This is a genomic window from Marinobacter sp. EhC06, from assembly GCF_001650915.1.
In the GTDB taxonomy this organism is placed as follows: domain Bacteria; phylum Pseudomonadota; class Gammaproteobacteria; order Pseudomonadales; family Oleiphilaceae; genus Marinobacter.
On the sequence record NZ_LXYO01000023.1, the window covers coordinates 171,856 to 402,541 of the forward strand.

Here is a 230,686-nt window from a genome sequence, read left to right on the forward strand (position 1 = left end):
TCATGTCGGCCCAGACCCTGGACGGCATCAGCGGCCTGGTGGCCGTGAACAGCCTGATGGCCATGGTCGGCGGCATCCTCGTCTCCATGCTGCTGGGCCGCAAGGACCCGGGCTTTATCCACAACGGCCCGCTAGCGGGACTGGTGGCGGTATGTGCCGGCTCTGACCTGATGCATCCGGTAGGCGCTCTCGTGACTGGCGGCGTAGCAGGCGCCATCTTCGTTTACCTGTTTGAATGGGCGCAGGCCAAAATCGAACGGCTGGACGATGTTCTGGGTGTCTGGCCCCTGCACGGTGTTTGTGGTGTCTGGGGCGCGATTGCCTGCGGCATTTTTGGTCAGGAAGCGCTCGGTGGCCTGGGCGGTGTCAGCCTGATGTCACAGATCATTGGCTCAGTGGCCGGCGTTGTGGTGGCCTTTGTTGGCGGCCTGATAGTTTATGGAGCAATCAACGCCATCTCCGGCTTGCGCCTCACCGAGGAGGAAGAGTTCAACGGGGCGGATCTGAGCATTCACCGGATTGGTGCAAACGCGGTCGAATAACCCGGTTCAGCTCCGGCTCACTCGCCGTATCCGGTCAGTTCCATGTAGCCAACGCCCCCATGGCTGCCGGATACGGAAACCGGGCTCTCCCAGTACGGGTAGAGCCCACTATTCAGATAGTCTCCAGGAGGTGCCGACACCTCCAGATTCACTCCGTAATCCGGCACTTCCAGACGCCACTGGCGGGGAAAACCCTCAGCCTCTGGATTGGTTGGGTGAAGGCGGAGCTGGTCGGGCTGAAGCGCAACCGGCTCACCCTTGTCTGGAATCCAGGTACCTGCCCGAAAGGCACCATCGTCCTCTCTGAGCCGGAAAGCCATCAGCTTGTCACCCGAGTCCAGATGCAAGGCGAACCAGTCCCAGCCCTGCTGGCCGGATTTGAGAAACTGGCTGCTCCACTCCCGATCAAACCAGCCCTTTCCTGTGACCTCCAACGTCTGGTCGCCAAGGGTGACGGTGCCCTCTATCTGCAGGTCCACCAGGCTGAAATACATGGAACCCTCACCACCCGCAGACTTGGCGCTAAAGCCGTTATCGCCGTGGGCAACAGGCTCGCCATTGACCGAGAGGGATAAGTCGTAGGACCAACCGTCCGCCGCCACCTTCAACCGCCAGACTTCATTGCCGGAGCCAGCCTCAAGCTGCCAGTCGTCCAGCCAGACAGCCAAAGGCGCTGCCCGCGCGCCGGCATGGCCGACATCGCCCCGGGCCAATTTCTCCGCGAAGTAATGTTGGGCATCAAAGCTCACCGCAGCATGGGCCATCCAGGCCGCTTCCAGGGGCCAGTTAATTGCGTCCGGGAGCTCAGCGCCTGCCGGCCTCGGCTTGATTGCCTGGCGGAACTGTGTCCATTGCAGGCCCAATGGCTCTTCATCCGCGGTCTTCAGATTGGCAGTGAGGTACCACCACTCAATCCGATGCTGCGGGTGGGGGCCGAAATCACCAGGAAATGTCAGCCGGTCTCCCGGGCCGGGCTGCAAAAAAGGCACGCCGGATTCGTTTTCTGCGACACCGGCCAGTCCGGCAAACCCTGCCTCCTGCTGTGGTTCCGAACACCCGGCCAGAACCACGGCGAAGCAGATGAAGATCCAGCGCCTCATCGCTCACCTCCCGCCATCGCATTGGCATTCACTGGTGCGACCGTCGGTGATTTCAGCTGGCGGCTCATCAGCAGGGCAATGCTGAGGCCGATCAGCAGGCTGAGCACACCGAGCTCCAGCCAGAATCGCGGGTAGACGGCCATCGGCAGGGACCAGCCAAACGCGATGGGATTGATCCGATGCACCAGAACCCAGGTCAGCCAGACGCCAAGCGGCAGGGCCAACAGGGCAACGGCTCCGGTCAGCGACACCGACAACCGGATCAGCTGGGCAGAAGCCTGCCTTCGTGACAGCCCCCACACCACAAGCAGCCGGAAATACCAGGCCCGGGTCGAGAAAAACACCCAGCCCATCATCAGCAGCGCGATGGCCGCCAGTACCAGGGTCAGGGTGGTCATGGCCCGGGTCAGCAGAAATGTCTGATCGAAAATGGCGGAGGCGAGTTCCTCAATCGCCCGATTGTCCCGGATCGTCAACGCTTCGACCTGCCATACCCGCTGCAATCCATCGATCACGTCCTCGATGGAGAGATTGCCCGGCGATATCGACAGGCTCTGAAAGCCGGCGGCAAAGTCTGCAGGAAGAACCGAAGGATGAATCAGGATCTCGCCGGCGGGACGCCCATAATCCGGGTAGATGGCCAGCACAGGGAATTCGAACGACTGGCTTGCGAGGGTTACCTGCAGGGTCTGGCCGACCTTTACATCCTGCCGGCGCGCCAGCTGTTCATTCACCATCACGCCCTGGCCCTGCTGCAGGCTTTGCCAGGGCCGCGGCGCTGATTCAAACAACTGCCAACCGGTCACCAGCGGGCCAACCGGGCCGATAGCAAAGACGTCAACTCTGGCATCCCCCTCATCCTTGCCGCCCAGCAGAGTTGCCCGGCCCCGAATGACCCGGTGCCACAGCCCGGACGCTGCGAGCTCCGGCTGGTCAGCGAGCCAGTCGACCGCCAGGGTTGGATCCGCTGATTCAGGGACTTCGATGTAATAATCCGCTTCCAGTCTCTGAGAAAGCCATCGGTCAAAGGTGCTTTCAAAAGTGGTCACCAGTGCCTGCACCGCCAGAACCATCGCCATGGCGAACTGCAGCGCTACCAATGGCAGTGCCAGGCGACGAGCCAGCACTGAAAGCTCCCGGTGGCGCCATCGTGCCTGTAGATCCCTGTCGTGGCCGGACCGCCAGTCTGCAAGCCAGGCAATCAACCTCGGCGCGAGAATGCCGGCAGCCACGAATACCATGGCCACAGCAATGAAAAGCCAGAGCAGATCCGTAACCCAAACTGACAAGGCAAGGCCGGCCAGAAGCACCAACAACACCAAGCCGCCGGAACGTCGGTTGCCTCCCGCAAGCCCCCGGGCCAGTGGACGGAGGAAATCCGCCAGGCAAGCCACCAGGACTACGGCCATCATGATGACTAGCGGCACCAGCCAGCTCCCGCCCTGGCCTGCGTACAACGGCTGATCGAACAGCCCTTCGAGCGCCTGTCCGAAGCCACTGCCCAGGCCAGTGGCCAGCCAGCGGCCAAGCCAGATTCCGGGCACAACACAAACCAGGGCCAGCATCAGGATCTCGACAACGAGCAGGCGATTCACACGGCCTTGAGGAACGCCAAACCGATGCAACAGGGCAAAGCTGTCCCGACGCTGGGCCAACCCGAGCACATAAACACTGCGCACGAGCAAGGCGGTAATCAGGAGAACCAAAACCCCCAGGGCATCCAGATTCAGCAGGAAGCTGTCACTCAGCTCGCCGGTGTCCGGGCCAACGCTGAAAGGCACCAGCTGATAGCCGGACGGCAGATCGCCGCTGGTGTGATCTTCGGAAATCAGCAACGACAGCTCGCTGCCCTGATCGCGGTCGAGTTCAGCCGCTTCACTGATATCCACAAAGGGCCGGCCATCCAGCTCCCCACCCCAGGGTGCCTCTTGCCCCCCAGGAACCTGAAAACAGCCGGCTGCCAGAGGGTCGACGCCCACCACGCGCTCGCCCTCCGGCGAGGAAATCTCCAGCCAGGGCATGACACACAGTCCCTTTCGACGTAGCTCGACGAAGTCGTCCACAGTCACGGGGTTACCATCTCTGCGGACTACCTGCTGGCGCTCGGCTACCGCCGATTCGCTCTGATCGAGACTGGCCCGGGCCTGGCTGGTGAGATGATGAACGCCAGTCCAGAGCATGGTGGCCAGCACGATCATGACGGCCAATGCCAGCAGCTGGAGAGGGTGACGACGGTAGTGGCTGAACAGAGCGGCCAACAGGGTCATGGCGGGATCAGGTTTCCGGCAGATGGGCAAGATCCAGGTGCTTGCTGCAGCGGGTGGCCAGTTCCGGATCGTGGGTGGCGAGAATCAGACCGCAACCGTGTCGGGTCTGCAAATCGAAGAGCTGCCCGATCACCGCCTCGGCGGTATGCCGGTCGAGGCTGCCTGTGGGTTCATCGGCAAGGATCAGGGCCGGCTTCATGGCAAACACCATGGCCAGTGCCGCGCGCTGGCGCTGTCCCCCGGACACCTGATCCGGGAAACGGTCTGCAAGCTCGCCGATGCCCAGTCGCTCGAGCCAGTCCTGACACTCATCCTCGGATTGGCCGGCAAGCCGGGCCCGAAAACGGACATTGTCCAGCAATGACAGGGCGGGCATCAGATTCGCTTCCTGGAAAACCACACCGATCTGCTGCCGGCGTAGATCGCCCCAGCGCGCGTCAGCCTTTCTGCCGGCCTCCATTGACCGGGTATCGAACGTCTCGCCGAGCACATGAACTACCCCTGCATCTGGTTTTTCCAGGCCACACAGGATGTTCAACAGGGTGCTTTTACCGGAACCCGAGCGACCGGTCAGCGCCAGTGACTCACCTGCATCAAGATGCAGTGAGAGATTCACAAGCACCGGCACGGGCTCCTCACCACTTCGAAACTGCTTGTTCAGGCGTCGGGCCGAAAGCAAAGAATCCACCATAGTTTTCCTGTCTGACTATTTGAGGCAACGCCTCTGACCGGCCAATCGGAGCCTGCTTGTCAGTCAGCTGCGCCGATAGGCTCAGCATAGGTTCCGTGCCGGCGCGCACGCCACTCGCGGAACTGCTCCAGCCAGGACAACAACGCGGGTATTACCAACAAAACCAGCAACGTCGATAGCCCAAGGCCAAAGGCAATAGAGGTGGCCATGGGGATCAGGAACTGGGCCTGCAGGGACGTCTCGAACATAAGTGGCAACAGACCGCCAATGGTTGTCAGGGAGGTCAGCATCACCGCCCGAACGCGCTGTACCGCGGCCTCGTTGAGCGCATCGGTAATACCCAGGCCCTTTTTTCGCTGCTGGTTATAGAAGGCTACGAGAATAATGGCGTTATTGACCACAATCCCCGACAGACCGAACAGACCAAAAAGAGACAGAATGGTCAGCTGCAAACCCATCAGCCAGTGCCCCAGCAACGCGCCCACCAGGGCAAATGGAATGATGGCCATGACGATCAGCGGCAGGCTCCAGGAGGCAAAGACCCAGGCCAGCACCACGTACATGAGCGCCAGACCGATAACCAGGCCGGTTTGCATGTCTCCAAGTGTCTCCCGCTGGTCGGCGGCACGGCCCTCAAAGCTGTAACGCACATTGTAGCGACTGGCAATGTCCGGCAGCGCCTCTGCCTCAAGGCTGGTCAGAATCTGGTCCGTAGTGCTGACCCGGGTGTTCAGTCCGGAGGTAACCTCCACCGCCAGCCGACCCTCGGCATGGCGCAGCGCCTGGAAGCCCTGACGGTGATCCAGATTCATGACCTGGGTCAGGGGTACAAAGCGACCGTCCGGAATCCGGATTGTGATGCGCGACAGGGTCGACAGCTGCTCCCGCTGATCCTGGGGCAGCTGCACGCGAACCTCAACTTCATCACGGCCATCCTGATAGATCTGGGCAATGCGGCCATCAAAAGCCGCCCTGAGCTGACGCCCCAGATCAGAGGTGGTCAGCCCCAGAGCCTCACCGTAGGCGCTGACCTGATAAATCAGCTGTTCCCTGCCCCACGGCATATCGTCTTCAACATCAAGCACGCCCGGAAGCGTCGAAAGCGCCTGGCCCAGTTCATCCGCCGCACGCTTCAGATCTTCGGCGTTCTCGCCCGTCAGCCGCACATTCACATCCCGGCCCGGCGGTCCGGCCTGGCGTTCGGAAATGGCCAGGTTGTCCAGCCCGGCCGGCGTCTCCAGCCGGCTGCGCCACTCGGTGATGAATTCCGGGTTGCGGACCGAGCGACGATCGGAGGGCACCAGTTCGATCATCATCGAACCGAGTTCGTCGCCGCTACGGGAACTGCCCTCGGCACCCTGGGTTGCGCCCCTGGTGGTGACTGCGTGCAGAATGAAATTACCACCCAAGGCCTCTTCGGTTTCATTGAGCGTTTGCTGCATCTGAGTCAGGAAATCATCCACCGTGCCGCGATCGGTGCCGGCCACGAAGCTGGCATTGGCGTAGAACACCGAAGGCTCCGGTGTCGGGAAAAAGTTGAACCCAAGGCGGCCACCGGCCAGCAGACCAATCGTTACGATAGCCAAAGCCACCGCACTCGCCACCGTGGCGCCCCGGTGTTGCAGGCTGTAACGGGAAAACCGCCGAAACCGGCCTTCCCGGAAACGGTCGAAACGCTGTTCGAAACCTCGCCGGAAGCGCTCCACGGGGCCAGGCTTTTTCGGCTCAGGTTCTGCCTCCCCCGCTTTTTTCTTGCGCCGGAGCACAAAGGCATGCCGAAGGTGCGCCGGAAGCACGATGAAACACTCAAGAAGGGAAGCGACCAGAACGCAGATCATTACCAGCGGAATATCGCCCAGAATATTGCCGATGACACCGCCCACCACCAGAAGGGGCATAAAGGCGGCAACGGTGGTCAATGAAGAGGCCAGCACGGGCCAGACCATGCGTTTGGCCGCCCCCTCCGAGGCGTAAATCGATTCCTCGCCCATTCGCGCGTGGGCGTCAGCGTCCTCGCCCACCACAATGGCATCGTCGACGATCACCCCCAGAGCCATGATCAGGGCGAACAGCGAGATCATGTTGATCGAGCCCCCAATCAGCCAGAGCACCGCCATAGCCGCCAAAAACGCCGTCGGAATACCCACAGCCACCCACAGGGCTACCCTGCCCGGGAGAAACAGATAAAGCAGGCAAACCACAAGTACCAGGCCACCCAGGCCATTGTTCACCAGCAGCGAGATACGGTCATCCAGAAGCTGCCAAGTCTCATCATAAACCTCCAGCTTTACCGTCGGCGGCAGTACCGGCCGGGTATCTGCCAGCCAGGTCTCCAGTACTTTCGCCGCCGCCAGCGAGTTGCCATTTTCCGATCGCTGCAGTTGCAGCTCAACCGCAGGCTTGCCGTCCTTTTCGAGGGTCACCTGGCTCTCGCGGGCCTCCTGACGGATGATCGCTACATCGCCCAGGTTCAGTTGGATCCTCTCACCACTGAGCACCGGAATGTTCTCGAACTCCTGAGGGCTGCGCCGCTGTTCCACGGCGCGGAGCTCCCGGGTGGCATCCTGCTGCGCCATCATGCCTGCAGGCAGATCCCGGGAGATCGCTGCCACTCGTTCGGCAATCTGGTCCAGCGACAGGCCCAGGGTCTCCAGCCGTTCAACCGGCACATCAATACTGATCTGCTGCTCAGGCAGGCCGCGAATCGACACCCGGTCGATACCGCGCTGGAGCAGTTCATCCTCAAACCGGTAGGCCAGTTGCCGCAGCTCGCTTCGATCAACATCACCAAACACCAGCAACCGGGCTACCGGCTCGTAACGTTCTATCCGGGTTACCTGGGGCTCTTCGGCCTCGGCGGGAAAGTTGGTGAATTCGTCCACCTGCTGGCGAACATCATCCAGGGCCTGAATCGGGTTGGTGCCCTCTTCGAATTCGAGCGTTATCGAGGAAACACCCTGGGCCGAGGTGGAGGTCATTTTTTTCAGACCATCCACACTGCGCAGGCGTTGTTCAAGCGGATTCGTGATTCCCTGTTCCACGTCTTCCGCGGAGGCGCCACTCCAGACCACCCGAACACTGACGACATCCAGGGCGAAGGTGGGGAAGAACTGGATGTTCATGCGGGTCAGGGCCAGCACGCCACCGAGCAGCATGACCAGCATCACCAGATTGGCAGCGACCCGGTGATGAACGAAAAAACCGATAACGCCCTTTCTTCGCCTCATTGCGCCGCCGCTCCGGAATCCGCCACATCCACCTTGAGGCCGGTGACTGCATTGGGCAGGTGCGTGGTGATCAGTTGCGCGCCAGACACCAGGGCTTCACCGGATACCAGCAGGCGTCGCTCGCCGTTCCTGCCCCGCGCTTCGCCAATGCGTTCGATCCGGGCTCGCTCCATCCGGCCATCGGATGACAACAGGTAAACGCTATCGGCACCGTAGAGGGCGCTGAACGGAATCGACACGGTATTACTCCGCGCCGCCCGCTCAAGCGTTACCGGCATCAAACCACCCGGGCGAATGCCCTTGGGGTCTCCCTGCAATTCGAGAATGGCTTCGGTTCCGGACGGGTCACTGGTTCCGGCAAAGCGCGCCAGCCGGAACCGGTGCTGATCTCCAGCACTGGTCGCGGTCAGTGTTTCCCCGCGCGCCAGGGCATCCAGAAGCTCGGCCCGGAACATTTCCGGCACCCTGGCCCTGAGTTCCAGGCCATCCACGGGATAGAGCGACAGCAGGGGTTCATTGCGGCTGACCTGGTCACCTGCAGCAACCTGGATATCGGTAACGATGCCATCGAAGGGCGCGGCCATGCGGGCCCGTTCGGCATCACGCCGGGTGCTGACCAGATTCGCCTCCGCCTGCGCCAGCTTCGCCTCAAGGCTCTGAAGCCGCGCCGGATGCTCTTCGATTGCCCGCTGCCGGGTATTTACCGTCAGCTCTGCCCTGGCTGCAGCGTCTGTGGCCGCTTCCAGGGCCTCGCGGGAAGCCAGATTGCGATTCACCAACGACCGGGTGCGCTCAAGCTGCCGCCGGGCGTTTTCCAGAATGGCCTGTTCGCTGGCCAGGGCGGCCTGATCATTCCGGTAACGGACCTGTTCCGATCGGATCTGGGCTTCCAGATCTTTTACCTGGGCCTCGGCCTGGGCCAACGCGGGCTGGATATCGGCCTCGTCCAATGCCACCAGAAGCTCGCCCTCATTGACCCGCTGCCCTTCCGTCACCGGCCGGGCACCGATACGGCCTGCCAGGGTTGCAGTCACTGTCAGTTGCTCCGGGGCCAGAACTTCGCCATACAGGGGCAACACCGGCGTGTGAGTGCCCGGCTCAATCTCCTGAACCTGAACACGCCAACTCCGCTCGGTGGCACTGACCTCTGCAGGCTCCGGGCGTGTCATCTTGAGAATCATAAAACCGGCGATACCGACGGCGAGAATCAATACGGGAATGAGTCGTTTGGACATTACTTGCTGGCCAGCTAAGGTAAAAAAAGCCCGTCGGGCTGTTAGGTTCAGACTACTATACAATCAAGGCTCGTTTTCGGATCGGACAAGCCTGGGTCCTGCGTCAATTTTACGCGGTGCATCCTTCATTCATGGCAACGGAGAGTATCTATCTTGGCAGTAGAACATCATGTCAATCTCCTTAACGCAACGCTGATTAACGGGCTGATCGTTGCCGTCGTGGTTCTGATCCACCACGAAGTACTGATTAATTTGAGCGGACTCCTGTCGAAAATGCGGCAGAGCCATAGGTTCCGGCTGATTGCCGCCGTGTTCGGCGTTCTCGCCGCACATACCCTGCAAGTCTGGATCTTTGCCGGTGCTTTTTACCTCATGCACCATGCCGAGGGCTGGGGCGAACTTGGCGGCAATTTCAGCGGCAGCATCCTGGACTGCGTCTACTTCTCCTTCACCACATTTACCACCGTCGGCTACGGGGATATCGAACCCTTCGGCATACTGCGTTTCCTCACCGGCATAGAAGCGCTTTCCGGGCTGGTTCTGATCACCTGGAGTGCCTCCTTCCTGTTCGTGGAAATGCAGCGCTACTGGCCCACCCGCTAGACTTTAGTCGAAGATTGACGGTTACTTTGCACGAATTCTGATCTAATACCCGTTTCTTGCGGCATGTGCACTGTCTTTGTACATATCGCCCCAGAGCGCCGGACATCCAGACCAGACTCATGGAAAGCTACAGGGAATCACAGAAGCACCTTGCCCGCCCTTACCGCAAAGCGGTACTGAAGACGCTGCTGATCTTTACCGCCATCAGCGGCCTGCTGTTTTTTACCCTCAACGTCCAGAGAGAGAATTACCCCCTGGCCTTTGCCGAGCTTGGCATGGCCTGCTACTCGGTTTTCATCTTCTGGGCCATTGGCAACACGAGACACCTGGAACGCTGGATTCTCGCCTTTATCCTGCCGTTCTGCATCACCATGATGTTCGCATTCACATCACCGCGAGCAACCACCACGGTCTTCGCCTGGGTCCTGTTGATTCCCATCCTTTCCCACCTCCTGATGGGTCGGCGCCTGGGCCTGCTGGTATCTGCCGTGTTCATGGGCACGGCAGCCGTGATCTTCTTTTTCAAATATCACGATGCGCCGGAGATGATGCAGCCCCTGCCAATTGCCAATATGGGGCTGATGTCACTGACCATCCTCGCGTTCTCCCATATTTACGAGATCACCCGGGAGCAATCCGAATCCCGCCTGCTGAAAATGGCCCAAACCGATGCCCTGACCGGCCTCGCCAACCGGGCACGCCTCAGCGATGTATTCGAACAGGAGCGCAAACGCAGCCTCCGCAACGGGACTCCGCTTTCCATGCTGGTACTGGATCTCGATCACTTCAAACAGGTCAATGATCAGCATGGTCACGAAGCCGGCGACCTGGCGCTCAGGCATGTGGCCAGTACCCTGCGCGCTTCGCTCAGAGCGACCGATCTTGCCACCCGGCTGGGAGGCGAGGAGTTCGCCATTCTGCTCACCAACACCACGGCAGACCAGGCCCATCAGGTGGCGGACAAGATCCGGAATGCGATTGAATCAAACCCCGTTCCTTATCAGGAGCAATCCATCGGTCTCACCATCAGCGGCGGCATTGCCCAGTTTGGTCCGGACGGGGCAGATCTGCGCAGCCTGATCGGCCGGGCGGACCAGTATCTCTATCATGCCAAGGACTCGGGCCGTAACCGGATCATCAGTTCTGACAGCGCTCTTATCCCCTGCCAGGCGTAGCAACCCTGGTTCAAACCCACTTGCAACGCGCCAGCGTGTAGTAAAGCAGAGGCACGACCACTACGGTCAGCAAGGTGGACATGGCCAGGCCAAATACCAGTGATATCGCCAGGCCGTTAAAGATCGGATCGTTCAGAATGAAGTAAGCACCCACCATCGCCGAAATCGCCGTCAGGGCAATGGGTTTGATGCGCACCGCGCCCGCCAGAACCACCGCCTCGTCCAGTTCCACACCCTCCTCGATCAACTGCCGGATGAACACCACCAGCAGGATGGAATTGCGCACGATGATGCCGGCCAGGGCAATCATGCCGATCATGCTGGTGGCGGTGAATTCCCGCCCCAACAGGGCATGACCGGGCATGATACCGATCAGTGTCAGCGGGATGGGCGCCATGATCACCAGCGGCAGAATATAGGACCGGAACTGTGCCACCAGCAACACAAAGATCATGAATATGCCGACGCTGTAGGCGGCCCCCATATCCCGGAACGTTTCGTAGGTGATCTGCCATTCACCGTCCCATTTCAGGGTGCCTTTTTCCGGCAACGGGGGCTGATCAATGAAATACTGTTCCGGTGCCCCCTCCTGTTGGTTCAGACGCTCAACCATGGCAAACATGCCGTACAGCGGTGAATCAATCTCGCCCGCCATGTCTGCGGTAACGTAAGTCACCGGCAAAAGATCCTTGTGGTAGATCGCGCCCATCCAGTCGGCGTCACGAACCTCGGCAATACTGGCCAATGGAACCAGCGCACCATCGCGACTGCGCACGTTCAGTGACAACAAAACCGAGGGCTGGGCCTTGTCGCCTTCGCTCAGAATTACCCGGATCGGAACCGGGTACTTGGCATGATCGTCATGCAGGAAGCTGACATTGGTTCCGCCCAGGGCCGTCTGAAGGGCAGCAACCACCTGGGCCTGGGACACCCCCAGCCGTGCCGCCCGATCCCTGTCCACTACCACTTCCCATTGCCGTGTGGGCGACTCCAGCGTGGTATCGATATCCACCAGGCCATCCACCCGGGTCATGCCTTGTGCCACCTGCCGGGCCAGTTCCGCCCGTCGGTCTTCATCCACCGCATAGATCTCCGCGACAACGGGTGAAAGCACCGGCGGCCCTGGTGGCACCTCGACAATCTTCACGCTGGCTCCGTACCGGTCACCGATCTCGGTCAGCGGATCCCGGAGAGATTGGGCAATCACATGGGACGGCCGGTCCCGACTCTCCTCATCCATAAGATTGATCTGGATATCGCCGTGATAGGGGTCGCCACGCAGGTAATACTGCCGTACCAGACCGTTGAAATTGATCGGCGAGGCGGTACCGGCGTATGTCTGCCAGTTGGCCACTTCCTCCACCGTTTCCAGGTGGCTGCCCATTTCCATCAACACCCGCTGGGTCTGCTCCATGGGCGTGCGCTCGGGCATATCCACCACCACCTGCAGTTCGGACTTGTTGTCGAAGGGCAGCATCTTCAGGATCACCGCCTGGAATACCGGCAACGAGGTGGCCGCCAGGGTCAGGCACACCACGGCCAGCGCCAGCAGACGCCGCCGCCACGGATGATCACCCAGAAACGGACCAAGCACCGTCCGGAAAATTCGCAGGGACAATGGGCTGACGCCGTCGGCGGAGCTGCAAGCCTCCTCGGCTTCGGCGGCCTGCTCCCCCTTCTTGTGCTTTAGAAGCCTGAAGGCCAGCCAGGGCGCCACCACAAAGGCGACAATCTGTGACAGCACCATACCGGCCGAGGCGTTGATCGGAATCGGGCTCATGTAGGGGCCCATCAGGCCACTGACAAACGCCATCGGAATCAGCGCCGCCATGATGGTGAGACTGGCCATGATGGTGGGCGTGCCCACCTCGTCCACGGCAACGGGAATAATGTCCTTCACCGCCCGCCGGGAGTTCTGGATCCGCCGGTTGATGTTCTCGGTGATCACGATGCCATCGTCCACCAGAATGCCGATGGAGAAGATCAGCGCGAACAGGGAGACACGGTTCAGGGTGAAACCCCAGGCCCAGGAAAACACCAGGGTCAGCAGCAGAGTAATCAGAACGGCAATACCCACAATCAGCGCCTGGCGCCAGCCCATGGCCGCCAGAACCAGCAGCACGACGCACAGGGTGGCGGAGATCAGATCAGTGATCAATTTGCGGGCTTTCTGGGAGGCGGTTACGCCATAGTCCCGGGTAACCAGCACTTCCACGGATTCCGGTAAGGCCCGGTTGCGCAACTGGTCCAGACGCTCTTCAATAGCCGTGGTGATATTGATGGCGTTCTCGCCCGGCTTCTTGGCGATGGCCAGGGTAACCGCCGGGTAAACCTGACCGGGCTGGCCAGCCTTGCCGTCCCCATGGGCCGGTCCGAATCCGGTCATCACACTCTGATCCGCCACAGTGCCACCCCGGCTAATGTCTGCGACGTCTTCCAGGTACACGGCCGCGCCGTTGTGCATACCCACCACCAGACGCCGGACATCCTCCACCGTTTCCAGAAGCGTTCCGGCCTGGACCGGTATCGACAGGTTGTCCCGGGTAATCCGGGCCTCCTGGCTGCTGGTGTTGGCCGCAGCCAGGGCGTTACGAATATCCTCGATGGTCAGGTTGAAGCCAGCCAGCAACGCCGGATCGAAACGGATATCCACGCGATCCGGAATGCCGCCGGTGGTATAGACATCCCGGGTGCCCGGAACCCGCTTCAGGGCAACTTCCAGCATGTGCGCCAGGCGGGTCAGTTCCTCACCCGTGTGGCCGTTGACCGGATCGTAGAGGGTCAGGGTCATCACCGGAACATCATCGATGCCCCTGGGTTTGATCACCGGCTGGGTCGCACCCAGATTGGCCGGCAGCCAGTCCTGGTTGGAATACACCTGGTTGTAGAGCCGCACCAGGGCTTCCTGACGTGGAATGCCCACCTCAAACTGAACTGTGATCACCGCCTGGCCCTGGCGAGACACCGAGTAGACGTGTTCCACACCCTGAATCTCGCTCATCACCTGTTCGGCTGGCGTTGCTATTGCGCTTTCCACCTCACGGGTACTGGCGCCGGGAAACGCCACCATGATATCGGCCATGGTGACATCAATCTGGGGCTCTTCCTCTTTGGGCGTGACCACCACGGCCAGCACGCCAAGAATGATCGCCAGAATGGCCAGCAACGGGGTGAGGTGGTTGTTCTGAAAAACCCGGGCAATGGCCCCGGATGGGCCAACGGGCGGCAAATCACGGCTCACGGATTCGACTCCTCGACCGCGCCTTCAGCCGGATTCAAACGATCGCTGCCCACCAGCTCGGAGGGGTTCGTGACCACACGCTCGCCTTCGCTGAGGCCGGCCAGGATCTCCAGCCTGCCGTTTTGCCGCACCCCCGTGCGTACCTGCCGCAGCCGGGGCTGATCCTGCTGGTCCAGCACGAACACGGCCCTGAGCTCGCTGCGCTGAATCAGGCTGCTGGCCGGCACCCACAGAGCCTCCCGGCTGGTAACCGGCACGCTGACTTTCACCAGCATGCCGGGAAACAGGGAGCCGTTGGGTTCACTCAGGCGCATACGCAGACGAAACGTGTGGGTTTGCGGATTGGCATAGGGGTAGAAGGTCATCTCACCGGTTTCCAGCACCCGGCCATCGGCCAGGGTAACCTGGGCCTGACGCTCCGTGCGGGCCAGTTCGGCGTATTTCTGGGGAAGGTCCACCACAACACGAAGCTGTTCCAGAGATAATCCACTGAGCAACGGCTGACCGGGATTGACCGATTCGCCAACCTCGACATGGCGCTCAGTAAGGATGCCACCATAGGGAGCCAGCACGCGGGTATAGGAGAGCTGCTCCTGCGCCTCGGAAACCGCACCTTTGGCTCGTTCCACCCTTGCCCGGGCGGCGGCCAGGTTGTTGCGGGCCTGGTCGAACTCCTGCCGGGACACCAGACCCCGTTCGTGCACTGCTTCAATACGTTCAAAGCGCTGGCTTGCGTCCGCCAACGCTGCTTCAGCCTCTTCCAACCCGGCCTGGGCCTGACGCAAACGGGACCGCTGCTCACTGTCCTCCAGCTGAACAATCAGGTCACCAGCGGCAACGGAATCGTCCACATCGTAGGGCAGGCTCTGGACGGTGCCACTGGTCTGGGCAGAGACGGTACTCTGCTGCACGGCTTCAATGACGCCATCGAGGTGCACGGTCTCTTGCAACTCGCTGCGCTCGGCAGTGGCTGCCATCAACTCCGGGCCACTGCCTTGGCCCAGCGCAATGGAGGACTGCAGCATCAAGGCCACAACAATACACGCAGCGGCTATCCGTTCCATCGGGCATCTCCGTTTATAGTTATGAGGTAAGAACCCAAGGTTATCAAAAATAAGCGCCAGGAACAGTTCAGGTGCTGTTCGAATGGCAAGAAGGTTTCTTTTTCAGAGCCTCAAATCCGATAATAATGTCCATACGCTCGTTGGTTATTTCATCCTGACGCACCAGACGGAACTGGCCGCCAACCTCCTCCAGCCGATCATCAACCGCCTGCTCTGCCTGCTGCATCAATGCCAGCCTTGCCGCGTTCTCAGTCACCATCGCTTCCGCCGATGCGCGAAAAACACTGGCAAAAATATGGTTGCGCAGCAGCGCTGCGAGCAGGGGTGTTGGCTGCATCGTATAGTCAGGCAGGGAGCGGGATTGCCATCCAGACTTCGCGGGTTCAGAAAGCAACGTGGAGGCCAGCGGCAACAACTGGCTCACTTCCGATTCACGCTGGCCCTTTTCGGCCCGTCGGGTGAACACAAGGGTAACGGCAATCCTGTTATGCACATCGCCGCCTCCGATTTCGTCCAGTCGGGTCACGATATCGCTCGCCAGACGCCCGATACCATCGGCCGATGCCGGCGGAAGAAAGGTAGACTCGGGCCTGATACCCTGATCGGCCAGGGCATCACTCATGCGGGCACCCACACACAGTACCCGGGCATGACCGCCCATCTTCAATGCTTCTGACAATGCGCTTTCAGCAAGCGCCTCGTTGTAGTTTCCACACAGACCATGATCAGAACCGAACACCACTAACAGCCGCTCTGCCTGCGCCACTGCGGGTACCGAAACAGGCCCGGTTTTGGCAACGAACGCCCGAATACCGCTCAGCACTGTCTGATGATAGGACTCAATGGATCGGGCAGCGTGCTCGTAGGGCACGGCGTTAATCGCAGACATGGTTTTCATGGTGTGAACAATGCTGCGAATACTGCTAAGGGTTTCGGTCCGTCTGGACAGGGTTTCAAGCGTCTGGGCCATGACGATCGTCTCCCGGCATTCCCAGTGCAACCTGGGCCACCTTCAAAAGGCTTCTCTTTTCCTCTTCCTCCAGCGAACGATTCTCCCGGATGCTCTCGGCGACATCTTTCAGAGAGTCGCCAATACTGTTCCGCATCCTGACCATGACCTCGGCAAGGTCTTTCTCCGGCAGGCCATCAAGCAGCCCTTCCAGGGCCGCCATCAATACCAGAAGCTGCTCGACGGCTGGCATGGGGTCCCGCTCGGGCTGTCGCAACGCAGTGCGCACTGCAGCCCCGCGGCTCAAGCGGGCCTTGGTGTTATCGTCCAGGCGAGTTCCGAACCGGGCAAAATCCTCCAGCTCCTCGAACTGGGACAGGGTGACACGCAGATTGCCAGCCACGTCCCGAAAAGCCCGGTGCTGAGCCTTCCCCCCGACCCGCGATACCGATAGCCCGATATCCACCGCAGGAAACTGGTTTTTCCTCACCAGCCTGGGCGACAGGTAGATCTGTCCATCGGTAATGGAGATGAGATTTGTCGGAATGTAGGCGGACAGATTCTCCGCCTGCGTTTCGACAATGGGCAGTGCGGTAATGGAACCACCCCCGGCGTCTGCGGTGAATTGACCGGCTCGCTCCAGCAATCTGGCATGCACATAGAAGATATCCCCGGGGAAAGCTTCCCGCCCCGGCGGGCGACGCAGTAGCAGAGAGAGTTCCCGATAGGAGCGGGCATGGTGGGTAAGATCGTCGAAAATCACCAATACGTCCCGCCCCTGGTCGGCAAAGTACTCCGCCATCGTCATCGCTGCATAGGGTGCGACATAGGCCAGCCCGGGCGCGTCCTCATCCCCGGCCGCAACAACTATGGTGCTCGCGAGCTGGCCGGCTTTCCGCAGTGTTTCAATGACTCGGGCCACCGCATCTCCGCGCTGGCCGATTGCGCAGTATATGCTCAGTACGTCTGAGCGGGCCTGGTTCAGAATCGTATCGATAGCAATGGACGTTTTCCCGGTCTGTCGGTCCCCAATGATGAGCTCCCTTTGGCCCAGACCGATCGGGACCGCACCATCAATGACCTTGATACCGGTGGCCAGCGGTCGGTTCACCGGAGCCCGGCTCAGTATGCCGGGCGCGCTGGCCTCCACCGGTCGTTCAGCTGTCGACACTACAGTTCCCTTGCCGTCACGCGGGCTTCCGGTGGCATCGAGAATGCGGCCGATAAGGCTCGTGCCCACCGGTACGCTGAATACTTTATGGGTTCGCCAGACATCCTCTCCCGAGGTGACCCGATCAGAAGGCCCGAGCAAAATCACGCCCAGTCGATCCGGCTCCAGATCCAGCACCACACCCCGGACACCCGAAGCGAACACCAGCAACTCGTCAGCAAGTGCCCGCGCAAGGCCTGAGACAACAGCAATACCGTCACCAACCTCGGCAACCGTGCCCACTTCGGTCAGCGCAGGGGCAGGCGTCGGGCCGTCCAGTAAGGCACCCAAAAAGTTCCTGGCCGGAGTAAAGGACGGTTTCTCAGCCATGATTTTGCATCCATCCGGTCCCACCCGACGCCAACCGCTCGGATAACATTCCGGTCAGCTCATCGGTATAACTGTCGACCGTCCAGGCCACCTGAACGCTGCCAATACGCAGGATCAGCCCCGGAGCCTGACCGGGATCCGTCGTGAAACCCAATTCAAGGTCCGGAGCCAGGCCTGCCAACGCCGTTCGAATCTTTTCCTGTGTGCTTTCCGGGAGCGGCTTATGAGTAGTCGCAACAGCCTGTTCCGCGATGCCAGCGGCGGAGACCAGCTCCGACTTCATGGATTTCAGCTTTCCGATCACATGCAGCCCGATACGCTCCTCGAGATCTTCATCCGCCAGATCGCGCAGGGCCCGTCGCACCAGTTGGTAAAGTGTTTCGGCGCTGGCCAGGTGCAACTCACTGATAAATCGGTCCCGCTCTGAAGTCAAATGTGCCTGCCATTCCTGTTTTTCCCGTTCCAGGCTCTCACGCGTGGCGGCGAGCAGAGTGTCTTTCTCTTTTTCCGCCTGCTGACGAATACGCTCCACCTGTTCGGAGTTGTCGACCAGCAATGCCTGCTTCTGCTCCAGAAACGCAGCTTCGGCGGCTGAGGCCTTCTTCTGCGCTATCTCCGCTTCCCCCATCCGTGCGGCGATCTCGGACTCACGGGCATCGATTCCATTCAGGATGGGCTTGTACAGAAAACGTTTCAGAAGCCAGACCAGCACCAGGAAATTGCCGATCTGGGCAAGCACCGTGACCCAGTCAACAGACATGATTCAACCTGCCGCCGACTGGGCCGCCTGCATTGCCTGATCCCAGAACGGATTGGCAAACAGGACAATCATCGCCACTACAAAACAGTAGATGGCCGTAGACTCGATCATGGCCAGGCTGACGAACAGGGTTCGCGACAGGGTGGAGGCAGAATCCGGCTGCTGGGCAATGGCGGCAAGGGCAGCCGCTGCAGCCCGGCCCTCACCAAGAGCCGGACCGATTGCACCAAAAGCCACGGACAGGCCTGCGGTCAGAATGGAAACCGCGGCAATCAGGGCAAAGTCACTCATTTGTCTTTCTCCTTGCTTGGAGGCTTTCCAGCGGTGGCTGTCGCCGATGAGATATAAACCGTCGCCAGGATGGCGAAAATGTAGGCCTGGATCAGACCCGTCAGCAGTCCGAGCACGTCCATGACCACAGGAAAAAAGAATGGCGCAACACTCAGCAGGATGCCGGCGATCACGGCACCACTCATCACGTTGCCATACAGGCGTATGGCCAGGGATATGCCACGCGAGAACTCGCTGATGATATTGAACGGCAGCATCACCACAGAAGGCTGCACGTAGGTTTTTAGATAACCGCCGATGCCCTGCCGGGTAATACCGAACAGGGGCACGGCGATCAGGACTGATAGAGCCAGAGCCGCCGTGGTGGAAAGCGAGGCCGTTGGGGGCGCGAACCCCGGCACAACGAGCAGGAGGTTCGAAAACGCAATAAACAGGAACAGCGTTCCGGAAAAATAGAGCACATGGCGCGAGGCCCGCGGCGAGATTTCCTCGATCTGGCTCTGGATCGCCGTCACAATCACTTCCAGGGTGGTGCGCCAACGGTTCGGTGGCACATCCGGACGCAAATTCCGGGTAATAATGATGGAAGTGAGAGTCAGCAGGAACATGACGATCCAGGTAAAGCCCACTGTCTCATTGATATCCAGGCCCCAGACCGTGAAAAGCGTTGTTTCATCGGGCGTCAGCTCCATCAGACTTCCTCCGGGTGCGGTATTCGCGCCAGTAAAGTCGCCAGGTAGCGCACCAGAAAAAACGCCGTCCCGTAGCCTGCGAAAGCCCAGGGCAGGGTTCCGCCCCCTGTTACCAACCAACCCGCCGCCAGGAGCAGTCCGATCCGCACCACGGCACTGGGCAAAAGAACCGCTGATGGTCTGGAAGAGCCCAGAGCAAAGCGCACACTCGCTGCCAGGCCGGCGAAATAAAGAATGCTAACAGCCACGCCGGCACCAAATCCCCAAAGCACATCCGGCCAGTCAATGATTATCATGGTCCTGCTCCTCCTCTTCCTTGCCTTCCCTGCCGATCCACGCCCAGGCAATGAAGCCACCCACAGTCACCCCACCCAGAATCAGGGCAAGCACCCAGGGGAAATCCTGCGGCAGGGTGCGATCCAGCCAAAGCCCCAGAAAGGCACCACCGACGGTCGGCACCGCAATGGACCAGCCGATCATCCCGAAGGCGCCCAGACCACGCAGCGGGCTGACACCCGGATTTTCCCTGGCTTTCTTCAGGCGTCGGGCCCGACGCCCTATGTCGTCCTCCGGTGCACCACGCTGCGGATTCATGGCTTGGGCCGTTGCAGGTCGGCGAACCGGCGCACCATGCCAGCCTCCAGCCTGGACAGGGCGGACCGGGCCACGCGTTCGTCTTCATCCACCTCAATAAAGTTCTTTCTGACACTCTCCTGAAGGGTGTCCAGATCCTCACCCTTGGCACCTCGCCGGATCGCAATGTCGACTTTGTGGCCCTGCTTCACGAGAATGCCCTCATCAATGCCGAAGATCTGCTCACGGCCATCCTCCAGAGTCAGAATCAGGACCGACGGCACCAGCGAGGTGACAAAATCAATGTGGTTGGGCAGCATCCCAAAGGCGCCGTTTTCGGCAACGGCAAACAGCTTGTGGGCCTTGCCCTCATAGAGCATCCGGGTCGGCAGCCTGAGACAGACCTCCATTGCTTCAGCCAGGCTCATACCACCACCTCAGGCAGTGCGCCAATCATGTAGTACTCACTCTCGTTCTGTTCGAATTCAGTCTGTTCCAGAATGGTTTCGCAACCGTTGAGTGTCTCCTCAATGGTCACGCGCTTGCCTTCGGCACCGGTAAAAGCGGCCGTGGTGAAAAACGGCTGGGTCAGGAATCGCTCGAGCCGGCGCGCACGGGCAACGGTGAGTCGGTCGGCCGCCGAGAGTTCCTCAATGCCCAGCATCGCGATGATATCCCGCAGCTCCTCGTATTCGGCCAGGGTTCTGCGAACCGCCCGGGCGATATCGTAATGCCTCTGCCCAACCACCGATGGCGTGAGCATGACCGATGAGGACGCCAGGGGATCGATGGCCGGGTAAAGACCCTCGCTCGCGCGCTTCCGTGACAGCACCACCGAACCCGACAGGTGGGAAAAAATATGGGCGGCGGCGGGATCGGTGAAGTCATCCGCAGGCACATAAACTGCCTGAACCGAGGTAATGGCGGCACTGCGGGTTGAAGTGATTCGTTCCTCCAGCTCGGCCAGCTCAGTGGCCAGTGTCGGCTGGTAGCCCACCCGGGAAGGCATACGCCCGAGCAGTCCGGAGACTTCCGAGCCGGCCTGGACAAAGCGGAAAATGTTGTCGATCAATAACAGCACGTCCCGATGCTGTTCGTCGCGAAAGTATTCCGCCATGGTCAGCGCGGTCTTGCCGATCAGGAACCGGACCCCCGGGACCTCGTTCATCTGTCCGAACAGCATGACGGTGTTTTCCAGCACACCGGCCTCACCCATCTCGCGATAGAGCTCTTCCGCTTCCCGGGACCGCTCCCCAATGCCGCAAAACAGGCTGACGCCCTTGTGCTGTTGCACGGTGTTGTTGATCAGTTCAGTAATCAGCACCGTCTTGCCGACACCGGCGCCACCGAACAGACCGGTTTTTCCACCCCGCTCGATCGGGGACAGCAGATCAATGGCCTTGATGCCGGTTTCCAGAATCTGGCTTCGGACTACCCGATCCTCCAGCAGGGGCGGAAGCTGATGAATAGCGCGGCGTTCACTGGTAGCTGGCACAGGCTGGTTATCCACGGGCGCCCCAAACACATTCAGCATTCGGCCCAGAGTGGTATCACCCACCGGTACAGTAATTGATGATCCGGTTGCCCGTACCAGCGTGCCCAACCCCAGCCCTTTCACCGGAGCCAGTGCTATACATCGGACCACGCCTCTGTCCTCCAGGGCGGCCACCTCAAGCGCAATCTTGCCGGCATACAGGAGCTCGCGAATGCGCGGCACCGGTTCCGAAAACCGCACGCTCACCACGCCACCACGGATGGCTACAACGGTACCTGTACCGGCATCTTGTGAGGCGTCCAGAGTCTCATTCTGGCTCATGACGGAGGCCTGTCACCCGGCCGACACTCGAGTACCAGCCGAGCCGTCAAGGATGGCCACCGCATCCTGCAGCCGGCCAATGCCACTGATCCCACCGGCCTGGGCAAAATCGCAGGCAGCCTGCAGTTTCGGGCCCATGGAGCCGGCCGGCATCTCCAGGGCCCGCGCCTCGGCCACGGTCAGTTCGGAAAGCGGCGTCGACTGATCGGTACCGAAATCACGGTAGACCGCCTCAACGTCCGTTAACAGGAGCAACGCGTCCGCCCCCAGTTGCCTGGCCAGCAATGCACTGGCGGCGTCCTTGTCGATAACCGCTTCAATGCCGACCATGCTGCCGTCTTCACGACGCAACACCGGTATTCCACCTCCGCCGGCACACACCACAACCACGCCCTGGTCGAGCAACAATTTCAGTACCCGCATGTCCGGTATTTCCAGCGGTTTCGGCGAGGGCACCACCCGGCGCCATTTGTCACCGTCCGGCGCAATGCTCCAGCCCGCGCCGGCTGCGCGGCGCTCTGCCTCTTCGCGGTCATAGACAGGGCCCACAAACTTGGTCGGTTTTTCGAAAGCAGGGTCTTTGGGATCCACCACCACCTGGGTCAGAAGGGTTGCGACCGGCCGGTCATGGCCGAGGGCATTTTCCAGTTCCTGCTCGATCATATAGCCGATCATGCCCTCGGTTTCTGCGCCCAGGACATCCAGCGGGTAGGCCTCATCCGGTTTGTAGGAGGCGCCCTGCAAGGCCAGCAACCCCACCTGCGGACCGTTGCCATGGGTAACAACCAGATCGTGGCCTGCCCGGACAATGCCTGCCAGCGAGAGCGCCGCGGTTTTCACGTTTTTGCGCTGAATCTCGGCCGTCAGCGGTTCTCCCCGTTTCAGAAGGGCGTTACCGCCCAAAGCCGCCACAACCAGCATGTCAGCCTCCCAGGGTCGCCACGAGGACGGCCTTGATGGTGTGCATGCGGTTCTCGGCCTGATCGAAAACAATCGAAGCGGGGCTTTCGAAGACTTCTTCCGTCACCTCCATGGCGTCAATGCCATAGGTCTCCTGAATCTCCTTCCCCACCACGGTCTCGGTGTTGTGAAAGGCTGGCAGACAGTGCATAAATCGAGCCCGGGGATTGCCGGTTTTTGCCATCAGGGCGGCGTTGACCTGGTAAGGCATCAGCAGTTTGATGCGTTCGGCCCATTTCTCCTTTGGCTCGCCCATCGACACCCAGACATCGGTATACACGAAATCGACGCCCGCTACGGCGGCATCAACGTCGTCAGTTATGGTGATACGGGCTCCGGTTTCAGCCGCCAGCGCGCGGGCCTCGTCCTGCACGGCCTGATTCGGCCAGCAGGCCTGCGGCGCGCACAAGCGCACGTCCATACCCATCTTGGCACCGCCGATCAGCAGGCTATCGCCCATGTTGTTGGCGGCATCGCCAATAAAGACATAGGCCACCTCCCGCAGCGGCTTTTCCACATGCTCCTGCATGGTCAGGAAGTCCGCCAGTATCTGGGTGGGATGGAATTCGTTGGTGAGCCCGTTGTAGACCGGCACGCCTGCATACTGCGCCAGCTCCTCAACAACGGATTGTCCGAACCCCCGGTACTCGATGGCATCGTAGACCCGGCCAAGGACCCGCGCCGTATCCTTCACCGATTCCTTGTGGCCGATATGGGTTCCGGTCGGCCCCAGGTAGGTGACCCGCGCCCCCTGGTCGAAGGCGGCAACTTCGAACCCGACCCGGGTACGCGTGGAGTTTTTCTCGAAGATCAGGGCAATGTCCTTGCCCTCGAGTTTCGGCACTTCCGTGCCTGCGTACTTGGCGGTTTTCAGATCCGCAGACAGCTTCAGCAGAAAACCGATTTCCCTCGGCGTGAAATCCCGAAGCGTTAGGAAGTGCCGGTTCTTGAGATTGAATGCCATAACGTTTCTCCTTGGCTGTCAGACAGCATCCCGGATGGTCGGGCAACTCATGCACCGACCGCCGCCCCGACCCCGGCCCAGCTCGGCACCGGGTATTGCCAGAACCTCGATACCCGCAGCGGCCAGCGCCGCATTGGTATCGTCATTACGGTCGTAACCGACAACCACACCGGGGCTCAGGGCCAGCACATTGTTGCCGTCGTTCCACTGTTCCCGCTCACGCTCTTCCGGCGTGTCGCCACCCGTTGCCACGACTTCCAGGGCCGGGTAGCCGAGAATTTCCGCAACCACCTCGAACAGATGCCGGGAGTCCTGATTGAAGGACAGCGTTTTGCCCCCCTCGCCGGGGCGCAGGTCGTAGCAGACCACGGCATCGGCCACCTCCTTGAAGGCAGTAACCACATTGCCGCCGCAGAAGGTAAACACGGTATCCAGATGCATGGCGGAACGGGTTTTCGGTAACTGGCAGGCAATCACCCGATCCACCGTGCCGCCATCAAACAAGGCTTTTGACAGCTGGCCGATGGCCTGGGGTGAGGATCGTTCGCCCATGCCCACCAGCACCGTTCTGTTCCCCAGCGGCATGACATCCCCACCCTCCAGGGTGGCCAGGCCATGATCTTCCAGTGGGTCGCCCCAGTGCACGTTTACCTTGCCGGCAAATTTCGGGTGGAATCTGTAGATAGCCGCCATCAAAAGGGTTTCGGGCTTGCGGGCAGCCCAGTACATGGGGTTGAGGGTGACCCCGCCATAGACCCAGGCGCTGTTATCCCGGGTGAACAGGAAATTGGGCAGCGGCGGCAATACGAACCCGAAACGTCCCAGATGGTTACCGAACAGACCGACCGGATCGAAGGGCAGATCCCCCACCTCCAGGCCACCGATCAGGAATTCGGCGAGTGCCTGTTCAGGAAGCTCATCCATCCAGGCCCTCAGATCCGACACCATGCCCACGCCGATATGGTTCCAGTTGATTCGGTGATCGAGAATCCAGGCCCGGCCTTCCGGAATCGCCAGCGTTTCCGCCAGCAACTCGTTGACATCCAGCACGTCCACGCCCCGACCACGCATCAAGCTGGCAAACACGTCGTGATCTTTCTGGGCCTGCTTGACCCAGAACACATCATCGAACAACAGGGCATCGCAGTTGGACGGCGTCAACCGCCGGTGAGCCAGCCCCGGCCGGCAGATGATGACCTGGCGCAGGGTCCCGGTTTCCGAGTGCACTCCAAGTGTTTGTTCAGGCATGACAAAACTCCTTTTGTCGCAGGGTTACAGGGGGTTCACAAGAGTGTGCCGGCGCTGATAACCAAAGTGATGAACACGGTCAGAATAAGCAGCAGAGGCCAGATAAAGGCCAGCCAGCGATCGTAGGACACGCGCCCGATGGCAAGCCCACCAACCACGACCGCGAAGGTGGGGTTGATCAGGTTCACCAGGCCATTGGCAGACTGGTAGGCGGTAACCACCAGATCCCGCCCGACGTTGGCAAAATCCGCCAGCGGCGCAAGGATCGGCATGGACAGCACGGCCAGCCCGGAGGACGAGGGCACGAAGAAGCTCATGCCCACCTCAATCCAGAACATCAGGTTGATGAAGGCCAGCTCCGGCAGGCCACCCAGCGAGGTTTCGGCGCTGTGGAGGATGGTATCGGCAATCATGCCCTGCTCCATGATCACGACGATGCCGCGGGCAAGGCCGACCACCAGGGCAACCCCGAGCAGATCCCGGGCGCCATCGACAAAACTGCCGGTAAGCTTCTTTTCACCAAGACGGGCAATTATGCCGATCACTATGGCCGCACCAAAGAACAGGGAGCCCATCTGGGCCATCCACCAGCCCTGGGAGGACACACCCCAGATCATCACCACAAAGGTCAGGGCGAAGATTACCAGGGCAATCATCTGGGTGCTTGTCAGACTGGCGCTGTGGATCTCGCCGTCATCTTCCTGCAGAAACAGCTTTTTGTGCGCGGGCCATTGTTTTGCGACCACCGAGCGGGAGGGGTCCGCTTTGACCCGATGGGCATATCGCATCACGTAGCCGATACAGATCAACAGACCACCGATGAGCAGAATAAAACGCAGCACGATACCGTCGGTAAACGGGATACCAGCCGCATTCGCCGCAATCACAGTGGCGAACGGGTTGATGGTTGAGCCCAGCACACCAATCCCGGCACCGACCAGGATAATGGCGACCCCCGTCACCGCATCGTATCCGGCGGCGAGTATTACCGGTATCAGAATGGCGTAAAACGCCAGCGTCTCCTCTGCCATCCCATAGGTCGTGCCACCGAGGGCAAACAACGTCATCAAGATGGGAATCATCCAGATTTCATGGCCTTTCAGATGCCGCATCGCACTGCGGATGCCGGTATCTATGGCACCAGTGGCGTTCATGACACCGAGAAAACCGCCCAGGAACAGTATGAACATGGCGACATCGATGGCATTGGCAACGTAACTGTCGGGGTCGTAGAACCCGGCTGTGGGTGCCAGCAGGACATCAACGAACCCCTGCGGATTCGGATCGACTGTCTGGTATGTGCCGGGAACCGCCACTTCTCGTCCGACCTCCTCATTCATCGAACGCTCGTACTGCCCGGCAGGAATAATCCAGGTCAGCGCGGCTACCAGAATAATCAGGCCAAAAAGAATGGTGTACGCAGTGGGGAATCGAGAAGCGAGGTCGGTTTCGGGATTTTCTGGCAATTTTTCGTCTTCAGTCACGATGCGTCTCCTTTCCTGAATCGCATTGTGCAGACAGGTTCTTTCCGGGAACCTCAGGGGGCTGAGCACCTCCTCAGTGGTTGCGCACCACTGGCTCAGATCTGCATGGCTACAGCATAGTTCATGAAGTGGGATCAGAAGTTGAGATAGCGCAATTTTTGATCAGCCATAAAAAAACCCCGGATGGAGGAGTTGGTTCCACCCGGGGCGAGAATGGCACCCGCCGGCTATGAGAAGCGGGTAACCGCCATGCAAGGTCTTACCACCTGGCTGTCAGTGCGGCACGCAGGGTCCGGCCAGGCTCATTAACTCTTACGGCTTCGGGATTAAACGGATCAGTGTTGGCCCGGCTAACGTGGGGCGCCCAGGTATTGTCGAACAGGTTGTCCACTGCCCAGCTGACACTCAGATACTCTGCGAGCGGGTGGCTCCCGGACAGGTTCAGTACGCCGTAGCCTGGTGAAGTGCCGGGATCCTGCCCGGATTCCAGATCCACGCGGTCCTGGCGACGGGCCAGTACCCACTCCAGTTCAACGGCATGCCCCCTATGCTGCCAGCCAAGGGTCTGAACAAACTGCACCGGTGGAATCTGCGGCAGTGGCTTGTTTTCGTCGCGGTTCTCGCCCCTTACAGATGCCAGACTGCTATTGGTACTCCAGGTGCCGTTGCTCCATCCAAGCTGCGCTTCAACGCCCATCAGCCGCGCATCGATATTGCGGTAGACACTGACCTGATCGGCATTCCGGGTACGCAGGACAAAGTCATCCACCTGATCCACCCACACGGCCGGGCGCCAGTGCCAGCCGTTGCTCTGGCCGGGCATTGCCAGTTCAAGCTTGCGGTGCGTCTCAGGGTCCAGGGCAGGGTTACCCACCCAGCGCCGTGCCGGGTCCATGTTGTTCCAGCTGGCAATGTAGCGCTCAGTCACGCCCGGGCTGCGGACGCTATGGCTGGCTGTAACCACCAGTGACTGGATCGGGGAGAACCGCCAGTCGCTGCTGACAAAGCCACTGAAATTGTCGTCGGTAACATCGGTATTGGTGGTGCCATAGATCGTCTGGTAGGCATCTGCAGCCGACATGGCCATCATGCCACTGCCAAACACCTTGTCGGCTGCCGCAGCAGACATTTCCACGCGGTCGTAGCGCACGCCACCGCCGAGCTTTAACTCCGGGGTTACCCGGTAGAAGCGCTCGGCGAAAAGGCCGAAACGGTCGCGATCCACGTCAGGCCAGAGTACCGAGGTAAGCATATCGAGATTGGCTCCCCCGAAACGTTCTGCGTGCCAGTTATTGCTCTCGACATCCGCACCAACGGCCCAGTCTGTTCGCGCATCCGGACTCTGATCCAGGGTCAGGCGCAGGCCCCGGGTTTCGGTTTCGGAATCGGTCAGCATTTTCATCATCGACTCGCGGAGACTGAAGTTATCCATGATGTGATCAACATCGGCCTGCCAGGCCAGCAGGTTCCAGTTGCCGTTGGCTACCGGCGAGCCCAGCTCCAGGCGCATGATGTCGGTATCGGTTTTCGGCGCATCCATGCCGGAGCCGGCGTATTTCACATCCCGCTCTTCCTGCCTGCTCACCAGCCCCTTGATATAAAAACCGTTTTCCGCCTTCCAGGCTGCATCCAGGCGAGCCTCGGAATTCTTGTAGGCGCTGCGGACCTCGTTGCCGTCGCCGTCCTCGTAATCATCCGCCTCGTCGTAACCACCGGCGAGCCGAAGCCAGGCACTGTCGCTACCCACTGCGGCACTGCCATTGACCAGCTTGCCATTGCCGTTGTCAGCGCCGCCAACAGTCAGATGACCCGTGGTGTCTGAACCGCCAAACACCGGCGCCGCAGTGGTGGCAACCACCTGGCCACCGGAAATGGGGCCCCAGCGCAGGGTCTGGTTGCTAGTACGCACTTCCAGCAAGGGCGCCAGCGCTGAACTCAAACGACTGGTCGGCGGGTCCATGCGATTCGGGCAGGCCCCTTCAACGCGAATGCCGTCCAGAAGCACATCCACCCGCTCCTGGCTCTGGCCCCGAATGACCGGTTCCAGCCCCCGACCGCCCATTCGGGAAAGCGAAACTGAAGGATTAGCAGACAAACGTTCAACCGGCTCTGAAGCCAACGTACTCGACGCCTCTTCGATGCTTTGCCCTTCAGTAACCCGAATCACAGGCAAATCGGGAGAACTCTCCTGTGCCAAGCCCCCGGCGGGCAGTAAAACCAATCCCGCGGCACACAATCCGATGAAACGCGTTCCCATTACCGTCGCCATACAACCTTATCCTGACCAGCTCTGATAGTTGGCGCCAATCATAAAGATCAGCCGGCGCTTGCGCCTGAGACCAAATGCCGCATCCCCTCGGAGGTATTACCGCGTATCCGGACGGAAAAAAACCGCTAGAATGCCCGTTATGGAATGGCTGACCCACTCACAGACCGGATTTCAACAGACTGCTCGCTATCTGCTGGGCATGCGTTTGACTATTGTTGCGCTGCAGCTGATTTCGATCGCCGTAGCGGAAACCATGGTGACTCTGGCCCATCGCGCCGAAGCGGTTATCCTGCCCCTCGCCTATGGCGTTCTGGCAACCCTGGCCTGGCTCTGGTTTACCCGACGCCCGCCTCGCTCGACACAGGCCGTCAGCCTGGTTCTGATCGTCGATCTACTGCTGATCGGAACCTGGCTTTACCTGACGGGCGGCTATACCAATCCTTTGGTTTCCCTGTTGCTGCTGCCCATCGCCGTTGCCATTGTGCTGGTGCCACTGGGCCAGAGTATTGCCGTCACCGTTGCCGGGGTGGCGGTCTATACCTCACTGGTGATCTGGCATACCCCGGTTACCCATGAACATCACAGCGCCAACCTCGCCCAGCTGCACCTTGTCGGCATGTGGGTCACCTTCGCCACCACCGCCGCGATCCTGCTACTGGTTGTCGGCGCGCTGGCCCGACGTCTGCGCCAACAGCAGGCCCAGCTTGCGCAGATACGGGAGACACGGCTTCGGGATGAGCAGATCATCGCCCTGGGGCTTTCCGCCGCTGCCGTCGCCCATCGCCTGGGCACACCGCTGAACACCATGACGCTGCTGGTGGAGGAAATGAAATCCGCAGTACCGGAGGGTGAGCCCATGGCAGACGATCTTGCCCTGATGGAGAGTCAACTGGGTCTTTGCAGTGCCCATCTGCAACAGCTGTCTTCTGCGGCCGTACAGGCCAAGACCGCGCAACTGGAAACCCTGCCCGCCCGGGACTGGGTCGCACGCCTCCGGGAATCAGCCACCCTGCTATGGCCGGGTGCCGCCATTCAATGGCGACAGCCTGAACCGGACTGCCCCGTTGCCGTGGACGCCACCCTCGATCAGGCCGTCCTCAATGTGTTGGCAAACGCGGTGACAGCCAGCCCTTCCTGGGTCGCCGTTGCCGCAAGGGAGAGTGTCGACGGCCGAATGGAATTGGTTGTCGAGGACCATGGCGATGGTCTGGAATCTACCCCTGAAGGTACCCTCGGGGACAAGGTGGTCAGTTCGGAGAACGGGCTCGGAGTTGGCCTTTTCCTCTCCAACGCCACCATTCAGCGTCTTGGAGGCACCCTGAAAGCCCGGGGCAGCGCGGAAGGCACCACCATCATCATTGAATTGCCGATAGCGGCAGCGACCAACAGCCCATTGGGAGACCAGGCGTGAGTAAACAACAGGCGTGGCTACTGATTGATGACGATGACGCCTTTCTGCAAGTACTTCAGCGTTCACTTGGCCGCCAGGGTATTGAAGCCCAGCTTGCCCACGGACATCAGGAGGCAAAAAACGCCCTGCTGAACGGAACATTTCACCGGTGCGTGCTGGATCTGAACCTGGCCGGTGAGAGTGGCCTGCAATTGCTACCGGAGTTGCTGGACATGCATCCGGACCTTGAGATCCTGGTGCTCACCGGTTACGGCAGTATCGCCACGGCGGTCGAGGCCATGCGCCGGGGTGCGGTGAACTACCTGTGCAAGCCGGTAACAGTCAACCAGCTGCTGGCCGGGTTCGAACCCATTGACGCCCCGCCGGACCTCCGGGCGGAACCACCGTCGGTAGAGGAGATGGAGTGGGAACACATCCAGCGGGTTCTTAACGAAAACGAGGGCAACGTCTCAGCCACCGCCCGGGCCCTGAACATGCACCGCCGCACTCTTCAACGGAAACTCCAGAAACACTCCCGCTGGCGCTAATCTGCGCCCGGGGGTATATGACAAGAAAAATGACATCCATCAATTCCGTTCGACCATTTACCGATGGTTTTCTCCGGCCATTCCGGTAGCATGCCCTGCCAATTACTTCAGGTCTCACAGGGAGGAGAGTTCGTACATTTACACGCCGGAACTCAAATTACCGACTCCCATGCCCAGATCCCCCGCAACGATTACACCACCCTCAGGCATTGATCCCAATCGCCTCGCCATGATTGCGGCGGTTACGCCCAATTTTCTGGTAATGCTGGACGATGCCGGTCGCATTGAATGGGTGAATCCCAGCTTCGAAGAGCATACCGGTTACCGGCTTGAGGAAGTGCGCGGGCGCCTGCCGAAGGAAGTACTTTACGGGCCGGACACGGACCCCGAAACCATCAAACGCATTCATCAGAAGCTGCACAAGGCCGAGGTCATCGAAGAAGACATCCTTCATTACACCAAAGCCAGTGAGCCTTACTGGGTGCATACCTATTGCGTGCCAATCGGCACCGAACAGGGTGTTGCCCCAGGTTTTATCGCCATTCAGAACAACATCTCGGACCGGAAGAACAGCGAGCGGGGCCTGCGCATCGCAGCCAGCGTGTTCGATCGCAGCCACGAGGCCATTCTGATTACCGACCGGTCCAACCGGATCCTGGATGTGAATCCCGCGTTTTCACGAATTACCGGCTACAGCCGCCAGGAAGTGCTGGGCCTGAACCCGGCCATCCTCAGCTCTGGCCGTCACTCCGGGGAATACTACCGCTCCATGTGGCAGACCATCGAGAAAACCGACCACTGGCGGGGCGAAATTTGGAACCGCCGGAAAAACGGTGAAGAGTACGTGGAACTGCTTTCCATCAGCCGCGTGCACCTGGAGGAGCCCGGGCAGTATTACCATGTGGCGGCGTTCTCTGACATTACCGCGCTCAAGAACCACGCCAGAGAACTGGACCGGGCCGCCAACTACGACGACCTGACCGGTCTGCCCAACCGCCAGTTGCTGGAAGAGCGACTGCGCACCGCCCGAGATCACGCCGACCGGCAACACCGAAGCGTTTCCGTGTGCTATCTGGACCTGGATGGCTTCAAGGCCATCAATGACAAATGGGGCCATTCGGCCGGTGACCAGACCCTGAAAACCCTGGCTGAACGGCTCACCCGGGCACTGCGCAGCGGCGACACGGTGGCGCGGATCGGTGGCGACGAATTCGTCCTCCTGCTGCAGGGCGACGACAACCACGATGCGGTTTATCGACGGATTCTGGCCACCGTTGGGGATCCGGTTGTCGTGGGTGACCAAAGCGTCGCCCTCACCGCAAGTCTTGGCATTACCCGTTACCCGGAAGACGGATCAGACGCTGAAGGGCTGATTCGCCATGCCGACCAGGCCATGTATTCCGCCAAGGAAAAAGGCCGCAACCAGTACCACTTCTTTGATCCCGGCCTGGATGAGCATCGACGGAACCGGCGCAACCAGTTGATGGAAATTACCCGGGCTCTGGAAAACGAAGAGTTCGAACTGTTTTTCCAGCCCCAGATCCGAACGAACGATTGCGCACTCCTTGGCTTTGAGGCTCTGATCCGCTGGGATCACCCGGAGAAAGGCCTGGTGTCACCCGCCGAGTTCCTTCCCATCGTCGAGAACAGTCACCTGGAGGTACCACTTGGCCAGTGGGTACTGAAAGAAGCGATTCACCAGATGAACGCGTGGAAGGAAGCGGGAGAGGATCTGCCGGTCAGCATCAACATCAGCGCGCCGCACCTGATGGACCGCAGCTTTGCCGATTACCTGGAAAGCTACCTGCACAGCCATCCGGAAGTTACACCAGGGCAAATTACCCTGGAGGTTCTGGAATCAACGGCCCTGGAGGATACCCAGCGGGCGAGCAATGTTCTGGCGCGTTGTCAGGGCCTTGGCCTGCAGGTGGCGCTGGACGATTTTGGTACCGGTTTTTCATCGCTCACCTATCTGCGCACTCTGCCGGTAGACATCATAAAGATCGATCAGAGTTTTGTTCGCAACATGCTTGAGGATGCCAGCGACCACGCCATCGTGGAGAGCGTTATCTTCCTGGCACAGCGGTTTGCCCACCCGGTTCTGGCCGAAGGCGTGGAAACCATGGAGCATGCACGGGCACTACGGCAGATGGGCTGCAACTTCGTGCAGGGCTACGGAATTGCCCGCCCGATGCCCGCGGATGAAGTACTGGATTGGGCTCGGAACTGGCGGGCAAAAGCACAGCACGGAAAGGCCGGTGACTTGCTCAGTTCCGCCGTAGCCAGTGGCGAGGGCATCTGAGCCGGATCGGCTCTACCGATACCGCCTCTGATCCAGTGTTGTCAGCCGGTCTGGATGAAATACCATAAGTCCGGTTACGAAGGTGCCGTTCACAAACCCTTCCGGAATCATGAACAGGGGCAGGTAACGGATGTACTCATGCACCAGTTCATCAAACGTATAGACGCCGCTGGTCCATAGCATCATGCACATGACCGTACCGGCCGCCGCCACGGAAATGCCCGCACCGAAAAACCCGCAGAAGAAGATATAGGCGAAGAAGTTCCGGAAATCCCGTCGACGCTCCCAGAGCATGATGCCGTGGCTGACAATGGCAGGCACCATCACCGTGATCAGCCCGTTGGCGGCAAACATGATCAGAGGCTCGCGGCCGGTGATGACCGTGATCACCAGTGCCATCAGGCCCGCCAGCACTGCCAGCGCCCACCCCAGCATCAGCGTTATCACCGTGATACCAAAAACGTGGATGGCCAGGCCGGGAGAAATGCCGGCCCGCAGTTGCCAGACAAAACCAAGTACCACGGCAGCGCCGAAGAACGAGTGCTGGAGTGCGTTGTCCTTGCGAAACGCCTGCCAGTCAATCGAGCGCAGCGCCCGGAAAAGAATCACCAGAAAGAGCAGAAGAGTGATGATCCACTGACTGGTGGATAGCAGGTTTTCAGTCATGCCCATAGTGAACGTACCGCAGCAACGGGGTCGGGAATGACATCTTAGCGGCTCGCCCCACCCCCGGTGCAAGCGAGCCCAGATAGATCAGGCGACCTGTTTTTCGAGTTTGCCAAGGTCGGTCAGGCGCTGCCAGGCCTCATAAGTACTCAGGAAAACCTCGCCACCCAGGTGGGAAAGCAGTTCTGTCCCTTTCAGCTTGTCCATTACCGGACCTTTCACTTCCGCCAGATGCAACCGGACCCCTGCGTCTTTCATACGCTCGTTGATCGCCTCCAGACTCTCAAGAGCGGAGGCGTCCACCAGATTCACTGCTGGGCACACCAGCACCAGGTCTTTCAGCTCCGGCTCCCGTATCATCAGGTCCATCACTGTTTCCTCAAGGAACCGGGCATTGGCAAAGTACAGACTCTCGTCCACACGCAGAAAGGTCACCTTCGGGCACAGTTCAACATCGTGGCGAAGCACATTGCGGAAATGCTCGGTACCGGGCACACGGCCAACCACCGCACTGTGGGGGCGACTGGTTCGATACAGGAACAGCCCGATGGACAGTGCCACCCCGGCGATAATGCCGGCCTCGACACTGTGTACCAGGGTCAACACAATGGTGGCGAGCATGGCGCCAAAGTCCGTGCGGGAATAGCGCCAGGTGCGCCCGAGGGCCGGAAGGTCGATCAGGGTGGCCACAGCCACAATAATGGTCGCCGCGAGAGTCGCCTGGGGCAGATACGCGATGGCCGGTGTCAGGAACAGCGTTGCCATGGCAATACCGACCGCGGCATAGGCACCTGCCGCGGGGGTCTCGGCACCGGCGTCAAAGTTGACTACGGAACGGGAGAAACCACCGGTGACCGGCATACCGCCGGAAAAACCGGCGCCCAGGTTGGCGGTACCCAGCCCAATCAGTTCCTGGTCCGGATCAATACGCTGGCGCCGTTTTGCGGCCAGGGTCTGGCCCACCGACACCGATTCCACAAAACCGACAACACTGATCAGCAAAGCGCTGACCGCAAGTTGCTGCCACAGGCCCATGTCCAGGCTGGGCATGGTGAAATCAGGCAGCCCCCGGGGTACATCCCCCACCAGACGGACACCCTGGCCATCAAGCTGGAACTGCCAGGCCACCAGTGTGGTCACCAGAACCGCCAGAATCGGCGCGGTTTTGGTCAGGATATCCGCCATTCTCGGAGCCAGCCCCACTCCCATCAGAAGCGGCTTCAAGCGCTTGCGCGCAAGGATCAGGAACACCAGCGCCCCGGTACCGACAGCCAGTGTTGCCAGGTTGGTATCGCCAATCGACGTCAACAGGGACCGGCCAATTTCCAGCAGGTTATGACCAGAGGCCTGGATCCCGAAAATATGCTTTAGCTGACTGGCGGCGATCACAATGCCAGAGGCCGTGATAAAGCCTGAAATCACCGGATGGCTGAGAAAATTGGCCAGGAACCCGAGTCGAAGCACCCCCATCAGGGTCAGCATCAACCCGGACATAACCGCCAGCAGAACGGCACCGGCCACGTATTCGGGGGTACCGGCCTCCGCTAGCGGTGCCAGGGCCGCCGCGGTCATCAGCGAGGCCACGGCCACAGGCCCAACGGACAAGGTCCGGCTGGTGCCGAAGAGGGCGTAGATCACCAGTGGCAGGATACTGGCGTACAAACCCACCTGGGCAGGCAACCCGGCCAGCAGGGCATAGGCCAGCGACTGGGGGATGAGCATGACGGTGACAATGATCGCGGCCACCAGATCGCTGGTGGCCTGATCCCGACCATATTTCGGTGCCCAATCCAGGATCGGCAGATAGCGTTTAAGATTCATCAGGAATCTCAGAACAGGTTAACCGGCACTTTCAGGTACACCTGACCATTGTCTTCGGCCGGCGGCATGTGCCCTGCACGCATATTGACCTGAACCGACGGCAGAATCAGACGGGGCATGTCCAGGGTTGCATCCCGCTCGGTCCGCATTTTCACGAACTCTTCCTCGGAAACGCCTTCGTGGACATGAATGTTTGCTTCCCGCTGCTCCGCCACCGTGGTCATATGCTGGTACTCATCACGGCCAGGCGCCTTATAATCATGGCACAGGAAAATGCGGGTTTCTGCTGGCAGCGACAGCACCTTCTGGATGGACTGGTACAGGGTGCGGGCATCGCCACCCGGAAAATCACAGCGGGCGGTGCCAAAGTCGGGCATAAACAGCGTGTCACCCACGAAGGCGGCGTCGCCAACCACATAGGTCAGGCACGCAGGAGTATGGCCCGGGGTGTGCAGAACACGCCCCTCGAGACCACCAATGGCAAAGGTGTCGCCTTCCTTGAACAGCTTGTCGAACTGGCTGCCATCGCGCTGGAATTCTGTGCCGGCATTAAACGCCTTGCCAAATATCTCCTGAACATCGCGAATGTGCGCACCAATTCCGGTTTTGCCGCCCAGTTTGTCATGCAGGTAAGGCGCCGCAGACAGGTGATCCGCGTGTACGTGGGTTTCCAGAATCCACTCGACCTTCAGGTCGTTGCTACGGATGTACTCAATAATCTCATCAGCCGAGCGCACATCGGTGCGTCCTGCGGCGTAGTCAAAATCCAGGACCGAATCGAGAATGGCGCAGGCCTGGCTGTCCGGGTCACGCACCACATAACTGAATGTATTGGTGGGTTCATCAAAAAAATGCTGAACGATCGGGTTGCTCATGACGTCACCTCTGGATGATCCAAATATCACTTTTAATCTAAGGATATACTATTTGGTAATATGAGGTGAAATGATCTTTTTTTATATGCGCAATGTTCCTGATACATCAACAAGACAGTCCCGCCCCGCCTGCTTGGCCAGATAAAGTCGGTAGTCCGCCCCGGCGATGAGGGCATCCGGCGTTGCAGGGCGGTCAACGAACTCCTCTATCCCGGCAACGCCTGCGCTGACGGTAACCAGTATCTCATCCTCATCAAAGACAAAACTCTCCTCGTGCACGGCTTCGAGAATTCGCTGAACAAGCTGTCGCACATCGCCGTGCTCCACGGCACTGAAGACAACAATGAATTCTTCCCCTCCGAAACGGGCAACCACATCCATGGAGCGGGTCTGGCTCACCAGAATATCGGCAAACCGCTGCAGGATATAATCTCCCCCGAGGTGTCCGATGGAGTCGTTGATTTTTTTGAAGTGATCAATGTCGAAGATCGCCAGGGCGAAACGCTCTCCCCGACGGTTGCTGCGGGCCAGCATTTCATCCAGCCTTGGCATCAGGTAACGGCGATTGTGCAGGCCGGTCAGCGGGTCCCGAATTGACTGGTTCAGCAATTCTTCTTCCAGCCGGTTGCGCTCCAGGGCACCCGACAACAGGCCGGAGACGATAATCAACAGATCGGCCTGGTCCAGACGCCAGGTTCTTCGGCGAAGGGAGTCAACGCCAAAAAAACCCGTCACCCGTCCGCGTACCCGGATAGGCACGCAAAACATGGAGGACACTCCCTGTTCCTGAAGCAGCGCCCGCTCGGGTGCAGCTTCCCGGGGCAGCCGGTCGACATCTTCAATAAACACCACCCGGCTGCCACTGACCATCCCCTCGATCTGTTCCTGCCACCAGTGAAAACTCTCGATCGACACCTGCTGCTGCGTATCGATCAGGGCGGGCACACCGTCCCGGCACCACTCATGGGTATTGGTCATCACGGCGTAGTCGTCGGTAAAGCAGTACAGGTAGGCCCGGTCAACCTTGAAAAACAGTCCGATGGATCGCAGAAGTTCATCAATACACTGATCAATGGTGCCAAACCCGAGGTTGATGAATTCGGTGGACAGGCGGGCAATCAGCCGCTGAAAACCGGCCTGGAAGGAAAACTCCGCCTCGCTTTCTCGGAGACTCTGCTCCAGGTTCTTGTAATGCTGGATGTTGTGGAACTGACCGTACCAGAGGGTGCTGCCATCCGACTGCCGCTCGGGCTCCGCGTTAACCTCAAACCACTCGTAACCGCCATGCTCCAGCCTCAGCCGGGCCCGATAGCTCCAGGTCGTCAAAGTACCCGCCGAGGCACGAATACTCTCCATGACGGCATCCAAGTCGTCAGGATGGATCATTGCAAAAATCGGATCCGCGTTATCGCTCAAATCCTCGGGATCAATGCCAAAGAGCGACTGCACATGTTCGCTAATGAAGGGACAGCGGTGGGAATCGCCTTCCGAGCTCACCCAATAGATGAACAGGACTCCAGGAACCCCTGAGGCCAGTTTCTGGAAAAAACGGGCAGACAAACCGGTTTGCTGCCCGTTACCGGACCTTGACGCCTTGGACACCATGTCCTCCCAACGGACGAATCACCCCTGCTCATAACAGAGTGTAGCCTACGCTGACGGGAAGCAAACCGGTTCCGGAGACAACGAATCAGAGCGAGTCCAGGCGAATCCTGGCTTCTTCCCGCCGACCGGCATCGGCGACGTCCCGTCCGGCCCTGCCGGGTGCTTCGAGGGCTTTCTGCAGATAGCTCCGGGCCCGTTCCGGCTCGCCCTGGTCCAGCAGAAAATCGCCAAAGAAGAAATTGGCATCCATGCCATCAGGATTGATAGCCAATGCTTTCTGCAGATACTGTCGGGCCTTGTCGTCGTCCCCGAAGCCCAAAGGCCAGCCGGGCACCTGATAATAGAGGCTACCCAGCGATGTGTAGGCCGAGCCATCCAGCGCATCGGGATCAATCGCCAGGGCCGCCTCCAGTGATTTACGGGCATCCTTGACCAACCCCAATGCCCCCAGACCGCCCTTGGCGCCGGCGTAGGTGCTGAGCACAATACCCTGCCAGATCAGTGGCTCTGCCCGGTCCGGATAATAGGCGACAAACTGTTCTGCCTCGCTGGCCAGCCCTTCAAAGGCTTTCTCCTTCTCGTCCTCCGGCACCTGATACTGGACCTCCGCCCAGCGATGCTGGATATCGGCCAGTTCGGTCTCCAGAGCCGCCGCCCAGAGTGGCTGGGCCGCCAGACACAGGATCACCAATAGCACTCGTTTCATGACAACACTCCCGAATTCAGAAACCGCCGGATGACCGGCAATTGCTTCAGCATGGCCTTATCGACAATTCTGGGCAGGATGCCGTTGATCACCACAAACAGCTTTTCCGGCCAGCCCAGGAAGCGCCGGCGATCGTCATTTTCCATGGCGGCAAGAATCTGCGAAGCCACGGCTTCCGGCGCGTCCATGGCATTGCCGAGGGCCCGGTTAAGCTCGTTTACGGCCTCTGGATTCATGTCCGTGGCGGTAGCCCTGGGCGCTACATAGATCACCTGGACCTGGGTATCGGCCAGTTCCCGTCGAAGCGCTTCGGTAAAGCCGCGCAGCCCGAACTTGCTGGCGCAATAGGCGGTGTAACCGGGGAAACCGATGCTGCCAAAAGTGGACCCCACGAACACCAGGGCACCCTGGCCGGCTTTTTCAAACCTGGGTGTAAAGTGCCTGGCCACAATCATTGCTGACCGGAGATTGACGGCGATCTGGGCGTCCAGTTCGCTGACTGCTATATTCTCGAGGCTGGCAAAGCGATTCTGACCGGCGCAGTGGATCACCCCATCGATGCCTGGATAGGCGTCACTGAGACGAACCAGCTGTTGGTCGAGGTCGGGCGCCGCGAGGTCCAGGTGAACGAGCGAGACACCTTCACGGTGCTCAAGCTTTTCCGGATGCCGGGAGGCGACAATCACCCGGGCGCCAGCTCTCACCAGGGGTTCAACCAGCGCCTTGCCGATACCGCCGGTGCCACCCAGCAGAAGAAACGCCCGATCATGCAGCCTCATGGCGCTGCTCCTTGCGGTTCGACGGCCCAGGAACAGAAACGACAGGAATGCTGTGCAGCATATCGCCATAGAGCCGATAGACCATGCGCGCGGCTTCGATGATCGCCTGCTGGTCATCGGGGTCGGTGATCTCGTTCATCAGGTTACGGAAAAATTCGAAATGCTCCTGATCCAGAGCACCATGGGAGTATAGATAGCTGAAGGCCTCATCCGGCAGCCCGAGCTGTTGCTGGATCGCCTCACCGAGCGGCGTCGCCAGCTCAATCGACGTGCCTTCCAGCACCTGAACCATACCGAAGAACGCCGCCGGGTTGCCGCGGTTAATGCGGTCATAAAGGTAAGCGACCATCAGTTCGATGGAGGTATCGGGGGTGCCATGACGGATGGCCTCCTTATCTTCCCCGCAGGCCGCAAGGTCGTTGAGGATCCATTCATGGTGGCCGTACTCCTCCTCGATGTATTCCACCAGCGCCTTGCGCACGAATTCCAGGCGCTCAGGCAGGCGGCCACCGCAGGCCATCATCAACGGTACTGTGTGCTTAACGTGGTGATAAGCCTGGGTCAGAAACCAGGTGTATCCGGTCAGGTCGAAACGGCCTTCGCGGATAGCCTCAATCACGGGTGCGCCCATCACGTGGGCGCGGGCTTGCGCAGTTTCGGACTGCAGTCGATCGAAAAATGCCATGAAAGATCCTCCTGGCGGGTTTGAAACATCGGATTTGGAAACGGCTTCATTGGAAAAGAGGGAATTCGTGAAAACCGGAAACGCGCCTGCTAGCAGCGTCGGCAGGTCGGCCTGAATCTGCTGGCGTACAGGCCGTCCGTTTGCAGTTACGTAGCCTTCAGCCTGGCTCAGGGGCTGCCGGCGGATATAAATCCCGGACAGTCGGGCATAGTCCGGCAAGGTGTCATTCAGCGAGTCCAGTTGTGCGCGCAGCGCTTCGGGCGAGCGGCCGTCCTGGATAACCAGCAGGGCCGAGGGGCGGGGATCGCCATCGCCAAACACCACCGCCTGGCGCGCACCGAGCGCCTGAATCAGCTCACTCTCCAGCCACTCCGGGCTGATGTTGCGACCAAAGCTGGTAATAAGAAGATTCTTGGCACGACCGCTCACCGACAGGAAACCCTCTGTATCCCTGGCACCCAGGTCACCCGTATCCAGCCACTCATCCCCGGCAGGTTCATCGCCCAGATAGCCAAGGTGGGTGTTGCCACCCACCAGAATGTGGCCCCGTTCATCCACCCGGACCCGGACATGGGAAAGTGGTTTGCCCACCGACCCTTCGCGTTCGCTGTTGGGTACGTTCAGTGCCACCACCGAACTGCACTCGGAAAGCCCGTAACCCTCGTAAAGGGGCAGGCCGGCGGCGCGGCCCCGGGCAAGCAGGTCGGACGAAACCCGTCCGCCGCCAACCGCCAGGAACCGAAAGGAATCGCTATTCAAGTGTTGTTGTTCAGCCGCAGCTACCAGGGCCATGGCCAGTTCCGGCACCAGAATCAGGGATTGGGGCCGGTGCTCGTTGATGCCCTGCACCAGCTGCCCGATATCCAGGCCACTGCTGCCGGTCATCCCAAGATCATGCAGGGGCGCGACGACCACCGTGCTGCCCATAAGCAGTGGCAAATAAACCCCGGCGATATTCTCCAGCAGTGTGGCCAGCGGCAGGATACAAAGGTGTCGTTCAAGCTCGACATCTGCCAGCCGCTCCTTCAATGCCAGCGTGGTGGCTGTCATCTGCGCCACCGACAGGCAAACGCCTTTGGGGGTGCCGGTACTGCCAGAGGTGAAGGTGATTTTCGCGGTCTGCTCCGGCATCCAGGCTCCGGCACCAGACACCGGCAAATGCTTTAACCAGACCCCATGGCCAATGTGTTCACCGCCGTCGGTTGCCGCCGCAGACAGCAGACAATCCAGGCCTGCCCGCTCAGTCAGGTGTTCCGTCTGGGACCGCGAGAAAAACACCGGCACAGGCACACACACCACACCGGCCAGCAAACAGGCCAGATCCGCAAGAATCCAGGCCACGGAGTTGTCGCCACACAAGCCGGCCCGGCGCACACCAAGGCGGCTCAGCTGATCGGCCAGAGCCTCCGCCGCCTGCATCATCTGGGTATAAGTAAGGGCCGACTCCGGCCCCTGGAGAGCCGTACGGGAAGGATGGCTGCTCGCCCGGCGCGCCAGGAGTTCAGGCAATGTGGCCATAGGACCCTCCTGCCATCGTTTCTCCCTCAGGGGCCGCGGCCTCAACGGACTGAACCAGCCTTAGCAAACCCGCGCTGCGGAGCGCGGACATGCCATCTGCGACACGAATGGCCATCACCACCGGATGATGATCGTAGTAGCGCCCCCAGCCGGCGCCGCCATCGGGCAACCGGGAAGGGTCAGCCGTCGCCAGAACCTCGGTGGCAATACCCAGGCGATGAAAACTGTTCCGCAGCTGATCTGTGCCGGTGCAGACAACCCAGTCGTAGCCGGCCCCATCCAGCCACACCGACAGGGAGGCAAACAGAAAACGGCTGACGCCTGCTTCAACACCGGCCAGATGGGCAATCTCCGCAATCCGGTGACGTTCGACACCCGTGACCGGCATCACCGATTCCACCGGCACCAACAGGTAGTCCTCCAGAAACAGTCTTTCCAGCGCGGCGTTACGAACACCGACCGCTGCCAGAAGGCTGCCTTGCGCCGTGGTCAGGGCCAGGAGCGCCGGTATGCGCAGAGAAGGCTCGGCGCCATAGGCGTGCAGGAAGCGGCGGCGAATAAAACCCGCAACCGTCTCGGCCATTGCCGTGTCAGGACGGATCTCGTTAAACCAGCGACCGGCACAACGGATGACTGGAACCACCTCACCGGAATCCGGGGGACAACATGTGGACATCATCAGCGGGTCTGTCATAAAAGGCCTCCCTCAAGGTACGCCTCCCAGAGTAGGGCTCCAGCCTTAACCAAGGCTTAAGAACAGCCGGAAGTTTTCTTAAGCTGGCCTTAAGATTTCTGTGCCAGAATGATCACCAGACCTGTACCGGGACCTGCCATGCGGATATTGCTTGTAGAAGACGACCATCACCTGGCCAACACCATGCTGGGAATGTTGCGTGACGGACAGAACACAGTGGACTGGCTCGACGACGGCCAGCAGGCCCTGGGTGCACTCACCAGCGAGCACTTTGATCTGGCGATACTGGACCTCACTCTGCCGCGCGTTGATGGCCTGGACATTCTGAAGGCAGCCAGGAAACAGGGCGTGCAAACGCCGGTGATCATCCTGACTGCCCGTTCCGGTCTGGATGAAAAACTGACCGGCCTGGATGCCGGCGCCGATGACTACCTCACCAAACCCTTCGCCATGGCGGAGCTCAAGGCCAGGATCCGGGCAGTCACACGTCGGGGTTCCTCGGTGCCGCAGAACGGTCTGACGGTGGGCCAGCTGGTGCTCAACCCGGACTCCGGACAACTGACCACCGGCGACGAGACCAACACATTGCCCCGCAGTGAATTCCAGATTCTTCACTACCTGATGCGGCACCCCGACCAGGTAGCCACACGACGACGGCTGGAAGAGCAGCTTTACGGCTGGGACCAGGGCGCGGAAAGCAACGCCCTGGAGGTGCATATCCACCACCTGCGTCGCCGGGTTGGCAAGGAAACCATCCGGACCATCCGCGGTGTCGGCTATCTGCTCGACAGCCAGGCTGCCGCCAGGGTGACCGAATGTCCCTGACCCGCACACTTACCCTGCTGGTTACCTCCACCGTTCTGCTGATTGCGCTTGTCGCCGCGGCCTGGAGCTACATTGAAAGCAACCACGAGCTTGAAGAGCTGTTTGACGCTGAGCTGGCACAGAGCACGCGGATCGTCCAGGGACTGGTACAGCATCTGGCCGACACCCAGTCTGTGGAGCAACTGCCAAAAACCCTGAGCGAAACCCTGGAACTGCCCCGGCCCGACACGCCAGGTGTGGATTTCGAAGCGGACAACAATGAAATCCTGCCGGGCGGCACCGGGCACAAGTACGAGAAGAAGCTGGCATTCGAGGTCTGGACCCCGGAAGGCGAACCGCTGCTGGATACGCTCAAAGCGGACGACACCGAGGGCCTGACGCCCGGATACTCCTGGGCAGAGTCCAGCGGCTTTCGGTGGCGCGTGTTCACGCTTCAGGACCCGATTACGGGTTTCTGGATACGGACAGCACAGCGTGAGGATATTCGTGAAGAGCTCAGCGAGGAGCTGGCCCTGGGGAACATCCTGCCCCTGTTAATTGCCCTGCCCCTGCTGCTACTTGCCGCCAGTGCCGCCATCCAGCTCGGCTTCAGGCCGCTTCTAAAGCTTGAGCGCCCAATCCGCAACATGGCCCCGGAAAACATCCACCCCCTGGACGATCGCCAGGCACCCAAGGAAGTCGCGGGATTGGTGCAAGCGGTAAACGGCCTGCTCAGACGCCTGAACCAGGCCCTGGAGCGGGAAAGGCGATTCTCTGCCGATGCGGCCCATGAGCTGCGAACGCCGCTAACGGCCCTGCGACTGAACCTGGAAAAAGTCTACGAAAACGACCCTGAGCAATACGGCGACCTGATCCAGTCCGTTGACCGCATGGTGCACCTGGTGGAGCAGATGCTGCTGCTCAACCGGGTCGACTCTGGTGCTGATTTCACCCCGGAATACCACAACCTGTCCGCGATTGTGGAACAGAGCATCGCCGATGTGGCACCGCTGGCCCTGAAAAAGGACATCGACCCTGTGCTCCAGGACGATGCCGGCCAGGCTCTGGTGTGCTGTCACAGTGCGCTGATCAACACCCTCATGCGTTCCCTGCTGGCGAACGCCATCCAGTACAGCCCTGAACACACAATCATCGAGACACACCTGAAGCCTTCCGGCGAGGGATACCACATCACCGTATGCGACCAGGGCCCTGGCATACCCGCGGAGGAGCGCGAACGGGCGCTGAGCCGCTTTGTCCGCCTGGACCAGCGCCTTGGCGGCGGCGCCGGTCTCGGACTTGCCATCGCCCGGCGCATCGCGGAACTCCATGGTGGTCAGCTCACCCTCGGCGACCGGCCGGATGGCAACTCGGGCCTGTGCGTCAGCATCTGGCTGCCGGCCCGTGCGGCTTCCCGTCGCAGGCAGACTTAAGGTTGGTTTAAGGTTTGAAGAAGATACTCCTGCCCAAGTGAACAGGGCCGCCAGACGGCCCGGTTGATATTCCGTTTTCGAGGATGTCTCTACATGGGTCAGGAAAGAACGCTGTCGCTGGTTATCCCGGCCAAGGATGAAGAAGCCAACATCGCTACCCTGCTAACCGAGGCCTATGGGGTAATGCGTGACTATCACGGCTTCGAGGTGGTGCTGGTGGATGATGGCAGCACCGACAGCACGTTGGACACAGCCGTGAGAACCGCCCGGGCCCTCGGAGGCCGGTTATTGACCATTCGCCACGAGCGCAGCATCGGCCAGAGCGGTGCCCTGGCATCGGGTATCCGCCAGGCCAGGAGCAGGCTGATCGTTACCATGGATGGCGACGGCCAGAACGACCCGGCCGACATTCCCGCCATGCTCCAGAAAGCCAACACCATGAGGAACCCGGATTTCTGCATTGCCGGCTATCGCAAAAATCGCAAGGACACCGCCTGGAAACGCTTCCAGTCCCGCCTGGCGAATCGCGTGCGCGATGCCCTGCTCCATGACGGCGTGCCCGATACCGGCTGCGGCCTGAAGCTGTTCCCCCGGGAAACCTTTCTGAAGCTGCCCTGGTTCGACCACGGGCACCGTTTCATTCCAGCCCTGGTTCGGGGTGTGGGTGGCGATATCGCCATCGTGGAAGTGAACCACCGGCCACGCATTGCTGGCATATCCAAGTACAACGCCTGGAACCGGACCTGGGCTGGCATCCTGGATCTACTCGGTGTGCTCTGGTTGCTGCACCGTACCCGGGTTCCTGTCATCAGCAGTGCGGCGCAGGCTGATCCCCAGGCGGCAGCAGCGGAGCGCTCCTGATATGTTCAGGGGGGCCCGCTGGCTGGCCTTCGCCGCGTTGGTTCTGGTCGGCTATTTAACCATCCATAACGGCTGGCTCGACTTCATTGCCGACCAGAACGAAGTGGCGAACTATCTTCACAGCCATGGTGTCGGCGGATTAGTGGTGATTACCATTGCCGGTGCGTTGTTTACCGGCCTGGGTGCTCCACGCCAGTTGCTCGCCTTCGTGCTGGGTTTCGCCCTCGGCGGGCTCAACGGGACGCTGCTATCGACTCTGGCTGCCGCCATTGGTGCCACTGGCTGCTTCCTGACCGCCCGCTGGCTGCTGCGGACCTCGTTGAGCCGGCGGTTCAGCCACCGGATGCAGCAGTTTGATCGCCTGTTCCGGGAGCAGACGCTGTTGAAAGTTCTCATGGTCCGTTTGCTGCCGGTGGGCAGTAACCTGGTGACCAACCTGGTGGCAGGCTGCTCCGGGATCCGCTTCTCACCGTTCCTGTTCGGCAGCACCCTGGGTTACCTGCCACAGATGCTGGTGTTTGCCCTGGCCGGTGCCGGTATCGGCAATGCCAACGCCTATCAGCTTGCCGTGAGCATCGGCTTTTTCATTCTCGCCTCGCTGATTGGCGCCTTTCTCTATCACAGCCAGAGGGCCAGAACGCTGGCCGATTCCGTTTCCGACTCTCTCTGAGACCGACCCATGCCTGCATCACCTTTCGTTCGTCACCTGCCGGACACCGTGTTCAACCTGTCCCGCAATCAACTCCTGCTGGTATTGCTGGCCTTTGCCGCGGTCGTGATTTTTACCGGGATCGGACTACGTTCCCCCTGGCCTGCCGACGAACCGCGATTCGCGGAAGTGGCCCGGGAAATGGTGGCCTCCGGCCAGTGGCTGATCCCCATGCGCGGCGGCGAGTTCTACCCGGACAAGCCACCGGTGTTCATGTGGAGTATCGCCCTGTTCTACTGGCTGACCGGCAACCTGAAAATTGCATTCCTGCTGCCCAATGCACTGTGCAGCCTGCTGACACTGGGGCTGGTCTTCGATCTGGGCACCCGCCTGTGGAACCAACGAACCGGAGCCATTGCGGTCATGTTGCTGATGCTTGCACCACAGTTCGTGATCCAGGCCCAGAAAGCCCAGATCGACGCCATGGTCGCCTGCTGGATTGCGGTTGCCTGCTACGGCCTGATCCGGCACTTTTTCACCGGGCCCGCCTGGGACTGGTACTTCGTTGGCTGGGCGTTTATGGGGCTCGGGATCATCACCAAAGGGGTTGGCTTCCTGCCGGCGCTGATGCTCATTCCGATCGTGGTCATGAAGCTTCGCGATCGCGCACTGTTCCGTGGCACGCTCACCTGGCGCTGCGCATTGGGTCCGCTGGCCATGCTGGCCGTGGTTGCCGCCTGGCTGATTCCCATGGTGCTTTACGTTAACAATCTCGGCACCGAAGAAGCCCTGGCCTACCGAAACAACATCCTGTTCAAGCAGACCGGCGAGCGCTATGCCGACTCATGGGGCCATATCCAGCCCTGGTATTACTACCTCACCAGCGTAATACCCTCGCTCTGGTTTCCTCTTCCATTGTTGCTGCTGGCCCTGATCCGGCCCCTGTCCGAAACCGCCCGTTACCGCCCGATTGTTCCGGTGCTTCTGGGCTGGATCGCCCTGGTCATCGTGTTCTTCAGCCTCAGCCCCGGCAAGCGCGGTGTTTACCTGTTGCCGGCGTTGCCCATGCTGGCGCTGATTCTCGCCCCGCTGCTCAGCAGCCAGAAACCGGCGGGCTGGTTTCCACCGATTCTGACAGGCTTACAGTTCCTGCTCGGTATCGCGTTGATGGCGGTTGGCATCCTGGCCTGGAACGACCACCCCAAACTGGTTGAAAAAGTGGCCGACTACAGCGCCGATCCGGCCAAACTCCATGAGGCGGGAACGTTTGTCTTCGTCATAGGACTGGTCTGGCTGGTCAGCCTGCTTGGACTCTGGCGGTCACGGGCGCTGGGGCGCTGGTTTGCCGCAATGATGCTCACCTGGCTGCTTCTGAGCACCTGGGGCTATCAGATCCTTGAGCCCCTTCGAACCCCTCGCAACGTGCTGGCCGCCGCAGAACAGCATATCCCGCCCGGCGGCCAACTCGGCATGATCGATTTCCGGGAACAATTCATTCTGTTCTCAAGGCGGGACTTCACCCATTTCAGCTTCTTCAGCAGTCTGGAGCAGGAAAACCGCAATGCCTGGCTGTGGATGAAGGAAACCCCAGACAGCTATCTCATTGTCGCGGCTCCGAATGAGTTATCCTGTTTCACCAGAGAGGGTGCTGTTCAACTGGGTACAGCCCACCGGGAAAACTATCTTTTACTGGCCGATGAACAAATGAACCCCAGCTGTGCGTCGCCGGATAAGGTTAAATGGTTTACCACGCCCAAGCCTGGCAGTTGGCAAGACTGAGCTGGCGACGCATTAAGGCCGATCAATGGCGTTAGCAGAAGAATGAACGATGAAAGAACATGAAATTAGAGCACGTCGGGAAGAAAACCGCGTTGATTCCGTAAAAATCGTGCGATCTCCCTCTAATGCGCACGAATGGGTCATACTCTTCAAAGATATTGAAGGGAAAACCTTTTTCCTGATTTCTGACGACGATCATGTCTGCAGCTACCCAAACCTGGATGCGACCGTCGAGGCACTGGACGCCCTGGGATTTGCACGGGCGGAAGTTCTGTTCTGAAAGGCCTTACCCGGTTTTGGGCAGGGTCACCGAAACCTGCAGCCCCTGCCCTCCCGGGCCAGCACCCAGCCGGACTTCGCCGCCCATACCCCGAATCAGAGTGCGTGCAATGGCCAGGCCAAGGCCCGCGCCACCGGTTTCCCGATTGCGTGAGTGTTCCAAACGGTAAAACGGTTCGAAAACCCGCTCCCGTTCCGCTTCGGGAATACCCGGCCCCTGGTCGACGATTGTGACAACCGCCTCTGACTCTCTGGTTGCCAGCGCCACTTCCGCCTGCTCACCATAATTCACTGCGTTCTCAATGAGATTACGAAGGGCACGTTTGACGGCTTCGGGCTGGCCCTGGAGCACGCACCTAGGGCTTTCTTCACAGTGCACTGCTAGCCCCATCTCCTGAAGATCACCACAAAGGCTGTCCAGCAGGGTGGCCAGATCATAACGGCGATGCTGTTCAGTGGTGCTGCCCCGGATGAAATCCAGGGTAGCTTCCGCCAGATGCTGCATCTCCCTGAGAGAATCCAGAAGACGGTCCCTGTCCTCCCCATCTGGCAGCATTTCCACCCGCAGCCGCATGGAGGTGATGGGTGTCCTGAGGTCATGGGCCAGGGCCGCCAGCAGTCTTGCCCGGTCTTCCTGGGCCCGGCCAACCTGATCCTGCATCTGATTGAATGCGCGGGTAACCTCACGAACATCCTCGGGCCCCTTTTCAGGAATCCGGACTTTCTCTCCCCGCCCGAACGCGTGGGCTGCCCGGCTCAACTCGTTCATTGGCCGCAGGATTCGACGGACCGCCAGCAACAGGGTCAGCGTGAGCAGCACAGCGGTAATCCCAACGCTGGTCAGCGTGGCCTTTAACCACAACCAGGAGGGCGCCGGTGGCCGGGCACGGGCGTTGAACCATTGGCCGGAGGACAAGGCCAGGGAAACCCCCAGGACCGGGGGGCATTCGTGCCGGTCATCCCGATGGTCGTCCTCTTCACGGTGTTCTTCATACTCGTGGTGCTCATCATCTTCATCGTCATGCCGTTCACGGTCCCGATGTTCATCGCGATCCGGCAGGCAGTCTTCTTCGTCAGCCTCCATGGCTGTTCGAACCTGCTCCACCGGCAGCTCCAATTCCTCGGCCAGCCGGCGCGTCATGCCGGAGGCCCGATCCTCGGTCAGATAGGGCGCAGGATCGATAGAAAGCCGCAGAGTCGGGCTGGAGAGTGCCCGCAGAATTCGCTCCTGCCGTGCCGGGTCCGTGGTGTCGGCCAGGGTGTAGCCATCGGCCACCCGCTGGAGGACATTCTCCAGGCTGGCGCTGCGCAGAGCCCCCTGACGCTCGCCTGCCAGGATGACGATCGTAATGATCTGCGCCGCCAGCAGCACCAGAACCAGCAACAGCGCCAGCTGCCCAGCGGCGCGCCGGGGCCACAACCTCATTGTTCAGCCCCTTCGACCGCAGCAATCCACTGGTAGCCACCGCCCCAGATGGTCTTGATCAGCTTGGGGCTGCGGGCATCCGGGTCGATCTTTCGGCGCAGGCGGCTGACATGATTATCAATGCTGCGATCGAAGGCATCCGCCTCTCTGCCGAGGGTCAGATCCATCAGCTGATCACGGGACAACACCCGGCCGGCGTGCTCCAGGAAGGCGAGCAGCAGCTTGTACTCGGCGGTACTCAAAGACACCTCGACTCCTTCCGGATCGACGAGTTGATGGCGGTCTACGTCCAACTTCCAGCCCTCAAACGTCAGACACTGCCCGGCCATGGGGCTGCGTTGCGGTGGCAGTGCTGTGGTACGACGCAGAACCGCTTTTATGCGGGCCAACAACTCCCGGGGGTTGAAGGGTTTGGTGAGGTAATCGTCGGCGCCCATCTCCAGGCCGACGATGCGATCGGTTTCCTCGCTCATGGCGGTCAGCAGAATCACCGGCAACTCGGTGTGTTCACGAAGATACCGGCAGAGGGTGAGGCCATCGTCCCCGGGCATCATGATGTCCAGAACAACCAGGTCAACGGAGTGCTGCCGCAACTGTCGCTTCAGGGCATCGCCGCCATCCGCCAGCAGCACACGCAGGCCATGCTCCTGAAGATAGCGACCGACCAGATCGCGAATGTCTCGGTGGTCATCGACCACCAGGATTGTGGGAGAGTCGCTCACTCGTTACTCCGTTGGATTACCGTCTGCCCTGATTATAGGGGAGTCGACTTCCCGCTTGGGCGCGATCTTGTCAAAAACCGTCGCAATTCCCGGTCTTGCGACAAGTTGCGACAAAGTCGGCGTGTTACCGAGACAATTCTGCGACGTTTCCTTGGTGCAATGATTCCCGACCAACGATGACATTACGTCATGGGTTTCACCAACCAAGGAGTTCGACCATGAAGAAAACCACCACCATTGCTGCGCTCTCCGTCGCCGCACTGCTCAGCGCCACGCCCCTGCTTGTATCGGCAGATAACGACTACTGGGATGACGATCGCTACGAGGATCGTTATGAGAACCGCAGTGACGGCAAAGCCATGGGCGCCGACCTCAAACAATACAGCACCGAAGAAATGCGCATCATGGCCTATGGCCATGCCCTCAGACGCTTCGGCCCGGGTGTGAAGGTGTCTGTTGACGAGACTCCCGATGGCACCTACCGGGTACAGCTTCGGGATGCCGAACAGAACCTGATCCGGGAGCAGGAGTTCAACCATTTTGGAGATCCGGTTCGCGGCGGACGCCGGGACTGACTACCAGCAGCCAGCGCGGGGGCCTGTTCAGGTGCCCCGCCACCATTTGATCAAGGAGAATCACGATGACATTGATGGACGCTGACAACCGTTATGGTGTCGTTTCGCGGGCTGTGCACTGGATAATGGCCGTTCTGTTGCTGGTGATGCTTGCCAGCGAAGTCTGGTTTGAAGCCCTGGAACACACTCTCTCCGATGCTTCGCTTATGGCCTGGCATCAGACTCTGGGCCTGACAATCTTCGGATTGGTGATTTTTCGGGGTCTCTGGCGCTGGCTGAACCGCGCACGACTGTCACCACCGGCGCACTGGGCCACCATGGCGAAGCTCGGTCACGTTGCGCTTTACGCCCTGATGATTCTGATGCCGCTTTCAGGGCTGGCAACGTCTCTCGGCGAGGGCGATCCCGTTACCTTTTTCGGCTGGACAGTCTTTGGCTACGGCCCGGAAGTGGAGTGGCTGGAAGAGAGCGGCGAAGACGTCCACGAAATTCTCGCTAACGTGTTGTGGGTAATGATTGGCGTACACGTGGCGGCCGCCCTCGCGCATCAGTATGTGCTGGGAGACCGGATCATGAAGCGCATGGCGTGACAGCTCGAATACACGAAAACCCTGGAGCTCAAGCCACCGGCAGCGATTCGTCGCTGCCCCAGTCCGCCCAGGAACCGTCGTACAACGAGAGCTGGTTATACCCGGCCAGCTCCGCCGCCAGCAGAATGATGCAGGCGGTGATGCCAGAACCGCAGGAAAACACCAGTTGCTGCCCGTTTCCGGGCTGAAGGTTCGGAGCAAGCTGTTTGAACATTGCCGCCAGCTCACTGTCCGGTTTGAACCGATAACCGTCCAGCACCTCGGTAAACGGAAGGTTGAGCGAGTTAGGGATATGGCCACCACGCACACCCGGACGAGGCTCCGGGGCCTGGGCCAGGAACCGCGCCCGGGATCGCGCATCAATCACCGCTACTTGCTCGTCGTCCAGATGCTGTAGAACGAAGGCGGAATCCCGAACCCGTTCGCGGCCCAGACGGCCCGCCATGCTGCCGGCGGAAGCCGCACCCTGAACCGGAGCCGACACCGTTTCACGCCCCTCGTCTAACCACAGCGGCAGTCCACCATCCAGCACGAATACCTGTTCAAGGCCCATCGACCGCAGAATCCACCAGGCCCGGGGAGCGGAATAGATTCCCTGGTTGTCGTAAAGCACCACCAGGCTTTCAGGCGTTATGCCCAGCCTGCAAACTTCCTGCGTGAACTGTTCCTCGGTGGGAAACGCATGGATCTGGGACGATTCGGTATTGCAGAGCGTTCCCTCCAGATCGATCTGGTAACTCCCCGGTATCCACACCGGCTGGTCGTAAATGATCGGCTCCTTGCCAATAACCGTGGCCATACTGGCGTCGATCAGAACCAACCGTTCGTTATCGAGGTTTTCCTGCAGCCAGTCGGTGGTTACGAGTGGTGACGCCATGGTGTGCTCCTTTCCATACCAGAAATAAACGGCGGACTGCGCAGCCCGGCGAATCGCCAGATCTTCCCGACTGCCCTCAGGAGGTAGCCGCGATCACCGAGATTTCCACCAGCAACTCCGGCGACGCCATCTGAGCCTGAACGCAGGCCCTGGCCGGCGCCGTACCTTCGGGCACCCAGTTGTCCCACACCTCGTTCAGGGCCTTGAAATCGGCCATATCCGCCAGGTAGATCGTTGCCGACAGGATTCTGTCGCGGCTGGAACCAGCGGTCTCCAGCAACTCGTCCACTTTCTCCAGCATCCCGGTTACCTGGGTACGAATGTCGCCGTCCCGGTCCTTGGCAACCTGACCGCAAAGGTAAGCGGTGCCGTTGTGTTTTACGATCTTGCTCATTCGGTTGTTGGTGGCAATACGTTCAATGGTCATGGTAATGGCCTTGTTGGGGATTGGAGTGACTGTGTAACCAGAGACTGGTTAAGCTGCTTCGAAGTCCAGCCGATGAATACCCTCCAGATTGACTGTGCCGCGAGCTACCCATAGGTCATACATATCTTGCATCGCCAACCAACTCTCAGGAGTACGCCCGAGAACTTTGGACAGCCGCAGAGACATTTCAGGGCTAATGCCACTATCCCCTTTGAGCAAACGGGACAAAGTGGAGGGTGAAACGCCCAGACTGGAAGCAAGCTGACGAGAGCTGATACCGAAAGGCTCCAGGTACACCTCACGAATGAATTCACCAGGATGCGGCGGATTATGCATAGTCATTAGTGATAATCCTCATAATCAAGAATGTAGGCGTTGCCGTCCTGAAATTCGAACGTCATGCGCCAATTTCCGTTCACCCTAACGACCACCGGCCTTTGTCTTTTCCCTTCAATGGAAGAAGCCGAAAACCAGGGATATCCATGTCCTCCACTGAAGTCGCCGTATCCAGAGCCGCCAGCTGCATACGCAGCTTCTTGGCATGGTCGGGTTGTATGCCAGACGTGTGGCCGTTGGTTATGCCCTGGGCCCGATTTCAGATACAGAACTCCACGGACGAATATTCTTTAACTGATCCTCAAGGGCATCTTCCGCAATCTCAGTGTCGTAGGCTGCCTGAGCTCGCAACCAATAGCCATTGGACAAACCAAAGAAGCGACAAAGTCGCAGGTCCGTGTCTGCGGTTATCGAACGCTTTCCAGCAATAATCTGGCCTATCCTCTGAGCAGGCACCCCAATCTCTTTGGCCAAGCGGTATTGAGAAATACCCATCGGCTCAAGAAACTCTTCCTTCAGTAACTCGCCTGGCGTTACAGCTTCAATGTTGCGCATGAGTTACCTCCTAATGGTAATCAACAATTTCGACATCTTCCGCGCCAGCCTTGGTCCATCGGAAGCAAACCCGGAACTGCCTGTTGATTCGGATGCTGTGCTGACCTTGGCGATCACCAAGCAATGGCTCCAACATATTCCCGGGCGGTACTTTAAGATCATCCAACTGGCTTGCAGCCTGGAGTTGCCGAATTTTCCTCAAAGCAACTCGTTCAAAATTGACAAAGCGTCTGACTCGGCGCCCCCTTGCCAGCTTCTCGGTATCCTTACACTTGAACGATATGATCATATGGAAATGATGACGCAGAGCGTTAATAACGTCAAGCGTTAGTATGCGGCAAAGTAGGCTGAGAGAGGGGCATAACGCCAAAATTAAGCGGCGCCCGACTAGGGCGTCCGGTGGACGGCCGCTAGGCCGGGAACGAACTTGAATGATTGGTTAGGCATTTCTCAGTCTCCCGCACCGCATGGAGCTGCCGGTAGTTTGCCTGCCAGAGTTCGCTGCCAAGCAGTGGCCACCTCTTTGGAACTGAATGCTCTATGTAAGTCCCCACTGGAAATTGGCACCCATATTGTCGCCCTTAAGAACTCCCGATCACCGACAACAAAGCGGGTCATGCTGCCGCTGTTTGATTCAGTGAACCTCTCAAAACTCTTGGCGCCAACTTTTGTCAGCTTTACGTGAACTGGCCACCCGCTTTCGGTCTGTGCCCCTACTGCCGACTGCTGCACGTAGGCCGAACAAAGGTGGAAATCTAGCTCAGCTTCTGCTGTAACAACGCTGGGGATAACCAGCAACAAAATAGCGATCCATTTCAGCGTGACGATTGCCTAACAGCTAATTCAACGACAAATGACATCTATCCCAGCTTCACCTTTCCACCACTCGGCAGCATTAGATTTCCACGCTGTATCAAACAATTACCAGTCTTAAACCGTAGCCGGGCCGGGGATGGGCGTCAATTTTCGTCCGGCCGCCTGCTCGTTTATTCCCAGGCTCTTTGTGGTCCGTGATTTTGGCCTTTAGCCCGGAACAAACACCGGAAAACCATCCAGTTCGGCAGAAAGCAAACGCTGGCCAAACAGGCTTTCGAGTGCAGAGGTGACCAGCATGTCGCGGGCCGGGCCCCAGCAGGCCTGGCCATCGGGATACAGGAGGAGGATCTGGTCGCACCATCGGGCGGCCAGATTGAGGTCGTGGAGGCACATGAAGACAGCCCGGTCGCAGGCTGCCTGCTGGCGCAGCAGCTTCATAACGGCAGTCTGATGCTGTAAGTCCAGATGATTGGTCGGCTCGTCCAGGAGCCAGATTTCCGGGCTTTGGGTCATCAGGGTGGCAATGGCTACCCGCTGGCGTTCGCCGCCGGATAGGGTGTTCACCAGGCGATCTTTCAGGTGGATCGCGTCCAGGGCTTCAAGGGCCCGTTCTGCAATCGCCAGATCCTCACCACTCTCCATCTGCCAGGGTAACAGCCAGGGGTGGCGACCGATCAGGGCGGTTTCCAATACAGTTGCCGGGAATCCATCCTGCCGGTCCTGGAATACCAGGCCCATCTGTTGCGAGACGGTCTTGCGGCGGATGTCGCCCAACGGCGTACCATCGAGCAGCAGTTGTCCGCTTCGGGGCTCCCACAATCCTGCCAGGGTGTGAAGCAAGGTGGTTTTGCCCACGCCGTTGGGGCCCAGCACACCCCAGACCTGTCCCGGTTCGATCACCAGATTCAGGGGAACGCCTGAGGCACGCCCCGGAATGTCGATGATCAGCGCTTCGGTGGTCAGGCGTGTCATCATCGGCTCCTATACAACAGGTACAGGAAGGTCGGGACGCCGATCAGCGCGGTGATCACGCCAACTGGCAACTGTTCCGGCGCGATGACCACCCGTGCCAGGGTGTCTGCAAGCACCAGCAGCGTGCCGCCGGCCAGTGCGCAGGCTGGCAGAATCAGGCGCTGGTCGTTGCCCAGCACCAGCCGCAACATATGCGGCACCACCAGACCAACAAAGCCGACCGAACCGGCCATGGTGACGGCGGTTGCGGTCAGCAGGCTGGCCATCAGGTAGATCGACCATTCCAGTGGTCGCACCGAAACGCCCAGGGCCGCCGCCTGTAGGGAACCCCGGGCCAACACGTTCAGGGCCCGGCCCAGCGGAAACACCATCAGGCATACCAGCACCAGAATGATCAGCCCCGGCCACGGCGTGGCTGCGTGGGAAAGATCGCCCATCAGCCAGTACAGCATGCCCGGCAATCGGCTGGCCGGGGTCATCGAGAGGATCAGGGTAATGATGGCGCCCCAGCCGGCGGCGACCACCACACCGGTGAGCAACAACCGCGAGGGCGTCCAGCTGCCACTGCCGTGGGCCAGGCCAAACACCAGCAGAGTCGCCAGCATCGCGCCGGCAAACGCGGAGCCGGATACCAGAAAACCGCCAACGCCGGCCAGCATGGCCAGTAACGCGCCCACTGCCGCGCCACCTGAGAGCCCCAACACGTAGGGATCGGCCAGGGGGTTTCGCAACAATACCTGCATTAAAGCCCCGGCCACGGCCAGCAAACCGCCGGTGGCAAACGCACTCAGTGTCCGGGGCAGCCGTAACTCCAGAATCAGCGTTTTCTGTAACTCGGTACCACTTCCGGTTATCACACGCAGCGTGTCCTCAAAGCCGATGGCCGTGCTACCGATACCGACGGAGAGCAGGGCCGCCAGAAATCCTGCCAGCAACAGAACGAGGAGTGGTTTGTAAGGGCTAGAGATTGGCACGGGCCTGCTCCAGGGTCTGGCACAGGTGTCTGGCGCCGTCTGCCATTCGTAGCGTAGGGCGCGCCAGCAGGTCCGGCGGTTCGAGGAAGAGGTTGCCGGCGGCTACCGCTGCCAGGCCCGGAAACTCACGCCAGGCTTCCAGCCACTGCCTGTCATCCGAAGACCCGGCGGTGATAATGGCTTCGGGGTTGGCTTCCAGAACCGCCTCCCGGCTTATCCGGGGCACCAGCCGTGGCAGCTCGCCGAACAAATTCACGCCGCCGCACAGGGTTATGGCCTTGCTGATCAGCTCGTCCCGATTCACGGTCATCAGTGGCTGGTCCCATATCTGGTAGAACACCTTAACCGGTCTGGCATCGGCATACTGAGCTTTCAGCGTGGCCATTTCTGCGCGAAACGCTTCGGCCCGCTCAGCGCCGAGCTCCGGTGAACCCGTCAGCAACGCCAGATCCGACACCGCCACGGCAATGTCGTCAAACGTTCGTGGAGCAAGCCAGAAAACGAGAATGCCAAGGCCGGACAGCCGTTCCAACTGGCTGCGGGAATTCCCATCCACCCAGGCCACCACCAGCTCCGGCGCCAGCGAAACAATGGATTCCAGATCCAGGCGATTGCTGTCGCCCACCTGCGGCAAATCCGCAGCCTCTGCGGGATAGTCACTCCAGGCACTCACCGCCACCACCCTGTCACCGGCGCCTGCAGAGAACAACAGCTCGGTGGCGCCCGGTGACAGGGAGACAACGCGTTGCGCGGGTTCCGCCAGGCATACACGCTGGTTCAGCGCGTCCCTTGCACAGGGCCCCTCTGCCTGTGCCAACAAGGGCGCAAGCAGAGACAGCACACACAATGCAGCGAGCCCGGAGTGCCTCATAGAGGGTGGAAGCCTCTTGGATCGGTGAATTTACTGCTGGAAATCATAGCGCACCGAGGCCATGAAGGTTCGGCCGGCGGCCAGATAGTCGAAAGGCGCGAAGGTTGCACTGTCATAGCCAATGCTGGTGGCATAGCGACGATCCAGTACGTTATCGACCTTGAACGAGGCCGACCAACCAGGCTGAAAGTTCCAGGCAGCCCTCAAGTCCACAGTGCCATAGCCTGGCAGCAGGCTGGTGTTCGCTGCGTCGTTATAGCGGTCGCTCTCGGCGATAAAGCTGGCTCCCACAGACCACTGAGAAAACAGGCGATCAATATCCAAACGCACATTCTTTTCCGCGCGACGCGGTAAACGGGCGCCGGTATCGCGGTTCTCGGTATCCGCGTAGGTTACCGCTGCCGCCAGATTCCAGTCAGCAGTCTCGATACCGGAAGAAACCTCAACGCCACGGATTCTGGCCGTTTCGACGTTTTCCATGGTGCCCTCAAACGTCACCGGGTCAGAGACATAGGTAATCAGGTCTTTCACATCGTTCTGGTAAATCGCAATGTCCCAGAACCAGCGATCGTAACGCCCGGAGAAACCGGCTTCGACCATCTGCCCCTCTTCCGCATTGAGGTCGGGATTACCGGTGTAGAACGGCACAGTCAGGTAAAGATCATTAAAGGTTGGTGCCCGGAACGACGTTGCATAGCTGAGGCGAAAACGATGGGCGCGGTCCAGCTGGTGACCAAAGGCCACACCGCCAGTCTCCTCTTTGCCGTAGGCCTCGTTGTCATCAAGACGCAGACTGAGCATCAGATCGGTGGCATCAAAGTTCAGACGACCCTGGCCAAAAACCGCGCTGTTGGTCCGGCTGTCTTCCGTGAAATTGCTGGTGCCATCCACTTCATCAATCATGACTTCCGTGCCCAGAACCAGCTCATGAACACCGGCCGTCAGGGTGTTTTCCCAGCGCGCTGAGCGAGACAGTGTGTCGAAAGTACTGGGATTGGCTCCGAAGGTATCCTGTTCGTCGCGGGCTTCCGAGAACTGGATCCGTGTGCGCCAGTAGTCACTTGCAACCGCTTCCAGATGTAAGCCCATGGCACGGATCAGGAAATCGGTATCACCGCCTTCAAACTCGGTGTTACCTTCGGACTGGAACACGGTCAGCCCTGCGCCGCCACCCTGGTCAAAACTGTGGCTCAGCTTGGCCAGGCCGCCGGTGTTCCGAAAGCCCTTGTCTTCACCGCCATCTCTCAGATTGGTGCCATCGGTGTCCGAATAGACGCCACTGGCCAGGAACGAGGAACGGCCTTCCCGGCCAGCCAATCCAACGGTAACCTCACGGGTTTTATGGGAGCCCCCTTTTAGTTCGCCCCAACCCTGGCGCCCGGCTTCAGGTTCCAGGGTGAACGCCTGGATGACACCACCCACCGCATCGGCACCGTAGAGCGAGCTCTTCGCGCCCCGCACCAGTTCAACCCGTTCCATCAATTCCGGAGGCAAAAACTGCCAGGGCGGGATGCCCGCAGAGGCAGAGCGCAATCGGATACCATCAAGAAGCAGCACTGTACCTGAGCTCCCCGCGCCCCGCAGGAATACGCTGGTGGTCTTGCCGTAGCTGCCGTCCGACACCACATTGATCCCCGGCTGGGCGCGCAGCAAATCGCGGAATTCCGCGGGCTGTTGCCGATCAATATCCTCCTTCTCGATGACCGTAACCGAAGACAAACTCTCACCAACGGTCTTTGGCCCCAGTGTCGCGGTAACCACGATTGGATCCAGGGCATCGGATTCCGGGGCAGACTGGGCCGAGACGGCCATAGGCAGGGCGGCCAGGGAAACGCCGGCCAATACAACAGGGCATTGAATTCTGAACATGAAGCTTGCTCCGCACTCCGCGCGCACCCGCACGGGAATCTGGGTTTTGTTGCGGAACAGGGAATGGGGGCAGGCGGTAGACTGGTGTCAGGAAAGCGGAACCGGCATATCACCCACCCAGGTTGCCCACCGCAACATCGGGTGTTTTTCCAGGCCGGTCTCCGGGCTGGCAGGCGGAACCCTGGGTTCCCGGGCAATCACCTTCCCATGTCGTGGCGACACAGTGGCGCAAAGATTGCCGTTGTCCTGCTTACCGTTGCGGGGGCAGCATCGGACTTGCACTGGCGTGACCAGGCTCACCGATTTCCCGTTTCACCCGTCGCGCTTTGCGACGGGCACCTGAAAAAAGTGTGGCAAGGCTAGCAACACCCGGGTAACCGGTCAATGAAATCCATCAAAGGTCGACATGGTCGCAGGCCTCTGCCACTGCTATATTCCATGACTGACAAACACTTTTTCTTCGCCAGAACAGGGAGTTTTATGCAGGCCGAGCTGGTCGACATCCGCAATCACATGGCTCAATACCCGCCGTTTGACGAGATGACCGAGGAGCTGCTCGACAGGGTGGTTGGCGACATAGAGGTTGTCTACTTCAAGGCCGGGAGCCAGATCCTGGAACTGGGTGACCCGAGCAGCTGGCTGTTTTACGTGCGCAGTGGCGCCGTTGAAATCTATCGGCGAACCGGAGAACTCTATAACCGGATCAGTGAAGGTGAGGTCTTTGGCCAGTTTGGTCTTCTGATGAACAGGAAAGTGCGTTTCCCCGCCAAAGCCCTGGAAGACACCCTGCTATACAAGATCCCCTACGACACCTTCCAATACCTCTGGGAAAACGACGACAACTTCGCCGATTTCGTCGAGATTGAAGACCGCAGCCGCCTGCGCTCTGCGGTTTCCCGCCGGGAAAAATCCAACGAGCTGATGACGTCCAAGGTCACGCGGCTGATATCCCGGGAACCGGTTATGGCACCCTGCACTGTCCGGCTGCAGGAAGCCGCCCGGATCATGACTGAGAACGGTGTGTCCGCGCTGCTATTGATGGATGAGGAAGGTGAAAAACCTCGACTCCAGGGCATCATCACCGACCGCGACCTGCGTACCCGGGCCCTCAGCGAAGCACTGGCCTCGGAAACTCCCATCAGCGAGATCATGTCTGAAGACCTGATCACCATCCGCTCGAACATGTTCATATTTGAAGCCATGCTCACCATGTTGCACAACAACGTGCACCATCTTCCGGTGATGGACGGAGACGAGGTTCGTGGCGTGATTGCGCTGTCTGACATCGTGAAATACGAGAGCCAGAGCAGCCTGTACCTGGTCAGCAATATCTATCACCAGCAGGATGTAAAAGGCCTCAAGAAAATCAGCCTGGATGTGCGCGACAGCTTCGTGCGTATGGTGAACGAGGATGCCAACTCCCACATGATTGGCAGCGCCATGGCCGGCATCGGCCGCAGCTTTACCCAGCGCCTGCTGGAACTGGGTGAAGAGAAATTTGGGCCACCGCCGGTGCCCTACTGTTTCATGGCCCTTGGCTCCATGGCCCGGGACGAGCAGCTGGTGGTCACCGACCAGGACAACGCCATGATCCTGGACGACAGCTTTGTGCCGGAAGCCCACGACGAGTACTTCCGGGCGCTGGCCAAGTTCGTCAGCGATGGACTGGCCGAGTGTGGCTACTCCTATTGCACCGGCGACATCATGGCCACAAACCAGAAATGGCGGCAGCCTCTGAGCGTCTGGAAGGGCTATTTCACCGACTGGATCGAGAATCCAAAAGCCGAAGCCCTGCTTAACAGCAACATTTTCTTTGACCTGGATGGCATCTACGGCGAGACCGAATTCGCCGAGCAACTGAAGGCCCTGGTGGCCGAAAAAGCCAGCAACAGCCAGCGGTTCCTTGCAATGATGGCCCGCAACGCCCTGAACCGAACGCCGCCAATTGGCTTCTTCCGCACCTTCGTGCTGGAAGAAGATGGCAAGCAGCAGAAGACATTCAACCTGAAACGCCGGGGAACGGCGCCCCTGTCTGATCTGATCCGGATCCACGCCCTGGCCTGCAAATCCCGCGCACAGAATTCCTTTGAACGCCTCAAGGCCATTGGCAACACCAAGCTCCTGATGGAAGACGATCTTGGCAACCTGAGGGACGCCCTCGAGTTCATTTCCATTGTACGGATCCGGCATCAGGCCCTGGCGATAGAAGCCGGGCGGGAGCCAGACAACAATGTTCGGCCGGAAGACCTTTCACCCTTCGAGCGCAGCCATCTCAAGGATGCGTTCCAGGTGGTCAACAATGCCCAGAAATTCCTGAGATTCCGTTACAACGCCCAGGTGGCCCGTAATGTCTGATGCCTCTTCTGGCGAGCCGTCCGTTCACAGCCTGCCTTGGCCAGAGCAATACCAGGCCCTGGCCCAACAGAGCAAATCCCCGATCCTGAAAGCGTTTTATGAGAGCGGCTGTCCCTCACCCGATACGCCCATCTCAGAGGTCCGGATGCTGGCCATTGATTTCGAGACCACCGGGCTCGATGCCAGCCAGCACTCCATTGTCAGCATCGGTCTGGTACCCTTTACTCTGGACGGTATTCAGCTGTCCCAGGCAAAACACTGGGTGGTACGCCCGAAACTGCCCTTGCACCAGACGTCAGTAACCATCCACGGCATCACCCACAGCGACATCGACGAGGCACCGGATCTGGAAGAGATTCTGGGGGAGTTGTTCAGCTATCTGAACGGCCGCATCCCGGTGGTTCATTACCGGAACATTGAGCGCTCGTTCCTGGATGTGGCCCTGCGCTGGCGACTCGGCGAGGGCATACGTTTTCCGGTTCTTGATACCATGGCCATCGAAGCTCACCTGCATCCGGATCGCAACCCTTCCCGGTGGCAACGGCTGATGGGCAAGAAGCCGGTATCAATCCGGTTGGCCGACAGCCGGCTGCGTTACGGGCTGCCCCATTATGCAGCCCATAACGCTCTGATTGATGCCATTGCCACAGCGGAGTTGTTGCAGGCGCAGATAGTACACCACTTCAGCCGGGACACCCGGGTGGCGGATCTTTGGCTATGATGCGGGTGTCGGATTACGCTGCGCTAATCCGACCTACTCGTTAATCCAGCGTGCGTGGGTACTGCCGTTACTGGCTGGCCATGTCGGTTTCCGGTTTGACGTCATCAATCCACTTGCCATAGCCGGCCTGTTCCATGTCCTCCAGGGGGATAAAGTCCATCGCCGCGGAGTTCATGCAGTAGCGCAACCCGGTCGGCGCAGGGCCATCGTTGAAGACATGGCCAAGGTGGGAATCCGCGTGGCTGCTGCGGATTTCCGTACGGGTCATGAAGAACGAGTTGTCCTCACGTTCCACCACCGCGTCTGGTGTGATCGGCCGGGTAAAGCTCGGCCAGCCGGTACCGGATTTGTACTTGTCGCGGGATGAGAACAGCGGCTCGCCCGAGACAATATCCACGTAAAGCCCTGGTTTCTTGTTGTCCCAGTATTTGTTGTTGAACGCCGGCTCGGTGCCGTCTTCCTGGGTGACCTCGTACTGCATATCGGTCAGGCGCTGCTTGAGCACATCCTGAGCGGGCTTTTCAAAGTTTTCCGGATCGAAGCCACTGCCCATCTGACCGGATTCTGTGCTGGCGCTTCCATCGCCCACCAGGTCGTCACTGGCGTCCACCGTGGCATTCTCCTGGAACCGGGTGTAATCAAGCTCATAATCTTCGCCATACACCTTCTCGATAAACTGATAGCGGCCAGAGTTGAAGGTGTAGAAGTTGTAGCGCACCGGGTTCTTGTCGTAATAATCCTGGTGATATTCCTCGGCCGGGTAGAATTTCTTGAATGGCACGATTTCGATCACCACAGGTTTCTCGTAAACGCCGGAAGCCTCCAACTCTGCAACGGCCGCTTCGGCCAGGCGCTTCTGCTCAGTGTTATGGTAGAAAATAGCCGGTCGATACTGCTGGCCACGGTCCACAAACTGCCCCTGATTATCGGTCGGGTCCATCATCCGCCAGAGCGCCTGCAACAAGCCCTCGTATGTCATTTCGTTGGGGTCGTAATAGACCTGTACCGCTTCGGTATGGCCAGTCTGCCCCGAGGCAACCTGCTTGTAGGAGGGGCTTGCCTCTTTCCCACCAGAATAGCCCGAGACGACTTCCACCACGCCCGGCACCCGCTTCTCGTACCCGGCCTCGACACACCAGAAACAACCGCCAGCAAAGGTTGCCACGGCCAGACCCGGTTGGTCCGGTGCGTATTTGCTCATCTGCGACTCCGACTTTTCGGCAACCGCGTAGGTGGTGAACAGACCAGCTGCAGAGACAAGTGCCACTGCAGAAAACAAACCCAAAATCTTGCGTTTCATCAGACTTCTCCTTCACGTGATTCCATTCCTACAGCGTAGGGTCGTGGATTCACGAAAACGTTCACCAGGTGTTACGAATTCATAACGCTGTGGATTTTTCGCCGCCCGGCACGAAACTCTCGCCGGCCAGGGGCAGCCAGACGCTGAAAGCGGCGCCACCGGCATTGCGGACAGAGAGTTTCCCCTGTTGCAGCGACACCATTCTCTGGGCAATCGCGAGCCCAAGCCCGGCATGGCCTGTCCTCGAAGCGCCTGCGGCCTGGTAAAAGGGTTCGAAGACGTGTTCCAGGTCCGCCTCATCGATGCCGGGGCCAGCGTCCGCAACGGTAATCTCCGCACCGCCGTCCCGTTCGGAAACACTCAGTGTGATCTCCGTGTCCTGTGGCGAATGGCTGATGGCATTGCTGATCAGGTTATCCAATACCCGCTCGGTCATGGCGATGTCCGCCAGCACCTGGACCGGCGCCACGGAGACAATCGACAGGGCAACGCCTGCACGCTCCGCCTCCGGATGGTGTTTCTGCACCACATCATGCAAGAGCTCGGCAACCACAAACGGTTCCGTCTTCGGCTGCTTCTCACGGGCATCCAGTGCCGCAAGCTCAAACAGTTCTTCCACCAGGCGACCAAGCCGGTGGCTTTCAGACAGGGCCACATCCAGGAAGCGTGCCCGCTCCTCGGGGACAAGCGTGTCCTGTTTCAGGCGCAAGGCTTCAATGTAACCCTGGATGGATGCCAGTGGCGTTCTCAGGTCATGGGAGACCTGGGCAACCAGTTGCCGGCGCTGGGCATCCTTGTGCTTCAGGAGATCCAGCTGGGCGACAATCCGCTGTGCCATCTGATCAAACCGGGCGGCCAGGTAATCAATGTCATCACCCTTGCCGGCAACCGCCGCTGTGCTCTCCGAAGACATCCCCCGCTCAAAGGATTCCACCCGCTCGGTCAGCCGCGACAGCCGACGCGTCAGCAGCCGGAAAAAAACCAGGCCCGCCAGCAAACCGACAAACAGGCTCACGGCGAGCGCTCCGGCGCCCATCTGCAGAAGGCGGTTACTGTGCACCATGCTCTCTGCCAGATCGTATTCCTCCCCGCGCAGAACCACGTAAAGGTAACCCGTTGGATCCTCTGCCGATGGCACCGGCGTTACCGAGAAGACTTTTCGACGGTCGTGGCTGCGCGGGTCATCGCCGGGCAGCGGATAGGCTTCGGGGGTTTCAAGCAGGGTCCGAATGGGCTCCAGGGACACCCGGTTGCGCTTGATCTTGTTCGGGTCCGCCGAGTAGGAAAGGATGTTGCCGTCGGTATCCAGAAGATAGATCTCGATGCTGGGATTGATCGTCATGTACAGCTCGAAAAGCTGCTTCAAAGCGTCGCGGTTGAGTTCGCCATCGGTTACCAGGTTTCGGTCCGACACCAGATTGCGGGCAAGATCCCGGTTCAGTTGCTGGTTAACCGCGGCCGAGTATTCCCGCACCGAAGACAGACTCAGAAAAGTGAAGAGCCCGCCCACCACGAGCAGCAACAGGAACAGACCAATGGCCAGCCGAGCATAGAGGGTTCGGAATACAGACAGGGCCATGATCAATCCATGAACCGATAGCCAACACCCCAGACTGTCTGGACGTATCGGGGCTCGGCGGGGTCGGCTTCAATCTTGTTACGCAGGCGGTTGATGTGGGTGTTCACGGTGTGCTCATAACCCTCATGGTTGTAGCCCCAGACAGCATCAAGTAACTGTGCCCGGCTGAATACCCGGCCCCGATGGGACGCAAAGTGCCAGAGCAGGTCAAACTCACGGGCGGTCAGATCCACTTCCCGATCGTCCACATAAACCCGCCGGCGAACCGGATCAATTTTCAGACCGTCCACCTGAATCTCTTCAACGTCCTTGCTTGCAGACGAACCCTGAGAGAGGGCGTCGACCCGACGAAAAAGGGCTTTGATGCGGGCCGCAAGTTCCGCCACGCTGAACGGTTTTGTCAGGTAGTCATCCGCCCCCATCTCCAGGCCCAGAACCCGGTCCAGCTCCGTGCTCTTTGCGGTAAGCATCAAAACGGGCACATAGCCCGGGCAGGCACGTATCTCGCGGCACACCGCCAGACCATCCAGGCCGGGCAGCATCAGATCCAGGATCACCAGATCAATGCCACCCTCACGGAACCGCTCCAGACCGGTATCGCCCCTATCCACCAGAACGGCCTTCATGCCCAGATCCGACACCTGCATGCGCACCAGCTCACCGATGCCGGGGTTGTCTTCGATAATCAGTACCGTTCGCGTCATGGTCTCGTGGTTCATTGCCTTCGCCGCTGGCTTTCGTTGCTTTCAGAGCAGAGTGTAGGCGGAAAAGTTCACAAAACCATCACAGGGCCTCGAAACCGCGCGCATAGCCGGCTCCGGGTTTAGCCGTTAAAATGAATCCAAATTCCGGCACGAGGTTTCAGTGGCAGACAAGACCGTAACCAGGGCAACACCCGCCGACGCGTTCAAGCGGGCACGCCGCATGTGGCTGAAAGGTGAGCGCATTCACCTGGCACCGCTGGCTGATGAGCTCGGAATTGGCCGCGCCACCTTGTTTCGCTGGGTGGGCAACAAGGATCTGCTGATCGGCGAGATTCTCTGGTCCCTGTACGAACCCCTCTGGCGCCAGGCCATGGCGGAAACTCCCGGCATGGGAGTGGACTATATCGTCGGCGTGTACCGACGCACCAATTCCACCATCCTGCACTTCGAGCCGCTGCGGCGATTCATCAACCAGGACCCGGAATACGCCCTGAAGATCCTCACGTCATCGCAGTCGATCCTGCATACCCGAACGGTAGAGACCAACACCCGGATGTTGAAAGACCAGGTTGCGGCCGGGCATATCAAGCCGCCGATGAATATTTTCAGCCTGTCTTACTTCATGATCCGACTGGCAGAGTCCTGCCTGTACAGCGACATCATTGCCGGGCGGGAGCCAAGGGAGGCGGAATTGGAGGATGCCTGTACGGCTGTGCGGATTTTGCTTGGGGGGAAGGCCTAGGGCTTACAGGCTTTGGGGGCTGGCCCCGAGGCGGGGGTGTCTTTTCTTCTGGGAAAAACAACTCGCTTCGCTCAGACATTTTTTCCCGGCAGAAAAGACACCCCCACCCCGTGGCCGATCTAACTCTCAGGGCCACCGATCGGCAGCCCAGGCTATCAGCATTTACAGCTGCAAAGACCGGATTTCCAGAAACTCCTCCAGGCCCCACTTACCGAATTCGCGGCCAATACCAGAGTGACCGAAGCCGCCAAACGGCGCCATCGGGTTAAACGCACCACCGTTCACGAATACCTGGCCGGTGCGCAGCTTGCTGGCAATTTTCTTGGCCTTGGCGTCGTCGCCGGACCAGACCGCACCAGATAGCCCGTACTGGGTGCCGTTGGCGATTTTCACCGCTTCGGCTTCGTCGTTGTATGGGATCACGCACAGCACCGGCCCGAAAATTTCCTCCTGGGCGATGCGGCTGTCCGGTTTTACGTTGCCGAAGACGGTCGCCTTGACGAAGTAACCCTTGTCACAACCCTCGGGCGCCTCGGGCCCACCAGCAACCAGCTTGGCACCTTCCTGGATACCCAGTTTGATGTAATCGATCACCTTGTCGCGCTGCTGGGCTGAGGACAACGGGCCCAGGCGGGTGGTTTCTTCCAGCGGATTGCCCGGGGTCATTTTTGCCACGGCAGCGGCGGCCAGTTCGCAGGCTTCATCGTGCTTGTCGGCCGGAACCAGCATGCGGGTGAGTGCGGTGCAGGTCTGGCCGGAGTTCAGCAGGCAGTTGTTGATCGTGCCTTTGACGGCTGCCGCCAGGTCGGCATCCGGAAGGATGACGGAGGCGGATTTGCCACCCATCTCCAGGGCGAAGCGTTTGAAGTCATCGGCTGCGGCGTGGGCGATCAGGTTGCCGGTGCGGGTAGAACCGGTGAAGGACACCATGCGCACATCCGGGTGCTTGATCAGGGTGTCACCAACGGTGTGGCCATAGCCGCACACCATGTTGAACACGCCCTTGGGCAGGTCTGTGCCATCCAGGATCTCGGCAAGGATAAACGCCGTCTGGGGGGCGATCTCCGAAGGCTTGAGTACCACGGTGCAACCGGCCGCAATCGCCGGGACGATCTTCAGGATCACCTGATGCAGGGGGTAGTTCCAGGGGGTAATGCAGCCAACCACACCAACCGGGGCATATTGCACCTCGGAATTGCCGGACTGTTCGGTAAACGGGAAGTCCGGCAGCAGTTTCAGGTAGCTCTTGGTTACCGCGGCCGGCATACCGGCCTGGATCGGCGTGGCAAGTTTGATGGGCATGCCCACTTCCCGGCAGACGGTTTCGGCAATTTCCGGAGCGCGTTCTTTCAGGCCCGCGTGCAGCTGTTCCAGCACCTTGATCCGTTCTTCCAGGGTGCTTTCCGACCAGCTTTCAAACGCCGCATCGGCGGCGGCAATGGCCTGTTCCATCTCATCCGCGCCGGCGGCGGGCACCCGGGCAATCACGTCACCGGTGCCAGCTTCGTGAACGTCGATCATGTCACCGGCCCAGCTAACCCATTGACCGTTGATGTAGTTCCTGTTCAGCTCGTTCATGCTTCCCCCTTCATTCAAATACGATAACGCCTCGGGCGTTCTTGCCTGCCACCATATCATCGAACGCCTGTGCGGCTTCTTCTATGGGGTAGGTCCGGGTAACCAGTTCATCCAGCTTGAGTTTACCAGCCTTGTAAAGACCCAGGATCCTGGGGAAATCGTGCTGCGGCCTTGCCGAGCCCAGCCAGCTGCCTTTCAGGGTGCGCTCATCCGCTGGCAACGTCAGTGTGGTCAGCGTGGTCTTGTCTTTCGGATCCGCCACACCCACCACGACGGCGGTACCACCACGGCCGAGACTCTTGTAGGCCTGTTCGACCACCGGCCCGGCGCCTACGCATTCGAAGGCGTAGTCAACGCCGCCGGTCAGTTTCTTTACGGCTTTAGCTGCGTCTTCCACCTCATTGATATTCACGGTGTGGGTAGCGCCAAATTCTTTCGCCATCTCCAGCTTTTTGGGGTTGCTGTCCACCGCCACGATCATCTCGGCGCCAGCGGTGACACAGCCCTGGATGGCATTGAGACCAACGCCACCGATGCCAAACACGGCGGCGCGTGAGCCGGGTTCAAGCTTTGCCGTGTTGAACACGGCGCCCACACCAGTCATCACGGCACAGCCCACCAGGGCGGCGTTCTGCATGGGCACGGTTTCATCCACCTTGACGCAATTGTCCACGTGCATGGTGGCGAACTCGGCCATCACGCCACAGGCGCCGAAAACGTTCAGTGGCTCGCCGTCCGCACCCTTGGTTCTGACCGTGCCATCAGGCAGGTTGAACATGGCCTTGCGGGCGTTTTCGCACAGCACCGGACGGCCACGAACACACTGGCTGCATTTGCCGCACATGGAGATAAACGTGCTCACCACATGGTCGCCTTCCTTGAAGGCAGTGACGCCCTCACCGACTTCGACAACCACGCCGGCGGCTTCATGGCCCAATACAAGGGGAGGCGGATAGGGAATCTTGCCCGTGGTGGCGGACAGATCGCTGTGGCAAACGCCGCAGGCCGCGATCTTGATGGTGATTTCATCCCGCTTGGGGCCTTCCACCGTGATGGTTTCCACCTGAACGGGCTGCCCCCATTCCCGGCAGACGACTGCTTTGGCTTGTCTGTCCATGCTGATCCCCTTTTGGTGAACAAGGGGTCAGAAGAACGCTTTCTTCCGACCCCGATTTCATTCAGGCCGGCTTCACACCACTTCAAACAGGCCGGCAGCACCCTGGCCGCCGCCGATGCACATGGTGATCACCACGTATTTCGCCCCACGCCGCTTGCCTTCGATCAGGGCGTGGCCTGTCTGACGGGCGCCGGTAACACCAAAGGGGTGGCCGATGGAAATAGAGCCGCCGTTTACGTTCAGCTTCTCCATGGGAATGCCCAGGCGGTCACGGCAGTAAATCACCTGGGAGGCGAAGGCTTCGTTCAGCTCCCACAGATCAATGTCGTCCATGGTCAGACCATTGCGCTCAAGCAGGCGCGGAATCGCATACACCGGGCCGATGCCCATCTCATCCGGCTCACAACCCGCCACAGCGAAGCCACGGAAAATCCCCATGGGTTCAATGTTGTGCTTCTCAGCATAGGTGCTGTTCATCACCGTGCATACTGAGGCTCCGTCCGACAGCTGGCTGGCGTTGCCGGCCGTGATGAACTGCTCAGGACCACGTACCGGCTCCAGACCCGCCAGGCCCTCAAGGGTGGTGTTTGGGCGATTACACTCGTCACCTTTCAGGGTCACCTGCTTTTCACTGACCTCACCGGTTTCCTTGTCCTTGACCAGCATGGTGGCATCGAAAGGCACGATCTCATCGTCAAACTTGCCAGCCTGCTGGGCCGCTGCCGTGCGCTGCTGGGAAATCAGCGAGTATTCATCCTGGGCTTCACGGCTGACGTTGTAGCGCTTGGCCACAATATCCGCCGTCTCAATCATAGAAAGGTACAGCTCGGGCTTGTTCTTCATCAGCCACTCGTTGGTGGCGTGGAAGCTGTTGATCTTCTCGTTCTGCACCAGGGAAATGGACTCGACGCCCCCCGCCACCATGACCGGTACTTTCTCGGACACCACCCGCTGTGCCGCCAGGGCGATGGACTGCAAACCCGAGCTGCAGAACCGGTTGATGGAGAACCCGGCAGTAGTCACCGGCAGACCGGCCCGAATGGCCGCCAGACGGGCAATATTCCGGCCCTGGGCACCTTCCTGGTAGGCCGCACCCATGATGACATCTTCAACAATAGACGGATCAATGCCCGCGCGCTCAACAGCATGCTTGATGACGTGACCTGCCATATCCACGCTGTGTGTGTTGTTCAAAGAGCCCCGGTAGGATTTCGCAAGACCGGTACGAGCGGTGGAAACGATGACTGCATCAGACATAACAATGTCCTCAATTTTCGAAACATGTAGTTCGGATTAGGCGAGGCCGTAATCCGACATCGAGTTGATCGTTTACCTCTAGTTGTCGGATTACGGCTTCGCCTAATCCGACCTACGAGCTTAGAGATCGCCGAATTTCTTGCCTTCACTCACCAGATTTTCAAGCAAAGCCGCCGGCTCCCACTGCTCACCACCAACGGTATTCTGATACTTCTTCACGGCCGAAAGAATGGTATCCAGACCTTCCTGGTCGGCCCAGAACATCGGGCCGCCACGATAGGCCGGGAAGCCATAGCCATAGATCCAGACAATGTCGATATCCAGCGGACGATCGGCAATGCCTTCCTCGAGGATCTTCGCACCCTCGTTGATCATCACATACACGCAGCGCTCGAGGATTTCCTGATCGGTAATCTCCCGGGGCGTAATCCCCTGTTCCTTGCGGAACTGCTCGATCAGCTGTTCCACTTCCGGATCGGGAATCGGCTTGCGGCTGCCTTCCTCATACTTGTATACACCCGCCTGGGTCTTCTGGCCAAGGCGACCCTGCTCCGCAAGCTTGTCCATCCAACTGGCCGGGATATCTTCACCGGCCTTGCGCCGTTCTTCCCGGATGCGATAGCCGACATCGATCCCTGCCAGATCGGACATCGCGAACTGGCCCATGGGGAAACCAAGATCGGTCAGCACCTTGTCGACCTGCTGCGGAGAAGCGCCCTCGTCTACAAGCGACATGGCTTCGGTGCCGCGCTTGTGGAGCATCCGGTTGCCGACAAAGCCGTAGCAGTTGCCCACCATGACACCGACTTTCTTGATCTTCTTGGCAACCGCCATCACCGTGGCTTTGACCTCATCGGAGGTCTTGCTGCCACGCACGTTCTCCAGCAGCTTCATCACATTGGCCGGGCTGAAGAAGTGCATACCCACCACGTCTTCCGGACGATTGGTGGCAGACGCAATCTCGTCGATATCGAGGGTTGAGGTATTGGACGCCAGAATCGCACCCGGCTTGCAGACCTCATCAAGCTTGGCAAAGATTTCTTTCTTTATGGCCATGTTTTCGAACACCGCCTCGATCACCAGGTCAACGTCCCGGAAATCGTCGTAGGTCAGGCTCGGGGTGATCAGCGCCATCCGCTGTTCCACCTGCTCCTGGGTCAGCTTGCCTTTCTTGGCGGAGTTCTCGTAGTTGCGGCGGATAATAGCCAGGCCCTTGTCCAGGGCGTCCTGTTTTACCTCAACGATGGTGACCGGAATGCCCACATTGACAAAGTTCATGGCGATACCGCCACCCATGGTGCCGGCGCCGATAATGCCAACGCTCTTCACCTCACGAACCGGCGTATCCTTCGGCAGTCCCTTGACCTTGGAGACCTCACGCTCGCCAAAGAACGAATGAATCAGGCCAGCGCGCTGGGGTGATTCCATGCATTCCATGAACAGTTCCCGCTCGCGCTTCATGCCCTCGTCAAAAGGCAGGTTGAAGGCCGCTTCCACGGCATCGACACACTTGAACGGGGAGAACAGACCCCGGGCCCGCTTCGTCAGCTCGTCACGGAACTGGTCAAAGACATCGCTGCCCTTGTCCGCATCGATTTTGTCGGTGATATCGCGAACACGACGCACCGGCTTGCCTTCATCAACCACTTTCTGCGCATAGGCCATGCCCACTGCACGGATATCGTCGCCTTGTTCCACGGCATCGAGAATGCCAAGGGCCAGGGCATCGTTGGCGCCGACAAACTCACCGGTGGTGATCATTTCCAGCGCTTTCCGGGCGCCGGTCAGGCGCGGAAGCCGCTGTGTGCCGCCAGCGCCAGGCAGAAGGCCCAGCTTCACTTCTGGCAGGCCCACCTTGGCGCTGCTGACCGCAACCCGGTAGTGGCAGCTCAGTGCGGTTTCCAGACCACCACCCAGGGCCGTGCCATGGATCGCGGCAACCAGCGGCTTGTCGCTGTTTTCAAAGGTATTCACCAGTGACGGCAGGGTTGGCTCCTGCATGGGCTTGCCGAACTCACGGATGTCGGCACCGGCGATAAACGTGCGCCCTTCGCAAACCAGCAGTAGCGCCTTGGCCTCTGCATCCTTTTGCCCCTGCTCCAGGGCTGCGAGCAGACCGGAGCGAACAGCCTGGCCGAGGGCGTTTACCGGCGGGTAGTTCACGGTAATAACGCCGATGTTGCCTTCCCGGTTATAGCTAACGACCTCAGACATGATTTCTCCTCGCATTCTTTCTGAAATGTGGTTTTAACTAGCGAAACATGCGTACGATTTAATACAAGTTCGTTGGTGGTTTCAACCACCCATTAAACTACAGGCACAAAAAAACCGCAGGGGTTCCTCTGCGGTTTCTTGGTTTGGAGTTTGTCGGGAGGTGGCTTTTAAACTCCCAAGGATTCTATATCGCCTGCCAGCATCGCCAGCTGGTGGGCAATGGAACCCCGAAGCTTTTCAGCCGGCACCAGGTAGGACGGCGCGGCACAGGTCAGGGCCATGATGGTGCCGTCCTGCAGGTGAATGGGCACGCCGGCGGAATTGATGTTGCGGTCCCACTCGCCGATGGACAGGCAGAAGCCGTGTTCCTTGTAATCTTTCATGGCCTGATCAAGGCCTGCCTTTTTCTCTGGCCAGTCGTCTCCAAATTTGGCGGCCATAGCGTCGTCGATTACCAGGCGGGCCTTGTCGCTGATGGCACAGTAGTAGGCGCGGCCGGCAGAGGTGGTGGCCATGGGCAGCTTCAGGCCGATATCCATGCGCAGCAGGGAGGCTTCCGGTGGCAGGCGGTTTTCCACGTAGATCATGTGCAGCCGGTCCCGGCAGGTCAGGCCAACCGACATGTTGGTCTGGCGGGCGAACTCGTCCATGTAGGGCTTGGCCAGCTGGCGCACCTTGAGGTTGGACACGTAGGCATAACCGAGTGCCAGCACCCCGGAACTGAGCTGGTATTTCTCCAGCTGGGTGTTGTAGCTGAGGTAACCCAGCTTGGTGAGGGTGTAGGTCATCCGCGACACGGTCGGCTTGGGCAGACCGGTGATGCGGGCGATGTCCTGGTTCCCCAGGATGACAGGACCCTGGCTGAAGGCGCGGAGCACGTCCAGGCCGCGGGACAGGGCCTCGACAAACTTGCGGTCTTTTTCCGGCTTCACGGGCTCACCGTCAGTGGATGCCACTTTCAGCTCAGGTGAGATCTGCTTTTTTCCTGCCATAATGGGACGTCCTCCAACCGCGTCGCCCGCTCCGGTAACCGGTGTATTAATTTGATGAATAACTAAAGATGCACCATTTTAATCGCTGCAGAAATCAAGTACCAGAAAGTCTTTTCAAAATTCGTACCAAATATGAAACACTTGGCACTTATGTTTCAAATTGGGAATCGCAAGGCGGTACTGTATACCGACTTTTCCGAATTAAACCGATTTTCTGTTCTGCATTGCAAAACAAACTAGCAGCCATCAAACCCTGTGGCGACCCCCGGAGGCAAAATGAAGATTCTTTTTGTGGCAGGCGACCCGAAACCCGAGCGCTGGACAGGACCCATCAAAGAACTCTTGCCGGAAGCGGAGATTTACGTCTGGGATCCGGAGGGGCCGGCTGTTGACGCGGATTACGCCATCGTGTGGCAGCCCCCTGAGGCGCTATTCGAGCGGGAAAAGCATCTGAAAGCGGTGTTCAATCTGGGGGCGGGTATCGACGGCCTGCTCAAGGTTGCCAACCTGCCGCAAGACCTTACGATTGTGCGCCTGGAAGATGCAGGGATGTCGGTGCAGATGGCGGAGTACGTGCTGCACCAGTTGCTGGAAGCCAGCCGCGAGATGGAAACCTACCGGGAGCAGCAGCGCCAGGGCGTCTGGAAGATTCATCGCCCGATAAAGCGCAGCGAATGGCCGGTGGGTGTCATGGGGCTGGGTCATATCGGTAAACGGGTCGCCCGCACCCTGGCCGATCTGGATTATCAGGTAAGTGGCTGGGCCCGCGGAAAGCACAGCGTGGAGGGCGTTAGCACCTACGCCGGCCCGGACCAGCTGGGCGACTTTCTGCAATCCACCCGTGTTCTGGTGAACACACTGCCCCTGACCGACGAAACCCGGGACATCATCAACTATGATCTGCTGAGCCAGCTCCAACCGGGTGCCGTGCTGATCAACGTTGGCCGGGGTGAACATCTGGTTGAGGACGACCTGCTTCGGGCGCTGGACGAGGGCAAACTGCTGCGTGCCTCGCTAGACGTGTTCCGCAAGGAACCCCTGCCGGAGGGGCACCCATTCTGGCAACGGAAGGAGATCACCATCACTCCGCACATCTCGGCACGGACCCTTCGGGATGCCACCATTGAGCAGATCACCGGCAAGATCCGGGACCATGCCGCCGGACGCGCTATCTCAGGGATCGTGGATACTGACCGGGGCTATTGACCCGGTGCCAGCCAGGCCACCAGCGCTGTCAGGACCAGAAGCACTGGCAGCGCTATCAGCGCAAACAGACCATTCCATCGAAACGCCACAACCCATCGGGAGATCTGACCGAACCGGGACAACAGCATGACCGAGGGGCCAAAGGGCGACAGCATCATGGCCAGGGAAAAGCCTATCACCAGGGCCACGGCAACGGGCAGCAGTTCCATTCCCTCGGCCACCAGCTGGGGCAGCAAACCGGCCTGGACACTCAGAACCGTGATGGGAATGATGCCGATCATGGAGAACATGGGCAGCATCAGCATGCCAACAACAGCGACCAGGAAAACGCCGCCACCAGTGGCGACCAGGCCCGCAAGCGCATCCGCCGGAATGACCGCAGACAGCGCAACACCAAGAATGGCCGAGGCGGCGAAAATGGCCATTTCATTCTGCATACCCCATACCTGGCCAGCACCTTCCTTGAGAACCGGCATAAGCTCCCGTTCCTGCCACAGCATGTAAACCAGTGTCACGGTCGGCACCGATAGCATGGCTGCCACCGACACCTTGAAGCCGGTCGTCGCCACCAGGCCCGCCATCACCGTGAATACCAGCAGGATGAGGAACAGTAGACGCCCGGTGCCCGGGAGCCAGCCCTCTACGGCGATGCGTTCACTGCTGACCTTGCGGAACCGACGCTGTTCCAGCACCCAGCCAATCAGCACCATCAGAATCGCTGCAACCACTCCAAATGGCAGCAGCTGAGACCAGCTCAACTGGGGGAGTTCCCGAGTAAGAATGGCAACAGCCACGCTGGTAGGCGCCACCAGAGGCACCAGGGCAAAGCCTCTCAGTGCACTGATCAGAACACTGCGCAACCACTGGAGACGGGACTCGCCGGTAATTCCGCGCTCACGCAGGGTTTCGGAGAGGCTTCCACACAGAAGGTTCATCATGCCAAAGCTCAGAACCGTGGCAACGCCACAACTGACCAGGGCGTACTTGGGATAAAGCAGAATGGGCTTGCCGCCCAGCAGCACATCGTGAATCCGCCGCAAGACTTCGAACCGTCGCACCAGGCACTGCATCATGCCCAGGCTGCCCAAGAACGCGGAATAGAACGCCGCGTCGGATGCAGCCTTCAGCAACTGCGCGGTGTCCAGAGAACCACGCCAGGCGAGGCCTCCCAGCACCACAAGGGCGACAACCAGGAGCATCCGGGCATACCCCTGCAGGCGCCCGGCACCCACCAGAAAGGCGGCAACGAACATCAGGCCCGCCAGGGCACTCAGTTGCCGATGTTCCAGACAGATGGCCACCAGCTCTGTAACTACGGCCAGGGAGACCAGCCACTGCAGCATGCCGCTCACAACAGGGTCACCTGGTCAGGTTTGAACACTGCTTGCATTTCCACAACACCCGGATTAGTCTTTCAGGAGCAAATTACAAAACTCTGTTTCGCTTAATGAAACACCGTTAACACAAAGATAGCACAGATTGGTCCGGTGGCCCTAGAACCGGACTTTCGATATTCGCTTTCAGGAGAGTACAAAATGGCTTCCGCACCCTGGAATGATCTGCTCGGTTTCGATTCCCAACTGGACGAAACCGAGCGTCAGGTTCGAGACAGCATCCGCAGCTTCTGTGATGAGCAATTGATGCCTGGCATCACCGAGGCCAACCGCCATGAAACGTTCGATCGCAACATCTTTAACCAGATGGGTGAACTCGGCATGCTGGGCGCTACCCTGCCTGAAGAATACGGCGGCCCGGGTCTGAACCATGTCTGTTATGGCCTGATTGCCCGGGAAGTAGAGCGGGTGGACTCGGCCTACCGCTCGGCCCTCAGCGTTCAATCGTCCCTGGTGATGTACCCGATCTATTCCTACGGCAAGGAAGCGATGAAAAAGCGCATCCTGCCCAAGCTGGCCTCGGGCGAATACGTCGGCTGCTTCGGCCTGACCGAACCCAACCACGGGTCCGATCCGGGCGGCATGGAAACCCGGGCCAAGAAAGTGGACGGCGGCTACCTGCTGAGCGGTTCAAAAACCTGGATCACCAACTCTCCGATTGCCGACGTCTTCGTGGTCTGGGCCAAACTGGACGGAAAGGTGAACGGCTTTGTGATTGAGCGCGAGGGCGCCAAAGGTCTGGACACGCCAAAGATCCAGGGCAAATTCTCCCTGCGCGCATCGGAAACCGGCTCAATCTTTATGGACGAGGTGTTCGTTCCGGACGAAAACCATCTTGAGGTGGAAGGGCTGAAAGGTCCGTTCAGCTGCCTCAACAAGGCCCGCTTCGGCATCAGTTGGGGGTCTCTGGGCGCCGCTGAATTCTGCTGGCACGCGGCCCGCAACTACACCCTGGAGCGCAAGCAGTTTGGCAAGCCCCTGGCCGCCAACCAGCTGATCCAGAAAAAGCTGGTGGATATGCAGACCGAGATCACCATCGGCCTTCAGTCGGTTCTGCAACTGGGCCGCATGATGGATGCCGGCACGGCAACGCCGGATGCCATTTCGCTGCTCAAGCGCAACAACTGCGGCAAAGCCCTGGACATCGCCCGGGTTGCCCGGGACATGCACGGCGGCAACGGCATTTCCGACGAGTATCACGTGATCCGCCACGTGATGAACCTCGAAGCTGTGAATACCTATGAAGGTACGCACGATGTCCACGCCCTGATTCTGGGGCGGGGCCAGACCGGTATTCCGGCTTTCAGCTAATCTCGCCTGGTTAATCCCCCAAACGCAAAGGGCCCCTCACAATGAGGGGCCCTTTGCTTCAAGGTCTGGCGAACTTACTCAATCTCGACCAGTACCTCTCCGGGCACTACTCGATCACCCTTGGCGATAAAGACGCCGGCAACCTTCCCGGCGGTAGTCGCCTTGACTTCAGTCTCCATTTTCATGGCTTCAATAATCAGCACCGGATCGCCGGCCTGAACCTCGTCGCCTTCCTTAACCAGCACATCAACGATGTTGCCTGGCATGCTGGTGGTCACATGACCCTCCTTGGTGGCGGTTGCACGGCCACCGCTGGAACGGGCACCCTCGCCATCTTCACCCAGCGAAGCCAGATGGATTTCTTCAGGCACGCCATCGACGGTCATGTAGAAACGACGCTCGTTCTCACCGGAGGGATTCGCGCCGGTAACGTGAATATCGTAGCTCTCACCGTGAACAGTGATCTTGAACTTGCTGGAGACAGCGCCGCCGGATGAACCGGTGGGAATCGGCTCCAGGGGCTCCGGCTGCAGCGTGCCGTCACGCCGCTGCTCAAGATACGCTTTGGCCTGATCCGGGAACATGGCGTAGGTAAGCACATCCTCTTCGCTGGTGGCCAGATCGCCCACCTGTTTGCGCAGCTCGTCGAGTTCACGGGGGATCAGGTTAGCCGGACGCTCTTCAATCAGGTCCTCCTTGCCGACGGCGCGCTGCTGAAGCGATTTATCAACCGAAGCCGGCGCCTTGCCGTACCAGCCCTGGAGGTATTTCTTCACTTCGTTGGTGATGGACTCGTAACGCTTGCCTGCCAGTACGTTGATCACCGCCTGGGTACCAACGATCTGGGAGGTGGGTGTTACCAGCGGCGGGTAACCGAGATCCTTGCGAACCCGCGGAATTTCCTCGAAGACGTCCTGGATGCGATCGAGGGCACCCTGTTCCTTCAGCTGGTTGGCCAGGTTGGACATCATGCCACCCGGCACCTGGGACAACAGCACAGAGGTATCAACGCCGTTATAGGCGCTCTCGAACTGGTGATACTTCTTGCGCACTTCCCGGAAGTGGCGCGTCGCCTTGTCCAGGAGCTCCAGGTTCAGCCCGGTTTCCAGACCGGCATCGTGTAGCGCTGCCACCAGTGACTCCGTGGGCGGATGGCTGGTACCGCCGGCAAAAGCCGACAGCGCGGTATCAATATGGTCAACGCCTGCTTCCATGGCCGCCCACTGGCACATCGGCGCCATGCCCGAGGTGGCGTGGGAATGCAGGAAAACGGGCAGATTAAGTGTCTGCTTCAGTTTACCGACCAGCTCAGCGGTTACCGCCGGCGTCAGCAACCCTGCCATATCCTTGATCGCGATACTGTCCGCGCCCATGTCGGCCATGGCCTTGGCCTGCTCCAGATAGGCATCGGTGCCATGCACCGGGCTCACGGTGTAGCAGATGGTGCCCTGTGCATGCTTCCCGGCCTTCTTGACCGCCTTGATGCTGGTCTCGAGATTGCGGACATCGTTCAGGGCATCAAAAATGCGGAACACATCCATGCCATTCTCGGCAGCCTTGGCCACGAATGCCTCAACCACGTCATCACCATAATGACGATAGCCCAGCAGGTTCTGGCCACGCAGCAACATCTGCAGGCGGGTGTTCGGCAGGGCCTTTCTCAGGGTCCGCAGACGTTCCCAGGGATCTTCCTTCAGGAAACGCACACAGGCGTCAAACGTAGCACCCCCCCAGCACTCCAGGGACCAGTAGCCGGCCTGGTCCAGCCACTCGCAGGCTGGAAGCATGTCTTCTGTGCGCATCCGGGTGGCGATCAAAGACTGATGGGCGTCCCTGAGGATAACGTCGGTTATATGAATCTTGCGCTTGGTCATTGGGATCTCTCCGATGTTCTTTTACAGGCCCGCCTGCGCCGCAATGGCAGCGGCAATGGCTGTGGCGATGGATTCCGGGCGGGTTTTGCTGCTGTACTCAAGCAATTGGGGATTGCGTTCCACGAAGCCGGTATTGAAGTCAGCGGCCTGAAAATCCGGGTGCTCGAGAATCTGCTTGTAATAGGGGATGGTGGTCTGAACGCCGTAAATGCCCATATCCCCGAGAGCACGCCGGGAGCGGGCAATCAGCTCCTCCCAGTCCATGGCCCAGACAATCAGCTTGGCGCACATGGAGTCGTAGTACGGGGGAATTTCGTAACCGGTATACATATTGGCATCGGTGCGCACGCCCGGACCGCCGGCAGAATAGTAGCGGCTGATGCGGCCGAAACTTGGCAGAAAGCCGTTCTTCGGATCTTCGGCGTTGATACGGAACTGGGCAGCAAAGCCCCGGTAGGAAATAACTTCCTGCTTGAGGCCCAGCGGTTCGCCGGCAGCGATCCGTATCTGCGCCTTGATGATATCCACCCCGGTGATCTCCTCGGTGATGGTGTGTTCCACCTGAACCCGGGTGTTCATTTCCATGAAGTAAAAGCTGCCATCGTGGTCCAGCAGGAACTCGACGGTACCGGCATTTACATAACCACACTGCCTGGCCACCCGCTTGGCCAGATCGCCGATATATTCGCGCTGCCTTTCCTCCAGCTGCGGCGATGGCGCCAGCTCAATCAGCTTCTGGTTTCGGCGCTGGATAGAGCAATCCCGCTCATACAGATGGACAACGTTGCCGTGGGTATCGGCAAGAATCTGGACCTCGATGTGACGGGGCTCGATGATGCATTTCTCCAGGAACACCTCGGCACTGCCAAAGGCTTTGGTGGCCTCGGAAATCACCCGTTCATAGTTCTGTCTCAGCTCCTTTTCGTTATCGCACCGGCGTATACCACGCCCGCCACCACCAGAAGTGGCCTTCAGCATCACCGGGTAGCCTATATCAGCGGCCTGAGCGACGGCATCCTCAACATCTTCCAGGTTGCCTTCCGAGCCGGGGGTTACCGGAACGCCGGCCGCAACGGCGGTTTGGCGGGCCTGGGTCTTGTCGCCCATAGATGCAATAGCATCCGCTGATGGTCCCACAAAGGTAATGCCGCGCTGCTCACAAATGGCAGCCAGTTCGGCGTTCTCCGACAGAAAACCATAGCCCGGATGCAGCGCATCGCAGCCGGTTTCTACCGCCATGTTCACAATGTGATGGGGGTTCAGGTATCCCGACAGGGGGTCCTTGCTGATCTGATAGGCTTCATCGGCTTTCTTGACGTGCAGGGAATACTCGTCAGCCTCCGAATAAATGGCGACTGAGCGAACACCCAGTTCACTGCAGGCCCGGGCAATCCTGACCGCAATCTCTCCGCGATTGGCGATCAGCAGCTTCCGTATAGCCATGGAAAATCCTCCAGGTGATGGAAGTCGTTTGATTCAAAAGGTTAGTACGAAGGGCTGGCGCGCCCTTCGGCTTTGGCGATTTCAGGCGGAAGGTGGCGCCTGCGGCAACACCGGGAAGCTCGCGCAATGCACCGGGCCCCGGAAGCCCTGAATCTCAGAAAGGGTAGCCTTCGGAGGCAGCTTGAAATGCCGTGAGTGGTCACCGTGGGAAAGCCCTCCCTCCTGACCACCGTCGCTCGTAGCATCCGGCAATAGCAGACAAGAAGCCGAATCACACAACAGTGGGGATGACGCAGTGTCTGCGGCATAGGTAGGCAGTGAACCAAGGGCCAATGCCAAAAAAATAAAAAGACTCAGCACTTGGTTCCGGCAATCTTTTCGGGCGTCCTGCATGGGCGTCCTTTGATGTGACGAAAGTCGTAGAGAGTGTCACGTGAATACCGCATCGGTTCAATACGGTTTTTTGGGCAGGAAACATCGTCTTTTTCGATCAATAAAGTCCAATCCTCACCCGTACTAATTTCGCATAGCGGTACACGCTTTTGCATTTTTATTGACATATACCGCTCTTATCTTCGATTATGGAAATATTCTGCTATGCGGTATATGTTTTCGCTTTCCAGCAAGAGAGGTTGTTCATGAACTTGAATTACACCACTGAGGAGCTCGCCTTCCGTGATGAAGTCCGCGCGTTCCTGGATGAGAAATTGCCGGCGGATATCGCCGCCAAGGTTAAGGGGTTCCGCCGGCTGTCCAAGGAAGACCACCAGCGCTGGCAGAAAATCCTTAGTGAACAGGGCTGGTACGCCACCCACTGGCCGGAAGAATATGGCGGTGTGAACTGGACCCCGGTTCAGAAACATATCTGGGATGAAGAGTCCTCCCGCTATGGGGCGCCCCGCTCCGTACCTTTCGGCGTCAACATGGTGGCGCCGGTGATTATCAAGTTTGGCACCGAAGAGCAGAAACAGAGATACCTGCCAAGAATCCTCAGTGGCGAAGATTGGTGGTGCCAGGGTTATTCCGAGCCCGGCGCCGGTTCCGACCTGGCGTCACTCAAGACCCGCGCCGTTCGCGACGGCGACCATTACATCGTTAATGGCCAGAAAACCTGGACCACCCTGGGCCAGCACGCCAACATGATTTTCTGTCTGGTGCGCACCAATACAGAGGTCAAGGCCCAGGAGGGCATCTCCTTCCTGCTCATCGACATGGACACCCCGGGCATTACCGTACGCCCGATCATCACCCTGGATGGCGAGCACGAGGTAAACGAAGTGTTCTTCGAGGATGTAAAAGTCCCCGTTGAGAACCTGGTGGGCGAGGAAGACAAGGGCTGGACCTACGCCAAGTACCTGCTGACCTACGAACGCACCGGTCTGGCAGGCATTGGCATCTCCAAGGCCGCCCTGCAGCACCTGAAGGAGCTGGCGACCCGCCGGATCAAGAATGGTCGCCCGCTGATCGAGGATGCCTCCTTCAGCCAGCGCATCGCCCGGGTTGAAATCGATCTGATGGCGGCTGGAATCAGTAACCTGCGCATTATCGCGTCCGTGGAAGGTGGCGGCATGCCGGGGGCGGAAAGCTCCATGCTGAAAGTCCGCGGCACCGAAATTCGCCAGACCATCAACGACCTGGCTCGCCGTGCCCTTGGCCCCTATGCCATTCCGTTTGTGGAAGAGGAAATGGATCTGGATTACGACGGCGACTTCCTTTCTGACGAGAACGCTGCACCGGTGACTCCCCAGTACTTCAATAACCGCAAGTTGTCGATTTTCGGCGGATCCAACGAGATCCAGAAAAACATCGTGTCGAAAATGATTCTCGGGCTTTAAGGAGGCGACCATGGATTTCCGACTGAACGAAGAGCAGCAGATGCTGCAGGACACCGTGGCCCGCCTGGTTCGCGGTGAATACAGTTTCGAAAAACGCCTGGAATACAGCGAATCGGAGCTGGGTTTCAGTGCCGACTTCTGGAAACAGCTGGGTGAGCTGGGCCTCACCGCCGTGCCCTTCCCGGAAGAACTGGGGGGCTTTGGCGGCAGCGGCGTTGAAGTGCAAAGCGTGATGACCGAACTGGGTCGAGGCCTGTGTATTGAGCCCTACCTGCAATCCGTGGTTCTGGGCGGCGGGCTGATCAGTCAGGCCGGCAGCAGCGAGCTGCAGGAACAGTGGATTGGCGGTATCGCCAGCGGCGAGGTACGGGCGGCTGTTGGGCTTCAGGAGCCCCAGAGCTTCTACAACCTGAACGATGTAGAGACCCGGGCCGAGAAAACCGGTGACGGCTATACCCTGAACGGCCGCAAGGCGGTCGTGATTGGCGGCCATTGCGCCGATGTCCTGGTGGTGTCTGCCCGCACCTCTGGCGACAGCCGCGATGCCGATGGCATCAGCCTGTTCCTGGTCAGCCCGGACGCCGAAGGCCTGGAGCGCCGGACCTACCCGACTATCGACGGTTCCAAAGGCTGCGACCTGTTTCTGAACAACGTCAAACTGGGCCTCGACGCCCTGCTCGGCGAGGAAGGCAAGGCTGCAGAAATCATTGAATACCAGACCGGACGCGCCATCTCCGCACTGTGCGGTGAGGCGGTAGGCGCCATGGAAGTGGCCTGTGACCTGACTCTGGAATACCTGAAGCAGCGCAAGCAGTTCGGCGTGCCTATCGGCAAATTCCAGGTGCTCCAGCACCGGATGGTGGACATGATGTCTGAGCTCGAACAGGCCCGCTCCATGGCGATCCTGGCGGCGAGCGTTGCTGACGAACCCCAGAGCGACGAGCGGCGCCGGATCCTGGCAGCCGCCAAGAATGTCATCGGCCGCAGTGGCCAGTTCATTTCCGAGCAGGGCATCCAGTCCCACGGTGGCATCGGCATGACCCGGGAATACAACTTTGCCCACTACGCCAAGCGCCTGGTGATGATCAATCATCAGCTCGGCGATGATGACTTCCATCTGGAGCAATATGCAGAGTTGTTGCAGTGAAAGCGGGTCCGGCCGCTATACAAGAATCCAGAGGCCCAAAATAACAACAATCGGATGCTCGAATGGGCCCCTGAATAGAAAGCAGAATGGAATCTTCTCACCGAAATCCCTGCCTGACCCATCGTCGGGCAGGGCTTCTATTTCGCCCGCCCCATACCTGAAACCGATAGCGACGAGGAAAACAGGTTACAACCTGGGGCGATAGGAATAGGATAATAAATGACCACTCATTGAGTCCGAGCAGGCTAGAATTAATGCCTTGAAAGCTTATTTTGGAGCTATTTAATGTGCATTTAGAAACTTTGTCTGTTGGGAATTTTGTCTGTAATATCATCGTCTTGGAAACCGAGGCACACGATGAGTTTAGGTCAGGCAATCAGGCGTTTAAGAAAAGAGCGGGGAATGACGCTTGCTGATCTGGCAGAGCGTTGCGACTCTCATGTCGGCAACCTTTCCCGCATCGAACGAGACCAGGCAAGACCAAGCCTCGAGTTGCTCTATCGCCTTGCACAAGCGTTAAGCCTCTCACTCACCGACATTTTCTCAGTCGCCGAGAAGAAACAACTGGATTCTGAGCAGGTCGCTTTGAACGCAACCTTCATTTCGCTGCTGGAGCAGGATAGGCAGCTGCTGCTGGAGTTTGCGCAACTACTTCAACGCCGGGCTTCTCATCCCATGGGGTCGGTGTATGTTAACCGGGACCCTTTGCCGGCCGATAACAACGGCTCCGATGCAACTGAAAGTGATGAGAAACAACCCTCAAGCTGACTGGGATACGACCAGAACGGTCAGCTCTTGCCCTTCCACTCTTCCTCCTGCAATGCCCGCCACATCAGTTTGCCCGTGGGCGACTTCGGCAATTGATCCACGAACTCAACAATGGTCGGCACCTTATAGGTAGCCATCTGTTCCTTGCACCAGGCGACGATGTCTTCGGCCGTGGTCTGGCCCTCGGCCTCCGGTGTCAAAACAATGCAGGCCTTGACCGTCTCACCGCGCTTGGGGTCCGGCGCCGAAATAATACAGACCTCGTGTATCGCCGGATGTCGGTACATCAGCCCCTCGACTTCTGATGGCCAGACCTTGTAGCCGGAGGCGTTGATCATGCGCTTGACCCGGTCGACCATGAAGAAATAGCCGTCCTCGTCGTAATAGCCCAGATCCCCGGTCCGGAAGAATCGTTTGCCGTCGATTTCTACAAACGCCGCCTCGGTTTCTGACGGCCGATTCCAGTACCCCTGGGTAACCTGGGGCCCACAGGAAACAATCTCCCCGGTCTCCCCCGGGCCTTTCTCCTCCAGCGTATCGACATCAATGATCCGGCTGTCGACATCGAATACCGGAATGCCCAGACACTGGGACCTGGGATGGGCGTTGGGGTTGATGTGAGTGGCCGCCATGGTTTCCGAAAGGCCGTAGCCCTCGATGTAGTCCAGCCCGGTCATCCGCTTGAGCTTTTCAGCCACGGCAGAGGGCATGGTCGCACCGCCGCCGCCAATCATATTGAGGCTGCTCAGGTCGTACTTGCCGATATCCGGGTTGGACAGAAAATCCACCGCCATGGTGACGATGTTGGTCCAACCAGTGACTTTGTAGCGCTCAATCAGTCTTGAGGCGGTGGTCCGGTCCCAGCGAGTCATGATCACCGAGGCCGCGCCTGCCGCGATGGGGCCATTCATGGAACCTGTCATGCCGGTTACGTGGAAGAACGGCAGGGTGGCGAGCTGCACGCTGTCCGGCGTGGTCAGGTTCCAGAATATCCGGTGAATGGCCGTGGCCATTACCGACCGATGGGTGTGCATGCAGCCCTTCGGTGCACCGGTGGTGCCGGAACTGTAGGGAATCACCGCCAGATCATCCGGGGTGGCCGTGTGAGGTGCCGGAGTATGTCCGGCTGCCATGGCTGCCTCCCAGCTAACCACCCCCGGCATTTCCTGTGACCAGGCCGGTGCCGCCACTTCAGCAGGAAGGTCCAGATCCGTCTCGGGATCGATGTAGGTGCTGTAGGAGGCCACCACCACCTGTTCAAGATTGCTGTCGCCAATCATCGGTGCAATAAAACCCGCCAGTTCCTGGCCGGCCAGGCAAACCGAAGCACCGGTATCGGCAATGAAATGCTCCAGCTCCGCAGACCGGTTCATCGGATTGACCGGAATCACCACCGCATCGGCCCGCAGGATGGCGTAATAGGAAATCACATACTGGGGTGAGTTCTGCATATACAGCAGCACCCGATCGCCCTTCTTAACGCCCTGCGCCTGCAGGTAGCCGGCCATCGTTTCAACCTCTTCGTTGAGGCGCCGATAGGAAATGGGCGCGTCGTAGAAGATAACGGCGGTGTGGTCCGGGTAGCGCCGCGCCGAAATCTCCAGGTTGGTGTAAACGCTGGTTTTCGGGAGGGTCATGGTTTTCGGCAGTTCTTTAGGCCAGACCTTGTAATGACGATCAAACATCTTGTTATTCTCCACGGTAAATCTGATATCTCAGGACTTCGCGCCTTCGCAGGCAATCTTCCAGCCGGTGTCGGCCAGCAGGCTCGCCCGCTTGCCAACCTCAAGGGCGTTGGCATTGGCGGCATTGCCATCCAGGGCCCGCTTGTAGACCCCCTGCAAAATGGCCGCGAGCCGGAACAACGAGAACGCCAGGAACACATGCCAGTCCTCGATGCCTTCCCGGCCCGTCTTCTCGCAGTAGCGGCGGATAATGGTCTGCTCGTCCGGAAGACCCAGCGCCTCAAGGTTTTCACCCTGTAATCCGCGCATGCCCTCCATATCGGCAGGCAGGTAGAAAGGCAGGCAAAAATAGGCCAGGTCCGCCAGTGGATGACCCAGAGTGGAAAGCTCCCAGTCCAGAATGGCGATCACCTCGGGACGATCCGGCGCAAGCATCAGGTTGCCGAAGCGGTAGTCGCCGTGGGCAATGGCGGTTTCATCCTTCCCTGGCAGATGTTCCGGCAACCAGGCCATCAGTTTGTCCATGGCTGGCAGGTCATCGGTTTTTGAGGCCAGGTACTGTTTGCTCCAACGGGAGACCTGGCGGGCCACGTAGCCTTCCGGACGTCCGTAATCTCCCAGGCCGACAGCATTAACATCGACCGAATGCAGCGCTGCGAGGGTATCGATGGCCGAATGATACGCGGGCAGCCGGTCGTCACGGCTCAGGTCCCGAAGCGCCGAGTGAGTGATGATTCGCCCGTCCATAAAATCCATCACGTAGAACGCCGTACCAATCATGTCGTCTTCCTCACACAGTGCCCGGACGTTCGGCACCGGCACCCGGGTGTGTTCCTTCAGAGCTCGCATGACTTTGTATTCCCGCTCGACCATGTGAGCTGACGGCAAGGTTTTCCCCGGCGGCTTTTTGCGCAGCACGTATTGACCGCTGTCGGCAGTCAATAAAAAGGTCGGGTTGGACTGTCCACCCTGGAACTGTTTGACGTTCAGCGTTGTACCGAAACCCGGTATAGCTTCCCGAAGCCAGTTCAAGAGGCCGGCTTCATCAAATTTGTGGGCTGGCAGAACATCCACCAATTCTGGGGTCGTACTCATTTTTGTTTTAAGCCTTCAGTCATCTCTAAAATTCGCTGGCCGACGGGTGGGGGTGCCTTTGTGCAGGGAACAAAGGTGTCTGAGCGCAGCGAGTTCTTTTTCCCGGAACAAAGGCACCCCCACCTGTCGTGCCTCCCCATTGCATATGTCAAACCTCAGCAAATAGTCTCCCCGCCGTCAGCGACGATAACCTGTCCGGTGATGTAGGCACTGGCTTTGGTAGACAGAAACACGGCCAGACCAGCGATATCCACCGGATCACCGATTCTGCGCAGTGGAGTTTTGTCCTCCGCCTGCTTGGCACGAACCGGATCGTCCCAGAGTGCTTTCGCAAAGTCGGTTTTGATCAAGCCAGGGGCGATGCTATTAATCCGGATACCTTTAGGGCCCCACTCAACGGCCAGGTTTCTGGCCAGGGCGGCTTCGGCGGCCTTGGATACACCGTAGGTGCCGATCACGGTGTTGCCCCGAAGGCCGGCGATGCTGGAGAGCAGGACCACAGCGCCTTCGCCTTTCTCGGCCATCTGCGGCAGCACCATGTTGGTGAGCCAGAAGGTGCCCTTGACGTTGGTGTCCATGATCTTGTCCCAGGCGTCGTCGGTCATCTCGGCCGTGGGTCCGTAGACCGGGTTGGTGGCGGCGTTGCAAACGAGTACGTCGATGCTGCCCCAGGCTTCGTTGGTTTTATCCACCAGATTCTGCAGGTCTGCTTTCTTGCCAACGTGACAGGGAACGGCCATGGCCTCGAAGCCCTGCGCTTTTAATTCCGCAGCCACCTGCTCACAGGCCTCGGCCTTGCGGCTGGAGATCACCACCTTTGCACCACACCTGGCCATTTCTTCGGCAATAGAGCGGCCGATGCCTTTGGTGGAGCCGGTAATCACTGCAACCTTGCCAGTCATATCAAACAGTGGATTGTTCATCGTCAGGTCCTCGCGCACTGTTTCAGAGGTTCTCGATTCAGCGATACTGCCGAAGCTCCATCTTGGCAATGGAATCCATGTGCACTTCATCCGGCCCGTCTGCCAGGCGAAGTGTCCGCACCTTGGCCCAGGCCTCGGCCAGGAAAGTGTCCTGGGAAACGCCTGCACCGCCGTGCACCTGAATGGCCCGGTCAATTACCTTCAGGGCCATACTCGGCGCAATCACCTTGATCATGGCAATCTCCTGGCGGGCTACCTTGTTGCCGACGGTGTCCATCATGTGCGCGGCTTTGAGAGTCATCAGGCGGGCCTGCTCAATCTCCATACGGCTGCGGGCGATGTCCTTGCGGATGGAGTCGAACTCCGACAGCTTCCGGCCAAAGGCCTCCCGGGCGTTGGCGCGCTTGCACATGAGTTCCAGTGCCCGTTCCGCCACGCCGATGGTGCGCATGCAGTGGTGGATTCGACCTGGGCCAAGGCGGCCCTGGGCAATCTCGAAACCACGGCCCTCGCCCAGCAGCATATTGCTGGCAGGCACCCGTACATTGTCGTAATGGATTTCGGCATGGCCGTGGGGGGCGTGGTCATAGCCAAACACGTGCAGCGGGCGGATCATCTTCACGCCGGGAGCGTCCAGGGGCACCAGGATCATGGACTGCTGTTTGTGTTTCTCGGCGTCTGGATCGGTCTTGCCCATGACAATGGCGATTTTTGAATTCCGGGTCATGGCGCCGGAGGACCACCACTTGCGACCGTTAACCACATACTCATCGCCCTCGCGGCGGATCTCGCAGGCGATGTTGGTGGCGTCGGAAGAGGCCACGTCCGGCTCGGTCATGGAGAAGCAGGAGCGTATCTCACCATCCAGGAGCGGCTTCAGCCATTGTTCCTGCTGCTGCTCATTGCCATAGCGGGCAATGGTTTCCATGTTGCCGGTATCCGGTGCCGAGCAGTTGAACACCTCGGGGGCCATGGCAGAGCGGCCCATTATTTCGCAGAGATGGGCGTACTCGAAGTTGCTGAGGCCTGCGCCGAATTCGCTATCAGGCAGAAACAGGTTCCACAGGCCGGCAGCTCTGGCCTTCTGCTTCAGTTCTTCAATAATGGGCACCGGCGCCCAACGGTCCTCGGCGTCTTCGATCTGTCGATGATGAGTCTCTTCGTTCGGATAAATATGGGCAGCCATGAAATCGTTTAACTCAGACTGCAGCTGTTTCGCCCGGTCAGACAGCTCGAACATTGCCGTTTCCTCTTGTTGTTTTGTTTCGTGACCGCCATCAGACCGGCAATCACCTGTTCAGATCAGGCCATTCAGATCGGCACGCCCTCCGGCTTTTCGCTGCCGGAGCGAATACGGAACGTGGCCTCAGCAATGGCCAGAAGATTGCCCTGATCGTCATGTACTTCGCCCGTGCTGTTGAATATCCGGCTTCCCCCGGCGCGTTTGCGTCCGGTTACCCGGATCACACCTTCGGAACACTGGCCGGTAAACGTGGTGGTGAGAGACAGGGTAATGGCCTTGCGCATCCGGCCCGGATACGGGCAGTAAGTGCCCGCTTGCGCCATGGCAATGTCCAGCAGGGACGTCAGTACGCCGCCATGGATAACGCCGCCCAGATTCAGATGCCCGGGCCGAAGCTCAAGCTCGATGACCGCTTCGTTTTCTTCCCAGGAGCCCTGGCGGTAGCCAAGCAGGCTGTGGAAGCCAGGCAGATCCTGGCCATGGGTAATGTGGCGGTTTTCCTCACTCATCAGACATTGTTTCCAGGTGGGCCGGGGGCCTCGTGTTGTCTTTGTGGTCCTGTTGTTTTTGTAATTTGTCACGCCTTACGGTTTTGAGTCAATATATTTGAAAGATCGTTTCATCTAGTAAAACATGATTCATCAAGAACGCCGAAAAATGAAAAAGACAACGAGTAGCGGGCCTAAGCTTTTATTTTTCATCGCCGCTGGACGCCTTCAACGAGCAGGCTTCAGACGCTGATACCGCACTTCCAGGGGTCGGTGGAAACCAGTCTGATGAACTACCCTTACAGGTAGCCCGACTGCAAATCCGAACGACAAACATCCTATTGCAAAGCCCCAATGTTGTGATAGATTCAGAGAATAAAATTCACCCTGCAGTTACGAGTTCTGCACAGTGAAACACAAAGCAAAGCCACTACAACAATGAACGAGGCACGCTCATGAAACTCTTTGCTACTGCTCGCAAGACTCTGACGGTGTATGCGTCAGCCCTTACCCTCGGTATTACCACTGCGCTTTCCGCAGCGCCCGCCGCTGCACAGGACACTTTTACCTGGAAGGTGCAGTCCCACTGGCCCGGTTCCAGCAGCTCCTACACAGACAGCCTTGGCCGGATCAAACGGGTTCTGGAAGAGCGAACTGATGGCCGTCTGAAACTGCAGCTGTACGAGGCCGGCGCGCTGTTCAAGGCCACTGACACTTTCAATGCGGTAAGCCGTGGCATCCTGGAAATGGGCACCATTTCCCCGGCCTATGCCCAGGACAAGATCTCCCTCGCCGGCATTGCCTCTGGCCTGCCGTTTGCCTTCCGCAACGTTTGGGAGGCCGCCTACTTCCACCAGAACCTGGGGTTCGAACAGATGCTCCGGGACGAAGCGGCAGAGCACGACGTTTACTGGGCCACAGACAAGGTCTATCCCACTGAAATGGTGGTCAAGGAGCCGATTGAAAGCGTGGAGGACTTCAACAGCCTGAAGATCCGCTCCTCCGGCGCCCTGCAAACCTTCCTGACCGAAGCCGGAGCCGCTGCCTCTTATATTCCGGGCAGTGAACTCTACTCAGCCCTGGATTCCGGCATCGTGGACGGCGCCCACTGGGGTGCGGCCCAGGGTGCCTACAGCATGGGCCTGTATGAAGTGGCCAAGTACCATGTGCAGCCTGCCCTGAACATCGCCGGCACCGACGTCATCATCGTCAGCCAGAAGGCTCTGAACAAGCTGCCGGAAGACATGCAGAAGATCGTCAAGGATGCCCTCAACGAGCAGTTCTGGATCCGTACCAACGAGTACCAGTACAAGGAGCGCATCACCCTGGCCAAGGCCATTGAGGAACAGGGCGTGCAAGTGAATGTCCTCCCGGATGAAGTCCAGAACAAACTGGTCGCCACCGCCCAGGCCATGTGGGATGAGGAAGGCAAGCGCAGTGAGAATGCCAAGAAGGCACTCGATATGCTGAAAGGTTACCTGGCCGACCTCGGCTATCTCTGATCAGCCAGTGCTCTGACCGGGGCCGGGGTCTTCGACTCCGGCCTTTCTTTCCCCGAACCAAACCAGCATCCCGTGGGAGAATGCCATGAGTGTGATGATCGCCGCATTCATGAGAGGGGTTACCCGTCTCAACGATTTCATCGGCCGGTGGGTTGCCCTCCTGATTTTCGCAATGTTCGTGTTCCTGCTTCTTGAAGTCGGGTTCCGCTATCTGCTCAATTCTCCCACGGTCTGGACCAACGAACTGACCCAGATGCTTTTCGGCATCTACGCCATAATGTCCGGTGGCTACATCATGGCCCACCGCGGCCACGTCAACGTGGACCTGCTGCATTCGCATCTGAAGCCACGGAAACGCGCGGCTCTGGACATTGTTACCTCCGTGGTCTTTTTCATTTTCACGCTCGCCCTGCTGTGGTTCGGGATCGACATGGCCCAGGAATCCATGTCCAGTTGGGAGACTTCCTACTCGGCCTGGAATCCGCCTATCTGGCCGGTGAAGCTGGCCATACCCATCGGCACCGCGCTGCTGGTTCTGCAAGGGTTGGTCAAACTGCTCGAAGACATCGCCGTGGCTTTCAACCTCGATTACTACACGCCTCAAGAGTCCGAATCTGAAGGAGATCAGCTGTGAGCATTGAAGCCCTGACTCTCCTGTTCTTCGGTTCGCTGCTGTTTTTCCTGCTGCTGGGGCTGCCGCTGGCGTTTGTTCTCGGTGGCGTCTCGGTGGTGTTCCTGTATTTCACCTGGGGCTTTGATTCCTTCTACATGGTGGCCTCCCAGATCTGGGGCACCATGGAAAGCTTTACCCTGGTCGCCATCCCTCTGTTCGTGTTCATGGCCATGATTCTGGAGCGCACCGGGGTGGCACGGGATCTTTACCGGATGATGCACCTGTGGTGCGGCGGCCTCAGAGGCGGCCTTGCCCTCGGCACCCTTGGCATCTGTGCGGTGTTTGCCGCCATGGTCGGCATCAGTGGCGCTGCAGTGGTTGCCATGGGAACCATAGCCCTGCCATCCATGCTCGAGCGTGGCTACGACAAGAGCATGGCCCTGGGCGTAATCAATACCGGCGGTGGCTGGGGCATCCTGATTCCGCCCAGCATCCTGATGATCCTCTACGCCCTGATCACCGGCGTGTCTGTCGGCCAGATGTTCGCCGCGGGCATCATGCCCGGCATCCTGCTGATGGTACTGACGGCCATCTACATCCTGGTACGTTGCCATCTGCAACCGGAGCTGGCACCGGCGCTGCCAAAAGAAGAACGAGGCACCTGGCCGGAGAAATTCCGGGCTCTGCGAGCCGTGCTCCTGCCGATTGGCGTGGTGGTCATGGTGCTGGGTTCTATCATCGGCGGTATCACCACCCCGACTGAAGCCGCCGCCATGGGTGTTCTCGGCGCCCTGATTTCCGCCGCCGTGTATCGGCAGTTCAAGTGGAGCATTCTGAAGGAAGCTGCGATCCGCACCTTCAAGCTCACCGGCATGATCATGTGGATCCTGTTCGCCGCCCACGCGTTCAGCGCTGCGTACCAGAGCATGGGTGCCCAGGAGCTGATCGAGGGCCTGATGAACATGGTTCCCGGCGGCCCCTGGGGCATCATCATCGCCATGATGGTGATCGTGTTCCTGCTGGCCATGGTGCTGGATCCGGTGGGTATCATGCTGATCACCCTGCCGGTGTTCATGCCGATCGTGGAATCCCTGGGTTTCGATCCGATCTGGTTCGGCATCCTGTTCGTGATCAATATGGAAATCGGCTACATGACGCCACCCTTCGGCTTCAACCTGTTCTACCTGAAGGGCATCGTGCCGCCGTCGATCACCATGAAGGATATCTACAAGTCGATCATTCCCTTCGTGATTGTGGAGATCATCGGCATCATCCTGATCATGATCTTCCCGGAAATTGCCACATGGCTGCCGGATCTGTTTTTCTGAGCCTGGGCACAGCAAAAATTTGGCAGTGAATCCGTGAAAGCGCTACTCTCATAGGGCTCCCGGCATAAGGAATCCGGGGCCCAACACAAGGAGAGACGCTTATGCGCGCCCCATTATCTGCATCAATCCATACTGCAGTCATCACCACCCTGTTTGCCCTGCTCGCATTGTTTTCCGCGGGCACCCAGGCCCAGGGCCTGTCCGACCAGACCATCTCATCGTTTATCGACAGCCTGAAGGCTGCCGAACAGCTGGAACCTGAGTTTGAGGATCTGAGTGACGACATGGACAGCCAGAACGATGGCACCATGCCCGACTTCTCACGCATTTTCTCTGATTCGCTGAAGGAGCTGGAAGGTCACCAGGCCTATGGTCAGCTCGAGGATCTGGTTCAGGACCACGGCTTCGGTAGCCTTGAAGAGTGGGCGGCCACCGGCGACCGGATCTTCCAGGCCTGGATGGCCATCGAGATGGAGCAGCAGAATCCTGCCGCCCGTCAGGAGATGGACGCGGCCATGGCGGAAATTGAAAACAATCCCAACATGACTGCCGAGCAGAAGGCGCAGATGCGGGCCATGATGCAAAGCGCAATGGGTGCCATGGAGAGTGCCAGCAATGCGCCGCCAGCCGATGTAGAAGCTGTCCGCCCCCATGTTGAAGCCCTGAGGGAAGCAGGCAACTACTGAACTGACATCCCGGTTGCCAGGAAAACAAAAGCCCGACGGTTTAACCCGCCGGGCTTTTTTGTGAGTGAGCAGCCATCAGGCCGCTCGGGTGGGCATCACGACATCAGGTTGTAAACAAACACGATGGCAACCGCGATAGGCGTGACGAACCGGATCAGGTTGTACCAGAGGGTAAAGACTCCACCCTGCAGGGCCAGATCGGTTTTCAGCGATTCTTTGGCCACGAACCAGCCGACAAATACCGCCGTCAGCAAACCGGAAAGCGGCAGCAGCACGTTGGCCGTGAAGAAGTCCAGCAGGTCAAAGATGGTCTTGCCTTCGAAGCGCTCGAACATGGCGAGCGGCGCCACGTCGGCCCAGACGTTGAGCGACAGAATCGAGGCAATACCCAGTGCCCAGCACAGCACGCCTACCAGGATGGCACTACCCGTGCGGGCCAGGCTGGTCTTTTCCTCTACCCACTCAACCACCGGCTCCAGCAGGGAAATACCGGAGGTCCAGGCAGCGAACAGCAGCAGGATAAAGAACAGGGTGCCAAACAGGCCGCCCATGGGCATGTTGCCAAAGGCCAGCGGCAGGGTCTGGAAAATCAGTCCGGGGCCGGCACCGGCTTCCAGGCCATTGGCAAACACCACCGGGAAGATGGCCAGGCCAGCCAGAAGGGCGACCACCGTATCCATGATTGCCACGCTGACGGCCGTGCGGCCGATGGACACATCCCGCCCGAGGTAGGAACCGTAGGCCATCATGATGGCCATGCCCAGGCTGAGGGTAAAGAAGGCGTGACCAAGGGCTATCAGTACCCCGTTGAACGTCAGGGCATCAAAATTCGGCGTGAACAGGAAGCTGACGGCTTCACCAAAATGGCCCGTCGTGGTGGCGTAGCCAACAGCCACCAGCAGCAGAATGAACAGGGCCGGCATCAGGATCGTAACAGCCCTCTCCAGACCGCCTTTCAGGCCCTGGGAAACCACCAGAATCACCAGCGCCATAAAGAGGGTGTGCCAAAGCAGCAACTGACCGGGACTGGCCAGCAGCCCCCCGAACAACTCACCGATGGAGTCTGCAGTACCGCCGGTAAAGTCACCCATGGCGGCATGCCCTACGTAGGACGCTGCCCAACCACCAATCACCGAATAGAAGGAGAGGATAACAAAAGCCGCAATCATCCCGATGATGGCAGAAATCCGCCAGCCCGGGGCACTGAGATTGCGCTCTGCCACCAGGCGCATACTGGTGATGGGGTTATGGCGGCCATTCCGGCCGATAAACACTTCCGCCATCATGATGGGAATACCGATTACTGCGATACACAGCAGGTAAACCAGCACGAAGGCACCACCACCGTTCTCACCGGTAACGTAGGGAAACTTCCAGATATTACCGAGACCGACAGCCGAACCGGTTGCCGCCAGAATAAACGCCAACCGGGAGGACCAGAGACCACGGGCGGCCCCTGAACCGTTGCCCGAAACCGAGTTGGACTGAGTCATGTTGTGTTCCTGTGCTTTTGGCTGAGGAATGTCTTAAAAAGGGATAGCCACGGCGTTGCCGGGGCAATTGGGGCGGGATTCTGCCAGCACTGGCGCGTCGATGCCAGTGCTGGCGCCCTCCCGAACCGGGTTGATTCAGCGGGAGAGCAAGGAAGAAAAAGCTAACTAGCCGTTTTTGCTGATAAACCTGGCGATAAGGTCTTTCAGGCCACGGGACATGGCGCTAAGCCGGTCGCTGCTCTGCTTGGCAGAGTCCGCCTGGGCGTCACTGTGATCGGCCAGCTCAGCGATGTTGGTGATCTGGCGATTGATCTCGTCAGACACCTGGCTCTGCTCCTCAAAGGCCGCAGACATACTGATAAAGCTGTCGGAAATGGTCTCGATCGACGTAACGATATCCTTCAGGGAGTTTTCGGCTTCCCGCACCTTCTCAAGCCCCTGACCAGCCACAGCCTCGCCATCGCGGGTTGCCTGGACTGCTGAATCCACCTGCTGGCGGAAGTCGTCGATAACGTTCTGGATCCGTACGGTAGATTCCCGAGTCCGACGGGCGAGTGAGCGCACTTCATCCGCCACCACCGCGAAACCGCGGCCCTGTTCGCCCGCCCGGGCCGCTTCAATGGCTGCGTTCAGAGCCAGCAGGTTGGTCTGCTCGGCAATCTCGGAAATCAGGTTTGCTGCCTCACCAATGCTGTTGGTGGACTCACCCAGCTTGCTGATGGTTGCGCCAATCCCGTTTACACGGGTTACCAGTTCCTCGATGGCCACCAGCGCCTCGGCGCTCCGGTCGCTGCCAACACCGGCCAGGCGATTGGCCTCTTCGGCCTCCCGGGCATTGCTGGTAACCGACTCGGCCACTTCCTGGATCGAGGCGGTCATTTCATTGATGGCCGAGGCTGTCTGGTCAGTCTCCGCACGCTGCCGGGCAATGGCCGATGCACCATCACTGATGTATCGGTGAGAGGCTCTAGCCTGCTCGTAGAGCAGTTCCGCCTGGTCATCAATACGCGCCAGCGCCGTCCGAACCCGGGCCTCCTCACTCACCAACAACAGCGACAGCTGCGAGAACAGTCCTCGCTCGTCACTGTAGGTGCGGGCAACGATGGGATCGCGGAAGGCATCTGGCCGCAGGTCCAGCAGCCTGCGCAAGCGGGCAGCCAGGGAACTGAACACCAGGCCGAAACCCAGGGCGTGCCCCACAACGATCAAACCTGCCGCCAGCCAGGGCTGGTTGATCTGGAGGGCGCCAAGGCTGAGCACCAGAGATACCAGGAACGGCCAGCCGGAACGAAGCATCGACAACGCTCGGTTACTGAAGGATGAGGTCATTTTGCCGGCAGAAATCTTGCCATAAAGCCGCTCAGCCCGGGCAATCTGCTCGCGGGTTGGCTCGACCCGCACCGATTCGTACCCCACCATCTGGCCGTTCTCTCGAATCGGCGTAACGTAGGCACTTACCCAGTAATGGTCGCCGCTCTTTGCCCGGTTCTTGACCACACCCATCCAGGCCTTGCCGGCCTTCAGGTAATCCCACATATCCTTGAACACGGCCTGGGGCATGTCCGGATGCCGGATGATGTTGTGGGCCTGTCCAACCAGCTCTTCCCGGGAGAAACCGCTGATTTCCACAAACTCTTCGTTGCAGTAGGTGATCACCCCTTTCAGGTCCGTGGTAGTAATCAAACGCCCGCCTTTACGCATTTTGATTTCACGCTGGGTGACCGGGAGATTCTTACGCATAAACAGACCTTCTGACTCGGAGATGACCACGGGAATAGAAAAAGGCGCACAAGGGTAGCCCTCGACAAACATTATTGATATTCGTCAAAGGTTACCCTGCGTATGGAGAGTGTAACGGCAGAGGTCCGCGGAACCTTAGTGCGTGCAGGTACTTATGTTGAAACCGCCAGCCTGGCCCGGGGATGGAAACGCGCGTTGACCCAGAGGGAGAAAGCGATAACACCGCCCCCTACTGCCAGCCTCAGCAGATCGGCATCACGGTTCCAGATCAGCAGGTTCACGATCAGGCCCGCAGGCACCAGCGCGTTGTTCATGATGGCCAGGGTGCCGGCATCAACCACACAGGCACCGCGGTTCCACAGGAACAGGCCGAGACCGGAGGCAGCAAGCCCCAGCCATGCCAGGATGCCCCACTGCACCGGGGTGGTCGGCAGCTTGTCGGCATTGCCAAAAATCAGGAAGGATGGCAGGGCTATGATCAGGGCACCGAAGAAGAAATAACCGAAGGTGCGGTAGGCAGGCATATCGGTGGCGTAGTGTTGCATCACATGCTTGTAACCCACCTGGCCGGCGGCAAAGGTAAAATTCGCCACCTGGAGCAACAGAAAGCCGGTGATGAAGTCCTCACTGAGCCCATCGTAGCGTATGATACCCGCCCCGACGGTAGCGATAGCCGCAGCCAGAAGCGCCACCGGAGAAAAGCGGCGGAACAGGGCGTCATCCAGCAGGGTCACGTAAAGCGGGGTGAAGATCGTGAACAGCAGCACTTCCGGGACAGTCAGGTAGCTGAAAGACCGGTAAAGACACAGGTAGGTAATACCGAACTGCAACATGCCGGTTACAAGGATGCCAAGTTTCTGTCCGGAAGCCACGCCACGCCAGCGGGTGAACGGCAAAAACACCAGAGCACCGAGCAGAACACGGCTGAGCACCGCAAAATCGCTGTCCACCTGGCCGGCCAGAAATTCGCCGATCAGGCTGAATGAAAACGCCCACAGAACGGTAACAAAAACCAGAAGTCCCATCGCCACTGCCATCTATTGTGATCAAGGCGCGTACTTTAACGGTTTTGGGAGAAACTTGCAGTGCAGAAACACCGGATAAAACCCCATGGATGAAACCCACCAGCCATTACCGGAACCCCGGCAGCCGCTGGTCGCCAGAACGCTAACCGAGTGGCGAACCCTCGCCATTCTGGGCGGGCCGATCCTGATTGCCCAGGTCGCCCAAATGGCCAACGGCGTGATCGATACCATCATGGCCGGCCACGCCAGTGCCGAGGATCTGGCAGCGGTGGGTATTGGCAGCAGTCTTTGGATGCCCCTGTTCCTGTTTTTCATGGGCATGCTGGGGGCGCTGCAACCCATTATTTCCGGTTACAACGGTGCCCGGGAGGTTGGGAAAATCATGCCCGCCACCTGGCAGGGCCTGTATCTTGCCGCCTTCGGGTCCGTCATCATGATCCTGCTGCTGACCCATGTGCATCCGGTACTGGCGCTTCTGAACCTGGAGGCCAACACCGCCCGCATTACCCAGGGTTATCTGGACGCCTTTGCCTGGGGCATACCGGCCCTGCTGCTACTTACAGCGCTGCGCGGCCTGACCGATGGCCTCGGGCATACTCGCGTGATCATGGCGTTCTCTGTGCTCAGCACGCTGATCAACCTGCCCATGAACTACATCTTCATCTACGGCAAGCTGGGACTGCCAGCGATGGGCGGGGTCGGCTGTGGCTGGGCCACGTCCATTTCCAACGGCGTCGCGGCAGCGGCATTGCTGGTATACCTGAACCGCAGCCGGGTTTACCGTCAGTTCCACCTGATTTCCGATTGGGTAAAGCCGGATCTGGCAGGCATTCGCTACATCCTCGGCATCGGCGTGCCCATCGGCTTTACCATCTTCGTTGAGGCCAGCCTGTTCTCGGTGATCGCCCTGTTTCTGGCGCCCCTTGGCCCGGTGGTCGTCGCCGGCCACCAGATTGCCCTGAACGTGGTGTCTTTACTGTTCATGCTGCCGTTGAGCATCGGCATGGCGCTGACTCTGCGAGTTAGCTTCCTGATGGGTGCCCGGGCGCCTGCCACTGCTCGACTGATCTCCCGCAGCTCGCTGATTCTCGCTGCTGCTACGGCACTGGTTTTTGCCATACTGCTGTTTGTGTTCTCCCGGGAGATCGCAGCACTCTACACGAGTGATACCGAGGTTCAGGCAGTCACTGTCAGGCTCCTGATGTTCGCGGCCCTGTTCCAGATTGCCGACGTGATCCAGGTAACCTGCATCAGTGCCCTGCGGGGCTACAAGGATACCCGCATACCGATGTTCATCATGCTGTTCTCATTCTGGGGCGTAGGCATGCCACTGGGGTATGTGCTGACTTTCATGGACTGGCTGGTGCCGGCCATGGGAGCTGCCGGCTTCTGGGTAGGTCTGACGGGCGGGCTGGCATCTGCCAGCATTCTGTTGGGATGGCGACTATTCCTGTTTGCCCCGGATGGCAGTCAGGCTATATCGGCTGCCGGTTCCCGCGCCCCCTGAAGATCGGCAAATACGATCCGGTCTCGACCGGTTTCCTTGGCTTCGTATAGCGCGGTATCGGCCCGGGCCAGCCAATTATCGACACTTTCGCCATGCCGGAGTAGCGCCACACCAAATGAGGCGGTGACGGAACCACCGGGATGCTTCATGTACTTGCGCAGAACCTGTTGTAAATTATTCATCACTGCCTTGAGGCCAATGCCATCAACCCCTGGCAAAAGCAGCACAAACTCCTCACCGCCGTACCGGAACAGCTGGTCTGATTTGCGCGTGTTCTGTTTCAGCAGGGCCACCAGATCGGTCAGAACATCATCACCCACGCCGTGACCATGCTCATCGTTGATCTTCTTAAAATGATCGATATCCAGCAGCACCAGTGCGTAGGGCAGCCCCGTACGCTCGGCATCTGCTGCGGCCAGATCCAGCTCCTGATCCATTGAACGCCGGTTTTTGATGCCGGTGAGCGGATCAATCGTGGCCAGATGTTCCAGACGCTCTCGCTGATCATGGTTCCTGTGGGCAAAGACATAGGCGCAGGCGCTGACCACGAATGCTGTTGAGGCAAATGACCACATCTGAATGTCAGAGCGGAAAGCACCACCGTGAACCATCAGGGCTATGACCGAAGCCACATTCAGAAACACCGCGATACGGGGATTTGCGAGGAAGAAGGTCGTTACCAGACAGGGGTAAAGCCAGAAAAGCCCGGGTTCGCCCACCACGGCACCAACCGTTACCGCGCCGCTGCAAGCAATAACAGCAAGCACGAGGCCGCTTCGCCGGGTATCCCCACTGGCCCACGCGTATATGAGCGTGATAAGAATGCCAATAAGAATTGCCGTGTCGACAGAACCCGCAAGCGTATTACCCTGCATAAAGCGCATCGCAGCAAAAGGCGTAATGCCCAATATCGCGCTAGCACCCAACAAAGTAATGATCGACAACCTGAAATCGGTCTTAAGGCGATGGAGCATTCAGCGTTAGCTTCCGTCAAAAGTACTATTCTGAATTCCAGAATAGCTCAAGCAATTTGAATGATCGTTACAGGGCAACGATTCTTTACATATTCTCTATCAAAAAAGACAAAGTGTGAACGCCCGCTCATTTTTTATTCCGAAGAACAGGGACAGCCGTTAAATCAGGTAAAACCTCACGGTTTCCTATTCACAGACTCGTTCGCTCCAGTGGAGCCCCAACCGCATTCGGGGTTACACTGACTACATAACTAACCTGTACCCGAGACACCTGATTTGACCGAACTTGTCCGAATCGCTCCCGGCGCGCTAACCATCGGCCGGCCCCTGCCCTGGAACGTCTATGATGCAGACGGCAATGTCCTTCTGCGCCAGGGCTATGTGATTCAGACCAATTCCCAGCTGGAACAGCTGTTCGAGCGGGGCCGGTTCAAGCCCCGCAAGATCGAGCGCCCCCAGGAGGAGGTCTTCGAGGACAACCGGGAGCGCAATCCATTTTCTGACTACCCGGATTTGCTGCACTCCCTCGAAGCAACCCTGAACGCCATTACCGAATCAGACCCCTCGGCACAGAAACGCCTGTTGGGACTGGCCCGGATGATCGAATGCACCTGCACCGAATCACCGGAAGCCAGCCTGGCACTGGTCCATCTTTACTCCATCGGGCCGGTCATTCACGAGCAAATCCTGTTTTACGCCATTCTGTGTCAGTTCATCGGCCGGCAGTTCGGGCTGGAAGACAACCGGGTTGCCGTACTCACCGCTGCCGCCCTCACCGCCAATCTTGCCCTGGTGCCCATTGCCGACAAGCTCAATGCCTCCAATACGGTCCTGAACGACGAGCAACGGGGGGTGATTCGCAAACATCCCCAACGCAGCATTCAGGCCCTAAAGGCCGCAGGCATCGACAACAAGCTGCTGCTCACCATCATCGCCCAGCATCATGAGCAGGCCGACGGCAGCGGCTATCCCAAGGGCCTCAGTGGCACTGAAATACGCCCGGAAGCGGAAATCCTGGCCCTGGCGGAGCGCTACGTTGCAATGATCACCAAACGTGCCTACCGGCAGCGCATGAACGTGGCCAACGCCCGCAAACTGATTGCCAACCTTGCCGACGGCAAGTTTCGGCCTGCCATACCAAAGGCCCTGCTGCAGGTTCTGGGCGAGTTCCCGCCCGGCATTCTGGTACGCCTGGAAAATAACGAGGTGGGCGTGGTTACCCGGCGGCCGGTGCGGGCCCGGGGGCCTTTTGTAAAAGCCATTTTCGGCCCCCGTGGCAACCGTTACACCGGCACCTTCGAGCGGGACACCAGTGAGCCGGACTTCGGTATCCAGTCTCTCGAAGAGCCGGAAATCATGCCCTCCATGGACTTCAGTCTGGTCTGGGGCTTCCGCTCCTGACTGCCGTCACTCTCTGGTAAACCCAGTTCACAGACCCAGCGCCTGGGTGTGATGATCGAGATGATCATCTATAAACGAGGCGATGAAGAAATAGCTGTGATCGTAGCCCCGGTGCATGCGCAGGTTAATGTGATGGTGGAATTTCTCACAGGTATCCGCCAGAACATCCGGGTTCAACTGGCTGTCCAGAAACTCGTCTGCAGTGCCTTGGTCCACCAGTAGCGGCAACCGCTCGCGAGCGGTTGGAATGAGCAGCGTGGCATCCCATTCCTCCCAACTGCGGGGATCGTCTCCCAGATAGCCCTGGAAGGCTTTCTGGCCCCAGGGGCATTCCGTGGGGTTGGCGATGGGCGCAAATGCCGACACCGAAGCATAGCGGCCGGGGTTCTTCAGGGCGCAAATCAGGGCGCCGTGGCCGCCCATGGAATGGCCACTGACAGAGCGTTTGTCTGTTACTGGCAACTCATTCTCGACCAACTGCGGCAATTCCTTCACCACATAGTCGTACATCCGGTAATGGGGTGCCCAGGGTTGCTCGGTGGCGTTGATGTAGAAACCGGCTCCCGAGCCAAAGTCGTAGCTGTCATCCTCGCCCGGCAGGTTCACCCCACGGGGGCTGGTGTCCGGACAGACAATCGCCATACCCAGTTGCGCAGCCCGCTTCAGGGCGCCGGCTTTCTGCATGAAGTTCTGGTCGGTGCAGGTCAGCCCCGATAACCAATAGAGGACCGGCACCTTGCCCGGCCTGGAGCCCACAGCCACGGGCGGCAGATACACCGCGAACTCCATGTCGCATTCGAGGGTAGCGGAGGTATGCCGGTAGCGGCGGTGCTCGCCTTCGAAACAGACGTTCGTGGATAGGAGTTCCATAGTGTCCTCAATTTCAGGAAAAGTGTGTTTCAGTCCAAGGCACTGGCGTGCTTTGGCGGCTCCAGACCAAAACCGGTACGTGCCAGCTCGGCCAGGATAGCTGTACGCGTGACTATACCAATCAGTTTGTCGTGATCCACAACAGGGTACACCTTTGGCTTGCCCGCACCGAGGTTCTGGGCGAGATCCACCACTGACATCTCTGCCGAAATAGTGACCGGTTTCCGGAACATGACATCGTCAACGAGCGGGTCGCCCTCGCGGTGATAGCCGCTGACCAGGAGGGCATGAATGCAGTCCTGCTCGGAGATAAAACCGATGACATGGCGGTGGTCATCAACAACCGGCAGGCCGGTTACGTGGTTGTGGAGCAGCATCTTCACCACTTTGGTGAGCTGCGTGCCACAACGGATCGGCTCGATGTGGTTCCACATGACATCTGACACTTTCAGTGAACGCATGGGCAGAATCCCTCCCCTTGTTGGATGGTCGCCATTGCTATGAGCATAGGCAATCACACCCGAATCCACCACTTTTCCCGGACCATCGGTTTACACGGAAAAATATCTGACTAAACTCAACCGGTTATACCCAACCCGGGTCAAAAATCCAAACCAATCCATGGCAGACAGAGGGAGATCCCATGGAAGCTATTTCTGAATTCGTAGGGCAGATAAACGGACTGGTCTGGGGCCCACCCATGCTGGTTCTGATACTGGGCGTGGGGCTGTTCCTCAGCCTCGGCCTCAAGCTGATGCCGGTGCTGAAGCTGGGCGCCGGCTTCCGGCTGATGTGGAAAGGTCGTACTGCCGCCGGTGCCGAATCCGAGGGTGAGATCCCGCCGTTCCAGGCCTTGATGACAGCCCTTTCCGCCACGGTTGGCACAGGTAACATTGCCGGCGTTGCAACAGCGGTGTTCCTGGGTGGCCCCGGGGCCCTCTTCTGGATGTGGCTTACGGCCCTGGTGGGCATGGCCACCAAGTACTCTGAGGCAGTGCTGGCAGTGCGTTACCGGGAGGTAGACGAGCGCGGCGACCACGTCGGTGGCCCCATGTACTACATCCGTAACGGGCTGGGCCGCAAATGGGCCTGGCTTGGCGTGCTGTTTGCCGTCTTTGCAGCCATTGCCGGCTTCGGCATCGGCAACACCGTTCAGGCCAACTCGGTGGCCGATGTCATGGAGACCAATTTCGGACTGCCGCACTGGCTGACCGGCCTGGTTCTCATGGTTCTGGTGGGTATGGTCCTGATCGGAGGCATCCGAAGGATTGGCCATGTTGCCAGCGCCCTGGTGCCGCTGATGGCCGTTTCCTACCTGATCGCCGGGCTTGTGGTGCTGGCGATTAACGCCGCCGACATCCCTGCCGCCTTTTCCCTGGTGATCAAGCATGCTTTCAGTCCTATCGCCGCCGAGGGTGGATTTGCCGGTGCGGCGGTCTGGGCGGCGATCCGCTTCGGGGTAGCACGCGGCATCTTCTCCAACGAAGCCGGCCTGGGCTCTGCCCCCATTGCCCACGCCGCCGCACAAACCCGGAACCCGATCAACCAGGGCATGGTGGCCATGCTCGGCACCTTCATTGATACCATCATTATCTGCACCATCACTGGCCTTGTGATTATCACATCCGGCACCTGGACCTCCGGGGAATCCGGCGCGGCATTGACGTCCATGGCGTTCCAGGAGGCGCTTCCCGGCGTTGGCAACTATCTTGTAGCTATTGCCCTGGCAGTATTTGCATTTACCACCATCCTCGGTTGGTCATTCTATGGGGAGCGCTGTATTGAGTTCCTGTTCGGCGTAAAGGCCATAGTGCCATACCGCGTTGCATGGATTCTGGCCATCCCGGTGGGCGCCACCCTCAATCTGGGCTTCGTCTGGCTGGTGGCGGATACCCTGAATGCCATGATGGCTCTGCCAAACCTGATTGCCTTGCTGATGCTGAGCCCGGTTGTGTTCAAGCTTACCCGGGAGCACTTTGAGAAAGAGAAGGCATTGGGGGTTTGAGCCCCTTGTAATTGCCTCATCTGGCACCAAGGTTTGTCGTATACACTCAGAACACAACCCGGCAGTTTTCGGGCCGGAATAACAAACGAAATTGTCACTACCATGATCGAAGGAGAGTACACATGACTTTACGTCTCGGAGATACCGCACCCGATTTTGAGCAGGACTCCAGTGAAGGGAAGATTTCGTTTTACGACTGGCTGGGCGACAGCTGGGGTGTATTGTTTTCACACCCGGCGGATTTCACCCCGGTCTGCACCACGGAGCTGGGCCTGACCGCCAAACTGAAAGACGAGTTCGCCAAGCGCGGCGTGAAGGCCATCGCCCTGAGTGTTGATCCGGTCGATTCCCACCACGAGTGGATCAAGGACATCAACGAAACCCAGGGTTGCTCGGTGAACTTTCCGATCATCGCGGACCACGACCGCAAAGTGTCGCAGCTGTACGACATGATTCACCCGAATGCCGACAGCAGCCTTACCGTGCGCTCGCTGTTCGTGATCGACCCGAACAAGAAAGTACGGCTGATGATTACCTACCCGGCCAGCACCGGTCGGAACTTCAATGAAGTTCTGCGGGTAATCGATTCGCTGCAGTTGACCGACGAGCACAAGGTCGCCACCCCGGGCAACTGGGAACGTGGCGGTGACGTAGTCATCGTTCCGTCCCTGCAGGATGAGGATGAAATCAAGCAGCGCTTCCCGAAAGGCTATAAGGCGGTGAAATCCTACCTGCGGATGACACCGGACCCGAAAGCCAACTGGAGCGGTGACTGATCACCAGCCTCCAGGCCAAATAAAAAGGCCGGGCAGCTTAACAGCTGTCCGGCCTTTTTTGTGGAAGTGGGCTCAGATGAACGTTTTCATCTGACCCCGATACTTCAGTTATCAGAATGCCGGAACAACGGCACCTTCATACTTCTCCATGATGAAGTCTCGAACCGCGTCAGACTTCAGCGCCGCAGCCAGCTTCTGCATGGCTTCGCTGTCCTTGTTGTCCGGACGTGCCACCAGGATATTCACGTAGGGTGACTCGGAGCCTTCGATCACCAGCGCATCTTCAGACGGGTTCAATCCAGCTTCCAGCGCATAGTTGGTGTTGATCAGCGCCAAGTCCACCTGGTTCAGGATACGGGGCAGGGTGGCTGCTTCCAGTTCTTTGAAGTCCAGGTTTTTCGGGTTATCTGCAATATCACGGGGTGTCGCAGTGATCTTGCTCTCATCCTTCAGGGTAATCACACCGGCCTTCTGCAGGAGCAGCAGTGCACGGCCACCGTTGGTGGGATCGTTCGGAATGGCAACTACGGCACCTTCTTGCAGCTCGTCCAGCGAATCGATCTTGCTGGAGTAGGCGCCAAACGGCTCAACGTGAACGCCCGTCACGGTTACCAGGTTGGTACCACGGCCTTCGTTGAACTCGTCCAGGTACGGCTGGTGCTGGAAGAAGTTGGCGTCCATCCGCTTCTGATCAACCTGGATGTTTGGCTGGATGTAATCGGTGAACACCTTCACGTCCAGTTCCACGCCCTGCTCCGCCAGCTGTGGCTTCACGAATTCCAGGATCTCGGCATGGGGAACCGGGGTGGCGGCTACGGAGAGCTCTTCGGCAGCAACGGCGCCGGAGAAAGTGGCTGCGGCAGCCAGTGCTGCGAGTGTTTTCTTCAGATTCATGGATTAGTTCTCCTGTTGGACATCTTGAACGAATGAATTCGGGTTGGGAGTACGGCCTGCGGTCGGTCGGAGTCCCCTTCCGAAAAACGCCCGTAAATACCCCTGCGGGGTCCAGCCAGCAATCACAGATTGCTGTCGTTCGGCTGTCGCATAAAGCTTCGCTTTATATGCGCTCGGCCTCACCCATGTAGGGCTCGGTCGCGCCATCCCTGGCGCTCCACGTTTTCGGAAGGGGACTCCGACCGCCCACCGGCCCATATCCAGCTTTTCTACTTTCTGCTGAAGTACAGAACCAGACGGTCGCCGACCATCTGCAGCACCTGTACGAAAATAACCAGTAGCGCGACTGTAATGACCATTACGTCGGTCTGGAATCGCTGATAGCCGAAGCGGATCGCCAGGTCGCCGAGGCCACCGCCGCCAATAACGCCGGACATGGCCGCATAGGAAACCAGAGTGATCGCGGTAACGGTGATCCCGGCAATGATGCCTGGCAGCGCTTCCGGTAACAGAGCTCCGAAGATGATCTGTTTAACGCTCGCACCCATCGCCTGGGTAGCTTCGATGATGCCGCGGTCCACTTCCCGCAGGGAGGTTTCCACCAGTCGGGCGAAGAACGGTGCACCGCCAGCCACCAATGGCGGAATCGCGCCGGCCACGCCCAATGATGTACCGATCAGCATTACGGTAAACGGGATCATTACGATCAGCAGGATAATGAACGGCACGGAACGAAGTACGTTCACCACGAACGACAGCACCGCATAGGCGACCGGCTGTTCCAGAAGCTGGCGTTTGCCGAACAGGAACAGCAGGACACCGATCGGCAGGCCGATCAGGACACTGAACAGCAGGGACATACCCACCATTACCAGGGTATCCCAGCTGGCCCAGCCGATTTCGCTCCAGTCTACATTACTCCACAGGGCTTCCATCAGCGCAGCACCTCCACGTGAACGTCGGCGGCTTTCAGCGCCTGCATGGCCACCTCGAGATCACCGCCCACCAGTGACAGGGTCAGCTGGCCGTAGGGTGTGTCCTTGATGTGGTCGATTCGGCCGGAGAGGATGCTGAAATCCACGCCGGATTCCCGGGCGACGCTGCCCAAAAGGGGCTTGTAGGTGGATTCGCCCTTGAACGTCAGGCGCAGGATCCGGCCGTCGGCTTTGCTCAGGTCTTCCTGCAGTTCGTCCCGGTCAATGCTCTCGCTTTCGAATACGAAGTCCCGGGTGGTCGGGTGTTTCGGGTGCAGGAACACCTCGCTGACCGGCCCCATTTCCACCACCTCACCGGCGTCCATAACAGCAACCCGGTCGCAGACGCGGCGTACCACGTCCATTTCATGGGTGATCAGGACGATGGTCAGACCCAGTTCACGGTTGATGTCCGCCAGCAGCTTCAGAACCGACTGAGTGGTTTGCGGGTCCAGGGCGCTGGTGGCTTCGTCGCAGAGCAGGATCGTGGGCCGGCAGGCCAGGGCACGGGCAATGCCCACGCGCTGTTTCTGGCCACCAGAAAGCTGCGACGGGTATTTGTTGGCGTGGTCGGTAAGGCTGACCCGGGCCAGCAGTTCTTCGACGCGATCCCGGATTTCGGTCTTCGAGTAGATGCCTGCCAGCTTCATGGGGAAGGCAATGTTGTCCGCCACGGTCTTCGACGACAGCAGGTTGAAGTGCTGGAAGATCATTCCCACTTTGCGGCGAAAAGCGCGAAGCTCGGCGGCGTTGTAGTCGGTGATGTTCTCGTCATCGATCAGAATTCGGCCGCCGGTGGGTGGTTCCAGCAGATTGATCAGACGCACCAGCGTCGATTTGCCGGCGCCGGAATGGCCAACGATGCCGAATACCTCGCCGGTTTCAATGGTCATATCGGTGGGATGCAGCGCGGGGATCGCCCGGCCGCCTACCTGATACGACTTCTGTACCTGGTCAAATACAATCACGGTCAGCGCCTTGTGGGTGCAGCGTTAAAACCGGCGATTATAGCCCAAACGGTCGGCAAACCCGAATTCCGGAATGATTCTCAGTGTGGGTAGATATCCCTACACAAACGGTTACCTGACACCGCACAGCCCGGTGAACTAAACTTGGATAACAAAAGAACCTTACATTTCCCCGGAGCTCTTTCAGAGACGCGCTGCCCCATGGACTCACCAACGTGACCAACGAAAAACAACCAACGCCCTCAAGGATGAACTCCACCCAGGCATGGGTTACCTATCTCAGCAAAGTCGAGCTGCCGGTACTCGCCAATACGCTTCGACGCATTAATGAGCTGACCGATAGCCAGAACAGCACAGTCAACGAGCTGGCCAACGTGATTCTCAACGATGCCCAGCTCACCTCCCAGGTTCTGCGGCTGTCCAATACCGTGTTCTACAACCAGACCCGAACCCAGGTCAGCACGGTTAGCCGGGCTATCACCCTGATCGGCTTCGACGCGGTGAAGTCCATGGCGATTTCCTCACTGATCGTCGACACCCTGCTGAAACGGAACGACCGTCCCCACCTTTTGCGCTGCCTGGCCCGGGCGATCCATGCCGCTGTCCAGGCCCGGTGTCTGATGCCGAAACGCAACGAGACCGCGCTTGAAGAGGTGTTTATCGGAGCGCTGCTGATGAACATCGGCGAGCTGGCCTTCTGGTCCTGCGAAACCGATCAGGCCTCAGAACTGGAAGAGCGCCTGCGGCTTGAGGAGCCGCCGGTTGAAGCCCAGAAGGCCGTGCTGCACTCAACCTTTACCGAAATCACCCGGGGCCTTGTGGATGCCTGGTCCCTGGGGCCTTTTATCAAGGATGTTGTCTCGCCGGGGCAGGCCAACTCCATGGCCTCCAGCCTGGTGCGCAATTCCGTGGATATGGCCCGACTATCCGAGCAGGGCTGGAGCGGTCCGGACATGGACAAGGTGCTGGAACGCCTGGGCAAGGACATCGGTGAGAGCCCGGCCGTGGTTCGCGACCAGCTTAAGGTGAATGCCTCGGAAGCGACTCGCGTTGCGGTATCTCTGGGCATTCCCCAGGTCACCGCCATGATGCCGGGTGCCGAGGGCAAATTAGGCGAAACCGGAGCAAAGGCTCCGGACATGGATGCGGAACTTCAGCTGGAAATCCTGCGTGAATTAAGCCATTGCCTGGCCGAGAAACCCGACATCAACGAGGTTTGCCAGTTGGTGATAGAGGGAATCCACCGGGCAATCGGTATGCAGCGGGTGGCTCTGTTAATGAGTGACCGCACCGGCAACGAACTGGTGCCCCGAAAACTCGGCGGTCGCGGCACCGAGGAATGGCGTCAGCACTTCGTGATCCCCAAGGACGGCACCGGGCCACTGGGTTCGCTTCTGCCCCATGCCCACTGCAGCATCTACGAACCCAAACCAAACTCCGAAGGCGTGGCTTATGATCGTTGGCTCGGCAAAGTACCTGCCCTGATTGGCCCGATCAAGGCAAACGGCCGGCTGATCGGTCTGTTCTATGCCGACAATGCCGCCGGCGCCTACGTGCCCTCAAAAGAGCAGTTATCAGCGTTCGGCCACTTTATTCAGAACGCGCAGCTGTGCCTGACCTTACTCTCTACCCATTAGCATCCACTCAGAGCTCGTAGAGCCTGGTGACATGCAGAATCGGCCCGGTTGGGGATCCTGTCGGTGAACCGCCTTCGGGTTCAAGACTGATCGCCAGGGTCCGGCTGCGGGTCAAAGAGCTTTGGGCTTCATCCGACAGCGCCACCTCATGAGTGTCACCCGCCGGGAGGACCCCGAGAGAGAGTGGCTCACCATCCTCCGGAACAACCCAGAGCTCATAATCCTTGCCTGACTCGGCGGTGCCTGCGGCAACAGAGCGCAATTTCAGCAGGTTGCCACCACCGGTTTCACTCAACAGCCACAGCGGATCGCCCATATCGGCCTTGATGATTGCTCCGGCCAACAAGGGTCGCTCGACACCCGGGGACGGCTGCTGCAGCAACAGAACCGCGAAAAGAACCGCCGCAGCGGTTGCCACCAAGCCCCAGCCTGGCCAGAACCAACCGGCTTTTGCTGAGGACGCCGCTGTCGTTGTGGCCTGTTCCGGCCACAACCGCCTCTGGATGTCTGACCATACGCGGGGCGGTGGGGTTTCCTGCGGTGTGGCCGTCGATAACGCGCCCAACTGCTGCTCCCAGAACCAGACTTCCTGGCGTACCCGGCCTGACTCCATCATCCATCCTTCAAAGCGGAGACGGGCAGGGCCTTTGAGGGATCCCAGAACATATTCAGCGGCAAGAATTTCTACGCGTTCAGGTGATTTTCTCATCGTTCAAGACACCTCTTAAGCGCCATGAGTCCCCTTCGGATCCAGCTCTTCACGGTGCCTACCGGAGAGTTCAGGGTTTCCGACAGCTCATCGTGAGTGAAGCCTCGGTAATAGGCGAGCAGGATGCTATCCCGCTGCACATCGCTGAGTTCTTCCAGGCAGCCGGTCAGCTGGGCCGAACCGGAGGTGCGCAACGAATCGTCCAGAGGTCCAGCACGCCTGTCCTCAACCTGTTCAAGGTGCTCATCGCCGGCCGTCTGCCGCACTTTCCGGGCGCGCATCAGATCAAGAGTCCGGTACCGGGCAATGGTCATCATCCAGGCCAGCGGCGCACCCCGGTCGCGGTGGTATTCGCCAGCGTGATGCCAGATCTGGATGAAGCTCTCCTGCATCGCTTCTTCCGCAAGCTCTCGATGGTTCGCCAGTTTGACGCAAAGGCCGAACATTCTCGCCGCCACCTGGCTGTAGAGTTGTTGGAACGCTTGTCGATCCTTCCTCGCCACGGAACGCAGCAGTCGCATCAACTCATCCTGATTTACCTCGACAGAAGCCATAAACACCCTCGTTGTTATGGTTAATGCCCCAGGTACGGGCGTGCGGAAGCGGAAGTTGCGCTTATGCCGAAAAGAATTTTCCCAACGACTGCAACTTTTCAACGGGCCCGCTCGTTCCTTCCTCCGACGCACCCAAACACAGAGAGGAAAGCGACATGAAAACAATTCTGAAAGGGTCCAGCCTCGCTATCGCCGTGGCCGGAAGCTGCCTCGCCACCGGCCTGGTCCAGGCATCGAGCCACCGCGAAGCGCCCTTCATCACAGAAATCCCGAAAGTCGATGGCACCGACTTCTACATGTTTCGGAGCTACGAGTCCGGCAGGGCGGATTTTGTGACCCTTATTGCCAATTACCTGCCTCTGCAGGACGCCTATGGCGGTCCCAACTATTTTGATCTGGACGACGATGCCATCTATGAGATTCACGTCGACAACGACGGCGATGCCGTTGAGGATCTGACGTTCCGTTTTCAGCTGGAAGATAGCCTGAACGATATTCAGTTGCCGGTCGGGCCGGATGGCGACCAGCGGATGGTGTCTGTACCCCTCAAGAACATTGGCGACGCAAGTGACGCCGGCAACGTTCAGTTGCGACAAACCTACTCGGTGGACGTCATTTCCGGCGATCGCCGCACGGGCGCCGTGCAAGCCGCCACCAACGTGAACACGGGCACTGAAACTTTCGATAAACCGTTGGACAACATAGGTGCAAAGTCCTTTGGTGATTACGCCAGTTACGCCGGCCAGCACGTGTTTGATATCGCCATTCCCGGCTGCGGCACCAACGGTCGTGTGTTTGTCGGCCAGCGCCAGGAGGCGTTTGCGGTAAACCTGGGCGAAATTTTCGACCTGGTGAACACCAACCCCCTGGGCGCCCGGGATGGAGAAGGTCCCGGTGATCTGGCCGACAAGAACGTGACCTCCTTTGCCCTGGAAGTGCCCACCGAGTGCCTGACCAGCACCGCCATGAATTCCAACGGCCAGCCGGTCATTGGTGCCTGGACAACGGCGAGCGTTCGTCAGGCACGCATCATCAATCCTGCCCCCAGTACGGAAAGCCGTGGCGCAACCGTTGAAGGTGGTGCCTACACCCAGGTTTCCCGCCTGGGCATGCCGCTGGTTAACGAAGTGGTTATCGGCCTCAAGGACAAAGACCGTTTCAACGCCAGCGAACCCAAGGACGACGGCCAGTTCGCCACCTATGTGACTCACCCGACACTGCCAGAGCTTCTGGAAGTGCTGTTCCCCGTGACCGCGCCGAACAACTTTCCGCGCAACGATCTGGTCACGGCCTTCCTGACCGGCGTGCCCGGCGTCAATATGCCCGTTGGCGTAACCGCCTCCGAGATGCTGCGACTGACGCCCGCCATTGCGCCAACCCCTCTGGACAGCCAGAACGACCTCGGTGTTCTGGCCGGTGACAACGCCGGCTTCCCGAATGGCCGCCGGCCTTACGATGACACCGTCGACATCGCACTTCGGGTCGCCATGGGTGTACTGGCAGACCCTGCCGATGCGCCCGATGGCAGCCTCGAGTACACAGATGGCGTCCAGTTGGCAGCAGATCCTGCCAGCCTGCCTGCGGACTACGAGTCGTTCCCTTACCTGGCGACACCAATCGCCGGTTCACCCAACGAATAACCGGGAGATGGCTATGAAATTATTCACAAAGCTCACGACGATCTGCGCGTTGGCGCTATTCATGGCCGGCTGCTTCGATGGGTCGAACAGCCGGGCGGAGGCGCCGGCTCCGACCGTCGATTTCACGGAGTTTGTTAAAACCCAGTTCGCCCGGACAACCGACGACGCCCAGCCAGCGAACGTCAACGGGATCGACCTGAGTTTCAATGACCAGAACAATCCACAGGCTTTCGATGACCTGCTTCAATAAACCTCCAGGTGGCCGGTTTTCCCGTTGTCTCGGGCCGGTCTTTTCCTTGCCTGCCCTTCGGGGCAGGCCTTTTTGGTTGATCGCCACATTCGCGGCCTTTCAGGCGCAGGCCGCGCCTGATCCAATTATCACCGACTTCGGGGTTGATCAGATACTGACCGAATTACCCCGCTCTGCTGCCGAGGTCTTCCGGGAGACGGATTCACCCGAGGAGGCCGGGGACCGGCTGCAAATACTGATCACACAAGCCAGAGCCAGTGGCGACCCGAGATATCTGGGGTATGCCCAGACACTGGTCAATCGCTGGCCCGAAGAACAGTTAACCGACCGTCTGCGGGTCCTCCGAGCGACTTTGCGCCAGAGCCTGCATCAATTTGATTCCGCCCGCTCCGATCTTGAACGGGTAATTTCAACCTCTTCGGACACGCAACAACGTATCCAGGCTCGCCTGACCCTGGCCAACCTTGAGCTGGTTCAAGGTCGTTACAAAGAGGCTGAGCAGCATTGTCGGGCCTTTCAGTCTGGCTATCCGGGCCTGATAGCTCAGAGCTGCCTGGCTTCCTTGCAGGCCAGGACAGCCGACCCTGAAACAGCCTATCGGAATCTTGCGTCACAACTCGCCGATTCGATAGATCGCCAGCCTGCCGATTCCACCAGCCGACTCTGGGCCGAGGGCACTCTCGGCAACATCGCTGCCCAGGCGGGATTGCCTGAGGCCAAAGTGCATTGGCAAAGAGTAGTGAAGGCGACACCGAACGACCTTTATGTCCGGGCCCAGCTCGCCGATTGGCACCTTGAGAGAGGCCACTTCGAGCAGGTTTTGAGGCTCACCCAGGGGTTCGATGCCGTCGACACACTGGCCGTAGTTCGGGCCATCGCCATGGAGCGCATGGGCCACCCCGGCAGTAACGAACTGAACAGTCGTTTACGGCAACGGTTTGAAGAGGCCCGCTGGCGAGGCGCTTTATTACATGCCAGGGATGTTGCCCGATTCGAGCTGGATATCGAAAACCAGACGGAAGAGGCGCTGAGACTCGCAACAAAAAATTGGGAGAGCCAGAGGGAGCCGCTGGACACACGACTGTTACTGAGATCGGCCCTCGCCGCAGGCGACAAAGTCCAATACCAGCGTGTCAGGGACTGGCTCAATGAACAGGGGCAGAGCGATGCCCGCTATCCGGAGTTCAAACAATGACGGTCACACGAGGAATCTGGCTTGCTTTGCTTACAGTCACGCTGGTATCAGCCAGTGGGATGGCAGCGGCACACAAGGCAAGCGACAGCTTTCTTTACCTGGACAACGGCCCGACCGAGCTTCGAATCGATGTTGCACTACGTGACCTCGCGCTGCTGACAAGCATTGATCGCAACGGCGATCGTCAGGTATCGGGTCAGGAATTGCGACAGGCAAGACCAGAGATCACGCGAACCGTGGAATCTGCCCTGAACTTCTCGAACAGCAGTGGCAACTGCGATCTGGCCGGCAAGAAATGGGGCATCAGCGAGCACAGTGACGGATTCTATTCCGCCGCCCGTTACGCTATTCAGTGCCCCGATGGTGGGCCGCCGAGAGCGCTGGAGTACAACCTGCTGTTTGAACAGGATGCTCTGCACCGGGGCCTGGTGAGCCTTGACTATGATGGTCAGACACGTCTGGCCGCACTGGGACCGGATTCCCGAACGCTGGATCTGACAGGCACGGAGAACCCGGGCTATTTCAGTGTATTCGCAACGTTTGTCTATCAGGGTGTCATCCACCTGCTGATCGGGCTCGACCACATTCTGTTCCTGCTCGTTCTGATTATTCCGGCAACGCTGTCCTTTCCCAAAAACCAGGTACCCAGCGGGCGGTCGAGAGCCTTACGGGGCCGCCTGCTTGAACTGGCCGGCATTATCACGGCATTTACCGCGGCGCACTCCATCACGCTGGCGCTGGCCGCCCTCGATATCGTTTCACTGCCCATCGCATGGGTGGAAACGGTTATCGCACTTTCCATCGGCTTGGCAGCATTGAACGTGGCCTGGCCGATTCTCGGGCACAAAACCTGGAAGCTGGCGTTCGGATTTGGACTGGTGCACGGTTTTGGATTCGCCAGTGTTCTGGGCGATCTCACCAGTGGCGTATCCGGGTTGGCGGTGGCGCTGGCAGGTTTCAACCTCGGTGTGGAACTCGGTCAGCTGGCGCTGCTCGTGGTGGGATTCCCGGTGCTGTATTACCTGGGCAAAAAACGGGTGTATCAAAAGGGCGGCGTGCCAGTGATGCTGGCAGCAATAGGTGCTATCAGTCTGTTCTGGGTTGTCCAGCGCGCGCCCCTGTTCTGAGCGCACACCGGATGACCTTAGTGAAGAGCTCGCATCTGACGCGGATAGAGCGCTGCGCTGACTTCCGGCTCTTCCAGCAGGTCGGCCAGCTCGCGATCTACGGTGGTCTCTTCACCTTCTTCGGGCAACGGCTCGAACAGCGTGCTCAGCCAGGAGGCAACGGAGGGCGCTTCGTCGCGTTTGTAATCGGTGGACAGCGCCTTGATGCGGCGGAAGCCGATGATGCGCTGGTGCTTGGGGTCCCGAATCTGTTCAAAACCCCGCCAGTAAACATGGTCCCTGGTGTGCAGCTGCACGAACAGGGTGTCTATAGGTCCGTCTGAATCGTCTGCACCCTCCGCTTCTTCCTCAACCGCTTCTGGGGCCGCTTCGGCTTCCACTTCAGGTTTCTTGTGACGGATGGTGGTCCAGGCCGGGTACAGCACGGCCACGGCATCCGCTTCAACATGCTCGCGGGCGGCGCGGAGGATCAACCCCCAGCGGGCCTTGTCGGCATCGGTTTCAAGGGAATTGATGGGCAAGTCGTAGCTTTGCTCGCTGGACAGAACAATGGCCATCATCGGGGCGTCTAACTCCCCCATGGCCTCGGCCTGTGCTACTGATACCAGTTCATCGATTGCCATCGGTTGGTTCATAATACGCTCGCCTCCTCGATGCCATCAGGGTCGTTCAGGAAGAAGGGGTCTTCCTGACTAACAGCATAGCCTGTTCCGGCTACAAAGATAAACGTGGAGTTTCCCCAGCCGGATCACAACCCCGGATAACTCAAAACGCGTCCTCAAGTTTTTCATAATTGCCGAACCAGGGGTTTGCCTCTTCCAGTTGGCCCGCCAACTGAAGCAGGGTCGCTTCGGCGCCGTGGGGCCCGCCGAACTGCACCCCCACCGGCAAACCTTCGGCAGTCCAGTGCATCGGCACAGACATGGCAGGTGTCCCGGTAAGGTTGGCCAGCTGGGTAAACGGCGTTCGCGCCAGGCTTTCCAGGGCCATCTGGTCCACCTGTCCAGAACGATGCACCAGTTTACCGGCCTTCAATTTCAGCATCAGGCGTGCTGCAAACTTGAGATGGGCCGGCGTTTCCAGTTCACCGATGGCCGCCGGCAATTGCCCGGTCGCAGGGCTGAGGTATAGATCGTAACTCCCGAAGAACGCGCCCAGCGCCCTGGCAAAATCGTTCCACTGCTGGCGGCGGCGGACATAATCGGAGAGCGGCATGGTCTCTCCAAGCATGCCGATCAGCCGGGTATCCAGCTCGAAATCGCTGTCGGTAGCGCCGAACTGCTCTTTCGCCTTCGCCATCAGCGCCGACACTTCGCCGAAATACAGGCCCAGGTAGCAGCGGGCAAGAGCCATTCCGTCGAATTCCGGCGCAGCGTACTCAACTCTGTGACCGAGATTCTCAAGAACCCGGGCCGTTTCCTCCACAGCAGCAATGCACTCCGGCGCAACCTCTGTATTGTATGGGGATGACGTGAACACGCCGATTCTCAGGCTGCCCGGAGACCGCTGCATCAGTTCCGCGTAGGCCGCAGACGACGCAGGAATCTCGAACGGATCGCCTGGCGCCGGCCCGTTGAGCACATCCAGCATCGCCGCACTGTCTCTGACCGTTCGGCTGACCACATGATCTGTGGATGCCCCGGTCCAGGCTTCGCCCATAAACGGCCCCGAGGAAATGCGACCGCGGGATGGCTTAAGGCCAAACAGGCCGTTATAGGCTGCAGGAATGCGGATGGAGCCGCCGCCGTCGTTGGCGCCCGCCATGGGCACAATGCCAGCGGCGACCGCCGCGCCGGAGCCACCGCTGGATCCACCCGGGGTTAGCTGCGTGTTCCAGGGGTTACGGGTTGGCCCCCAGAGCTCAGATTCGGTAACCGCTTTCAGACCAAACTCCGGCGTGGCGGTTCGCCCCAGGAAAACCAGACCGCCGTCCCGGGCCCGACGGACGAATTCCGAGTCCTGGGGCGCAATATTCTTTGTCATCCCGCGACTGCCATAGGTACACGGGTGCCCAGCCTGTTCCTGGGCAAGGTCCTTCAGCAGCAGAGGGACGCCGGCAAAAACGGCCTGCTCGGGGAAACGCTGGGCTGGCGCTTCGGAGAACTGGGGATAGCAGATCGCGTTCAGCGTGCCGTTCACTCGGGTTGCCCGTTCCACGGCCGCCTCGCATACTTCCCTTGAAGTGACCTCGCCCCGACGGACAAGATCAGCGAGTGCAGTAGCATCGTAACGTAGGTATTCAGATTGCTTCATGGCAGGTTCCATTTGTTATTCTGTTTTGAGGAAGGTCACGGGTATAACGTCTATGGTCAGAATTCTCAAGAGCTTACGCCAGCTTGCCGTGATTTTCATCCTGGCGGCATCGGTGACCGTTGCCGCCCAGGAAACGCCGCCAGCCACCAGTGACGACAGCGACTGGACCCGCGTCGTCCGTTCCTCGCCCTATTGGGTCAGCCAGGGGGTGTTTGAAAACATTCTCACCATCAGACGCTGGGTATTGAAGGAATCCGGCTATTGCGCCAGTGCCGATCGCCACGTTCTGTACGACATGCGCGGCCGGTTTCTGGCCTGGATCAGTGACGGTGACGACCGCGACACCACCCAGCGACTGCTGAACGCAACCCGGAAATCATTGTATGAGAATGGCAAGGTGGAAGACTGGGTTGCCGGAGAGACCGGCCAGACAGGCTATCCGTTCGCCCTTTCCTGCGACCAGCCCCACGTAAACGTCGATGAAGCCGTTGCCCGCTATCTTGGCACCCTGCCGGCAGACCGGATCTGGGGCGCCTGGGACGACCTCAACTTTGCCGACAGTAGTGCTCCGGAAAGCCTGCATGACGCTCTGATCTACGTATACGAACACCGCAACAACCAGAACCGCCTGACCCTGCCGCAAGCCTTGCCCCGATATCTGGCCGGCCAGATCCTGATTGAAAGTGGAGCCCAGGCAAGAGCCCATTCCCGAGCAAACGCGAGGGGAATCCTGCAGCTTTCACCCGCCGCCCTGTCCGACTGCGAGATCGCTCCCGACAATTACTGGCACCGGCTGGCACAGATCGATTGCGCCCTGCGTTTGATGAACCAGAATGCCCGCAATCTGGCACCGGTTTTCCAGCAACGTTTCGGCCATTTGCCTGATGCCAAAAGGGACCGATTATTCACCCTCCTGCTGGTTCAGGCCTATCATGGCGGCGCCGGACGGGTCCAGGCGCTGCTGGACGACCCGGTGCTGGCACAGCCAGCCGAGTATTTTGCCGCCAACCATGAACGCTTTACCGCCGGCGATATTGCCTTCGGCCTGATTTTTCACAACCTGGGGCGGGACCGCCTCGGTCTTGCATCACTCTACTATGTGGCCGACGTTCAGCTGGCAACCGAGGCCCTTTGTCGCACGGCCAAACTCAAATCAACGGAATTCTGTGAATGGAAGTACTCAACCAACTGATACCCGAAAGCCTGAGCCTCCCGGTCGCCGTTTTCCTGCTTGCCAGCTCCACCATTACTTCGATGATCACCGCCAGCCTCGGCGCCGGTGGCGGCGTTCTGCTGCTGGTACTGATGGCCAGCTGGATGCCGCCTGCGGCCATCATCCCGGTTCATGGCATGATCCAGTTGGGCTCGAACGTTGGCCGGGCGGCACTGACCTGGCGGCACGTAGACTGGCGGGTGATTGCCGCGTTCCTGCCCGGTGTGATCGCAGGGGCGGCGCTGGGCGCCTGGTTACTGGTGAATCTTCCGGCCCACATCTGGCAGCTGACCATCGCCCTGTTCGTTCTCTATCTTTGCTGGGGGCCGGCACTACCAAAGGGTGCCTTCGGTGCCCCCGGGGTGTTTCTGGCCTCGGCCCTGACCAGTTTTGTCAGCCTGTTCGTGGGCGCCACCGGGCCGCTGGTTGCGGCGTTCATCAAGCAGATTCACACCGACAGGTTCAAAACCGTGGCCACCTTCGCCACCGCCATGACGCTGCAACATGCGCCCAAGGCGCTGGTGTTCGGGGCGGCGGGTTTCATGTTCTTTGAGTGGCTCCCGTTTATCCTTGCAATGATCGCCTGCGGCTTCGCCGGCACCTGGCTCGGGCTCCATGTACTCAGTTCCCTTAGCAACCGGAAGTTCACACAGATCTTCAATATCGTGCTGACCGCGCTTGCGATCCGCCTGCTATGGCAGGCCAGTCTCTCAGCCGGCTGGTGGTGACGGAACCACAACAACCCTGTTACGTCCCCGGGATTTGGCGATGTAGCTACCCTCATCCGCCCGGGCCATAACCTCCCGGGGGCCGCTGTCTTCCGGTGTCAGTTCCGTCAGGCCGATACTCGTGGTTACACCGAATGACCGGCCGTCATGCTCAAGGCGAAGAGCCTCAACATCCGCGCGGATCCGTTCCGCCAGAGCCTGGGCCCTTGCCATGCCACAGGCGGGCAAAATAATGCCAAACTCATCCCCGCCGAGCCTGGCCACGGTATCGGACTGGCGAACCGAGTCCTTGAACAGGTCCGCCAGCCGTTTGAGCAGATCGTCGCCGAGCAGGTGCCCACCTTCATCGTTTACTGGTTTGAAGTAGTCGAGATCAATGAGCATCAGCACCGAACGGACGTCCTGGCGATCGGCTTCTCCCAGACATCGGACCAGCGAGGCGTTGAACGCCCGCCGGTTGAGTAACTGAGTCAGACTGTCGTGGGTTGCCTCCCAGGACAGCCGTTCCTCCTGCCGGCGGCGGTCGCTGTCATCCCGTAACACGAACACCAGGCGCTCATCCTCGCGACCCTGACGAATGTGCAACATAGTGAGATCAATCGGGAATGGCACACCCAGCGAGTTCCGCAGAGTCACGTAAAGACTGTCCAGATCTTCTCCAGAAAGGAACTCCTGCGCTGTCAATTCCCGCTCTTCAGTTTCAATGGTGACCAGCTGGAAAAAGTTCCTGAGTAAGCACTCACCCTCTGTTCCCAGCAGCCGACAGGCGGCATCGTTGGCAAACCGGATCACACCCTCGACGTCTACCATAAGAACGCCTTCCTGTAGGACGCGAAGAATCGTCTCGGCGCGCTGCTGCTCCGTCCTGAGCGCCTCTTCTACCTCCAGCTCATGGGAAATATCCCGAACTACCGTGATGGTACCGAGGGCCTTTTCCGGCGTCTGAATTGCTGCCGTCATCACATCCCCCCAGATCACCTGATCCGGAGCAGGGGATTCCAACCTTAACCGGCCCCGGAAAACGCTCTGGTTCCTGATCGCATTTTTCCAGCCGGCAATCGCCTCCTGTCTGTCGGTGTTATGCACTCGATTGGCCAGGTAACTGTAAGTGAGTTCTTCTGCAGGCCGGCCGACGATGGCCTCGAAAGCCGGGTTGGCAAATTCGATACGGCCCAGAACGTCGGTCTGGACGATGCCGATAGGCGCGCTCTGGGTGAGGGAACGGAAAAAAGCCTCTCTTTCAGCAAGCGATACCAGAACCTCGTCCCGCTCATCGGTCACGGTATTAAAGATTTCTGCGACCTGGCGGATTTCCTTGCCTCCGGCGACGTCCACCGGATCGGAGCGCATACCAAGGTGGCGCTCGCGGATCTGGCTGCCCAGTGTTTTGAGCGGCGCCATCAGTCGCCGGAAGCGCCACAGTGCAATAGGTGCGATCAACAGGATCACCACCAGCAGAATCCATAAGAAGGCATCCACAGTGCGGGTAATCGGCGCCAGCGCTTCTCGAGCCGGCCAGGAAGCTGATACGAACCAGGGCACCTGGGTAAGCTGCTGCACCGACATGATGGTTCGTTCACCCTCGCCGCTGTTAGTCTCCAGCGTGCCTTCAAACCCCTCCATGGCATCCCGGAGCACAGGATTCGCTACCCGCACCGGCGCCATGGCCTCGTCGTCCCTTTGACTGACCACCACAAAACCACTGCGGGTTGCCACTCCGAGATAACCGGTAGTTCCTATGCGGATGTTGATAAACTGATCAAGAAAATTGTTTCCATCCAGGGCAATGGCACCGCCAAGCACACCAATGAAACGTTGGCGGTGGTCGAAGATCGGCGCAGCCACCATGATGGCCGGCTTTTCCTGATAGTTGGAAATATAGGGTTCGCTGATCACCGGCGTGAGCGTGGAGGAAATCCGGCGAAAATACTCCCGGTCGCTGACATTCAGCCCCGCCTGTCGGTAATCTTCTGGATGCTCGGCAATAACCAGGCCCTTTTCATCCATCAGGTAGACCGCATCAAACAGATGCTCCAGGGCCGTTTGCCGACGAATCAGAACCCTGGCCCTTGCGTCCAGAACATCGCTGGACATGGTCAGGTTCTGGGCCACGTGGTTGAGTGCTTCGAGACGCAGGGCGAGCTTGTCATCCAGCTCCCCGGCAATCAGGGTGGCAATGGTTTCCACCTGGTTCCGGGCCTGCTGTTCCAGTTCAGAACGGCTCAGCAAGAAACCGGCGACGGTTACCAGCAAGGCCGTCAGTATGATCGCGACAACCACCAGAGCAACGGCCCGATTCGCCAGGCTGCCCAACCATCGCTTGATCAGCATGACTTCCAGACTCCGCAGCGGATTCGACAACCAGTAATGATCTGACCTCCGTTTTAAGCTCTTATTGGTGGTTCTTATGCATGACTTAAGTCTAACAGAGGGGGTGCTGTAGTCAGATTACAGGCTTGCAAATTCAATGATAATCGTTATTATTTAGTTCCACTTTTGCACATTGAGAACTCCTCTCATGACGGACATCCTCTCGCCTCTGAATACCGGCCCGCTCGCGCAAGTTATTGATATGGGCGGCCCTGTGATGCTGGTGCTGGTGGTGCTCGCGATCATTGGCTTCGTTACCTTCGTGTATCTGATGCTTATCGGAACCCTTTATGCGCCCCGTTTGTCCGGTCAGCTTAAAAAAACCGTAATGAACTGGCAGAATAATCCGGCGTCGATACGGCCGTCAGAAGTGCGACATCAGGCAGGCCGCTGGGGGCGGATGAATCCGCTGCAGCGTCTTGTCACCGATACGATAGAGGCCATTCAGAACGATCAGGACGACCGGCAGATCCGGGAAACCGCCGCACGGGATGCCCAACATGCCCTGGAGCCGTTCGAGGCACCGTTGAAGATCATCGAAGTCATCGCAGCCCTGGCCCCTCTTCTCGGCCTGCTGGGAACCGTACTGGGCATGATGGAGGCCTTCAGCGCCATGGCTGCTACCGAAGGCCGTGCCAATGCCACCCAACTCAGTGGCGGTATTTACGAAGCCCTGACCACTACAGCCGCGGGCCTGGTAGTGGCCATACCGTTTGCTGCACTGGCTGCATGGATCGAGTTCCGGCTGCGACGCATCCACAAGACCATCAACAGCACACTGGTTTCGATTCTGCATATCGTGCCGGAGCAGACTCTGGACGCCGTTGAAGCAGATTACCGGTCGCCGGAAAGCCAGCGTGCCGCCGAAACCGCCGTCGACGAGCCCGACCGTTACTCAACCGCCCGGGGTCAGCGATTCGCCCATGCAACTGGTTGAGCCAAGGCCAAACCGTCCGATTCCAATCCGGATCACGCCCCTGATCGATGTGGTCTTCATTCTCCTGGTGTTCTTTATGCTGACCACCCGGCTATTGCCTGTGGACTACCTGGAATTGGCCAATAACACGTCGAGCCGCAGTCCGGTCACCGGAGAACCGCTACCAGAGCTGACGGTCACGGCCAACGGCGACGTAAGATGGCAGGGCCAGACGTTACCCCTGGAGCGCCTGGTCACCGAGCTGTCTGAAGCCGGTACCACCGAAGTGAACCTCTCAACAACGGGCGACACACCCCTGGGGACTTTTACCGCGGCCCTGAGCGCTTTGACTGACAGCGGCATCGACACTCACTGGAAGCGGACAAACGCAACGACACCATGAGCGATCTGGTTCCACCTCCGTTTACCTCCGGCAAAACCCTGATGGAACGCGTGGAGGATGCGCTTCTGCCGTTGATCAACCTGGTCTTCCTGCTGTTGATGTTTTTCATCGTTGCCGGCCAGCTTGCCGATGACCCACTGCCCGAATTGCCCGCCACCGAGCAGGGCGAAGACCGTCAGTCTCCTCATGCGGACATGATTGTAAGCGCCAACGGAGACTGGAAGGTTGACGGTGAGCTGCTCAACAAGGAATCCCTGGTTGCCAGGCTGCCGGAACCTGATGGCCAGCAGCCCCTGAAAATTGCCGCTGCCGAGAGCATCACCATGGCAGACCTGGAAACACTCTTCCGCTTGCTGGAGCAGGGCGGATACCAAGATATCCTGCTGTTGACGGAGCCCGCCCGATGATGCCGCAAAAGCCGCCCTTCCGGTGGGCACTTCTGCTGCTCGCAATCGTAGTGACCTTCGTCGCCCTGGCGATCGCCGCTCCCGAAGAGACGGTGGAACTCAACACCCTGGGCGAATCCGCGGTCAACACAGCGCCAGCCATCCGAATCAAGCTGGCTGGCGAACCCGCGCCGAAACCCGACGCCGCGCCAAAGCCAAAACCAGAGCCGAAGCCACAGCCTGCACCTGAACCCAAGCCCGAACCCAAGCCCGAACCCGAGCCCGAGCCTGAGCCTGAGCCCGAGCCAGAACCGGAACCTGAACCGGTGACGGAACCAACGCCCGAGCCAGAGGTTGCCGAAGAGGTCGCTGAAGCGGAAACACCGAGCGGTGATCCGGCAGAGACTGCAACAGAGAAACAGTCACAGGCGACCGTTGCACTGCAAAACGCTGGCGTTAGATCGGAAGTGGATAATTACCTGTCCAAACTCAGCCGCCATCTTGCCCGATACTATGAATATCCACGCAGGGCGAGGCGCCTTGGCCAGGAAGGCACACCCGTGATTGTGTTCGAGTTTCAACGGGACGGATCCCTGGTGGCCCACAGCCTCAGAACCAGCTCCGGACATCAGCTTCTGGACGAGTCGGCGCTGGCCATGCTCGAACAGGCAGCGCCTCTGCCATCAGTGCCGGAAGCAATTGCAGGCCAGAAATTCCGCTACGCCTTGCCCGTACGCTTCAGTCTTCGCTGAGCTGGGGCCCGGCTGCGCCAGGTTGCAGCAGCGGTTAAAGGGAACGCACCGATCAGGTGCGTGAGAGCGGAGGTCGCCTCTTCTGCCGAGCCAGGCAACCACAGCACGAAAATTCTTACCCTTCTGATTTAATTCCAGTTTCCTGGCAACCTGCGATTCTGGCACAGTCTCTGCAACTTCTCAGACAGCGGAACCAATGTCGGTTCTGTTCACAGCGACAGATTCATTCAGACGACGGCGTCTACTTGCACCTGCAGATTGCAGGCAGCGGGTATCGCCGTTTTTTTATGGCCGTTTCAAAAGTCTGGTCATCCGATAGAAGTCAGAGGAAAACACTATGTCTTACATCGTGCCTTCGGAATTCGTCACCAAAATGGTCGACGCCGGCGAATCCAAAATTTATATGTCCACCCGGGATACCCTCATCCGGGCTTTCATGGCCGGCGCCATTCTGGCGCTGGCTGCAGCGTTTGCCATCACTGTAGCGGTCGAGACCGGAGTCTTTTTGATCGGCGCTATCCTGTTCCCGATCGGGTTTTGCATGCTCTACCTGATGGGCTTTGACCTGCTGACCGGCGTGTTCATGCTTACACCCCTGGCATTGCTTGATAAGCGCCCCGGCGTAACCCCGGCAGCCATACTGCGCAACTGGGGCTGGGTATTCCTTGGCAACCTGGGCGGCGCGCTGACCGTCGCCTTCATGATGGCCTTTATCTTCACCTATGGTTTCAATACCGACCCGGGTGCCGTTGGCGCCAAGATCGCCAGTGTTGGCGAAGCGCGTACGCTTGGCTACGCGGAGTTCGGGGCTGCCGGCTGGGCCACCATTTTCATTCGCGGCATGCTGTGCAACTGGATGGTATCCATGGGCGTGGTTGGCGCCATGATTTCCACAAGCGTCAGTGGCAAGGTACTGGCCATGTGGATGCCGATCATGCTGTTCTTCTTCATGGGCTTCGAGCACTCCATCGTGAACATGTTCCTGTTCCCGTCCGCCATCATCATGGGCGGCGAGTTCTCAGTGATGGACTACCTGTGGTGGAACGAGATTCCCACCGTGCTGGGTAACCTGGTGGGCGGCCTGGCCTTTACCGGCCTTACCCTCTACACCACCCACGTGCGCACCGCACCCAAGCGCAAGATTGCAGCAGCCTACAGCGACGCTACCCTGGCCCGCACCAACTAAGCCGGGTATTCCTGCAACTCCGGCTGCCGCACCCGCCGGAGTTGCTTTTTCGTTTATCGGGGAAACTCCAGTTGTCAATGACCAGGTCCCTTGCCATTTCCGCCGGCCAGTACTCTGACGCCGGCGCAAAGCCAGTAAACCAGGACTTCCACGGGTTGTTGGTGCCGACGAGCCATCAGCTGATTACCAAGGGCATCGCCGTAGCTATCGCCGACGGCATCAGCTCCAGCAATGTCAGTCAGATTGCCAGCGAGTCCGCCGTTGCGGGTTTTCTCAGCGACTACTTTTCCACCCCGGAAAGCTGGTCGGTAAAACAATCCGCCCAACGGGTATTACGGGCAACCAATGCCTGGCTCCACGCCCAGACCCGGCAAAGCCAATATCGCTATGACCGCGACCGCGGGTATGTCTGTACCCTGAGCGTGATGGTGCTCAGGTCCGCGACCGCGCATCTGTTTCACATTGGCGATGCCCGCATCTACCGGGTTCACCACGGCCAGCTGGAACAGCTCAGCACCGATCACCGGCTCTGGCTCTCCCGGGAAGACAGCTGCCTGAGCCGCGCCATGGGCATCGGCAATCAACTGGACATTGATTATCAAAGCCTGCCGATCCAACCCGGGGACACGTTCCTGCTGACCACCGACGGCATCCATGAACACCTGGACGAGCGAACCATGGCCCGCATCATTCGGGAATCTACCGATGACCTGGACGCCGCCGCCCGCGAGCTGGCAACCGCAGCCCTCAAGCGGGGCAGCACTGACAACCTGACATCCCAGATCATCCGGGTCGACTCGGTACCTTCAGCGCGGGAAAACAGCGAGTTGTTTCACGAGCTGGCCGGGTTACCGTTTGCGCCGGAACTGCAGCCGGGGCACCGTCTGGATGGCTACCGGATTCTGAGGCAGATTCATGCCAGCAGCCGTAGCCACGTCTACCTGGCCGTGGATGAGGAAACCGAAACCCGGGTGGTGCTGAAGATGCCATCACTGGAACAGCGGCACGATCCGGTCTATCTGGAACAATTCTCCACCGAGCAGTGGATTGCCCGGCGAATCAACAGCGCTCATGTTGTCAGGCCGTTCCGACCAGACCGGCACCCCAGCGTTCTCTACCAGGCCACCGAGTTCGTGGAAGGCCGTACCCTTCGGCAATGGATGCTGGATAACCCGGCCCCGGCACTTGAAACCGTGCGTGATCTCGTCGAGCAGATCGGTAAAGGCCTGCGGGCATTCCACCGGCTTGAAATGGTGCACCAGGACCTGAAACCGGAAAATGTGCTGGTGGATGCCCATGGCACCGCCACCCTGATCGATTTCGGTGCCACCCGGGTCGCCGGCCTGGAGGACTCTGATATCGGCGAGCAGGCCGTTCCTCGGGGAGCAGCGCTTTACAGTGCTCCGGAGACCTTTCTCGGCGAGCCAGGCAGCTGGTTATCAGACCAGTTCTCCCTGGGCGTGATTACCTACCAGCTGCTCACCGGCCAGCTACCCTACGGCCCGGATGTACCTAAAATCCACAGCCGAAACCAGCTTAGAAACCTGAAATATCAGCCTGCTCGACAGTTCCGGGAGAGTCTGCCCGGGTGGGTCGACGATGCCATCGAAAAAGCGGTTCACCCCCAGGCCCACAGACGCTATCCAGCGCTCTCGGAATACCTGTACAACTTGCGACACCCTCCCGTCGATTGGCACAAGCGTCATCGGCCGCCATTAATGGAGCGCAATCCCGTGGCCTTCTGGCAGGGTGTATCCGGGTTATTGCTCCTGGCATTGCTGGCAGCCCTCGGCCTGGGCTGAAGCGGCATTGCCCGAGCAAATTCTTGCCCAGCCAGCAATCCGTCGCCTGGCGTTCGGGCGCGGGATTGCCTGGCAATCCCTGAGCATCTCCGAGAAAAACGCCAACCTACTGTTTTCAATACAATTATCTCTTCTGGCACAGGCTTTGTACTGAAACTCGGCGTCCAGGGAACACCCCGGGGACACTATTCATTCACAAGTCATGGAGCAGACTATGCCAACTCCTTGTTATATCAGTATCGAAGGCCAAACCCAGGGCAACATCACTGCCGGCGCATTCACTTCCGATTCCGTCGGCAACATCTACGTGGAAGGCCACGAAGACGAAGTGCTGGTTCAGGAATTCAGCCACGTCGTTACCGTACCGACCGACCCCCAGTCCGGTCAGCCTTCCGGACAGCGCGTGCACAAGCCGTTCAAGTTCACCTCCGCCTTGAACAAAGCCACCCCGCTGATGTACAACGCCCTGGCCTCCGGCGAGATGCTGCCCAAGGTCGAGCTGAAATGGTACCGCACCTCCGTTGAGGGCAAGCAGGAGCACTTCTTCTCCACCATCCTCGAAGATGCCACCATCATCGACATCAACTGCAACATGCCCCACTGCCAGGACGCCGGGAACGCCGACTTCACTCAGCTGGTCACCGTTTCCCTGTCCTACCGCAAGGTAACCTGGGAACACGCCGTTGCCGGTACTTCCGGTGCTGACGACTGGCGTTCGCCGATCGAGGCGTAATGACGCCAGAAGGGCCCCGCAGGGGTCCTTCTGCTTTTGCAGGGATGAAAAAAATGGATAGTCAATTGTCGGCCGAAGACATTGATAAAATCAGAGCCATCATGAAGGCGTTCTACGGCCATTCTGTTGCTTCAGGATTCACTGAAAGCAGCGTAACCGAAGAAACCGTGCGCGCTATCGCCCATATGCTCGTGGAAACCGTCGATTGTAGTAGATGGGTTGATGCTGTTCCGTCTCCACAGGACCTACTACGACCAACACGCAGGATCACAAAATGGGCTTTACGCCTGATTCGCGAGGCAGGGAAACCTTTTTTGCAGAACGAAGTGAAGGTAAGCTGGCTTTGCCGAACTGTTCGTTCTGGCCAGTTCAGATCCTCTATCGAAACGACATTGAGATGAGACTCCCACCATGGCAAGGATAGCCCTAGCTTTATCATTTTTACTTCTTCTCTCCGGCTGCACATCCCAATCGTCATTGGTCATTCAACCATACAGCGAACTAGCTATAGAAGTACCAGAAAAGATGTTCTCCTCTGTGAAGATGAGGGATGGCGAGCTTGTATTTTTGAGAAACAACCGGGTCGTAGGTTTTGTCAGATCGGAGGAGATTCCAAGTACAGTAAGCTCAAGTTCAGCGATTGACACCTCAACGACGCTTTTTGAGAGTGCCAATCAGGGTTCAAGTAAACCAATTTGGATGGAGCAAATTCCCGAAGCTCAGGTATTTGGAGTAGTTCAGGGGGACTTTAGAACCGTATTTATTGTACCGAACGGCCAAGCTCAATCGCTTATTACCTTCCAGGGGCCAGCTGAAAGCTCGACCTCATTGCGGATAAATGGCGCAAAGATTTCAGAATAATGCATAGCTGCCACTCACCCAGGTCCCGAATTCAGCAGCCTGCCAGCAGCTTTACATCGAAATACAACCGGTAAAGAAACCGCTCCATGGCGTAATACTGCAGCAGTTCATCAAAGCGGCGCTTTTCTTCCCGGGACTTATTCAGCAATCTCTGCCGAACGGACGCAGCAGTGTTTTGTGCCACCGTGATCTCCTTTCACTCTTTTAATTCCATCGCCAGGATGATTCTGTTCACAGCTTGGCTTCCAAGTAGGGTGCCATGACATTGGCGACCCTGCAGATTCTGGCATATTCCATCAGTTTGCCTGGACGGAAGTTTTTGCGGGTGCGGTATAGATCCAACGCCTCCAGAACCACATCCATGCCGATTCGATTCCGGAACTTGAAACAGTCGGCCAGGGTTTTCTCAGGGTTGTAGACGTTCAGGGTGATGGCATCCACGTCAACCTGTTCAATGCCTTCACTAAAGGCCCGCCCGGAGAACCGGTACCCGGCTACCGGCGGATAATCCAGCACCGGCAAACGGGCATCCCGCTCCACCGCCAGATGCACCTGATGGGGAATCTGTGTAGTAATGTCGTGCCAGGCCAGCGCGGAAATCAGACAAAGCACCGCATTGGGAAAACGGGTAGCGGCAGCCACCAGATCCGGGTTCTCTATTGAGGGCAGGTCCGCCAGCCGGTAAAGGCCACGGCTGACCGGCTCAATCAGCCCCTCGTCCCGAAGCTGATAGAACTGGTACCGGCTAAAGCCCCGAGCCAGCGCTTCTGTCAGGCGGAGCTGACCGCCGCGTTGACGGAACATGGTTTGGAGTTTTGCCCTGGAAGATCGGGCGGAGTCGGAGCCAGACAAGTCGTCACCACTTATTTATATATGGTGACAGTTTGTCTGAATGGCATAGGTCATTCAAGTATCGGCTTCGCTGGACCTTTCCCAAGGTCGATAATCAGTACCACCGCATAATATTGCCGAGCCAGACCATAGCAAACCGTAAATTCGAACGTTAAGCTTGTTTGGTATTACGCATCCGTGAAGTAGCCAGGTACCCAGGTTTGCAGAAAGCGCCCCTACCAACCCAGACCGCCATCAGCCTTGGCGAACTCATGTGCGCCGTCACCCGGGACTGGCTCTGGCAACCGGCAGAGCAGTGGGTCCGGGAACGCAATCCGGGCAGCGTCCTGCATTGCCGGGTTGGGTCCGGCCAGGCCACCTATCACCGTTACGATTCTCGAGACCGGCAACACTTGATCACCTACGGTGTCCGCATGATTGCCGCCAAGCACCAGCCGGAGACGGCGAGCGGCTGGCTGTCGGGCCGGGAGATCCGGAAACGGGGGTACTTTGGCGGGGAACTGAGTACTCTGAATCTGTTGGCACACACCTGCTGCCATGAGTTTGCCCATCTCCTGCAGCAAAGTGCTGGACAGCGGTATCGGGGTTCTGTGCACAACCGCCATTTCTATACCATTCTGGATGAGTTGCACGAGAACGGGGCCGCGCAAGCGACCCGTAAGGCCCTGGCAGATGAGGCCCGGGAACAGGGCCTGGCGCTACCGGATACGCCCTTCGAGCCTGTGGACACAAGGCAACAGATGGCCCACTGGCAGGTGGGCGATACCGTACGCTTTGGTGCCGGCCGGCGGGAACTGCACGGGCAGATTATCCGGGTCAATCGAAAGACCTGCACCGTGGACGGTATCGGGCACTCGAAAGGGGTGCGTTACAGGGTTCCGGTGCAGATGCTAAGCCCGCTTACACCGCCTCGGTAGCGGCAATCAGGAGACTCCGAATCTCCGGCACACAGGACCCACAGTTGGTGCCGCATTTGAGCTCACGGCCGAGGGCATCGACGCTGTTGGCACCCAGCCCAATCGCCTGCTGAATCTGTCGGTCCCCAACCTGGAAGCAGCTGCAAACCAGGTTGCCGGCATCATCCCCATCGACGGCCTTTGCCGCCAGCAGGCCGCGCCGGCTCGCCTCGTCGAGCTCTGACTGACTAAAGCAGCTGACCAGCCAGTCCACGGATGGCAGGGCAGCCGGGTCACGATCCACCAGCAATACCGCCTCCAACTGACCATTGCGCAACCGCGCCGCCCGGAAGCGGCCTTCGCGGACATCTTCCATCACCAGCTGCGGCTGGCCGCCGAGCCAGTCTGACACAGCACTTTTCCAATCCATGTTGCACTGCCCCGCAACGATCCAGCTATCGCAATCGGGCAGAACCTGTTGGGCCCAGTAGTCTGCCTTCCAGCGTTTTGGACGATCCTGTCGCACCAGCAAACGTCCATACCAACGGGCAGGCCAATGGGTGAGGGTAGCACGACCGTACTTGGCCTCCGGTTGCCCGGATATCGGGTCCACCAGGCTGTCAGTAAGCGCTGTAGCCAGACCCTGCCCGGTGAACTGATCGTTCCAGTGGATCGGCACAAACACCTCACCACGCCGCTGCTCCGGCGCACTGCGCACCCGGCCGACAAAGTGCCCATGGGCACTCTTCAGTGTTGCCAATGCCCCCGGGGTGAGGGAAAGCGCCCGAATATCCTCGGGATGCACCTCAATGAACGGCTCGGGGCGATGGGCCAGCAACCGACTGGACCGGGCTGTCCGGGTCATGGTGTGCCACTGGTCCCGGATACGGCCCGTATTCACGATCAACGGAAACGCTTCATTCGGATTCCTGACCGGTAATCGAGAGGCAACTGGGATCAGTCGGGCGCGCCCGTTGGCGGTAGCAAACCGACCGTCAGTGAACAGTCGCCTGGAATCAGACGCCGCCCCGGTAACCGGCCATTGTAAAGGCTCAAGCAACTCGTATTGTTCATTGCTCAACTCCGCCAGCCCGGAAATATCAAAGAAACGCTGACCGGCGTTCTCGAACCCGGACAACCGGGCATGTTCCCGGAAAATGTCCGCGGGCCTTTCATAGTCAAAGCCCGCCTGGTGTCCCAGGGCGCGGGCCACCGCACTGACGATCCACCAGTCGGGCCTGGCTTCTCCGGGCAACGGCAGAAAGCGCCGCTGACGGGAAATGCAGCGTTCGGAATTGGTAACCGTGCCGTCTTTCTCACCCCAACCCGCCGCCGGCAACAGGATGTCTGCATGGCGAGCGGTGTCAGTGTCCCTGACGCAATCAGAAACAATGACTGTCGGGCACAGGTCCAGGGCCCGCCGGATACGATGGGTCTCCGGCAAACTGACCGCAGGGTTGGTGGCCATGATCCACAACACCTTGATATCACCCCGCTCAACCGCATCGAACAGGTCTACGGCTTTCATGCCCGGTCCATCTGCGACCGCCTCGGTCTCCCAGAACCGGGCCACGCGGTCCCGGGCACCCGGGCTGTCGTAATCCATATGGGCGGCAAGGGTGTTGGCCAGCCCTCCCACTTCCCGGCCACCCATGGCATTGGGCTGGCCGGTCAGGGAAAAGGGGCTGGCGCCGGGTTTGCCCACCCGGCCTGTGGCCAGATGGCAGTTGATAATGGCGTTGCCCTTATCGGTGCCGGCCGAAGACTGATTGATGCCCTGGGAGAACGCCGTCACCGTGCGCTGCTCTTCTGCGAACCATCGGTAAAAGGTAATGACATCTTCTAACGGCAGCTCGCAGATCCTGGACACCGCTTCGGGAGAGGGTGCCGCGGATCTGGCAGCACTGAGGCTGGCGTCAAAACCCTCACAATGATCAGCCAGGTAACCATGGTCAACAGTCTGCTGGTCGGCCAGCCAGACCAGTAAGCCATTGAACAGCACCGTATCGGTCCCGGGACGGATGGCCAGATGCAGATCCGCCAGATCGCTGGTGGCGGTTTTACGGGGATCAATCACCACCACACGACGACCGGGTCGCGCCGAAGCCTGCATTCTCTGATAGAGCACCGGATGCGCCCAGGCGGCATTGCTGCCCGCCAGCACCAACAGGTTGGCCAGTTCCAGGTCTTCATAACAGCCAGGAACCAGATCCCCGCCAAAGGCCCTTTTATGGGCAGCGACGGCGGACGACATGCACAGGCGGGAATTGGTATCCACGTTGGGTGTGCGGATAAACCCCTTGGCCAGTTTGTTGGCCACGTAATAATCTTCCGTCAATAACTGACCGGAGAGATAGAAGGCCACAGACCCGGGCCCATGAAGCGCCACTGATTCACGAATCCGTCGGGCCACTTCCGCCACTGCCTGCGGCCAGGCACTTTCACGACCGTGAACAACAGGCCGCAACAGTCGTCCATCAGGAGTCAGCGTTTCGTGTAAGGCAGAGCCCTTCACGCAAAGGCGCCCCAGATTCGCCGGATGTGTCTCATCCCCGCGGGTCGCAGATGGCGTTGCGCTCAATCCACAACCCACACCGCAATACGGGCAGGTGGTTTGAACCGTCGCCGGTTTTTTGTTGGTACCGGTCACAGCACCTCCTCGAGTTTCATAAAAAAAGCCCGCCAATCCGGATGCCTTGGAGGCGCATCAGGGGCGGGCTTCTTTGCCAATGGAATCAGGTTGTCTTGAACAGTCGCATAACCGGTTGCAATAACAGGGCCATTCCGATCGAGAGCGGCTCCGGGGTCTGCCAGGCACCGACTATGGCGGCCCTCGAGGATTTCAGCCCCGCATCAATGCGCCAAGGCTCCGGGCCAACCATCAAATCCGGTATCAAAGTGGTGCAAACCTGCCCTACCACGCACTAAAACCAGACGAATACCCGCTCACCATACCTGCCGCCTCCTCGAAGAACTCTCCTAACTCGTTGTTTTATCGAGACCAGCCGATATGGCACGGCCCGTGCAAGACTAAAAACAGAGACGCGCGTTACGACTCAACAGAAAACTGATCCCCAGGCACAGGCGCCTGCTTTCCGGCAACGGAGAGCGGGCGTTTTTGCGTTTGGGCCACACAGAATGAGGTATATCCATGTACACGCTCACACGAAGAGCCGCCCGCTGGCTCACTCGAATTCTGCTAACAGCCACCTTCTGGACAGTCAGCACGGGGACTCACGCGGAAATTGGTCCGGCCGAGAAGCCGGACCTCAAGCTCGGCTTTATCAAGCTGACCGATATGGCGCCCCTGGCGATTGCCTGGGAACAGGGCTTCTTTATGGACGAAGGCCTGTTTGTAGAACTGGAAGCGCAAGCAAACTGGAAGGTCCTGCTGGACCGGGTGATTACCGGAGAACTGGATGGCGCCCATATGCTCGCCGGCCAGCCCCTCGGCGCCTCCATTGGCTACGGAACCCGGGCCGATATCATCACGGCCTTCAGCATGGACCTGAACGGCAACGGCATAACGGTTTCCAATGATGTCTGGGACACCATGAGCCAGCATATCCCCGATAATACCGACGGCAAGCCCGAGCACCCGATCAGCGCCAGTGCACTTCTGCCCGTGGTGGAAGCGGCCCGGGATCGGGGCGAACGGTTCCGGATGGGCATGGTGTTTCCCGTGTCCACCCATAACTATGAGCTACGTTACTGGCTGGCAGCCGGCGGACTGAACCCCGGCTACTACGCCCCCCAGCGCGGCGACACCAGCGGCACTCTGGAAGCCGACGTGCACCTGTCAGTGACGCCACCGCCGCAGATGCCGGCCACTATGGAAGCGGGCACTATACAGGGTTACTGCGTGGGCGAGCCCTGGAACCAGCAGGCGGTTTTCATGGGCATTGGCGTTCCCGTCATCACCGATTATGAAATCTGGCCGAACAACCCGGAGAAGGTCTTTGGCGTGACCCGTCAGTGGGCCGAAGACTACCCCAACACACACCTGCGCCTGCTTCGCGCGATGATTCGCGCCGCCCACTGGCTCGATGAGAACAACAATGCCAACCGGGACGAGGCCGTGAAAATTCTGGCCCGGCCCAGCTATGTAGGTGCCGATGAGGCGGTGATTGCCAACTCCATGACCGGTACCTTCGAGTATGAAAAAGGTGACGTCCGCGAGGTCCCGGATTTCAATGTCTTCTTCCGGTATCACGCCACCTACCCGTATCCGTCCGATGCCATCTGGTATCTCACCCAGATGCGCCGCTGGGGCCAGATCCCCGAGGCCAAGCCGGACGACTGGTATATGGAAACCGCAGCCAGGGTTTACCGGGCCGACATCTACCAGCAGGCGGCCCGTTCACTGATTGCCGACGGCACGCTGAAGGCCTCGGATTTTCCGGACTTCGATGCCGAGAACTTTCAGCGCCCGCAACAGGGCGAGCTGATTGACGGTATCGCCTTCACCCCCCGAACACCCAACGCCTATATCGACAGTTTCGAGATCGGCCTGAAAGGTACGCAAACCCCGTAACCGGGTTTGCAAGGAGGTTTGATAACCATGACTACGATTACTTCGGCCAAAAAACCCTCCCAGCCGCCGCGCTGGCTGGGCCAGAGATTCAGGTCCCTCGGTGAGTCGCTGACACCCGGCCAGCTCGCCGCCACCGGGCGCCAGATGTTGCTGCCACTGATAGGTATTCTGGTATTTGTCGGTTTCTGGCATCTGGCTGCACCGCAGGTGGATACCTCACTGGGCAGCTTCCCGGGCCCGGCACAGGTCTTGGAACAATCGGGGCAACTCTGGCAGGAGCACGTCAACCAACGTGAGCGGGCCGACAAGTTCATTGCCATGCAGGAAGAGCGGAACGCCCGGATTCTGGCGGACAACCCTGAGGCTGAGGTCAGGATCCGGGATTACCCCGGTGCCCCCACTTTTCCCGACCAGATCCTGACCAGTCTGGTTACTGTCCTGGCCGGATTCATCGTGGCGACCGCCATCGCCGTGCCCCTGGGCATCGTGGTGGGCCTGAACCGGCATTTCCAGGCGGCGGTCAACCCGCTGATCCAGGTGTTCAAGCCGGTGTCACCGCTGGCCTGGTTGCCGCTGGTGACCATGGTGGTCTCAGCAACCTACGTGAGCGACGACCCGATGTTCGAGAAGTCGTTCCTGACCTCCATGATCACGGTCACCCTGTGCAGTCTCTGGCCCACGTTGATCAATACCAGCGTCGGTGTGGCCGCGGTCAATCCGGATCTGCTGAATGTCTCCCGAGTGCTGCGGCTGTCGTTCTGGACCCATGTCCGCAAGGTGGTTCTGCCCTCTTCAGTGCCGATGATTTTCACCGGCCTTCGGGTGTCGCTGGGCATTGCCTGGATGGTGCTGATCGCAGCCGAGATGCTGGCCCAGAGCCCGGGGTTGGGCAAGTTTGTCTGGGATGAATTCCAGAACGGCAGCAGTGAGTCCCTGAGCAGGATCATGGTGGCGGTTCTGGCTATCGGGTTTATCGGGTTTGTGCTGGATCGGGTGATGCTTTTGATTCAGCGCCGGGTTGCCTGGAACGAATGAGCCCTGGTTTGGAGTATGCCGCACCGGGCAGGGGATGCCTCCCGGGACACGCGGTGAATACATCCATGTACGCTCCGCAAAAACATCCATGTTTTTGAGGGTCCCGGGAGGCATCCCCTGCCCGGAGCTCCGCATGATTGAGAGGTGACTTCCATGAGTAAAACACATTTGGAACTGACTGGTGTCGAGATGGCGTTTGATACGCCGAAGGGGCCATTTGTGGCTCTGGACAACATTAATCTGAAGATACAGAAGGGCGAGTTTGTTTCCCTGATTGGCCACTCCGGCTGTGGCAAGTCCACCGTCCTGAACATTGTGGCTGGCCTGCTTCAGGCCACCAAGGGTGGCTGTGTGCTGGATGGCCATGAGGTGAATTCGCCGGGGCCAGAGCGTGCGGTGGTGTTTCAGAACCATGCGCTGATGCCCTGGCTGACGGTGTACGAAAATGTCGAGCTGGCAGTGCAGCAGGTGTTTCGAAAATCGATGGGCAAGCAGGAGCGGCGCGACTGGATTCATCACAATCTGGAACTGGTGAATATGGCCCATGCGGCGGACAAGCGACCGGGTGAGGTATCGGGTGGTATGGCCCAGCGGGTGGGGATTGCCCGTGCCCTGGCCATGAAACCCAGTGTTCTGCTGATGGACGAGCCGTTTGGCGCACTGGATGCACTGACGCGGGCCCACCTGCAGGACTCGTTGATGGAGATTCAGCAGGAGTTGAATAACACCGTCATCATGATCACCCACGATGTGGACGAGGCGGTGTTGCTGTCAGACCGGATCATCATGATGACCAACGGGCCCGAGGCCACCGTGGGCGAGGATCTTTACATTGATCTGCCCCGGCCCCGCAACCGGGTGACTCTGGCGGACAACCCGGAGTACGTGCATTATCGGCAGGAGGTCTTGCGCTTCCTGTACGAGAAACAGCGCAAGCTGGAACACATCTCGCCACGTCGTTCGGGAAAGCCGGAAGCCTCCGAGGGTGAGCAACCGAAGGCCCGGGCCGCCAGGGCGTGATACGTTTCGGTTACTTCAGCACATCCGCCATGGACACCAGGGCCCGGGCCACCTCGGGCAACTTCCGGCCCTGGTCCATGGCCAGTTTCCTTAATACCCGGTGAGCTTCGTCGTTGCTGATCCTGCGATGCTCCATCAGCAGTAGCACGGCTTTTTCCTGGGTTTTGCGGTCTTCCAGAGCTTCCCTGGCACTCTGCAGCTCATCGGTCATCTGTTGCAGGCGCCGGGTTTGCTCCTGGACCAGATCGAAGATGGAGCGGCCAAACTGCTGACCAATACCATCGCTGGCCCAGGACTCACCGGCCTGTTGTTCGTTTCCGGAATCGCACAGCACCAACATGGGTTGAGAAGCCGGTTCCTGGGCATCCAGGGAAGTAATCAGGGTTTCCTGGTGGGCCAGCGAGTTTCTGGCATCGGCAAAACGCTCGGTGCAACGGGCATGAAAACAGCCCTCCACGGAATCCTCTATCTTTTTGAGTTCGTCCATCCGCTCAGACATGAGCCTGAACCATTCATCGGCCAGGGCCGGATCCAGGTCTTTATAACGACCAATGGCAGTGCCCCGCTGGCGAAGCTTCTCAATTTCGGACTCACGGGGGTTTTCGCGCAGTTTTTCCCACAGGTCCAGGGAACCCTCATCGGCAAAGCTGTTAAACACCTCGAAACAGCGCTCCTGCGCCTCAATCAGGTGCGCCATGCGCTCTGACAGTGCACGATCAAACCGGCCACTGGAAAACCCCGCCGAACCGACAGCCCGCTCCTGTCCACAGAATTCTTTGCCGTTCATCAGGTGCACCATGGCCACCAGAAGCCCCGCTATGGTGGGGTCAACCGCGGTATCGGCAGCTTCAAACACAACCGCAATCAGGTTGTGGATCAGGGTACTGTAATCCTCGGTGGCAGAGGCCGCAGTTACTTTCCGGGCCACCACACACCGTCGCAGTTCCGGCAGGCCCTCAAGGCCGTGCAGGGCGCTCGCGAGCTGGTTAAGCAGGCGGCTACTGACAGGATGCGCCGTCAGTTCCTGGTGAATCTCGGCAAGGGCCTGCTCAAACTCCGAACGGAGCCGATCCGACGTCGCAACCAGGTGTTTTCGCTCCTGGGCAAACTTTTCGCCGGAAGAACCAAGAAACACGTTAGACGCACCTCGCTCACACTGCAGTGCATGTACCAGATTGCTGATGCACTGGACCAGTTTGCCCATCTGCAAGAAGTACTGGAGGTTCATCAACTCGCAGCTTTTCGAGGCAATCAGGTAGTCGCCCGCGGATGGCGATTTATAGGCGGCGGCACGTTTGGTGTTCATAACAGACTCCGGAGGCAGACAGCCTCTAATGCGACAATCACGGTCAGATCAGTCACTCGCGTAACCAACCTCTTGCCAGTGCGCAGCAATTACCGCGCCACCGCATCTGGCCCAAAACCGTGCAATCCGCCCCGTCGCAGGGCAGTTTTCAAGTGTTCGTAAAGGTGATAGCAACCCTGAAAAACGCTAACCGTATGATTTTTAAAGGTTCGAAGAACTGGCACGAAGATCGCTTTGCAATTGGTAAGGACGAACGTCCCGGCCAAGGATCAGGCCGGACCATCAGATCATTGTTGTTGGCATTGGCGCCGGACCATCGATTTCCCCTCGGGAATAGATGCTCCGGCTTTTTTTGTTTAGTCGAAAAGTACGGGTTCGAGCGAAATGACAGGAAACACTGAATCGACACTGGTGATCTGCGGGCACGGCATGGTTTCGCAACGCCTGCTGGAAGCTCTCTGCCGTGGGCGAGTCAGACCGTTTACCCGCATCATCGTGTTCAACGGCGAAGCATCCGCTGCCTACAACCGGATACAACTCTCGCTGCTGCTTGCCGGCGAAACAAACGAAGCTTCTCTGGCGTTGCAGCACGACGAGTGGTTTCGGAACAACGGCATTGAAGTCTGCAACGGAGCACCGGTAGTCACCATCAATCGGCAAGATCAGACGGTGACCACCGGATCCGGTCGGGTACAGCCCTACACCCATCTGGTGCTGGCCACCGGATCGAGGCCCGCAAAACCGGGGCTACCGGGCGCAGACCTTCCGGGTGTCATGACCTTCCGGGACCTGGAAGACACCAGGACCCTGATTGAGTCTGCTGGCCGCCATCGGCGGGCGGTGGTCGTCGGAGGAGGCTTTCTTGGCCTGGAAGCCGCTGAAGGTCTCCGCCAGCGTGGTATGGCCGTCACCCTGCTGCACCGCAGCGGCCATCTTCTGAACCGTCAGTTGGACAGAATCGGGGGTCAGCTCCTGCAACAGCACATGGAAGAGCGGGGCGTAAATATTCGCACCGGAACGGCTCCCAAAGCCCTGCTCGGGCGTTCCATGGTCCGGGCCGTCCAGCTGGATGACGAAACTCTCGTCAGCACGGATCTGGTGCTGTTCGCCACCGGTATCACGCCTGCTACCGAGCTTGCCCGGACTGCCGGCCTGGAATGCGATCGCGGCATTCTCGTGGACGGGCAGCTAAGCACCAGCGATCCGGCAATCTCTGCGCTGGGTGAGTGTTGTCAGCGTGGAAACACCACCTTCGGACTGGTGGAACCCGGGTACCAGCAGGCCGAGGTGCTTGCAGGCGTGCTCAACGGAAACACTCCAGACGCCGAGTATCGGCCGGTGGACACACCGACCCGCCTGAAGATCAGCGGCGTTCCGATTTTCTCCTGCGGACAGATCAGCCCCGACGGGGACACCGAATCCGTGGTCTGGCAGGACCACGAACAGAACCACTATTGCCGGCTGCTGATCCGCAATCAGCGCCTGACCGGCGCCGTACTGCTGGGCGACACCCGGGACGGCCCCTGGTACAGCCAGCGCATTCAGCAGCAGGACGATATTTCCCGCTACCGGGACTTCATTGCATTCGGCAAGAACTACTGCGAGGCGGCGGCATGAGCCGCTCCGGAAAGAGGACAGACCCATGAGCAAGAAAACCCTGATAGTCGTCGGCAACGGCATGGTCGGCCATCACTTCCTGGAACAATTCTGCGCCAGCCCGGCCGCTGCCGATTTCGAGATCATCGTGTTCGGCGAGGAAAAACAGCTGGCCTATGACCGGGTTCACCTGTCCGAGTATTTCGGCGGCTCCAGCCATGCCGATCTCGCCATGGGCACGCTGGAGTGGTACACCGAGCAGGGCATTCAACTGCACCTGAACGAACAGGTAACCGGCATCAACCGGGAACATCGCACCCTGGAAACGCCCCGTGGCAGCTACCGGTACGACGAACTGGTGCTGGCCACCGGCTCCTATCCGTTTGTGCCTCCCATCAAGGGCAATGATCGCCCGCACTGCCTGGTTTACCGGACCCTGGATGATCTGGATGCCATTCGTGCCAGCTCAGAAGGTGCCCGCACAGGCGTGGTGGTAGGCGGTGGCCTGCTGGGCCTTGAAGCTGCCAATGCGCTCAAGAGCCTGGGATTGGAAGCCCACGTGGTGGAATTTGCGCCCCGGCTGATGCCGGTTCAGCTTGATACCGATGGCGGCGCCCTGCTGCGCCACAAGATCGAGGAGCTGGGCGTTCAGGTACACACCGAGAAGGCCACCACAGCGATCACCGAGGGCGAGGATGCCCGTCTGTGCATGAATTTCAGCGACGAATCCTTCCTCGAGACAGACCTGATCGTCTTCTCCGCAGGCATTCGGCCCCAGGACGCCCTGGCCCGGGCCAGCGGCCTGGAGATCGGCGAGCGCGGCGGCATCGTGATCGATAACCACTGCACCACCTCGGACCCCCATGTGCACGCCATTGGCGAGTGCGCGCTCTGGGAACAGAAAATTTTCGGCCTGGTGGCCCCCGGCTACACCATGGCCCGCACTTTGTCTTCCGCCCTGAACGGCGATCGGGAGACTGCCTTCACCGGTGCCGACATGAGCACCAAGCTCAAGTTGCTGGGCGTGGACGTGGGTTCCATCGGCGACGCCCATGCCCAGACCCCGGGCGCCCGCAACATCCGATTCAACGATGAGCAGGCCGGCCACTATCGGCGCATGGTGATCAGTGAGGACGGCAAGACCCTGCTGGGCGCCATCCTGGTGGGCGACAACAGCCACTACGACACCCTGCTGCAATACGCCCTCAATGGCATCACCCTGCCGGAGAATCCGGAAACCCTGATCCTGCCGGAAAGTCAGGGCGGGGCGCCGGCCCTGGGCCCCGATGCCCTCCCGGAAACCGCTTCCATCTGCTCCTGCCACAACGTCACCAAGGGCGATATCTTCGGCGCCATTGATGCCGGCTGCTCGGACCTTGGCAGCGTCAAGGCCGAAACCAAGGCCAGCACCGGCTGTGGCGGCTGCACCGCCCTGCTCAAGAACGTCGTGGACAGTGAGCTGGAAAAACGCGGCGTGGAGGTCAGCAAGGATCTGTGCGAGCACTTCCCGTACAGTCGCCAGGAGCTGTTTCACCTGGTGAAGGTCAACGGCATCCGCACCTTCCGCACCCTGATCAGCCAGCACGGCAAGGGCCACGGCTGCGACATCTGCAAACCGGCAGTGGCCTCGATCCTGGCCACCTGCTGGAACGAGCACATCCTGGCCACGGATCACGTGCCGCTGCAGGACACCAACGATACCTTCATGGCCAACATGCAGAAGAACGGCACTTACTCGATTGTGCCGCGCATTCCCGGCGGCGAGATCACCCCGGACAAGTTGATTGTGCTGGGTGAGGTGGCGAAGCAATACGATCTGTACACCAAGATCACCGGTGGCCAGCGCGTGGACCTGTTCGGTGCCACCCTGAGCCAGTTGCCGGAGATCTGGGAAAAACTGATCGCCGCCGGGTTCGAGACTGGCCATGCCTATGGCAAGTCACTGCGTACCGTGAAGTCCTGCGTTGGCAATACCTGGTGTCGCTATGGCGTTCAGGACAGCGTGGGCATGGCGATTCGCCTGGAAGACCGCTACAAGGGCCTGCGGGCGCCCCACAAGGTGAAGATGGCAGTCTCCGGCTGTACCCGGGAATGCGCCGAAGCCCAGAGTAAGGACTTTGGTGTGATCGCCACGGAGAACGGCTGGAACCTGTATGTCTGCGGCAACGGCGGCATGCGGCCCCGCCACGCCGATTTGTTTGCCACGGACCTGTCTGACGAGGAGCTGATCCGAACCATCGACCGGGTGGTGATGTTCTATGTACGCACGGCCGACCGGCTGCAGCGCACCAGTGTCTGGATGGAAAATCTGGAGGGCGGCCTGGAGTACCTGAAGCAGGTGGTGCTGGAGGACAGTCTGGGCATTGGCGCAGAGCTGGAGGAGCACATGGAGGGGATTGTTGGGACCTACCAGTGCGAATGGAAGACGGCCGTTGAGGATCCGGAGAAGCGGAAGCGCTTCCGGGAGTTTGTTAATGCGCCTTCGCAGAGCGATCCGGTTCAGGAGTGGACTGTTGAGCGGGGGCAGCGTCGACCTGTTTTGGAGTCTGCGTAGACTTTAGGTTCTGGTGAAGAGCAAGGCGCCATGGGGGTGCTTTTCTTCTGGGAAAAACAACTCGCTTCGCTCAGACATCTTTTTCCCGACAGAAAAGCACCCCCATACCACCTCGCTCACCAAGCTTCCGTGGTATCGCTTGTAACGCACAGTTGAAATAAACGCAGAAGGAATAGGAGAAACACAATGAAACCACGCACTCGTTGGGAAGCCGTTTGCACAGTAGAAGACCTGGTCCCGGAATCCGGCATCGCGGTCTGGACTGAGGACGGACCGGTGGCGGTGTTTTATCTGCCGCATCGGCTGCCGGCGTTGTTTGCCATCAGTCACACAGATCCGTTCAGCGGCTCGAATGTGCTAGCCCGGGGTATTACCGGGGATCTGAAAGGGGAGCCGGTGGTGGCGTCGCCGTTGTACAAGCAACATTTCAGTCTGGGTACGGGTGTCTGTCTGGAAGACGATACCGTGCGTGTCAAAACCTATCCGGTGTTGCTGGATGGCAACCAGATCCGTTTGGAAGTCCGGGCAAATCAACGCCAATCAGTCGCTGCCTGACCCCAGAACAATGCCGGCAAGAGCCGGCGCGTGGTATGGGAGGTCTTTGTGCAGGGGAAAAGATGTTTGAGCGAAGCGAGTTGCTTTTCCCCGGAAGACCCCCCCATGGCGCGTGACGGCGATACTCCAAGGCTAGACCTCTCTGGAGCGACGCCAACGCTCCCGCCATCCCAGGACGAAGATGGTCAGTGACGGCAGGAAGGTCACCGTTACGATTGCCGCCCCCAGCAGGCCGAACAGGACGATGGCGCCCACGCCCCGATAGAGCTCGGTGCCTTCGCCTGGCAGGAACACCAGGGGCGAGAGGCCGCAGATGGTGGTCAGGGTGGTCATGGCGATGGGGCGCAGCCGGGTCTGGACGGCGCCGGTGACGGCTTGTACTACGGTAACGCCCTTCTGACGCAGGTTCTGCCGCGCCTGGTCCACCACCAGGATCGGGTTGTTCACTACAGTTCCCATCAGGATCAGGAAGCCCAGCATGGTAATCATGTCGAAGGGCTGCCTCAGAGGCTGGAGGCCGATCATGGGCAGCAGGCCGCCCACCAGGTTCATCAGGGCCAGACCTACAATTCCGCCAGCCACGCCCAGGGGGATCGCAGTCATGATCAGCAGGGGGAATCCCCAGTGGGCAAATATGGCCACCAGCAGCAGGTAGACAATGGCAATGGCGATAATGAAATTGCCGGTCAGCGCTTCACGGGTGGCATTCAGCTGGTCGCTGGCGCCGGAGATATCCACATCCACATTCGCGGGCAACGCGCCGCTGACGCGCATGGATTGCAGCAGCTCCGTGCGCACCCGCTCAACCCCGGCTTCCAGGGGCACGTCATCGGGGGGAATCACGTTCAGGGTGACGGTTCGGCGACCATCGACACGGCGCACCGTGCTGGTATCCACGGTTTCCTTGATGGTGGCAAGGCTGGACAGGGGCAGGGTCGCCCCCTGGGGGGTATGCACCATGACATCCGGCAGGCTGTCCAGTGACGGGTTGCGACCTTCGCTGCCATAGACGTAGATATCGATCTTTTCGTCGTCCAGGAAGAAATCATCGACGTAGCTGCCTTCGGTCAGAGAGGCTACGGTGAAGCCAATGCTTTCTGCTCCCAGACCCAGTTCCGCCGCACGATCCCAGTCGGGCATGATCTGGATCAGCGGTTGCGCCAGGGACAGCGTGGAGGGCTGGCTCTGGATGCGGGGATTGTCGAAGATCTCCTCGGCCCGCTGGTAAGCCGCATTGGCGGCGCTGTAGACCGACACCAGGTCCGGGCCGGAGATGTCCAGGTTAATGCTGCGGGTGCCGCCGTCGTTGCTGGAGATGATGGAGCCTTTGGCCGCGAAGGCGCGCATACCCGGGAACTGTTCGTAGAACCGGGTGATCTCGTCCATCAGGGCCTCGATATGCCGCGGGTTCAGGGTCTCCGCGATGATCCGGATTCTGGTGGGCGTGACCTGCATGTTGAGGTAAGCCATGGGTGGCACGCTGGTTTCGCCAGCGGCATAGGCCTTGCCATCCGCGTTCACGTGGGGCAGGAAGTAATCTTCCACCTGTCGGGCAATGGCTTCCATCTCTTGCAGGTTGTAGCCGGGTGGCGCTGACATGGCCGCAAAGGTCTTGGGCTCCTCACCTTCGGGCAGGTATTCGGCAGGCGGGGTCAGCACCAGAATCACCCAGAGGCTGAAACCGACGGTTGCAGCCATGACCAGCACCCGACGTACCGCGCCATTCACCAGCCAATGCACCGCCGCCATGGCCGCCCGGCTCCAACGGCCCGAGGTTTCATTGCCGTATTCATCGGTGGTAACGCCCCGGCGACCGAAATCCAGCCGGGCGCAGAGGGTGGGTATGATGGTGATTGCCACCAGCATCGAGGCAAGGATGGCGGCGGAGATGGCTATCGCCACGTCGGAGTATAGCTGCCCAGCCTCTTCCTCGATGAACAGGATCGGCAGGAAAACCAGAATTGTCGTGGTGGTGGACGCCAGCACCGCTGGCCAGACTTCCCGCACGCCCTTGAGCGCGGATTCGAAACGGTCCAGGCCTAATCGGCGGTGTCGCTCGATGTTCTCCAGCACCACAATGCTGTTATCCACCGTCATGCCAATCGCGAAGGCGATACCGGCCAGGGAAATCACGTTGATGGTGCGACCGGTGATCAGCAGGCCGATAAACGCCGCAATGGCACACAGGGGAATGCCCACCACGCCGGCAAAGGTGGCCCGGCCGGACCTCAGAAACAGAAACATCACCAGGGTTGCGAAGGCGGCACCAATCCCCAGATTGGTCCACACATTGGCAACCGAGGCTTCCACGTACCGGGCATCGTCTGCGGTCAGGCCCAGGGTCATGCCCGCCGGTTCCAGCACTTCGCGGTTGATGGCGGCGACTTCGTCCATCATGGCGTGCTTGATATCGATAACGTTGGATCCGCTCTCCCGACGCACCTGCAGGCCGATCACCCGCTGGCCATTGACGACGGACAGTTCCCGGATCCGGGAGTGGCCCTGCTGCACATGTGCAACCTCGCCCAGCCGCACCACGCTGTCACCCTGCCGGCGCACCACCAGTTGCTCCAGGGACTCAACATCATCAAAGCGACCCACCGTGCGCAGCAGATACCGGCGCTTTCCGGAATCAATCTCGCCGCCGGAAATGTCCTGGTTGCGGCTGACAATGGCATCACGCAGATCGAGCAGGCTCAGGCCACGCTGGGCCAGGGCGGCTTCGTCCACGATAACCTGCATCTGCCGGTCGGCACCGCCACCGACGGTCACCTCGGAAACCCCCGGCACGCTCTCCATCCGCGGCCGCACGCGGTCCTCGATAAAATCGCGCATCAGCTCGATATCCAGCTCACGGGGATTGCCTTCGAGGGTGGCGATACGAAAATACATGAATGCGTTGGAGGAGAACGACGCCGCCACTATGCGCGGCTCATCGACGTTCCTCGGATAATCCGGCACCTGGCTCAGAGCATTATTAATCTGGATCAGGGTCTCGGTGATATCCACCCCGAACGGGAATTCCAGCTCGATCTCCGCCGCACCGCTGGAAGCGGTAGAGGTCATCCGGCTCAGGTTCGGAACATTGCGCAGGAACCGTTCCTGCTCGATCAGTATGTCTTTCTCGATGTCCTGGGGCGTGGCACCTGGCCAGCTGGTTTCCACCGTGACGGTGCGCACCTCCAGATCCGGAATCATCTGGACCGGAATCCGCAGTGCTGCAGCAGCCCCAAGGATCGCGACAATCAGGGCAATAACGGTGACCAGAGTGCCGTGGCGGATAATGCCGGCAAACATCAGCGGCTCTCCCGTTCGGCAATGCGAACGCTGATGCCCTCGCTCAGGGACTCGTTGCCACGGACCACCACATTCTGGTCCGCTTCAAGACCACTGGTGACCTCTACCCGGCCCTCGAAGCCGGTGCCCAGACGCACCCGCTTCTCGCTCACAGTCCAGGTGTCTTCGTCCCCCGGTTCGGCGATCCACACAGTGGTTCGTCCTTCGGGATACCGGTTGATAGCATCCCGGGACACCGTCAGGCCACGTTCACCGGTAGTGACCCGCAAGACCGCCTGAACCGACATCCCCGGAAGTAGCTTCACGGATTCGGGCTTGATGGCGCGGAGGAGAAAGGTTCGGGACTGGGGATCGTTGACCGGCACCAGAACATCGATGGTGGCGCTGCTCAGTGCCTGGTCGTCCTGCACCAGCAGCCGGCTGTTGTCGTCGATGCGTTTGTAGAAGGACTGGGGTACCTGGAAATCCAGTCGCAGGTTGTCGGTATCCACCAGGGTCAGCAGCTGGTCACCGGGGGTAACCCATTCCCCGAGATCCCGGGAGCGCTGGCTGACCACACCGTCGAAGGGCGCGGTCACGCGGTGGCGCCCGGCCCGGACTTCCACCTGGCGTCGGGCGGCTTCCAGGCGAGCCAGGGTCGCCTCGCTGGCGGCCACTTCACTTTCCCGTGCACTGACTTCGGTGGCCGCGATATTGCGGCCTGCGCCGACGGATCTGGCCTCACGCAGCCGACGCCGGGCTTCCTCCAGGCGACTACGGGCCTCTTCTGCCTCGGCTCTTGCCGCAGCCAACTCCCAGGTGACCAATTCGTCATCCAGCTCGACCAACACATCGCCCCGGGCAACACGATCACCGGTTTCCACCCGAACCTCATCCAGCAGGCCGGCAACCGCCGCCGACATGCCGGATACCCGAAGGGCATTCACCGTACCGTTCAGGGTCACTTCCTGAACGATGTCTTCTGAAGAGACGGTTTCCAGCTGAACACCAGGCAGGTCCTGGGCAGCGGTGAGCACCGGAAACAGGCTGCACACAAACAGAACAACACCCTGCAGGCTCTTCATGGGGGTAGCCACGTCCTTTTCTCCAAGATTCACTTCGATGGATGCAATTACTAACCTTAGTTCATGGCTTACGAAGGAAAACCCTGTCCGGACCTTGGCCCGCGTTTGGCCTGGCCGGTGGGGAGAATGCGAACCGGGGTCAATCCCGTTGCCAGCTATCTGCGCTACTATTGTCACAACACCGACAACAAGGACGCCCTGTGAAACCTCTCAGCCCTACGGATCAGCTTTTTCTCTGGCTGGAAAAGCGGCAGCAGCCCATGCACGTGGGCGGTCTTCAGCTGTTTTCTTTTCCCGACGACGCACCGGATGATTACGTCGCAAAGCTGGCCGACCGGCTCAGGCAGTACACGAAGGTGACTCCGCCGTTTAACCAGCGTCTGGATTACCGTTTCGGCCAGCCGGTCTGGGTGGAAGACGAGCACCTGGACCTGGAACACCACTTCCGCTTTGAAGCGCTACCCACACCTGGGCGGGTCAGGGAGCTCTTGTCGTTTGTCTCGGCGGAACATTCCCATCTGATGGACCGGGAACGTCCCCTGTGGGAATTTCATTTAATTGAGGGGCTGGGGGAGCGGCAGTTTGCGGTGTACATCAAGGTGCACCATGCCCTGGTGGACGGTGTATCGGCCATGCGGATGGTCACCCAGATGCTGTGCCAGGATACCGGCGAGCGGGACATGCCGCCGATCTGGGCCATGCCTCCCCGCCCGGCACGTGACAAGGATGATGGCGGCCCCTCCCTGTGGCGCAGTGTCAGCCATCTGCTGGGCGAATCCGGCAAGCAACTGGGCACCGTGCCCACCGTGGCCCGGGAACTGCTGCGAACCATCAACGACGCCCGCAAAGACCCGGCCTATTCCTCAATTTTTCACGCACCCCGCAGCATCCTGAACCAGAAGATCACCGGTTCCCGACGCTTCGCCGCGCAGTCCTATGAGCTCAGCCGGATAAAGGCGGTGTGTAAAATCTACGGAACCACGGTCAATGATGTGGTGATGGCCATGTGCGCCACCGCACTGCGCAGCTACCTGATGAACCAGGACGCCCTGCCGGAAAAACCGCTGATCGCCATGGTGCCGGTGTCCCTGCGCAAGGATGACAGCTCCGGCGGAAACCAGGTGGGCGTTATCCTCGCCTCGCTGCACACCGACGTCACCAGCCCGGTTACCCGGCTGATGCAGATCCATGAGGATGTTAAGGCGGCCAAAGACCGCTACGCCCACATGTCTGCGGAAGAAATCATCAACTACACCGCCCTGACCCTGGCGCCGGCAGCGTTCCATCTGCTTACGGGCATGGCACCGAAATGGCAGACCTTCAACGTGGTGATTTCCAACGTCCCCGGACCGCGAGAAACTTGCTACTGGAACGGTGCCACGATGGACGGCATGTACCCGGTCTCCATCGCCATGGACCGCCTGGCCCTGAACATGACCCTGACCAGCTACGGCGACCAGGTGGAATTCGGCCTCATCGGCTGCCGCCGCACGCTACCCAGCCTGCAGCGGATGCTCGACTACCTCGAAGAAGCCCTGGTCGAACTGGAGACCGCTGCCGGACTGTAAGCAGCTCGATCAGCCGAAGCGGCGCTCTTCGTTGCGGATGGAAATCTGGTTGTTCAGGGTCCAGAAGTCATACAGCACACCGATCAGGAACAGGCCGCCGGTAAACAGATAGATGATGCCGGTAATCCACTTGCCCATGTACATCCGATGAATCCCGAACACCCCCAGGAAGGTCAGCAGGATCCAGCTTATGTTGTAGCTGACCTCACCTTCCCGGAACCGAAGATCCGCCTCCCGGTCCATGGCCGGGATCAGGAACAGGTCGATGATCCAGCCGATGAATAGCAGCCCCAGGGTAAAAAACCAGATGGTGCCGGTAACGGGTTTGCCGTAGTAAAACCGGTGTGAGCCCAGGAATCCGAAGATCCAGAGCAGGTAGCCGATCAGTTTGCTATGGGTGTCTGGGCGATCTGTCATGTTCGTTCTCATCCTTCTGGGTTCGTAGCTGATTTACACTATAACCCTAGCCTGCATGTGCTGGGGGCTGGCCGGGGGGAAGGAATATTTTCCCTCGGGAAAAACAACTCGCTGCGCTCAGACATCTTTTTCCTGTCGGGAAAATATTCCTTCCCCCCGTCCGTCGAACCATTGTGGCATAGGAAACGAAAAGCAAATTAAGACAGAGCAATAAAAAATAAGACGGCAATCTCGTCTGTCAGCAGGGCGTGGGGTGGGGCATAAATTTTCAGGGGAAAAAGATGTCTGAGCGAAGCGAGTTGCTTTTTACCCTGAAAATTTATGCCCCGCCCTGCGACCACGCTCCAAACCAGGAGGCCCCAAAAATCAGGGACCAACCTCCGGAGCAGGATCCGGCCCACCCTCGCGAAACTCGCTGGCCGACTTCCCGGTCCACTTCCGGAAGGCCCGGCTGAAGTTGGAAAGGTCCGCATAGCCCAGCTCGTAGGCAATCTCGCTGACCGATTGGTTTGTATACCGGAGCAACTGGATCGCCCGGTCTTTCAGTACAGATTCGACAATTTCCCGATAGCTGGTATCCCGGTCCGCCAGCCGGCGTTTCAGGGTTCGGGACGAGACGCAGAAACGCTCGGCCATGGCTTCCAGTGACGGCAAGGGGCCCGGCATCATCCGGAGCATATTGCGGATCGCCAGGACGATGTCACCCTGTTCCTTCAGGGCCTTTTGCAGCTCGAACTCGCACTGGTCACGGGCCATACGGGAGGCTTCGGCATCGGCCAGACGCATGCGCACATTGAGAAGCTCCCGAGGGAACACCATCATTTCGTCGGGCTGGCCGTACTCGAACCGAACCGGAAGCTGGTCGGCAAACCGCTGGTACCAGGGCGGCTCCGGAGCACTCAGGCGAACGGTGACACCTGGCAGTTTGCCGTCTTCCAGGGCAAAGCCGTGTTTGGCCGCGTCCTCCCGGTCCAGGAGCTGTTCGGTCAGCAGGATCAGGGTGGCGCTGACGGTCTCGGCCAGAAACGGATAAAGGCCGGGCACTTCGAATTCGGTGCAGAGTTTTACCAGCACCTGATCCCCCGCTTCGGACTGGCTCATACTGAGAAACGGCACCCGCAGATGCAGGTATCGGCGCACAGAATCCAGGGCATCGGCGAAAGTGGGGCTGGTGAGGGCCGCGAAGCCCAGGGTCCCGTGGATTGTCAGCCGCAACTCCCGGGCCAGCATAAAGCTGAGACCATCCTGACCGGCCAGGTTCACTGCCCGCTTGGCCATGATGATGGCATCGGTGACAAACACCCGGCTGTCGTTGGACTTGAGATCGTCCGGGGTGAAATCCAGGCCTTCAAAGAGTAGCCGGTCGTTATAGCCCAGTTGCCGGACGGTCTCGGCCAGAACCCGCAGGTAAGCGCCCGGCACCAGGAACAATCCCAGCATCTGCCGTTCTTTGTCCGGACCAGTTGCGCTCATTGGCAATCCTTATTATTGAGTTGGCTGTAGCACTTCAGCTGACTCTATCAGATGCCTCCCGCCGGAACAGTGGGGCCCGGCACACCCGGGTCGCCGTCAGCATGGCCAATCAATTTCCAGCCCGTGTCCCATCCTGATCGACCACCGTCCCCTTTGCGCATTCCTGCCAGACATTGACTGCCCCACACTGGAGCCATGACATCAGCCAGAGTGAGGAGTACGCAGATGCTGAGCAGCAAAACCGCAGAAAAGAAGACGGCTCCGGTCAACAGAGCCTCCAACACACCCGACAACGTCACCATCGCAGCCCAGCGCATGGGGTTTGAGTTCGGTGAGCAGGTGCCCCGTTACTGGGTCGATAACAGCTACACCATCAGCCACATCATGAATGCGCTCTCGGTCCTGTTTCCGCAGGGCGAGCAGTTCTTCGTGGATTCGGTAAGAGCGTTCCGGGACCAGATCTCAGATCCCAAGCTGAAGGAAGAGATACGCGGGTTCATCGGCCAGGAGGCGATGCACTCCCTGGAGCACATCGCTATGAACCAGCACGTTCGCGACCAGGGCATGCCGGTGGAAGAACTGGAAAAACACCTGGAAGTGGTTCTGGGAATCGCAAAGAAACTGCCCAAACGCCACCAATTGGCCATCACCTGTGCGCTGGAACACCTGACCGCCATGATGGCCGACATGTTGCTGGAGCGTGACGATGTGCGCCAGGACATGGATGAATCCATGCGTCCGCTGTGGGTTTGGCACGCGATTGAAGAAACCGAGCACAAGGCGGTTGCCTACGATGTGTTCCAGGCGGCGGGCGGCACCTATGCCGAGAGGGCCTTTTATCTCATGTTCAGCACCGCCGCACTGGGCGTGATGAGCACCTATTTCACCAGCCGGATGATGCTGAACGACCGCAAGAACTTCTCTTTGAAAGACACCGCCACCGGTCTGTGGCGACTCTGGGGCGTAAACGGCACCTTCTCAAGCCTGATTCCCACATGGCTGGAGTATTTCAAACCCGGCTTCCACCCCTGGGATCACGACAACAGCGACCTGATTGCCCGTTTCAAGGAAGAAATTCAGTCACACATCGCACCGCAGTATCAGAAGGGTAATCGCCGAACTCTGCAGTAATCTTCGGAGTTACGCGGACAAGCAGGTGGGGAGGCCTTTGTTCCGGGAAAAACAACTCGCTGCGCTCAGACATCTTTTTCCCTGCACAAAGGCCTCCCCACCCACTCATCCGCTTGATCTGGCCAAGGTCAGACGCCCGTTATGGCAACTCCAGATCGAATGACTTCTCCTTTCTTCCATAACCGCCATTCGCCCGGCTGGTAGACATCCCATTTTTCATCTGTAGTCAGCGGTTCGGTCACGATCACGCTGACAATGTCGTTCGGCGTGGTCTCCGATTCAAAGTCCACCGTCACGTCCGCGTCTTTCAAACGGGCGGGACCAAACGGCGCCCTTCTGGTAATGCTGGCCATTTTGGTGGTGCAGTAGGTGAATAGCCAGTCGCCGTTGCTCAGCAGGAGGTTGAACACGCCCTGGCTGGCGTAAGCCTTCGACAAGCGCACCAACCGATCGGTGATGTCGTCGGTGGGGGTGTTCCGGTCACAATGGCTGCGCAGGTGGTTGAGGATATCGCAGAACAGGGCTTCGCTGTCGGTGGTTCCGACCGGCTCGTAGAACCCCGGAGTCGAACGGAAGCCGGAGAGCTGGCCGTTGTGGGCGAACACCCAGTAACGGCCCCAGAGTTCGCGCATGAAAGGGTGGGTGTTGGCCAGGCAGATGTCGCCGACGTTGGCCTGGCGAATGTGGCAGATGGCCACTTCGCTTTTGATCGGGTGGGTCTGGACGACTTCTGCGATTCGGGAACTGGCGCTGGCATCGGCGTCGTGGAAGGCCCGGACGCCTTTGCCTTCGTAGAAGGCCACTCCCCAGCCGTCCTTGTGGGGGCCGGTCTGCCCACCCCGACGGGTCAGGCCGGTGAAACTGAAACACAGGTCAGTCGGCGTATTGGCGCTCATGGCCAGCAGTTCACACATGGGCTACTTCAATCTTGCAGGAGAATGACTGTCTCAAGAATACCGGAATCAGCCGGCTTCGACAGTCAGAATCTCAAGCTGACGGGGGTTATGGCCAGCCCCTACAACCCGATTCCGCCCCGCTCGCTTGCCACTGTATAGCCACCGATCGGCAACCCGGAACAGGCTTTCGGCCTCGCGACCATGGTCTGGCCACTGGGCAATCCCGAAGGAGGCGGTTACCCGGATGCGGGCATCGCCATAGGGCAGCTCCCGATCAGAGATCCGCTGGCGCAGCTCGTCCATCAGGACAAACGCATCGGCCGGCTTCACATCCCTCAGGATCAGGCCGAACTCCTCACCACCCAGGCGGCCGACAAAATCGGTGCTTCTCAGCCGTTCGGTCAGGCATCGGCTGATGTTCTTCAGAACAAAGTCTCCTGCCTCATGGCCCAGGGTGTCGTTAACGACCTTGAAGTGGTCAATGTCCATCACCACCAGGGCAAAACCGGCTCCACTGCGATCGCACTCGGCAATGGTGCGATTCAACGTACCCTGGAAGTTGCTGCGATTGGCGAGGCCGGTCAGTGCGTCAGTCTGGGCCATGTCCACCAGGCGCTGCTCGGACTCTTCGCGGCGCACCTCATACAGGTGAATGAAGGCCAGCATCAGTGCACCGCACAACACCATGTTGAGCAGATCGATCATCGCGTGGGGGCTGCCGACCTGACCAAGGTGAATGTAATAGATAACGCCCCCGACGAGCATGAAGGGTGCGCTGAGAATCATGCCTTCTTTCTTGCCAAGCAACAGGTAGGCGAGAACCGGCATCATCAGCACCCAGACGAAAGCGGACACCGAGGCTTCCGGTAACAGCATGATCACCAGGAAGAACGCGAACAAAGGCACCAGATAGGCATAGACCCACTGCTGCAGATGAGGAGTGGATTTCAGGCGCCAGACGCCGAAAAAAAGCAAAGTGCTGGCAAACAGCTCAGCAACCGCCACCCAGGGGTAGCCATTGAGAAACTGCAGGCAAGCAAAAATCACCAGAGCCGAGCCGGTGATCAGAAAAAGCAGCCGCATCAGTGAGCGGCGATGGCTGTCGCGCAGACCCGAGCGACTCTGTTCCAGAGTGGCCCCCAGGTCAGAATGGTGAGGCGTATTCATGCTGACTCTTCCTTGGATCAGCCTCCGAGTATAGCCCCGAAAAACTGTTTGTAAAACGTACAGCGAGCCCAAGCTTCAGGCCCGCCGCACGCATCGAGTCTTCAGATATAGAGGTTCTTGCGGGAGAAACGCTCCACCAGCGGCTGGTAAGCAGAACCCAGCAGGCGGTTGATCGCGTCAATACCCCAGGCGTCCGGGCCTACCAGAATACGGGACTCATTCTTGAGGATGCCTTTTACAATGGTTTCTGCGGCTTTCTCGGGCGTGGTCATGGCGAGTTTATCGAAACCTTTACGCTGGGCGACCGCGTTCTCGGACTTGCCCATGCGCGCTGCATTGGCAATGTTGGTGCGGATGCCACCAGGGTGCACGCAGCTTACTGCCACCAGCTGGTTCTCCAGCTTCATTTCCTGGCGCAGGGCTTCGGTGAATCCGCGCACCGCAAACTTGGCGGCGTTGTAGGCGCTCTGCTTGGGCACTCCGATCAGGCCAAACACACTGGACACGTTCACCACATGGCCATCGCCCGAGGCAATCAGATGGGGCAGGAACGCCCGTGTGCCGTGGGCAACGCCCCAGAAATCAATGTCCATGACCCATTTGAAGTCTTCGTCGGTCATCTCACGCACCGTGGCAGACAGGGCAACGCCCGCGTTGTTGATGACCAGATTGACCTGACCGAAATCTTTCACAACCTCCTCGGCATGGGCAAAGATGGCATCACGATCAGACACATCCAGCCGGTAGGTCTTTACATCGGCGTTGTTAAGCGCTTCCGCGGTTTCCGCAAGGCCTGCCTCATTGACGTCAGACAGCGCCAGCCGGCAGCCCCGGTCCGCCAGCGATCTGGCGAGCGCGCGGCCGATACCCGAACCGGCACCGGTAACAACGGCAACTTTGTTCTTCAGATTTTTCATGGTCACAGACCTCTTAATTGTAGGCACATCAATTAAAGCAGATACTCTAACAATTGCCTGCTGGCGGGATATGGCTTTAGTGAACCAGGCCACATGGCATTCCGGCCACCCTCTGACGGGGCACCCGGTTTCCGGTACAATCCGTTGCCGTTGGCCGGTGCGCGACACCGGCCCTCTACCTCCCCCGAACCTGTGGATTTTCTGTATGGAATGGAGTCTTACGCATTTCTGGCTGATCCTGGCCTTGGTGCTGAGCCTGGCTGAACTGGCCTCTGGTGTCCTGTTACTTCTGGCGCTGGGCATTGCGGCCGCGCTGACCGCGCTTCTGGCCTTTCTGGGCGTACCATTCGAATGGCAGCTGGCCGGTATGGGGCTGTTCTCGGGAATCCTGGTGCCTGTCGCCATTCGCTGGATCCGGCCGCGCTTCTCACCGAAGGGCGTCGCTTATGGCACAACCGGTACGGGCGTGGAGCAGGGCCGGCGTTACCAGACCCTGAAGCGGGATTTCGACGGTGCCACGGGCATCAAGGTCAATGGCGATTTCTATCGCCTGCGAGTGACTGACACCGGAGAAACCGACCTTCCGGAAGGAACCGACGTCATTTTCAAACAGTTTGACGGCACGACCGCCGTTGTTGAGACGATCACACACAAGGAACAGTAAGCATGGAACAGTATCTTTCACCCGGACTGGTTATCAGTCTGATCGTAGTCGCCATTGGCATTTTCATCATTGCCAAGGGTCTGGTCATCGTGCGCCAATCCGAGGTTATGGTCATTGAGCGCCTCGGTTCGTTCAACCGGATCCTCGAAAGCGGTGTGAACATCATCATTCCCTTCATCGAGCGGCCACGGCCGATCACCATGATCCGCTACGTGCGCATGGGCGAGGATTATCATCCGGTGATGAGCGATGAGGTCCGGATTGACCGCCGGGAAACGGTTATGGACTTCCCGGGCCAGCCGGTCGTGACCACCGACAACGTGACGGTGAAGATCAACGGCGCCCTCTACTACCAGATCATCGACCCACGCCGGGCTGTTTATGAAGTGGCCAACATGAGCCAGGCGGTGGAAGTTCTGGCAAAAACCACCCTGCGCTCGGTAGTGGGCAAGATGGAGCTGGACAAGCTGTTTGAATCCCGCAGCGAGGTGAACAACGCTATCCAGGCAGAGATGGAAGAGGCCGCTTCCAAGTGGGGCGTCAAGCTTACCCGGGTGGAGGTCCAGGACATCAGCATGCCGGAAGAAGTGGAAGAAGCCATGCGCTTGCAGATGGCTGCGGAGCGCAAGCGCCGGGCCACGGTGACCGAGGCCGAGGGTGAAAAGTCAGCAGCCATCGCCATGGCCCAGGGCCAGCGGGAGTCCGCCATTCTCAACGCCCAGGGCGACAAGGAATCGGCCATTCTCCGCGCCCAGGGCGAACAGGAATCCATTCGATTGGTACTCAGTGCCATGGGTGACTCCGAGGAAAACAAACAGACGGTTATTGGCTACCTGCTGGGCCAGAGCTACATCAAGGTTCTGCCGAATATGGCGAAAGAGGGAGAGCGGGTGTTCGTGCCCTATGAATCCTCAGCGCTGCTGGGCTCCATGGGCATGTTCCGGGAACTGGCCGGCAACCCCGAGGACACCGTTCGCCAGCATTTGCAGCGCGATGGTCTGCGTGGCGGGCTGGTTGGATCTGCAGGTAACAGTTAAGCCCTGACGGCTTTCACCCCAGCAGGTTGTCCAGAGGTTGCTCGTAACTGGGGGCAAACACCTTCAGAAAATAAGCAACCTCTGGCAGTCCGTCTGCGTCCAACCGCTGGCGGATCTGCCGGGCGGCCGGCTCGAATTCCTTGTTGCCGGCGCGGATCTCCGCCTGGCACTTGAGCCACGCCGACAGCCTGTCGGCGGCCTTGATCAGTTCCTTGTCTTCTGCCGGTAGCTGCGATTCCCGAACGTAGGGTGAAAAATCCTCCCGCAGATCCTCCGGCAGCAGTGCCAACAATTCGGCCTCGGCCTTGTGCTCGATATCCCCGAACGCCTCACGCATCACCTTCGAATGGTATTTCACCGGTGTTGGCATATCGCCGGTAATTACTTCCGTCGCATCATGGTAGAGCGCTGCCGCCGCAATGCGGTCGGTGTTCACCTGGCCACCGAAATGCCGATTGCGAATAATGGCAAGGGCGTGGGCGAGGGTCGCCACCTCCCAGGAATGGGTAGCCACATTTTCCTCAATTGCATTTCGCATCAGCCCCCAACGCTTGATCCAGCGCAGACGGGAAACATAGGCGAAAAAATGGCTGGCAACGTTACCCATCACTTACATACCTGTTTTGCATAAGTTCATAATCTTTTGCTTCAGGTGCACAAAATCCCCGTGCTATTCTGAATGCGTATTCATTTGTTACATAACCGGGGATACCGTGTCCACCAAAGCCCATATTCGGAAACTACTGGCCATCCTTGCTGCAGCTATTATGCTGGCAACGGCGCCGGTTTATGCAAAAGAAACCGAAATCACTGTGGGCGTTTACCACTTTCCCCCAATCGCCAGTGTTGGCAACAGCGGTGAAGCCACAGGCATGCTCGGAGACCTGCTGCAGGAACTTGAGCAAGCCCACCCAACGATATCCTTCCGGGTCTTTCATACCTCACCCAAGCGACGATACCTGGATTTCGATGCCGGCCTCTACGACGTCATCTTCTTTGAAAGCCCCGACTGGGGCTGGACAGAGAAGGAGGTGGACATCAGCCGCCCGATCCTGGCCGACGAAGAACTGTATGTCGCTCTCAAGAAGCCCGGTAGAGATTCCTCATTCTTTGACGACCTGAAAAGCCGATCTATCGTCGCCATTTCAGGCTATCACTATGGTTTTACCGGGTATGAAACCGACAATTCCGTGCTGGAGCAGAGATTCAACATCGAGTTTTCCGACAGCCACACCCGTAACATCAAGCTGATCAAGGCAGACCGGCCGTCAGTTGCGGAGGTCGCCATCGTCAGCTACTCCTACCTGCAGCGGCACCTGGCCCGGCATCCGGAGGACTGGGACAAATTACTGATCTCAAATGAACCGGACCAGCGCTATCAGCTCAGCATCATCGCCCGCAAGGACGGGGCTGCGAGCGCAGACGAGATGCTGCGACTGCTGGCGCCGCTGGTGGACAACGGTCGATACCGGCAACTCGTTGAAAACTGGGGGCTGCAGTTGCCGGCCGGTTTTCTGACCGGTTTCGAGGCCCCCTGAATTCAACGAACATCCAGGTTGAACGCGACGACAACGTTACCCTCACCTCCCACTTCCGCATTGCGGGCTGGATCCAGCAGGAATAACTGATCCGCGGGTACCCCGTGGGTTTGCTGCAGGACATTGCGCAGGGTTACGCCTCGCGAGGACGCCAGGTTGCTCAACGCCTCTGGCGCCAGTGAGCGCTCACCGGCCAGGTAAGCTTCACGGGCCTCCTGCCATGCCTCCTCAGACAGTTCTTGCTTACCGCCGGCGGTCAGATCGTCCCGCAATAGCGCAAGTCCGTCTGCCTGGGGCTCAACGTTGCCCCGAATGTTCAGCAACAGGTCCGGCCGTTCCAGCAGCGCGTCTGCCAATGCCGCCAGCTTTTCCGCCTCGCCTTCAGCCAACTGGATACTGCCGGGAATAAAACTCACCTTGCCCAGCTCTTCACCACTCAGGCCGGCCAGCTCGGCAATCGAGCCAAGCATGCTGAAGGGTGACGCCGCCGCCTTCGCCAACAGGTTCACAAAGGCCCGCATCACCACCTGGCCAACCCTGAAGTCCGGGTCGGACAGGTCCCCACTGATGGGCAGGTCCACCTCGATCACGCCTTTGCTATCCCTCAAAAGGGCAAGACCCAGCTTGACCGGAGCATTGACGGCCTGATCGCTGGCTATGGCGGACCCCAGCTCAAGCCGATCCATCACCACCATATTGGTTGCATCAATTCGTGAGCCGGCAATTTCGTAATCCAAATTGAGATTCAGCTTGCCACTGTCCACGCCATAGCCCAGGTACCGTCCGAAATAAGGCGATAGCGCCGGCAGCGAAACATCCTGCATCATCAGCTGGAGGTCGCTGACGTCCTCGGTGCCGAGGGTACCAATGGTGCCTTCAAAGTCCAGATCGGCGACGCCGCCGACCCGGCCCCGGATGGAGACCTTACCCTGCTGCGGGGAAATGTTACTCAGCCCGGTAACGCTGCCATTCAGCTCATCAAACGACGTGGTGAAGGCCGGGTCCAGAGTTCGATCGGTGTATGCCAGTTGGCCATTTTCGAGCATCAGCTGGCCAATCCGGAAAATGAACTCCGGCTCGGAATCGCCCGCGCCCTGAGCGCCCGTTGCCGGCGCTTGTTCTTCGGCGGACCCGGTTGTCCTGGCAATACGCTCCACGTTATGGACACTGTCGGTATTTCGGACGATGTTGATAACCGGCTGTGCCAGGGTCACAGTGCCGATTTCCAGCCGAGCGGGATGGACGTTGTATTCAATCGGCGCCAGGCGCAGGGTTTGCCATGACACCAGAGATCCGGAACTGTCAGGCAGCTTCAGGTCAAGGCCGGCCACTTCCGCAGTACCGCTAAAGGTGCCGGTGAGAGGGTCCTGCTGACCGTCGAGATCCAGGTTGCCATCCAGCCCCAGAGTGCCGTTGGTTATGGCAAGATTGGCGCCTTCCTGAACGTAAGGCTCGAAGGCAGCCAGAGACACATCGCTACCGGAAATGGCAGCCTCCAACGTAAACGGCGCAGGGGTTACCTGGCCGTTCAGTGAAACTTGCCCGCCACTGGCCAGCCTTCCGGCCACCTTGTAGGTTACCGGCTCCTCAAGTTGGTGGCTGAGTTCGCCAATTGAAACCGAGAGCTGTTCAAGGGCAATTTCAGCCGCAGTCTCAGGCTGACTGTCCTGCCAGAGAACCCGCCCTCCGGAGAGCGTGATGCCCGCTACTGACCAACGGAACGGCTCCCCGCCGGAAGAAGCTTCGCCGTTGCTTGCAGCTTCACCGTCATCGGATGCCAGCGGCGCCAGCCAGTCGATCTCTCCGGTCGCACTCCGCGCCATGGCGAGATCCAGGTTGTCCAGAGAAACCTGGCCAATACGGACTTCCCGCCGGTTAAGGTCAAAACCGATGGCATCCACAAACAGCATGCCGTTGTTCAACCTGGCTTGTTCACTCTGCTCATCCAGGGCGACTGCGAGATTGTCGAGTTGCAGCTGACCATTGGTTGTCTCCAGGTAAAAGGCGTCACCGGCCTGGATTTCATAGTCTGAGCTGAGGGTGACGCTGCCACCACGCAGGTCATAGGGGAAAAACGGCGCGAGAAAATGGGCCAGGGTTTCATAACCCACGGCGGACACCTTGAGGGTACCGTTGGAGTAGAAGGGTGCGACACTCAGATCACCTTGCCACTCGATGGTCTGACTACCCAAAGCCGCCAGCAGGGAATAGTCGCTATCCTGTCCCTCCCGGCGCCAGGTGGCGAGGTCGTTCAGGGTCAGGTCCAGTGGGGTTATCCGAAACTCCGCCATTTCCTCTTTGGTGAAATCCCGAAACAGCATTTCGCCGCCGTTCAGCGCAATTTGCTCAAAATAGAGCCTGGGTGGACCAGAGTTTTCCTCCGTTTGCGCCGCGGCCGGCTCTTCCTGAGCAGACTCCGGATTGGCCGCCTGCCAGTCCCTGGCGAAATTAACGCTGTAGTCCTCCAGCAGATCCACCCGAACGTAAGGCTCGTCCAGTTGAATTGCTTCAAAACCGGCAATACCACGAACCAGCTGGAAAAAATTCATGTCCACCATCAGCCGATCAAAGGCAATTACTTGCTCGCCATCCGTGTCGGCCGCCGACAGGCCCAGTGCTTCGACCCGCAGGGTGAAGGGATTGGTACGGATATCGGTAATTTCTGCCTGCCAGCCCATCCGCTGGTCCAGCTGCTCCGGCACCAGCCGCTCCAACCACCAGGGAAGAAGCAGGAAACCTGCCAGGGTGTACAAAATCAGAAGCGCCAGGAATCCAATCAACAGATTCCTGGACATGCGACTGCGCTTACGGCTCTGAGCCACGGACATCTCCTTATAAACGGCGGATTCCCGGGGCAATCTTGCCCACCTGCCTGTTCACAAGGATAGTCGGCCTGGTGCCATTTTGTCAGCTGTGGCGGTTATGACCCGGCAAAACCAGTTCCGGGTCAGAAACCATGTCTGTAAACTGGCCAATCTCGTTCAGGTCTCTCGGCACCATGGCTGCACGCATCAGCTTACGCGTCGAATTCCCAGTTATCGGATAAGCGGACTGGCCGGCGCGCCAGGTAACCGGCATCGACGGAGTCCCGATGCGCTCATCGATCTGCCGGAGCCGCTTGTACATGAACGCGTGCTGACTGTCCTCATGATCCGGCACCAGGGCGAAGAAGGCGCTGGCCGAGTACCGGGCCAGGAACACCTGCTCCGACATCTGATCCTGCAGTGCTGCACTGATTTCCCTGACCACCGCATTCAACGATTCGTCACCCATGCCAGTGGAAAGCTCACGGAAGTTGGCAATGTCCAGATAAATCAGGGCAAACGGGTTGCCACCTGCGTCGTCCCGGGCAAGGATATCCAGCAGCCGTTGTTCCAGCGCTGAACGATTCGGCAGCCCGGTGACAGCATCGGTGAAAGCAAGTTCTGCCACCCGCTGGTCTTCTTCTGCCTTGAACACCGCAAGTTCACGCTGGTGTTTCACGTCCCTAACAGTGACCACCAACGCGACAGCGAGCAGCGCAATACAGAAAACGGCCAGTGGTATGCCCATCCAGCCGCCTCGCAGGCCATTGTCCGCCGCCGGTACAGCGCCTTCAGGGAATGTCATCGCCATCATGCCGGTATAGTGCATGCCACAGATCGCAGCGGCCATGACCAGGGCAGCCACAAACTGAATGGCCAGGGATCCGGAACCACCCATGTGTTGCAACTTGCGGCAAAGGGCGAGTGCGGCCCCGGAAGCGACAACAGCAATCACGATGGAAACGATGAGAAATCCGATATTGAATGTCGGCGGCGCTGACATTCGCATCGCATACATTCCCAGGTAATGCATGACAACGATGCCACCGGCCATGGACAGCGTCGCACCGATGAACAGGGCCGCACCCAGACGGTCACGCCCGATGATGTGCAGTGCAACGCCGGAGGCAACCACAGCGGCAAGCCAGGAAATCGCCGTCATCAGGACATCGAACGACATGGCTACGTCCATCGGCATGGCCCGCATCCCGACAAAGTGCATGGTCCAGACACCCGTGCCCATCAACAAGGCGCCAGCGGACAGCCATTTTCGACGCTCGCTATCCTTGGCGTTGGTCAACCTGGCGCCAAAAAACAGGGCAGCGTATGCAGCCAGCACGGCGACCAGAAAGGACGCGACAACAAGGGGCAGATCGTATTCGGACATCATTTTTTTCAGACCTTTTATCAGTGTGTACGAACAGACCAGCTTTCCCCGTTGCTCGGTACTGACCTGCATCAACGTCCGGAGAAATACGAGTCAGCTGTGAACCGGGTCTCATTTTTTTGTTGGATTTATGTAAGCGATTCAGACATAAGCAGCGCTGACAGGCAGGCCTGAACCCGATATGCTTCGGAGTCGTATTTATCCCGTGCCAGTACAACTCGAACTAGAGGAAGAATTATGGACATCGGCGATATGCGTCGTGATTTCGAGAGTGAGGGGCTGGATCGCGATGCGCTGGACAGTAATCCGGTCAGACAGTTCCAAAGCTGGTTTGAAGATGCACGGGAGGCAGGCATTCTCGAACCCAACGCCATGTCGCTGGCGACCACGGGACGGGATGGCATGCCGGACCTGCGCACGGTATTGCTGAAGTACTTCGACGACCAGGGTTTTGTCTTCTACACCAACTACGGCAGCCGGAAGGCCCGGGAAATGGAAGAGAACCCGCAGGCGGCCCTGCTTTTCCCCTGGATCGGACTGAATCGACAGGTACGGATCCAGGGCGCCGTCGAGAAAGTGAGCAAGGCCGAATCCCTGCGCTACTTTGCATCGCGACCAAGGGGCAGCCAGATTGGCGCCTGGGTTTCCGAGCAGAGCAAGGCCATTACCTCCCGAGGACTGCTCGAACAGAAGGTGGCTGAGATCAAGCGCAAATTCAGCGATGGAGAAGTGCCCTTGCCCAGTTTCTGGGGTGGTTATCGCATCGTCCCCGACCGTATTGAGTTCTGGCAGGGCCGGCCCAGCCGGCTTCATGACCGCTTTGAATATGTGAGGGACGGCGATGGCTGGCTCATCCAACGACTTCAGCCCTGAATCACGGCCGGCCATCTGGCTATGCCACCAGACAGACGGGCCCGAGATTGCGCACCCGCCCTGGCTAACAGAATACGAACGCCAGACGGCGAGCAAATTCAGCGGCCCCCGGGAACGCGAATACCTTTCCAGCCGCTGGCTGATTCGTCAGGCCATCGGCAAGTCAGCCCAGATGCCGCCAGAGCTCTGCTGCCCGGTATCCGGGCGCCCCAATGCGTCCGGCGCACCGGAAGGCTGGCGACTGTCTCTAAGCCATAGCCAGGGTCTTTCTGCCTGCGCCACTTATGCAGGATCACCCATTGGACTGGATCTGGAACCCTGCCAGCGCCACCCTCAATGGCAGAAGGTTGTGAAGCGCTGGTTCTCCCCGGTCGAACAGGAATGGCTGTTCCGGGAAGACGACTCCAATACCTTCCTCAAGGTCTGGACCCTGAAAGAAGCCTGGCTGAAAGCGACCGGGCGCGGCATTGCCGGCAATCTGCAGACTCTGGAGGTGCGAAAGAACTTTGAGATGTACGGCGACCAGCCTGAACAGGACTGGCAGGCCACCTGCTGCTACATTGAGGGCTATCTGGTAACCGTGGTGTTTCGAGGAAGCCGGCCGGTGTGGCCTGAAATCACCCTGCTTGAGCCGCCGCCACACGACTTTGGCCTGGTGGATGCCGAGTCCATGGAGGCTTCCTGGGAGCCGCTGTTCCAGCGCACTATCCGTTGCAAAAACCCGTGATTCGGGCCAGACACAGATAACACAGGTCAGATTATGGATTACCCGGAACGCTGCCCATGGTGTGGCGAAGACCCACTATACGTGCATTATCACGATACCGTATGGGGACGCCCTGAATACGATGACCTCGCATTATTCGAAAAACTCTGCCTGGACGGCCAGCAGGCCGGTCTGAGCTGGATCACCATCCTTCGAAAACAGCACAATTACCGCGCCGCCTACGACGATTTCGACCCCGAAAAGATCGTCCGCTACGATGAAGCAAAGGTCGAGGAATTGCTGTCCGATCCGGGCATCATCCGCAACCGATTGAAGGTACAGTCGGTGATCAAGAATGCCCGAGGCTATCTGGATCTGCTGGACAGAGGTATTGGTTTCAGCGATTTCCTCTGGTCCTTTGTCGAGAACCAGCCGATTCAGAACCATTGGCGTTCATTTTCCGAGGTTCCCACCACTACCCCCGAATCAGAGGCCATGTCGAAGGCTCTGAAGCGGTCCGGGTTTAACTTTGTGGGCCCCACCATTGTCTACGCCTTCATGCAGGCCACCGGCATGGTGAACGATCACCTGGTGCAGTGCCCGCAGCACCGGCAATGCTATTTACTGAGCCAATGATCTCAATAGGCCGGGGGGTCGTAAGTTCTGGAGTGTTTCAAACCCCGGAGCTTTACTGTGCGAATCACCCTCGACCAACTCAGACGCCTGCAGAGCCCTGTTATCGACCTGCTTGAGATCCTCTCGCTTGAGGGCCAACATTACATGGCCCGCCTGAGTATGGACGGTCAGCTGCTTCTTCTGTCCGATAAAAACGGGACTACCAGCCTGTTCCGGAGTGCCTGGCAGATACAGGATACCCTGGCCTCCTTCGATATCCGGGAGACCCAGGTGGTGCACCCCTCGGCCTACCATGAAATGGTTGGCATGGATCCCTCAGAGATTGAACCCATGCGAATCAGGGTGCAGAGGCAGAAACCGTGATCGCAGTAGCAAGACTCGCCATCCTGGTCGGCATCGCCGGACTGGTTCCTTTTATCGGCCTTCTGGCTGGGCTGTTTTTCATGCCCCAGTACAGCGTGGCACTGGTTGGCTATTTCTATCTTTACAGCGCAGGTATTCTTGCCTTCATGGCCGGTGTCTACTGGCCCATTGCCATGCAGCTGGATAACTGCTGCTACCCCCTCTCGCCTCTGATTACCATGTTACTCAGTCAAGTGTTTTTTGTGGCCGCGGGCGTCGGTCTCCTTCTGCCTGTTACCGGCCAGATTGTGCTTTATACCAGCGCCTATCTGGCACTCTACCTGGTGGACGCACGTTGGATGAGGGTCTACTGGCCGGCCTGGTATTTGCGGCTTCGACTTCTTCTTACCTCGGTCGTACTGGTCTGCCAGCTCACCGCGGCCGCCTGGTTCTTCCTTCTCCACGCCGCACACTGATGCTTTCAGGGCAATCAGGAGCCTGATGGATTATCAGGCTCCAAAGGCATCTTCGGGAGTTTCAAAGCGGGTCTGCAATTTCCGCAACGCTGTTTTCTCGATCTGTCGCACCCGTTCACGACTGATACCAAGGTCATCGGAAATTACCTGCAGGGTCTCCGGCTCTGGCAAGCCCAGACCGTACCTGCGCGACAGAATATCCTTTTCCCGATCACTCAGCTCGCTGAGCATGGATTTAAGGGTCCGCCGCCGGTCCCTGTCGGACATCGGGTGATCCGGCGCCATCTGATCACCGGCATCCAGGCTGTCGCCCAGGGTGACTGAGCCATCTTCCACCAAAGGCACGTCCGTGGACAGTTCTCTGGTCGCCAGCGCTCTCAATTCGCCAATCCTGGACGGACTGGCTTCCATCTCCCGGGCCAGCTCGGATTGCGAGGGTGTGCGGCCGAGGCTCTGATGCATTCTCAGTGACACCTTGTGCAGCTGACGAATCTCGTCCACCACATTCTCTGGTGTGTGCACCAAACGGGTTCCACGCTGCAGACAGCGCTTCACTTCCTCACTGATCCACCAGTAAGCGTAGGTCGAGAAGCGGAAGCCTTTCGTAGGATCGAAACGCTCCACGGCCTTGATGAGGCCAACGTTGGCGTCCTGAATCAGGTCTGACATGGGGATACCGTGCTGACCGTAACGACGGGCAATGTGCACCGCGAGGCGCAGGTTGCTCTGGATCAGCTTGCGACGACAGGCGGTCGCCAGATGGAAAGCCCGACGACATCGGGAGGAAAACGCACAAGCGTCTCCAAGGCTACCAATCACTTCCCGGAACGTCTGCGGAGTCTCCTCCGGCAAGGCCAGTTCGGTACTGATGATTCGGTAGCACAGTGTCAGTTTGCGGGAGAGGCGGCGTTCAGCCTCATCTGTCAGCAGTTCATACCGGGACGCATCCCTGAAGTACAGCCCGACCAGGGAATCCCTTTCACCATCGTTGGGCGTTGTCGGAGACGGTCCCAGCCTTTCGGTCGTTCGCATGGCTAAGGTACCGGTCAGAATTTACACCAAGGAATACGACGTGCTGTTGCTGATGGATTTACCGGGGGAGGGTCAGTAAAAACCCGCAGGCGACACGAGCGGTCGGCCTGCGGGCATTAATTGTGAGGCTGCAGCGACTCAGGCTGCGACAATGGCGTACTCGTGGTTGTGGGGCTCGATCAAAACGCCGTGCAGAGCAACAATCGCCTTTTCGTAATCGTCCTCGTCCACCACAAACTGGATATCCACCTGACGCATACACTGGTGCAGCGCCAGAATGCTGATTTCCTCATCGGCCAGGGCCTTGACGGAACGGGCCAGGATACCCGGAACCTTCATATCGCTGCCGATAGCGGAAACCACGGCCACCTTCCGGGTGTTGATTTCGGCGTTGGGGAACTCTTCCTTCAACGCTTTGACCACCCGCTTGACGTGTTTCAGGGTGCTGCCCACGTAGTGGGTGATGGTGTTTGCGTTGGTGTCCTTGGACATGAACCGAATCTTGAACCGGCTCAATACATCCAGAATACGACGGTCGGAACCCGGCTCGCCCTGCATGTCCTGATCGAACACTTCCACGGCAAAAACACCCTTGGCGCCAGCGATGATCTCCACCTGAGGCTTCTCACTGACGTAATCGCCGGTGATCAGGGTTCCTGTGTGTTCCGGCTCGAAGGTATTCATTACCCGCAGCGGAATCTCGTTCTGGCGCATGCCCTTACCAGCACGGGGATGAATTGCTTCCATACCGAGGTTGGCAAGCTGGTCGGCAACGTCGTAATTGGTACGCCCCAGGGGCACCACCTTGTCTGCGCCGACGATGTTGGGATCGGCAGAGCTCAGGTGGTATTCCTTGTGGATAATCGCCTCTCGGGCCTCGGTGATCACAGCTACCCGGCTGAAGGTCATTTCGCTGTAACCGCGATCGAAGGTGCGCATCAGACCTTCCTTGCACTGAGCGTAACCGGTCACGATGGGCAGCTCACGGGTGAGGTCCACCGCGTCGAAGGCCTGCTTAAGCTTTTCGTCCAGCGGCAGCAGCTCGTTATCGCGCCAGCCGGTCAGATCCACAAAGCGGGCATTGATACCTTCCTGCTGAAGCTTCAGGGCGGTATTGAAGGCACTGTGAGCCTCGCCGATGCCGGCCAGCATTTCGCGCACTGTCAGCAGGTGTTCTTCCAGCTGGAACTGGCCGTAGGAGCACAGGCGCTGCAGGTCGATCAGGCAGCCCCGAACGCCCTCGATACGGTCGGTGATGAACTGGTCCGCCTGCTGCTTGAGCATCGGATCCTCAAACAGTTCGCCGTTGATATCGGTCAGGAACTTGACCAGTTTGGTGAGGTCGTCACCCCAGGCCCAGTCCGACTCGGCATCCGCAAACAGGGCGTAGACGCCCGGCTCACCGGTTTTCTTGTGTTCAAGCAGCTCGTTGGTCACACCACCGTAGGCAGAGACCACGAAAATGCGCTGATACAGGTCGTCCTTCTTTCGATTACCGATGATGATGTTATCTCGGACGGCCTCGTAGTTACTCATCGACGTACCGCCGATCTTTTCAACGGTATGTTGTTGGCTGGTCATAGTTTTGCCTTTGCTATCCTGCAGCATGAATGTCCGGAGGTGCGGGCGTCTTACGACGCCTCGCTAAGCCCTTCCTGCATGATTTCGTCCACACTTTTCGCCAGCAGGGCTGCCCCTTTCTTCAGGTCTTCCTCACTGGTCGTCAGCGGCATCAGGCACTTGATGACTTCATCGTTCGGACCACTGGTCTCGATGATCAGGCCGTGCTCGAAGGCACGTTTGGTAATCGGGCCTGTGATATCCGCGTGGGTTGCTTCAATGCCACGCATCAAACCGCGCCCCTTCATTTTGAACTGACCGGGGTACTTGTCGCAAATCGCCTGCAGCGCATCGCCCAGCACCTTGGTCTTGGCCTTTACCTCGTTGGCAAAGGCGTCGTCTTTCCAGTAGGTCTCAACAGCGGTCCGCGCGGTAATGAACGCCATGTTGTTACCACGGAAGGTGCCGTTATGCTCGCCCGGATCCCAAACGTCCAGTTCCGGCTTGAACAACACCAGCGCCATCGGCAGACCGTAGCCACTGAGGGACTTGGACACGGTTACGATGTCCGGCTTGATACCGGCAAACTCAAAGCTGAAGAACTCACCGGTGCGGCCATTGCCCGCCTGGATATCATCCAGAATCAGCAGAATATCGTGCTTCTTGCACAGTTCAGACAGCCCCTTCAGCCATTCCGCGCGACAGGCGTTCAGACCACCTTCGCCCTGAACCGCTTCCACGATCACCGCCGCCGGCAGTTCAAAACCGGAGGAGCCGTCGCTCAGCAGTTTGTCCATGATTGCCAGGGTATCAACATCGTCGCCCAGGTAGCCGTCGTAGAACATGAAATCGACATTGCCCAGGGGAGTGCCAACACCGCCCCGGTGGTGCTTGTTACCGGTGGTGGCAACGGCACCCATGGTTACGCCATGGAAACCATTGGTAAAGGAGATAATGCCGCTGCGGCCTTTTACCTTACGGGCCAGTTTCAGGGCTGCTTCCACACAGTTGGTGCCGGTGGGACCGGTGAACTGCATTTTGTAGTCCAGGCCACGGGGATCCAGGATGTGCTTCTTGTAGGATTCCATGAAGTCGTGCTTGGCCGTGGTAAACATGTCCAGGCCCTGGCTTACGCCGTCGGCTTCAATATATTCGATCAGTGCTTTTTTCAGGATGTCGTTGTTGTGGCCGTAGTTCAGGGACCCGGCGCCAGCGAGAAAATCCAGGTATTCCTTGCCATCTTCGGTGTACAGGTGCGCGTTCTTGGCGCGGTTGAAGATCACCGGAAACGCACGGCTATATACACGTACTTCGGATTCGGTCGACTTGAAAATTTCCATCGTCTTGCCTCTTAGCATGTCAGGTTCGAGGTAGATGCGCGGTGGCTTATCAAAAAATGCGGATACGGTCGCGATAGGCCTACCGTGCGTTGATTAAAGCCTTGTGACAGACCTACCTCAGTGGTCCGCCGGCTAATTCAAATCACAGCTTTACAGTCGTTCACAGCCCCGCAATTACATGACAGGGCCGATCCTGGACCGCGGCTCTCAGACTGGCTTCGTGAAAGGCCCGATGCGCAGCAGAAACTCGGAATCATGCTGCCCGCCGAAATGGGTCTCTTTCTCGAACTGCTCGTGGTAGGTGAGCTCGGCTCCCATATCACGGGCGAATGAACGGAACAGCGCCCATGAGGCCTCGTTGTCTTCGGTGATGGTCGTCTCCATATGGGTGACGTTCTTGCATGCATCACGGCCAACGATTTCTTTCAGCATCCGCTTGGCCAGGCCCTGTCCACGACCTTTTTCGTGAACCGCCACCTGCCAGACAAACACGGTATCGGGCTGTTGGGGAGGGATGTATCCGGAGATAAAGCCGACCAGATCGCCTTCCTTCTCCGCCGCCACGCCGGTTTCGGCAAAGTGGCTGCACTGCAACAGGTTGCAGTAAATCGAGTTGGGGTCCAGCGGCGGGCACTCTGCCACCAGCTGGTGGAGCCTGAAGCCATCATCCTTCACGGGTGTGCGAAGCGTGATGGCGGTGGTATTCGATCCTTCTGATGTCATAGCGTGATCAGTTCGTGGCAAAAAGTTAGTGTTGAATTATATAGACCACAAAATATATTTCAAGTACAGCTCAAAACCCGCCTACGGCAAGGCCCCAGCTCACTCTTTCAGAATAGACCGGATTGAAGCATTCGCCAGTGACAAAATGGTTAAATTAGTGAAGGGAAAATCACATCGTCGGCACTCAATGAGGTGCCAGTCAGAATCCGGTTCCGATAGGACACAGCGGCGGGCGAGCCGGCCGGCCATAACCGGTCAAACTCCGACAGCCAGGCCTCCAGGGGGAAGGATACCGGCAGCAGAGAAACATGCAGACCCTGGCGCTCAATTCCGGCAACAGGCTCAATGACAGGGCTGGAGAGGCCAATGCGGGTAATCAGTCCGCGCGGATCCGATTGCAGGTTACCCATGCCCGCAGATCCGTTGTTCACCACTACCCGACTCTGCTCACCCACCAACCCCGACCAGAGTACCGGCAGGCAGGTATGGGTGGCGGCAATCACATCGGCCCCCGAGGCCAGGAACCATTCCGAGAGCTTGCCATCGTTACCCTCGCCAAAGGCTTCGTAAGCCAGCCCCCATCCGGCCAGGGACTCTGGATCACCATGCACCACCAAAACCTTTAGGCCTCCAAAGATCAGGCATCGATACCTTGGCAGCAAGGACAACCGCCGCTGGATATCCGGATGTTCCCCGGCAATGCCCTGAAGCCGTTCCATGATCCGGTTCGACCGCTCCACCACGCCCTGATCAACAAAATCCGGATAGGCGCAGCCACAGCCGGCGCCGGCACTGGGATTCGCCAGCTCATAGTCCACATTGCCCAGGCTGACCGTGTGATCCAGCACCCGGTTATTAATGGTCCGGAACAGGCTGTCGCTAGCGTTAAACCAGTTGAAGTCGCCATTGAACACCAGCTTCACCCGATGCCCCTGCCGCTCTTCCGCCAATGCCATCTGCTCGATTTCATCGAGGGCCCAGGGATTCCCGTAAAGCCCTCCAACGATATACAGCACGTCCTCAGAGACCGTTCGGGGATCCTGGCAAAGCGATTCGGCAGAGTATCGATACGCCAACGGACAGCTGCGCCCTTCGCTCATCGGCTCAAGCCTCCCCCGCCGCCAGTGACCGTCCGGCAAGACGACGAAGCAATAAAGGCGCAAAGAAACCGGCGGTACAGATCAGGAAGCCATAGGCATTCACGCCCAGCAACATGGCGTAGTTGCCATCGCCAATGGCCCAGCTGGAGGGGATCAGCCCAACCGCGAGCAAGAGCCCAAGGCCCAGGCCAGTCCAGAAACTCAGATGAAAACTCCAGGGCGACCATTTGGTAAACCCGTAAAACAGGAACACAGGTGCCAGCCCCATCACCATGGTGCCGGAAATAGTAGTGGCCTTGAGGATATCGGTACCGGCAAACATCGGCAGGTTGCCCAGGAAGGCAAAGATCACCATCACAACCGCACCCACCCGGATGCTCGGCAGCTTGTCAGACGCACGCCGGGCCAGCCGGGGCAGATCCACCGCCAGAGATTTGGCCAGGGAAGTAAAGGTGGAATCCAGAGTGGAACCGGCCGAGGTCATCATAACCACGCTCATAAAGAACAACGCCGCCAGCCCCAGGGACTGCCCCACCGCCGCAGGCGCATTGCCCATGGCCTCGATACCGTTGAGCCGGGCATGGACACCCACCAGACTGAAGATAAACACCGCCACAAAGCCCAGCAGCCCGGCCACCACAAAGCTTTTGAGCATGGTCTTTTCCTTGTTCACAAAACCCCGGTCGGTCAGCACCGGATCGTGGAACGGATAGCTGAACAGCTGCAGCAAAGCCACCAGCAAGAGATCAAAGCCGGCATTGAGCCGGAACTCGCCATTGGTCAGCAGAGCGCTGGTATCGTTGGCGGGAATAATGAGGAACAACACCGCCGCCACAAAGAACACAAACACGAACGCCTGAATCACATCGGTGAAAATCGACGACCGCAGCCCGCCCTTCAGGCTGTAGGCCAGGGTAAACACCGTGAACAGCATCGCCGCCGCGTAATACTCCCACTCACCGGGCAGCCCGAAATAACCTCCAACCACCGCGGTGTTACTCCAGACCTCGTTATAAAGCCGAATCAGAATCGCCGCCGCAAACGCCAGACTCGCCAGCCGACCAAACCGGGAGGTCAGAAAATCCTGCAAACTCCGCGCCCCGGTCTGGGTCCGGATCAGGTAAATCACATACCCCGCCACCGGAATCGACAGCCAGTAACTGGCATAAGCCAGACCGCCCACCACACCATAAGCCGCACCCAGGTTCGCCGCATTGGTCACCGACTTGGCAAAGATCCAACTGATAAAAATACTCGCTGTCAGCGACCACTGCCCCACCGGGTTACCCTGGTCATCGGCGCCTTTATAGAACGAATTCGCGTTCTTGCTCTTGGGCGACAGCCAGTACATCACCACGCCGTAGACCAGCAGGAATCCCCAGAACAGGGAGGCCTCTGTGAAGTTCATGTTCTCGTACCTTGTTCTTTGTGCTTTGTTCCGGGGCTTTTCCCGGGGTTTCTGATGTGGTGCTTTTCGGGGCAGGCCGGTAGGGGGTTCAAAAAAACGCCCGTGAACCCATCCATGGGGGGCTTGGTCGCGCCTTCCCTGGCGCTCCACATTTTTTGAACCCCCTACCGGCCTGCCCCTTGTCCTACCTAAGTTCTGGCTTCCCCGGCGAAGGAGATAGCCAGCAAACCACCCTGGCGGGTCCTTACACCCGTTCTGCTTTTTCTGTCCTTCCTTCCCACTCAGCAACCGAATAGCAAAGCCGTACCCGCGGTCTGGGTGGTGAGGTTATTTTCCCGCCAGGAAAAAGATGTCTGAGCGAAGCGAGTTGTTTTTCCCAAGGGAAAATAACCTCACCTCCCAGGCCGCCAATGACCAGCTACCAGTCCTGAAGAATCCAGGGCCAAAGCTCAAGCAGGAGCCGAGCAACTAGCCCCAAAGCGGTAACAGGAAAAACACCGGTGATGCCGCAACATAATGCGCTCATCCATACTCTCGGCAAGCGTACCCCCGAGGTCATACTGCGGATCATCATCCACCAGCGTGCAGGCATACACCCGAACCTGTTCGCCCTTCTTCACCAGCATCCGCGTATAGGTGCACATAAAGTGGGAGCGAGCCTCTTTAGTCGGATACTTCTCCATACAGGTCTCGGTAATCTCCGGGCTGCCGTCTTCAGAACCTGGCGTACCCAGGTCCGGAAATGCGGTGAATGCCAAGTTCTCTGGAATGCCCCACTCCCTGAAGATGTCACGGAACGCGGCTTCGACATCTGCCGGAATTTCCTCCGGATCGGTCTGGCGGGCAATGGACACCTTGAAACCCTGTTCGATCAGCCAGTGGATGCCCTCCAGTGCCTGGTCGAAGCTGCCGTCACCGCGATCCTTGTCATGCCGGGCGCGATCGGGGAAATCCAGGCTCACCCGGAAGTGGATCGGGTAGGGGTTATCCAGCAATGGCTGCACCTGATGCCGGCGTTTCAGCAGAGGCTCGGTGGCATTGGTGAGTACGAAACAGGGCCGGTGCTGGCTGGCGTAATCCAGGATGTTGACGAAGTCGCGGATCACAAAGGGCTCGCCGCCGGTGAAGGAGAACTGCTCCACACCCATGTCGATGGCTTCGTGGATAAACGGCTTCACGTCGCTGAGTTTCATGCCCGGAATCCTACCATCTCCGGGATGGGACCCTTCCAGGCAGAAGGGGCAGGCCAGGTTGCAGGCGGTGCCGGTGTGTATCCATAACTCTTTGAGCTTGTCCGCGTCAATGTAACCCCGGGGGTCACCGTTGCGGGTGTGGGTCCAGCTGTCGCGGGCCCGGGGTTCCAGGACTTCCACGGCCGGAATACGTGTACTGCGGGCCGGTCTGGTTTCAGTCAGGGGCATAGATGCTCCTCGGTGTATTCGTGTTTTTCCCACGGCGCCAGCCATGGAGCTTCTCCAGCAGCTTCAGGATACCTTCGGGCGCATGGGCCCGTTTCCATTCACCAGCAGCGTACTTGGCTGACTCGTTCCAGGTCGGGTAGGGGTGAATGGTGCCCAGGATCTTGTTCAGGCCAAGGCCATGCTTCATGGCCAGGGTGAACTCGGCCAGGATTTCCCCGGAGTGGCTGCCAACCACAACCGCGCCCAGGATCTTATCCTTGCCCGGCGGGGTCAGCACCTTGATAAAGCCATGGTCCTCACTCTCGGCAATTGCCCGGTCCAGGTCATCCAGCCCATAGCGGGTGACCTCGTAGGCCACGCCCTGCGCCCTGGCTTCGGCTTCACTTAGCCCCACCCGCGCCACTTCCGGCGAGGTAAAGGTCACCCAGGGCATCACCCGGTAGTCCACCTTGAATCGCTTGAACTGCCCGAACAGACCGTTCACCGCCGCGTACCAGGCCTGGTGCGCCGCCGCGTGGGTGAACTGGTAGGGGCCTGCCACATCGCCGCAGGCAAAAACGTTCGGATAACGCAGGCTCATGTCCTCTTCCACCGGCACGGTTCCGTTCGGCAGGGTGTCGACGCCAATCCGCTCCAGGTTCAGGCCAGCGGTGTTGGCTGCGCGGCCAACGGCTACGAGCACCTGGTCGAAAGGAATTCGCACCCGCTCACCTTCGTGCTCGCAGTAGGCGACTTTCTCTCCTTCCTCCATACGGAACTCGGCGGCGGAATGTTTCAACCGGACATCCACACCGTCCGCCTGGACCTGCTTCAGCACCAGTTCGGAGACATCCACATCTTCCTTGGCCAGCAAACGCTCGCCCATCTCAACCTGGGTCACCTTGCTACCCAACCGAGCGAATGCGTGGGCCAGCTCCGAACCGATCGGGCCACCGCCCAGCACCAGCAGACGTTCCGGCTGGTCCTGCAGCTCCCACAGGTTGTCGGAAGTCAGCGGCTGGATGTCTTTCAGGCCGGGAATCGGGGGTACCGCAGGCTTGCCACCAGTGGCAACGACTATGCTGCGGGCGGTCAGGCGTTCGGTGCGGCCATCATTGTGCCGGACCTCAAGCTCCCAGGGCGAAACGAAGCTGGCTTCGCCGGCAATGCAGTCCACACCCAGCTTGCGGTAGCGCTCCGGGGAATCGTGGGGTTCCACTTTCGCGATGACATCCTTGACCCGGTTCATGATGGTCTTGAACGAGCCTTTAACGGGCACCGATTCCAGTCCGTAACGGTTGGCATGGCGCAGGGTATCCGCCGCCTTGGCGCTGCGAATCAGGGCCTTGGAGGGCACGCAGCCGGTATTCAGGCAGTCGCCACCCATCTTGTGCTTTTCAATCAGAGCCACCTTGGCTTTCACGGCTGCGGCGATGTAGGCGGAGACCAGACCGGCAGAGCCACCGCCGATAACCAGCAGGTTGTAATCGAAATGCTCGGGCTTCTGCCAGCCAGCGTAAACCTTGCGGCGGCGAATAAAGCCCACCACGAACTTGGCAATCAACGGGAACAGCCCCAACAGGGCAAAGGACAGAAGCAGATCGGCCGAAACAATGTCACCGGTAGACTGGATCTGGCCCAGCTGGGTGCCGGCGTTCACGTAAACAAAGGTGCCGGGCAGCATGGCAATCCAGCTCACCAGGGCATAGATGCGCAACTTCATGGCCGTCAGGCCCATGGCCAGGTTGATCAGGAAGAAGGGGAACACCGGCACAAGCCGCAGGGTTGCAAGGTAGAAGGCGCCGTCTTTTTCAATGCCGCGATCCATCTTCGCCACGGTTTCGCAATACCGTTTTCGAAGCGTGTCTCGCATCAGGAACCGCGCCACCAGGAAGGCAAGCGACGCACCGATAGTTGAGGCAACGGAGACGGCTGCCAGACCGTAGAGATTTCCGAAAAACGCACCACCGGCCAGCGTCATGATGGTAGCGCCTGGCAGAGAAAGCGCTGTTACCACGACATAAACAACAACGAAGCCCAGCACCGCAACCAACAGGTTCTGATCGATCCAGTTACCCAGGGACTGTTGGTTTTCCTTCAGGTTCTCGAGAGTCAGGAGCTCGCTACCGCCACTGGCAATAAACCCGACAACCACAGCCGCAATCAACGCGACCAGAATCCATTTCTTGAGTGTCATGAATTAATCCTTTCTACCTTGAACGTGATAACGAAGAGACACCACAACCCCGAAATTGTTACATCAAACCGTGGGCTCAGTGTTCGTTACCGGCTTACCGTTGTTGTACGTCGTTCGGCAACGCATTGTGTCAACGATTGCTCATGAATATCTAACAATTTGATTACACCGCCTACCGAATACGCCGGGAACTTATCGACCGATTTCCAAACTTACTGCTATTCTTGAACAATTGCTCATAAAAGGGAACGGTCATGACTGACTCAAGTCGGGAAAAGGAGATAAAACTGATTCAGGGCTTGAAAACTGGTGATAATGACTCTTTTCAGGAAGCAGTGCGTGCCTACACCCCCGGGATGTTAGCAGTCGCCCGGTTCTATCTGGACCATTCCAGTGCAGAAGAAGTCGTTCAGGATTGCTGGGTTAAAGTTATTGATGCTATCCATGGCTTTGAAGGTCGTTCAGGTTTAAAAACCTGGTTGCACCGCGTTGTTGCCAACCGTTGCAAGAATCAGCTTCGTTCGACTAACAGGGAAATCCCGACGGACTTCTCGGAGAGCCTGGAGCCAGAGCTGGCCCATCGCTTTAACGCCAAAGGACGCTGGGAGCTGCCGCCCAAACTGCAATTTCATGAATCCGCCGATACCCTGATTGAAAACGGCGCCCTCAACGATTGCCTCGACAAACACCTCTCCTCCCTTCCGGAAACCCAGCGCTCGGCGCTGATGCTCTACGAAGCCCACCAGCACAAATCTGAGGATGTCTGTAACATTCTTGATGTCAGCGCCTCTAATCTACGGGTGCTGTTGCACCGGGCCAGACAGAAAATCTTTCTGATGGTTGAGAACTTCCAGGAGACCGGCGAATGCTGATGTGCAGGGATCTCGCAGTTATTGCCAGCGATTACATTGATGGCGAACTCCCGGTTCTCGAGAACATGTCTGTGAAAATGCATCTGATGATGTGCAAGGACTGCCGGACCTTTATTGGCAATCTGCGGGCAAGCACCGACATGTTAAACGCACATTCCTCTGGCCAGGCGGATGAGGAGCTTATCCGCAAGATTGACGAACGAGTAGCCCTGGCGCTGAAAGAAGGGTCTCAAGACCCCACAAACCAGGACCCGGACTAATTGAGCTCAGTGTCCTGTGACTGAAAGCCGCCGATAGCAGTCCTGGCGTTTCCTCTGCTCCGCTTCCAGTTCAACCGCCCAGCTTTCCACATCAACAGGTACAGCTCCAATGATCTCCAGCGAACGATCTTCAAGCACCGCCTTCAGACCTTGCGCCCGCCGCTGATTGATAACCTCGTCACGATGGTAAAGGAGCGTTTCGATCTGGGGCCGGAAGCAACGCACCATGGCTGTCAGCCAACGGTTAACAGGCCAACTTGGGTGAGCATGGTCAATGGCAAACCGATCCAGCGCACCCGCGACCACCTCGGCAGGCAGCCAGCTCTCATCCGTTACCCAGCGGTTTACGGTAAAAAGATCCGTGGGATATCCCCACGCATCCATGGATATGGCAATCAAGTGTGCCACCCGATCCTCTGCAACCGGGCCCATGAGTGGTTTTGCCTCTTCGGGTAAGGCCCCGTTGCGCAGAAACAAATGGAAATGACCATGCTCGGCGTGGTCCTCCCGGTGAGCGTGGTAATAATACTGGGACGCCGTTTCCTGATCGTACACATCGTCCTTCGGGTAATGCTCCATCTCATAGAAAGGACCCTGCCCCTTGAGAACCTCACCGACCACATTCAGCCCGCCTTTTTTCAGCACCCGGTAGCACTCCCTGATCTCGTGGATGGCCGCGAGACTGTCTGATAACTGCTTTTCCATGAGGCTTCCCGGCCTCGTAACATGAAGCTCTTGCATAGTTTTTTGCTCCTTACCGCGCGACTCCGGAAGACCCCCGAAGCCGCGCGATCCAATCCTTCAACTGATCACACAGCAACATCTGCCCTTCGCTTACCACTACTGGCCGAGCAGGGATTCTTCGCGGCACAGGGATTTCTGGTAGCGCCCGGATTTTTCGTCGCGCAGGGGTTCTTACCAGCGCACGGGCCGCAAGCACCACATTTGCCCCCCTTCAAGGCACAGGGGTTGGCGGAAAGCTGCGTCTGGATATTGGCCATGTAGGTCGTTAACGCCGCAAGCTGCTCGCCGCCCCAGTCCAGAGGTTCGGCAGCCATGGGTCGCACCATGCAGATCTGAACCATCTCATCCAGATGCACTGACTCCATGCCAAAGATGTTTCTGGCCATCGCCACCGAATGTGGGTAGGCGTTGGCAAACGTTGCGTTGTAACCCGCACCATCGTTATGGCAGGTCGCGCAAGACAACCCATTGCTACTGAGGGACGTGTCGTTAAACAGCTTCTTCCCGAGCGCCATGAGCTTGCAGGGATTGCCCTCGTAGGGCTGGTAAGCCGCTGGCCGGGTAACCTTTTTGGCGGCGCAGGGATTGGGCTTTGCCCCGCACTTGCCGGTGGCCGCGCACGGGTTACTACCTTTGGTTGCGCACGGATTCTTCGACGCACAGGGGTTTTTCGTTGCACACGGGTTTTTTGCGGCGCAGGGATTGCACCCGGCTTTACAGCCAGCCTTGCACTGTTGTCCTGCCTTACACTGATTCTTGCAAGGAGAACAGGGACCGCAGGCAGCCGAAGCCATACCCCCGGCTCCAAGCATGGCGGTCACCAGTGCGGCAGACCACCAGGTCGTGCGTCGATGTTCATACGATGTGCGAATCGCTTTTCTCAACGGATGTATCGTGGACATGGTCTCTCTCCCTGTTCACAGAGTTTTTGAGGCGGGCTTTGGAAGCCCGTGATCGCTGCGATGAGCGGTCAGATAGGAGACACATGAGTTTCTGAACTATTACACCTATTCAGGAAATAAACAGAGTTTTTCTGGCAAACCTGAATCGGGTGGGCCACGTTTCTTTCAGGCATAAAAAAGGGTGGAGCCCAGCTCCACCCAAGGGGTTTACAACCCGACCAACAATGCAGAGGCGAACAACACGAAACACGATGGACGAAATAAAGACCTCACTCACACTGACACGGGAACCAAAGCGTTGTTACAACGTAATTCATATAGCGGAAAGAAGATTTGTGCTTCAACAATACATTCAAATCCGACATTGAGGATCCCCGATGGCCCGCAAAATCCCGCACGAAAGAAAAGCTGCCATAACTGCTGCCCTGGCAGGAGGCTGGGTCGCGGACGCGGCGAGCCTGGGTTTGCACTGGCTCTACAACAGCGAGCGCATCGCAGAGGTTGGCGGCCAGACACCGGAATTTCTGCCGCCAAGGGCGGACTATTATACGAAGGGGTTTGGCTACTTTGCCCATGAAGGTAAGCAAGTTGGCGATGTGAGTCACTATGGCGCCGCAACGGGCGTTCTGACGGACAGTTTATTAGCTAACAACGCCGCACTGGATGTTCGGGATTATCAACGCAGGTTTCGTGCCTTTTTTGGCCCGGGCGGGCAGTGGCGGGGATTTATCGACAATCCCACGCGCATTACCCTCGAGAACTTCAACGCCAATGAGCGCGAAGCGGTCAAGCAGGCGCAGGACACCATGCCCGCCGGACTGACCGAAAAACAAAAGCGGGTGCTGGTGCAAAAAGTGATGCCCTATACCCGCCGGCTGAGTGGCGACCAACTCGCTCAACCGGTTCGCGAGGCCATCAACCTGACCTACAAAGAAGCGAAAGTGCAGGAGGCCGGTGTCAATCTGGCAGAAACCATCGACCGCTATCTGGTGCGGGAAAGTGGGGCAGACGATATGCAACTGCCAGCGGTTTCGAAACTGCCACCACTGGTTGCCTGCTTCTGTGGGAGTAGCGATCTTCTGGAAGTCACGGAAGCGGCCGTCCGGGTCACGAATAACAACGACGATGCCGTAGCCTGGGCGAAATGCGCAGCGTTGCTTCTGGATCGGCTCTTCCAGGGAGAAGGCCTTTCTGGAGCCATGGATGCTGCCATCACCGAGGCGCCGGATCAGAAATCCCTGAACCATGCCCGCGCGGGCTCAGAACTGAACGGCGTTGGTGCCGGCGACACCTTTGGCCGAACCTGCTACCTGCATGAGGCCATGCCGGTGATTTTTCACATTCTCAACCATGCCGGGAGCTACACGGAGGCCATTCGAGCCAATATTCATTGTGGCGGCGATTCCTGCGGTCGCGCCTGGATCATTGGCCCTGCCATGGCGGCTATTCATGGCGTTGGCGGTGAAACAGGCATTCCCCTGAGCTGGCTCGCGAAGGTTACCAATGCTGCGTCCCTATATCAGGATATCGAATCGTTGCTAGTCAGCTAGGCATTCACTGTAAAACTCAAACCCGCCCATCCAGATGCAGCCAACGGGACAGCCGGGAATGCGGGCGCCGCCGCAGGTACAGGGGCAGTGTGCTCATCACCAACAGCACTGTAGCGGCAGCCAAGACGGTCAGGGTGGGATTGAGCTCGAAGGTATGGCCCAGGCCAGCAAACACAAAGGTCATGGGCAACATGCCAAGGGCTGTGGCAAGGGAGTAACGCCACAGGTGTATGGCCGTCACACCGGCGGCATAGCTGATCAGGGCGAAAGAGAACAGGGGAATGAGCCGGGTCAGGAATACCGCGATGAAAAGGAACCGCTGCGAACCGCGGGCCGAGAATACCGGGTTATGTTCGAGCTTCTGCTGGACTGCTTCACGCCCGAGCACCCGCGCCAGGTAGAACGCAATCAGCGAACCGGCCAGGGCACCCATCACCGCAATCGCGGTTCCGCTGAACATGCCGTACACCAGGCCGGAGGCTGCACTGATCGGCAAGGTAGGGATCGGTCCGACCACAACAGCCAGAATCATCAGGAGCATAAGCAATACCGGCCCCAACGCGCCCTGGCTGGCAAACCAGTCGGACAACACCGACGGCGCAAAACTGGCCGGCATGCCCAGTTGTCGCAGCAGCAGCCAGATCGCTGCCATCAGCAGCGCCACAATGGCCAGGAAGGAAAGACGGAAAACCAACTGCGAACGGGTCATATGGCCATTCTACCCGCTATCCCGGAAACAGGAAGCGATAGCCGTTGTCCGCAATCAGCTCAGGAACCCGTAAGGCTCAGCTGGCCAGTCGGTTAACCTGTTCCACAAACGCCGTTGGCAGGCTGTCGATCACCGGCCGGGCATCGCCGCACACATCCGGGTTCGGGGCATCCGGCTCTTTTGCCAGCACTATTGGCGACTCTGACCAGTGCAGCAGCTCCAGTTTGCCGTTCTCCTGCTCCACCAGGGCCGTGCAGTGCTCCACCCAGTCGCCATCATTGCAGTACAGACCTTCTTCACTGCGCAAAAATCCGGCGGAATGGATGTGGCCGCAGATAAAGCCGTCGTAGTTGCCCTTTTCCGCGACAGTCAGGGCTGCCAGCTCGAACCGGCGTATGAAGGTGCGGGCCTTGCCGATTCGGCTCTTCACCCAGGCCGCCAGCGACCAGTAGGGCTTGCCCTTGAGCCGGCGCCAGGCGTTGAACCAGCGGTTCAGGCGCAGCAGCATGCCGTGGGCACGGTCGCCGACCAGAAGCATCAGCGGGCTGCAACGCACTACCTGATCAAACTGGTCACCGTGGCAGACCATGAACCGACGACCGTCAGCGGTGGTGTGCACGGCTTTGTATCGAAGCTCAATGCCGGCGATGGTCTGGCCGCAGAACCGGCGCAGGAAATCGTCGTGATTGCCGGGCACGTAAACCACTCGGGTTCCGCTGGCCGCCAGCTCAATGAGTTTGTGGATGACGGCCTGATGGGAATCGGGAAAGTGCACCCGTCGCTGCATCGCGATCAGGTCGATAATGTCGCCCACCAGGTAGAGGGTTTCACAGCGGACCTGGTTCAGGAAATCCAGCAGGTACTCGGCCTGGCAGTCTGCCGTGCCCAGGTGTACGTCGGAAATGAAAACGCTCCGGTAGCTCCGCATCTTGTCTCCCGTCTTTCAACCAGTCCGGATGGTGCCACTTTGGCAAGTTCGGGTGACGGGGAAATGACAACGGGGAGACACTTCTGTGACGCTCAGAAAGGAGTCACAGGGGAGGAAGTAGCGGTTTCCCGGTAACCCGCGGGGTTACCGGAATACCAATGTCCGGTGTTAGGTACCGGTTAGCGCAGGTCCGGATTCAGGGTATAGGTGCCCGTTACACGAGCGCTTGCCAACACGTGCCCCGCCATGGCTTCGCGCACATCGTTACCATCGAACTCGCCGTCGAGGGCGAGCGTATCCACATCCAGTGCGTGCACTTCGAAATGGTAATGATGGATGATCTCATCGTTCCAGGGCGGACAGGGGCCATCGTACCCGGCGTAAGTGCCGTTCATGTCGGGATTGCCCGCCAGAAACTGGGTGTAGTTGTTCACGCCGCGGATACCGATGGGGCCGGGACCCGGCTCCTTGCCCTTGGGAATCACACCATCACTGTCTTCACCTTCCGGAATCCGGGTGGTGCCGGCCGGCACATCCACCAGCAGCCAGTGGAAAAAATCGACCCGCGGGATGTCCTTCGAGACGGTCTTGCCTTCCTGGTTCACGTCGTCTGCAACGCTGGGCACGTCCGGATCGAACATCATTACCACGAAGCTCTTGGTGCCTTCCGGCGCATCGTCCCAGACAATTTCGGGGTTCCGGTTGGGACCGAAGCTCATGTGGTCTTCTTCACTGTAGACCCCGAATGCGAATTTCTCGGGAATCGGCTGGCCTTCGTCTATGCCTTGAACCTGTAGTTTCACGGCGTTGCCTCCTGTGATTTTTGGCCTTGGGCTCATCGACTGTGTCTGGGACAGTCTCATTCTGTGATAATACGGTTTTAACACAAAATCGATTCAACTGACCACGGAGCCCCGATGAGCCAACAGAAGCCCGGCAAGCCGCAAAAGCCCGAAAACCAGAAAGACGAGGATGCGGTTGCCTTCGCCCAGGGCATTTTCGAACTGGCCCGTAACGGCGGTGCAGGGCCTCTCAGCGTGATGCTTGACGCCGGTGTCCCGGTCAACATGCGCACCAGCGAGGGGGAGACCCTGTTGATCCTGGCCAGCAAACACGGCCACGCGGAAACGGTGCGTCTACTGCTTGAAAAAGGCGCCGATCGCGATGCGACGGACAGCCGCGGCAATACCGCTCAGTCGCTGGCAAAAACCGACAGCGTACGACGCCTGTTCGAAGAACAAAGCCGGTAAGCCGGCATGTTCAACAAGGGCGAGATTATTCACCACACCCGGGACGCCCTGGGCAGCATCCTGGTGGTCGATTACCGCAAACACCGGGTGCTGACCTTCAACTCGGTGTTCGAGCAGAGCAAGATCGACCGTCGCTATCCCTATCTGCCAGTGCACGAGTACAACCGGGCCATGATGCTGCCGGCGGTATTTGCCAACCCCCGCCACGTCACCATTCTGGGCCTGGGCGGCGGCGTGATGGCCGGCGCATTTCACCATCTCTATCCTGAGTGCCGGATACACGCGGTCGAACTGCGCCAGGCGGTGCTGGATACGGCAAGGGAGTTTTTTGACCTTCCGGATAGTGAGCGCCTGGAGGTGACCATTGCTGATGCCCGGGATGCCCTGGAAAGGCTGCCGGAAGCGAGCACGGACATGATCCTGGCTGACCTGTATAACGCAGACCGGATGAGCCCTGCCCAGGCCCAGAAGCAATTCGTGGATGAGTGCGCCCAGGTGCTGGCCGAAGACGGCTGGCTGGTGCTGAACTACCACAGGACACCAGATGTTGAAGGGCCCTATTTCCGTCGACTCAAGAGACATTTTGCCGTGCTTCTGGGCTTCCGAAGCAAAAGCAACAACACCGTGGTCTATGCCAGCAAACAGCACTTCCAGTCCGTTCACCCCAAAGACCCGGTGTTGGCAGAACTGGAGAACCGGCTGCCAATAGACTGGCGTCGATTGATGGCTAAAGTCAGCCGGATGGAGTGGGGCGGAAAACCGTCTCAGAGTTGATCTGGGTCCTTGATGATTACCGGGGATGATCCATAGTTACTGGTATGGAATCCACTGCGTTCGAGAGGAGTTCTGACCATGAGTGAGGAAGACTATAAAAAGCTGCATCCGGTACTGAGTGAGGTCACGAAGACCTACGTCGATCTATACACCAACCGGCCCAACGAAAAAAACCGGGAAAAGCTGATCAAGCTTGAAGCCCTGCTACACGAGAAGCTGGAAGCGATTCAGAAAGCCAAGGAAGAGAAAGAATAGGGCCCGCCTGCGCCGAGCCCTGTCTGCTCAGGACCATTTTTCTCCGGGGCTCTGGTAATCCAGGACGGCCCGGTGCAGCGTTTCTGGCTGGTCGGTCTGGATCAGCATGTCGATGTATTGCTGCTTGAGAAATCCGGCCCGCTCCATGGTTTGCGCCATCGCCAGCAACGGATCGAAAAATCCTTTGACGTTGTAGATGGCACAGGGTTTCTGGTGCAACCCTAATTGGCCCCAGGTCCAGGCCTCAAACAGCTCTTCCAGGGTGCCAATCCCGCCCGGCAGCGCAACGAAACCATCAGCCAGATCCGCCATCAGGGCCTTGCGCTCGTGCATGTTTTTAACCACGTGCAGCTCGGTAAGACCGGAGTGGGCCAGCTCACGGTCCCGCAGATGCTCGGGGATCACCCCGTGCACCCGTCCGCCTGCGGCCAATACCGCATCGGCCACGACGCCCATCAGGCCCACATGGCCACCACCGAACACCAGCTCGATGCCATTACGACCGAAGTAGTCACCCAGCTCCCGGGCTTTGTCAGCATAGAGCGGATCGTTGCCTGACCGGGAGCCGCAATAGACCGCGACTTTCATTCACCGTCCCCAATCTTGTCCTGGGTCTGGGTCTCGAAATCGCTGGCATCGTGGCGCTCGTGCAGCTGGCTGCTCGGCTCACCCCAGGCCCGGTTGACCATCCGGCCGCGCTTGACCGCCGGACGCTGGGCAATCTCATCAGCCCAGCGAATGACGTTGGTGTAGGTGTGGGCTTCCAGGAACTCGGCTGCGTCGTACACCTTGTTTTTCACCAGGGCGCCGTACCACGGCCAGATGGCCATATCGGCAATGGTGTATTCGTCACCCGCGATGTAGCGGTTATCGGCCAACTGCCGATCAAGTACATCCAGCTGACGTTTGACTTCCATGGTGTAGCGGTTGATCGGGTACTCGTAGTATTCCGGCGCGTAGGCGTAGAAATGGCCAAAGCCGCCACCGAGCATAGGTGCGCTGCCCATCTGCCAGAACAACCAGTTCATAGTTTCGGCACGCCCTGCGGTGTCCTTGGGCAGGAAAGCGCCAAACTTTTCCGCCAGATAGAGCAGGATGGAGCCGGATTCGAATAGGCGGATAGAAGGGCTGACACTGTGGTCCATCATGGCGGGAATCTTGGAGTTAGGGTTCACCTCCACAAAACCGCTGCCAAACTGGTCGCCCTCGGTAATTTTGACGAGCCAGGCATCGTACTCGGCTTCTTTAATACCCAATTCCAGCAGCTCCTCCAGCATCACCGTTACCTTGACGCCATTGGGCGTCGCCAGCGAATAAAGCTGCAACGGGTGCTTGCCAACCGGCAGCTCCTTGTCATGGGTCGGACCGGCGATCGGGCGGTTGATACTGGCAAACCGGCCACCACTCTCGGAGTCCCATTTCCAGACTTTGGGTGGCGTGTAGGTAGCGTCGGTCATGGCATTTCTCCTCACAAAGTAGCATTCAGCTGGCTCCGAGGTCGCATTGAGCCCGGGGCCGAAAACTCTAGCATGGAAGATCAAACAAAAAGAACCACAGGAGTACCCCATGGCAGGGCGCATTGTGCTCCTTCTTGCCTGTCTGTTTGTAATGCCCCAGGTTCAGGCCGAGCTGTCAGACAGCAAGCGGGCGCTGATCCAGGAGCTGTTTCCCTCGGCAACGGTCATTGAAGACAAGCTGCCGGATTTCCCGGTGTATCCGGTGTATCAACTCCAGGAACTGCTTGGCTATGCCTACGAAACCATAGACCACAGCCGGCTCCAGGGCTTTGCCGGCAAACCGATCAGCATGCTGATCGGCCTGGATACCAAAGGGCGCTTTACCGGCATCAAGGTGCTGAATCACCACGAGCCGGTATTTCTGCATGGCCTCGGCGAAGAGCCCCTGTTCGACTTCGTAGACCAATACGAAGGGCATTCGTTACAAGAGCAGATTATTGTCAGCACCTCCAACTCCAGCCGTTCCGGACGAACCAGCGACGGCAACGTGGTGCACTTTGACGGTGTCAGCAAGGCCACGGTCTCTGTGCTGATCATCAACGACACCGTGCTGTCCTCGGCCCTGAAAGTGGCCCGCCAAAAACTCGAGGGCTTTGCCCAGAGCGCCCCCACACGGGCGAAGCCGGATTTCTACCAGCCGATGTCCTGGCAGCAGCTGGTCGACCGCGGTTACATTGGGCACTGGCAAATTGGCAGTGAGTCCATTGAGGCTGAACTGGGCCGGCCTCTGTCTGACTACCCCATGAACATTGAGCCGGCAGAGGGCGAGCCCTTTACCGAACTGTTCTTCGCCTACATCAATTCGCCCATGGTGGGGCGCAACCTGCTCGGCGACGACGGCTACCGGCGCCTCATGGAACGACTCGACGATGGCGCGCAGGTTCTGGCTGTCATGTCCCGCGGTGCCTTTCCCCATGTTTCCCGCGAGTTCGTGCCTGGCAGTTCTCCCGACCGTGTCGGCCTTACCCAGAACAACCTGGCCGTGGAAATGCGCGATCTCAACCTGCTCGACCAGAATCTCGAATTCCGGGCCGCCGGCATGCCCTCGTTCGAGGCCGGCAACCTGTTTCGGGTGGGCGGCAACGCCGGCTTTAACCCGGGGGCAGAGGCCAACCTGAAGCTCAACGTTGAACTGGCCCGTAACCATCTGATGGTGGACCGGACATCCCTGGATATCCCGGTTCGATTCAACGAAGAGCTGTTTGAAACCGTCGAGGTTGCTCCCAACCCGGAAGACACCCGTCAACCGGTCTGGATCGGGCTCTGGAAAGAACGCTGGTGGCAGATTTCCCTGCTGGTAATCGGCCTGACCGTTCTGACCGTGTTCTTCGCCCGCCAGAAAGCCCTGAGCCGCAACCCGAAGCTGGTACACCGGTTCCGCTGGGGATTCCTGTTTTTCACCCTGTTCTTTATCGGCTTCTACGCCCAGGGCCAGCTTTCGGTGGTTAACATCTACACCCTGTTCCTGGCGATCTGGGACGGTTTCTCTCTCAATGTCTTCTTGCTGGATCCGATCATCTTTATTCTCTGGGTCTACACATTCATAACCCTGTTCATCTGGGGTCGCGGCCTGTTCTGTGGCTGGCTCTGCCCGTTCGGGGCCCTGCAGGAAATGGCCGCCTGGCTTGGCCAGAAACTGAAATTCCGCCAGATCAAGGTGCCCGAGCACTGGCACCGGCGCCTGATTCTGCTCAAATATCCGATCCTGCTCGCTCTGGTGGGCACTGCTTTCTACTCCCTGACCATCGCCGAAAAGCTGGCGGAGGTGGAGCCATTCAAAACCAGCATAACCCTGTTTTTCGTTCGCTCTTGGCCCTTCGTACTTTACGCCGTCGGCCTGCTGGTAATAGGCATGTTCATCCACAAATTCTACTGCCGCTATCTGTGCCCGTTGGGCGCCGGCCTTGCAGTGCTTGGCCGGTTCAGACTGTTCAGCTGGCTGGACCGGGTCGAGCTCTGCGGCAACCCTTGCCAGCACTGTAAAAACGAATGCGGCATCAATGCCATTCGCAAGGATGGCCGGATTGACTACGACGAGTGCATTCAGTGCCTGGAGTGCGTCGTTATTCTCGAAGATGACACCCGGTGCGTCGACAAACGGCTCGAGACCAAAAAACGGTCAAGACAGGCGCACATACTGGCAACGGACGCGGGCTGACCCGCTCCGTTGCCCCAAAGCCCGGATTACTGCTTTTTCTGCCATTCAAACTTCTTGAACGGCTCGTCAACCGGCGTTTCCGCAATGTGGTTGACGTAATTGCTCATCACCTTCTGGGACAGCACCAGAATCACTTCCAGTACCTGGCGGTGCTGGTATCCGGCTTCATAGAACGCGTCCAGGTCCTCTTTGCTGACATTGCCGTGTTTACGCATGACAGCGAGGGTAAAGGTTCTCAGCGCCTCAAGCTTGTCGCTCGGCAGCGGCGTTTCGTCCCGCAGTGCATTGGTAATGTCGTCGGACACGTCCATCATTTTGGCAATCCCGGTATGGGCAGGGACGCAGTAATGACAAGCGTTTTCCACGTTGATGGTTTGCCAAACCACGGTCTTCTCTTCGTTATCAAAGCTGCTGTCCAGCACCAGTTGATGCAGTTGCTGGTAACCCTCAAGGATGCCCGGCGCTTCCGCCATTACCGCGTGCAGGCCCGGGATCATGCCGAACGCCTTGAGCGAGTTGTCCAGCAGGGGCCTGGATTTCTCCGGTGCCGTGTCTTTGTCGTGCAAAGGAAAATCTGTCATTGCCAACTCCTTTATTGAATGTTTGCTCAATTACTACTTCAGGCTAACTGTTATTGAGTGGTCATTCAAGATATAATTGAGCGGTCATTCAAATCACGGCAATGGTGAATTGTTGTTATGGCCAGACACGCACGCTATGACCGGAAAACCGCCCTGGAAAAGGCCGTTGGCCTGTTCTGGGAGAAGGGCTATCACGGCAGCTCCATGAAGCAGATCGAGCAGGCCCTCGACATGCGACCGGGCAGTATCTACGCCACCTTCGGCAGCAAGGATGGCCTGTTTTCAGAAGCACTGGCCGCCTACGCTGAGCAGGGAGGCCGGGAGCTGGCCGTACACCTCAAGGGTTTTGACTCTATTGTTGAAGGTCTCCAGGACTATTTGCGCGGCATCGCCTGCAGTTGCGGGGACGAAAACGCAGCGCCTTCCCGGGCCTGTATGATCGTGAAAACGCTGCTGGAATCCAGCAATACCCACCCGGCCCTGGCGGACCAAGCCAACAGCATTCTCGCTGCCATTGAGCAATCCATTGCAGACCTTGTTGAGCAGGCACGGGTGAATGGAGAGCTGGTGCAGTCCGTAGACAGCCGGCGACTTGCCAGGCTTCTCCAGGCGCAGATCATGGGTCTGAGATCCATGGCTGAACGCAACCTGGACCCGCAAATCATGCGGGATCTGGGCGATGATATGGCGGCTATTCTGGACGGATTCCGCACCCAGCACTGAACTCTTCCGTTTCCGAGCCCCGGTGCCACAATGCCGGGGCTGAAGGTAGCAGCACTTCCGTCGAATTGTACCCGCAGCGCCGGCCGCGTTAACATTAACGGTCGGCTCAGGCCCTGCCTTGCTCCTTGTTCTCCCGTGGCTGCAAGCCTGGTTCCCAGTGAGGACAGCCAAGCATTCTTGCCCGAAGAGTACTTGGCTATCTTCACTTACAGGTCTGATTGTTATGGATAACCTTCATCATATTGTTGTGGTCGGCGGTGGCGCCGGCGGGCTCGAACTGGTTACCAGCCTTGGTAACAAACTGGGGAAAAAGAAAAAGGCCAGAGTTACTCTGGTGGATGCCGGACTCACCCATGTCTGGAAACCGCTGCTGCACGAAGTCGCGTCCGGTTCGCTGGATGCCAGCGCCAACGAGATCAACTACCGGGCCCACGCGCGGAAGCACCATTACGAATTCCAGCTGGGTCGCATGAGCGGTCTGGACCGCCAGAACAAACAAGTGGTCATTGCCCCGTTTCACGATGTCGATGGCACAGAAGTGGTTCCCGAGCGGCACATCCAGTACGACACACTGGTGATTGCCGTGGGAAGCACCGCCAACGATTTCGGCACCCCTGGCGCTCAGGACAATTGCCTGTTCCTGGACAGCCTCAAGCAGGCCCGGCGTTTCCACAACCTCATGCTCAATGCCTTTCTGCGCAAGAATCATGAGGCGTTGCAGGGTGCTGAACACACCCTGAATATCAGCATTATCGGAGCCGGTGCCACCGGAGTGGAACTGGCAGCAGAACTGCGGCTGGCGTCCCGGGAGCTGCCGGTATACGGCATGAACCATCTCCAGCCCTCAGACGTTTCGATTACCGTGATTGAGGCCGCCGACCGCATCCTTCCGGCCCTGCCGGGCCGGCTGTCTGCAGCGGCCACACGGGAGCTGGAACACCAGCGGGTGAACGTACTGACCGGCCAGCCAGTCAGTGAGGTACGGCCGAATACGGTTGTGATGAAAGACGGCACCGAATTGGCCTCGGAAATGACCATCTGGGCAGCGGGCATCAAGGCTCCGGCGTTCCTGGCCGAGCTTGAGGGCCTGGAAGTGAACCGGAGCAATCAGCTGGTGGTGGAACAGACCCTGCAAACCACCCAGGATGCGGACATCTTTGCCTTTGGCGACTGCGCCGCTTGCCCGCAGCCGGATTCCGACCGGCCGGTACCACCCCGGGCCCAGGCTGCGCACCAGCAGGCCGACACCCTGTTCAAGACTCTCTGCAACCGCCTGGACAAGGGCGAGGCGGTGCCCTTCGTCTACAACGACCACGGTTCGCTCATCAATTTCAGCCGTTACACCACCGTTGGCAATCTGATGGGCAATCTGTCCGGCCGCAGTATGTACATCGAGGGCAAGGTGGCCCGGCTGTTCTATCTGTCCCTCTATCGGATGCATCAGGTGGCTCTGCACGGCATGTTCCGCACCGGGATCATCTGGCTGATGGACCGGATCAGCCGCGCCATGCATCCGAGACTGAAGCTGCACTGACGCTCAGCCCCTGCACCCAGTCGATCATCGGGGCGGGGTAGATGCCCAGTACCAGAATGACAACCGCCAGGGTGACGAGGGTCATGCCGCCAAGGCGGCTGCCCCAGTCGTTGGTTACATCCCGGCGCCGCATCCCCGGTTCGGGCAGATACAGGGTCACCATCACCCGCAGGTAGTAATACAGACCAATAGCACTGCCGGCGACAACACCGCCCACCAGCCACCACCGGCTGTCGGCGACACCCAACGCAATGACATAGAACTTGCCGATAAATCCGGCGGTCAGGGGAATCCCAGCCAGCGACAGGAAACTGACCGTCATCACCGCCGCCAGGTATGGACGCCGCCAGAACAGGCCGCGATAGAGCGGTAAGCCATCAGCGTCCTCGCCTCCGAACGGGCTGGAGACAAGAGCCACCACGCCGAATGCCGCCAGCGTCGTCACCAGATAGGTCACCAGATAAACCCCGGTGGTTTCGACGGCCAGTGCGTTGCCTACGGCGATGGCTACCAGCAGGTAGCCAAAATGGGCAATGGACGAATAGCCCAGTAGACGCTTGAGGTTCGACTGGAACAGCGCCAGCAGATTTCCCCCCAGCATGGTCACCAGCGCCAGCACCGTGATCATCGTTTGCAACCAGTCACTCTGGAAAACCGGCGCCGCCAGTACCAGCCGCAACAGCACCACGAAGACCGCCAGCTTGCTGACCGTAGCCAGGAAAATCGTGGCCGGCGCCGGGCCACCCTGGTAAACATCCGGCGTCCACAAATGAAACGGCACCACCGACAGTTTGAAACCCAGACCCACCAGCATCAGCGCGCCGCCGGCCAGCATCCAGATATCAGGAGCGCCACCCAGTGCGCCCGCGATCCCCGTCAGATCGAGGTAGCCGGTGCGTGCATAGACCAGCGCCATGCCAAACAGCAGGAAGGCGGTGGCAGCGGCCGACAACAGCAAATACTTGATGCCCGCTTCCAGCGACCGTTCCGCCCGGAAGCTGTAGGCAAGCATGCCGTACAGGGGCATCGACAGCAGTTCCAGGCTGATGAACAGCATGGCCAGGTGGTCGCTTGCCACCAGTCCCAGGGCACCTGCCGTGGCGCACAACAACAAGAGGTAGAATTCCTCCTGCGGACCGATGTAGCCGGTGAGGTAGTGATGACTCAGGATTACAGTAACCAGGGCCGACAGAAGAATCAGCGTCGCAGCCATCAGGGCCAGTCCATCCACTTCCATGAGCGGTGGGGAGCCTGTGGATGCGACCGGTAACATCAGGAGTGCCAATATCAGGCCGGCACCGGCGATCAGGGCCGTACCGGCATGATGGCGTTGCCAGGCAATGACCAGCATGGCAACCACCGCGGTCGTGCCCACGATGATCAATGGCAGCAATGTCAAAAGGTCCGCTGCTGTCAGCATCAGCGCACCTCCCCTGCGGTGGCCGCCAGGCTCTGAACACCACTGGCAAACAGTTCTACCACGCGACCGGACATGCCAGCCGTGGTATCCAGCAATGGTTGCGGGTAAAGCCCGATGAGCAGAACCAGGGCCAACAGGGCCAGCATCATGCCGTACTCACGCCAGTCCGGGCCGGCGAGCGCGCCGTCACGATAAGCGGGCCCGAAATGTACCCGCTGCATCAGGATCAGCGAATAAATGGCGGCCATCACCAACCCCGTACTGGCAATAATCACCACCACCGGCGCGCTCGGGAAGGTGCCGAACAGAATCATGAACTCACCCACGAAATTGGCAGTGGCCGGCATCCCCAGGGACGCAGCGACAAAACACAGCGTAAACCCGGGCAACGTCGGTACCCGGCCCCAGAGCCCACCCATGATGCGCATATCCCGGGTATGGATGCGCTCATAAAGCTGGCCGCTGAGGATAAACAGGCCAGCGGAAGAGAACGCGTGGGCCACCATCAGCACCACCGCACCCTGGATGGCCAGTTCCGAGCCGGAGTAGATGGCGATCAGGACAAAGCCCATGTGGGAGATGCTGGTGTAGGCGATCAGCCGCTTGATGTCCTGCTGACCGCAGGCCAGAACGGCACCGTAAACGATGCCTACCAGCCCGAGCACCATGGCCACCGGGGCGAAGGCAGCGGACTCTTCCGGAAATAATGGCAGTGCAAAACGCAGCATGCCGTAGGCGGCCGTTTTCAACAGTATGCCCGCCAGATCCACACTGCCCGCCGTGGGCGCCTGGGCATGGGCATCGGGCAGCCAGCCGTGGAAAGGCACCACCGGCAGTTTTACCGCAAACGCCACGAAGAAGCCCAGCATCAGCCAGGGAGCGATGGCCTCCGGCACCTCGGTATTGAGCAGAACCTCGTAGCTGAACGAAAGCTCGCCAGTGTTGCCGAAATGGATAAACACCAGCGCCAGGATCGCCACCAGCATCAGCAGGCCACTGGCCTGGGTGTAGATAAAGAAACGCGTGGCGGCCCGAATGCGGGTCTGGCCGGCCGAACCGCTGTGCCCCCAGAGCGCGATCAGGAAGTACATGGGCACCAGCATCATTTCCCAGAACAGGAAGAACAGGAACAGATCCAGGGCCAGGAACACGCCGACCACACCGCCAAGGATCCACAGCAGGTTGAGGTGGAAAAAGCCGATGCGGTGCCCGATTTCATGCCAGGAGCAGAGCACTGCAAGGGCGCCGAGAAAGCCCGTGAGCGCGACCAGAATGAGCGAGAGTCCATCCATGGCCAGATGGATTTCAATGCCGAACCGGGGAATCCAGTCGGCCCGCCATTCCAGCAGCCAGGGCGTGTCCGCTCCCGAGGGCAGGGCAAAATCGCCGGTTACCCAGAGCCAGAGGCCGATCACCAGAACAAACAGCATGGTCCCCAGGGCAATCCAGCGCGGTGCCTGCTCACCCCAGCGATCCGCCTGCCAGCACAGCAGACCACCCAGAAACGGAATCACGATCAACCACACCAGGATCACGCGACACCTCCCGGGCCGATGGCCAGAGCCAGCAGAATCAGGGTTGCCCCCACAATCATGGCCGTGGCGTAGCTCCGAATCCGGCCATTCTGGGCGCGCACCAGACCGCTGTTGAGCAAACGGGCGAGCACTGCCAACAGGTTGATGGTGAGATTGATCAGGTCATGGCGGAGCATGCGCACCAGCAACTGCCACGGCCGAACCAGCAGCCGGTCATACAGCGCATCGAACCCCCAGGCCCGGTGCCAGAGAGTCCAGAGGAAGGCGCCCGGGCCACTGGTGACCTGCTCGCGTAGCCAGTCGCACCGCTTCACGAACAGCCAGCCCGCCACCGCAAGACCGGCAATCACGGTGCCACTGGCCAGCAGCTGCAACAAGGTATGGCCCGCGTCGGTTCGCTCACCGGGTGCCACCGGGAACAGGCCGCCAAGGTGGGGATAGAGCATGGCGCCCACAAAGGTGGACAGCACCGCCAGCACCGCCAGGGGCAGGTGGTGGGTCAGCAGATGGCTGCCCGGTTCCGCGTTCCGGGCCTTGTCGCTGCCGCAGTCGCCGTGGAAAGTGCCGAGAATCAGTCGAACCGTATACAGGCAGGTCAGGAACGCGCCCAGGAGCCCCGCCAGAAGAAGCCCCTGCTGGTCTGCCGCCATGGCCTGCCAGAGAATCTCGTCCTTGCTGTAAAACCCCGCCGTTACCAGCGGCAGGGCCACCAGCGCAGAACCGCCCACCAGGAAACCGGCATAGGCCACAGGCAGCCGCTTTCTCAGCCCCCCGAGATTTGCCATGTCCTGCTCGTGATGGCAACTGGTAATCACCGCACCGGCCGACAGGAACAGCAGCGCCTTGAAAAACGCGTGGGTGACCAGGTGAAAAATGGCGGCATCAAAGGCGCCTACCCCGAGGGCCAGGAACATGTAGCCAATCTGGCTCATGGTGGAATAGGCCAGCACCCGCTTGATGTCGGTCTGGGCCAGGGCCGCGAACGCCGCCAGGAGCATCGAGACAGCACCGATCACCCCGACCAGCCACAAGACGTCCGGAGCCAGCAGGAAGACACCGTTGAGCCGGGCGATTAAGTATACCCCGGCAGTGACCATGGTGGCGGCGTGGATCAGCGCCGAGACCGGGGTCGGCCCCGCCATGGCGTCCGGCAACCAGGTGTGCAGCGGCACCTGGGCGGATTTACCGAGGGCTCCGCCCAGTACCAGCAAGGCAACGAGGGTCGCCGTGGGGTCGCCCACTGACCAGACCTCGGCGGCCCGGACCATCACCTGCTGGATATCCAGGGTGCCAAGGTCCCGGAAGATCAGGAATAGCCCCAGAGCCAGGAACACGTCGCCGATGCGCGTGACCAAAAAGGCCTTGAACGCTGCCCGGCCGTTGGCGCTGTTCTGGTAGTAGTAACCGATCAGCAGATAACTGCACAGACCAACCCCTTCCCAGCCGAGGAACAGCAGCAGCAGGTTGTCCCCGAGCACCAGGATGAGCATGCTGAATACGAACAGGTTCATCCAGGCGAAGAATCGGGTAACGCCGGCCTCACCGCCCATGTACCAGACCGCAAACAGATGGATGAAGAAACCGACGCCGGTAATCACGGCCATCATCACCAGGGCCAGGGCATCCACCGCCAGACCGATCGTTGGCTGGAAGGCCCCAACCTGGATCCAGGTCCAGAGCGTGAAACGAACGGCACCATCGCCGCCCGCATAAAGCGCAATGGCCCAGGCCGTCGCCAGGGCAGCGACGCCGACACTGGCAACGCCGATGACCGCGCCGACCTGGGGCCCCAGGCGACCGCCGGAAAGGGCCAGCACCAGGGTGCCGACCAGCGGCATGACAAACGACAGAGTAACCGCCAGCTCCATCATCCGCGCATCCTGCTGACGAGATCGAGATTAAGGGACCTGGCCCGCTGAAAGAGCTGAATCATCAGCGCCAGGCCCACGGCCGCTTCGGCGGCTGCCAGGGTGATCACCAGCAGGAACATGGCCTGGCCATCGGGCTGGTTCCAGGCCGTGGCGCCGACCACGAACGCCAGTGCCGCGGCGTTCAGCATCACCTCAAGACTCATGAGTACAAACAACATGTTACGGCGCAGCATCAGGCCCACCAGGCCCAGCAAAAACAGGACGGCAGCCAGAATCAGGCCGTGCTCCATGGGGATACCCGCCATCAGGGCCGCCTCCTTTGCCGCAACGGATTCGACCGACGCCCCACATGGGAGGCAGTTACCAGCGCCCCCAGCAACAAAAGGCCCGCCAGTTCCACTACCATCAGCCAGGGCCCGAAGAGAGTCAGCCCTACCGCCCGCGCGGTCAGCAGTTCGCCATCAATGACCCTGGCCATTTCGCCACCGGCAATCAGGTGGAAAAGCACGCCCAGCAGCACCAGGGCAAGAGCCGAGGGGCCAAGCCAGTGCCTGGGATGGCGCCAGCCTGCGTCGTCGCTGTCCTGGTCCGGGCCGAGGTTGAGCATCATCACCACAAACACGAACAGGACCATGATGGCACCAGCGTAGACGATGATTTCCAGCGCGCCGGCAAAGGGCGCCCCGAGGGCGAAGAACACCAGGGCAACGGCAATCAGCGAGACGATCAGATACACCACGGCATGCACCGGATTGCTGCCGGTAATCACACCGACCGTCGCCAGTACCGCCACCAGGCCACTCAGATAAAACGCCAGTTCCATGGGTCTTTACCTCCCGCTTTATGGCAACAGGGAACGCACGTCCACAGGCTCCTCTTCGTTCAGAGCCTGGCCCTTGTCCTTGCCGCCGATGGCCATGCCGGCCACCTTGTAGAAGTGGTAATCGTGATCCTTGCCCGGGCCGTTGATCAGCAGGTCCTCTTTCTCATAGACCAGCTGCTGCCGGTCGTACTCGCCCATCTCGAAGTCCGGCGTCAGCTGGATCGCCGAGGTGGGACAGGCCTCCTCACACATGCCGCAGAAAATGCAGCGGGAGAAGTTGATCCGGAAGAACTCCGGGTACCAGCGCCCGTCTTCCTGCTCGCCCTTCTGCAGGGAAATGCAGTCGACCGGGCAGGCCACCGCGCACAGGTTGCAGGCCACGCAGCGTTCTTCGCCGTCCGGATCCCGGGTCAGCACGATGCGGCCCCGGTAACGGGGCGGCAGGTAGACCGCCTCTTCCGGGTAGTTGACCGTCTCCCGCTTGCGGAAACTGTGCATGAACACCATGCCGAGGGTTCGCAGCTGGCTCCATGTCGCCGGCACCAGCCAGAGCACGGACTTTATGAACGGGACCTTTTCCTTCTCCATAACGGGGTCCTCCTCAGCCTTCCGGGGCAACCAGCAGTACCACCGCGCCGGTTGCCAGCAGATTGATCAGGGTCAGGGGCAGGCATACCTTCCAGCCAAAGTTCATCACCCGGTCATAGCGGGGTCTGGGCAGGGAGGCCCTCAGCAGGATGAACAACAGCAGGAAGAAGCCGGTCTTGATCGCAAACCAGAGCACCGGCGGCAACCAGGGGCCGTGCCAGCCACCAAAGAACAGGGTGACGATCAGCGCAGACACCAGAACCATGCCCACGTACTCGCCAATGAAAAACAGCCCGAACTTCATGCCCGAGTATTCAATATGATAACCGTCCGCCAGCTCCTGCTCCGCCTCCGGCTGGTCAAAGGGGTGGCGGTGGGTGACTGCGATACCGGCAATCAGGAAGGTACAGAAGCCAAAGAACTGGGGCACGACGAACCACAAGCCTTCCTGGGCGGCGACGATCTCCCGCATGTTGAAGGAACCTGCCAGGGCGACCACGCCCATCAATGACAGCCCCATGAATACCTCATAGGAAACCGTCTGGGCGGACGAGCGCATGGCGCCCAGCAGCGCGTATTTGTTGCCACTGGCCCAGCCCCCCAGCAGCACCGCGTAGACATTGATGCCTGCCATGGCCAGGAAAAACAGCAATCCGATGTGCAGGTCCGCAATGCCCCACCCGGGTGTAATCGGAATCACGATGAAAGAGAGCAGCAGGGAGGCAAAGGCGATCACCGGCGCCAACAGGAACAGTGGCCGGTCGGCAAACGGCGGAATCCAGTCTTCCTTGAAGAAGATCTTGATCATGTCCGCTACCAGCTGAAGGGTGCCGAACGGCCCGACCCGGTTGGGACCATAGCGGTCCTGCCAGAGCCCCAGCAAGCGACGCTCGACAATGGTCAGGGCAGCGCCCAGAAGCACCGCGCCCAGCAGAATCACCAGGGCCTGGAACATGGCCCAGAGAATGGTCTGCCATTCCGGTGTCAGCCAGCTCATGGACGCACCTCCTCGCCGGGCGTCGGCGTGGAACCCGGCCCCGCGGTCAGCGTGACCGGACCATCAGCGATACCCATCGGAACACTGCCGGCCGGCAGGCCCACCAGCCCCCGGGGCCAGTCCGCCTGGACACGGGCCGGCAGCGTCACGCAAGCCTGCTCGCCAGTGACAGTGACCAGCCCGCCCAGCTCGGCCCCCAGTGAAGTGGCGTCGGCTTCCGAAAGCAGCAGCACCGGTGTCTCCATCCGCCGGCGAATGGGGTCTACCAGGGCCGAGGTTTCCTCGCCGCCGAAAAGTCGAGGTAGAACCATGGCCCGGTAATCCGTTCCAGACGGCTGGTAGGCTGCCGGAATATCGCCCTCATAGTGATAGTGCCCGGGCCGGGGATTGAGTATCCGGATACCCGGGTCGCCCCCGCGCAAATGGCCACCAACTTCATCGGTGAATTTGTTCCAGGCCTGGGGCGAATTCCAGCCTGGCGCCCAGGCAAAGGGCACCTGCTGATGAGGATGCCGGAAACCGCTGTACCCCTCCATGGAAAAGGCCAGTGCGGTGTCCGGATCCTGGGGTACCCGTGGCTCGCTGACACTCTGGTCGGCACGCATGGACGTCCGGCCGCTGTATCGATGGGGTTCCCGGGCCAGCCGCAGACCCTCGATGCGGAAACCGGCATCAGGGGCGGCCGCGGTAATCAATGCAAGATCCGCGCAGGCCCGGCTGCAGGCCAAGGTTACCTGGTCGAGGGTGATGTCCCCCGGTATCTCGCCGTTCAGTTTGGCCGAGAGACCGTGCAGCCAACGCCAGCTTTCGTGAATCCGGGCTTCCGGGCGAAGATAGCCCGGCTCAAATACCTGGAAGAAGCGCTGGGCCCGCCCCTCCAGATTGACCAGAGTGCCATCACCCTCGGCAAAGCTGGCTGCCGGCAGCGAGAAGGTTGCGCGGTTCAGCGTGGGCGTGCGCTGATGGTCCAGCACCACCAGCGCTTCGACCCTCGCCAGGGCCGCGTCCACCGGGGCTTCCGGCAGGCGCTGATAAAGGTCATTTTCCAGAATCACCGCCGCATCGGCGTTTCCGTCTACAAGCTGGTCGAGCGCCCACTCCAGGGGCTGACCGCCCAGCAATGCCAGACCGGTGCTGTTCACTTCCCGGCGAACAAACAGCAGCCCGCCCCGTTTGGCGCGTCGGGCCAATGCCCGGGCAATGTTGCCGACAGCCCGGATGATGGCCGGGGAATTCAGCGCCCCACCGCTGACCACCAGCGGCCGTTCAGCGGCCAGCAATGCGCGGGCAATCTCGGAGGCCCGGGACCGCAGCGTCGCGTCGAGATCGGGCACGTCCGGAGCGGTCGGATCGATGGCGTGGGCCACCGCAAATCCGAGCCGGGCGATGTCCTCAGGGGCAAGCGCCAGACGGCTCCGGGCAAGGGTGTCCAGCTTGGTTTCAGCCGGATAGGCAATAAACAGCGGCTGGCGATGATCCTGGGCCAGGGTTTTCATGGCATCGGCATGCCAGCGGGGAATACCCAGCCTGGCCGCGTACTCCGCCGGCGGCGAGGTAATCGCCTGACGAATGGAAAGACCAAGCCGCGCTGCGCTTTCCATGGGGTCTTCGCCAAGCAGGAGCACGGCATCGTGCCCTTCCACGTCTCGCAGGGTGGGCGCTGACAGCCCGCAACTGCGGCCCTGTTCATCCATCAGGTCGAGGCAGGTCTGCTCGTTCTCATTGATGCCGGTGGAAAAGTTGGCCTCACCCACCAATTCCCGGAGCTGATGATTGCTTTCCAGGCTGGCCCGGGGCGAACCTATGCCGATGACCCGCCGGGCGTGGCGCAGAGTCTCCGTTATCCGGGCCAGGGCCGTATCCACCCCGAGCTGCTCCGGCTCCTGCGCCGGTTCACGCTTCTGTTCACCCCCCTGTTCACACTCCTTGCCCGACCGGAACTCAGGTACTCTGGGCCGATCCTGCCGGTTTACATAGCCATAGCCGAAACGGCCCAGATCACACAGGAAAAACCCGTTTACCTCACCGTGGTAGCGGTTCTCGATCCGCCGGATTTCGCCGTAGCGTTCGCCCGGGCTTATGTTGCACCCCACCGCGCACTGGTGGCAGATGCCCGGCGCGAACTGCAGGTCCCACTTGCGGGTGTAATGATCGGAGTGGCTCTGGTCGGTGAAGACACCGGTCGGGCAGACTTCGGTCAGGTTGCCGGCGAAGCGACTTTCCAGGGTGCCTTCCTGGTGCCGTCCGAAGTAGACATTGTCCTTGGAACCGAAGGCCCCCAGGTCAGTCCCGCCTGCGTAGTCATTGTAAAAGCGCACACAGCGGTAACAGGTGATACAGCGGTTCATCTCGTGGGCTATGAAAGGGCCCAGGTACTGGTTGCGACGGGTGCGCTTGCGGAACCGGTAACGGCGGCGATCGTGGCCGGTCATCACGGTCATGTCCTGCAGGTGGCAGTGGCCGCCTTCCTCGCACACCGGGCAGTCGTGGGGGTGGTTGATCATCAGCCACTCCACCACGCTGGCCCGGAAGGCGCGGGCTTCTTCATCCTCAATATCAATGCGGGTGCCATCGGCGGCCGGCGTCATGCATGACATCACCAGCATGCCCCTGTCGTCCTCGCTGTCCTTGTACTGGCGCACGGCACACTGGCGGCAGGCACCGACACTGCCCATGGCCGGATGCCAGCAGAAATAAGGGATATCCAGGCCCAGGGACAGGCAGGCCTGAAGCAGGTTGTCTGCCCCGTTCACCTCGTAGCTCTGGCCGTCCACGTGGATGGTTGCCATGGTGCCAGTTTACTCCCTGTTCGCCGCCAGTGATCGTTTCATACTCCCCCCGCCGGTATCGGATCGGCATGGGCCTTCCCCCTCGGATAGCGCACGCCCTGCTCAAATTCACGCCGGAAATGCCGGAGCGCGGTCTGAAGGGGCATGGCCGCGCCGGGCGCATGGGCGCAGAAGGTGAGGCCCGGACCGCAGTCGGCCGCCAGCTTGTCCAGCAGCTCCACATCGCCGGCTTCACCCTCGCCCCGCTCCAGGGCCAGCAACAGCTTCACTGTCCAGGGCAGTCCATCCCGGCAGGGCGTGCACCAGCCGCAGGACTCGCGGGCAAAGAACTCTTCCAGGTTGCGCATCAGCGCGACCATGCTCTGATCCTCGGTCACCACCGTAATCAGGCCGGTACCCAGGCGGCTGCCTTCCTTGCCCACAGTGTCGAAATCCAGGGGCAGATCCAGGTGTTCCGGCAAAAGGAAGCCGGTACTGGCGCCCCCGGGCAGCCAGGCCTTCAGCTTCCTGCCCTCTCGCAGGCCGCCGGCCAGTTCCAGCAGCTCCCGGCCGGTGGTGCCGATGGGCAATTCCCAGAGTCCGGGGCGGTTCACCAGCCCGGAGGCGCCGTAGAGTTTGGTTCCGCCGTCATCGGTGCGATCCCCGGACAACCCCTGATACCACTCCGCGCCACGAAGCATCACGGCCGGCACGTTGCACAGGGTTTCCACGTTGTTCACAACCGTGGGTTTACCCCAGGCCCCGGACTGGCCGGGAAACGGAGGCTTGGCCCGGGGATTGGCCCGGTGGCCTTCCAGCGAGTTGAGCAGGGCGGTTTCCTCGCCACAGATGTAGCGCCCGGCCCCGGTGTGCAGGGCAATATCAAAATCGAAGCTGCTGCCGGCAATGTCCGGGCCAAGCCAGCCGGCTTCCCGGGCTTCGGCAAGGGCCGCGGTGAGAACCCTGGCCGACTCGACGTACTCTCCGCGCAAGAAGATGTAGCCGTATCGGGCGTTGTTGGCGAAGGCCGCCAGGATCATGCCCTCAATCAACAGATGAGGTTGCTGCTCCATGAGCAGGCGATCCTTGAAGGTACCCGGCTCCATCTCATCGGCATTGCAGACGATGTAGCCCCGGGGAATGTCGTCCCCCTGCAAGGTGAGGCTCCATTTCAGGCCGGCGGAGAAGCCCGCACCACCGCGACCCCGAACATTGGCCTCCTTCATGGCGGCGATGACAGCGCCGGGATCGTGTCCGTTCAGAACCTGAGAGACTGCCCGATAGCCTTCTTTCGATTCGTACTCTTTCAGGCCCACCACCTGACCATCATCCCGCAGTCGCCAGGTCAGCGGATGGGTGTCCGGCGACCGATCGGCACCCGGTTGCAGCAGACGGCTTCTGTACAGTGGGGACTGGCGCTGGCTGTTCACGGGTAACCCTCCAGAATGTCCGCCAGATCCTCTTCATCCACGGGGCCATAGACATCGTCGCCGATCATCATGGCTGGCCCGCCATCGCAGGCGCCCAGGCAGCAAACCGGCAGCAGGGTGAAGCGGCCGTCGGGCGTGGTCTGGCCCAGGCCAATACCGAGCCTGTCCGTCAGCTTCTCCCGCAGCTGGTCGGACCCGGTCAGGAAACAGGAGCTGCTGTCACACACCAGGATGACATGACGCCCAACCGGCTGCCGGAAGATCAGGCTGTAAAAGGTGGCCACGCCTTCGACACTGGCCGGCCCCACGCCCAACACCCGGGCAATGGCAGGAATCGCATCATCAGGTACCCAACCATGGCGATGCTGGACGATCTTCAACGCTTCAATGCACGCGGCCTGGGGCTGCTCGTAGTGGCTGGCCTCCGCGCGCATGGCGCCTTCGTCCTCCGGATGGAGCCGGAAGCCGTCGGTGGTGATGGTCTGTGGTGTCGGTGTCGTTTCCATCGTCATCGGTCCACGTCCGCCATTACGAAGTCGATGCTGCCCAGGTGGGCGATCAGGTCCGGCACGAAGCCGCCGCGCATCACGCTGGGAATCTGCTGAAGGTGAGGGAAACTGGGCGTCCGGATCCGGGTCCGGTAACTCATGGTGTTGCCATCACTGGTCAGGTAGTAACTGTTGATGCCCTTGGTGGCTTCCACCATTTGCATCGACTCCTGGGGTTTGAGCACCGGCCCCCACGACACCTGCAGAAAGTGGGTAATCAGGGTTTCAATGTGTTCCAGCATCCGTTCACGGGGTGGTGGCGTGGTCAGGGGATGGTCCGCCTTGAAGTCCCCGGCGGGCATGTGATCCACGCATTGCTGGATGATCCGAAGGCTCTGGCGCATTTCGTCGATCCGGAGCTGGCCCCGGTCGAAGACATCACCCCGGTCGCCCAGGGGCACCTCAAATTCGAAGTTGTCGTAACCGGAATAGGGGCGCTGTTTGCGCAGATCGAAATTGCACCCGGTGGCCCGGAGATTCGGACCGGTGACACCCCAGGCCAGCGCCTGGACGGTATCAAAGGCGGCCACGTTGCGCGTCCTGTCCCGAACCAGAGCGTTTTCCATCATGGCCCGCTCGTATTCCCGCAGGCGGGGGGGCATCCAGTCGAGGAATTCCTGCACCAGTTTCTCCCAGCCCTGGGGCAGATCCTGCATCACACCGCCAATACGGTACCAAGCCGGATGCATGCGAAAGCCCGTGATCCCCTCAATCACCTTGTAGCCACGCTGACGGTCGCTGAAGGTGTAGAACACCGGCGTCATGGCACCCAGGTCCTGCAGGTAGGTGCCGAGAAACAGCAGGTGGCTGGTAATGCGGAACATTTCCGCCATCATCACCCGAATCGTCTTCACCCGGTCCGGCACCTCGATGCCGGCCAGCTTTTCGACCGCCAGCACATAGGGCAGGTTATTCATCACCCCGCCGGTGTAATCGATGCGATCGGTGTAGGGAATGAAGCTGTGCCAGGACTGGCGCTCGGCCATTTTTTCCGCGCCCCGATGGTGATAGCCGATGTCCGGGACGCAGTCGACGATTTCCTCGCCATCCAGTTGCAGCACAATACGGAAAGCACCGTGGGCGGACGGGTGGTTGGGCCCGAGGTTCAGGAACATGAACTCAGCGCCGTCCCGCTCTCTGGCCATACCCCAGGCTTCGGGCACGAACTGCAGGGCGTCCTGTTCAGTTTCCTGACCTTCCACCGTCAGGGTGTACGGATCGAACTCCGTCGCCCGGGCGGGGTAATCCTTGCGCAGGGGGTGTCCCGACCAGGTGGACGGCATCAGGATGCGTTCAAGATGCGGATGGCCGGAAAAGCTGATGCCGAACATGTCCCAGACTTCACGCTCATACCAGTTGGCCGCCGGAAAAATGCCGGTGACAGTAGGGACGCTAAGGTCTTCCTCAGCCAGAGCGACTTTGAGCATGATGTCCCGATTGCGGTTAATGGACATCAGCTGATAGAAAACGGTGAAATCCGAATCCGGCAAGCCCTGACGATTGCCACGCAGCCGCTCATCGGTCGCCGACAAGTCATACAAAAGATCGTAAGGCGCATCCAGTTGCTTGAGGTAACCCAGCATATCGGTCAGTGCCGCACGCAGCACCCAGAGCACAGGCATGCCGGTACGGGTCTGCTGGCAGCACAGCACAGCCTCGCCGAAGTCCCGTTGCAGGGCTTCGACCAGCTCAATGTCGACATTATCTGCGCTACTGCTCATGCTCGTGGTTTGACTCCTGACAATCAGTTGTAAACGACGGCAAGCGGCTTTAAAGCTTGTCGGGGCTCCTCAATTCCGTGGCCTGGATTCGCTGATCCCGCCATTTCTCTCTCTGCGAGGGCATCTCGGCCCGGTAAACGCCCTGGTCACCCACCACCCAGGACAATGGCCGGCGTTCCTCCTGGATGGAGTCCTGCAACAGCTGCAAACCCTGCAAAAAGGCCTCCGGACGGGGTGGACAGCCGGGCACATACACATCAACCGGCAGGAATTTATCCACCCCCTGGACCACCGAGTAGATGTCGTACATACCGCCGGAGTTGGCACAGGACCCCATGGATATCACCCATTTCGGCTCCAGCATCTGGTCGTAAAGCTGCTGGATCACCGGCGCCATCTTGATGAAGCAGGTGCCGGCAATCACCATGAAATCTGCCTGCCTGGGGGAGGCCCGGATTACTTCTGAGCCGAACCTGGCAATATCGTGGGGCGCGGTAAAGGCGGTGGTCATTTCCACATAGCAACAGGACAGCCCAAAGTTGTAGGGCCAGAGGGAATTTTTGCGACCCCAGTTGACCGCGGAATTCAGCACCTCGCTCAGTTTGCCGGTAAAAACGTTGCGTTCGAGCTGCTGTTTAACGGGGTCCTCGACCCTATGGCGCCGATCAACCGGATAACGGGTATTGCCTTCCGCAGGACCATCGGCCCTGGTCAGGGTATAGGCCATGAAAACCTCCCTTTCTGGTCACACAACCCCATTTCTCTCCCGATTCCGCAGAATCCGGAGACCCGGAGAGTGTGCTTCTATGCGCCGCGCTTGCGTGCCGGGCTTTGGTCGGGCGCCCAGTCAAGGGCGCCAGTTCGACTGTCGTAAACGAGCCCGGCAAGCAGGACGAAGATGAATACAGCGGCTCCCCAGAAACCCGTCCAGCCAACATCCGGGATGACGATGGCCCAGGCAAAGAGAAAAACCGCTTCAATGTCGAAGATGACAAACAGCATTGCCACCAGGTAGAACTGAACGGAAAACCGCTGGCGGGCACTGCCGGCGCCGACGATGCCCGATTCGAAGGGAAGAGATTTGCTGATACCGCGACTGCGGCCACCCAAAAGACTGGACGCGCCCACCATGAAGGCGCATAGGCCCGCTACCGCCAGGATGAAAAAGCCGGTAGCCCAGTATTCGGCAATGCCATTTGCCGCACTTTCAGCCATGCAGTTTCCCCTCGACAGCACACAGCTGCCGTATTGGATACCTGTATTAAAAGCTAGCAACGGGCCCGGGATTGCGCAAACCGAACCGCGGAATCAACGGTTAAACGCGCAAACGTATGATGCAAAAGATATTACGGATGAAGCAGGGGAGTATGAGAAGATAAGAATTGGAGCGGGTGAAGGGAATCGAACCCTCGTATGCAGCTTGGGAAGCTGCCGTTCTACCATTGAACTACACCCGCAAAAAAATGATCGCGACAGCAATATAAGCGGTCAGCCCGGCAATGGGCAAGCATTCTGTCTGGAGCAACAATGGACCCCACCCTGACCCTGATTGGCGCCCTGATGCTGGTCATCAGTATCGTGCTCAGCCCGCTTTCCAGCCGGGTGGGCATGCCTGTGCTGCTTATCTTCCTCGTCGTGGGCATGATGATGGGTGAGGACGGGCCAGGTGGTATCCAGTTCGACGATTTCGAGCTGGCCTTTTTGATCGCCAACCTGGCTCTGGGCGTGATCCTGCTGGACGGTGGCATGCGTACCCGGGCGGAAACCTTCCGAGTGGGCCTGAAACCCGCGCTGATACTGGCCACTCTTGGTGTTGCAATGACCGCCGCTGGTGCCGCGGTTGTCGCATGGTGGGTGTTCGACCTGCACTGGCTCACCGCTTTGTTGATCGGCGCCATCATCTCATCCACCGATGCCGCCGCCGTGTTTTCCCTGCTTCAGGGCCGCGGCCTGCACCTGAACGAACGGGTCAGTGCCACCCTGGAGATCGAATCCGGCAGTAACGACCCCATGGCGATTTTCCTGACCCTCATGCTGGTCACGCTGATTGGTAACGACGGCGACCACGCGGGCTGGGCCGCCCTTTCCATGCTGGTGCAACAATTTGGCATCGGCGCGGTTGCCGGCATCATCGGCGGTTTTGCCGTGGTGGAGTTGGCCAATCGTATCCGCCTGACGCCATCCCTGTACCCTTTGCTGGTGGCGGCTGCAGGCATTTCGGTGTTTTCCGCCACCAACGCCCTTGGCGGCAGCGGATTTCTGGCCATTTACCTGACCGGAGTGGTGATCGGTAACCGTCATGTCCGGATGATGCCGATGATCCTTCAAGTCCACGATGGCCTGGCCTGGCTGGCCCAGTTGTGCCTGTTCCTGATGCTGGGGCTACTGGTAACCCCGTCGGATCTGATTCCGCTGGCTGGCGGAGGGCTGATACTGGCCCTTGCCCTGATCTTCATCATCCGTCCGCTTACGGTCATGCTTACCTTATGGCCGTTTGCCTTCAACCGTCGCGAGTTGGGTTTTATCAGTTGGGTCGGCCTCAGGGGCGCGGTGCCGATCGTACTGGCCCTGTTCCCGATCATCGCGGACTTGCCGGAAGCGCAACTGGTCTTCCACGCGGCTTTCTTTATCGTCCTGGTCTCTCTCCTGGTTCAGGGCACCACCATGACACCCCTGGCCCGGAAACTTCGTCTGGAAGTCCCTGCCGGCGAAGACCCCTATCGGAGGCTGCCCCTGGATGCCCCGGCTGCAGGCGACCACGAATTGATGCTGTTCCCGCTCCGGGGCGAAAGCTGGGAAACCCCGCGCCGGCTGGGGCAGCTGCGTTTTCCGGAGAACACCGCTGTGGCCGGCGTATTCCGCAACCGGGTCTGTTTACAGCCGAAAGCCGATCTGGAGGTGTCCAGTGGGGATATGGTTGCCATGTTCGCGACCCCCAGTGTATTGCCGGAACTGGGCAAGGCGCTTAGCGGCCGGCACGCACCCAAGTACCTTGCCGAGCGGGCATTCTTTGGTGATTTCGTGCTCAACGGCGATGCCTTGCTTGGCGATGTCGAGCAGGTTTACGGCATTGAGTTTGACGACCTGCCCCCGGAACTCTCCCTGGCCGAGTGCTTTGCAAAACGCACCAAGGGGCACCCGGTTGTCGGTGACGTGGTCACCCTTGGGCCGGTAACACTGGTTGCCAGGGCCACCAGCGCCGACAAGGTCACCAAGGTGGGCTTGAAGATGGACAGTTCACAAAATGTCTGAAGAGCGAACCAGATAGCCAAAAAAGTTAACAAAACCCCTTAACAGATCCCTTGCGGGCTATGGTATAAAACGCCTGTACAAAGATTAATCATTGGTAAGTTAAGGACATGAGCATTTTCCGCGCCCTGCTATCCACTCTCGCCCTGCTCTGCCTGGCAGTTGCTCCGAGCACTTTCGCCACCGAGCTGCTGGCCAAGGCCGACACCCGAATGCCGGCTGCCACCATGTATAAGCCCGCGGATATTCAGAGTGTCAACAAGGTGGTCGTTCGCAAGGGAGAGCGCCGCCTGTACCTGATGGACGGTGAGGACGTGGTTCGCAGCTACCGGATTTCCCTGGGCGACAACCCGGAAGGTCACAAGCTGTATGAAGGCGACGAGCGCACCCCCGAAGGCGACTACACTCTGGACTGGCGCAATGCCGAAAGCGATTTCTACAAATCCATCCACATTTCCTATCCCAGCGAGCGGGACCGTGAGCTGGCGTCGGCGTGGGGCCTGGACCCCGGTGGCAGCATCATGATTCATGGCCTGCCCAATAACGTGGGCGACATGGCCTTTGCCTATACCGGTCTGGATTGGACCGATGGCTGCATTGCCGTAACCAACGACGAGATGGATGAAATCTGGCAGCTGGTGTCCAACGGAACCCCTATCAGCATTCATCCCTGAGTCAAATCTGACAGCAGTATTAAGTTGTTGTCATATGCTTAGCAAATTTACGTATCTCCAGTTAACATTCCCGCTTACAGTGTTTTACACTGTTTAACGACTCCGGTAGTCATTGCCTGACAAACGTTGCTGCGCAGGTTGACAGGAAGTCGTCTATACTGACTTTCGGATCACAGGAAATAACTCGACCAATAAGGGGATTTACAATGCGTAAACTGACGATCGCCGGGATTGCACTGGCTACAGCTCTGACTGCAGGTTGTGCCACTACTGACCAGGGCGCCATCGACGAAGCGAATGCAACCGCCAGCTCTGCTGAGCGCACTGCTGAAAATGCACTGAACACCGCTAACAGCGCTGCCAGCTCTGCACGTACTGCCCAGCAGACTGCAGAAGAAGCTCTGGCCGCTGCTCGTGCAGCCCAGAAAGCTGCCGACGAAGCAAACGAGCGTGCCAAGCGTATGCTCGAGCGTGCCAGCCAGAAATAAGGCTGAGACGTAACAGAAAGGCCGGCTATGCCGGCCTTTTTTTATGCCTCGGGTTCGGGTTTGTCCGGACCAGGCTTGTCAGGCGTAAAAGGTTTGTTTTCCTTCAGGAACGTGGTCATCAACTCCATTGGCAGCGGGAAGACAATGGTGGATGAATTGGTATTGCTCATATCTGCCAGGGTCTGCAGGTAACGCAGCTGCATGGAACCGGAGTTGGTGGACATGACATCCGCCGCTTCCACCAGTTTCTTGGACGCCTGCAATTCCCCCTCGGCATGGATGACCTTGGCACGACGTTCGCGCTCGGCCTCGGCCTGGCGGGCAATGGCACGAATCATCGATTCGTTGAGATCCACGTGCTTGATTTCTACGTTGGCCACCTTGATGCCCCATTCCTCGGTCTGGGCATCGATGATCTCCTGGATATCCGAATTCAGCTTGTCCCGCTCTGACAGCATTTCATCGAGGTCATGCTTACCCAGCACCGACCGCAGCGTCGTCTGGGCCAATTGGCTGGTTGCGGAATTGAAATCCTCCACCCGGATAATGGCGCGCTCGGGATCCACCACACGGAAGTACAGTACGGCATTCACCCGTACCGTCACGTTATCCCGGGAAATGACGTCCTGGCTCGGCACGTCCAGGGTGATTACCCGCAGGTCCACCCGCACCATCTGCTGAATGCCTGGAATAACAATGATCAGGCCCGGGCCTTTAACCCCCTGGAAACGCCCGAGAAAGAACACAACGCCACGCTCGTACTCCGGCAGGATCTTGATGGCCGAAGCGAGAATCAGCAGTAACACCACCGTGGGTGCCAGATAGGGAATCAGATCGCCAATCATACGGCCTCCTTGTATTGCCGTTTCTTTGTCCGTCGGGTCAGCCGTTGTCCGGAATAACCCTGACAGTTACCGTTAAACCCTCTATTGCTGTCACGTTAACCCGGTCGCCCTCTTTGACGGGCTCTTCGCTGATGGCATTCCAACGCTCACCGCTGAGCCGGACATGGCCGCGGTAGTGGCCATGCTCTCCCGAGAAACTATCCAGTGCCACACCTTCTTCATGGGTAAGCTGTTCGGTGCCGCTGACCGGATGCCGTCGACGCAGGCCAATGAAACGGGTCACCGTCCAGAGGATAAACCCGGCAGCCACCACCGCGGTGCCGCCGATAGTCGGCAGGGAAATATCCCGGTGACTGCCGTCCATCAAGATAATCGAGCCGGTTACAAAGGCGACAATCCCGCCAACCCCCAATATCCCGAAACTGGGCACAAAGGCCTCGCCCACGATGAACGCCAACCCGAGCAGGATCAGCGCCAGGCCAGCGTAATTCACCGACAGGACCTGGAAAGCGAAAAGCGCAAGAATCAGCGAGATGGCACCAATCACACCTGGCACCACGGCGCCCGGGTTTGCCAGCTCGAAGATGATGCCGTAGAAGCCGATAATCATCAGGAAATAGGCGACGTTCGGATTGGTAATTACGGAAAGCAGACGGGTGCGCCAGTCCGGTTGGGATCTGACAATTTCCAGACTGGCCGTGTTCAGGGTCATGTCGCCCGACGCCATGCGAACGGTGCGACCATCTACCTGCTGCAACAGGTCCCGGAGGTTGGGGGAAATCACATCAATGACGTTCTTCTCAAGCGCCTCTTCGGCACCAAGATTTACAGCCTCACGGACGGCCTCTTCAGCCCAGTCGGCATTACGGCCATGGCGTTCAGCCAGGCCACGAATGTAACTGACCGCGTCCTCCAGAACCTTGCGCTCCATGGCAGTACCGCCGCGACGTTTACCGTCGTCATCGCTGGCTTGCTGGTCACTGTCGGATGACGAGTCGGGGGTGGAATCCGAACCGTCCTCAGATTCCGGATCGCCTGAGGCCGGATCACTCTCCGGTTCCGGACTACCAGGCAGACCGCCCATCTGGACCGGCGTGGCCGACCCCAGGTTGGTTGCAGGCGCCATGGCAGCAATGTGGCTTCCGTACAAAATATAGGTGCCGGCACTGGCCGCCCGGGCACCCTGGGGGGAAACATAAGTCGCTACGGGAACGTCGGAGGCAAGAATCACCTTGATGATATCCCGCATGGAATCCATCAGGCCGCCAGGCGTGTCCATTTCGATAATCACCAGACCGGCACCCTCGGATTCCGCCCGGCGAATGCCACGGGTGACGTAATCCATGGTCGCGGGGCCGATAGCCCCCTCAACCGTCAGCACCAGAGCAGTGTCGGAGGATTCCTGCTGGGCAAGAACCTGATGGGCCAGGGACGCCAGTGCAAGCAGTGCACCTGTGAGGAAAACCATAGCCCAGGCCCGGAGACGGGCGGGATTCTGTGATCGCATGGGACGGTGTGCCTGCATAACGCCTCCCTGGACCGGAATAAAATCAATGCCTGAATATACGATGGCACAGTGGCCGTGGTTCTATCCGTAAAGGGCGGCCCTCCTGCCCAGACAACTACCTCAGAAGTATAGCCGCTGCTCAGGTTCGCTCGCCGATTCCGGCGATTTCTCTTTCACGGTCTTGTCTGCGGCCATCCGGGTGACCCGTTCACCAATCATGGTTGGCAGGCCATCGGCCTGGTCCACTGCCAGTTCAATGGCACCACGCTTGACCTCGACGCCCGGATGCCGACTGCGGAAGGCTTCAACTTCCGCAAATACCTGCTTCCAGAGACGGTCTCGATCCTCACGGGGGTAGTCTTCATGGGGGCGGTGCACCTCAAGCCAGACCTCACCATCCGAGAACCCGATCTTGACGGCGTCATGCACGACCTGAACGGGCGTGCCCTTTTCAACCTGATAAACGAACCGGGAGATATCCTCGTTGTACATCCGGAAACAGCCATGACTGACCGGCATGCCCACACCAAATTTCTTGTTGGTACCGTGAATCAGATAGCCTTTTTCACTCAGCATCAGGGCGTGGGTGCCGAGCGGGTTTCCGGGACCTGGGGGAATCATTCGGGGCAGATACTCACCGGAGGCTTCGTACTCAGCCCGAATGCTCGCCGGCGGATACCAGGCCGGGGACTCCAGCGGCATGGTGACCTCTGCATCCGTCAGCGGGGAGGGATTCTCCGCAGTGCCAACGCCTACCGGGTACACCTGCACTCCTTTATCGGTGAAGTAATACAGGCGGTACTCCGCGAGATTGATAACGATGCCTTCGCGCCGGGCATCTGGCAGCACATACTGGCGCGGCAGAGTGATAGTGGTGCCCTCTCCGGGTAGCCAGGGATCCACACCGGGATTGGCCTTCACCAGTTCCAGATACCCCATGGCCAATCGATTACCTATGCCGGCAAAAGTGTCCTCATAACGGGTTTCAAAAACCCCGAGCTCTCCTGCCAGGTCACCCTGAACCGGGAACGTGGGCACACGAGGGCTTCTGTCAGGCTCTTCCGGGGTATCCGGATCGCTGGCAGCATCCAGAGGTTCCGCCAACCCTGCGGTTGGGAACACCAGGAACTGCGCCAGAGAAAAAACCGCTAAGAATCTGAACCACATAGAAAACATTCCGAAAGCATCAGGCAACCGGGTACAGTGACAGCAAGTACCCTCAGGAGTTCATATAGGTCGCCCATACTGTTACGACGGCAAGCGCCACGAACAGAACACTTGCACCAATCCGGGCTGTGGCAAGGGGCAACCGTTCCATCAGCCAGCGTCCTGCCATGATAACCGGTATGTTGGCCAACAGCATACCCACCGTGGTGCCCAGAATAACCCAGAAGGTTTCGGTAAAGCGGGCGGCGAGAACGACGGTTGCAACCTGCGTCTTGTCGCCGATCTCCGCCAGGAAGAACATGATGGTGGTGGCCATGAATGCCCCCATTCCCAGAAACTTCGAGTCTTCGCTGTCATCCTTGTCCGGCACCAGCAGCCAGAGTGCTATGGCAACGAAGCTGATGGCCAGAATCCAGGGCAACCAGGCTTGTGGAATGAATGACGCCACCCAGGCACCTAGCCAGGCCGATAGGGCGTGATTGAGAACCGTCGCGACAAAAATGCCGAGAATAATGGGCAGGCGAGTAGCGTATCGGGCAACGAGGAAAAGCGAGAGCAGCTGGGTCTTGTCACCTATTTCCGCTATGGCGACGGCAACCGTAGAAGCGAGGAAAGCGTCCATGAAAAACTCCAGGGCGGATAACCAGACATGAGGCAGCCCACCTTCCGCCCTATGGAGGTGAAACCGCCTCAGGTCTTGCCAATTTCACCGATGTGGCGGTGAAACACGATAGCCATGGGGATTTGGCCCCAAGTATGTTGACTACCATCCGACCGACAGTTCCGGTTCGGAGGCTACTCCCCTGAAGAGATGCGGGCATATTAATGAATTCGGAACGAGGCCGCAACCAGACGAGACCCTAGGCCCGCATCTTCCAAACCGGAATCGCGGCGACTGCCACAAATGCGGCCACCAGCCACCAGGCGGAATGGAACGCGTTGATCGTTGGCATACCCGCACTGTGATCGCCGAATTCGATGGTCAGGGCCACGAGGTTGACACCAAAGGCGCCCCCGAGCTGGCGCATGAAGTTCAGGGTGCTGGAGCCGGCGCCCAACTCCTGCGGCTCCAGCGGGTTCAAGGCGCCCGTTGAAAGGGCCGGAAGCATGAAGCCAATACCAATGCGCCCCAAAACCGTCCACAGCACCAGCCAGCCGAACGCCAGCTTCAGGTCAGACAGCGCAAACAGCACGGCCGACAGGGCAAATGCACCAATCCCGAAGACAACCAGAACCCTGGCGCTATGCCTGTCCGCCAGCCGCCCGGCTAATGGGAACGTCATACCCAGGACAATCCCTGCCGGCAGCATAAGTAACCCGGCCTCTGTCGCGCTGAACCCGAGGGCTGTCTGCACAAACAGCGGAATGAGATAGGTGGATCCGAACAGCGCCAGCCCCAGTGCCATGGCCCCGAGGCAGGCGAACAGGAACGTCGGTTTGCGCAGCAAGCCGATATTCACCAGCGGGTGCGCAGTCTGCCGTTCACGCAACACAAAGAGCACCAGCCCGCAAAGGGCCAGCAATGCTTCAGCAATAATCCACGTCTGCTGTCCCGAAGCCTGCTGCAGTCGGTTGAGGGTGTCCAGGGATAGGGCAATGGTGAGGCCGAGCAGTAACAACCCGGGGAGATCAAACCGATAGGGCGCCGGCCGGGAGACCGGCAATGGCAGAAAGCGCCAGGCCATCAGCACACCCACCAGTGTTACCGGCGCCGGCGCGAACATCACGTAGCGCCAGTCGAGTTGATCAACCAGGAAGCCCCCCAGCACGGGCCCCAAAGCCGGTGCCAGAATAACCCCCATGCCATAGATTCCCATGGCCTGGCCTCGCCGATGGCGTGGAAAAATCCGGAACACCAGGTACATGCCCATGGGCTGCATCAAGCCGGCCATGGCGCCCTGTCCTATCCGGGCAGCGATGAGCTGGCCCGGTGTCTCGGCAAATCCACCGGCAAGGGAAATCAGGGTGAAGAGAAACATGGCTACGGCAAGGGTCTTGCGAACCCCGAAGTGATCCAGCAGCCAGGAGGAGGCGAGCATGGTGGTGGTCATGGCGGCGATAAAGCCCGTTGCCAGCCAGTGAACCTGGCCCTGGCGAATGCCGAACTCTACCATGATGTCGTGCAACGCTACGTTGACCACGGTGGCACTGAGCACCGTGGCCATGGTGCCTATCATCACCGTGGCCACCGCCAGCCAGCGCCAGCGATCCCCGTAGCGGGCTTTCAGCCCCTCAACTGAGTTATCAGCCAAGGATTACTTCTGCTTTTCAGCGTTTTCCAGGATCTTGTGGAAGACCTTCACGGTACACTCGATCTCTTTGTCGCTGATACCTTCCAGCATTTCCTCGCGCAACACCTCGGCTCGCTCGGAAAGGTCGTCCATAAACGCTCGGCCGGCGTTGGTCAGATGCAGCCGTCGCGCCCGGCGATCATTCGGGCAGGGTCGGCGCTCGATCAACCCCTGCTGCTCCAAGCTGTCCAGCAGTCGAACCAGGGTCGGATTCTCGATCGCCATGAGGCTGGCCAGTTCGCGCTGAGTAAGGCCTTCACCGCCTTTCTCCAGGTACACCATGGTGCTCCAGCGCGCCTGGGTGACACCCAGATCCTTAAGGCGCTCATCAAGCATTTTTCTCCAGCGCCGGGTAACCCGGGCTACCGCAAAAGGAAACTGGTCTCTCATTTGTCGTCACTCCATAGAAAAAGGGCCTTCGCCCTGGCCAGGCGCAACCGCGCACTCGACCAACAAATCACATTATCGGAAAGTCACCAATAGTATGCTAACCATTGAGATAAAAACAGATACGGAAGTAAAAACAAAATCGGGGAAAACCGAAAGCAGCGTCAGCTCGCCTGACGCTGCTCTTCGTGCATCTCCTCGACTTCGGGAGACTCATGGAACTCGGTATTTCGCGGATCGATCTCGGCGAGCACCGGCGACGCTTCCGGCATGGCAGGCACGAAGTGCTCCTGATCCGCAACGGCAACGTCCTCGGTATGACTGATCCGATAACTGGTAATCACCGCCAGCAGAACCAGGAAGCCTGCATTGCCAAGGAACAGGCCTTTCGGCCCCAGAAGGTTGATCAGTTCAGCCATGACAACCGGCCCGATGACACTGCCAACCCCGTAACTGAGCAGCAGCGTGGCGCTGGCAGCAACGATACGAGTGCTTTCCATGCGGTCATTGGTAATCGCCACGGCGACCGGATAAAGGGCCGCAGACAGGCCCGTAAACAGCCCCACCAGAAGGGTCAGCAACCATGGGTTTGCAGCCCCCAACACTCCAACACCACCTGCAGCGGACGCGGCCAAAACGGCGATCCAGAACATCACGCGACGCCGGTCAAAACGGTCACAGAGCCGTCCCAGCGGCCAGGCAAGGATCATGGCTGCGACAATGGCACTGGCCATGAACGTGGATGTCCGGGCAACGTCCAGCCCGACCAGCGTTGCGTACACCGGCCCGAGCGCATAGAAACCGCCAATCATGACCCCACAAATCAGTGCGCCGGCAACACCGCTAAAGGACTCCCTGGCCAGGGTAAAGATCGAAATACGCTGGACCTGCTCGATTACCGGTGCTTCCATTCGGGTCATTGAGAGCGGTACCAGAGCCAGTGTCAGCAGGATCGCTGCAATCGAGAACGGCATGAAGTTGGCGGGGTCGCCGATATTGACGATGAGCTGCCCGCCGGCGGCGGAAAGGTAGAACACGATCTGGTAAACCGCAAACAGCGCACCGCGGTTGGCATTGGTGGCCCGGCTGGAGAACCAGCTCTCGATGACCACCAGCACACCGGCAATACTGAACCCGGACAGCACCCGCAGCACGGCCCAGAAAATCTCGGAAACAGCCATCGGATAGAGCAGCGACGTAACGGCAGCAATCGCAGCGAACACGGCAAAGGCACGAATGTGACCAACCCGGCCTATAATCCGGTGAACATAAAGCGTGCCCAACACAAAACCGATGGAATAGCAGACCAGAATCCAGCCGATAATGTCCGGTGATATCGCCTCAATACTCAGACGTATACCCAGTAACGTCATCAGGAACGCATTACCGCTGACCAGCAGAATAATGCTCAGGATCAGGGCAGACAGGGAGGTGACCATTCGGGTCATTACAACGGCTCCGGGCGTGGCAGGGTATTTTCGATTGGATGACAGACAAAATAGCAGCAAGCACCGGACTTTGCCGGCCGCGTATTAAATCAGGAGCGGGAAGTGAAACCACTAGGCACTTCCCGAAACCTGTTAACCGCGTCACAAAAACCCGCAAAGGCCGCCGTGGAGCGGTTTAACAGGGTTTTACATTAATGTGCCGTAACAGACCCTGCTGGCCGGAGCAGGTAACATGGCAACGAGCTATTCATTGGACCGTGAGCGCCTGGTTATGAAAAAAACGGACTGGCCCATCCGCTGGGACTTGCTGCTTCGCTATCGACTGATCGAAACCATTGCCCTGTGGGAAGGTCGCCTGACCACCAACCACATCTGCCACAGTTTCGGTATCGGTCGTCAGCAGGCGTCCAAGGACATCAACACCTACCTGCGCGAACTGGCGCCGGGCAATCTGGTTTATGACCGCCACCTGAAAGGCTATGTTCCGGCGGAGAAATTCCGTCCGGTGGTTACCCGGGGGGTGGTGAACGAGTATCTGGATCTGCTTGCCCGCCAGCAGAACCTGAGCAACACATTTGAGTCTCTGAACATTGACCTGCCGGACAGCACGGTGGTGCAGGGCCCTAACCGTGTGATTGCACCGGAAACCATGCGCGCCGTCGTGACGGCAACACGACAGGGCAGGCAGTTGCGCGCCAGCTATGCTTCCCTGAGTCGCCCGGAAGCGGTGGAAAGCATTCTTGAACCTCATACTCTGGTGTGTGCTGGCAACAGCTGGCACTTGCGGGCCTGGTGTGACTCCAATCGGGAGTTCCGGGACTTTGCCCTGAGCCGTTTCCGGACTTCGCCCGAAGCTCTACGGCAGCGTGCCAGACACAGCCGGGAGCAGGACGAGCACTGGAACCGGGAGGTTACCCTCGTGGTTACTCCTGACCGACGCCTGACCGAAGCCCAGCAACAGATCATCGCCCGGGATTATGGGATGGAGCATGGCCGTCTGGAGGTTGCCACCCGTGCCGCTCTTGCACCCTACGTGCTGTCACGGCTCGGAATTACCTTTGACAACCAGCATCCGGATCCGCTGGTACAACAGCTTGAACTGGCCAATCCGGACCAGCTGGGATTTGGCAGCAAGCGCGAACAGGCCCTGAAAGCCGTTGCCGGTCTCAGTTAAACTGCCGATGTGAGCTCTGAAACCTGGCGGTATTCCTTTTTCTGTTTGCTGATTCTGTCGTTCCTGCCCCTGGCAGCAGCGGCAGAATCTGTCTGTGGTAGCCCCGCGACACCGATTTCCGAAGTACAGGGCACCGGCCCGGCTTCGCCTCTGGCGGGCAAAACCGTCACAGTCGAGGGCATTCTGACCCAGGATTCCCGGTCAGAGGGTGGGTTTGGCGGCTTTTATCTCCAGCAGGCCGACCACGAGACCGACAACAATCCCGCCACTTCCGAGGCCCTGTTTGTCTATACCGACCGCGAGATCGGCAAACCCGGCATGAGGCTGCGAGTTACCGGCAAGGTGAAGGAATACCACGGACTAACTGAACTGGTGGCGATCCGAAACATCCGGAGTTGCGGGCGGGAAGCGCTACCGGCGCCCTCTCCATTGGCTTTGCCCTGGACCCGGGATCCCGAAAATCTTGAGAATATGCGGGTTACCTTCCGCCAGCCCCTGACGGTGGTAGACAATTACAACCTCGGCCGTTACGGCGAACTGACGCTGGCCGCCGCAGACCAGGTCCAACCCACCGAGCACCTTCCTCCTGGCGACGATGCGTACAGAGCATCCATCCGAAACCGGCACAATCGCGTGCTGCTGGACGACAATCGGTCCATCAGAAATCCCAGGCCCATACCTTGGCCCCCCGGGGGGCTGTCCTCGGCAGCCGTACGCTCTGGTGACCAGATTGACGGGCTTGTCGGGGTGCTGGACTTCCGGTTCGATGCCTGGCGAGTCCAGCCCGCCGGGGCACCGGTTTTCCTCGCAACCAACCCGAGAGATCCCGCACCGGACCCCGTACCCGGTGGCGCTGTGCGAATCATGGCACTGAATCTCGGTAATTTTTTCAATGGCGATGGTCGTGGCAGCCAGTTTCCAACAACCCGGGGGGCGAAAACATCGGCGGCATATCAGCGCCAGCAACAGCGACTGGTGCAGACACTTCTGGCCCCGGATCCGGATATCCTCGCGCTCACGGAACTCGAGAACGACGGCTACGGCCCGCACAGCGCCATCGCCAGCCTGGCCGAGGCCCTGGGTAATCAGTGGCGGTTCGTCAGCACACCAGGTCAGGATGGCGATGATGAGATACGGACCGGCCTGCTCTACCGCAGCGACCGGGTGAGCGCCATTGGCCTGCCGGAACGGCTTGCCAGCGGTCCGTTCAGATCCGGTGGCCGGCCTCCGCTGGCCCAGAATTTCAGTCGTGTCGATGGTGAGACAACCGTCAGGGTTATCGTTCCTCACCTGAAATCAAAATCCTGTCGGGGTGCCCATGGGGACGATCGGGATCAGGCCGATGGCCAGGGCTGTTACGCCAGCCGGCGGGCTGACGAAGCACAAGCGCTGGCCGGATGGGCCGGCGTTGACGCCGGAGACCCCAAGTCGGCCGGCACCCTGATCATGGGTGACCTGAACAGCTATGCCCGTGAACAACCCCTTCGGGTACTGGCAAGAGCGGGCTTCGTCAGCATGGTGCACCACTTCCATCCCTGCAATGAGACCAGCTGTCGCCATTACACCTACCGATACCGTGGCGAGAAAGGGTCCCTGGATTACGCCCTGGCCTCCGAGACATTGAAGCCACGGGTTGTCGGTGCCCGAAGCTGGCTGGTGAATGCCGACGAGCCCAGGGTTCTTGGCTACCAGAGCGAGCACGCTGCTGATGGGCAGGCGCCCTGGCGGTCCAGCGACCATAACCCGGTTATCGTAGACGTAAAGCTCTGAACCCTGTCCGCGGCGGCGCGACCGTTGGTTGCCCGTCCGCCCGGGCTCCCGGGCGTTGAAGCCAAGGCTCGGCAGGCTGGTCCCGGTAGACTGGCGATCAGACCCAAAACCGGTGATCGATGACGACCATGAGAATCCCTGCACCCAACCTCTGGCCCGCTGCCCGCGCGGGACAACGATTTCTTCTTCAGGCCCGACGCCGCGAAGCGCTCGTGGATGGCCACAAAATGGTTTTCCTGGAACGGGGTGCTCCCGGCGCAGGAAGCCCTACCATCGTGCTGATTCATGGCTTTGCCGCCATGAAAGAAAACTGGGGGCTGTGGCTGCAAAGACTGCCCAGCCACTGGCATCTGCTGGCACCGGATCTGCCAGGGTTCGGAGAGAGTGATTACCTGCCTGAAGCCTGCTACCGCTATGAAACCCAGGCCCGTCGACTGGGTCAGTGGCTCGCGGGCTTTGACACGGACAACATACATCTGGCCGGCAGCTCCATGGGGGGTGCTATTGCTACTGTCCTGGCCCACAAGCTGGAGCCGGCACCCCGTTCCCTGACGCTGCTGAACAGTGCCGGGATTCCAGAGCATGCCCAGGTCGACATACATGCTCCGTTTGCATCCGATCGTGACGGCATCCTGATTCCCCGGGACTGGAAAGGGGTTTACCGCATGTTCAACAGTGTTGGTACCGGCAAGCCCACGGTCTCCGGCCTGGCCATGGCCGGCCTGCTGGGTCCCGATCTGCTGGGCCGCACCGACGCCCTCCGACACATATTCAGCGACATGGTGGCAGACGCCCTGGCACCGGCCCGCTATCTGGGCCCTGACACGCCACCACTGCAGGTTCAATGGGGTGACCGGGACGTGATCACGCCCACGCGCTGCGTGGACTGGTTCGGCTCGGCGACACCGCACGCCGAAATTCACATGTTCCGGGGTGTGGGGCATCTTCCCATGCTGGAAACACCGGGGCGATCCGCCGCGGCACTTGAAGGCTTCGTCCGCCGCCATGGCCAGTAAGACGACCGGGCTGGGCGCGAGTCCCAGCCGATGATTGGCCTTTCAGGCCATTTATTTCGTCAGCGAAGTCATGGGGGAACGAACCGGGAGGCGCCATAATCGTCGAAACTACGCGTTCTGCGACATAACAAGAACAGAATAAGACGAGGAAACCCCATGCGCGCCTCCGTTTCAACGGCACAGGACCTGGGCATGCCGGCCATCTACCTGCACCTTCTGGCCGAGCTGCTGAATACCATCGGTGTTGATGAACAGGACCTTCTGCTTCGGGTCGGACTCGACCCGGCCCGCCTTCAATCCACCGATCTGCGGGTCAGCCAGACCCAGGCCAGCGAATTTGTCACCCGGGCCATTATCGAAAGCGGCGAGCCGGGGCTCGGAATCATGCTCGCCCGGGAACTGAAGCTACCACTGCACGGCGCCCTGGGTACGGCGGTCATGAGCAGCCGCACGTTGGGCGATGCCATGGAGCTGATGACCCGTTACCTGACACTGCGGGTGCCCCATCTTCAGGTGTGCAAACGGGAAACCGGCAGCCTGGCCTGGTACGTTGTCAGCTGCGATATCGATCTCGGCCCCCTACACGGGTTTATCATGGACGCCATGCTGTTCGGGTGCGTTTCTATGGGGGCGCAACTAACGGGCTCGGTGGTTGATGGTTTGCGGATTGTTCGCCGCGGACCGGAACCGGCCTATTTCCACCGGTTCCGCTCACAGATCCCGGTACCGGTGGAGTTCGGTGCCACGGAGAATGCCCTGGTGATCCCCGCCGCCCGACTGGATCTGCCGGTACGCTTCACCGACGATCAACTGGCCGCCTCATCAAGAGCCCAGTGCGAGGAAGCACTGCGGCAGTTGACTGAAGACGCCGGATTTGCCTGTCGGGTCCGGCGAGTGATTGAAACCAGCCACCCCTTCCCACCGAAACTGGCCCGGGTTGCAGGCACCTTGTTTGTCTCTGAACGAACACTCAAACGGCGACTGCAGGAAGAAGAAGCCAGCTTCCAGCAGCTGGTGGATCAGGTCCGCCTGGAACGGGCACAGGATCTGCTCCGCAGCACCGGCATGAACCTGAGCCAGATTGCCGACGCCCTGGGCTATGCCGACGCTGCGAACTTCACCCGGGCTTTCAAGCGCTGGACTGGAACCAGCCCCAGTCACTACAGAAGCGCGCCTGTAAGATCCGCCTCGACACCTGCCGAGCGGACACTGGCAACCGGCTGATCAGTCGATCCCGATGATTTTGTGCATCTGCAGGGTAAGACGCCACTGGGGGTGGGCAAGACAGTAGTCGGTAGCGCGGCGAGTATTGCTTTGCTTGATCTCATCCACCGCCGTTTCCGGTGCCGAAGGAGAGGCCATGGGCGACAGGAAATAATGGCTCGCGCGAATGCCCAGGAATCGCTCCGGCATCGCCAGGGGCTGCGGATACACCAGTTTAAGCTCGTCACAGGCCTCGATCACCACAGGTGCATCGGCCTTGGGACTGACGCAGAGCCAGTCAATGCCTTCGGGGGCCTGCAGGGTGCCATTGGTCTCTACCCCCACTTCAAACCCTTCCCGATGGAACGCCTCAATCAGGGCTGTATCCAGCTGCAACAGGGGCTCTCCGCCGGTGCAGACCACATAGGGCTTGCCAGGCGCGTCCGGCCAGAGATTCCGTATGTGACGGGCCAGGGCTTCCGGCGTTTCAAAACGGCCACCATTCTGGCCGTCCGTGCCCACGAAATCGGTATCACAGAAATTGCAGACCGCACTGGCACGGTCTTTCTCACGCCCGGTCCAGAGGTTGCACTTGCTGAAACGACAGAATACCGCAGCCCGACCCGCCTGGGCACCTTCGCCCTGCAGGGTGTAGAAAGCTTCCTTGACCCGATACATCAGCCTGCGCCCTCGTATTCCAGAGGATCGGTCACACCATTGACGGCAAACGCCTCCAGGCGCTCAACGCATGAACCACAGCGGCCACAGGCTTGCCCCCGGCCGTTGTAGCAGGTCCAGGTCTGCGAATAATCCAGGCCCAGGCGGAGACCTTCGGCCAGGATCTGGCCCTTGTCCATGGCCATGAAGGGCGCCTCAATGCCCACCGGTTCGTAGTTGGCGACCCGGCAGACCGCGTCCATTTTCTCAACAAACTCCGGGCGACAGTCCGGGTAGATGGCATGGTCGCCACCGTGAGCCCCGTACCACACAGCGCCGGCACCTACCGTCACGGCGTAACCGGTTGCCAGCGACAGGAGGATCATGTTGCGGTTCGGCACCACGGTCGCTTTCATGCTGTCTTCTTCGTAGTGACCTTCCGGGACATCTATATCCGAGGTCAGGGATGATCCGGCCATCACCTCACTCATGGCGCGGATATCGATCACTTTGTGGGGAATACCCTGGGCCTCACATACCGAACGCGCACACTCCAGTTCCCGGACGTGGCGCTGCCCATAATTGAAGGACAGCGCATGCACCCGATACCCGCGTTCCCTGGCCAGGTGCAGCAGAGTGTAGGAGTCCATGCCTCCGGAATAGATTACAACCACGGTGTCTGTCATTCGGGCTCCCCGTATGGTGCGATTGGGTGTGGGCTGGTTTACTGTCGCGCCCGACGCCTGTTGCTGTCATCGGGCTTTTACAATGAATGGACATATTGTAACAGTGCAGGCACAGGTTGGGTTCGCGTCTCGATTGCGGGGCGGGTAAACTCAGCGAAAAACAACTCATCAGCTACACTGACTCCATGACCACTATCCAGCCGGCATTCATCGATTTCGAGGCATCCAGCCTTGATCTGATCGCGAGCTACCCCATTGAGGTAGGGATTTGCATGCCGGATGGCTCTCTCCATAGCTGGCTGATCGCCCCCCATGTCCTCTGGCAGGACTGGTCGCAAAGCGCTGAACAGATACACGGCATTTCCCGCGAGACTCTGGAAGCGGACGGTATTGCGGTGGGTGAAGTGGCCAGGGCCCTGAATGAGCTGCTGCCAGAGCAGGTGTTCTGCGATGCCTGGACGTTCGACAGCTTCTGGCTGCACCGGTTGTTCAGGGCCGCCCGCATAACCCCGGCCTTTCAGCTGGAGTCCATTTCAGCATTGCTGGACACCCGCCAGGTGCGCCAATGGTCGGCGCTTCGTCAGCAGGTGATTACCGAACTTGGCTTGCCAGTCCATCGGGCGGCAAATGACGCCCTGATCCTCCACAAAACCTGGGAACGGATTGCCGAGGACCATGGCGCCCTGGAGCCATTAACCGGTCAGAGCCGTCGGGCCTGATCCGGAATCAGGCAATCAGTGCCTGACACGCAATGCGATAACTTCGAGACCATCCCGAAGGGTATTGAGAGTCCAGTAGGTCACCAGCGCCATGAGCGCGGCACCCGTTACGGTAAACACCAGATTCTCGCCCACAACCTGCTCCTGTGCGGCTAACAGGTATAGCCCCAATGCGATAATCAGGACGAGTTCAATCAATGCGTGGAAACGGAACTTTCTACTGGCAGATCCGGCGTCGTCGGACATTTTGCTAGGTTTCAACCTCTATCTGTCTATGGCAATGAATGAAAAGGTAGTGTGCAAATTATCGCCAGGACAGCCAACAAAATCTGTACGAAGTAGTGGCTACGAAGATTCCACTACCCAAAAAAAACGCAGCCATAGAGGCTGCGTAGAAAGGAGAGATCCATTGACTGCCTGGCGCGGCAGGCAGTCAGGATTGCACAACGTAAAACACGTGACGCTGCGAATTATGCCAAGCGCCCATGGGGCCGTCTGTAGGGGTTTGCCGAAGATGCAGACCTATTGCAAACGGCCCATTAGCCTATACACTGGTAGTCGAACCGAAACTCAAGAGCCGGTATGAACAGAATGATTCCACAGTTTATTGCATACACAGCAGCAGGTTGCCATGCAGCGCAGTCTGTTCGCGCGATGGTGAAAGACATCTAACGGCTTTCGGTCAGTCCCGGGAGCCTTTGTAGCGACCGGGTCAGCTTCTCCGCGAAACCCCGGTTGCTTCAGGCACCGGGGTTTTGTTTTTGCAGCCGCAAAACGACAAGGAGAACATCATGAAAAGACATCCGACAACTCGTGCAGCAAACCAGCCCATCAACAATCGTCAGGGCCCGATCAAGCGCCCGGAAAAGCTGCCGCTGCTGGATGCGATCTGTAAAAAACTGAATCAGCGCGTCAACCTGGACGACGAACAGCGGGTGCTGGGTGTTTATGAGCGGGGCTGGATCTTCAAGGGCGTTCTGGGCAACCTGAACGACTCGGAGGCGAGGTACGTGAGGGCGCTGGCTACCCGTTACAATTCCTGGATTGCCCGGCAGGTTGCCTGATTAGACTGTGGTATGTCTGAACCGGTCAGTGGCGCCGGTTCAGACCCTGCATCATCGCCATGTCGCCGCCGTGAACCATGGCGTAATTGTTCACCACATCGTGTATTTTTTCCTGGGAATAGGGCTTGACCACGTACCCGTTAGCGCCGGCACTGATCGCCCGCTGAATACTTTCGATGGAATCATCCGCCGTCACCAGCACAATATGCTGCTCCGCCCGGGCATCCTTGAATTCCAGCATCAGCTCGTGACCATCGCCATCCGGCAGGCCCAGATCCAGCAGGATAATGTGAAATTCCCCACCCTTGAAAGCCGTCCTGGCGGAAGCCGCATCAATACACTCGATCACCTTGGTGGCGCCAGCCTTGTAGAGCATGTCCACCAGCCGCTCTCGCATCACCGGCTCATCTTCCACTACCAGCACTCTCAGATCCGTCATGGGGGTTGCTCCTGTCAAGCTGTTGGGTCGTTGCCCGTGCGCCGGGGCAGATCCAGCGGCGACGGGCGAGGCTCGCCCATTTCGCTGTCATCAAACCGTGGCCTGGTCTCATCATCTGCCTTTGTTGCGTCTTCCATGCCAAATCGTGTGAGGATGTTGCTGATACTCACGGCCGTTGTGTACAGAGAAATGGCAATAATCAGAAGGATCGGCTGAACAAAGGTTACGAAACCGGGCACATCCGCGCTCCCCAGTATACTCAATATCAGGATGATTGCCGGGCCCAGTACCACGAAGAGGGTCAGCGCAATGAAAAAAACAATCCGTTCCTTGTAACGGCCCAGGTCCCGATTGGTCACCAGTCCGAGCACGAACTTGCCGATGGCAAGGCCGGCCAGAATGGCGGCCGCGATACTCAGATCCGGTCGAAGCAGGGTTTCATACAGTCGGCCTTCCCACAGCCGTTGCATACCAATGATCAGAAACGGAAACAGCACAAACAGGATGTCGGCGTAGGTTCCGTACATCATGCTCAGGGAATGGTGTTCTCGGCGTTCCGGCAACTCACTCATCGGGTTCTTCCTGTTGGTTGTTCTCGGCATACATCAGCCCGGGGTTTTCGCAGCGACTAGGGCACGCTCTATCATTTCACCGAGTCCCTTGAGCTCGCTGCGAACGCGGTCCCAGTCCGGTTCGGTGACTTTCAGAAGATCTTCCACTATACCCGCCTGTCGGGTCATCAGCGGGTAGCCCATAGCCCCCGCCGTGCCCTTGATCTGGTGGGCTTCGGTTTTCATGGCCTCACGATCGGCGCTCGCCAGCGCCGCTTCCATTCGCGCCCGACGGGCGGCCAGACCATCAAGAAACTGTGCAACCAGATGGGCAATTTCGGCATCCTCACCGGCGTCCGTCGCGGAAACCGCGCCAGCGCCAAGCAGTCGATCCAACAGGGACGTCAGGTGGGACTGGTCAATGGGCTTATTCAGCACCCCGTCACAACCGGCATCGAGCAGGGCATCAGTTTCCTGCTGATCGCCAGCCGTAAAGGCGATCACCGGCCGCCGGAACCCGGCCTGGCGCAGCAGTCTGGTTGCAGCAACGCCATCCATACCGGGCATGTGACGGTCCATCAGAACCAGATGAACGGTATCGGACAGAGCCGTCCGGACCGCTTCCTCGCCACTGGTAACCGACATCACATCCAGCCCCTCCCGGCGTAGCATGCGCTCCACCAGCTGACGGTTCTCGGTATTGTCTTCGGCAACCAGCACCTTGCCCTGATACCGGGGCGCGGTGCTTTGGACAATCTCCGGGGTTACCGAAAGGTACCTGGCCAGGGCTTCATAGAACCGCTGCTTGTCGATGGGTTTGGCCAGATGCTCATTGCAGCCCGCCAGCCGATAATCGGCAATGTCTTCGGACATCACGTTCGCGGTCAGGGCGATCACCGGCGTATTGACCCCGGCCTCGCGCAGCGCCGCGGTGGCGTCACGGCCGTTCATCACCGGCATCTGGATGTCCATCAATATCAGATCAAAGGGCTCGCGAATCGCCAGTTCCAGGGCTTCGGCGCCATTGCTCACATGAACCAGTTCGGCGCCGGTTCGCGACACCAGCAGGGACACAAGACGCCGATTCACGTCGTTGTCTTCGGCACTCAGAATTCGCCCGGACAATCTCGGTGCCACCACCATGGGTATGGCCCTGCGCCGCTGACTGAGCTCCGACGCATCACGCAGGAAATGAACCTGGGCCAGTGGCCCGGTCCGGATCGACAGCTCGAACTCGCTACCCTCGCCATAGGTGCTGTTCACCCGGATACTGCCACCGAGCATTTCTGCCAGACGCCGTGAGATACTGAGCCCGAGGCCGGTGCCGCCATACTGCCTGGAAATGGCGGCGCTGCCCTGGGCAAAGGGATCAAACAGCCTTCCCAACTGTTCCGGCTTCATGCCAATGCCGGTATCCACCACCCTGGCCACCAGCAATTCGTGCTCGCGATCGCAGCGGACCACCAGCGAAATGGAACCTTTGTCGGTGAACTTCAGGGCATTGCCGCACAGGTTGATGATGATCTGACGCAGCCTGGTGGGGTCGGTTTGCACCTGCTCCGGCAATGGGTATTCGCAGATGATGCTGAAATCCAGCCCCTTTTCCCGGGCCCGGGGGGCAAAAAAGGCGCGAATTTCATCCAGAAGTTCCGGCAGATTGACCGATACGATATCCACATCCAGTTTGTTGGCGTCGATCTTCGAATGGTCGAGGATGTCGTTGACCAGATCCAGCAGATGGCGCCCGCTTCGTACCACGGTCTCTGCGCTGCTTCTTTTTTCAGGATCACTGAGGTCCGGATCAAGCAGGGTTTCACCGTAACCGATGATCGCCGCCAACGGCGTACGGATTTCATGGCTCATATTGGCCAGGAACTGGCTCTTGGCCTCCGCCGAGTTACGGGCCAGTTCCTTTTCGAGCCGCTCCTGCTCACGCTCTCGCTCGATTCTCTGCCGGTTGTGACTTTCGGTGGCGTCGATGCAGGTCCCTTCCAGGTGAGTAGGCTCGCCTTCGGCGTCATAAACCGTATGCAATGAGATGGTCGCCCAGCGCTCGTCGCCATCCCGGGTCAGGTATCGGGCCTCAATGCCCTTGACCGTACCCCGGGCCTCCAGCTGTTCGATCACCAGCCGCCGCAGGCGGTCATCCGCGATGCAGGTTTCCAGTACGTCCGGGTTCCGCGTGAGCAGCTCCCGGCTGCTGTTATAGCCCAGCAAACGCGCCATGGCCGGATTGGCAGTGACAAATCGCCGGTCCGGGGACATCTGGAAGACGCCCTCAATGGCATTGTCGAACAGCGACTGGTAACGCTGAAGATTCGACAACGCCCGCTGGCTCCAGCCCAATGCCTCGCCCTGAACCTGTTTTATCCTGTCCGCCAGGGCAAACGAGAACAGAATAATCTGGGCAGTCAGGCCAAACTGGGGCGAGTAGGCGGTGAAGGTGTTAAGGGGCAATATACCCATCACCGTCAGGGCGTAGATGCCGAAGCCCACCAGCGCAAGAGTCCAGGCAAAAAAGTAGGACCGGGCCGCCGGATTGTAATAACGCCAGGACAGGTAACTGACGACGATCAGGATCAGGCTCAGCAACACGGAGCCAACCACAATCCATTCCATGGCCACGTGGTAGGGCAGGAACAGTGACAGAACAAACGTCGCGACCACCGAATAGAGACAGAGGCGGATGACCTGATCAAGGTCGGCAGACCGCTCCCGGGTTTCCAGCAGTGACCTTGCCATCAGCAGGCCCCAGAACCAGGTCAGGATGATCTGGAAGTGCAGGAACTGCTTGTCGAAAAGAGCGGGCCGGCTCTCCAGCAACTGGATACCGTGAACCTGTTCGGTAAAGATAAAGATGGTCGCGAACACCAGGTAGAGCACGTAATAGATGTTGCTTCGCTCGCGCACCGAGACCGCGACGAACAGGTTGTAGGCGAGAATGGCGAGCACCGCACCGAGCAGAATGCCCCGCACCAGTTCATCCACCGAGACTTTTTCAATATAGCTGTCCGGGTGCCACAGGCTGATCGGCAAACGGAAGGTGTTGGTGTTGACCACCCGAAGATAGACGTGGCTGAGGGTATCCGGTGCCAGGGAAAGGCGGAATGTGGGGTTGGGAACCGCCAGGTCCCGCTCCACCCAGTTATCCTCGTAACCGGCCTGGCGCTGCTCAACCAGCGCGCCGTCGCGGACCATGAACAGGGCGACTTCATCCACCAGGGGCAGGGCAAGCTCCAGGATCCATCCGTTCTGGTCGAGGTTTCGGGCGGACCGCAGATCCAGACGCACCCAGTACGCCGACTCGGTGTAGCCGAAGTTTAAAACGCCGCCCTCTTGGCGGGTAAAGGCTCCCGATTCCAGTTTGCGAACCTCATCCAGGGTCAGCGCCTGCCCGGGATCTTCCAGGTACCAGATACAGCCACCCAGATCACGGATACTCTCGACACCGACATCCAGGACAATCTCGCCATCACGGCAGGGCCCGGCTGCACTGGCCGAAGACGGCATCATGGCCGTGACCAGGAGCAGCAGGGCCACCATCAAAGACGTCACCGCTGGGAGCGCCAATTCAAGCCGTTGCCGCAAAATGTGATCTCCGCGAGGGTAGATACCTGTTTTTTGTTTTACTGTCAGTAACCGCACCGGGCTATACCGTCCTGGTGACTCACTTTAGCCGTTTACACCGTTTTTCGCATCCCGGGGCCTTCTGAAATGAGACATTCCTGCATTTTCGCTGCTGTTTCCATGACCACGCTTGTCCTGAGTGGCTGCGGACTTGAGGACACCGGCCCTTCAGCGTTCAATCCGGCCACCAATGTGGATCTGACGTTCTCGAGCTTCGACCTTCAGAAC

General features: G+C 59.3%; 208 protein-coding genes, 1 tRNA gene, 1 pseudogene and 1 riboswitch (2 of these 211 running past the window's edge). Of the genes and pseudogenes, 82 read left to right on the forward strand and 128 right to left on the reverse strand.

Annotation, left to right across the window (positions count from 1 at the left end):
- On the forward strand, positions 1-542 hold the 3' portion of the coding sequence (locus tag A8B84_RS10800) for an ammonium transporter (RefSeq protein ID WP_064229195.1). It extends 667 nt beyond the left edge of the window; the window shows 542 of its 1,209 coding nt (coding positions 668-1,209); its start codon lies beyond the left edge, outside the window; it ends in the stop codon at positions 540-542.
- A 17-nt stretch (positions 543-559) separates the two neighbouring features.
- On the opposite strand, the gene A8B84_RS10805 is transcribed toward A8B84_RS10800, so the two are convergent.
- From A8B84_RS10805 to A8B84_RS10825, 5 genes are read right to left on the reverse strand one after another with little or no spacing between them, the layout of a single operon-like run.
- Positions 560-1,642 (reverse strand): lipocalin-like domain-containing protein, encoded by a 1,083-nt coding sequence (locus A8B84_RS10805; RefSeq protein ID WP_064229196.1) that lies wholly within the window; start codon positions 1,640-1,642, stop codon positions 560-562.
- The gene (locus A8B84_RS10810) at positions 1,639-3,909 is read right to left on the reverse strand and encodes an FtsX-like permease family protein (protein WP_064229197.1); all 2,271 of its coding nucleotides are present in this window, start codon (positions 3,907-3,909) and stop codon (positions 1,639-1,641) included. The genes A8B84_RS10805 and A8B84_RS10810 overlap by 4 nt, the downstream gene beginning before the upstream one ends.
- A gap of 7 nt (positions 3,910-3,916) precedes the next feature.
- Positions 3,917-4,600 (reverse strand): ABC transporter ATP-binding protein, encoded by a 684-nt coding sequence (locus A8B84_RS10815; RefSeq protein WP_064229198.1) that lies wholly within the window; start codon positions 4,598-4,600, stop codon positions 3,917-3,919.
- A 59-nt stretch (positions 4,601-4,659) separates the two neighbouring features.
- Entirely contained in the window at positions 4,660-7,827 is a 3,168-nt protein-coding gene (locus A8B84_RS10820; RefSeq protein WP_064229199.1) for an efflux RND transporter permease subunit, read from the reverse strand.
- Positions 7,824-9,062 carry an efflux RND transporter periplasmic adaptor subunit gene (locus A8B84_RS10825; protein ID WP_064229200.1) on the reverse strand — a complete coding sequence of 413 codons (1,239 nt, stop codon included), beginning with the start codon at positions 9,060-9,062 and terminating at the stop codon, positions 7,824-7,826. The genes A8B84_RS10820 and A8B84_RS10825 overlap by 4 nt, the downstream gene beginning before the upstream one ends.
- 153 nt (positions 9,063-9,215) lie before the next feature.
- On the opposite strand from A8B84_RS10825, the gene A8B84_RS10830 reads away from it, so the two are divergent.
- Both A8B84_RS10830 and A8B84_RS10835 read left to right on the forward strand, forming a co-directional pair.
- Positions 9,216-9,665, forward strand: a complete 450-nt coding sequence (locus A8B84_RS10830) for a potassium channel family protein (protein ID WP_064229201.1) — start codon at positions 9,216-9,218, stop codon at positions 9,663-9,665.
- A 119-nt stretch (positions 9,666-9,784) separates the two neighbouring features.
- Positions 9,785-10,840, forward strand: coding sequence for a GGDEF domain-containing protein (locus A8B84_RS10835; protein WP_064229202.1), 1,056 nt, complete (start codon positions 9,785-9,787; stop codon positions 10,838-10,840).
- A 10-nt stretch (positions 10,841-10,850) separates the two neighbouring features.
- On the opposite strand, the gene A8B84_RS10840 is transcribed toward A8B84_RS10835, so the two are convergent.
- From A8B84_RS10840 to A8B84_RS10915, 16 genes are all read right to left on the reverse strand, one after another.
- Complete coding sequence (locus A8B84_RS10840; protein ID WP_064229203.1) at positions 10,851-14,081, reverse strand: efflux RND transporter permease subunit; 3,231 nt, start codon at positions 14,079-14,081, stop codon at positions 10,851-10,853.
- Positions 14,078-15,145: an efflux RND transporter periplasmic adaptor subunit gene (locus A8B84_RS10845; RefSeq protein WP_064229204.1), complete on the reverse strand. Its 1,068-nt coding sequence runs from the start codon at positions 15,143-15,145 to the stop codon at positions 14,078-14,080. The genes A8B84_RS10840 and A8B84_RS10845 overlap by 4 nt, the downstream gene beginning before the upstream one ends.
- 67 nt (positions 15,146-15,212) lie before the next feature.
- Positions 15,213-16,115: a F0F1 ATP synthase subunit gamma gene (locus A8B84_RS10850; RefSeq protein WP_064229205.1), complete on the reverse strand. Its 903-nt coding sequence runs from the start codon at positions 16,113-16,115 to the stop codon at positions 15,213-15,215.
- Positions 16,099-17,634 carry a F0F1 ATP synthase subunit alpha gene (locus A8B84_RS10855; RefSeq protein WP_064229206.1) on the reverse strand — a complete coding sequence of 512 codons (1,536 nt, stop codon included), beginning with the start codon at positions 17,632-17,634 and terminating at the stop codon, positions 16,099-16,101. Before A8B84_RS10855 ends, A8B84_RS10850 begins: the two co-directional genes overlap by 17 nt.
- On the reverse strand, positions 17,627-18,394 hold the full coding sequence (locus tag A8B84_RS10860) for a F0F1 ATP synthase subunit B (protein ID WP_064229207.1): 768 nt from the start codon (positions 18,392-18,394) through the stop codon (positions 17,627-17,629). Before A8B84_RS10860 ends, A8B84_RS10855 begins: the two co-directional genes overlap by 8 nt.
- 3 nt (positions 18,395-18,397) lie before the next feature.
- A complete protein-coding gene (locus tag A8B84_RS10865) occupies positions 18,398-18,685 on the reverse strand; it encodes a F0F1 ATP synthase subunit C (RefSeq protein WP_064229208.1) in 288 nt (95 codons plus the stop codon).
- Positions 18,682-19,377: a F0F1 ATP synthase subunit A gene (locus A8B84_RS10870; protein ID WP_064229209.1), complete on the reverse strand. Its 696-nt coding sequence runs from the start codon at positions 19,375-19,377 to the stop codon at positions 18,682-18,684. The genes A8B84_RS10865 and A8B84_RS10870 overlap by 4 nt, the downstream gene beginning before the upstream one ends.
- Positions 19,377-19,673, reverse strand: a complete 297-nt coding sequence (locus tag A8B84_RS10875; RefSeq protein WP_227512791.1) for an ATP synthase subunit I — start codon at positions 19,671-19,673, stop codon at positions 19,377-19,379. Before A8B84_RS10875 ends, A8B84_RS10870 begins: the two co-directional genes overlap by 1 nt.
- Positions 19,660-19,971, reverse strand: a complete 312-nt coding sequence (locus tag A8B84_RS10880) for an AtpZ/AtpI family protein (RefSeq protein ID WP_064229210.1) — start codon at positions 19,969-19,971, stop codon at positions 19,660-19,662. Before A8B84_RS10880 ends, A8B84_RS10875 begins: the two co-directional genes overlap by 14 nt.
- Positions 19,968-20,378 carry an ATPase gene (locus A8B84_RS10885; protein WP_064229211.1) on the reverse strand — a complete coding sequence of 137 codons (411 nt, stop codon included), beginning with the start codon at positions 20,376-20,378 and terminating at the stop codon, positions 19,968-19,970. Before A8B84_RS10885 ends, A8B84_RS10880 begins: the two co-directional genes overlap by 4 nt.
- Complete coding sequence (atpD, locus tag A8B84_RS10890) at positions 20,375-21,766, reverse strand: F0F1 ATP synthase subunit beta (RefSeq protein WP_064229212.1); 1,392 nt, start codon at positions 21,764-21,766, stop codon at positions 20,375-20,377. The genes A8B84_RS10885 and atpD overlap by 4 nt, the downstream gene beginning before the upstream one ends.
- A gap of 12 nt (positions 21,767-21,778) precedes the next feature.
- Entirely contained in the window at positions 21,779-22,687 is a 909-nt protein-coding gene (arcC, locus tag A8B84_RS10895) for a carbamate kinase (protein WP_064229213.1), read from the reverse strand.
- A gap of 1 nt (position 22,688) precedes the next feature.
- On the reverse strand, positions 22,689-23,690 hold the full coding sequence (locus A8B84_RS10900) for an ornithine carbamoyltransferase (RefSeq protein WP_064229214.1): 1,002 nt from the start codon (positions 23,688-23,690) through the stop codon (positions 22,689-22,691).
- Between the two features lie 18 nt (positions 23,691-23,708).
- On the reverse strand, positions 23,709-24,938 hold the full coding sequence (locus A8B84_RS10905; protein ID WP_064229215.1) for an arginine deiminase: 1,230 nt from the start codon (positions 24,936-24,938) through the stop codon (positions 23,709-23,711).
- A gap of 35 nt (positions 24,939-24,973) precedes the next feature.
- A complete protein-coding gene (locus A8B84_RS10910) occupies positions 24,974-26,422 on the reverse strand; it encodes a YfcC family protein (protein ID WP_064229216.1) in 1,449 nt (482 codons plus the stop codon).
- A gap of 259 nt (positions 26,423-26,681) precedes the next feature.
- A complete protein-coding gene (locus tag A8B84_RS10915) occupies positions 26,682-28,589 on the reverse strand; it encodes a TonB-dependent receptor domain-containing protein (RefSeq protein ID WP_227512855.1) in 1,908 nt (635 codons plus the stop codon).
- A 241-nt stretch (positions 28,590-28,830) separates the two neighbouring features.
- On the opposite strand from A8B84_RS10915, the gene A8B84_RS10920 reads away from it, so the two are divergent.
- The 3 genes from A8B84_RS10920 to A8B84_RS10930 all read left to right on the forward strand — a co-directional run bounded on the left by A8B84_RS10920 (position 28,831) and on the right by A8B84_RS10930 (position 32,931).
- Positions 28,831-30,102, forward strand: a complete 1,272-nt coding sequence (locus A8B84_RS10920) for a sensor histidine kinase (protein ID WP_064229217.1) — start codon at positions 28,831-28,833, stop codon at positions 30,100-30,102.
- Positions 30,099-30,629: a response regulator transcription factor gene (locus tag A8B84_RS10925; RefSeq protein ID WP_064229218.1), complete on the forward strand. Its 531-nt coding sequence runs from the start codon at positions 30,099-30,101 to the stop codon at positions 30,627-30,629. The genes A8B84_RS10920 and A8B84_RS10925 overlap by 4 nt, the downstream gene beginning before the upstream one ends.
- A gap of 169 nt (positions 30,630-30,798) precedes the next feature.
- Entirely contained in the window at positions 30,799-32,931 is a 2,133-nt protein-coding gene (locus A8B84_RS10930; protein ID WP_064229219.1) for a GGDEF and EAL domain-containing protein, read from the forward strand.
- A gap of 12 nt (positions 32,932-32,943) precedes the next feature.
- Here A8B84_RS10930 and A8B84_RS10935 read toward each other — a convergent pair whose 3' ends face one another.
- From A8B84_RS10935 to A8B84_RS10970, 8 genes are all read right to left on the reverse strand, one after another.
- The gene (locus A8B84_RS10935) at positions 32,944-33,603 is read right to left on the reverse strand and encodes an energy-coupling factor ABC transporter permease (RefSeq protein ID WP_064229220.1); all 660 of its coding nucleotides are present in this window, start codon (positions 33,601-33,603) and stop codon (positions 32,944-32,946) included.
- A gap of 81 nt (positions 33,604-33,684) precedes the next feature.
- Entirely contained in the window at positions 33,685-35,418 is a 1,734-nt protein-coding gene (locus A8B84_RS10940) for a SulP family inorganic anion transporter (protein WP_064229221.1), read from the reverse strand.
- 8 nt (positions 35,419-35,426) lie between these two features.
- On the reverse strand, positions 35,427-36,293 hold the full coding sequence (locus A8B84_RS10945) for an MBL fold metallo-hydrolase (protein ID WP_064229222.1): 867 nt from the start codon (positions 36,291-36,293) through the stop codon (positions 35,427-35,429).
- Positions 36,294-36,374: 81 nt separating this feature from the next.
- On the reverse strand, positions 36,375-37,898 hold the full coding sequence (locus A8B84_RS10950) for a diguanylate cyclase (RefSeq protein WP_064229223.1): 1,524 nt from the start codon (positions 37,896-37,898) through the stop codon (positions 36,375-36,377).
- Between the two features lie 85 nt (positions 37,899-37,983).
- The gene (locus A8B84_RS10955) at positions 37,984-38,604 is read right to left on the reverse strand and encodes a tetratricopeptide repeat protein (RefSeq protein WP_064229224.1); all 621 of its coding nucleotides are present in this window, start codon (positions 38,602-38,604) and stop codon (positions 37,984-37,986) included.
- Positions 38,601-39,383, reverse strand: coding sequence for an SDR family oxidoreductase (locus A8B84_RS10960; RefSeq protein WP_064229225.1), 783 nt, complete (start codon positions 39,381-39,383; stop codon positions 38,601-38,603). Before A8B84_RS10960 ends, A8B84_RS10955 begins: the two co-directional genes overlap by 4 nt.
- Entirely contained in the window at positions 39,370-41,586 is a 2,217-nt protein-coding gene (locus A8B84_RS10965; RefSeq protein WP_064229226.1) for an AMP-binding protein, read from the reverse strand. The genes A8B84_RS10960 and A8B84_RS10965 overlap by 14 nt, the downstream gene beginning before the upstream one ends.
- Positions 41,570-42,280 carry a thermostable hemolysin gene (locus A8B84_RS10970; RefSeq protein ID WP_201257889.1) on the reverse strand — a complete coding sequence of 237 codons (711 nt, stop codon included), beginning with the start codon at positions 42,278-42,280 and terminating at the stop codon, positions 41,570-41,572. The genes A8B84_RS10965 and A8B84_RS10970 overlap by 17 nt, the downstream gene beginning before the upstream one ends.
- A gap of 138 nt (positions 42,281-42,418) precedes the next feature.
- Here A8B84_RS10970 and A8B84_RS10975 point away from each other — a divergent pair, with 138 nt between their 5' ends.
- The 6 genes from A8B84_RS10975 (at position 42,419) to A8B84_RS11000 (ending at position 48,086) form a co-directional block, all read left to right on the forward strand.
- Positions 42,419-43,105, forward strand: coding sequence for a response regulator transcription factor (locus A8B84_RS10975; protein WP_064229227.1), 687 nt, complete (start codon positions 42,419-42,421; stop codon positions 43,103-43,105).
- The gene (locus tag A8B84_RS10980; protein ID WP_064229228.1) at positions 43,096-44,517 is read left to right on the forward strand and encodes an ATP-binding protein; all 1,422 of its coding nucleotides are present in this window, start codon (positions 43,096-43,098) and stop codon (positions 44,515-44,517) included. Before A8B84_RS10975 ends, A8B84_RS10980 begins: the two co-directional genes overlap by 10 nt.
- Positions 44,518-44,610: 93 nt before the next feature.
- Entirely contained in the window at positions 44,611-45,378 is a 768-nt protein-coding gene (locus A8B84_RS10985; protein WP_064229229.1) for a glycosyltransferase family 2 protein, read from the forward strand.
- A 1-nt stretch (position 45,379) separates the two neighbouring features.
- Entirely contained in the window at positions 45,380-46,048 is a 669-nt protein-coding gene (locus A8B84_RS10990; protein WP_064229230.1) for a TVP38/TMEM64 family protein, read from the forward strand.
- A 9-nt stretch (positions 46,049-46,057) separates the two neighbouring features.
- Complete coding sequence (locus A8B84_RS10995; protein WP_064229231.1) at positions 46,058-47,806, forward strand: ArnT family glycosyltransferase; 1,749 nt, start codon at positions 46,058-46,060, stop codon at positions 47,804-47,806.
- 49 nt (positions 47,807-47,855) lie between these two features.
- Complete coding sequence (locus A8B84_RS11000; protein ID WP_064229232.1) at positions 47,856-48,086, forward strand: hypothetical protein; 231 nt, start codon at positions 47,856-47,858, stop codon at positions 48,084-48,086.
- A gap of 6 nt (positions 48,087-48,092) precedes the next feature.
- Here the strand turns inward: A8B84_RS11000 and A8B84_RS11005 are convergent, their stop codons facing one another.
- Complete coding sequence (locus A8B84_RS11005; protein WP_064229233.1) at positions 48,093-49,511, reverse strand: ATP-binding protein; 1,419 nt, start codon at positions 49,509-49,511, stop codon at positions 48,093-48,095.
- On the reverse strand, positions 49,508-50,233 hold the full coding sequence (locus A8B84_RS11010; protein WP_064229234.1) for a response regulator: 726 nt from the start codon (positions 50,231-50,233) through the stop codon (positions 49,508-49,510). The genes A8B84_RS11005 and A8B84_RS11010 overlap by 4 nt, the downstream gene beginning before the upstream one ends.
- 218 nt (positions 50,234-50,451) lie before the next feature.
- Here A8B84_RS11010 and A8B84_RS11015 point away from each other — a divergent pair, with 218 nt between their 5' ends.
- Both A8B84_RS11015 and A8B84_RS11020 read left to right on the forward strand, forming a co-directional pair.
- Positions 50,452-50,808 carry a hypothetical protein gene (locus tag A8B84_RS11015; RefSeq protein WP_064229235.1) on the forward strand — a complete coding sequence of 119 codons (357 nt, stop codon included), beginning with the start codon at positions 50,452-50,454 and terminating at the stop codon, positions 50,806-50,808.
- A 65-nt stretch (positions 50,809-50,873) separates the two neighbouring features.
- Complete coding sequence (locus A8B84_RS11020; protein ID WP_064229236.1) at positions 50,874-51,398, forward strand: cytochrome b; 525 nt, start codon at positions 50,874-50,876, stop codon at positions 51,396-51,398.
- A 28-nt stretch (positions 51,399-51,426) separates the two neighbouring features.
- On the opposite strand, the gene A8B84_RS11025 is transcribed toward A8B84_RS11020, so the two are convergent.
- The 10 genes and pseudogenes from A8B84_RS11025 to A8B84_RS11070 all read right to left on the reverse strand — a co-directional run bounded on the left by A8B84_RS11025 (position 51,427) and on the right by A8B84_RS11070 (position 59,095).
- Positions 51,427-52,275, reverse strand: coding sequence for a sulfurtransferase (locus A8B84_RS11025; protein WP_064229237.1), 849 nt, complete (start codon positions 52,273-52,275; stop codon positions 51,427-51,429).
- Between the two features lie 76 nt (positions 52,276-52,351).
- Entirely contained in the window at positions 52,352-52,702 is a 351-nt protein-coding gene (locus A8B84_RS11030; protein WP_064229238.1) for a RidA family protein, read from the reverse strand.
- A 48-nt stretch (positions 52,703-52,750) separates the two neighbouring features.
- Positions 52,751-53,044 carry a HigA family addiction module antitoxin gene (locus A8B84_RS11035; protein WP_012137899.1) on the reverse strand — a complete coding sequence of 98 codons (294 nt, stop codon included), beginning with the start codon at positions 53,042-53,044 and terminating at the stop codon, positions 52,751-52,753.
- Positions 53,044-53,228, reverse strand: a pseudogene (locus tag A8B84_RS11040) (type II toxin-antitoxin system RelE/ParE family toxin). The gene A8B84_RS11035 and the pseudogene A8B84_RS11040 overlap by 1 nt, the downstream one beginning before the upstream one ends.
- 50 nt (positions 53,229-53,278) lie before the next feature.
- Complete coding sequence (locus A8B84_RS11045; RefSeq protein WP_064229239.1) at positions 53,279-53,593, reverse strand: HigA family addiction module antitoxin; 315 nt, start codon at positions 53,591-53,593, stop codon at positions 53,279-53,281.
- 10 nt (positions 53,594-53,603) lie between these two features.
- The gene (locus A8B84_RS21325) at positions 53,604-53,882 is read right to left on the reverse strand and encodes a type II toxin-antitoxin system RelE/ParE family toxin (protein WP_082905144.1); all 279 of its coding nucleotides are present in this window, start codon (positions 53,880-53,882) and stop codon (positions 53,604-53,606) included.
- Between the two features lie 734 nt (positions 53,883-54,616).
- Positions 54,617-55,381 carry an ABC transporter ATP-binding protein gene (locus A8B84_RS11055; protein ID WP_064229241.1) on the reverse strand — a complete coding sequence of 255 codons (765 nt, stop codon included), beginning with the start codon at positions 55,379-55,381 and terminating at the stop codon, positions 54,617-54,619.
- Positions 55,381-56,355, reverse strand: coding sequence for a FecCD family ABC transporter permease (locus A8B84_RS11060; RefSeq protein WP_064229242.1), 975 nt, complete (start codon positions 56,353-56,355; stop codon positions 55,381-55,383). The genes A8B84_RS11055 and A8B84_RS11060 overlap by 1 nt, the downstream gene beginning before the upstream one ends.
- Positions 56,342-57,226 carry a cobalamin-binding protein gene (locus A8B84_RS11065; protein ID WP_064229243.1) on the reverse strand — a complete coding sequence of 295 codons (885 nt, stop codon included), beginning with the start codon at positions 57,224-57,226 and terminating at the stop codon, positions 56,342-56,344. The genes A8B84_RS11060 and A8B84_RS11065 overlap by 14 nt, the downstream gene beginning before the upstream one ends.
- Before the next feature lie 30 nt (positions 57,227-57,256).
- Positions 57,257-59,095: a TonB-dependent receptor plug domain-containing protein gene (locus tag A8B84_RS11070; RefSeq protein ID WP_064229244.1), complete on the reverse strand. Its 1,839-nt coding sequence runs from the start codon at positions 59,093-59,095 to the stop codon at positions 57,257-57,259.
- 134 nt (positions 59,096-59,229) lie between these two features.
- Positions 59,230-59,453, reverse strand: a riboswitch (cobalamin riboswitch).
- Between the two features lie 122 nt (positions 59,454-59,575).
- Here A8B84_RS11070 and A8B84_RS11075 point away from each other — a divergent pair.
- Entirely contained in the window at positions 59,576-61,450 is a 1,875-nt protein-coding gene (locus A8B84_RS11075; RefSeq protein ID WP_064229245.1) for a putative nucleotidyltransferase substrate binding domain-containing protein, read from the forward strand.
- Positions 61,443-62,171 carry a 3'-5' exonuclease gene (locus A8B84_RS11080; RefSeq protein ID WP_064229246.1) on the forward strand — a complete coding sequence of 243 codons (729 nt, stop codon included), beginning with the start codon at positions 61,443-61,445 and terminating at the stop codon, positions 62,169-62,171. The genes A8B84_RS11075 and A8B84_RS11080 overlap by 8 nt, the downstream gene beginning before the upstream one ends.
- 67 nt (positions 62,172-62,238) lie before the next feature.
- Here the strand turns inward: A8B84_RS11080 and msrB are convergent, their stop codons facing one another.
- The 3 genes from msrB to A8B84_RS11095 all read right to left on the reverse strand — a co-directional run bounded on the left by msrB (position 62,239) and on the right by A8B84_RS11095 (position 65,754).
- Positions 62,239-63,471 carry a peptide-methionine (R)-S-oxide reductase MsrB gene (msrB, locus tag A8B84_RS11085; protein WP_064229247.1) on the reverse strand — a complete coding sequence of 411 codons (1,233 nt, stop codon included), beginning with the start codon at positions 63,469-63,471 and terminating at the stop codon, positions 62,239-62,241.
- A 79-nt stretch (positions 63,472-63,550) separates the two neighbouring features.
- A complete protein-coding gene (locus A8B84_RS11090; RefSeq protein ID WP_064229248.1) occupies positions 63,551-65,050 on the reverse strand; it encodes an ATP-binding protein in 1,500 nt (499 codons plus the stop codon).
- Positions 65,051-65,052: 2 nt separating this feature from the next.
- On the reverse strand, positions 65,053-65,754 hold the full coding sequence (locus A8B84_RS11095) for a response regulator transcription factor (RefSeq protein ID WP_064230064.1): 702 nt from the start codon (positions 65,752-65,754) through the stop codon (positions 65,053-65,055).
- A gap of 160 nt (positions 65,755-65,914) precedes the next feature.
- Here A8B84_RS11095 and A8B84_RS11100 point away from each other — a divergent pair, with 160 nt between their 5' ends.
- Positions 65,915-66,496 carry a QsdR family transcriptional regulator gene (locus tag A8B84_RS11100; RefSeq protein ID WP_064229249.1) on the forward strand — a complete coding sequence of 194 codons (582 nt, stop codon included), beginning with the start codon at positions 65,915-65,917 and terminating at the stop codon, positions 66,494-66,496.
- Positions 66,497-66,658: 162 nt separating this feature from the next.
- On the opposite strand, the gene A8B84_RS11105 is transcribed toward A8B84_RS11100, so the two are convergent.
- From A8B84_RS11105 to A8B84_RS11125, 5 genes are all read right to left on the reverse strand, one after another.
- On the reverse strand, positions 66,659-68,074 hold the full coding sequence (locus A8B84_RS11105) for an aldehyde dehydrogenase family protein (RefSeq protein ID WP_064229250.1): 1,416 nt from the start codon (positions 68,072-68,074) through the stop codon (positions 66,659-66,661).
- A 10-nt stretch (positions 68,075-68,084) separates the two neighbouring features.
- Positions 68,085-69,191 (reverse strand): zinc-binding dehydrogenase, encoded by a 1,107-nt coding sequence (locus A8B84_RS11110; protein WP_064229251.1) that lies wholly within the window; start codon positions 69,189-69,191, stop codon positions 68,085-68,087.
- A gap of 72 nt (positions 69,192-69,263) precedes the next feature.
- Positions 69,264-70,448: an acetyl-CoA C-acyltransferase gene (locus A8B84_RS11115; RefSeq protein ID WP_064229252.1), complete on the reverse strand. Its 1,185-nt coding sequence runs from the start codon at positions 70,446-70,448 to the stop codon at positions 69,264-69,266.
- 120 nt (positions 70,449-70,568) lie between these two features.
- Positions 70,569-72,662: a 3-hydroxyacyl-CoA dehydrogenase NAD-binding domain-containing protein gene (locus A8B84_RS11120; RefSeq protein WP_064229253.1), complete on the reverse strand. Its 2,094-nt coding sequence runs from the start codon at positions 72,660-72,662 to the stop codon at positions 70,569-70,571.
- A 167-nt stretch (positions 72,663-72,829) separates the two neighbouring features.
- Positions 72,830-73,654: an IclR family transcriptional regulator gene (locus A8B84_RS11125; protein ID WP_014579059.1), complete on the reverse strand. Its 825-nt coding sequence runs from the start codon at positions 73,652-73,654 to the stop codon at positions 72,830-72,832.
- Positions 73,655-73,930: 276 nt separating this feature from the next.
- Here A8B84_RS11125 and A8B84_RS11130 point away from each other — a divergent pair, with 276 nt between their 5' ends.
- The gene (locus A8B84_RS11130) at positions 73,931-74,860 is read left to right on the forward strand and encodes a 2-hydroxyacid dehydrogenase (RefSeq protein WP_064229254.1); all 930 of its coding nucleotides are present in this window, start codon (positions 73,931-73,933) and stop codon (positions 74,858-74,860) included.
- Here the strand turns inward: A8B84_RS11130 and A8B84_RS11135 are convergent.
- Positions 74,854-76,203 carry a hypothetical protein gene (locus A8B84_RS11135; protein ID WP_201257897.1) on the reverse strand — a complete coding sequence of 450 codons (1,350 nt, stop codon included), beginning with the start codon at positions 76,201-76,203 and terminating at the stop codon, positions 74,854-74,856. The two genes, A8B84_RS11130 and A8B84_RS11135, sit on opposite strands and share 7 nt — an antisense overlap.
- A 192-nt stretch (positions 76,204-76,395) precedes the next feature.
- Here A8B84_RS11135 and A8B84_RS11140 point away from each other — a divergent pair, with 192 nt between their 5' ends.
- The gene (locus A8B84_RS11140) at positions 76,396-77,565 is read left to right on the forward strand and encodes an acyl-CoA dehydrogenase (RefSeq protein WP_064229256.1); all 1,170 of its coding nucleotides are present in this window, start codon (positions 76,396-76,398) and stop codon (positions 77,563-77,565) included.
- A 74-nt stretch (positions 77,566-77,639) separates the two neighbouring features.
- Here A8B84_RS11140 and oadA read toward each other — a convergent pair whose 3' ends face one another.
- Positions 77,640-79,439, reverse strand: a complete 1,800-nt coding sequence (gene oadA / locus A8B84_RS11145) for a sodium-extruding oxaloacetate decarboxylase subunit alpha (protein ID WP_064229257.1) — start codon at positions 79,437-79,439, stop codon at positions 77,640-77,642.
- 21 nt (positions 79,440-79,460) lie between these two features.
- Complete coding sequence (locus tag A8B84_RS11150; protein ID WP_064229258.1) at positions 79,461-80,882, reverse strand: acetyl-CoA carboxylase biotin carboxylase subunit; 1,422 nt, start codon at positions 80,880-80,882, stop codon at positions 79,461-79,463.
- Positions 80,883-81,520: 638 nt separating this feature from the next.
- On the opposite strand from A8B84_RS11150, the gene A8B84_RS11155 reads away from it, so the two are divergent.
- From A8B84_RS11155 to A8B84_RS11165, 3 genes are all read left to right on the forward strand, one after another.
- A complete protein-coding gene (locus A8B84_RS11155; RefSeq protein WP_064229259.1) occupies positions 81,521-82,717 on the forward strand; it encodes an acyl-CoA dehydrogenase family protein in 1,197 nt (398 codons plus the stop codon).
- Positions 82,718-82,727: 10 nt separating this feature from the next.
- Positions 82,728-83,864 (forward strand): acyl-CoA dehydrogenase family protein, encoded by a 1,137-nt coding sequence (locus tag A8B84_RS11160; protein WP_064229260.1) that lies wholly within the window; start codon positions 82,728-82,730, stop codon positions 83,862-83,864.
- Between the two features lie 357 nt (positions 83,865-84,221).
- Positions 84,222-84,632, forward strand: coding sequence for a helix-turn-helix domain-containing protein (locus A8B84_RS11165; RefSeq protein ID WP_082905145.1), 411 nt, complete (start codon positions 84,222-84,224; stop codon positions 84,630-84,632).
- Between the two features lie 20 nt (positions 84,633-84,652).
- Here the strand turns inward: A8B84_RS11165 and A8B84_RS11170 are convergent, their stop codons facing one another.
- From A8B84_RS11170 to A8B84_RS11190, 5 genes are all read right to left on the reverse strand, one after another.
- The gene (locus A8B84_RS11170) at positions 84,653-86,317 is read right to left on the reverse strand and encodes a long-chain fatty acid--CoA ligase (protein ID WP_064229262.1); all 1,665 of its coding nucleotides are present in this window, start codon (positions 86,315-86,317) and stop codon (positions 84,653-84,655) included.
- A 30-nt stretch (positions 86,318-86,347) separates the two neighbouring features.
- Positions 86,348-87,412 carry a phosphotransferase gene (locus A8B84_RS11175; protein WP_064229263.1) on the reverse strand — a complete coding sequence of 355 codons (1,065 nt, stop codon included), beginning with the start codon at positions 87,410-87,412 and terminating at the stop codon, positions 86,348-86,350.
- Between the two features lie 155 nt (positions 87,413-87,567).
- Positions 87,568-88,335, reverse strand: a complete 768-nt coding sequence (locus A8B84_RS11180; protein WP_064229264.1) for an SDR family NAD(P)-dependent oxidoreductase — start codon at positions 88,333-88,335, stop codon at positions 87,568-87,570.
- A gap of 37 nt (positions 88,336-88,372) precedes the next feature.
- Positions 88,373-89,575, reverse strand: coding sequence for an acyl-CoA dehydrogenase family protein (locus A8B84_RS11185; RefSeq protein WP_064229265.1), 1,203 nt, complete (start codon positions 89,573-89,575; stop codon positions 88,373-88,375).
- A 71-nt stretch (positions 89,576-89,646) separates the two neighbouring features.
- Positions 89,647-90,087, reverse strand: coding sequence for a PaaI family thioesterase (locus A8B84_RS11190; protein ID WP_064229266.1), 441 nt, complete (start codon positions 90,085-90,087; stop codon positions 89,647-89,649).
- Positions 90,088-90,521: 434 nt separating this feature from the next.
- Here A8B84_RS11190 and dctP point away from each other — a divergent pair, with 434 nt between their 5' ends.
- The 4 genes from dctP to A8B84_RS11210 all read left to right on the forward strand — a co-directional run bounded on the left by dctP (position 90,522) and on the right by A8B84_RS11210 (position 94,195).
- Positions 90,522-91,568: a TRAP transporter substrate-binding protein DctP gene (gene dctP, locus A8B84_RS11195; protein ID WP_064229267.1), complete on the forward strand. Its 1,047-nt coding sequence runs from the start codon at positions 90,522-90,524 to the stop codon at positions 91,566-91,568.
- Between the two features lie 85 nt (positions 91,569-91,653).
- The gene (locus A8B84_RS11200) at positions 91,654-92,202 is read left to right on the forward strand and encodes a TRAP transporter small permease subunit (protein ID WP_053113628.1); all 549 of its coding nucleotides are present in this window, start codon (positions 91,654-91,656) and stop codon (positions 92,200-92,202) included.
- Positions 92,199-93,509: a TRAP transporter large permease gene (locus A8B84_RS11205; protein ID WP_064229268.1), complete on the forward strand. Its 1,311-nt coding sequence runs from the start codon at positions 92,199-92,201 to the stop codon at positions 93,507-93,509. The genes A8B84_RS11200 and A8B84_RS11205 overlap by 4 nt, the downstream gene beginning before the upstream one ends.
- 101 nt (positions 93,510-93,610) lie before the next feature.
- The gene (locus A8B84_RS11210) at positions 93,611-94,195 is read left to right on the forward strand and encodes a hypothetical protein (RefSeq protein ID WP_064229269.1); all 585 of its coding nucleotides are present in this window, start codon (positions 93,611-93,613) and stop codon (positions 94,193-94,195) included.
- Between the two features lie 95 nt (positions 94,196-94,290).
- Here A8B84_RS11210 and A8B84_RS11215 read toward each other — a convergent pair whose 3' ends face one another.
- The 3 genes from A8B84_RS11215 to A8B84_RS11225 all read right to left on the reverse strand — a co-directional run bounded on the left by A8B84_RS11215 (position 94,291) and on the right by A8B84_RS11225 (position 98,453).
- Positions 94,291-95,688 carry a sodium-dependent transporter gene (locus A8B84_RS11215; protein WP_064229270.1) on the reverse strand — a complete coding sequence of 466 codons (1,398 nt, stop codon included), beginning with the start codon at positions 95,686-95,688 and terminating at the stop codon, positions 94,291-94,293.
- A gap of 165 nt (positions 95,689-95,853) precedes the next feature.
- Positions 95,854-97,428, reverse strand: coding sequence for a PAS domain-containing methyl-accepting chemotaxis protein (locus A8B84_RS11220; protein ID WP_064229271.1), 1,575 nt, complete (start codon positions 97,426-97,428; stop codon positions 95,854-95,856).
- A 152-nt stretch (positions 97,429-97,580) separates the two neighbouring features.
- On the reverse strand, positions 97,581-98,453 hold the full coding sequence (locus A8B84_RS11225; protein ID WP_064229272.1) for a carboxylate/amino acid/amine transporter: 873 nt from the start codon (positions 98,451-98,453) through the stop codon (positions 97,581-97,583).
- Positions 98,454-98,538: 85 nt separating this feature from the next.
- Here A8B84_RS11225 and A8B84_RS11230 point away from each other — a divergent pair, with 85 nt between their 5' ends.
- Complete coding sequence (locus A8B84_RS11230; protein WP_064229273.1) at positions 98,539-99,960, forward strand: MATE family efflux transporter; 1,422 nt, start codon at positions 98,539-98,541, stop codon at positions 99,958-99,960.
- Here A8B84_RS11230 and A8B84_RS11235 read toward each other — a convergent pair.
- Positions 99,924-100,934: a GGDEF domain-containing protein gene (locus tag A8B84_RS11235; protein WP_064229274.1), complete on the reverse strand. Its 1,011-nt coding sequence runs from the start codon at positions 100,932-100,934 to the stop codon at positions 99,924-99,926. The two genes, A8B84_RS11230 and A8B84_RS11235, sit on opposite strands and share 37 nt — an antisense overlap.
- Before the next feature lie 276 nt (positions 100,935-101,210).
- On the opposite strand from A8B84_RS11235, the gene A8B84_RS11240 reads away from it, so the two are divergent.
- Positions 101,211-102,335, forward strand: coding sequence for an HD-GYP domain-containing protein (locus A8B84_RS11240; RefSeq protein WP_064229275.1), 1,125 nt, complete (start codon positions 101,211-101,213; stop codon positions 102,333-102,335).
- A 27-nt stretch (positions 102,336-102,362) separates the two neighbouring features.
- On the opposite strand, the gene fghA is transcribed toward A8B84_RS11240, so the two are convergent.
- Together fghA and A8B84_RS11250 are read right to left on the reverse strand one after the other, a co-directional pair.
- A complete protein-coding gene (gene fghA / locus A8B84_RS11245; protein WP_064229276.1) occupies positions 102,363-103,205 on the reverse strand; it encodes an S-formylglutathione hydrolase in 843 nt (280 codons plus the stop codon).
- 29 nt (positions 103,206-103,234) lie between these two features.
- The gene (locus A8B84_RS11250) at positions 103,235-103,666 is read right to left on the reverse strand and encodes a CBS domain-containing protein (RefSeq protein WP_064229277.1); all 432 of its coding nucleotides are present in this window, start codon (positions 103,664-103,666) and stop codon (positions 103,235-103,237) included.
- 182 nt (positions 103,667-103,848) lie between these two features.
- Between A8B84_RS11250 and A8B84_RS11255 the strand changes: the two genes are divergently transcribed.
- Together A8B84_RS11255 and A8B84_RS11260 are read left to right on the forward strand one after the other, a co-directional pair.
- Complete coding sequence (locus tag A8B84_RS11255) at positions 103,849-105,210, forward strand: alanine/glycine:cation symporter family protein (protein WP_064229278.1); 1,362 nt, start codon at positions 103,849-103,851, stop codon at positions 105,208-105,210.
- Between the two features lie 122 nt (positions 105,211-105,332).
- A complete protein-coding gene (locus A8B84_RS11260) occupies positions 105,333-105,986 on the forward strand; it encodes a peroxiredoxin (RefSeq protein WP_064229279.1) in 654 nt (217 codons plus the stop codon).
- Between the two features lie 111 nt (positions 105,987-106,097).
- Here A8B84_RS11260 and A8B84_RS11265 read toward each other — a convergent pair whose 3' ends face one another.
- The 3 genes from A8B84_RS11265 to A8B84_RS11275 form a co-directional block, all read right to left on the reverse strand.
- Positions 106,098-106,880, reverse strand: coding sequence for a MetQ/NlpA family ABC transporter substrate-binding protein (locus A8B84_RS11265; RefSeq protein WP_064229280.1), 783 nt, complete (start codon positions 106,878-106,880; stop codon positions 106,098-106,100).
- A gap of 269 nt (positions 106,881-107,149) precedes the next feature.
- A complete protein-coding gene (locus A8B84_RS11270) occupies positions 107,150-107,815 on the reverse strand; it encodes a methionine ABC transporter permease (RefSeq protein WP_064229281.1) in 666 nt (221 codons plus the stop codon).
- Complete coding sequence (locus A8B84_RS11275; RefSeq protein ID WP_064229282.1) at positions 107,815-108,822, reverse strand: methionine ABC transporter ATP-binding protein; 1,008 nt, start codon at positions 108,820-108,822, stop codon at positions 107,815-107,817. Before A8B84_RS11275 ends, A8B84_RS11270 begins: the two co-directional genes overlap by 1 nt.
- A 215-nt stretch (positions 108,823-109,037) precedes the next feature.
- On the opposite strand from A8B84_RS11275, the gene A8B84_RS11280 reads away from it, so the two are divergent.
- Positions 109,038-110,459, forward strand: a complete 1,422-nt coding sequence (locus A8B84_RS11280; protein WP_064229283.1) for an HDOD domain-containing protein — start codon at positions 109,038-109,040, stop codon at positions 110,457-110,459.
- Positions 110,460-110,466: 7 nt separating this feature from the next.
- Here the strand turns inward: A8B84_RS11280 and A8B84_RS11285 are convergent, their stop codons facing one another.
- Together A8B84_RS11285 and A8B84_RS11290 are read right to left on the reverse strand one after the other, a co-directional pair.
- On the reverse strand, positions 110,467-111,168 hold the full coding sequence (locus tag A8B84_RS11285) for an anti-sigma factor domain-containing protein (RefSeq protein ID WP_064229284.1): 702 nt from the start codon (positions 111,166-111,168) through the stop codon (positions 110,467-110,469).
- Positions 111,165-111,722, reverse strand: coding sequence for a sigma-70 family RNA polymerase sigma factor (locus tag A8B84_RS11290; RefSeq protein WP_064229285.1), 558 nt, complete (start codon positions 111,720-111,722; stop codon positions 111,165-111,167). The genes A8B84_RS11285 and A8B84_RS11290 overlap by 4 nt, the downstream gene beginning before the upstream one ends.
- Positions 111,723-111,877: 155 nt before the next feature.
- Here A8B84_RS11290 and A8B84_RS11295 point away from each other — a divergent pair, with 155 nt between their 5' ends.
- From A8B84_RS11295 to A8B84_RS11310, 4 genes are all read left to right on the forward strand, one after another.
- Positions 111,878-113,362: a DUF4331 domain-containing protein gene (locus tag A8B84_RS11295; RefSeq protein ID WP_064229286.1), complete on the forward strand. Its 1,485-nt coding sequence runs from the start codon at positions 111,878-111,880 to the stop codon at positions 113,360-113,362.
- Positions 113,363-113,375: 13 nt separating this feature from the next.
- The gene (locus A8B84_RS11300) at positions 113,376-113,612 is read left to right on the forward strand and encodes a hypothetical protein (RefSeq protein ID WP_064229287.1); all 237 of its coding nucleotides are present in this window, start codon (positions 113,376-113,378) and stop codon (positions 113,610-113,612) included.
- Between the two features lie 76 nt (positions 113,613-113,688).
- Complete coding sequence (locus A8B84_RS11305; RefSeq protein WP_064229288.1) at positions 113,689-114,807, forward strand: tetratricopeptide repeat protein; 1,119 nt, start codon at positions 113,689-113,691, stop codon at positions 114,805-114,807.
- Positions 114,804-115,934, forward strand: a complete 1,131-nt coding sequence (locus tag A8B84_RS11310) for a HupE/UreJ family protein (protein WP_064229289.1) — start codon at positions 114,804-114,806, stop codon at positions 115,932-115,934. The genes A8B84_RS11305 and A8B84_RS11310 overlap by 4 nt, the downstream gene beginning before the upstream one ends.
- Before the next feature lie 17 nt (positions 115,935-115,951).
- On the opposite strand, the gene A8B84_RS11315 is transcribed toward A8B84_RS11310, so the two are convergent.
- Positions 115,952-116,569 carry a hypothetical protein gene (locus A8B84_RS11315; protein WP_008176983.1) on the reverse strand — a complete coding sequence of 206 codons (618 nt, stop codon included), beginning with the start codon at positions 116,567-116,569 and terminating at the stop codon, positions 115,952-115,954.
- A gap of 130 nt (positions 116,570-116,699) precedes the next feature.
- Positions 116,700-118,187: an amidase gene (locus A8B84_RS11320; protein ID WP_227512795.1), complete on the reverse strand. Its 1,488-nt coding sequence runs from the start codon at positions 118,185-118,187 to the stop codon at positions 116,700-116,702.
- A gap of 52 nt (positions 118,188-118,239) precedes the next feature.
- On the opposite strand from A8B84_RS11320, the gene A8B84_RS11325 reads away from it, so the two are divergent.
- The gene (locus A8B84_RS11325; RefSeq protein ID WP_064229291.1) at positions 118,240-119,379 is read left to right on the forward strand and encodes a hypothetical protein; all 1,140 of its coding nucleotides are present in this window, start codon (positions 118,240-118,242) and stop codon (positions 119,377-119,379) included.
- Positions 119,358-120,128 carry a sulfite exporter TauE/SafE family protein gene (locus A8B84_RS11330; RefSeq protein ID WP_064229292.1) on the forward strand — a complete coding sequence of 257 codons (771 nt, stop codon included), beginning with the start codon at positions 119,358-119,360 and terminating at the stop codon, positions 120,126-120,128. Before A8B84_RS11325 ends, A8B84_RS11330 begins: the two co-directional genes overlap by 22 nt.
- Here A8B84_RS11330 and A8B84_RS11335 read toward each other — a convergent pair.
- Positions 120,111-122,459, reverse strand: a complete 2,349-nt coding sequence (locus tag A8B84_RS11335; RefSeq protein WP_064229293.1) for a diguanylate cyclase domain-containing protein — start codon at positions 122,457-122,459, stop codon at positions 120,111-120,113. The genes A8B84_RS11330 and A8B84_RS11335 overlap by 18 nt on opposite strands.
- A 187-nt stretch (positions 122,460-122,646) precedes the next feature.
- Here A8B84_RS11335 and A8B84_RS11340 point away from each other — a divergent pair, with 187 nt between their 5' ends.
- The 9 genes from A8B84_RS11340 (at position 122,647) to A8B84_RS21510 (ending at position 129,537) form a co-directional block, all read left to right on the forward strand.
- The gene (locus tag A8B84_RS11340) at positions 122,647-123,435 is read left to right on the forward strand and encodes a MotA/TolQ/ExbB proton channel family protein (RefSeq protein ID WP_064229294.1); all 789 of its coding nucleotides are present in this window, start codon (positions 122,647-122,649) and stop codon (positions 123,433-123,435) included.
- On the forward strand, positions 123,422-123,817 hold the full coding sequence (locus tag A8B84_RS11345; RefSeq protein ID WP_064229295.1) for an ExbD/TolR family protein: 396 nt from the start codon (positions 123,422-123,424) through the stop codon (positions 123,815-123,817). The genes A8B84_RS11340 and A8B84_RS11345 overlap by 14 nt, the downstream gene beginning before the upstream one ends.
- On the forward strand, positions 123,814-124,224 hold the full coding sequence (locus A8B84_RS11350; RefSeq protein ID WP_064229296.1) for an ExbD/TolR family protein: 411 nt from the start codon (positions 123,814-123,816) through the stop codon (positions 124,222-124,224). The genes A8B84_RS11345 and A8B84_RS11350 overlap by 4 nt, the downstream gene beginning before the upstream one ends.
- Positions 124,221-124,955 (forward strand): energy transducer TonB, encoded by a 735-nt coding sequence (locus A8B84_RS11355; RefSeq protein ID WP_064229297.1) that lies wholly within the window; start codon positions 124,221-124,223, stop codon positions 124,953-124,955. The genes A8B84_RS11350 and A8B84_RS11355 overlap by 4 nt, the downstream gene beginning before the upstream one ends.
- A 337-nt stretch (positions 124,956-125,292) precedes the next feature.
- Positions 125,293-126,141: a formate/nitrite transporter family protein gene (locus A8B84_RS11360; RefSeq protein ID WP_064229298.1), complete on the forward strand. Its 849-nt coding sequence runs from the start codon at positions 125,293-125,295 to the stop codon at positions 126,139-126,141.
- A gap of 77 nt (positions 126,142-126,218) precedes the next feature.
- Positions 126,219-127,943 (forward strand): bifunctional protein-serine/threonine kinase/phosphatase, encoded by a 1,725-nt coding sequence (locus A8B84_RS11365; RefSeq protein ID WP_064229299.1) that lies wholly within the window; start codon positions 126,219-126,221, stop codon positions 127,941-127,943.
- Positions 127,944-128,157: 214 nt separating this feature from the next.
- The gene (locus A8B84_RS11370; protein ID WP_008176957.1) at positions 128,158-128,676 is read left to right on the forward strand and encodes an Hcp family type VI secretion system effector; all 519 of its coding nucleotides are present in this window, start codon (positions 128,158-128,160) and stop codon (positions 128,674-128,676) included.
- 53 nt (positions 128,677-128,729) lie between these two features.
- Complete coding sequence (locus A8B84_RS21505) at positions 128,730-129,077, forward strand: hypothetical protein (RefSeq protein WP_138103159.1); 348 nt, start codon at positions 128,730-128,732, stop codon at positions 129,075-129,077.
- 10 nt (positions 129,078-129,087) lie between these two features.
- Positions 129,088-129,537: a hypothetical protein gene (locus A8B84_RS21510; RefSeq protein WP_138103161.1), complete on the forward strand. Its 450-nt coding sequence runs from the start codon at positions 129,088-129,090 to the stop codon at positions 129,535-129,537.
- A 31-nt stretch (positions 129,538-129,568) separates the two neighbouring features.
- Here the strand turns inward: A8B84_RS21510 and A8B84_RS21515 are convergent, their stop codons facing one another.
- Together A8B84_RS21515 and A8B84_RS11375 are read right to left on the reverse strand one after the other, a co-directional pair.
- Positions 129,569-129,721: a hypothetical protein gene (locus A8B84_RS21515; RefSeq protein ID WP_227512796.1), complete on the reverse strand. Its 153-nt coding sequence runs from the start codon at positions 129,719-129,721 to the stop codon at positions 129,569-129,571.
- Between the two features lie 47 nt (positions 129,722-129,768).
- Positions 129,769-130,341: a type IV toxin-antitoxin system AbiEi family antitoxin domain-containing protein gene (locus tag A8B84_RS11375; protein WP_064229300.1), complete on the reverse strand. Its 573-nt coding sequence runs from the start codon at positions 130,339-130,341 to the stop codon at positions 129,769-129,771.
- A gap of 299 nt (positions 130,342-130,640) precedes the next feature.
- Between A8B84_RS11375 and A8B84_RS11380 the strand changes: the two genes are divergently transcribed.
- A complete protein-coding gene (locus A8B84_RS11380; RefSeq protein WP_064230066.1) occupies positions 130,641-131,306 on the forward strand; it encodes a hypothetical protein in 666 nt (221 codons plus the stop codon).
- Here the strand turns inward: A8B84_RS11380 and A8B84_RS11385 are convergent.
- Positions 131,290-133,935 (reverse strand): nitrate reductase, encoded by a 2,646-nt coding sequence (locus A8B84_RS11385; RefSeq protein WP_082905147.1) that lies wholly within the window; start codon positions 133,933-133,935, stop codon positions 131,290-131,292. The two genes, A8B84_RS11380 and A8B84_RS11385, sit on opposite strands and share 17 nt — an antisense overlap.
- A 501-nt stretch (positions 133,936-134,436) precedes the next feature.
- On the opposite strand from A8B84_RS11385, the gene A8B84_RS11390 reads away from it, so the two are divergent.
- From A8B84_RS11390 to A8B84_RS11400, 3 genes are all read left to right on the forward strand, one after another.
- A complete protein-coding gene (locus tag A8B84_RS11390; protein ID WP_064229301.1) occupies positions 134,437-135,819 on the forward strand; it encodes a CmpA/NrtA family ABC transporter substrate-binding protein in 1,383 nt (460 codons plus the stop codon).
- Positions 135,820-135,846: 27 nt separating this feature from the next.
- The gene (locus tag A8B84_RS11395; RefSeq protein ID WP_138103163.1) at positions 135,847-136,854 is read left to right on the forward strand and encodes an ABC transporter permease; all 1,008 of its coding nucleotides are present in this window, start codon (positions 135,847-135,849) and stop codon (positions 136,852-136,854) included.
- 153 nt (positions 136,855-137,007) lie between these two features.
- Positions 137,008-137,874, forward strand: a complete 867-nt coding sequence (locus A8B84_RS11400) for an ABC transporter ATP-binding protein (protein WP_008176934.1) — start codon at positions 137,008-137,010, stop codon at positions 137,872-137,874.
- Positions 137,875-137,884: 10 nt separating this feature from the next.
- Here the strand turns inward: A8B84_RS11400 and A8B84_RS11405 are convergent, their stop codons facing one another.
- Positions 137,885-139,180 (reverse strand): nitrate- and nitrite sensing domain-containing protein, encoded by a 1,296-nt coding sequence (locus A8B84_RS11405; RefSeq protein ID WP_053113573.1) that lies wholly within the window; start codon positions 139,178-139,180, stop codon positions 137,885-137,887.
- 384 nt (positions 139,181-139,564) lie between these two features.
- Between A8B84_RS11405 and A8B84_RS11410 the strand changes: the two genes are divergently transcribed.
- From A8B84_RS11410 to nirD, 3 genes are all read left to right on the forward strand, one after another.
- Positions 139,565-140,797: an NAD(P)/FAD-dependent oxidoreductase gene (locus A8B84_RS11410; protein ID WP_064229302.1), complete on the forward strand. Its 1,233-nt coding sequence runs from the start codon at positions 139,565-139,567 to the stop codon at positions 140,795-140,797.
- A gap of 25 nt (positions 140,798-140,822) precedes the next feature.
- Positions 140,823-143,330: a nitrite reductase large subunit NirB gene (gene nirB, locus A8B84_RS11415; RefSeq protein ID WP_064229303.1), complete on the forward strand. Its 2,508-nt coding sequence runs from the start codon at positions 140,823-140,825 to the stop codon at positions 143,328-143,330.
- A gap of 186 nt (positions 143,331-143,516) precedes the next feature.
- Positions 143,517-143,885 carry a nitrite reductase small subunit NirD gene (nirD, locus tag A8B84_RS11420; RefSeq protein WP_064229304.1) on the forward strand — a complete coding sequence of 123 codons (369 nt, stop codon included), beginning with the start codon at positions 143,517-143,519 and terminating at the stop codon, positions 143,883-143,885.
- 132 nt (positions 143,886-144,017) lie between these two features.
- Here nirD and A8B84_RS11425 read toward each other — a convergent pair whose 3' ends face one another.
- Together A8B84_RS11425 and A8B84_RS11430 are read right to left on the reverse strand one after the other, a co-directional pair.
- Positions 144,018-147,182, reverse strand: coding sequence for an efflux RND transporter permease subunit (locus tag A8B84_RS11425; protein WP_064229305.1), 3,165 nt, complete (start codon positions 147,180-147,182; stop codon positions 144,018-144,020).
- Entirely contained in the window at positions 147,182-148,258 is a 1,077-nt protein-coding gene (locus A8B84_RS11430; protein ID WP_227512799.1) for an efflux RND transporter periplasmic adaptor subunit, read from the reverse strand. The genes A8B84_RS11425 and A8B84_RS11430 overlap by 1 nt, the downstream gene beginning before the upstream one ends.
- A 188-nt stretch (positions 148,259-148,446) precedes the next feature.
- Here A8B84_RS11430 and A8B84_RS11435 point away from each other — a divergent pair, with 188 nt between their 5' ends.
- A complete protein-coding gene (locus A8B84_RS11435) occupies positions 148,447-149,814 on the forward strand; it encodes a WS/DGAT/MGAT family O-acyltransferase (protein WP_064229307.1) in 1,368 nt (455 codons plus the stop codon).
- Between the two features lie 9 nt (positions 149,815-149,823).
- Here the strand turns inward: A8B84_RS11435 and A8B84_RS11440 are convergent, their stop codons facing one another.
- Positions 149,824-150,231, reverse strand: a complete 408-nt coding sequence (locus A8B84_RS11440; protein ID WP_138103165.1) for an NINE protein — start codon at positions 150,229-150,231, stop codon at positions 149,824-149,826.
- Positions 150,232-150,597: 366 nt separating this feature from the next.
- Positions 150,598-151,704 carry a helix-turn-helix domain-containing protein gene (locus A8B84_RS11450; protein ID WP_064229310.1) on the reverse strand — a complete coding sequence of 369 codons (1,107 nt, stop codon included), beginning with the start codon at positions 151,702-151,704 and terminating at the stop codon, positions 150,598-150,600.
- 225 nt (positions 151,705-151,929) lie between these two features.
- On the opposite strand from A8B84_RS11450, the gene A8B84_RS11455 reads away from it, so the two are divergent.
- Positions 151,930-152,835: a metal-dependent hydrolase gene (locus A8B84_RS11455; RefSeq protein ID WP_064229311.1), complete on the forward strand. Its 906-nt coding sequence runs from the start codon at positions 151,930-151,932 to the stop codon at positions 152,833-152,835.
- Positions 152,836-152,963: 128 nt separating this feature from the next.
- Here the strand turns inward: A8B84_RS11455 and A8B84_RS11460 are convergent, their stop codons facing one another.
- From A8B84_RS11460 to A8B84_RS11470, 3 genes are all read right to left on the reverse strand, one after another.
- Positions 152,964-153,749 (reverse strand): class II glutamine amidotransferase, encoded by a 786-nt coding sequence (locus tag A8B84_RS11460; RefSeq protein ID WP_064229312.1) that lies wholly within the window; start codon positions 153,747-153,749, stop codon positions 152,964-152,966.
- A 48-nt stretch (positions 153,750-153,797) separates the two neighbouring features.
- A complete protein-coding gene (locus tag A8B84_RS11465; protein ID WP_064229313.1) occupies positions 153,798-154,898 on the reverse strand; it encodes a GGDEF domain-containing protein in 1,101 nt (366 codons plus the stop codon).
- A gap of 101 nt (positions 154,899-154,999) precedes the next feature.
- Positions 155,000-155,815: an SDR family NAD(P)-dependent oxidoreductase gene (locus A8B84_RS11470; protein WP_064229314.1), complete on the reverse strand. Its 816-nt coding sequence runs from the start codon at positions 155,813-155,815 to the stop codon at positions 155,000-155,002.
- A 205-nt stretch (positions 155,816-156,020) separates the two neighbouring features.
- On the opposite strand from A8B84_RS11470, the gene A8B84_RS11475 reads away from it, so the two are divergent.
- Both A8B84_RS11475 and A8B84_RS11480 read left to right on the forward strand, forming a co-directional pair.
- Positions 156,021-156,479 carry an NfeD family protein gene (locus A8B84_RS11475; protein WP_064229315.1) on the forward strand — a complete coding sequence of 153 codons (459 nt, stop codon included), beginning with the start codon at positions 156,021-156,023 and terminating at the stop codon, positions 156,477-156,479.
- Positions 156,480-156,481: 2 nt separating this feature from the next.
- Positions 156,482-157,516, forward strand: coding sequence for an SPFH domain-containing protein (locus A8B84_RS11480; RefSeq protein WP_064229316.1), 1,035 nt, complete (start codon positions 156,482-156,484; stop codon positions 157,514-157,516).
- Between the two features lie 13 nt (positions 157,517-157,529).
- Here A8B84_RS11480 and yfbR read toward each other — a convergent pair whose 3' ends face one another.
- Entirely contained in the window at positions 157,530-158,123 is a 594-nt protein-coding gene (gene yfbR, locus A8B84_RS11485) for a 5'-deoxynucleotidase (RefSeq protein WP_064229317.1), read from the reverse strand.
- Positions 158,124-158,229: 106 nt separating this feature from the next.
- Here yfbR and A8B84_RS11490 point away from each other — a divergent pair, with 106 nt between their 5' ends.
- Positions 158,230-159,054, forward strand: a complete 825-nt coding sequence (locus tag A8B84_RS11490; RefSeq protein WP_227512800.1) for a substrate-binding periplasmic protein — start codon at positions 158,230-158,232, stop codon at positions 159,052-159,054.
- A gap of 2 nt (positions 159,055-159,056) precedes the next feature.
- On the opposite strand, the gene A8B84_RS11495 is transcribed toward A8B84_RS11490, so the two are convergent.
- Entirely contained in the window at positions 159,057-161,882 is a 2,826-nt protein-coding gene (locus A8B84_RS11495) for a DUF748 domain-containing protein (protein WP_064229318.1), read from the reverse strand.
- A gap of 79 nt (positions 161,883-161,961) precedes the next feature.
- Positions 161,962-163,317 carry an MHYT domain-containing protein gene (locus A8B84_RS11500; RefSeq protein WP_227512803.1) on the reverse strand — a complete coding sequence of 452 codons (1,356 nt, stop codon included), beginning with the start codon at positions 163,315-163,317 and terminating at the stop codon, positions 161,962-161,964.
- 165 nt (positions 163,318-163,482) lie between these two features.
- Between A8B84_RS11500 and pdxH the strand changes: the two genes are divergently transcribed.
- Genes pdxH through A8B84_RS11525 form a run of 5 tightly spaced genes read left to right on the forward strand, consistent with a single transcriptional unit; the run spans position 163,483 to position 166,278 of the window.
- A complete protein-coding gene (pdxH, locus tag A8B84_RS11505; RefSeq protein WP_064229319.1) occupies positions 163,483-164,118 on the forward strand; it encodes a pyridoxamine 5'-phosphate oxidase in 636 nt (211 codons plus the stop codon).
- The gene (locus A8B84_RS11510) at positions 164,087-164,845 is read left to right on the forward strand and encodes a 4'-phosphopantetheinyl transferase family protein (RefSeq protein ID WP_064229320.1); all 759 of its coding nucleotides are present in this window, start codon (positions 164,087-164,089) and stop codon (positions 164,843-164,845) included. Before pdxH ends, A8B84_RS11510 begins: the two co-directional genes overlap by 32 nt.
- A 33-nt stretch (positions 164,846-164,878) precedes the next feature.
- The gene (locus tag A8B84_RS11515; protein ID WP_064229321.1) at positions 164,879-165,460 is read left to right on the forward strand and encodes a DNA-3-methyladenine glycosylase I; all 582 of its coding nucleotides are present in this window, start codon (positions 164,879-164,881) and stop codon (positions 165,458-165,460) included.
- A 57-nt stretch (positions 165,461-165,517) separates the two neighbouring features.
- Positions 165,518-165,823, forward strand: coding sequence for a DUF6482 family protein (locus A8B84_RS11520; protein WP_064229322.1), 306 nt, complete (start codon positions 165,518-165,520; stop codon positions 165,821-165,823).
- On the forward strand, positions 165,820-166,278 hold the full coding sequence (locus tag A8B84_RS11525; protein WP_064229323.1) for a DUF3429 domain-containing protein: 459 nt from the start codon (positions 165,820-165,822) through the stop codon (positions 166,276-166,278). The genes A8B84_RS11520 and A8B84_RS11525 overlap by 4 nt, the downstream gene beginning before the upstream one ends.
- A 33-nt stretch (positions 166,279-166,311) precedes the next feature.
- On the opposite strand, the gene A8B84_RS11530 is transcribed toward A8B84_RS11525, so the two are convergent.
- From A8B84_RS11530 to A8B84_RS11565, 8 genes are all read right to left on the reverse strand, one after another.
- Positions 166,312-167,310 (reverse strand): RNA polymerase sigma factor RpoD/SigA, encoded by a 999-nt coding sequence (locus A8B84_RS11530; RefSeq protein ID WP_064229324.1) that lies wholly within the window; start codon positions 167,308-167,310, stop codon positions 166,312-166,314.
- Between the two features lie 138 nt (positions 167,311-167,448).
- A complete protein-coding gene (locus A8B84_RS11535) occupies positions 167,449-168,891 on the reverse strand; it encodes an aspartate kinase (protein WP_064230070.1) in 1,443 nt (480 codons plus the stop codon).
- A 50-nt stretch (positions 168,892-168,941) separates the two neighbouring features.
- Positions 168,942-170,210, reverse strand: a complete 1,269-nt coding sequence (gene ectB / locus A8B84_RS11540) for a diaminobutyrate--2-oxoglutarate transaminase (protein WP_064229325.1) — start codon at positions 170,208-170,210, stop codon at positions 168,942-168,944.
- Positions 170,211-170,417: 207 nt separating this feature from the next.
- Complete coding sequence (ectA, locus tag A8B84_RS11545; RefSeq protein WP_064229326.1) at positions 170,418-170,933, reverse strand: diaminobutyrate acetyltransferase; 516 nt, start codon at positions 170,931-170,933, stop codon at positions 170,418-170,420.
- A gap of 149 nt (positions 170,934-171,082) precedes the next feature.
- Positions 171,083-172,033, reverse strand: coding sequence for a hypothetical protein (locus A8B84_RS11550; RefSeq protein ID WP_064229327.1), 951 nt, complete (start codon positions 172,031-172,033; stop codon positions 171,083-171,085).
- 4 nt (positions 172,034-172,037) lie between these two features.
- On the reverse strand, positions 172,038-173,441 hold the full coding sequence (locus tag A8B84_RS11555) for a sodium:solute symporter family transporter (RefSeq protein ID WP_064229328.1): 1,404 nt from the start codon (positions 173,439-173,441) through the stop codon (positions 172,038-172,040).
- 449 nt (positions 173,442-173,890) lie between these two features.
- Positions 173,891-174,862 carry a radical SAM protein gene (locus tag A8B84_RS11560; RefSeq protein WP_064229329.1) on the reverse strand — a complete coding sequence of 324 codons (972 nt, stop codon included), beginning with the start codon at positions 174,860-174,862 and terminating at the stop codon, positions 173,891-173,893.
- Complete coding sequence (locus tag A8B84_RS11565; protein ID WP_064229330.1) at positions 174,849-177,038, reverse strand: FAD-dependent oxidoreductase; 2,190 nt, start codon at positions 177,036-177,038, stop codon at positions 174,849-174,851. The genes A8B84_RS11560 and A8B84_RS11565 overlap by 14 nt, the downstream gene beginning before the upstream one ends.
- A gap of 254 nt (positions 177,039-177,292) precedes the next feature.
- On the opposite strand from A8B84_RS11565, the gene A8B84_RS11570 reads away from it, so the two are divergent.
- Both A8B84_RS11570 and A8B84_RS11575 read left to right on the forward strand, forming a co-directional pair.
- Complete coding sequence (locus A8B84_RS11570) at positions 177,293-177,910, forward strand: RNA polymerase sigma factor (RefSeq protein ID WP_064229331.1); 618 nt, start codon at positions 177,293-177,295, stop codon at positions 177,908-177,910.
- A complete protein-coding gene (locus tag A8B84_RS11575; protein ID WP_064229332.1) occupies positions 177,904-178,170 on the forward strand; it encodes a zf-HC2 domain-containing protein in 267 nt (88 codons plus the stop codon). Before A8B84_RS11570 ends, A8B84_RS11575 begins: the two co-directional genes overlap by 7 nt.
- Before the next feature lie 6 nt (positions 178,171-178,176).
- Here the strand turns inward: A8B84_RS11575 and A8B84_RS11580 are convergent, their stop codons facing one another.
- A complete protein-coding gene (locus tag A8B84_RS11580; protein ID WP_082905149.1) occupies positions 178,177-178,875 on the reverse strand; it encodes a DUF6969 family protein in 699 nt (232 codons plus the stop codon).
- A gap of 104 nt (positions 178,876-178,979) precedes the next feature.
- Positions 178,980-179,816, reverse strand: a complete 837-nt coding sequence (locus A8B84_RS22160; protein WP_336143956.1) for a cytochrome c peroxidase — start codon at positions 179,814-179,816, stop codon at positions 178,980-178,982.
- A 377-nt stretch (positions 179,817-180,193) separates the two neighbouring features.
- Here A8B84_RS22160 and A8B84_RS11590 point away from each other — a divergent pair, with 377 nt between their 5' ends.
- Positions 180,194-181,366 (forward strand): ADP-ribosylglycohydrolase family protein, encoded by a 1,173-nt coding sequence (locus tag A8B84_RS11590; RefSeq protein ID WP_064229334.1) that lies wholly within the window; start codon positions 180,194-180,196, stop codon positions 181,364-181,366.
- A gap of 16 nt (positions 181,367-181,382) precedes the next feature.
- Here A8B84_RS11590 and A8B84_RS11595 read toward each other — a convergent pair whose 3' ends face one another.
- From A8B84_RS11595 to A8B84_RS11605, 3 genes are all read right to left on the reverse strand, one after another.
- Positions 181,383-182,075: a TVP38/TMEM64 family protein gene (locus A8B84_RS11595; protein WP_064229335.1), complete on the reverse strand. Its 693-nt coding sequence runs from the start codon at positions 182,073-182,075 to the stop codon at positions 181,383-181,385.
- Between the two features lie 76 nt (positions 182,076-182,151).
- The gene (locus A8B84_RS11600) at positions 182,152-183,003 is read right to left on the reverse strand and encodes a UDP-2,3-diacylglucosamine diphosphatase (RefSeq protein ID WP_064229336.1); all 852 of its coding nucleotides are present in this window, start codon (positions 183,001-183,003) and stop codon (positions 182,152-182,154) included.
- 179 nt (positions 183,004-183,182) lie between these two features.
- Entirely contained in the window at positions 183,183-183,806 is a 624-nt protein-coding gene (locus A8B84_RS11605) for a YbhB/YbcL family Raf kinase inhibitor-like protein (protein ID WP_064229337.1), read from the reverse strand.
- Positions 183,807-183,920: 114 nt separating this feature from the next.
- Between A8B84_RS11605 and A8B84_RS11610 the strand changes: the two genes are divergently transcribed.
- From A8B84_RS11610 to A8B84_RS21670, 3 genes are all read left to right on the forward strand, one after another.
- The gene (locus A8B84_RS11610) at positions 183,921-184,253 is read left to right on the forward strand and encodes an ankyrin repeat domain-containing protein (protein WP_064229338.1); all 333 of its coding nucleotides are present in this window, start codon (positions 183,921-183,923) and stop codon (positions 184,251-184,253) included.
- A gap of 6 nt (positions 184,254-184,259) precedes the next feature.
- Positions 184,260-185,027, forward strand: a complete 768-nt coding sequence (locus A8B84_RS11615) for a spermidine synthase (protein ID WP_064229339.1) — start codon at positions 184,260-184,262, stop codon at positions 185,025-185,027.
- Positions 185,028-185,105: 78 nt separating this feature from the next.
- Positions 185,106-185,282 (forward strand): hypothetical protein, encoded by a 177-nt coding sequence (locus tag A8B84_RS21670; protein WP_162841252.1) that lies wholly within the window; start codon positions 185,106-185,108, stop codon positions 185,280-185,282.
- Positions 185,283-185,309: 27 nt separating this feature from the next.
- Here A8B84_RS21670 and A8B84_RS11620 read toward each other — a convergent pair whose 3' ends face one another.
- Together A8B84_RS11620 and yghU are read right to left on the reverse strand one after the other, a co-directional pair.
- On the reverse strand, positions 185,310-185,870 hold the full coding sequence (locus tag A8B84_RS11620; RefSeq protein WP_064229340.1) for a TIGR00730 family Rossman fold protein: 561 nt from the start codon (positions 185,868-185,870) through the stop codon (positions 185,310-185,312).
- Positions 185,867-186,739 (reverse strand): glutathione-dependent disulfide-bond oxidoreductase, encoded by an 873-nt coding sequence (yghU, locus tag A8B84_RS11625; RefSeq protein ID WP_064229341.1) that lies wholly within the window; start codon positions 186,737-186,739, stop codon positions 185,867-185,869. The genes A8B84_RS11620 and yghU overlap by 4 nt, the downstream gene beginning before the upstream one ends.
- 109 nt (positions 186,740-186,848) lie before the next feature.
- Between yghU and A8B84_RS11630 the strand changes: the two genes are divergently transcribed.
- On the forward strand, positions 186,849-188,957 hold the full coding sequence (locus A8B84_RS11630; RefSeq protein ID WP_064229342.1) for a NosR/NirI family protein: 2,109 nt from the start codon (positions 186,849-186,851) through the stop codon (positions 188,955-188,957).
- A gap of 26 nt (positions 188,958-188,983) precedes the next feature.
- Here A8B84_RS11630 and A8B84_RS11635 read toward each other — a convergent pair whose 3' ends face one another.
- Positions 188,984-189,538, reverse strand: coding sequence for a carboxymuconolactone decarboxylase family protein (locus tag A8B84_RS11635; RefSeq protein ID WP_064229343.1), 555 nt, complete (start codon positions 189,536-189,538; stop codon positions 188,984-188,986).
- Positions 189,539-189,655: 117 nt separating this feature from the next.
- On the opposite strand from A8B84_RS11635, the gene A8B84_RS11640 reads away from it, so the two are divergent.
- Positions 189,656-190,261, forward strand: coding sequence for a TetR/AcrR family transcriptional regulator (locus A8B84_RS11640; protein WP_064229344.1), 606 nt, complete (start codon positions 189,656-189,658; stop codon positions 190,259-190,261).
- Between the two features lie 223 nt (positions 190,262-190,484).
- Entirely contained in the window at positions 190,485-191,795 is a 1,311-nt protein-coding gene (locus A8B84_RS11645) for an NAD(P)/FAD-dependent oxidoreductase (RefSeq protein WP_064229345.1), read from the forward strand.
- On the opposite strand, the gene nuoN is transcribed toward A8B84_RS11645, so the two are convergent.
- From nuoN to A8B84_RS11715, 14 genes are all read right to left on the reverse strand, one after another.
- Positions 191,758-193,218, reverse strand: a complete 1,461-nt coding sequence (nuoN, locus tag A8B84_RS11650) for an NADH-quinone oxidoreductase subunit NuoN (protein ID WP_413772195.1) — start codon at positions 193,216-193,218, stop codon at positions 191,758-191,760. The genes A8B84_RS11645 and nuoN overlap by 38 nt on opposite strands.
- Positions 193,215-194,750 (reverse strand): NADH-quinone oxidoreductase subunit M, encoded by a 1,536-nt coding sequence (nuoM, locus tag A8B84_RS11655; protein ID WP_064229347.1) that lies wholly within the window; start codon positions 194,748-194,750, stop codon positions 193,215-193,217. Before nuoM ends, nuoN begins: the two co-directional genes overlap by 4 nt.
- Entirely contained in the window at positions 194,747-196,621 is a 1,875-nt protein-coding gene (gene nuoL / locus A8B84_RS11660; protein ID WP_413772192.1) for an NADH-quinone oxidoreductase subunit L, read from the reverse strand. The genes nuoM and nuoL overlap by 4 nt, the downstream gene beginning before the upstream one ends.
- Entirely contained in the window at positions 196,618-196,926 is a 309-nt protein-coding gene (gene nuoK / locus A8B84_RS11665) for an NADH-quinone oxidoreductase subunit NuoK (protein WP_064229348.1), read from the reverse strand. Before nuoK ends, nuoL begins: the two co-directional genes overlap by 4 nt.
- The gene (gene nuoJ / locus A8B84_RS11670) at positions 196,926-197,444 is read right to left on the reverse strand and encodes an NADH-quinone oxidoreductase subunit J (RefSeq protein ID WP_064229349.1); all 519 of its coding nucleotides are present in this window, start codon (positions 197,442-197,444) and stop codon (positions 196,926-196,928) included. The genes nuoK and nuoJ overlap by 1 nt, the downstream gene beginning before the upstream one ends.
- 18 nt (positions 197,445-197,462) lie before the next feature.
- Positions 197,463-198,032 carry an NADH-quinone oxidoreductase subunit NuoI gene (nuoI, locus tag A8B84_RS11675; RefSeq protein WP_064229350.1) on the reverse strand — a complete coding sequence of 190 codons (570 nt, stop codon included), beginning with the start codon at positions 198,030-198,032 and terminating at the stop codon, positions 197,463-197,465.
- A gap of 13 nt (positions 198,033-198,045) precedes the next feature.
- Positions 198,046-199,029 (reverse strand): NADH-quinone oxidoreductase subunit NuoH, encoded by a 984-nt coding sequence (gene nuoH, locus A8B84_RS11680; RefSeq protein ID WP_064229351.1) that lies wholly within the window; start codon positions 199,027-199,029, stop codon positions 198,046-198,048.
- A complete protein-coding gene (nuoG, locus tag A8B84_RS11685) occupies positions 199,026-201,818 on the reverse strand; it encodes an NADH-quinone oxidoreductase subunit NuoG (protein WP_064229352.1) in 2,793 nt (930 codons plus the stop codon). Before nuoG ends, nuoH begins: the two co-directional genes overlap by 4 nt.
- Positions 201,819-201,856: 38 nt before the next feature.
- Positions 201,857-203,227, reverse strand: a complete 1,371-nt coding sequence (gene nuoF, locus A8B84_RS11690; RefSeq protein WP_064229353.1) for an NADH-quinone oxidoreductase subunit NuoF — start codon at positions 203,225-203,227, stop codon at positions 201,857-201,859.
- A complete protein-coding gene (nuoE, locus tag A8B84_RS11695; protein ID WP_413772193.1) occupies positions 203,224-203,739 on the reverse strand; it encodes an NADH-quinone oxidoreductase subunit NuoE in 516 nt (171 codons plus the stop codon). Before nuoE ends, nuoF begins: the two co-directional genes overlap by 4 nt.
- Positions 203,736-205,496: an NADH-quinone oxidoreductase subunit C/D gene (gene nuoC, locus A8B84_RS11700; protein WP_082905150.1), complete on the reverse strand. Its 1,761-nt coding sequence runs from the start codon at positions 205,494-205,496 to the stop codon at positions 203,736-203,738. Before nuoC ends, nuoE begins: the two co-directional genes overlap by 4 nt.
- 49 nt (positions 205,497-205,545) lie before the next feature.
- The gene (locus tag A8B84_RS11705; RefSeq protein WP_064229355.1) at positions 205,546-206,223 is read right to left on the reverse strand and encodes a NuoB/complex I 20 kDa subunit family protein; all 678 of its coding nucleotides are present in this window, start codon (positions 206,221-206,223) and stop codon (positions 205,546-205,548) included.
- Between the two features lie 77 nt (positions 206,224-206,300).
- Positions 206,301-206,711, reverse strand: a complete 411-nt coding sequence (ndhC, locus tag A8B84_RS11710; RefSeq protein ID WP_064229356.1) for an NADH-quinone oxidoreductase subunit A — start codon at positions 206,709-206,711, stop codon at positions 206,301-206,303.
- Positions 206,712-206,879: 168 nt separating this feature from the next.
- Positions 206,880-206,953, reverse strand: a tRNA-Gly gene (locus tag A8B84_RS11715).
- Between the two features lie 70 nt (positions 206,954-207,023).
- Between A8B84_RS11715 and A8B84_RS11720 the strand changes: the two genes are divergently transcribed.
- From A8B84_RS11720 to A8B84_RS11730, 3 genes are all read left to right on the forward strand, one after another.
- On the forward strand, positions 207,024-208,748 hold the full coding sequence (locus A8B84_RS11720) for a potassium/proton antiporter (protein WP_064229357.1): 1,725 nt from the start codon (positions 207,024-207,026) through the stop codon (positions 208,746-208,748).
- A 107-nt stretch (positions 208,749-208,855) separates the two neighbouring features.
- Positions 208,856-209,419 carry a L,D-transpeptidase family protein gene (locus A8B84_RS11725; RefSeq protein WP_064229358.1) on the forward strand — a complete coding sequence of 188 codons (564 nt, stop codon included), beginning with the start codon at positions 208,856-208,858 and terminating at the stop codon, positions 209,417-209,419.
- 206 nt (positions 209,420-209,625) lie between these two features.
- Complete coding sequence (locus A8B84_RS11730) at positions 209,626-209,907, forward strand: Lpp/OprI family alanine-zipper lipoprotein (protein WP_064229359.1); 282 nt, start codon at positions 209,626-209,628, stop codon at positions 209,905-209,907.
- A gap of 41 nt (positions 209,908-209,948) precedes the next feature.
- Here A8B84_RS11730 and A8B84_RS11735 read toward each other — a convergent pair whose 3' ends face one another.
- From A8B84_RS11735 to A8B84_RS11765, 7 genes are all read right to left on the reverse strand, one after another.
- Positions 209,949-210,752, reverse strand: coding sequence for a slipin family protein (locus A8B84_RS11735; protein WP_064229360.1), 804 nt, complete (start codon positions 210,750-210,752; stop codon positions 209,949-209,951).
- 37 nt (positions 210,753-210,789) lie between these two features.
- Positions 210,790-212,277 (reverse strand): NfeD family protein, encoded by a 1,488-nt coding sequence (locus A8B84_RS11740; RefSeq protein ID WP_064229361.1) that lies wholly within the window; start codon positions 212,275-212,277, stop codon positions 210,790-210,792.
- 102 nt (positions 212,278-212,379) lie between these two features.
- A complete protein-coding gene (locus A8B84_RS11745) occupies positions 212,380-213,426 on the reverse strand; it encodes a L,D-transpeptidase family protein (protein WP_064229362.1) in 1,047 nt (348 codons plus the stop codon).
- 52 nt (positions 213,427-213,478) lie between these two features.
- Complete coding sequence (locus A8B84_RS11750) at positions 213,479-214,048, reverse strand: TMEM165/GDT1 family protein (RefSeq protein WP_064229363.1); 570 nt, start codon at positions 214,046-214,048, stop codon at positions 213,479-213,481.
- Positions 214,049-214,286: 238 nt separating this feature from the next.
- Entirely contained in the window at positions 214,287-215,678 is a 1,392-nt protein-coding gene (locus tag A8B84_RS11755; protein ID WP_064229364.1) for a DHA2 family efflux MFS transporter permease subunit, read from the reverse strand.
- A 3-nt stretch (positions 215,679-215,681) separates the two neighbouring features.
- Positions 215,682-216,107 (reverse strand): MarR family transcriptional regulator, encoded by a 426-nt coding sequence (locus A8B84_RS11760; protein WP_064229365.1) that lies wholly within the window; start codon positions 216,105-216,107, stop codon positions 215,682-215,684.
- A gap of 161 nt (positions 216,108-216,268) precedes the next feature.
- Positions 216,269-217,552: an MFS transporter gene (locus tag A8B84_RS11765; protein ID WP_064229366.1), complete on the reverse strand. Its 1,284-nt coding sequence runs from the start codon at positions 217,550-217,552 to the stop codon at positions 216,269-216,271.
- 271 nt (positions 217,553-217,823) lie between these two features.
- Here A8B84_RS11765 and A8B84_RS11770 point away from each other — a divergent pair, with 271 nt between their 5' ends.
- The 4 genes from A8B84_RS11770 to A8B84_RS11785 all read left to right on the forward strand — a co-directional run bounded on the left by A8B84_RS11770 (position 217,824) and on the right by A8B84_RS11785 (position 222,736).
- Entirely contained in the window at positions 217,824-218,726 is a 903-nt protein-coding gene (locus A8B84_RS11770) for a helix-turn-helix transcriptional regulator (protein ID WP_201257898.1), read from the forward strand.
- A gap of 9 nt (positions 218,727-218,735) precedes the next feature.
- On the forward strand, positions 218,736-220,496 hold the full coding sequence (locus A8B84_RS11775) for an ExeM/NucH family extracellular endonuclease (protein WP_064229368.1): 1,761 nt from the start codon (positions 218,736-218,738) through the stop codon (positions 220,494-220,496).
- Between the two features lie 128 nt (positions 220,497-220,624).
- Positions 220,625-221,512, forward strand: coding sequence for an alpha/beta fold hydrolase (locus tag A8B84_RS11780; RefSeq protein WP_064230074.1), 888 nt, complete (start codon positions 220,625-220,627; stop codon positions 221,510-221,512).
- Between the two features lie 156 nt (positions 221,513-221,668).
- On the forward strand, positions 221,669-222,736 hold the full coding sequence (locus A8B84_RS11785; protein WP_064229369.1) for an AraC family transcriptional regulator: 1,068 nt from the start codon (positions 221,669-221,671) through the stop codon (positions 222,734-222,736).
- Here A8B84_RS11785 and queE read toward each other — a convergent pair whose 3' ends face one another.
- On the reverse strand, positions 222,737-223,393 hold the full coding sequence (gene queE, locus A8B84_RS11790) for a 7-carboxy-7-deazaguanine synthase (protein WP_064229370.1): 657 nt from the start codon (positions 223,391-223,393) through the stop codon (positions 222,737-222,739).
- On the reverse strand, positions 223,393-224,058 hold the full coding sequence (gene queC / locus A8B84_RS11795; protein WP_064229371.1) for a 7-cyano-7-deazaguanine synthase QueC: 666 nt from the start codon (positions 224,056-224,058) through the stop codon (positions 223,393-223,395). The genes queE and queC overlap by 1 nt, the downstream gene beginning before the upstream one ends.
- A gap of 185 nt (positions 224,059-224,243) precedes the next feature.
- Here queC and A8B84_RS11800 point away from each other — a divergent pair, with 185 nt between their 5' ends.
- Positions 224,244-224,777, forward strand: a complete 534-nt coding sequence (locus tag A8B84_RS11800; protein WP_064230075.1) for a hypothetical protein — start codon at positions 224,244-224,246, stop codon at positions 224,775-224,777.
- A gap of 15 nt (positions 224,778-224,792) precedes the next feature.
- On the opposite strand, the gene A8B84_RS11805 is transcribed toward A8B84_RS11800, so the two are convergent.
- Entirely contained in the window at positions 224,793-225,023 is a 231-nt protein-coding gene (locus A8B84_RS11805) for a hypothetical protein (protein WP_064229372.1), read from the reverse strand.
- Between the two features lie 545 nt (positions 225,024-225,568).
- Between A8B84_RS11805 and A8B84_RS11810 the strand changes: the two genes are divergently transcribed.
- The gene (locus A8B84_RS11810; RefSeq protein ID WP_064229373.1) at positions 225,569-225,841 is read left to right on the forward strand and encodes a hypothetical protein; all 273 of its coding nucleotides are present in this window, start codon (positions 225,569-225,571) and stop codon (positions 225,839-225,841) included.
- A gap of 25 nt (positions 225,842-225,866) precedes the next feature.
- On the opposite strand, the gene A8B84_RS11815 is transcribed toward A8B84_RS11810, so the two are convergent.
- Genes A8B84_RS11815 through A8B84_RS11825 form a run of 3 tightly spaced genes read right to left on the reverse strand, consistent with a single transcriptional unit; the run spans position 225,867 to position 230,374 of the window.
- Complete coding sequence (locus tag A8B84_RS11815) at positions 225,867-226,280, reverse strand: response regulator (RefSeq protein WP_064229374.1); 414 nt, start codon at positions 226,278-226,280, stop codon at positions 225,867-225,869.
- A gap of 14 nt (positions 226,281-226,294) precedes the next feature.
- Complete coding sequence (locus A8B84_RS11820) at positions 226,295-226,852, reverse strand: hypothetical protein (RefSeq protein ID WP_064229375.1); 558 nt, start codon at positions 226,850-226,852, stop codon at positions 226,295-226,297.
- 33 nt (positions 226,853-226,885) lie between these two features.
- Positions 226,886-230,374: a response regulator gene (locus A8B84_RS11825; RefSeq protein ID WP_138103193.1), complete on the reverse strand. Its 3,489-nt coding sequence runs from the start codon at positions 230,372-230,374 to the stop codon at positions 226,886-226,888.
- A gap of 171 nt (positions 230,375-230,545) precedes the next feature.
- Here A8B84_RS11825 and A8B84_RS11830 point away from each other — a divergent pair, with 171 nt between their 5' ends.
- Positions 230,546-230,686 carry the start of a hypothetical protein gene (locus A8B84_RS11830; protein ID WP_064229377.1) on the forward strand. 930 nt of this gene lie beyond the right edge of the window, so the window shows 141 of its 1,071 coding nt (coding positions 1-141); the start codon lies at positions 230,546-230,548; its stop codon lies beyond the right edge, outside the window.

Bases quoted from the DNA above. Each gene is read 5' to 3' on its own strand.
- A8B84_RS10805 (WP_064229196.1), bottom strand. From the start codon at position 1,642: ATGAGGCGCTGGATCTTCATCTGCTTCGCCGTGGTTCTGGCCGGGTGT.
- A8B84_RS10810 (WP_064229197.1), bottom strand. From the start codon at position 3,909: ATGACCCTGTTGGCCGCTCTGTTCAGCCACTACCGTCGTCACCCTCTC.
- A8B84_RS10815 (WP_064229198.1), bottom strand. From the start codon at position 4,600: ATGGTGGATTCTTTGCTTTCGGCCCGACGCCTGAACAAGCAGTTTCGA.
- A8B84_RS10820 (WP_064229199.1), bottom strand. From the start codon at position 7,827: ATGAGGCGAAGAAAGGGCGTTATCGGTTTTTTCGTTCATCACCGGGTC.
- A8B84_RS10825 (WP_064229200.1), bottom strand. From the start codon at position 9,062: ATGTCCAAACGACTCATTCCCGTATTGATTCTCGCCGTCGGTATCGCC.
- A8B84_RS10835 (WP_064229202.1), top strand. From the start codon at position 9,785: ATGGAAAGCTACAGGGAATCACAGAAGCACCTTGCCCGCCCTTACCGC.
- A8B84_RS10845 (WP_064229204.1), bottom strand. From the start codon at position 15,145: ATGGAACGGATAGCCGCTGCGTGTATTGTTGTGGCCTTGATGCTGCAG.
- A8B84_RS10850 (WP_064229205.1), bottom strand. From the start codon at position 16,115: ATGGCCCAGACGCTTGAAACCCTGTCCAGACGGACCGAAACCCTTAGC.
- A8B84_RS10855 (WP_064229206.1), bottom strand. From the start codon at position 17,634: ATGGCTGAGAAACCGTCCTTTACTCCGGCCAGGAACTTTTTGGGTGCC.
- A8B84_RS10860 (WP_064229207.1), bottom strand. From the start codon at position 18,394: ATGTCTGTTGACTGGGTCACGGTGCTTGCCCAGATCGGCAATTTCCTG.
- A8B84_RS10865 (WP_064229208.1), bottom strand. From the start codon at position 18,685: ATGAGTGACTTTGCCCTGATTGCCGCGGTTTCCATTCTGACCGCAGGC.
- A8B84_RS10870 (WP_064229209.1), bottom strand. From the start codon at position 19,377: ATGGAGCTGACGCCCGATGAAACAACGCTTTTCACGGTCTGGGGCCTG.
- A8B84_RS10875 (WP_227512791.1), bottom strand. From the start codon at position 19,673: ATGATAATCATTGACTGGCCGGATGTGCTTTGGGGATTTGGTGCCGGC.
- A8B84_RS10880 (WP_064229210.1), bottom strand. From the start codon at position 19,971: ATGAATCCGCAGCGTGGTGCACCGGAGGACGACATAGGGCGTCGGGCC.
- A8B84_RS10885 (WP_064229211.1), bottom strand. From the start codon at position 20,378: ATGAGCCTGGCTGAAGCAATGGAGGTCTGTCTCAGGCTGCCGACCCGG.
- atpD (WP_064229212.1), bottom strand. From the start codon at position 21,766: ATGAGCCAGAATGAGACTCTGGACGCCTCACAAGATGCCGGTACAGGT.
- arcC (WP_064229213.1), bottom strand. From the start codon at position 22,687: ATGCTGGTTGTGGCGGCTTTGGGCGGTAACGCCCTTCTGAAACGGGGA.
- A8B84_RS10900 (WP_064229214.1), bottom strand. From the start codon at position 23,690: ATGGCATTCAATCTCAAGAACCGGCACTTCCTAACGCTTCGGGATTTC.
- A8B84_RS10905 (WP_064229215.1), bottom strand. From the start codon at position 24,938: ATGCCTGAACAAACACTTGGAGTGCACTCGGAAACCGGGACCCTGCGC.
- A8B84_RS10920 (WP_064229217.1), top strand. From the start codon at position 28,831: ATGGAATGGCTGACCCACTCACAGACCGGATTTCAACAGACTGCTCGC.
- A8B84_RS10930 (WP_064229219.1), top strand. From the start codon at position 30,799: ATGCCCAGATCCCCCGCAACGATTACACCACCCTCAGGCATTGATCCC.
- A8B84_RS10935 (WP_064229220.1), bottom strand. From the start codon at position 33,603: ATGGGCATGACTGAAAACCTGCTATCCACCAGTCAGTGGATCATCACT.
- A8B84_RS10940 (WP_064229221.1), bottom strand. From the start codon at position 35,418: ATGAATCTTAAACGCTATCTGCCGATCCTGGATTGGGCACCGAAATAT.
- A8B84_RS10945 (WP_064229222.1), bottom strand. From the start codon at position 36,293: ATGAGCAACCCGATCGTTCAGCATTTTTTTGATGAACCCACCAATACA.
- A8B84_RS10950 (WP_064229223.1), bottom strand. From the start codon at position 37,898: ATGGTGTCCAAGGCGTCAAGGTCCGGTAACGGGCAGCAAACCGGTTTG.
- A8B84_RS10955 (WP_064229224.1), bottom strand. From the start codon at position 38,604: ATGAAACGAGTGCTATTGGTGATCCTGTGTCTGGCGGCCCAGCCACTC.
- A8B84_RS10960 (WP_064229225.1), bottom strand. From the start codon at position 39,383: ATGAGGCTGCATGATCGGGCGTTTCTTCTGCTGGGTGGCACCGGCGGT.
- A8B84_RS10965 (WP_064229226.1), bottom strand. From the start codon at position 41,586: ATGGCCACATTGCCTGAACTCCTGGCGCGCCGGGCGAGCAGCCATCCT.
- A8B84_RS10970 (WP_201257889.1), bottom strand. From the start codon at position 42,280: ATGACAGACCCGCTGATGATGTCCACATGTTGTCCCCCGGATTCCGGT.
- A8B84_RS10975 (WP_064229227.1), top strand. From the start codon at position 42,419: ATGCGGATATTGCTTGTAGAAGACGACCATCACCTGGCCAACACCATG.
- A8B84_RS10980 (WP_064229228.1), top strand. From the start codon at position 43,096: ATGTCCCTGACCCGCACACTTACCCTGCTGGTTACCTCCACCGTTCTG.
- A8B84_RS10985 (WP_064229229.1), top strand. From the start codon at position 44,611: ATGGGTCAGGAAAGAACGCTGTCGCTGGTTATCCCGGCCAAGGATGAA.
- A8B84_RS10990 (WP_064229230.1), top strand. From the start codon at position 45,380: ATGTTCAGGGGGGCCCGCTGGCTGGCCTTCGCCGCGTTGGTTCTGGTC.
- A8B84_RS10995 (WP_064229231.1), top strand. From the start codon at position 46,058: ATGCCTGCATCACCTTTCGTTCGTCACCTGCCGGACACCGTGTTCAAC.
- A8B84_RS11000 (WP_064229232.1), top strand. From the start codon at position 47,856: ATGAAAGAACATGAAATTAGAGCACGTCGGGAAGAAAACCGCGTTGAT.
- A8B84_RS11005 (WP_064229233.1), bottom strand. From the start codon at position 49,511: ATGAGGTTGTGGCCCCGGCGCGCCGCTGGGCAGCTGGCGCTGTTGCTG.
- A8B84_RS11015 (WP_064229235.1), top strand. From the start codon at position 50,452: ATGAAGAAAACCACCACCATTGCTGCGCTCTCCGTCGCCGCACTGCTC.
- A8B84_RS11020 (WP_064229236.1), top strand. From the start codon at position 50,874: ATGACATTGATGGACGCTGACAACCGTTATGGTGTCGTTTCGCGGGCT.
- A8B84_RS11025 (WP_064229237.1), bottom strand. From the start codon at position 52,275: ATGGCGTCACCACTCGTAACCACCGACTGGCTGCAGGAAAACCTCGAT.
- A8B84_RS11030 (WP_064229238.1), bottom strand. From the start codon at position 52,702: ATGACCATTGAACGTATTGCCACCAACAACCGAATGAGCAAGATCGTA.
- A8B84_RS11035 (WP_012137899.1), bottom strand. From the start codon at position 53,044: ATGACTATGCATAATCCGCCGCATCCTGGTGAATTCATTCGTGAGGTG.
- A8B84_RS11045 (WP_064229239.1), bottom strand. From the start codon at position 53,593: ATGCGCAACATTGAAGCTGTAACGCCAGGCGAGTTACTGAAGGAAGAG.
- A8B84_RS21325 (WP_082905144.1), bottom strand. From the start codon at position 53,882: ATGATCATATCGTTCAAGTGTAAGGATACCGAGAAGCTGGCAAGGGGG.
- A8B84_RS11055 (WP_064229241.1), bottom strand. From the start codon at position 55,381: ATGACACGCCTGACCACCGAAGCGCTGATCATCGACATTCCGGGGCGT.
- A8B84_RS11065 (WP_064229243.1), bottom strand. From the start codon at position 57,226: ATGAGGCACTCCGGGCTCGCTGCATTGTGTGTGCTGTCTCTGCTTGCG.
- A8B84_RS11070 (WP_064229244.1), bottom strand. From the start codon at position 59,095: ATGTTCAGAATTCAATGCCCTGTTGTATTGGCCGGCGTTTCCCTGGCC.
- A8B84_RS11075 (WP_064229245.1), top strand. From the start codon at position 59,576: ATGCAGGCCGAGCTGGTCGACATCCGCAATCACATGGCTCAATACCCG.
- A8B84_RS11080 (WP_064229246.1), top strand. From the start codon at position 61,443: ATGTCTGATGCCTCTTCTGGCGAGCCGTCCGTTCACAGCCTGCCTTGG.
- msrB (WP_064229247.1), bottom strand. From the start codon at position 63,471: ATGAAACGCAAGATTTTGGGTTTGTTTTCTGCAGTGGCACTTGTCTCT.
- A8B84_RS11090 (WP_064229248.1), bottom strand. From the start codon at position 65,050: ATGGCCCTGTCTGTATTCCGAACCCTCTATGCTCGGCTGGCCATTGGT.
- A8B84_RS11095 (WP_064230064.1), bottom strand. From the start codon at position 65,754: ATGACGCGAACGGTACTGATTATCGAAGACAACCCCGGCATCGGTGAG.
- A8B84_RS11105 (WP_064229250.1), bottom strand. From the start codon at position 68,074: ATGAACGAGCTGAACAGGAACTACATCAACGGTCAATGGGTTAGCTGG.
- A8B84_RS11110 (WP_064229251.1), bottom strand. From the start codon at position 69,191: ATGGACAGACAAGCCAAAGCAGTCGTCTGCCGGGAATGGGGGCAGCCC.
- A8B84_RS11115 (WP_064229252.1), bottom strand. From the start codon at position 70,448: ATGTCTGATGCAGTCATCGTTTCCACCGCTCGTACCGGTCTTGCGAAA.
- A8B84_RS11120 (WP_064229253.1), bottom strand. From the start codon at position 72,662: ATGTCTGAGGTCGTTAGCTATAACCGGGAAGGCAACATCGGCGTTATT.
- A8B84_RS11125 (WP_014579059.1), bottom strand. From the start codon at position 73,654: ATGGCAGGAAAAAAGCAGATCTCACCTGAGCTGAAAGTGGCATCCACT.
- A8B84_RS11130 (WP_064229254.1), top strand. From the start codon at position 73,931: ATGAAGATTCTTTTTGTGGCAGGCGACCCGAAACCCGAGCGCTGGACA.
- A8B84_RS11135 (WP_201257897.1), bottom strand. From the start codon at position 76,203: ATGCTGCAGTGGCTGGTCTCCCTGGCCGTAGTTACAGAGCTGGTGGCC.
- A8B84_RS11140 (WP_064229256.1), top strand. From the start codon at position 76,396: ATGGCTTCCGCACCCTGGAATGATCTGCTCGGTTTCGATTCCCAACTG.
- oadA (WP_064229257.1), bottom strand. From the start codon at position 79,439: ATGACCAAGCGCAAGATTCATATAACCGACGTTATCCTCAGGGACGCC.
- A8B84_RS11150 (WP_064229258.1), bottom strand. From the start codon at position 80,882: ATGGCTATACGGAAGCTGCTGATCGCCAATCGCGGAGAGATTGCGGTC.
- A8B84_RS11155 (WP_064229259.1), top strand. From the start codon at position 81,521: ATGAACTTGAATTACACCACTGAGGAGCTCGCCTTCCGTGATGAAGTC.
- A8B84_RS11160 (WP_064229260.1), top strand. From the start codon at position 82,728: ATGGATTTCCGACTGAACGAAGAGCAGCAGATGCTGCAGGACACCGTG.
- A8B84_RS11165 (WP_082905145.1), top strand. From the start codon at position 84,222: ATGAGTTTAGGTCAGGCAATCAGGCGTTTAAGAAAAGAGCGGGGAATG.
- A8B84_RS11170 (WP_064229262.1), bottom strand. From the start codon at position 86,317: ATGTTTGATCGTCATTACAAGGTCTGGCCTAAAGAACTGCCGAAAACC.
- A8B84_RS11175 (WP_064229263.1), bottom strand. From the start codon at position 87,412: ATGAGTACGACCCCAGAATTGGTGGATGTTCTGCCAGCCCACAAATTT.
- A8B84_RS11180 (WP_064229264.1), bottom strand. From the start codon at position 88,335: ATGAACAATCCACTGTTTGATATGACTGGCAAGGTTGCAGTGATTACC.
- A8B84_RS11185 (WP_064229265.1), bottom strand. From the start codon at position 89,575: ATGTTCGAGCTGTCTGACCGGGCGAAACAGCTGCAGTCTGAGTTAAAC.
- A8B84_RS11190 (WP_064229266.1), bottom strand. From the start codon at position 90,087: ATGAGTGAGGAAAACCGCCACATTACCCATGGCCAGGATCTGCCTGGC.
- dctP (WP_064229267.1), top strand. From the start codon at position 90,522: ATGAAACTCTTTGCTACTGCTCGCAAGACTCTGACGGTGTATGCGTCA.
- A8B84_RS11200 (WP_053113628.1), top strand. From the start codon at position 91,654: ATGAGTGTGATGATCGCCGCATTCATGAGAGGGGTTACCCGTCTCAAC.
- A8B84_RS11210 (WP_064229269.1), top strand. From the start codon at position 93,611: ATGCGCGCCCCATTATCTGCATCAATCCATACTGCAGTCATCACCACC.
- A8B84_RS11215 (WP_064229270.1), bottom strand. From the start codon at position 95,688: ATGACTCAGTCCAACTCGGTTTCGGGCAACGGTTCAGGGGCCGCCCGT.
- A8B84_RS11220 (WP_064229271.1), bottom strand. From the start codon at position 97,428: ATGCGTAAGAATCTCCCGGTCACCCAGCGTGAAATCAAAATGCGTAAA.
- A8B84_RS11225 (WP_064229272.1), bottom strand. From the start codon at position 98,453: ATGGGACTTCTGGTTTTTGTTACCGTTCTGTGGGCGTTTTCATTCAGC.
- A8B84_RS11230 (WP_064229273.1), top strand. From the start codon at position 98,539: ATGGATGAAACCCACCAGCCATTACCGGAACCCCGGCAGCCGCTGGTC.
- A8B84_RS11235 (WP_064229274.1), bottom strand. From the start codon at position 100,934: ATGCTCCATCGCCTTAAGACCGATTTCAGGTTGTCGATCATTACTTTG.
- fghA (WP_064229276.1), bottom strand. From the start codon at position 103,205: ATGGAACTCCTATCCACGAACGTCTGTTTCGAAGGCGAGCACCGCCGC.
- A8B84_RS11250 (WP_064229277.1), bottom strand. From the start codon at position 103,666: ATGCGTTCACTGAAAGTGTCAGATGTCATGTGGAACCACATCGAGCCG.
- A8B84_RS11255 (WP_064229278.1), top strand. From the start codon at position 103,849: ATGGAAGCTATTTCTGAATTCGTAGGGCAGATAAACGGACTGGTCTGG.
- A8B84_RS11260 (WP_064229279.1), top strand. From the start codon at position 105,333: ATGACTTTACGTCTCGGAGATACCGCACCCGATTTTGAGCAGGACTCC.
- A8B84_RS11265 (WP_064229280.1), bottom strand. From the start codon at position 106,880: ATGAATCTGAAGAAAACACTCGCAGCACTGGCTGCCGCAGCCACTTTC.
- A8B84_RS11270 (WP_064229281.1), bottom strand. From the start codon at position 107,815: ATGGAAGCCCTGTGGAGTAATGTAGACTGGAGCGAAATCGGCTGGGCC.
- A8B84_RS11285 (WP_064229284.1), bottom strand. From the start codon at position 111,168: ATGAGAAAATCACCTGAACGCGTAGAAATTCTTGCCGCTGAATATGTT.
- A8B84_RS11290 (WP_064229285.1), bottom strand. From the start codon at position 111,722: ATGGCTTCTGTCGAGGTAAATCAGGATGAGTTGATGCGACTGCTGCGT.
- A8B84_RS11295 (WP_064229286.1), top strand. From the start codon at position 111,878: ATGAAAACAATTCTGAAAGGGTCCAGCCTCGCTATCGCCGTGGCCGGA.
- A8B84_RS11300 (WP_064229287.1), top strand. From the start codon at position 113,376: ATGAAATTATTCACAAAGCTCACGACGATCTGCGCGTTGGCGCTATTC.
- A8B84_RS11310 (WP_064229289.1), top strand. From the start codon at position 114,804: ATGACGGTCACACGAGGAATCTGGCTTGCTTTGCTTACAGTCACGCTG.
- A8B84_RS11315 (WP_008176983.1), bottom strand. From the start codon at position 116,569: ATGAACCAACCGATGGCAATCGATGAACTGGTATCAGTAGCACAGGCC.
- A8B84_RS11320 (WP_227512795.1), bottom strand. From the start codon at position 118,187: ATGAAGCAATCTGAATACCTACGTTACGATGCTACTGCACTCGCTGAT.
- A8B84_RS11325 (WP_064229291.1), top strand. From the start codon at position 118,240: ATGGTCAGAATTCTCAAGAGCTTACGCCAGCTTGCCGTGATTTTCATC.
- A8B84_RS11330 (WP_064229292.1), top strand. From the start codon at position 119,358: ATGGAAGTACTCAACCAACTGATACCCGAAAGCCTGAGCCTCCCGGTC.
- A8B84_RS11335 (WP_064229293.1), bottom strand. From the start codon at position 122,459: ATGCTGATCAAGCGATGGTTGGGCAGCCTGGCGAATCGGGCCGTTGCT.
- A8B84_RS11340 (WP_064229294.1), top strand. From the start codon at position 122,647: ATGACGGACATCCTCTCGCCTCTGAATACCGGCCCGCTCGCGCAAGTT.
- A8B84_RS11345 (WP_064229295.1), top strand. From the start codon at position 123,422: ATGCAACTGGTTGAGCCAAGGCCAAACCGTCCGATTCCAATCCGGATC.
- A8B84_RS11350 (WP_064229296.1), top strand. From the start codon at position 123,814: ATGAGCGATCTGGTTCCACCTCCGTTTACCTCCGGCAAAACCCTGATG.
- A8B84_RS11355 (WP_064229297.1), top strand. From the start codon at position 124,221: ATGATGCCGCAAAAGCCGCCCTTCCGGTGGGCACTTCTGCTGCTCGCA.
- A8B84_RS11360 (WP_064229298.1), top strand. From the start codon at position 125,293: ATGTCTTACATCGTGCCTTCGGAATTCGTCACCAAAATGGTCGACGCC.
- A8B84_RS11365 (WP_064229299.1), top strand. From the start codon at position 126,219: ATGACCAGGTCCCTTGCCATTTCCGCCGGCCAGTACTCTGACGCCGGC.
- A8B84_RS11370 (WP_008176957.1), top strand. From the start codon at position 128,158: ATGCCAACTCCTTGTTATATCAGTATCGAAGGCCAAACCCAGGGCAAC.
- A8B84_RS21505 (WP_138103159.1), top strand. From the start codon at position 128,730: ATGGATAGTCAATTGTCGGCCGAAGACATTGATAAAATCAGAGCCATC.
- A8B84_RS21510 (WP_138103161.1), top strand. From the start codon at position 129,088: ATGGCAAGGATAGCCCTAGCTTTATCATTTTTACTTCTTCTCTCCGGC.
- A8B84_RS11375 (WP_064229300.1), bottom strand. From the start codon at position 130,341: ATGTTCCGTCAACGCGGCGGTCAGCTCCGCCTGACAGAAGCGCTGGCT.
- A8B84_RS11380 (WP_064230066.1), top strand. From the start codon at position 130,641: ATGTGCGCCGTCACCCGGGACTGGCTCTGGCAACCGGCAGAGCAGTGG.
- A8B84_RS11390 (WP_064229301.1), top strand. From the start codon at position 134,437: ATGTACACGCTCACACGAAGAGCCGCCCGCTGGCTCACTCGAATTCTG.
- A8B84_RS11395 (WP_138103163.1), top strand. From the start codon at position 135,847: ATGACTACGATTACTTCGGCCAAAAAACCCTCCCAGCCGCCGCGCTGG.
- A8B84_RS11400 (WP_008176934.1), top strand. From the start codon at position 137,008: ATGAGTAAAACACATTTGGAACTGACTGGTGTCGAGATGGCGTTTGAT.
- A8B84_RS11405 (WP_053113573.1), bottom strand. From the start codon at position 139,180: ATGAACACCAAACGTGCCGCCGCCTATAAATCGCCATCCGCGGGCGAC.
- A8B84_RS11410 (WP_064229302.1), top strand. From the start codon at position 139,565: ATGACAGGAAACACTGAATCGACACTGGTGATCTGCGGGCACGGCATG.
- nirB (WP_064229303.1), top strand. From the start codon at position 140,823: ATGAGCAAGAAAACCCTGATAGTCGTCGGCAACGGCATGGTCGGCCAT.
- nirD (WP_064229304.1), top strand. From the start codon at position 143,517: ATGAAACCACGCACTCGTTGGGAAGCCGTTTGCACAGTAGAAGACCTG.
- A8B84_RS11425 (WP_064229305.1), bottom strand. From the start codon at position 147,182: ATGTTTGCCGGCATTATCCGCCACGGCACTCTGGTCACCGTTATTGCC.
- A8B84_RS11440 (WP_138103165.1), bottom strand. From the start codon at position 150,231: ATGACAGATCGCCCAGACACCCATAGCAAACTGATCGGCTACCTGCTC.
- A8B84_RS11450 (WP_064229310.1), bottom strand. From the start codon at position 151,704: ATGAGCGCAACTGGTCCGGACAAAGAACGGCAGATGCTGGGATTGTTC.
- A8B84_RS11455 (WP_064229311.1), top strand. From the start codon at position 151,930: ATGCTGAGCAGCAAAACCGCAGAAAAGAAGACGGCTCCGGTCAACAGA.
- A8B84_RS11460 (WP_064229312.1), bottom strand. From the start codon at position 153,749: ATGTGTGAACTGCTGGCCATGAGCGCCAATACGCCGACTGACCTGTGT.
- A8B84_RS11465 (WP_064229313.1), bottom strand. From the start codon at position 154,898: ATGAATACGCCTCACCATTCTGACCTGGGGGCCACTCTGGAACAGAGT.
- A8B84_RS11470 (WP_064229314.1), bottom strand. From the start codon at position 155,815: ATGAAAAATCTGAAGAACAAAGTTGCCGTTGTTACCGGTGCCGGTTCG.
- A8B84_RS11475 (WP_064229315.1), top strand. From the start codon at position 156,021: ATGGAATGGAGTCTTACGCATTTCTGGCTGATCCTGGCCTTGGTGCTG.
- A8B84_RS11480 (WP_064229316.1), top strand. From the start codon at position 156,482: ATGGAACAGTATCTTTCACCCGGACTGGTTATCAGTCTGATCGTAGTC.
- yfbR (WP_064229317.1), bottom strand. From the start codon at position 158,123: ATGGGTAACGTTGCCAGCCATTTTTTCGCCTATGTTTCCCGTCTGCGC.
- A8B84_RS11495 (WP_064229318.1), bottom strand. From the start codon at position 161,882: ATGTCCGTGGCTCAGAGCCGTAAGCGCAGTCGCATGTCCAGGAATCTG.
- A8B84_RS11500 (WP_227512803.1), bottom strand. From the start codon at position 163,317: ATGCAGGTCAGTACCGAGCAACGGGGAAAGCTGGTCTGTTCGTACACA.
- pdxH (WP_064229319.1), top strand. From the start codon at position 163,483: ATGGACATCGGCGATATGCGTCGTGATTTCGAGAGTGAGGGGCTGGAT.
- A8B84_RS11510 (WP_064229320.1), top strand. From the start codon at position 164,087: ATGGCTGGCTCATCCAACGACTTCAGCCCTGAATCACGGCCGGCCATC.
- A8B84_RS11515 (WP_064229321.1), top strand. From the start codon at position 164,879: ATGGATTACCCGGAACGCTGCCCATGGTGTGGCGAAGACCCACTATAC.
- A8B84_RS11530 (WP_064229324.1), bottom strand. From the start codon at position 167,310: ATGCGAACGACCGAAAGGCTGGGACCGTCTCCGACAACGCCCAACGAT.
- A8B84_RS11535 (WP_064230070.1), bottom strand. From the start codon at position 168,891: ATGACCAGCCAACAACATACCGTTGAAAAGATCGGCGGTACGTCGATG.
- ectB (WP_064229325.1), bottom strand. From the start codon at position 170,210: ATGGAAATTTTCAAGTCGACCGAATCCGAAGTACGTGTATATAGCCGT.
- ectA (WP_064229326.1), bottom strand. From the start codon at position 170,933: ATGACATCAGAAGGATCGAATACCACCGCCATCACGCTTCGCACACCC.
- A8B84_RS11550 (WP_064229327.1), bottom strand. From the start codon at position 172,033: ATGAGCGAAGGGCGCAGCTGTCCGTTGGCGTATCGATACTCTGCCGAA.
- A8B84_RS11555 (WP_064229328.1), bottom strand. From the start codon at position 173,441: ATGAACTTCACAGAGGCCTCCCTGTTCTGGGGATTCCTGCTGGTCTAC.
- A8B84_RS11560 (WP_064229329.1), bottom strand. From the start codon at position 174,862: ATGCCCCTGACTGAAACCAGACCGGCCCGCAGTACACGTATTCCGGCC.
- A8B84_RS11565 (WP_064229330.1), bottom strand. From the start codon at position 177,038: ATGACACTCAAGAAATGGATTCTGGTCGCGTTGATTGCGGCTGTGGTT.
- A8B84_RS11570 (WP_064229331.1), top strand. From the start codon at position 177,293: ATGACTGACTCAAGTCGGGAAAAGGAGATAAAACTGATTCAGGGCTTG.
- A8B84_RS11575 (WP_064229332.1), top strand. From the start codon at position 177,904: ATGCTGATGTGCAGGGATCTCGCAGTTATTGCCAGCGATTACATTGAT.
- A8B84_RS11580 (WP_082905149.1), bottom strand. From the start codon at position 178,875: ATGGAAAAGCAGTTATCAGACAGTCTCGCGGCCATCCACGAGATCAGG.
- A8B84_RS22160 (WP_336143956.1), bottom strand. From the start codon at position 179,816: ATGTCCACGATACATCCGTTGAGAAAAGCGATTCGCACATCGTATGAA.
- A8B84_RS11590 (WP_064229334.1), top strand. From the start codon at position 180,194: ATGGCCCGCAAAATCCCGCACGAAAGAAAAGCTGCCATAACTGCTGCC.
- A8B84_RS11595 (WP_064229335.1), bottom strand. From the start codon at position 182,075: ATGACCCGTTCGCAGTTGGTTTTCCGTCTTTCCTTCCTGGCCATTGTG.
- A8B84_RS11600 (WP_064229336.1), bottom strand. From the start codon at position 183,003: ATGCGGAGCTACCGGAGCGTTTTCATTTCCGACGTACACCTGGGCACG.
- A8B84_RS11610 (WP_064229338.1), top strand. From the start codon at position 183,921: ATGAGCCAACAGAAGCCCGGCAAGCCGCAAAAGCCCGAAAACCAGAAA.
- A8B84_RS11615 (WP_064229339.1), top strand. From the start codon at position 184,260: ATGTTCAACAAGGGCGAGATTATTCACCACACCCGGGACGCCCTGGGC.
- A8B84_RS21670 (WP_162841252.1), top strand. From the start codon at position 185,106: ATGAGTGAGGAAGACTATAAAAAGCTGCATCCGGTACTGAGTGAGGTC.
- A8B84_RS11620 (WP_064229340.1), bottom strand. From the start codon at position 185,870: ATGAAAGTCGCGGTCTATTGCGGCTCCCGGTCAGGCAACGATCCGCTC.
- yghU (WP_064229341.1), bottom strand. From the start codon at position 186,739: ATGACCGACGCTACCTACACGCCACCCAAAGTCTGGAAATGGGACTCC.
- A8B84_RS11630 (WP_064229342.1), top strand. From the start codon at position 186,849: ATGGCAGGGCGCATTGTGCTCCTTCTTGCCTGTCTGTTTGTAATGCCC.
- A8B84_RS11635 (WP_064229343.1), bottom strand. From the start codon at position 189,538: ATGACAGATTTTCCTTTGCACGACAAAGACACGGCACCGGAGAAATCC.
- A8B84_RS11640 (WP_064229344.1), top strand. From the start codon at position 189,656: ATGGCCAGACACGCACGCTATGACCGGAAAACCGCCCTGGAAAAGGCC.
- A8B84_RS11645 (WP_064229345.1), top strand. From the start codon at position 190,485: ATGGATAACCTTCATCATATTGTTGTGGTCGGCGGTGGCGCCGGCGGG.
- nuoL (WP_413772192.1), bottom strand. From the start codon at position 196,621: ATGATGGAGCTGGCGGTTACTCTGTCGTTTGTCATGCCGCTGGTCGGC.
- nuoK (WP_064229348.1), bottom strand. From the start codon at position 196,926: ATGGCGGGTATCCCCATGGAGCACGGCCTGATTCTGGCTGCCGTCCTG.
- nuoJ (WP_064229349.1), bottom strand. From the start codon at position 197,444: ATGGAACTGGCGTTTTATCTGAGTGGCCTGGTGGCGGTACTGGCGACG.
- nuoI (WP_064229350.1), bottom strand. From the start codon at position 198,032: ATGGAGAAGGAAAAGGTCCCGTTCATAAAGTCCGTGCTCTGGCTGGTG.
- nuoH (WP_064229351.1), bottom strand. From the start codon at position 199,029: ATGAGCTGGCTGACACCGGAATGGCAGACCATTCTCTGGGCCATGTTC.
- nuoG (WP_064229352.1), bottom strand. From the start codon at position 201,818: ATGGCAACCATCCACGTGGACGGCCAGAGCTACGAGGTGAACGGGGCA.
- nuoE (WP_413772193.1), bottom strand. From the start codon at position 203,739: ATGACGATGGAAACGACACCGACACCACAGACCATCACCACCGACGGC.
- nuoC (WP_082905150.1), bottom strand. From the start codon at position 205,496: ATGAGCAGTAGCGCAGATAATGTCGACATTGAGCTGGTCGAAGCCCTG.
- A8B84_RS11705 (WP_064229355.1), bottom strand. From the start codon at position 206,223: ATGGCCTATACCCTGACCAGGGCCGATGGTCCTGCGGAAGGCAATACC.
- ndhC (WP_064229356.1), bottom strand. From the start codon at position 206,711: ATGGCTGAAAGTGCGGCAAATGGCATTGCCGAATACTGGGCTACCGGC.
- A8B84_RS11720 (WP_064229357.1), top strand. From the start codon at position 207,024: ATGGACCCCACCCTGACCCTGATTGGCGCCCTGATGCTGGTCATCAGT.
- A8B84_RS11725 (WP_064229358.1), top strand. From the start codon at position 208,856: ATGAGCATTTTCCGCGCCCTGCTATCCACTCTCGCCCTGCTCTGCCTG.
- A8B84_RS11730 (WP_064229359.1), top strand. From the start codon at position 209,626: ATGCGTAAACTGACGATCGCCGGGATTGCACTGGCTACAGCTCTGACT.
- A8B84_RS11735 (WP_064229360.1), bottom strand. From the start codon at position 210,752: ATGATTGGCGATCTGATTCCCTATCTGGCACCCACGGTGGTGTTACTG.
- A8B84_RS11740 (WP_064229361.1), bottom strand. From the start codon at position 212,277: ATGCAGGCACACCGTCCCATGCGATCACAGAATCCCGCCCGTCTCCGG.
- A8B84_RS11745 (WP_064229362.1), bottom strand. From the start codon at position 213,426: ATGTGGTTCAGATTCTTAGCGGTTTTTTCTCTGGCGCAGTTCCTGGTG.
- A8B84_RS11750 (WP_064229363.1), bottom strand. From the start codon at position 214,048: ATGGACGCTTTCCTCGCTTCTACGGTTGCCGTCGCCATAGCGGAAATA.
- A8B84_RS11760 (WP_064229365.1), bottom strand. From the start codon at position 216,107: ATGAGAGACCAGTTTCCTTTTGCGGTAGCCCGGGTTACCCGGCGCTGG.
- A8B84_RS11765 (WP_064229366.1), bottom strand. From the start codon at position 217,552: ATGACCCGAATGGTCACCTCCCTGTCTGCCCTGATCCTGAGCATTATT.
- A8B84_RS11770 (WP_201257898.1), top strand. From the start codon at position 217,824: ATGAAAAAAACGGACTGGCCCATCCGCTGGGACTTGCTGCTTCGCTAT.
- A8B84_RS11780 (WP_064230074.1), top strand. From the start codon at position 220,625: ATGAGAATCCCTGCACCCAACCTCTGGCCCGCTGCCCGCGCGGGACAA.
- A8B84_RS11785 (WP_064229369.1), top strand. From the start codon at position 221,669: ATGCGCGCCTCCGTTTCAACGGCACAGGACCTGGGCATGCCGGCCATC.
- queE (WP_064229370.1), bottom strand. From the start codon at position 223,393: ATGTATCGGGTCAAGGAAGCTTTCTACACCCTGCAGGGCGAAGGTGCC.
- queC (WP_064229371.1), bottom strand. From the start codon at position 224,058: ATGACAGACACCGTGGTTGTAATCTATTCCGGAGGCATGGACTCCTAC.
- A8B84_RS11800 (WP_064230075.1), top strand. From the start codon at position 224,244: ATGACCACTATCCAGCCGGCATTCATCGATTTCGAGGCATCCAGCCTT.
- A8B84_RS11805 (WP_064229372.1), bottom strand. From the start codon at position 225,023: ATGTCCGACGACGCCGGATCTGCCAGTAGAAAGTTCCGTTTCCACGCA.
- A8B84_RS11810 (WP_064229373.1), top strand. From the start codon at position 225,569: ATGAAAAGACATCCGACAACTCGTGCAGCAAACCAGCCCATCAACAAT.
- A8B84_RS11815 (WP_064229374.1), bottom strand. From the start codon at position 226,280: ATGACGGATCTGAGAGTGCTGGTAGTGGAAGATGAGCCGGTGATGCGA.
- A8B84_RS11820 (WP_064229375.1), bottom strand. From the start codon at position 226,852: ATGAGTGAGTTGCCGGAACGCCGAGAACACCATTCCCTGAGCATGATG.
- A8B84_RS11825 (WP_138103193.1), bottom strand. From the start codon at position 230,374: ATGGTGGCCCTGCTGCTCCTGGTCACGGCCATGATGCCGTCTTCGGCC.